The 230,686-nt window shown below is 35.5% G+C and carries 190 protein-coding genes and 1 tRNA gene (1 of these 191 only partly in view); 117 read left to right on the top strand and 74 right to left on the bottom strand.

Going from position 1 to position 230,686, the window contains the following annotated elements; genetic code table 11:
- Window positions 1-2 precede the first annotated feature (2 nt).
- The 7 genes from EQG63_RS03340 to EQG63_RS03310 form a co-directional block, all read right to left on the bottom strand.
- The gene (locus tag EQG63_RS03340) at window positions 3-1,193 is read right to left on the bottom strand and encodes a phosphoglycerate kinase (RefSeq protein WP_129434417.1); all 1,191 of its coding nucleotides are present in this window, start codon (window positions 1,191-1,193) and stop codon (window positions 3-5) included.
- Between the two features lie 23 nt (window positions 1,194-1,216).
- Window positions 1,217-2,203 carry a PorP/SprF family type IX secretion system membrane protein gene (locus EQG63_RS03335; RefSeq protein ID WP_164974449.1) on the bottom strand — a complete coding sequence of 329 codons (987 nt, stop codon included), beginning with the start codon at window positions 2,201-2,203 and terminating at the stop codon, window positions 1,217-1,219.
- 17 nt (window positions 2,204-2,220) lie between these two features.
- Window positions 2,221-12,888 carry a T9SS type B sorting domain-containing protein gene (locus EQG63_RS03330; protein ID WP_129434415.1) on the bottom strand — a complete coding sequence of 3,556 codons (10,668 nt, stop codon included), beginning with the start codon at window positions 12,886-12,888 and terminating at the stop codon, window positions 2,221-2,223.
- An 86-nt stretch (window positions 12,889-12,974) separates the two neighbouring features.
- Window positions 12,975-15,899, bottom strand: a complete 2,925-nt coding sequence (locus EQG63_RS03325; RefSeq protein ID WP_129434413.1) for a PorP/SprF family type IX secretion system membrane protein — start codon at window positions 15,897-15,899, stop codon at window positions 12,975-12,977.
- A gap of 1 nt (window position 15,900) precedes the next feature.
- The gene (locus tag EQG63_RS03320; RefSeq protein ID WP_129434411.1) at window positions 15,901-17,346 is read right to left on the bottom strand and encodes a T9SS type B sorting domain-containing protein; all 1,446 of its coding nucleotides are present in this window, start codon (window positions 17,344-17,346) and stop codon (window positions 15,901-15,903) included.
- A gap of 96 nt (window positions 17,347-17,442) precedes the next feature.
- Window positions 17,443-18,732: a hypothetical protein gene (locus EQG63_RS03315; protein WP_129434381.1), complete on the bottom strand. Its 1,290-nt coding sequence runs from the start codon at window positions 18,730-18,732 to the stop codon at window positions 17,443-17,445.
- A 55-nt stretch (window positions 18,733-18,787) separates the two neighbouring features.
- Entirely contained in the window at window positions 18,788-19,225 is a 438-nt protein-coding gene (locus EQG63_RS03310; RefSeq protein WP_129434379.1) for a hypothetical protein, read from the bottom strand.
- Window positions 19,226-19,597: 372 nt separating this feature from the next.
- Between EQG63_RS03310 and EQG63_RS03305 the strand changes: the two genes are divergently transcribed.
- Both EQG63_RS03305 and EQG63_RS03300 read left to right on the top strand, forming a co-directional pair.
- Complete coding sequence (locus tag EQG63_RS03305; protein WP_129434377.1) at window positions 19,598-20,746, top strand: DNA polymerase III subunit; 1,149 nt, start codon at window positions 19,598-19,600, stop codon at window positions 20,744-20,746.
- Window positions 20,747-20,751: 5 nt separating this feature from the next.
- Window positions 20,752-21,135, top strand: coding sequence for a DoxX family membrane protein (locus EQG63_RS03300; RefSeq protein ID WP_129434375.1), 384 nt, complete (start codon window positions 20,752-20,754; stop codon window positions 21,133-21,135).
- A gap of 26 nt (window positions 21,136-21,161) precedes the next feature.
- Here the strand turns inward: EQG63_RS03300 and EQG63_RS03295 are convergent, their stop codons facing one another.
- The 6 genes from EQG63_RS03295 to EQG63_RS03270 form a co-directional block, all read right to left on the bottom strand.
- Complete coding sequence (locus EQG63_RS03295; RefSeq protein WP_129434373.1) at window positions 21,162-23,435, bottom strand: helix-turn-helix domain-containing protein; 2,274 nt, start codon at window positions 23,433-23,435, stop codon at window positions 21,162-21,164.
- A 300-nt stretch (window positions 23,436-23,735) separates the two neighbouring features.
- Window positions 23,736-24,302, bottom strand: a complete 567-nt coding sequence (locus EQG63_RS03290; protein ID WP_129434371.1) for an OmpH family outer membrane protein — start codon at window positions 24,300-24,302, stop codon at window positions 23,736-23,738.
- A gap of 354 nt (window positions 24,303-24,656) precedes the next feature.
- Window positions 24,657-25,505: a class I SAM-dependent methyltransferase gene (locus tag EQG63_RS03285; RefSeq protein ID WP_129434369.1), complete on the bottom strand. Its 849-nt coding sequence runs from the start codon at window positions 25,503-25,505 to the stop codon at window positions 24,657-24,659.
- Between the two features lie 65 nt (window positions 25,506-25,570).
- Window positions 25,571-27,442 carry a tRNA uridine-5-carboxymethylaminomethyl(34) synthesis enzyme MnmG gene (gene mnmG, locus EQG63_RS03280; protein WP_129434367.1) on the bottom strand — a complete coding sequence of 624 codons (1,872 nt, stop codon included), beginning with the start codon at window positions 27,440-27,442 and terminating at the stop codon, window positions 25,571-25,573.
- A gap of 205 nt (window positions 27,443-27,647) precedes the next feature.
- Window positions 27,648-28,067: an rRNA maturation RNase YbeY gene (ybeY, locus tag EQG63_RS03275; RefSeq protein ID WP_129434365.1), complete on the bottom strand. Its 420-nt coding sequence runs from the start codon at window positions 28,065-28,067 to the stop codon at window positions 27,648-27,650.
- A complete protein-coding gene (locus tag EQG63_RS03270) occupies window positions 28,054-31,410 on the bottom strand; it encodes a DUF4175 family protein (RefSeq protein WP_129434363.1) in 3,357 nt (1,118 codons plus the stop codon). Before EQG63_RS03270 ends, ybeY begins: the two co-directional genes overlap by 14 nt.
- 99 nt (window positions 31,411-31,509) lie before the next feature.
- On the opposite strand from EQG63_RS03270, the gene EQG63_RS03265 reads away from it, so the two are divergent.
- Window positions 31,510-32,532, top strand: coding sequence for an alkane 1-monooxygenase (locus EQG63_RS03265; protein ID WP_317125539.1), 1,023 nt, complete (start codon window positions 31,510-31,512; stop codon window positions 32,530-32,532).
- A 42-nt stretch (window positions 32,533-32,574) separates the two neighbouring features.
- Complete coding sequence (gene gltX, locus EQG63_RS03260; protein ID WP_129434359.1) at window positions 32,575-34,077, top strand: glutamate--tRNA ligase; 1,503 nt, start codon at window positions 32,575-32,577, stop codon at window positions 34,075-34,077.
- Between the two features lie 32 nt (window positions 34,078-34,109).
- Here gltX and EQG63_RS03255 read toward each other — a convergent pair whose 3' ends face one another.
- On the bottom strand, window positions 34,110-34,766 hold the full coding sequence (locus tag EQG63_RS03255) for a PorT family protein (protein ID WP_129434357.1): 657 nt from the start codon (window positions 34,764-34,766) through the stop codon (window positions 34,110-34,112).
- Between the two features lie 100 nt (window positions 34,767-34,866).
- Between EQG63_RS03255 and EQG63_RS03250 the strand changes: the two genes are divergently transcribed.
- Complete coding sequence (locus EQG63_RS03250) at window positions 34,867-35,856, top strand: SPFH domain-containing protein (protein ID WP_129434355.1); 990 nt, start codon at window positions 34,867-34,869, stop codon at window positions 35,854-35,856.
- A gap of 280 nt (window positions 35,857-36,136) precedes the next feature.
- Here EQG63_RS03250 and EQG63_RS03245 read toward each other — a convergent pair whose 3' ends face one another.
- Window positions 36,137-37,822 (bottom strand): glutamine--tRNA ligase/YqeY domain fusion protein, encoded by a 1,686-nt coding sequence (locus EQG63_RS03245; protein WP_129434353.1) that lies wholly within the window; start codon window positions 37,820-37,822, stop codon window positions 36,137-36,139.
- Window positions 37,823-37,942: 120 nt separating this feature from the next.
- Here EQG63_RS03245 and folB point away from each other — a divergent pair, with 120 nt between their 5' ends.
- Window positions 37,943-38,299, top strand: a complete 357-nt coding sequence (folB, locus tag EQG63_RS03240; protein WP_129434349.1) for a dihydroneopterin aldolase — start codon at window positions 37,943-37,945, stop codon at window positions 38,297-38,299.
- Between the two features lie 78 nt (window positions 38,300-38,377).
- Window positions 38,378-38,448: transfer RNA gene (locus tag EQG63_RS03235), tRNA-Cys, on the top strand.
- A gap of 267 nt (window positions 38,449-38,715) precedes the next feature.
- Here the strand turns inward: EQG63_RS03235 and EQG63_RS03230 are convergent.
- The 5 genes from EQG63_RS03230 to rnr all read right to left on the bottom strand — a co-directional run bounded on the left by EQG63_RS03230 (window position 38,716) and on the right by rnr (window position 43,964).
- Window positions 38,716-39,393, bottom strand: coding sequence for a GldM family protein (locus tag EQG63_RS03230; protein WP_129434347.1), 678 nt, complete (start codon window positions 39,391-39,393; stop codon window positions 38,716-38,718).
- Window positions 39,394-39,467: 74 nt separating this feature from the next.
- Window positions 39,468-40,154: a LysE family translocator gene (locus EQG63_RS03225; RefSeq protein WP_129434345.1), complete on the bottom strand. Its 687-nt coding sequence runs from the start codon at window positions 40,152-40,154 to the stop codon at window positions 39,468-39,470.
- A gap of 86 nt (window positions 40,155-40,240) precedes the next feature.
- Window positions 40,241-40,906, bottom strand: a complete 666-nt coding sequence (locus EQG63_RS03220) for a head GIN domain-containing protein (protein WP_129434343.1) — start codon at window positions 40,904-40,906, stop codon at window positions 40,241-40,243.
- A gap of 201 nt (window positions 40,907-41,107) precedes the next feature.
- Window positions 41,108-41,785: a head GIN domain-containing protein gene (locus EQG63_RS03215; RefSeq protein WP_129434341.1), complete on the bottom strand. Its 678-nt coding sequence runs from the start codon at window positions 41,783-41,785 to the stop codon at window positions 41,108-41,110.
- A 1-nt stretch (window position 41,786) separates the two neighbouring features.
- Window positions 41,787-43,964, bottom strand: a complete 2,178-nt coding sequence (gene rnr, locus EQG63_RS03210; protein ID WP_394343565.1) for a ribonuclease R — start codon at window positions 43,962-43,964, stop codon at window positions 41,787-41,789.
- 765 nt (window positions 43,965-44,729) lie between these two features.
- On the opposite strand from rnr, the gene rpiB reads away from it, so the two are divergent.
- The 3 genes from rpiB to EQG63_RS03195 all read left to right on the top strand — a co-directional run bounded on the left by rpiB (window position 44,730) and on the right by EQG63_RS03195 (window position 49,600).
- On the top strand, window positions 44,730-45,161 hold the full coding sequence (gene rpiB, locus EQG63_RS03205; RefSeq protein WP_129434337.1) for a ribose 5-phosphate isomerase B: 432 nt from the start codon (window positions 44,730-44,732) through the stop codon (window positions 45,159-45,161).
- 6 nt (window positions 45,162-45,167) lie between these two features.
- Complete coding sequence (locus tag EQG63_RS03200; protein ID WP_129434335.1) at window positions 45,168-46,076, top strand: cation diffusion facilitator family transporter; 909 nt, start codon at window positions 45,168-45,170, stop codon at window positions 46,074-46,076.
- 80 nt (window positions 46,077-46,156) lie between these two features.
- A complete protein-coding gene (locus tag EQG63_RS03195) occupies window positions 46,157-49,600 on the top strand; it encodes a pyruvate carboxylase (RefSeq protein ID WP_129434333.1) in 3,444 nt (1,147 codons plus the stop codon).
- Between the two features lie 39 nt (window positions 49,601-49,639).
- Here EQG63_RS03195 and EQG63_RS03190 read toward each other — a convergent pair whose 3' ends face one another.
- On the bottom strand, window positions 49,640-50,242 hold the full coding sequence (locus tag EQG63_RS03190) for a trimeric intracellular cation channel family protein (protein WP_129434330.1): 603 nt from the start codon (window positions 50,240-50,242) through the stop codon (window positions 49,640-49,642).
- A gap of 132 nt (window positions 50,243-50,374) precedes the next feature.
- Between EQG63_RS03190 and EQG63_RS03185 the strand changes: the two genes are divergently transcribed.
- Window positions 50,375-51,424, top strand: a complete 1,050-nt coding sequence (locus tag EQG63_RS03185; protein ID WP_129434328.1) for a hypothetical protein — start codon at window positions 50,375-50,377, stop codon at window positions 51,422-51,424.
- 10 nt (window positions 51,425-51,434) lie between these two features.
- Here the strand turns inward: EQG63_RS03185 and EQG63_RS03180 are convergent, their stop codons facing one another.
- Window positions 51,435-51,698, bottom strand: coding sequence for a DUF1294 domain-containing protein (locus EQG63_RS03180; RefSeq protein WP_129434326.1), 264 nt, complete (start codon window positions 51,696-51,698; stop codon window positions 51,435-51,437).
- A 52-nt stretch (window positions 51,699-51,750) separates the two neighbouring features.
- Between EQG63_RS03180 and EQG63_RS03175 the strand changes: the two genes are divergently transcribed.
- Window positions 51,751-53,874: a Tex family protein gene (locus EQG63_RS03175; protein ID WP_129434324.1), complete on the top strand. Its 2,124-nt coding sequence runs from the start codon at window positions 51,751-51,753 to the stop codon at window positions 53,872-53,874.
- 107 nt (window positions 53,875-53,981) lie between these two features.
- Here the strand turns inward: EQG63_RS03175 and tatA are convergent, their stop codons facing one another.
- Window positions 53,982-54,152, bottom strand: coding sequence for a twin-arginine translocase TatA/TatE family subunit (gene tatA, locus EQG63_RS03170; protein WP_129434322.1), 171 nt, complete (start codon window positions 54,150-54,152; stop codon window positions 53,982-53,984).
- 144 nt (window positions 54,153-54,296) lie between these two features.
- Here tatA and EQG63_RS03165 point away from each other — a divergent pair, with 144 nt between their 5' ends.
- From EQG63_RS03165 to EQG63_RS03155, 3 genes are read left to right on the top strand one after another with little or no spacing between them, the layout of a single operon-like run.
- Window positions 54,297-54,776 carry a peptidase gene (locus EQG63_RS03165; RefSeq protein ID WP_129434320.1) on the top strand — a complete coding sequence of 160 codons (480 nt, stop codon included), beginning with the start codon at window positions 54,297-54,299 and terminating at the stop codon, window positions 54,774-54,776.
- On the top strand, window positions 54,776-56,257 hold the full coding sequence (locus tag EQG63_RS03160) for a GH3 auxin-responsive promoter family protein (protein WP_129434318.1): 1,482 nt from the start codon (window positions 54,776-54,778) through the stop codon (window positions 56,255-56,257). Before EQG63_RS03165 ends, EQG63_RS03160 begins: the two co-directional genes overlap by 1 nt.
- A gap of 51 nt (window positions 56,258-56,308) precedes the next feature.
- On the top strand, window positions 56,309-57,175 hold the full coding sequence (locus EQG63_RS03155; RefSeq protein WP_129434316.1) for a carboxypeptidase-like regulatory domain-containing protein: 867 nt from the start codon (window positions 56,309-56,311) through the stop codon (window positions 57,173-57,175).
- A 214-nt stretch (window positions 57,176-57,389) separates the two neighbouring features.
- On the opposite strand, the gene EQG63_RS03150 is transcribed toward EQG63_RS03155, so the two are convergent.
- The 4 genes from EQG63_RS03150 to EQG63_RS03135 all read right to left on the bottom strand — a co-directional run bounded on the left by EQG63_RS03150 (window position 57,390) and on the right by EQG63_RS03135 (window position 60,443).
- Entirely contained in the window at window positions 57,390-58,535 is a 1,146-nt protein-coding gene (locus EQG63_RS03150) for a hypothetical protein (RefSeq protein ID WP_129434314.1), read from the bottom strand.
- Window positions 58,536-58,545: 10 nt separating this feature from the next.
- Entirely contained in the window at window positions 58,546-58,989 is a 444-nt protein-coding gene (locus EQG63_RS03145; protein WP_129434312.1) for a hypothetical protein, read from the bottom strand.
- A 103-nt stretch (window positions 58,990-59,092) separates the two neighbouring features.
- Window positions 59,093-59,860 (bottom strand): hypothetical protein, encoded by a 768-nt coding sequence (locus EQG63_RS03140; protein ID WP_129434310.1) that lies wholly within the window; start codon window positions 59,858-59,860, stop codon window positions 59,093-59,095.
- A 52-nt stretch (window positions 59,861-59,912) separates the two neighbouring features.
- A complete protein-coding gene (locus tag EQG63_RS03135) occupies window positions 59,913-60,443 on the bottom strand; it encodes a hypothetical protein (protein WP_129434308.1) in 531 nt (176 codons plus the stop codon).
- 446 nt (window positions 60,444-60,889) lie between these two features.
- Here EQG63_RS03135 and EQG63_RS03130 point away from each other — a divergent pair, with 446 nt between their 5' ends.
- The 9 genes from EQG63_RS03130 (at window position 60,890) to EQG63_RS03095 (ending at window position 70,894) form a co-directional block, all read left to right on the top strand.
- Complete coding sequence (locus EQG63_RS03130; protein ID WP_129434306.1) at window positions 60,890-62,587, top strand: AraC family transcriptional regulator; 1,698 nt, start codon at window positions 60,890-60,892, stop codon at window positions 62,585-62,587.
- 72 nt (window positions 62,588-62,659) lie between these two features.
- Window positions 62,660-62,815 carry a hypothetical protein gene (locus EQG63_RS12225; RefSeq protein WP_164974448.1) on the top strand — a complete coding sequence of 52 codons (156 nt, stop codon included), beginning with the start codon at window positions 62,660-62,662 and terminating at the stop codon, window positions 62,813-62,815.
- A 46-nt stretch (window positions 62,816-62,861) separates the two neighbouring features.
- Entirely contained in the window at window positions 62,862-64,541 is a 1,680-nt protein-coding gene (locus EQG63_RS03125; RefSeq protein WP_164974447.1) for a S8 family serine peptidase, read from the top strand.
- 156 nt (window positions 64,542-64,697) lie between these two features.
- Window positions 64,698-66,383: a DUF6909 family protein gene (locus tag EQG63_RS03120; protein WP_129434302.1), complete on the top strand. Its 1,686-nt coding sequence runs from the start codon at window positions 64,698-64,700 to the stop codon at window positions 66,381-66,383.
- Window positions 66,383-66,934 carry a dTDP-4-dehydrorhamnose 3,5-epimerase gene (gene rfbC / locus EQG63_RS03115; RefSeq protein WP_129434300.1) on the top strand — a complete coding sequence of 184 codons (552 nt, stop codon included), beginning with the start codon at window positions 66,383-66,385 and terminating at the stop codon, window positions 66,932-66,934. Before EQG63_RS03120 ends, rfbC begins: the two co-directional genes overlap by 1 nt.
- A complete protein-coding gene (rfbD, locus tag EQG63_RS03110) occupies window positions 66,928-67,770 on the top strand; it encodes a dTDP-4-dehydrorhamnose reductase (protein ID WP_129434298.1) in 843 nt (280 codons plus the stop codon). Before rfbC ends, rfbD begins: the two co-directional genes overlap by 7 nt.
- 2 nt (window positions 67,771-67,772) lie before the next feature.
- Window positions 67,773-68,756: a UDP-glucuronic acid decarboxylase family protein gene (locus EQG63_RS03105; RefSeq protein ID WP_129434296.1), complete on the top strand. Its 984-nt coding sequence runs from the start codon at window positions 67,773-67,775 to the stop codon at window positions 68,754-68,756.
- 5 nt (window positions 68,757-68,761) lie between these two features.
- Window positions 68,762-70,120 (top strand): undecaprenyl-phosphate glucose phosphotransferase, encoded by a 1,359-nt coding sequence (locus EQG63_RS03100; protein WP_129434294.1) that lies wholly within the window; start codon window positions 68,762-68,764, stop codon window positions 70,118-70,120.
- Window positions 70,121-70,894 (top strand): glycosyltransferase family 2 protein, encoded by a 774-nt coding sequence (locus EQG63_RS03095; protein WP_129434292.1) that lies wholly within the window; start codon window positions 70,121-70,123, stop codon window positions 70,892-70,894. It begins immediately after the preceding gene.
- Here EQG63_RS03095 and EQG63_RS03090 read toward each other — a convergent pair.
- Both EQG63_RS03090 and EQG63_RS03085 read right to left on the bottom strand, forming a co-directional pair.
- Complete coding sequence (locus EQG63_RS03090; RefSeq protein ID WP_129434290.1) at window positions 70,860-72,188, bottom strand: phenylacetate--CoA ligase family protein; 1,329 nt, start codon at window positions 72,186-72,188, stop codon at window positions 70,860-70,862. The two genes, EQG63_RS03095 and EQG63_RS03090, sit on opposite strands and share 35 nt — an antisense overlap.
- Window positions 72,188-73,057, bottom strand: coding sequence for a hypothetical protein (locus tag EQG63_RS03085; RefSeq protein ID WP_129434288.1), 870 nt, complete (start codon window positions 73,055-73,057; stop codon window positions 72,188-72,190). The genes EQG63_RS03090 and EQG63_RS03085 overlap by 1 nt, the downstream gene beginning before the upstream one ends.
- 123 nt (window positions 73,058-73,180) lie before the next feature.
- Here EQG63_RS03085 and purD point away from each other — a divergent pair, with 123 nt between their 5' ends.
- The 5 genes from purD to EQG63_RS03060 all read left to right on the top strand — a co-directional run bounded on the left by purD (window position 73,181) and on the right by EQG63_RS03060 (window position 80,947).
- Window positions 73,181-74,470, top strand: a complete 1,290-nt coding sequence (gene purD, locus EQG63_RS03080; RefSeq protein ID WP_129434286.1) for a phosphoribosylamine--glycine ligase — start codon at window positions 73,181-73,183, stop codon at window positions 74,468-74,470.
- An 80-nt stretch (window positions 74,471-74,550) separates the two neighbouring features.
- Window positions 74,551-77,508, top strand: a complete 2,958-nt coding sequence (locus EQG63_RS03075; RefSeq protein ID WP_129434284.1) for a sensor histidine kinase — start codon at window positions 74,551-74,553, stop codon at window positions 77,506-77,508.
- A 1-nt stretch (window position 77,509) separates the two neighbouring features.
- Complete coding sequence (locus EQG63_RS03070) at window positions 77,510-78,262, top strand: LytR/AlgR family response regulator transcription factor (protein ID WP_129434282.1); 753 nt, start codon at window positions 77,510-77,512, stop codon at window positions 78,260-78,262.
- Between the two features lie 93 nt (window positions 78,263-78,355).
- On the top strand, window positions 78,356-80,596 hold the full coding sequence (locus EQG63_RS03065) for a choice-of-anchor Q domain-containing protein (RefSeq protein ID WP_129434280.1): 2,241 nt from the start codon (window positions 78,356-78,358) through the stop codon (window positions 80,594-80,596).
- A 27-nt stretch (window positions 80,597-80,623) separates the two neighbouring features.
- Complete coding sequence (locus EQG63_RS03060; RefSeq protein WP_129434278.1) at window positions 80,624-80,947, top strand: hypothetical protein; 324 nt, start codon at window positions 80,624-80,626, stop codon at window positions 80,945-80,947.
- 60 nt (window positions 80,948-81,007) lie between these two features.
- Here the strand turns inward: EQG63_RS03060 and EQG63_RS03055 are convergent, their stop codons facing one another.
- Window positions 81,008-83,119: a hybrid sensor histidine kinase/response regulator gene (locus EQG63_RS03055; protein ID WP_129434276.1), complete on the bottom strand. Its 2,112-nt coding sequence runs from the start codon at window positions 83,117-83,119 to the stop codon at window positions 81,008-81,010.
- Between the two features lie 205 nt (window positions 83,120-83,324).
- Between EQG63_RS03055 and EQG63_RS03050 the strand changes: the two genes are divergently transcribed.
- Window positions 83,325-84,389: a LamG-like jellyroll fold domain-containing protein gene (locus EQG63_RS03050; protein WP_129434274.1), complete on the top strand. Its 1,065-nt coding sequence runs from the start codon at window positions 83,325-83,327 to the stop codon at window positions 84,387-84,389.
- A 50-nt stretch (window positions 84,390-84,439) separates the two neighbouring features.
- On the opposite strand, the gene EQG63_RS03045 is transcribed toward EQG63_RS03050, so the two are convergent.
- Complete coding sequence (locus EQG63_RS03045) at window positions 84,440-84,682, bottom strand: DUF6341 family protein (protein WP_317125538.1); 243 nt, start codon at window positions 84,680-84,682, stop codon at window positions 84,440-84,442.
- Between the two features lie 45 nt (window positions 84,683-84,727).
- Between EQG63_RS03045 and EQG63_RS03040 the strand changes: the two genes are divergently transcribed.
- Complete coding sequence (locus tag EQG63_RS03040) at window positions 84,728-85,660, top strand: DUF6427 family protein (protein WP_129434272.1); 933 nt, start codon at window positions 84,728-84,730, stop codon at window positions 85,658-85,660.
- Window positions 85,661-85,679: 19 nt separating this feature from the next.
- Here the strand turns inward: EQG63_RS03040 and upp are convergent, their stop codons facing one another.
- Window positions 85,680-86,333 (bottom strand): uracil phosphoribosyltransferase, encoded by a 654-nt coding sequence (gene upp, locus EQG63_RS03035; RefSeq protein WP_129434270.1) that lies wholly within the window; start codon window positions 86,331-86,333, stop codon window positions 85,680-85,682.
- Window positions 86,334-86,407: 74 nt separating this feature from the next.
- Between upp and EQG63_RS03030 the strand changes: the two genes are divergently transcribed.
- Together EQG63_RS03030 and EQG63_RS03025 are read left to right on the top strand one after the other, a co-directional pair.
- Entirely contained in the window at window positions 86,408-87,013 is a 606-nt protein-coding gene (locus EQG63_RS03030; RefSeq protein WP_129434268.1) for a DUF4254 domain-containing protein, read from the top strand.
- A 12-nt stretch (window positions 87,014-87,025) separates the two neighbouring features.
- Window positions 87,026-88,057, top strand: a complete 1,032-nt coding sequence (locus EQG63_RS03025; RefSeq protein ID WP_129434266.1) for a glycosyltransferase family 9 protein — start codon at window positions 87,026-87,028, stop codon at window positions 88,055-88,057.
- Between the two features lie 40 nt (window positions 88,058-88,097).
- Here EQG63_RS03025 and EQG63_RS03020 read toward each other — a convergent pair whose 3' ends face one another.
- From EQG63_RS03020 to EQG63_RS03000, 5 genes are all read right to left on the bottom strand, one after another.
- Complete coding sequence (locus EQG63_RS03020; RefSeq protein WP_129434264.1) at window positions 88,098-88,874, bottom strand: hypothetical protein; 777 nt, start codon at window positions 88,872-88,874, stop codon at window positions 88,098-88,100.
- A 136-nt stretch (window positions 88,875-89,010) separates the two neighbouring features.
- On the bottom strand, window positions 89,011-90,675 hold the full coding sequence (locus EQG63_RS03015; RefSeq protein ID WP_129434262.1) for a tail fiber domain-containing protein: 1,665 nt from the start codon (window positions 90,673-90,675) through the stop codon (window positions 89,011-89,013).
- Window positions 90,676-90,677: 2 nt separating this feature from the next.
- The gene (locus EQG63_RS03010) at window positions 90,678-92,405 is read right to left on the bottom strand and encodes a tail fiber domain-containing protein (RefSeq protein ID WP_129434260.1); all 1,728 of its coding nucleotides are present in this window, start codon (window positions 92,403-92,405) and stop codon (window positions 90,678-90,680) included.
- Between the two features lie 2 nt (window positions 92,406-92,407).
- Window positions 92,408-93,640 carry a tail fiber domain-containing protein gene (locus EQG63_RS03005; protein ID WP_129434258.1) on the bottom strand — a complete coding sequence of 411 codons (1,233 nt, stop codon included), beginning with the start codon at window positions 93,638-93,640 and terminating at the stop codon, window positions 92,408-92,410.
- 167 nt (window positions 93,641-93,807) lie between these two features.
- Window positions 93,808-94,860 (bottom strand): 2Fe-2S iron-sulfur cluster-binding protein, encoded by a 1,053-nt coding sequence (locus EQG63_RS03000; RefSeq protein WP_129434256.1) that lies wholly within the window; start codon window positions 94,858-94,860, stop codon window positions 93,808-93,810.
- 150 nt (window positions 94,861-95,010) lie between these two features.
- Between EQG63_RS03000 and porW the strand changes: the two genes are divergently transcribed.
- Genes porW through EQG63_RS02980 form a run of 4 tightly spaced genes read left to right on the top strand, consistent with a single transcriptional unit; the run spans window position 95,011 to window position 98,607 of the window.
- Window positions 95,011-97,608 (top strand): type IX secretion system periplasmic lipoprotein PorW/SprE, encoded by a 2,598-nt coding sequence (porW, locus tag EQG63_RS02995; RefSeq protein ID WP_235827802.1) that lies wholly within the window; start codon window positions 95,011-95,013, stop codon window positions 97,606-97,608.
- A 3-nt stretch (window positions 97,609-97,611) separates the two neighbouring features.
- A complete protein-coding gene (locus EQG63_RS02990; protein ID WP_129434254.1) occupies window positions 97,612-97,998 on the top strand; it encodes a bactofilin family protein in 387 nt (128 codons plus the stop codon).
- Window positions 97,988-98,218, top strand: a complete 231-nt coding sequence (locus EQG63_RS02985) for an AtpZ/AtpI family protein (protein ID WP_129434252.1) — start codon at window positions 97,988-97,990, stop codon at window positions 98,216-98,218. Before EQG63_RS02990 ends, EQG63_RS02985 begins: the two co-directional genes overlap by 11 nt.
- Window positions 98,218-98,607 (top strand): hypothetical protein, encoded by a 390-nt coding sequence (locus EQG63_RS02980; RefSeq protein ID WP_129434250.1) that lies wholly within the window; start codon window positions 98,218-98,220, stop codon window positions 98,605-98,607. Before EQG63_RS02985 ends, EQG63_RS02980 begins: the two co-directional genes overlap by 1 nt.
- Here EQG63_RS02980 and EQG63_RS02975 read toward each other — a convergent pair.
- Window positions 98,597-99,958 (bottom strand): RCC1 domain-containing protein, encoded by a 1,362-nt coding sequence (locus EQG63_RS02975; RefSeq protein ID WP_129434248.1) that lies wholly within the window; start codon window positions 99,956-99,958, stop codon window positions 98,597-98,599. The genes EQG63_RS02980 and EQG63_RS02975 overlap by 11 nt on opposite strands.
- Before the next feature lie 282 nt (window positions 99,959-100,240).
- Between EQG63_RS02975 and atpB the strand changes: the two genes are divergently transcribed.
- The 15 genes from atpB to EQG63_RS02900 all read left to right on the top strand — a co-directional run bounded on the left by atpB (window position 100,241) and on the right by EQG63_RS02900 (window position 113,477).
- On the top strand, window positions 100,241-101,434 hold the full coding sequence (atpB, locus tag EQG63_RS02970; RefSeq protein ID WP_129434246.1) for a F0F1 ATP synthase subunit A: 1,194 nt from the start codon (window positions 100,241-100,243) through the stop codon (window positions 101,432-101,434).
- Between the two features lie 95 nt (window positions 101,435-101,529).
- A complete protein-coding gene (gene atpE, locus EQG63_RS02965; protein ID WP_089380496.1) occupies window positions 101,530-101,721 on the top strand; it encodes an ATP synthase F0 subunit C in 192 nt (63 codons plus the stop codon).
- 82 nt (window positions 101,722-101,803) lie between these two features.
- On the top strand, window positions 101,804-102,304 hold the full coding sequence (locus tag EQG63_RS02960) for a F0F1 ATP synthase subunit B (protein ID WP_129434244.1): 501 nt from the start codon (window positions 101,804-101,806) through the stop codon (window positions 102,302-102,304).
- A gap of 6 nt (window positions 102,305-102,310) precedes the next feature.
- Window positions 102,311-102,844, top strand: coding sequence for an ATP synthase F1 subunit delta (atpH, locus tag EQG63_RS02955; RefSeq protein ID WP_129434242.1), 534 nt, complete (start codon window positions 102,311-102,313; stop codon window positions 102,842-102,844).
- A gap of 14 nt (window positions 102,845-102,858) precedes the next feature.
- Window positions 102,859-104,436, top strand: coding sequence for a F0F1 ATP synthase subunit alpha (gene atpA / locus EQG63_RS02950; RefSeq protein WP_129434240.1), 1,578 nt, complete (start codon window positions 102,859-102,861; stop codon window positions 104,434-104,436).
- A gap of 77 nt (window positions 104,437-104,513) precedes the next feature.
- The gene (gene atpG, locus EQG63_RS02945; RefSeq protein ID WP_129434238.1) at window positions 104,514-105,371 is read left to right on the top strand and encodes an ATP synthase F1 subunit gamma; all 858 of its coding nucleotides are present in this window, start codon (window positions 104,514-104,516) and stop codon (window positions 105,369-105,371) included.
- Between the two features lie 86 nt (window positions 105,372-105,457).
- Entirely contained in the window at window positions 105,458-105,898 is a 441-nt protein-coding gene (locus tag EQG63_RS02940; protein WP_129434236.1) for a GNAT family N-acetyltransferase, read from the top strand.
- A gap of 39 nt (window positions 105,899-105,937) precedes the next feature.
- Window positions 105,938-106,405 (top strand): hypothetical protein, encoded by a 468-nt coding sequence (locus EQG63_RS02935; protein ID WP_129434235.1) that lies wholly within the window; start codon window positions 105,938-105,940, stop codon window positions 106,403-106,405.
- A gap of 24 nt (window positions 106,406-106,429) precedes the next feature.
- The gene (locus EQG63_RS02930; protein WP_129434233.1) at window positions 106,430-107,878 is read left to right on the top strand and encodes a lipopolysaccharide biosynthesis protein; all 1,449 of its coding nucleotides are present in this window, start codon (window positions 106,430-106,432) and stop codon (window positions 107,876-107,878) included.
- A gap of 191 nt (window positions 107,879-108,069) precedes the next feature.
- Entirely contained in the window at window positions 108,070-108,504 is a 435-nt protein-coding gene (gene dut, locus EQG63_RS02925; RefSeq protein WP_129434231.1) for a dUTP diphosphatase, read from the top strand.
- 124 nt (window positions 108,505-108,628) lie between these two features.
- Complete coding sequence (locus tag EQG63_RS02920) at window positions 108,629-108,991, top strand: four helix bundle protein (RefSeq protein WP_129434229.1); 363 nt, start codon at window positions 108,629-108,631, stop codon at window positions 108,989-108,991.
- A 98-nt stretch (window positions 108,992-109,089) separates the two neighbouring features.
- Window positions 109,090-110,100 carry a sugar phosphate nucleotidyltransferase gene (locus EQG63_RS02915; protein WP_129434227.1) on the top strand — a complete coding sequence of 337 codons (1,011 nt, stop codon included), beginning with the start codon at window positions 109,090-109,092 and terminating at the stop codon, window positions 110,098-110,100.
- 16 nt (window positions 110,101-110,116) lie between these two features.
- On the top strand, window positions 110,117-111,469 hold the full coding sequence (locus tag EQG63_RS02910) for a tetratricopeptide repeat protein (protein ID WP_235827801.1): 1,353 nt from the start codon (window positions 110,117-110,119) through the stop codon (window positions 111,467-111,469).
- Window positions 111,469-112,248, top strand: coding sequence for a DUF4292 domain-containing protein (locus EQG63_RS02905; RefSeq protein WP_129434225.1), 780 nt, complete (start codon window positions 111,469-111,471; stop codon window positions 112,246-112,248). The genes EQG63_RS02910 and EQG63_RS02905 overlap by 1 nt, the downstream gene beginning before the upstream one ends.
- Window positions 112,249-112,262: 14 nt before the next feature.
- On the top strand, window positions 112,263-113,477 hold the full coding sequence (locus EQG63_RS02900) for a murein hydrolase activator EnvC family protein (protein WP_129434222.1): 1,215 nt from the start codon (window positions 112,263-112,265) through the stop codon (window positions 113,475-113,477).
- Window positions 113,478-113,516: 39 nt separating this feature from the next.
- Here EQG63_RS02900 and EQG63_RS02895 read toward each other — a convergent pair whose 3' ends face one another.
- Together EQG63_RS02895 and EQG63_RS02890 are read right to left on the bottom strand one after the other, a co-directional pair.
- A complete protein-coding gene (locus EQG63_RS02895) occupies window positions 113,517-114,026 on the bottom strand; it encodes an acyl-CoA thioesterase (RefSeq protein ID WP_129434220.1) in 510 nt (169 codons plus the stop codon).
- 83 nt (window positions 114,027-114,109) lie between these two features.
- On the bottom strand, window positions 114,110-115,060 hold the full coding sequence (locus tag EQG63_RS02890) for an HU domain-containing protein (protein WP_129434218.1): 951 nt from the start codon (window positions 115,058-115,060) through the stop codon (window positions 114,110-114,112).
- Window positions 115,061-115,158: 98 nt separating this feature from the next.
- On the opposite strand from EQG63_RS02890, the gene dprA reads away from it, so the two are divergent.
- Window positions 115,159-116,259, top strand: coding sequence for a DNA-processing protein DprA (gene dprA / locus EQG63_RS02885; RefSeq protein ID WP_129435256.1), 1,101 nt, complete (start codon window positions 115,159-115,161; stop codon window positions 116,257-116,259).
- Window positions 116,260-116,316: 57 nt separating this feature from the next.
- On the opposite strand, the gene EQG63_RS02880 is transcribed toward dprA, so the two are convergent.
- Both EQG63_RS02880 and EQG63_RS02875 read right to left on the bottom strand, forming a co-directional pair.
- Window positions 116,317-116,730, bottom strand: coding sequence for a hypothetical protein (locus EQG63_RS02880; protein ID WP_129434216.1), 414 nt, complete (start codon window positions 116,728-116,730; stop codon window positions 116,317-116,319).
- A gap of 10 nt (window positions 116,731-116,740) precedes the next feature.
- Window positions 116,741-118,333, bottom strand: coding sequence for a hypothetical protein (locus tag EQG63_RS02875; RefSeq protein WP_129434214.1), 1,593 nt, complete (start codon window positions 118,331-118,333; stop codon window positions 116,741-116,743).
- Window positions 118,334-118,521: 188 nt separating this feature from the next.
- Between EQG63_RS02875 and trhO the strand changes: the two genes are divergently transcribed.
- The 8 genes from trhO (at window position 118,522) to EQG63_RS02835 (ending at window position 130,566) form a co-directional block, all read left to right on the top strand.
- Window positions 118,522-119,892, top strand: coding sequence for an oxygen-dependent tRNA uridine(34) hydroxylase TrhO (gene trhO, locus EQG63_RS02870; protein WP_129434212.1), 1,371 nt, complete (start codon window positions 118,522-118,524; stop codon window positions 119,890-119,892).
- Window positions 119,893-120,087: 195 nt separating this feature from the next.
- Complete coding sequence (locus EQG63_RS02865) at window positions 120,088-121,338, top strand: PSP1 domain-containing protein (RefSeq protein ID WP_129434210.1); 1,251 nt, start codon at window positions 120,088-120,090, stop codon at window positions 121,336-121,338.
- Window positions 121,313-121,816 (top strand): gliding motility lipoprotein GldH, encoded by a 504-nt coding sequence (locus tag EQG63_RS02860; protein WP_129434208.1) that lies wholly within the window; start codon window positions 121,313-121,315, stop codon window positions 121,814-121,816. Before EQG63_RS02865 ends, EQG63_RS02860 begins: the two co-directional genes overlap by 26 nt.
- 3 nt (window positions 121,817-121,819) lie before the next feature.
- On the top strand, window positions 121,820-124,150 hold the full coding sequence (locus EQG63_RS02855) for a penicillin-binding protein 1A (RefSeq protein WP_129434206.1): 2,331 nt from the start codon (window positions 121,820-121,822) through the stop codon (window positions 124,148-124,150).
- 8 nt (window positions 124,151-124,158) lie between these two features.
- Window positions 124,159-124,857, top strand: coding sequence for a CoA transferase subunit A (locus EQG63_RS02850; RefSeq protein WP_129434204.1), 699 nt, complete (start codon window positions 124,159-124,161; stop codon window positions 124,855-124,857).
- A gap of 3 nt (window positions 124,858-124,860) precedes the next feature.
- Window positions 124,861-125,514, top strand: a complete 654-nt coding sequence (locus EQG63_RS02845) for a CoA transferase subunit B (RefSeq protein WP_129434202.1) — start codon at window positions 124,861-124,863, stop codon at window positions 125,512-125,514.
- Between the two features lie 339 nt (window positions 125,515-125,853).
- Window positions 125,854-129,300, top strand: a complete 3,447-nt coding sequence (locus EQG63_RS02840; protein WP_129434200.1) for a M4 family metallopeptidase — start codon at window positions 125,854-125,856, stop codon at window positions 129,298-129,300.
- Window positions 129,301-129,399: 99 nt separating this feature from the next.
- Window positions 129,400-130,566, top strand: coding sequence for a class I SAM-dependent rRNA methyltransferase (locus tag EQG63_RS02835; protein ID WP_129434198.1), 1,167 nt, complete (start codon window positions 129,400-129,402; stop codon window positions 130,564-130,566).
- Between the two features lie 82 nt (window positions 130,567-130,648).
- Here the strand turns inward: EQG63_RS02835 and EQG63_RS02830 are convergent, their stop codons facing one another.
- From EQG63_RS02830 to EQG63_RS02820, 3 genes are read right to left on the bottom strand one after another with little or no spacing between them, the layout of a single operon-like run.
- A complete protein-coding gene (locus EQG63_RS02830) occupies window positions 130,649-132,043 on the bottom strand; it encodes a DUF5689 domain-containing protein (protein WP_129434196.1) in 1,395 nt (464 codons plus the stop codon).
- Between the two features lies 1 nt (window position 132,044).
- Entirely contained in the window at window positions 132,045-132,683 is a 639-nt protein-coding gene (locus tag EQG63_RS02825; protein WP_129434194.1) for a choice-of-anchor J domain-containing protein, read from the bottom strand.
- Window positions 132,684-132,694: 11 nt separating this feature from the next.
- A complete protein-coding gene (locus tag EQG63_RS02820; RefSeq protein WP_129434192.1) occupies window positions 132,695-135,457 on the bottom strand; it encodes a TonB-dependent receptor in 2,763 nt (920 codons plus the stop codon).
- A gap of 136 nt (window positions 135,458-135,593) precedes the next feature.
- Here EQG63_RS02820 and EQG63_RS02815 point away from each other — a divergent pair, with 136 nt between their 5' ends.
- From EQG63_RS02815 to EQG63_RS02800, 4 genes are all read left to right on the top strand, one after another.
- A complete protein-coding gene (locus EQG63_RS02815) occupies window positions 135,594-136,697 on the top strand; it encodes an endonuclease/exonuclease/phosphatase family protein (RefSeq protein ID WP_129434190.1) in 1,104 nt (367 codons plus the stop codon).
- Between the two features lie 61 nt (window positions 136,698-136,758).
- The gene (locus EQG63_RS02810; protein WP_129434188.1) at window positions 136,759-137,289 is read left to right on the top strand and encodes a 3-hydroxyanthranilate 3,4-dioxygenase; all 531 of its coding nucleotides are present in this window, start codon (window positions 136,759-136,761) and stop codon (window positions 137,287-137,289) included.
- Between the two features lie 74 nt (window positions 137,290-137,363).
- A complete protein-coding gene (amaB, locus tag EQG63_RS02805) occupies window positions 137,364-138,917 on the top strand; it encodes an L-piperidine-6-carboxylate dehydrogenase (protein ID WP_129434186.1) in 1,554 nt (517 codons plus the stop codon).
- A 299-nt stretch (window positions 138,918-139,216) separates the two neighbouring features.
- Complete coding sequence (locus EQG63_RS02800) at window positions 139,217-143,230, top strand: PKD-like domain-containing protein (protein WP_129434184.1); 4,014 nt, start codon at window positions 139,217-139,219, stop codon at window positions 143,228-143,230.
- A 70-nt stretch (window positions 143,231-143,300) separates the two neighbouring features.
- Here the strand turns inward: EQG63_RS02800 and EQG63_RS02795 are convergent, their stop codons facing one another.
- From EQG63_RS02795 to EQG63_RS02785, 3 genes are read right to left on the bottom strand one after another with little or no spacing between them, the layout of a single operon-like run.
- Window positions 143,301-143,876 carry a PhnA domain-containing protein gene (locus tag EQG63_RS02795; protein ID WP_129434182.1) on the bottom strand — a complete coding sequence of 192 codons (576 nt, stop codon included), beginning with the start codon at window positions 143,874-143,876 and terminating at the stop codon, window positions 143,301-143,303.
- Window positions 143,877-143,878: 2 nt separating this feature from the next.
- Complete coding sequence (locus EQG63_RS02790; protein WP_129434180.1) at window positions 143,879-144,379, bottom strand: DUF6646 family protein; 501 nt, start codon at window positions 144,377-144,379, stop codon at window positions 143,879-143,881.
- Window positions 144,380-144,422: 43 nt separating this feature from the next.
- A complete protein-coding gene (locus EQG63_RS02785) occupies window positions 144,423-145,151 on the bottom strand; it encodes a metallophosphoesterase (RefSeq protein ID WP_129434179.1) in 729 nt (242 codons plus the stop codon).
- A gap of 203 nt (window positions 145,152-145,354) precedes the next feature.
- Here EQG63_RS02785 and EQG63_RS12220 point away from each other — a divergent pair, with 203 nt between their 5' ends.
- The 4 genes from EQG63_RS12220 to EQG63_RS02770 all read left to right on the top strand — a co-directional run bounded on the left by EQG63_RS12220 (window position 145,355) and on the right by EQG63_RS02770 (window position 148,706).
- The gene (locus EQG63_RS12220; RefSeq protein WP_164974446.1) at window positions 145,355-145,531 is read left to right on the top strand and encodes a hypothetical protein; all 177 of its coding nucleotides are present in this window, start codon (window positions 145,355-145,357) and stop codon (window positions 145,529-145,531) included.
- An 87-nt stretch (window positions 145,532-145,618) separates the two neighbouring features.
- Window positions 145,619-147,646, top strand: coding sequence for a tetratricopeptide repeat-containing sensor histidine kinase (locus EQG63_RS02780; RefSeq protein WP_129434177.1), 2,028 nt, complete (start codon window positions 145,619-145,621; stop codon window positions 147,644-147,646).
- 1 nt (window position 147,647) lies between these two features.
- Entirely contained in the window at window positions 147,648-148,298 is a 651-nt protein-coding gene (locus EQG63_RS02775; protein ID WP_129434175.1) for a response regulator, read from the top strand.
- Window positions 148,299-148,394: 96 nt separating this feature from the next.
- A complete protein-coding gene (locus EQG63_RS02770) occupies window positions 148,395-148,706 on the top strand; it encodes a hypothetical protein (RefSeq protein WP_129434173.1) in 312 nt (103 codons plus the stop codon).
- A gap of 15 nt (window positions 148,707-148,721) precedes the next feature.
- Here the strand turns inward: EQG63_RS02770 and EQG63_RS02765 are convergent, their stop codons facing one another.
- Entirely contained in the window at window positions 148,722-149,858 is a 1,137-nt protein-coding gene (locus EQG63_RS02765) for an ATP-binding protein (RefSeq protein ID WP_129434171.1), read from the bottom strand.
- A 79-nt stretch (window positions 149,859-149,937) separates the two neighbouring features.
- On the opposite strand from EQG63_RS02765, the gene EQG63_RS02760 reads away from it, so the two are divergent.
- From EQG63_RS02760 to EQG63_RS02720, 9 genes are all read left to right on the top strand, one after another.
- Complete coding sequence (locus tag EQG63_RS02760) at window positions 149,938-150,756, top strand: DUF4382 domain-containing protein (protein ID WP_235827800.1); 819 nt, start codon at window positions 149,938-149,940, stop codon at window positions 150,754-150,756.
- A gap of 253 nt (window positions 150,757-151,009) precedes the next feature.
- A complete protein-coding gene (locus EQG63_RS02755; protein WP_129434169.1) occupies window positions 151,010-152,014 on the top strand; it encodes an AAA family ATPase in 1,005 nt (334 codons plus the stop codon).
- Window positions 152,015-152,054: 40 nt separating this feature from the next.
- The gene (locus EQG63_RS02750; protein ID WP_129434167.1) at window positions 152,055-152,921 is read left to right on the top strand and encodes a DUF58 domain-containing protein; all 867 of its coding nucleotides are present in this window, start codon (window positions 152,055-152,057) and stop codon (window positions 152,919-152,921) included.
- A 6-nt stretch (window positions 152,922-152,927) separates the two neighbouring features.
- Window positions 152,928-154,526 (top strand): hypothetical protein, encoded by a 1,599-nt coding sequence (locus tag EQG63_RS02745; RefSeq protein ID WP_129434165.1) that lies wholly within the window; start codon window positions 152,928-152,930, stop codon window positions 154,524-154,526.
- Window positions 154,526-155,527 carry a vWA domain-containing protein gene (locus EQG63_RS02740; RefSeq protein ID WP_129434163.1) on the top strand — a complete coding sequence of 334 codons (1,002 nt, stop codon included), beginning with the start codon at window positions 154,526-154,528 and terminating at the stop codon, window positions 155,525-155,527. The genes EQG63_RS02745 and EQG63_RS02740 overlap by 1 nt, the downstream gene beginning before the upstream one ends.
- A gap of 6 nt (window positions 155,528-155,533) precedes the next feature.
- Window positions 155,534-156,580: a VWA domain-containing protein gene (locus tag EQG63_RS02735; protein ID WP_129434161.1), complete on the top strand. Its 1,047-nt coding sequence runs from the start codon at window positions 155,534-155,536 to the stop codon at window positions 156,578-156,580.
- A gap of 1 nt (window position 156,581) precedes the next feature.
- On the top strand, window positions 156,582-157,307 hold the full coding sequence (locus EQG63_RS02730; protein WP_129434159.1) for a tetratricopeptide repeat protein: 726 nt from the start codon (window positions 156,582-156,584) through the stop codon (window positions 157,305-157,307).
- 17 nt (window positions 157,308-157,324) lie between these two features.
- Complete coding sequence (locus EQG63_RS02725) at window positions 157,325-159,118, top strand: BatD family protein (protein WP_129434157.1); 1,794 nt, start codon at window positions 157,325-157,327, stop codon at window positions 159,116-159,118.
- A gap of 23 nt (window positions 159,119-159,141) precedes the next feature.
- Window positions 159,142-159,885, top strand: a complete 744-nt coding sequence (locus tag EQG63_RS02720) for a tetratricopeptide repeat protein (RefSeq protein ID WP_129434155.1) — start codon at window positions 159,142-159,144, stop codon at window positions 159,883-159,885.
- A gap of 116 nt (window positions 159,886-160,001) precedes the next feature.
- Here EQG63_RS02720 and EQG63_RS02715 read toward each other — a convergent pair whose 3' ends face one another.
- Window positions 160,002-160,562 carry a CvpA family protein gene (locus tag EQG63_RS02715; RefSeq protein WP_129434153.1) on the bottom strand — a complete coding sequence of 187 codons (561 nt, stop codon included), beginning with the start codon at window positions 160,560-160,562 and terminating at the stop codon, window positions 160,002-160,004.
- 128 nt (window positions 160,563-160,690) lie between these two features.
- Here EQG63_RS02715 and EQG63_RS02710 point away from each other — a divergent pair, with 128 nt between their 5' ends.
- The 3 genes from EQG63_RS02710 (at window position 160,691) to EQG63_RS02700 (ending at window position 162,575) form a co-directional block, all read left to right on the top strand.
- The gene (locus EQG63_RS02710) at window positions 160,691-161,047 is read left to right on the top strand and encodes a hypothetical protein (protein WP_129434151.1); all 357 of its coding nucleotides are present in this window, start codon (window positions 160,691-160,693) and stop codon (window positions 161,045-161,047) included.
- A gap of 68 nt (window positions 161,048-161,115) precedes the next feature.
- Complete coding sequence (pheS, locus tag EQG63_RS02705; RefSeq protein WP_129434149.1) at window positions 161,116-162,135, top strand: phenylalanine--tRNA ligase subunit alpha; 1,020 nt, start codon at window positions 161,116-161,118, stop codon at window positions 162,133-162,135.
- 32 nt (window positions 162,136-162,167) lie between these two features.
- Window positions 162,168-162,575, top strand: coding sequence for a hypothetical protein (locus tag EQG63_RS02700; protein WP_129434147.1), 408 nt, complete (start codon window positions 162,168-162,170; stop codon window positions 162,573-162,575).
- Window positions 162,576-162,642: 67 nt separating this feature from the next.
- On the opposite strand, the gene EQG63_RS02695 is transcribed toward EQG63_RS02700, so the two are convergent.
- Window positions 162,643-163,638, bottom strand: a complete 996-nt coding sequence (locus tag EQG63_RS02695; RefSeq protein ID WP_129434145.1) for an NAD(P)H-dependent glycerol-3-phosphate dehydrogenase — start codon at window positions 163,636-163,638, stop codon at window positions 162,643-162,645.
- Between the two features lie 178 nt (window positions 163,639-163,816).
- Between EQG63_RS02695 and EQG63_RS02690 the strand changes: the two genes are divergently transcribed.
- Window positions 163,817-164,740, top strand: a complete 924-nt coding sequence (locus EQG63_RS02690; RefSeq protein ID WP_129434143.1) for a nicotinic acid mononucleotide adenyltransferase — start codon at window positions 163,817-163,819, stop codon at window positions 164,738-164,740.
- A gap of 136 nt (window positions 164,741-164,876) precedes the next feature.
- Here EQG63_RS02690 and EQG63_RS02685 read toward each other — a convergent pair whose 3' ends face one another.
- From EQG63_RS02685 to EQG63_RS02655, 7 genes are all read right to left on the bottom strand, one after another.
- A complete protein-coding gene (locus tag EQG63_RS02685; protein ID WP_129434141.1) occupies window positions 164,877-166,043 on the bottom strand; it encodes an iron-containing alcohol dehydrogenase in 1,167 nt (388 codons plus the stop codon).
- Window positions 166,044-166,105: 62 nt separating this feature from the next.
- Window positions 166,106-166,657, bottom strand: a complete 552-nt coding sequence (locus EQG63_RS02680) for a hypothetical protein (RefSeq protein WP_129434139.1) — start codon at window positions 166,655-166,657, stop codon at window positions 166,106-166,108.
- 5 nt (window positions 166,658-166,662) lie between these two features.
- Window positions 166,663-167,244 (bottom strand): nicotinate (nicotinamide) nucleotide adenylyltransferase, encoded by a 582-nt coding sequence (gene nadD, locus EQG63_RS02675; RefSeq protein ID WP_129434137.1) that lies wholly within the window; start codon window positions 167,242-167,244, stop codon window positions 166,663-166,665.
- A 27-nt stretch (window positions 167,245-167,271) separates the two neighbouring features.
- Window positions 167,272-167,847 (bottom strand): guanylate kinase, encoded by a 576-nt coding sequence (gmk, locus tag EQG63_RS02670; RefSeq protein ID WP_129434135.1) that lies wholly within the window; start codon window positions 167,845-167,847, stop codon window positions 167,272-167,274.
- Between the two features lie 58 nt (window positions 167,848-167,905).
- On the bottom strand, window positions 167,906-168,766 hold the full coding sequence (locus EQG63_RS02665) for a YicC/YloC family endoribonuclease (protein WP_129434133.1): 861 nt from the start codon (window positions 168,764-168,766) through the stop codon (window positions 167,906-167,908).
- Between the two features lie 80 nt (window positions 168,767-168,846).
- Window positions 168,847-169,737, bottom strand: a complete 891-nt coding sequence (locus tag EQG63_RS02660) for a DMT family transporter (protein ID WP_129434131.1) — start codon at window positions 169,735-169,737, stop codon at window positions 168,847-168,849.
- The gene (locus EQG63_RS02655) at window positions 169,730-170,086 is read right to left on the bottom strand and encodes an arsenate reductase family protein (RefSeq protein WP_129434129.1); all 357 of its coding nucleotides are present in this window, start codon (window positions 170,084-170,086) and stop codon (window positions 169,730-169,732) included. The genes EQG63_RS02660 and EQG63_RS02655 overlap by 8 nt, the downstream gene beginning before the upstream one ends.
- 122 nt (window positions 170,087-170,208) lie before the next feature.
- Here EQG63_RS02655 and EQG63_RS02650 point away from each other — a divergent pair, with 122 nt between their 5' ends.
- The 3 genes from EQG63_RS02650 to EQG63_RS02640 are packed head-to-tail and all read left to right on the top strand — an operon-like array spanning window position 170,209 to window position 172,306.
- On the top strand, window positions 170,209-170,646 hold the full coding sequence (locus EQG63_RS02650) for an acyl-CoA thioesterase (protein ID WP_129434127.1): 438 nt from the start codon (window positions 170,209-170,211) through the stop codon (window positions 170,644-170,646).
- Window positions 170,647-170,651: 5 nt separating this feature from the next.
- A complete protein-coding gene (locus EQG63_RS02645; RefSeq protein ID WP_317125537.1) occupies window positions 170,652-171,110 on the top strand; it encodes a DinB family protein in 459 nt (152 codons plus the stop codon).
- Between the two features lie 38 nt (window positions 171,111-171,148).
- Window positions 171,149-172,306: a cystathionine gamma-synthase gene (locus EQG63_RS02640; RefSeq protein ID WP_317125541.1), complete on the top strand. Its 1,158-nt coding sequence runs from the start codon at window positions 171,149-171,151 to the stop codon at window positions 172,304-172,306.
- A gap of 61 nt (window positions 172,307-172,367) precedes the next feature.
- Here the strand turns inward: EQG63_RS02640 and EQG63_RS02635 are convergent, their stop codons facing one another.
- Window positions 172,368-173,180, bottom strand: a complete 813-nt coding sequence (locus EQG63_RS02635) for a THC0290_0291 family protein (RefSeq protein ID WP_129434123.1) — start codon at window positions 173,178-173,180, stop codon at window positions 172,368-172,370.
- A 188-nt stretch (window positions 173,181-173,368) separates the two neighbouring features.
- Between EQG63_RS02635 and gdhA the strand changes: the two genes are divergently transcribed.
- The 6 genes from gdhA to EQG63_RS02605 all read left to right on the top strand — a co-directional run bounded on the left by gdhA (window position 173,369) and on the right by EQG63_RS02605 (window position 182,406).
- Entirely contained in the window at window positions 173,369-174,712 is a 1,344-nt protein-coding gene (gene gdhA, locus EQG63_RS02630; RefSeq protein WP_129434121.1) for an NADP-specific glutamate dehydrogenase, read from the top strand.
- Window positions 174,713-174,829: 117 nt separating this feature from the next.
- Window positions 174,830-177,109: a type IX secretion system anionic LPS delivery protein PorZ gene (porZ, locus tag EQG63_RS02625; protein ID WP_129434119.1), complete on the top strand. Its 2,280-nt coding sequence runs from the start codon at window positions 174,830-174,832 to the stop codon at window positions 177,107-177,109.
- Entirely contained in the window at window positions 177,109-177,822 is a 714-nt protein-coding gene (recO, locus tag EQG63_RS02620) for a DNA repair protein RecO (protein ID WP_129434117.1), read from the top strand. The genes porZ and recO overlap by 1 nt, the downstream gene beginning before the upstream one ends.
- A gap of 101 nt (window positions 177,823-177,923) precedes the next feature.
- A complete protein-coding gene (gene ileS, locus EQG63_RS02615; protein ID WP_129434115.1) occupies window positions 177,924-181,325 on the top strand; it encodes an isoleucine--tRNA ligase in 3,402 nt (1,133 codons plus the stop codon).
- A 9-nt stretch (window positions 181,326-181,334) separates the two neighbouring features.
- Entirely contained in the window at window positions 181,335-181,715 is a 381-nt protein-coding gene (locus EQG63_RS02610; protein ID WP_129434113.1) for a TraR/DksA family transcriptional regulator, read from the top strand.
- Between the two features lie 85 nt (window positions 181,716-181,800).
- Window positions 181,801-182,406: a lipoprotein signal peptidase gene (locus tag EQG63_RS02605; protein ID WP_129434111.1), complete on the top strand. Its 606-nt coding sequence runs from the start codon at window positions 181,801-181,803 to the stop codon at window positions 182,404-182,406.
- Window positions 182,407-182,450: 44 nt separating this feature from the next.
- Here EQG63_RS02605 and EQG63_RS02600 read toward each other — a convergent pair whose 3' ends face one another.
- The 3 genes from EQG63_RS02600 to EQG63_RS02590 are packed head-to-tail and all read right to left on the bottom strand — an operon-like array spanning window position 182,451 to window position 184,474.
- Window positions 182,451-182,648, bottom strand: a complete 198-nt coding sequence (locus EQG63_RS02600) for a hypothetical protein (RefSeq protein WP_129434109.1) — start codon at window positions 182,646-182,648, stop codon at window positions 182,451-182,453.
- 31 nt (window positions 182,649-182,679) lie between these two features.
- Complete coding sequence (locus tag EQG63_RS02595) at window positions 182,680-183,243, bottom strand: 5-formyltetrahydrofolate cyclo-ligase (RefSeq protein WP_129434107.1); 564 nt, start codon at window positions 183,241-183,243, stop codon at window positions 182,680-182,682.
- Entirely contained in the window at window positions 183,230-184,474 is a 1,245-nt protein-coding gene (locus tag EQG63_RS02590) for a pyridoxal phosphate-dependent decarboxylase family protein (RefSeq protein ID WP_129434105.1), read from the bottom strand. The genes EQG63_RS02595 and EQG63_RS02590 overlap by 14 nt, the downstream gene beginning before the upstream one ends.
- 113 nt (window positions 184,475-184,587) lie before the next feature.
- On the opposite strand from EQG63_RS02590, the gene uvrC reads away from it, so the two are divergent.
- The 13 genes from uvrC to EQG63_RS02525 all read left to right on the top strand — a co-directional run bounded on the left by uvrC (window position 184,588) and on the right by EQG63_RS02525 (window position 203,863).
- A complete protein-coding gene (gene uvrC / locus EQG63_RS02585; RefSeq protein WP_164974445.1) occupies window positions 184,588-186,381 on the top strand; it encodes an excinuclease ABC subunit UvrC in 1,794 nt (597 codons plus the stop codon).
- A gap of 1 nt (window position 186,382) precedes the next feature.
- Complete coding sequence (locus EQG63_RS02580) at window positions 186,383-188,635, top strand: patatin-like phospholipase family protein (protein WP_164974444.1); 2,253 nt, start codon at window positions 186,383-186,385, stop codon at window positions 188,633-188,635.
- A gap of 102 nt (window positions 188,636-188,737) precedes the next feature.
- Window positions 188,738-190,225, top strand: a complete 1,488-nt coding sequence (locus EQG63_RS02575; RefSeq protein ID WP_129434101.1) for an amino acid permease — start codon at window positions 188,738-188,740, stop codon at window positions 190,223-190,225.
- 363 nt (window positions 190,226-190,588) lie between these two features.
- Window positions 190,589-191,746 carry a homogentisate 1,2-dioxygenase gene (locus tag EQG63_RS02570; protein WP_129434099.1) on the top strand — a complete coding sequence of 386 codons (1,158 nt, stop codon included), beginning with the start codon at window positions 190,589-190,591 and terminating at the stop codon, window positions 191,744-191,746.
- Window positions 191,747-191,865: 119 nt separating this feature from the next.
- On the top strand, window positions 191,866-193,029 hold the full coding sequence (gene hppD / locus EQG63_RS02565; RefSeq protein ID WP_129434097.1) for a 4-hydroxyphenylpyruvate dioxygenase: 1,164 nt from the start codon (window positions 191,866-191,868) through the stop codon (window positions 193,027-193,029).
- A 414-nt stretch (window positions 193,030-193,443) separates the two neighbouring features.
- Complete coding sequence (locus EQG63_RS02560) at window positions 193,444-194,226, top strand: DUF3108 domain-containing protein (protein WP_129434095.1); 783 nt, start codon at window positions 193,444-193,446, stop codon at window positions 194,224-194,226.
- Window positions 194,227-194,232: 6 nt separating this feature from the next.
- Entirely contained in the window at window positions 194,233-195,156 is a 924-nt protein-coding gene (locus EQG63_RS02555; RefSeq protein WP_129434093.1) for a tryptophan 2,3-dioxygenase family protein, read from the top strand.
- A gap of 71 nt (window positions 195,157-195,227) precedes the next feature.
- A complete protein-coding gene (locus tag EQG63_RS02550) occupies window positions 195,228-196,448 on the top strand; it encodes a peptidoglycan DD-metalloendopeptidase family protein (protein WP_129434092.1) in 1,221 nt (406 codons plus the stop codon).
- Between the two features lie 110 nt (window positions 196,449-196,558).
- Window positions 196,559-198,196: a glucose-6-phosphate isomerase gene (gene pgi / locus EQG63_RS02545; protein WP_129434091.1), complete on the top strand. Its 1,638-nt coding sequence runs from the start codon at window positions 196,559-196,561 to the stop codon at window positions 198,194-198,196.
- Window positions 198,197-198,363: 167 nt separating this feature from the next.
- Window positions 198,364-201,690 carry a TonB-dependent receptor gene (locus tag EQG63_RS02540; protein ID WP_129434089.1) on the top strand — a complete coding sequence of 1,109 codons (3,327 nt, stop codon included), beginning with the start codon at window positions 198,364-198,366 and terminating at the stop codon, window positions 201,688-201,690.
- A 31-nt stretch (window positions 201,691-201,721) separates the two neighbouring features.
- Entirely contained in the window at window positions 201,722-202,783 is a 1,062-nt protein-coding gene (locus tag EQG63_RS02535; RefSeq protein WP_129434087.1) for a fasciclin domain-containing protein, read from the top strand.
- 89 nt (window positions 202,784-202,872) lie between these two features.
- A complete protein-coding gene (locus EQG63_RS02530; protein ID WP_129434085.1) occupies window positions 202,873-203,295 on the top strand; it encodes a hypothetical protein in 423 nt (140 codons plus the stop codon).
- Window positions 203,296-203,374: 79 nt separating this feature from the next.
- Window positions 203,375-203,863: a septal ring lytic transglycosylase RlpA family protein gene (locus tag EQG63_RS02525; RefSeq protein ID WP_129434083.1), complete on the top strand. Its 489-nt coding sequence runs from the start codon at window positions 203,375-203,377 to the stop codon at window positions 203,861-203,863.
- Window positions 203,864-203,869: 6 nt separating this feature from the next.
- Here EQG63_RS02525 and EQG63_RS02520 read toward each other — a convergent pair whose 3' ends face one another.
- Entirely contained in the window at window positions 203,870-204,367 is a 498-nt protein-coding gene (locus EQG63_RS02520) for a CYTH domain-containing protein (RefSeq protein ID WP_129434081.1), read from the bottom strand.
- 25 nt (window positions 204,368-204,392) lie between these two features.
- On the opposite strand from EQG63_RS02520, the gene dinB reads away from it, so the two are divergent.
- Complete coding sequence (gene dinB, locus EQG63_RS02515) at window positions 204,393-205,475, top strand: DNA polymerase IV (RefSeq protein WP_129434079.1); 1,083 nt, start codon at window positions 204,393-204,395, stop codon at window positions 205,473-205,475.
- A 24-nt stretch (window positions 205,476-205,499) separates the two neighbouring features.
- On the opposite strand, the gene EQG63_RS02510 is transcribed toward dinB, so the two are convergent.
- The 5 genes from EQG63_RS02510 to greA all read right to left on the bottom strand — a co-directional run bounded on the left by EQG63_RS02510 (window position 205,500) and on the right by greA (window position 209,115).
- Window positions 205,500-206,078: a DUF6705 family protein gene (locus tag EQG63_RS02510; protein ID WP_129434077.1), complete on the bottom strand. Its 579-nt coding sequence runs from the start codon at window positions 206,076-206,078 to the stop codon at window positions 205,500-205,502.
- A gap of 104 nt (window positions 206,079-206,182) precedes the next feature.
- A complete protein-coding gene (gene pyk / locus EQG63_RS02505; protein ID WP_129434075.1) occupies window positions 206,183-207,613 on the bottom strand; it encodes a pyruvate kinase in 1,431 nt (476 codons plus the stop codon).
- Window positions 207,614-207,616: 3 nt separating this feature from the next.
- A complete protein-coding gene (locus EQG63_RS02500) occupies window positions 207,617-208,096 on the bottom strand; it encodes an IPExxxVDY family protein (RefSeq protein WP_129434073.1) in 480 nt (159 codons plus the stop codon).
- A 150-nt stretch (window positions 208,097-208,246) separates the two neighbouring features.
- Window positions 208,247-208,636 carry an HIT family protein gene (locus EQG63_RS02495; RefSeq protein ID WP_129434071.1) on the bottom strand — a complete coding sequence of 130 codons (390 nt, stop codon included), beginning with the start codon at window positions 208,634-208,636 and terminating at the stop codon, window positions 208,247-208,249.
- A 2-nt stretch (window positions 208,637-208,638) separates the two neighbouring features.
- Window positions 208,639-209,115: a transcription elongation factor GreA gene (greA, locus tag EQG63_RS02490; protein WP_129434069.1), complete on the bottom strand. Its 477-nt coding sequence runs from the start codon at window positions 209,113-209,115 to the stop codon at window positions 208,639-208,641.
- 150 nt (window positions 209,116-209,265) lie between these two features.
- On the opposite strand from greA, the gene EQG63_RS02485 reads away from it, so the two are divergent.
- Window positions 209,266-209,688, top strand: a complete 423-nt coding sequence (locus EQG63_RS02485) for a Rieske (2Fe-2S) protein (protein WP_129434067.1) — start codon at window positions 209,266-209,268, stop codon at window positions 209,686-209,688.
- A 31-nt stretch (window positions 209,689-209,719) separates the two neighbouring features.
- On the opposite strand, the gene EQG63_RS02480 is transcribed toward EQG63_RS02485, so the two are convergent.
- From EQG63_RS02480 to EQG63_RS02470, 3 genes are all read right to left on the bottom strand, one after another.
- Window positions 209,720-211,987 carry a TonB-dependent receptor gene (locus EQG63_RS02480; protein WP_129434064.1) on the bottom strand — a complete coding sequence of 756 codons (2,268 nt, stop codon included), beginning with the start codon at window positions 211,985-211,987 and terminating at the stop codon, window positions 209,720-209,722.
- A 209-nt stretch (window positions 211,988-212,196) separates the two neighbouring features.
- Window positions 212,197-212,952 carry a UDP-2,3-diacylglucosamine diphosphatase gene (locus EQG63_RS02475; protein ID WP_129434062.1) on the bottom strand — a complete coding sequence of 252 codons (756 nt, stop codon included), beginning with the start codon at window positions 212,950-212,952 and terminating at the stop codon, window positions 212,197-212,199.
- A gap of 55 nt (window positions 212,953-213,007) precedes the next feature.
- Window positions 213,008-213,553 carry a porin family protein gene (locus EQG63_RS02470; protein ID WP_129434060.1) on the bottom strand — a complete coding sequence of 182 codons (546 nt, stop codon included), beginning with the start codon at window positions 213,551-213,553 and terminating at the stop codon, window positions 213,008-213,010.
- 112 nt (window positions 213,554-213,665) lie between these two features.
- Between EQG63_RS02470 and EQG63_RS02465 the strand changes: the two genes are divergently transcribed.
- The 6 genes from EQG63_RS02465 (at window position 213,666) to EQG63_RS02440 (ending at window position 223,834) form a co-directional block, all read left to right on the top strand.
- A complete protein-coding gene (locus EQG63_RS02465) occupies window positions 213,666-216,431 on the top strand; it encodes a 2-oxoglutarate dehydrogenase E1 component (RefSeq protein ID WP_129434059.1) in 2,766 nt (921 codons plus the stop codon).
- A 54-nt stretch (window positions 216,432-216,485) separates the two neighbouring features.
- A complete protein-coding gene (gene odhB / locus EQG63_RS02460; RefSeq protein WP_129434058.1) occupies window positions 216,486-217,703 on the top strand; it encodes a 2-oxoglutarate dehydrogenase complex dihydrolipoyllysine-residue succinyltransferase in 1,218 nt (405 codons plus the stop codon).
- 123 nt (window positions 217,704-217,826) lie between these two features.
- Window positions 217,827-218,090 (top strand): type I restriction enzyme HsdR N-terminal domain-containing protein, encoded by a 264-nt coding sequence (locus EQG63_RS02455; protein ID WP_129434057.1) that lies wholly within the window; start codon window positions 217,827-217,829, stop codon window positions 218,088-218,090.
- Between the two features lie 138 nt (window positions 218,091-218,228).
- Entirely contained in the window at window positions 218,229-218,843 is a 615-nt protein-coding gene (locus EQG63_RS02450) for a hypothetical protein (RefSeq protein WP_129434056.1), read from the top strand.
- Window positions 218,844-219,007: 164 nt separating this feature from the next.
- Window positions 219,008-220,633 carry an L-glutamate gamma-semialdehyde dehydrogenase gene (gene pruA, locus EQG63_RS02445; RefSeq protein WP_129434055.1) on the top strand — a complete coding sequence of 542 codons (1,626 nt, stop codon included), beginning with the start codon at window positions 219,008-219,010 and terminating at the stop codon, window positions 220,631-220,633.
- 177 nt (window positions 220,634-220,810) lie between these two features.
- A complete protein-coding gene (locus EQG63_RS02440) occupies window positions 220,811-223,834 on the top strand; it encodes a T9SS type A sorting domain-containing protein (RefSeq protein WP_129434054.1) in 3,024 nt (1,007 codons plus the stop codon).
- Between the two features lie 58 nt (window positions 223,835-223,892).
- Here EQG63_RS02440 and rnc read toward each other — a convergent pair whose 3' ends face one another.
- From rnc to EQG63_RS02425, 3 genes are all read right to left on the bottom strand, one after another.
- The gene (rnc, locus tag EQG63_RS02435) at window positions 223,893-224,636 is read right to left on the bottom strand and encodes a ribonuclease III (RefSeq protein ID WP_129434053.1); all 744 of its coding nucleotides are present in this window, start codon (window positions 224,634-224,636) and stop codon (window positions 223,893-223,895) included.
- Between the two features lie 6 nt (window positions 224,637-224,642).
- Window positions 224,643-225,893, bottom strand: a complete 1,251-nt coding sequence (fabF, locus tag EQG63_RS02430) for a beta-ketoacyl-ACP synthase II (RefSeq protein ID WP_129434052.1) — start codon at window positions 225,891-225,893, stop codon at window positions 224,643-224,645.
- Between the two features lie 197 nt (window positions 225,894-226,090).
- Window positions 226,091-226,327, bottom strand: coding sequence for an acyl carrier protein (locus EQG63_RS02425; RefSeq protein WP_007137004.1), 237 nt, complete (start codon window positions 226,325-226,327; stop codon window positions 226,091-226,093).
- Window positions 226,328-226,550: 223 nt separating this feature from the next.
- On the opposite strand from EQG63_RS02425, the gene purN reads away from it, so the two are divergent.
- The 5 genes from purN to EQG63_RS02400 form a co-directional block, all read left to right on the top strand.
- Entirely contained in the window at window positions 226,551-227,120 is a 570-nt protein-coding gene (gene purN, locus EQG63_RS02420; protein ID WP_129434051.1) for a phosphoribosylglycinamide formyltransferase, read from the top strand.
- A gap of 9 nt (window positions 227,121-227,129) precedes the next feature.
- On the top strand, window positions 227,130-227,609 hold the full coding sequence (gene rnhA / locus EQG63_RS02415) for a ribonuclease HI (RefSeq protein ID WP_129434050.1): 480 nt from the start codon (window positions 227,130-227,132) through the stop codon (window positions 227,607-227,609).
- Window positions 227,610-227,644: 35 nt separating this feature from the next.
- Window positions 227,645-228,250 (top strand): START domain-containing protein, encoded by a 606-nt coding sequence (locus tag EQG63_RS02410; RefSeq protein ID WP_129434049.1) that lies wholly within the window; start codon window positions 227,645-227,647, stop codon window positions 228,248-228,250.
- Window positions 228,251-228,323: 73 nt separating this feature from the next.
- Window positions 228,324-229,250: a PfkB family carbohydrate kinase gene (locus EQG63_RS02405; protein ID WP_129434048.1), complete on the top strand. Its 927-nt coding sequence runs from the start codon at window positions 228,324-228,326 to the stop codon at window positions 229,248-229,250.
- Window positions 229,251-229,362: 112 nt separating this feature from the next.
- A protein-coding gene (locus tag EQG63_RS02400) for an amidophosphoribosyltransferase (protein ID WP_129434047.1) crosses the window boundary here: on the top strand, window positions 229,363-230,686 show its 5' portion. The gene runs 575 nt beyond the window's last position; only the first 1,324 of its 1,899 coding nucleotides appear in the window; the start codon lies at window positions 229,363-229,365; the stop codon falls past the right edge of the window.

Raw genomic sequence — 230,686 nt, 5'->3', positions numbered from 1 at the left:
CTTTAATTGTTTAAAATAGCAGAAATTCCTGGTAAAATTTTCCCTTCAAGCATTTCCAACATAGCACCACCACCCGTAGAAACGTAGCTCATTTTAGGTTCAAAACCGAATTGTTTTACTGCCGCCACACTATCTCCTCCACCCACGAGTGAAAAAGCACCGTTTTGAGTGGCTTCGGCAATAAATTCCCCTAATTGAATGGTTCCATTGGCGAAGGCATCCATTTCGAAAACACCTAAAGGACCATTCCAAAGGATAGTTTTAGATTGTAGAATTACTGCTTTAGTAGCTTCAAGAGATTTTGGTCCTGCATCAAGACCTTGCCAACCATCGGGAATGGCATTCACATTGACCACTTGAGTTTGTGCGTCATTGGCAAAAGCATTTGCGGCAATCACATCCACTGGAAGGTGAATTTGGACATTTTTGGCTTTCGCTTTTGCTAAAATATCCAATGCCATATCCAATTTATCATCTTCGCAAAGCGAATTTCCAATTTGACCCCCTAATGCTTTAATGAAGGTGAAGGTCATTCCACCACCAATAATCATGTGGTCAATTTTATCTAAGATATTTTCAATAACCGTAATTTTTGAGGAAACTTTACTTCCACCCAAAACCGCAGTTACCGGTTTTTCGCTGTTTTTAAGCACTTTATTTAAGCTTTCGATCTCTTTTGCCAACAATGTACCAAAACATTTATTTTCTGGAAAAAATTGCGCGATAATCGTCGTAGAAGCGTGTGCTCTGTGTGCAGTACCGAACGCATCGTTAACATACACATCTCCCAAAGAAGCCAATTGCTTTGCAAAAGCAACATCACCAGCCTCTTCTTCTTTATAAAAACGTAAGTTTTCTAATAATAATACTTCTCCAGATTTTAAATGAGCCGCAGCATTTTCAGCTACTTGCCCAATACAATCGGAAGCAAAAGTAACAGGCATTCCCAAAACTTCCGAAACCTTATCTACAATATGGCGTAATGAAAATTCATCTTGAATCCCTTTAGGTCTTCCTAAATGCGACATTAAAATGACACTTCCACCGTGTGCTAATATGTAATCTATAGTTGGTTTGGCAGCTTCAATTCGGGTAGCATCGGTTACTTTAAAGTTTTCGTCTAAGGGAACATTAAAATCTACACGAATTACTGCTTTTTTAGTATTAAAATTGATATCGTTAACCGTTTTCATTTTGGCATTTATTTTTTTATTTATTAATCGTCAGAAACTGCTGTTTGTGTACATGGACAGTTACTCAATCCTTGGAAGAAATCCCAACCCAACGTAATCATGTGTGTACCTGAGTTGTAAGCCGATAATTCATTTAAAGTGACCTGATACGAATATCCAAGATAAAACCCTCCTTTTTTAAGTCCTAACATTGGACCAACAGTAAGTGGCTTCATCGGTTGATCGTTAAGAAAACGATACGTGGCTCCCAACCAAAAATAACCGGTACGTTGTTGGTCTAAGTAACGAAGTTTGACATTGATATCAGTACTCGAACGACCATCACTTTCGAAATATTGAAAATAAGCCGAAGGTTCCACTTCTGTTCTACTGTCGCGATTACCTCTGAACAAATAACCCGTATAGAACTGATAGTTTCTCAACAAACTCGGTTCTGGAGCGCTGACAAACTTTTTAATGTCCTTTCCAAGCAAGTTACTCGCATTGACAGCTGCATAGAATTTTCCTCTACGATATAAGAAACCAACATCAAAGTTATTATTGGCCGTAAACCTATCATTGATAACAAACGGGTTATATACATTAAACTTATCGGTTTCTATTCTGAAATTATTCAGGTTATAGGACATACCAAAGGATAAGTATTGTTTCGACACGTAATCTAAAATGATATGGTGTGCAAAGGTAAGCTTACCTCCTGTTTGACGCGTATAACCGTTTTTATCGTTGTAAAGTGAAATACCCACTCCAGATTGATCTAATACTCTTAAATCAGCATAAACCGCCTGATTTTGAGGTGAATCATCGATGCCCACCCATTGTGAAAAACCATTGACACGAATTCGCGCGTTGTCTCCAATACCCGCGAATACCGGTGACATTACAAAAGGATTGTCTGCCAAGTACTGTGTTGCTACTGGCACGTTAAACTCTTGAGCATTGTTATTATTACAAGATAATACTACAATTGCTACGATGAATTTTTGAATATTGTTAAAATTAAATCTCATTGCTCTGAATTGCTAAATTATCTATATAATGTAAAATGTCCTACGTACTCATCGGCATCTTTACCGTCCACTTTAACCACATACCAGTAGTCACCTGAAGGTAAATCTTTGCCTTCGTATTTACCATCCCAACGATCCCCTTCCGGTAATGTTTTTACCAAACGTCCGTAACGGTCGTAAATTTTAGTCACTAAGTTAGGATAGTTCGACGTATTATCCGGAGCCCATCCACCTCCATCACCAGGTGTAAACACATTTGGAATGAAAATTGGATAGTATGGTAATGGTCTGCTTTTTTCAATATTACATCCACTAATATTATCAGTTACAACCACACCAATAGAATTATATTGCTGGAAGTACACATACGTATTACTTGAACCTGATTGTACTTCCTGACCATTAGCATAGAATGTATAGCTATAATTTCCAGAACCTCCTGAAGCGGTCGCCAAAGCAGTATTTAAACCACCTTGTGATAAGACTACATCTAATGCAGTTAGTGGAGTCACATCAAAAACAGCATCACCATCAGCTGGATCTAATGCCGGTTTATTACAACCTGTTGGGCTAAATACCATAATTGAATGATTCGTAGGAATCGACAACGCTGCAGTATATACAGGGTTTGTGGACTCAAAAATTGGGCTACTTTGTGCTGGGAAACCATCCAATTGGAAAGTATATCCAGGACCAAATGCATTCGGTGCAACGGTATTTAGAACCTCTATTCGAACCATTGGTTCATTCGTTAGTGGATTACAAGGATATGTCACTTGCACAATTGGCTCATAATTGTCACCAGGAATGATAGTCACACTTTGAGGGAAATCACAGCCATTGCCATCTGTGACATTAATAAGATAAGTTCCTGCTGCCAAACTTGGAAACACGTGTGTACCCGCACCAGCTAAATTATTTAACGGAACATATACAGAATTATCCGTTGGAGGATTCGTTGTATTATCAATCACATAATTTAAGGTAATTTGATAAGGATTTGGAATAGGATTCCCCAAAGCATCCAAGGTGGTACCTCCTGTAATATTGTCAACAATAATTTCTCCATCTGCAGCATTAAAACAAGTTTCGTTCTGCATTACTGTAGCATCAAAAGCTATCGGGTTAGGTCTATTAATTACTAACGAAATTGGTAAAGGTCCACAGTTACTTGGTACGGTATGTACGTTTAATGTGTACGTTCCAGGTCCTAAATTAGGAATAGTGAAAGGTTGGCTTGGATCTGGTATATCAAACGATTGTGATCCTGTATACACCCCATCGCTAGAAATCAATTCATACTGAATTGGTCTTCCGTCAACTCCTGTAAGTGTAATCACAATGTCTCCATCATTGGTATACGAACATTTCGTGTTATGTGCTACTGCAGTAACTCTTAATTCCTCAGGAGCATCAATTTGAACTGGTGTTTGTACCATAGTACAATCGCCACTGGTTACTTGAACAGTATATACACCTTGTCCGATTCCATTAAATATACCGGTTGTATTAGTTGCACCACCCGGCAATAGAGTATAGGTATAAGCACCTTCTCCACCAGTAGCTTGCGCATAGATAGTTCCAACATCATAACTACAATCTAAAACAAAATCGGTAATAGGTAATATCGCTAATGTTAATGGATCTAAAGTATCAATTACAACAGTGTTTGAAACCACTGCAGTACAGTTATTAGAATCTCTTACATAATATGTATGAGGTCCTGCTGGCAATAATCCTAAGTTTAAAGGATTAGGCAACAATGGAAGCCACGGTCCAGCTTGTGATAAACTATAGAAGAATACTCCTGTTCCGCCTGAAGCAGTCAATAACAATTGCTCTTGACTTGTATCACACACTTGTGAATTAGGTACTTTGGTAAGTGTCGCTATAATTTGTGTCGCTGGCAATACCGTAAATGGTATCGGAGCTGACAAACAATTGAACGGATCATTAATTACTACAGAGTAATTTCCTGGACTTAAATTGTTAAAGGTAGGCGATGCCTGAGGACCAGAAACACTTCCGTCAGGATAGGTTAACGTATACACATAATCGGTAGGACTATTTTGACCACCGGTTACTCCAGTAACCGTAACAGATCCATTATTTACTCCAAAACAAGTCAACTGTACATTAGCAATTGGATTTGCCGTAATTTGAGCAGGTCGTGTTATGGTAACATTTACAAAGTCTTGACAACCTAATGCGTCAGTTACCGTAATGGTATAATTGATGGTACCGGTTAAGCCTGTAAATACCCCTGTTGTATTTGTAACTGCACCAGGATTAAGTGTATAAGAATATGATCCCCATCCACCTGTAGCAACAACAGTAATAGAAGCATCATTACCCGGAGCACATGTTAATGGTGTTTGAGTTGCTGTTATATCTAATACTTGGCTAGGTTCAAGAATAATAAAGTTTGTGGTTACTGTACATCTTGGAGAATTCACCAAAGTTGCCGTAACTGTATACAAACCTGCTGTTAAACCAGATATTAATGTAGGTCCAGCAGTAGCGCTAGAACCAGCAATAACTAAAGGTGTTGTTGTATTGGTAACTACATAATTAAAAGGTCCTGCATCATTTGTAGGTGATAATTGATTGTCTACAAAAGTTAAGTTTACACTTCCATTATTCCCTCCAACACAACTTACATTCGTAATTAATGATGTATTGATATCAAAAGTATTAGGATCAAATACGTAATGGATGATTTCAACACTACAATTCGTAACAGGATTCGTGATGGTGATTAAATAATCTCCGATAGGTAACCCGTTAAAAATTCCAGTAGTGTTACTTTGCGTAAACCCAGGTGGAATTGAATTAATTGTGTAATTGTAAACTGGAGCTGGTCCACCAGTAGTTGTAACCGATACGGTAATATTTTCTAAAGTCGTACAAGTTATTGGGTTTACAACAGTCACCACTGGATTAGATATACTAATAAATGGATTAATAACAGCTGTTGTTGAACCTAAACATCCATTGGTATCATATACGTTAACGGTATAAGTTCCTCCAGCAGTATTTGCCGTACTGTATACATTACTTGATCCCGACTGAACAACGGTTCCGCCAAGAACAAATTCATAAATAGTATACGTTCCGGTACCTCCAGTTACACCATTCACAGTAATTGTGGCTAAATTAAATGAATTGGTTCCTGCGTTACATGCAAATTGCGTCACAGCAGGTGCTGGTACGTTTACTACAGGAGGTTGGCCAATATTGAATATTTGTGTTGCAAAACATCCTCTACCAGAATTTACTTGGATTGTGTAAGGACCGGCTGGAAGTCCATTAAAGACATTCGATGTTTGAGGGCCAGTAGCAAATCCAATAGGAGCAATAATTTGATAAGTATAAACAGGATCTACATTAGCACCTGTTAAATTAACAACTAAAGAACCATTTGATCCACCATTACATGACGGTGGAGTACTTGTTGCCGTGAAAGTTGGATCAATTGGTGCTACCAAAGTAACTGTTGCTGTAGTCGTACAAGTTGTAGTCGTATCAGTAATTGTAACAGTATACGTTCCCGGAGCTATTCCTGTAAATACACCAGTGGCATTTGTAGTTGGCGCTAAAGTGTAGGTGTAATTTCCTGAACCTCCAGTAGCAACAACGGTAATTGTACCATCGGCATTTCTACATGTTGGTTGCGTAGTAAAGGTACCAGAGGCACTTAAAGGCGCTAAAATAGTTACACTTACTAAATTACCACAACCATTGTTATCTCTAACTTGAACGGTATGTGTTCCAGATGATAATCCTGAGATTGTAAATGGAGGTATTCTTACTTGATAAGCACCACCATCAATACTGAAAGAGTATGGAGCGATACCTGCTGTAGGTAAAGTCACATTGATTGCAAAATTATTTTGTGTAGCACAAGCGTTAACCACAGATGCGGCAACGACTGGTGTAGGATCTAAAGCAATGTTTACTGTTACAGTACGAATACATCCAAAGGCATCTTTCACATAAACATCATAACATCCGCTTTCTGCATTAAAAGTATTGGAAGGTAGCCAACCTAAAGAACTAGCAGTAGGTGCTGGAGTTCCACACACTAAATATTGATACGTATATGGCGCTGTTCCACCAGAAGCTACGGCTGTAATAACACCTGCATTTACATTACAATTGTCAGGTGTAGTCGTAGCAGTTAAAGCTAATACTGTTGCCGATTGTGAAATCACAAAAGGTGCTGTGGTAATACCACAACCTGAAATTGCTGGGCCACCAATTTCCGTAAAATGTATATTATAAGTACCTGGCGTTAATGCACCTCCAATTGTAATTGGAAATACCGCTGGTAAAACAATAGTTCCGGTTGGAGCTGGTCCAATTGGCACATTTGATGGTGAATAATTGATGGTATATTGAATTGATGTAGTACTCGGATGAATACCTGAAATTCCAGTAATCGTTATCGATCCATCATTAGCACCTCTACAGGTTACATTGTTAGGTGTATAAGTAGGATTTAATGTCGAGTTTGTAGGTGTTGCAGTGTTAACAGCTTCAAAATAATAACAACCAGTTGTTAAATCTCTAACCACAATAGTATAGAAAGTACCCGGAGCCAATCCTGTAAATTGATGTTGGAAAGGTGGGTTACTAGCATTTGCAAAAGAACTAGACCAAGGGAAAGCCGTTAAGTTTACAATTCCAAATTGGAATGGTCCAGCTCCAATGGCACCAACAAGTGTAACATCGATAGTCGCTCCTGCAGCACACGAAGGTATTGTTGGGCTCACCACAAATGTTAAATCACTTGGTGGATTCGACATTACTTGATTCGGTCTAACAAAAGTACAACCATTTGCATCCGTTACAAATATATCATAGATACCGAAATCTACTCCTGTAAAACAATGGGTAGTTGCTGCAGTAGGTCCAAATACTTGGTTTGCTGTCCCTCCAGTTAAATCTACTAAAGTATAAGTAAATGGAGCTGTACCACCAGTTACTGCGTTAGCACAAATTTGACCCAATGTATAACCTCCAACTGGATTACACGTAATTGGTGTAATTGCCGGTGTAAATGTTAATTGTGCAGGCTGCGTGATTACAAAGTTTTCAGTGTCGGTACATGATTTTGAATCGGTTACCGTTGCTGTATAATTTCCTGCTGGTAAACCACTCGTTTGAGTGCCGTAGTTGATACCAGTAGTATTGTTTAAAATATTGATGGTAAACACTGGAGTTCCACCGGCTACACTCCACGTTACAGAACCTGTTGAATCACCAAAACATGCTAAATTTTGAGCAAGCGGATTAATCGTTAATACAGGAATTGATAATGCATTAATAGTAGTAATAGTACTTAAAACAGTACAACCGCGGGTGTCTGTAATTTGAAATTGATACGTTCCTGGGTTGGCAGTTGGAATACTATAGGTAAATGAAGAACCAGCAACGGCTCCTAAATTTACAAATGCTCCACTGTTATAACTTACAGCATAGGTGTATCCTGGATATCCTCCAGCAATTGTACCTGTAATTACTGCATTTGGACTAGCCGTACAATCGAAATCTTTCGTTAAAACAGTATTAACCGTTAATTGCGGATTAATCGTTTGAGTAAATACGGCTGTATTGGTACAACCAAACGAATCCGTAACAGAAATAGTATAGGTACCTGGTACTAAATTACTAAAGGTGTGACTGTTTACTGGCGTATTACTTGGTACATAAGCACTTCCATTTATACTAAAACTATAAGGGGCAACACCATTTGAAGCCGTAACGACAAGTGTTGCTTGATTACCGCTATCAAAACAAAAATCTGATGTTGGTGAAAGCGTAAGTATTGGCGTGGTTGGTCCTACAAATGAAATTGGGAAAGTTCTTGTACATAAATTAAAATCTCTTACCGTAACAATATAACTTCCGGCCGGAATGTTTGTGAATACATTACTTGATTGATAAGCAACCACAACAGCTCCTAAAGAAGTAGTCAATTGATATTGATAAGCAGGTGTTCCTCCACCAGCCGTAGCCGTAATTGTTGCGCCAGCCAAACAAGTCACAGCGGTGTTAACTGCAGATAAAGTAAGTGGCGTTGGTGTAATAATTGTTTGTGGTAAATTAAAGCTACAAGCAGCATTTCCTGGAGCAGCATCGTAACGAATCAAAACAAAGCCTGGATATGCAGCTGGAACAGGAATTGTTTGTGGTGATGTAAAATAAGTAACCCAAGTCGCTCCATTATCCATAGAAACTTGAAAACCATTTGTTGTATTAAAATTTTGAGCGGCAACAGTAATTGTTGCATCGTTTGCTCCAGCACAACTTACATCTCTATGTCCAGTAACTTGCGCTGTAAAGGCTTGATTACAAGGAATGTTTATAGGGAAATTTCTCGTCGTTAAACACGCTACCGGTAATTGGAAAACATTAATATCATCGATAACAACATCATTACCACTGGTTACCGCAATATTAGAACGAATTACAAAACTTAAACTAGTATTTGGACCAGGGTTCAAGGTTAATTGATAATTAATCCATGCATTAGATTTAGGGATATTACCCGTATTTGAAGCCGCAATTATTGTTTCCGTAGGTAATCCCAAATCTCTAACTAATTGAATAGTTAAGTCAGGTGGGCTTTGTGTATTAGAAGGATCGATTCTTAATAAATTAGCCGCCCAAAGGGATACTCTAATATCTTGATTCGGAATAATATCTGTAATTGGTTTACTGTATAGAATTCCACCTACACCAGCAACACCCCCAATATTAATAGCTAAAAATCTTGCATTTGGATTAGTTCCGTTTGTTGTATGATCTAAAAATGGATACCAAGCTCCAAAAGGAAATAGTATTCTTTTTGTGACACTATAATCTCCGTCATTAATTTGTGGACCCGTTTTACAGTAGATTGCTGGATTATTTATTTGTCTTTCAAAGCAATATGCAGGATTTATACCTGGTGATGTAGTATCATTACCAATTCCAAAATCTTCATTTAGTAAATTACTAAATGTTGGTGGTGAAACTAATGTATAATTTACAGTTACTACTGAATTACCACATTGTACATTTTGAAATACATTTGAATTTGGATCATGAGGTGGTACTAATGGTGGATTAATTGAATACGTATAGGTGTAACTGCTTGCACCATTATTTACAGTTACGGTACTTGTGGCCGAACCATTACAATTAAAAGTTGGCGCACCAACATTAATGGTAGGTGGAGCCGGTATTGGGTCTAACGTTACGGTCATGAAAAACTCGCACAAGTTCGCGTCTCTAACCGAAATAGTATAGGTTCCAGGAGGAAGGTTGGCTTGATTTGAATTTTGATATCCTGAACCAAAATTATATTGATAAGGATTAGGTGCTGGATAAGGAGTTCCACCCTGAACATTGGTTATCCTAACTATTCCGTTACCCCCGTTAGAATCACAAGCTACTGCAGCAACACCTCCAGAAGCGGTTAATGCTTGAGCTGGCTCAGTTATCGTAATATTTTGTGGAACACTTGTACATACCGCAGTACCAAATGTGTACTGTACCACAGCGCTATAAGCACCTGGAGGCACGTTTGTAAATACTGGGTTCGATTGCCAAGTTACGCCACCATCAATGCTATACATTAAAGCATTTCCATTGGCATTTGTTACATTAAAAGTAATTGTTCCTGAATTAGTTCCATAACAAAGGATGTTGGTTGAACTAACTGTAAAAGTTGGAGGAGGCGTTAAGGTAATTATTTGTTGCGTTGATGCGAAACAATTATTAGAATCGTATACTGTTATAGTATAGGTTCCTGGAGTCGTTACTGGGATAACGTTACTTGTTGTAAACGGAGCTGGTGGTAATGAATTAACATAATAAAAATATGGAGGTGTACCACCTGATACATTCACTGTTATTTCTCCATCGGTACAACTTGTTAGTGGAACTGTAATCGCAGAATTTACTACAAGTTGTGGTGGATTATTTATGGTAAAAGTTCCGGTACGACTACAGCCATCATCCGTGTGTGTCTCCCATGTATAGGTTTGTCCTGGAGTTAAATTACTAAAAACATTAAAAGTAGCATTCGTTGGTCCTACTGATCCAACAACTGGTCCTGCTATTGTGCCTTGATGTAAGGTATAATAATATTGACCCGGAACTCCGGTAATTTGAATATTAATTGCTCCTTGTTCACCAAAACACAAGGGTTGAGTTACTATTGTGGTCACTGTTACATCAAGTACTTGAATTCCAATATTTGGAACGGTAAAGACACAACCTCCACTAAATGTTGTTGGTCTTACTTGAACAGTATAGGTTCCAGCAGTATTGATTGGTGTAAAGATATTACTCGGTTGCCAAGGGAATACTACTACAGCTCCATTCAACAATTGATATTCATATCCAGAACCAGATACATTTGTTACTGTTATACTTCCTGGGCTACCACAAATAATGTCTTCTTTAACAATTTGAGGATCCAGTAAATTTTGGTAAACATTAAAATAGAAGGTACGAGTACATCCTCCTGGGAAAGTAAAGACAACGCTATACATTCCAGCAGCAGTAACCGTATAATTAGAACCCGTTCCTACTTGATTGGTCCAACATGCGGCATTTGTCACCGGACAATTGGTAGCTGGATAAGGGCCACAACCTGCTAATGCAGGATTGTATAAAAACCATTGCACATTTGTAGCATTGGTAATATTGGTTTGTAATAATTGTGAATCACCGCTTCCACATAAAAAGATATACGGTAGCCTTTCTCCGTTATCGGTACAGATTACTGGAGTTGGATTTTCATCATATGGAATAATAGGATTTGTTAATCCGGCTCCAAATTGAATGACATTAAAAGTTTGCACGATTGGTCGACACACTGCATCCGTACCATTTACCGTGTAAGTTCCCAACATATTCACCGTAACTGTTTGGCTGGTATTATTTGGAACAAAGGTGGCTCCGGCAGGACCAGTCCATACATAATTATCGAAACCACTTCCTGCTGTCAACGTTGCATTGGTACCACAAATAATAACATCTGTATTGTACACACAAGAATCGATACCCACTAAAAAGTTGGTGGCATCAGAACTTCCTGAATTACAATTTAAATTGAAAGTGGCGGAACTAGGATCATTGGAAATTACAATATTACTAACGACTCCTTGATAAGTTATGAAAGCTTGATTTAAAATTAAATTAGAACATGCCGTTGTTAATTCTTCACAAGTACAGGCAACTCGAACACGTATGATAATTTCATGATGTGATTCGTTTGCGGTTACATATTGTCTAGGTACATAAATAGACAAATCTCTTGGATTTCCTGGATTTGGTACTACAATTGTTCCCGGTACATTAGAGACGTCAACACTTACGAGCGTTGTATTAATTGGTAACACATCTCGAATTAGTATGTAAGCATTTCCATATGGTGCAGGTTGGCTATCCACCCCTTCTGCATCATCGTTTCCGATATTATCAAACCCAATCACATAATTTAGCTCTTGACACATCGTAACATTGGAATTACCAATTGGCTGCCCCGCAATGTTTTCTACTTCTTTCGTTAATAAAATATCCGGTTCAATAATTTCAACAGAAAATCCTAAAAAGAAAAGATAGTACTGATCACCACTGGTTCGTAATCGGACCTCAGCATTGGTTTCGTTATTACCCAATACACTATTCGCGGGATTCGCTACATCTGTAATGCCCGAATCAAAACCAAGGGCATTTTGACTGTTCGGATTTCTTCCACTTTGATTTCCACTAACATCGGTAAAACTACTATTGAAAAAATTATTAGTAGGTCGGATTCCACCCCCCATAGTAGAAAACGGAGGATTTCCTTGCAATCCTCTAATATCTAAAGCATCACCAGTAATTTTATTGTCTCCTTCCAAGGCTGCAAATGCTAATTTTGCATTTACATTACCTGTTGGTATAGTATTAAATCCATTAACCGGTATAGTTAAACTATTCGTTCCGTTGATTCCGGCGAAACCATCAAAAGTGGTGATAAATTTACCTGGTAATCTTGGGTCTTCATAAACAATAAATAAAATCCACCCACCTGCATTACCTCCTGGACAGTCTACATTTCCATCATTATCGGCATCATTGTCACCTAAACTGGCTCTAACATTAGCTACTGTATATACTCCTTCGGCGTTGGTTGGGGTTATCAAACTTGTAACATCGGCATAAGCAGCATAAGGATCACAAGAATTTCCTAATAAATTCCCGACCCCTTCATCATAGACTAAAGTCCCTGTAATATCTGTATAGTTGGCTGAGCCTGGTGTTTTAAATTTAACTTGATGTAATTGACTTCTGTCCCCTGTTCTGTATGTCGCTGACCAATATAAGGCGGCATAGCTAATACGATAACAATCCCTACTTGTATTGGGAACTTGAAGATTTGCACTACTTGAAGAAAATGTGGTTGGATCGCCATCGATATCCACATAAACCATATTCGTTTGGTCATTTGCAGTAGACGGATTTCCAACGGTATTATAAGCATTTGAGGGATGGGCACTCAAAATATTATTACCAAATTGCAAGATATCACCCTTTAATCGTTGATTATATCTTGGTGGTGCAAATGGGTCAGCTATTTGAGCAAACGCGTTTAGTGTACACACTAAAAGCACAAGTGACATTAGGTAGGGCTTTAATCTCATAGGGCTTATTTTTATAAAACTATCAAAGTTATATTTTTTTTAAATACATCAACTTATTTTATAGTAATTATTCTACTCTTCAATTCTTACTTATTTTTTTCAACTTTAATAATCACCATTTTTCCATTGTATGGTTTACTTCCTTTGGCTTCTAATGCCGTTGTGGCTTGATCAATTTCTGAATACTGATTCGTATAAATATAGTAGGTACTATTGTTTACGTTATAGAAAAAGTCAATATTTGTTTGTCCGGCTTGAATTGCTTTTCTAACAAACTCATCACGTTTTGCTTCATCTTTATGAGCTGCTAACACCATATAGAAACCTGGATTCACATTATCGACATTTTTAACGATTTGCATGTTTGCCTGATCATCATCACCATAATTGAAATCAGCTGGTGTAAATACCTGATTCGTTGGAGATGTTGACGCCTTAATTTGTGCTAATGTTGCTCTATCTTTTTGATATTTAGCATCATTACTATCAAAAGTTGCTCGCTTGATTCTACGTTTTTTCTCGATTTCTGTTTCTACTTTAATTTTTTCAAGACGGGCTAATAAATCGGCGTTTTGACGATCAGCTTGTGCTTTATCTTGTTTTAATTTTTCGATAGTACGTGCATAATCTTGATTCACTAAATCATTTTTATTCGGCACTTTTTTCAATCGTTCTGCTGCAAGAGTTTCGTATTCTTTAATGAATTGAGCTTGTGCTGCTGCGTTCTGAGTGATTTCTGCTTTTAAAGTTTCAATAGCTCTATTCGCCACAGCTCCACTTTGGAATTCTACTTCTCTTTCCTGGGTAATAATTCCTTTTTCCGAATCATCATTTGCTTTACGCATGTCTAATAATTCTTTTTCTTTACTATCTACTAAAGATTTGAATTTAGAAACCGTTTCCGTTTGATTTTTCTTAGAATCATCAATCACTTGACTTAGATTGTCTAATTCTTTGTCCTCAGCCGTTTTCGCCGCCTCTAAACGTGCTTTTTCTTCCGCTTCTTTTCTAAGTCGCTCTGCTTCTGCATCCGCTTTCGCTTTGGCATCTGCTGCTGCTTTGTCTTTAGCTAAACGATCCGCTTCCGCTTTCTCTCTTGCTAATCTGTCCGCTTCCGCTTTGGCTTGTGCCGCTGCATCTGCTTTCGCTTTATCCGCTTCTGCTTTTAATCGCGCTGCTTCGTCGGCTTTGGCTTTGGCATCTAATGCTGCTTTTTCTCTGGCCAAACGATCTGCTTCTGCTTTTTCTCTGGCCAATCTATCGGCTTCCGCTTTGGCTTGTGCCGCTGCATCTGCTTTCGCTTTATCCGCTTCTGCTTTTAATCGTGCTGCTTCGTCGGCTTTGGCTTTGGCATCTAATGCTGCTAAACGATCCGCTTCCGCTTTCTCTCTTGCCAATCTGTCCGCTTCCGCTTTGGCTTGTGCTGCTGCATCTGCTTTCGCTTTATCCGCTTCTGCTTTTAATCGGGCTGCTTCATCGGCTTTTGCTTTGGCATCCGCTGCTGCTTTTTCTCTTGCCAAACGATCTGCTTCTGCTTTCTCTCTTGCTAATCTGTCCGCTTCTGCTTTGGCTTGTGCTGCTGCATCGGCTTTCGCTTTATCTGCTTCCGCTTTTAGTCGTGCTGCTTCATCGGCTTTTGCCTTAGCATCGGCGGCGGCTTTTTCATTTGCCAAACGCAATCTTTCCGCTTCTGCTCTTTCTCTTGCTAAACGATCCGCTTCTGCTTTCTCTTGTGCTTTTCTTTTTGCTTCCGCAGCAGCGTTGGCTTGTCCTGCTAACCTCGCTTTATCCGCTTCGGCTTTTAAACGTGCCGCTTCGTCAGCTCTTGCTTTAGCATTCGCTATATCTTGTTCTTTTTTAATACGTAATGCTTCTGCTTGTTCTTTGGCAAGCGCTTCTGCTTTCGCTTTCGCATCAGCTAAATCGGCCTCACGTTTTAATCTTTCCGCTTCTAAACGGTCTTTTTCTTGTTGTTGTTTTAAGGCTAATGCCGCTTGTCTTTCTTTATATAATTCGGCCGGAGATTTTTTCTTCACCGCCACCGCTTTTTTAGCTGGATTTGTTTTTTGAGTTGCTTTCACCACAGGGCCAGCATCTTCATATTCTCCGTATCCTTTTAGTTTATAGGCTAAGGTAATTTCATGAGAAATTCCAAAATCAGAGAAGTTTCCAAATCCTTTTTCTATGGTATACCCTAATGATATTTTTTTCGCTACAATTAATCCTACACCTGCAGAAGCACCATACACATTGTTATAGCCAGCTTGTGCCCAAAATGCTTTTGGCGCATTAAAAAGTAAAGAACCTGAGAAAAGAGTTTTCCCTTTTTGAATATCTGCTTTGACTAATGTTGAAAATTTTGCTCTTTCAAAAATACCATATCCATCCATATAACCGGTGTACATGATATGGGCTCCAACGCCTTTAGTAGGGTCATCTTTAACGACACCACTATTAAAACTGTAATAAAAAATATTGTTGGCTGTTAATCCAAGATCGAAAAATCCGGTGGTGTAATTCACCCCAGGATTAATAGATACAGAAGAATTTTTAGGAATATTGGCTAAAGAGGGATCGTTTGGGTCAACCGCATTTACATCCCCTTTGCTTAAACCACTATTTACGTAAGCCAAGTTGACTCCAAAAGCGAATTGACTGTCTCTATTCATTTCAACAGTTCTAGCAAAATTGGCTACCGCTCCAAAAGAGGATAATACGCCTAATTTGCGTTGAAAAAGGCCCAAACCGATTCCGTTTTCTTCTCTAAATTTACCAGAGTAACTGAAGAAATAGGCTTGTGGTCCACTTTCAAATTCAGACCATTGTCTTTTATTTAAAAAACTAATAAAAGATTCGTCTTCACGAACGTAACTAAACGTTGGGTTGATTAAAAATTTATTGAATTTAAGTGAATTTTTTGCTGGTACATCAAACGACATAACACCATCCGTATTTTGAGAATAGGTAGTAATACTTAGTAAAAGTAAAATAGAAAATACTCTTAATTTCATGCTATTGGATTATGGTTATAGATCCTTTTTTAATTGGACTTCCATTTTTATTAATGATGTAAAAATATACTGGATTAACCGATTTGACTTCAATTGAACCTGGAGCAGGCCAATCACTGAGATAATTTGTTTTTTGAAGCACAATTTTTCCGTAATTATCCATGATTATGATTTCATGCTCAAGGTTGGCATATTCGTTCGGAATTACCCAAGTATCATTACTGTCATCACCATTATTTGGGCTAATTACGTTCGGAACTGTTAAGGCCACCGCTCCAAATATTACGTCAAATTCCAATTTTTTAGAAAAACTACAGGATGCCGTTTGATTGACAACTATTTTATACTTTCCAGGTTGAGTGATTGCTATTGTAGGAGTTATGTTTGCTGGGGTAACTGCAACGTCGTCTTTAAACCATTCGTAAGTTGGAGAAGTTGCGTCAGTTGTAGCGGTAACTGTTAAGGTATCGCCTTCAAGAATTCTGTTTTTTGCAGGAGGCAACAATGCATCCACAGAAAGATTAAAACTTTCAGCGTTAAGTACGATGGTGTTGGAATCCGACTGACAAGGCGAGCCTGGACCAACTACCACTTTATAGGATCCTGGAACATCTGTTATATAAGCATATTGTGTTGCTCCTGGTATTGATACATCGTTTCTTTTCCATTGATAGCTATGACCCTGTTCGGTACTTAACGTAGTAGGTGTTCCAGGACAAATATCAGTACCCAAACTTGAAACTATCGTATAACTTGAAGCGCTGGTTACAAAATTAACATTAATCGTTTGTGAGGTTGTTAAAGAACTACTACAGCCGCCATAATCCAATTCGGCATAATACGCTCCGGGTGTGGTTACGGGTAATGAAAAATTGGTTTGACCGGCAATCAGTACATTATTTCGGTACCATTTGTATTTTAATCCTGCGAAGTTTCTTGGAGAACTTGACCCTGCATCAACTGATAAAGTACCTGAATTACCACAGATATTGATTGATGTTAAATTGTTGTTTATGGTAAAACTGTTGTTATAGGCTTTGTAATACGCATTAAATGCTGGAGTGGAAGGTCCGCTCGTTATCGCTGGTGAAATACTTCTTACTCGTAGTACATAATTTTGACCTGCAGTTGTTGTATTCGCTGGAACACTGAAGGTGAAACTTCCTGGACTTGTAGCAGTTTGTGATGAAATAATCGAAATTGGAGTCAGGGTAGAAAAACTTCCCGCTGCATTTGACATTTCAAGAACGAATGTCGTACCGGCGCCAAAACCACTAAAATCAAAATTAGCGGTATAGCTATTGAAGGAAGGAGAGGCACAAATATTTCCGAAAGATTTAATTGGCGGATTGATGGTTTGTGCATTGGTATAAAAAGAAAAAAACAAGAACATCAGAGTTAGTGTTTTTACCAATTTGTTTATCGTATTTAGGCTATGTTTTTTCATGTTTTCAAATTTTAAAATACCCAAACTTATAAAAACCAAAGAAATCCATTAAAGGCAGATCGTCCTTTAATGGATTTTTTTAACTGTATGTGTTAATTATTTTGATGCTGTAATTTTACCAATTTGTACTCTAAAATCAGGGTTTTTTGTCGCTGATTTTATATCAATGAATAACACATCGTTTGGTGTTGATTCATATAAATTGGAAAATTGAGGATTACCATAATAATCTTCTAAATCTTCATTATTTGTAGTGTTTTCAATGAAAACATTTCCTTTACAATAGTTAAAGTACAATTGAGATAAAGCTATTTTCTTTAATCCTCCTGCTTCTGGTTTTACTTCATCATCAATAATTACTGCAGGCATAAATCCAGAGATAACACTGTTTTTAAGTGCAAATGTAGTATTGTCCCCAACAAATACTGCCTCTTTTACTAATCCTGAAGTAATATCTGCTGCTAAATTTTCGGTAGTATTCACCAATGTACAATTCGTGGCAACAACACTAGATAATTTTTTGGAAAAATCTGCTTCTTCTTTCTTGTCGTATGAATTTACATTCATACATCTCGCTCTAGTAGCTCCCGAATACAATGAATGTCTAACAGCTAAAGAGTTATCCATTTTGCATTGCGTTCCTTGTGTAAATCTAAAATCATCACCAGAAGAACGTAATGAAACGATGTTTTTCATCGCTAGTTCTCCGCCTAAAACCTCTAATGAGTTAGACGCTGAAAAACTACACATTACATTTTCAATAACTGTTTTATTTCCAACTGCCGCTAGAGTTAAAGCATTGTAATCTTTAAATCCTTTTATCTTTTTTCCAGCAAATTCTACTCTTAAAAAACGTAAAACTCCTGAAGTAGCTGTTGGATTGGTTCCGCCATAAATGGTACTTGCAGGATCTAAATCGTAAGCGATAGAAGAAGTTCCTCCAAATTTATTTATCGGTGCGTCACCTAAAATGATTAATCCAGCCCAATCCCCAGCTTTTTTTACTGGTTTGTTGGAAGTAAACACAATTGGATCCGTTTCTGTACCGTTCGCAATGATTTGCGCACCTTTTGTGATTACTAATGCTCCGTTAGTTTCCGAATCTCCTTTAATTACAGTCCCTGGCTCTATAGTCAAAACTGCATTGTTAGTTACATAAACAGGACCTTGAAGTAAGTAGGTGTTTTTCTTCAATAAAGTCGTGTTCGTTGTAATTTTACCATACAAAATCTGGTTAGTCTCGTTGTACTCCGTCTTTGCAGGTTTAAATTCCGTCCAATTATTCAACCAGTTGGTCGAACCAATTATACCCTTTTCTTGTTGCGCATTCGCTGTAAATGTTACAGCTAACAATGCAATCCATCGTAAGTTAAGTAGTTTTCTCATGGGGACATGTATTAGAAATTTGGAACTAAAATAATAAAAAATATTTAATTAATTACTATTCATTAAGCTGATTTAATTCTCGCAACATATTTTCGTAGTATAAAATAGAAGAAATTAAGTTTCCTTTATCGGCATACGGCGTCATTAAACGTTGAAAATCAACTGTTGAATTTAAAAATGTTGTCGTGTTTGCTTGTTGCGCTAATAACGATTTGTTATTCTCTGCATTGTCTGGCACCCCAACATCTGCCATAGTTACCCCTGGCTTATTTGTTAAAGCGATATACGGTAATGTATTTACTAATACTTTAATACGCTCAATATATAATTCTAAAAGCGCTCCTTTTTGCATGCCGTCAAGTTCACTTTTTTCGTGAAATTTTTTCAATGCTGCCCCACTTGTATTTATTATACTTATTGGCTTTTTAGCTTGAGCATTCATATTTCCTACTGCAAAAAGCATAAATAGGCTTAAAAAGATAATTTTTTTCATGGTTAATCGTAATTTTAGTTATTAAAGTCTAATTGTTCAAAAATATACTTTTAAAATGAATTAACAAGTTTTTGAAAACTTTTTTTATTCCTTCTTGTTAAATCAAAATTAAAGTTGTAAAAATTAATGCATTTCATTTCTAAACAATCATACCAAAAGCGTGCCAAAAATTATTTTACGTTAAAAATATGTGAAAACACACTGTAAATACAGACAGTTTTTATAACTTATAGCATTCAGTTTGGAGCGCAAAAATATAAAAATTATTACACAACCATCTGTTTTTGTGATATATTTTCAAGTTTTTACGTGTCTTTTTCAAAAAAAACAATTTCTTTTTGTTTTAAAACTCAACTAAACTACATTTGTTTTATGCTTTTTAAAGAAATTGTTGGCCAAGAACATATCAAAAATCACCTAATTACCAGTGCTTCGCATGGTAGAATTCCGCATGCCCAATTGTTTGTTGGAGCGGAAGGAACGGGTGTGCTGCTTACAGCGATTGCCTATGCACAATATGTTTTGTGTGCCAATACAGGAGCTGAAAATCAAGGCGGAAATGAATCCTGTAATTTAAAATTTGGAAATTTTTCGCATCCTGATTTGCATTTTGTGTATCCAACCGTGACCACTGAAGATGTAAAATCGAAACCGAAAAGCTTGGATTTCTTGCCGATTTGGCGCGAATTTTTACAACAAAAACCGTATGGAAGTCTTTTTGATTGGTATGAAAAGTTAGGCGTAGGAAACAAACAAGGCGAAATTAGGGTAGAGGATGCCTCCGAAATTTTAAAATCGCTGGCGTTAAAATCCTATGAAGGAGGGTATAAAATCATGATTGTTTGGATGGCCGACAAAATGAATATCGCAGCTTCCAACAAATTATTAAAACTTTTAGAAGAGCCCACCGATAAAACTGTTTTTATTTTAATTACCGAAAACGAAGAAGATATTATCCAAACCATTCGCTCGCGTTGTCAAGTCATCCATTTTGCTGGATTATGTGAAGATGCAATCGCTTCGCATCTGGTTAATTATGAAAATGTCGAGGGTAAAAAAGCGTTAAAAATTGCACACAAAGCCCAAGGAAATTATAACAAAGCGGTACAACTTTGCCATGAAATTAATGAAGATGCTCCTTTTGAAGAATGGTTTGTAACTTGGGTGCGGGCTGCTTTTAGGGCCAAAGGAAATGCGGCTGCCATTCAAGATTTGATTGGCTGGAGCGAGCAAATTGCTAGTTTAGGGCGTGAAACCCAAAAGAAATTTTTGCATTTTTGTATTGAAATGTTTCGTCAGGCCCTGTTGCAAAATTATCAAGCGGAAAAAATGGTGTATTTTGAATCTTCTATTGCAGGATTTAATTTTGATAAGTTTGCGCCGTTCATTACTGGAAATAATATTTCTGAGATTTACAAAGAACTATCGGATGCCATTTACCATATCGAACGCAACGGAAATGCCAAGATTATTTTAACCGATTTATCAATAAAACTAACGCGATTAATACATAAAAACTAAACACTATGGACAATTTAGCAGGATTAATGATATTGCTTTTTTTAGCAATTACTTTTTTACAATCAGGATATGATAAATTTACTGATTTTCAAGGTAATGTAAGCTGGTTGAAAGAGCATTTTGCGGGTACCTTTTTCGATGGAAAAGTGGAATTAGCGCTAAAAACAGTAATGGTTTTCGAATTAATCGCTGGCTTACTGAGTATCGTAGGCATGATTGAAATGTCGATAAGTGGCGGCACCACTTTTGGAAAATACGGAGCTGTTGTTTCCTGTGTAACCTTATTAATGCTGCTTTTTGGACAACGTCTTGCCAAAGACTATGACGGAGCCCGAACAATCGCTATTTATTTTATTACGGCTGTACTTGGTGTATATTTGTTGCAATAAATATAATGTTAAGACTGTTTTTGTGGTTAATCACTATTCAAACTAGCCTTAAACCATTTCAATTCGTCCCATGTAAATTGGTCTCCTGATTTTTCCTTCAACGGGGTCAGCGATTCTTCTTTGTATCCTTTAAATGCTTGAGCTAATTCCTCGATTTTATCATCGGGTAGAACCGCCGAGATTGCAATGGTTCCATCCTCGATGAGCTTGGCTATATGTCCTCCAATAGTTTGCGCAGAAAGCTTTCGCATACTTGCAATTTCTTTAATTGTGTTTTTTTCTAACCACAATTCGTAAGTTAGTTGCACTGTTGATTTTTTGGGTTCTTTCTTGGTTTTGATTTTTTTAGTGTAGCGCTCAATGTTTGCGTCATCTTCAATCAGAGAGATGTTTAATTCTTTGAATTGTTTCTGAATGGTTTCTAACTTTCTGATTTTATAATTCTTAATATCTTCGGAAGTCAGGTTTTCTCTGGAAATTGTTTCACGTGACGCAATAGTTTTAACAAGCAACTTAGCCTTCATCAGTCGCAAAACGGCTTTAATTTGCAGTTCTTCCAAAACAGACAATTCTTCGAAAAAGGCTTTGCCTTTCTTAATGCGCTTAATTTCTTCTAATTTCCATAAAATTTCATCGACCAGGTTGTCTATTGGTGTGAAAAAATAGTAGTAAGCGGCATTGATTCTTTCTTCCACAAAAGCATAATCGATTGCTTCGGCTGAAAACAGTTTATCTAGCTGAATTGTAAATTTTTTTGCGGGTTCCAACATATTCCAAATCACTTCTGTCTGCTTTTTGGCCCAAATAAAATGCTTTGATTTTATCGAATTTTCTCCTTTCTCATGATAACTAAATTGATGGTTGCGCCATTCTTGGGCTAAATCGTTCCAGTCGAAAGTCGATTTTAAATAATCCAACAAGAATTTTTGCGTTTCCAATTGCAACGATTGTGCAAGAATTTCTTCGTTGGCTTTGTTGGCTGCATAATCCATCACATCGCTATCATTCGAAATGCCATTCATTTGCAGCGGAGAAAGTAAAACCAAGCCTGCTAACGAGCGTAAACGCGACAAGGCTACATAGGCTTGTCCAGGAAGAAAAACTTGTGATACATCGAGCGCTGCTTTGTCGAATGTTAAGCCCTGACTTTTGTGAACAGTAATCGCCCAAGCCAGTTTAATAGGGTAGTGGACAAATGTTCCTAAGACTTCTTCTTCAATTTCTTTCGTATTCGGATTAACAGAATAACGAATGTTTTGCCATTCGTATTTATCAACCATTATATTTTTATTCTCCTCTGGAAAATGAACCAAGATTTCTTCTTCTGAAAGTGATTTAATAATTCCCATTTTTCCATTAAAGAAACGTTTCTCCAAGGACAAATCGTTTTTGACAAACATGATTTGTGCACCTACTTTTAGCTGTAGATTTTCTTCGACTGGAAAAATTTTTTCAGGAAAATCGCCAATGATTTCAGGTCGATATTGAACTAATTTCCCGTTTAATTCTTCCAAAGCTTTGGCGTTAATCGTGTCGGCTTTAGCATTATGGGTAGTTAAAGTGATATAACCTTTATTTTCTTTGAGGTCGAAATTTGGTTGGACGTATTGGTTTAATGTTTTGAGATCTTCTTGGGTAATTTGATTGTTACGCAAGTTGTTCAATACCGAAATAAAAACGTCGTCTGTTTGACGAAAAATCTTCGAAAGTTCTATATATAATGGCGGATTAAGCTGCATGACATGCGAATGAAAAAAGAACTTTCCAGAATAATATTGACGCAAAATTTTCCATTCTTCGTCGCGAATTACTGGTGGTAATTGCATTAAATCGCCAATAAACAAGACTTGAACGCCGCCAAAAGCTATTTTCTTTTTGCGAACCGATTGCATCATAAAATCGATGGCATCTAACACATCGGCACGAAGCATACTGACTTCATCAATAATAAGCAGTTCCATGTTTCGGATGACCGCTTTTTTTAAACCGCTCATTTTGAAGTGTCTGGCTAAAGTTTGTTTGGTTTCTAACTTAACAAAATCGGAAAATTGTGGGGTGGAATGGTCGGGAATGAATCCAGCGAAAGGTAACTGAAACATGGAATGAATTGTTACTCCACCCGCATTTAAGGCGGCGATTCCTGTAGGTGCTACCACCACCACATTTTTGTGGGTCGTTTTGATAATTTCCCGTAACAATGTTGTTTTACCGGTACCGGCTTTTCCGGTAAGGAAGATGTTCCGCTGCGTTTGATTGATAAATTGTAAAGTGTACTTGGCGTCTTGTGATAGGTTTTCCATTTGGCGTTTAAATATGTAGCTAAAATATTGAAAATTTTGAAATGAAACCCGGTTCTGTTGAAAATGGAACGCGGATGTAGCAGATAACACAGATTTTCAGGGATTTTGTCAATCCGAATGACATACTGCGTGTTTTAGCCCCGATTGAAGCAAGTATCCTTTTTCACGGCAGTTCGAGTTCGCTTACAAAGCGAGTATGGAGAACACGTGAAAAAGATACTGCGTAAAGCGGGAATAGCTCCAAAAAAAAGCCTTCAATCGCAAGGAATGAAGGCTTTTAATATTCAATGATTTGAAATATTATTTCTTTTCTTCTTTTTTCGCTTCCGCTGGTTTTGCTTTAGCTGCGTATTTATCATTCAAAGCTTTGATTACGTCTTTTGTGATATCATACGAATCTTTAGCATATAAAACAGTTGCTGCATCTCCAGTACCATACACATAATCATACCCCTTTTCTTTACCGTAACTTTTAATGAATTCACGTACTTGTTTTACGATAGAATCACGCTCTTTACCACCTTCAGCTTGTAATTGTTCCATGATTGCTTGTTGTGCGTACCCTAATTGCTGATCTCTTTGTTGTAGTTCGGCATATTTTTGCTGTGCCCAAGCTTGTCCTTTAGCCATGGCATTTTTCTGGAAATTTTCTTTTTCTATTTGCAATTTTTTAGCTTCTACCTCAAGTTCTCTCCCTTTTACTTCACCTTTCGTCTTAAATTTTTCATTTAATTCTTTGGCTTCGTTATATTCTTCCATCATTTTAACGGTGTCGATATAAGCAGTCTTGAATTCTTTAACATCAGTTGTTTTGTTACAAGCGATTGCTGAAATAGCGACAGCTGCTAATACTACAATTTTTTTCATTGTTATTTTTTGGTTTAATTTTTTAAATTTTGGTAAAAATAGAAATTTTATTTGGTAAGCTACGAATTCACGAATATTTTTAAAATAGATTTTCACCATCTCAAAAAAAATATAGAATGATTTAACAATTCTTGAAATGAAAAAATTCTTCAAAATTTTTTCATCAAATTCAAAACTATTCGTGAATTTGTGGCTAAATCAAAGAATCAATAAACCTTATAGTTATTGAATTTTTATAATATTTTTCGATTAAAAATGGGTTTAATAGGTTTGATTTAATTCAACAACAAAATCAAATAAGGTGTTTTGTTGTTTTAAAAGAAAAAAGCGCTTAAAAGCGCTTTAAAATAAGTTTTAGTGGTTTTTTATCACATAAATGTGCGAGGAGTATTCTTTCGAAGTGCTTGCTTTTAAATTAGAACGAAAACCGATCCAAAAGGCGTTGAAAAAATTCATTTTTCCTGTTTTGTATTTTTCCGATAGAAGGGAAACATAAAAACTATCAAAAATCATTGGAAGTGTTTTTACCAACTTCATATTTTCACGTGAAACCAATTTTTCCATGGCTGTTTTAGAAAAATGCCACAAGTGCCTTGGGACATCATAAGCAGCCCAAAATATTCCGTAATGTTGGGCATCGAAAGATTTATAATTGGGTACCGCAATAATAATCGTTCCGTTGGGCTTTAACAAACGCTTTAATTCTTTGATTTGGTGTGTAACATCCGGCACGTGTTCCATTACATGCCACATGGTAATGACGTCAAATTGCTCATTTTCAATGCTTTCAATACTATTTTGAAAGGAAATTCCTTTAGAAATCGCTAAATTTTTAGCATTTACATTCGGTTCTATTCCTGTAGTGTCCCATCCTTGTGCTTTTGCAGTCACTAAAAAGTCACCTGTTCCCGCACCGATATCCAATAGGCTTCCTTTGTTAGCATGATACGAATTAATAATGCCTACTTTCTTTTTCAAGGAGTAGGATTTAACCAAGTGGTAGATTTTTTCGAACAAAGAACGCTTGGCATCGGTATGCGAAATGTAATCCTCACTTTCGTAGTATTTGCCCAAAACCGACAATTCGGGTTGCGGATAGGTTTTTAATAATTGCAATTCTTCGTCTAATAACAATTCGAAATTTTCTTTGGAAACCGAATGATCTTTGACTTTGATATAAACGTTTTGATTTGAAAAATTCATTTTTTATTGATTATAAACATTTACTCTTAAAGAGCTTATTTAATTTCGTTTCACGTGGAACAAATTTATCTTCCCATAAAAACCAATAGCACTGAAATATCACTTGGAGAAACACCACTGATACGAGAGGCTTGTGAAATCGTCACCGGACGAATCTTTTTCAGTTTTTCACGGGCTTCATAAGACAACGACTTTAAAGCATCATAATTGAAATTGTCCGGAATTTTGATGTTTTCGAGTCTGTGCAATTTTTCGGCATTAGTACGTTCCTTTTCAATATAGCCTGAATATTTGACTTGAATTTCGGCTTGTTCTAACATTTCGGTATCCAAATTATTTTCTTGGGTATACTCGACCACTTTTTCAAATCGCATCATATCTTCCATTTCAATCTGCGGACGTGAAAATATTTTAAACATTTTATCGCCTTGCGTAATCGTAGAACTTTCTTTGGCTTCTAAAATTGGATTGGCCTCGGCAATGGAAACCGACGTTTCTTTAAAGAACGTCACCATTTTATCAGCTTTATCAAATTTTTCCTCCATACGGCGTAAACGATCATCGGAAGCTAAACCAATTTTATGGGACATGGGCGTTAAACGGTAATCGGCATTGTCCTGACGCAACAAGGTTCTATATTCGGCACGAGAGGTAAACATACGATACGGCTCTTCAGTTCCTTTGGTAATTAAGTCATCAATTAACACGCCAATATAGGCTTCATCACGTTTTAATGTAAATTCATCACGCTCTTGTGCTTTTAAGGCGGCATTAATTCCTGCCATTAATCCTTGAGAGGCGGCTTCTTCGTATCCGGTAGTTCCATTAATTTGTCCAGCAAAATACAAACCTGAAATCAACTTGGTTTCCAAAGTGTGTTTTAATTGCGTAGGAGGGAAGTAATCGTATTCAATGGCATAACCTGCTCTAAAAAATTTTACGTTTTCAAATCCTTCCACCGAACGCAGCGCTTTGAACTGAACATCTTCTGGAAGTGAGGTCGAAAATCCATTCACATACACTTCACAAGTATTCCAACCTTCAGGCTCAACAAAAAGCTGATGACGGTCTTTATCGGCAAATCGATTAATTTTATCTTCAATTGATGGACAATATCTTGGTCCGAGTGATTTGATTCTTCCATTAAACATAGGAGAACGCTCAAAACCTTCACGCAGTAAATCATGCACCAAAGGAGAAGTATAGGTCATATGACAATCTCTTTGCACCGCCAAGGGTTTTGTAATATTAGAATACGAAAATTTGGAAGGATTTTCATCGCCAGGTTCCACGCGCATTTTAGAATAATCTAAGGAGCGTCCATCCACACGAGGAGGAGTACCCGTTTTCATTCTGCCGGATTGAAATCCTAATTGCACCAAATCTTCGGTAATTCCATACGAAGCACTTTCACCTGCACGACCACCCCCAAATTGTTTGTCTCCAATATGAATCAGTCCATTTAAGAAAGTACCGTTGGTCAATACAATCGTTTTCGCATAAATCGACAATCCGAGTGCCGTTTTAATTCCGACCACTTTTCCGTCTTCTGCAATAATACCCGCTGCCATTTCTTGATAAAAATCAAGATTTGGCGTTTGCTCCAACATCAAGCGCCATTCTTCAGAAAAACGCATACGATCGGATTGCACACGTGGTGACCACATGGCAGGCCCTTTCGATTTATTCAACATCTTAAACTGAATCGCCGTTTTATCGGAAACAATTCCAGAGTAACCACCCAGCGCATCAATTTCACGCACTATTTGCCCTTTTGCAATTCCTCCCATGGCAGGATTACAAGACATCTGTGCGATGTTTTGCAAACTCATCGTTACCAACAAAGTTTTACTTCCTAAATTGGCAGCAGCAGCAGCAGCCTCACAACCAGCATGACCTGCACCCACCACAATGACATCGTATTTATCTAAAAACATTTTATTCTTTATTTATTGTTTCACGTGAAACAATATGATTTAATATAAATTTAAAAACTAAAATTTGTTTACACAGCAAAAAAATTCTTGAGCTGTGTCGAACAATTGAATTAAATTCTTCAATTCAATTGTTTCACGTGAAACAAATTTTAGAAAACCAACAACCATATGTTTCACGTGAAACATATGGAAAGAAAATAGTGTATTAGTGTTTCACGTGAAACATTTTGATTTTTTCATCTTCTTTAGAGCGCATCAAAACTTCATCGGATTCCGATTTGTCTTTATAACCACAGTAGTGGAGTACTCCGTGAATAAGAACACGTTTTAATTCTTCTTCAAAAGGAATGTTTAAATCATTGGCATTATCCTGAACACGTTCCACCGAAATAAAAACATCCCCAGAGATGACATCTCCTTCGGTATAATCAAAACTGATAATATCGGTTAGCGTATCGTGGTCTAAATACTGCTGATTGATTTCCAAAAGATAGTTATCATCACAAAAAATATAAGACAACTCTCCTAATGATTTTCCTTCGGAAACGATCACCTTTTCAATCCAATCAGAATAAACATCTTCATTAAATAACGTGAATTCTGATTCGTAATTATAATTTATCATTCTCTTTAAAATACTCTTGTACTCGTTTATTAAATTGCGAGCGCAAAGGTAGTGTTTGTCTGTTTAAAATTTCAATACTATTTAAATATTCTTGTAGCTTTTGCGGAAGGGCAGGAGCAGTGTTATTAAACTCTTTTGTATTCGTGTTCGATTGACGCTTGCTGTCTTGATTTTGTTCTTGAGCCGCTTTTTCAAGTTTTAACAATTCATATTTCAAGTTCAGTGTCTTTTGAACCAACTGTTGCGAAAAACCTTTGTTGATTAACTGCTTTTCAATTTGTTTCATTTGATCCAAAACATTCTTCCCTTGACCACCCAATCCGTTGCGTTCTAATTCCTTTTCTAAAGCATCACGAAGTTGTTGTTGTTGCTTTAAGATATCCAATACGTTTTGAGCATCACCTTCACCATCAATACCCTCTTTACCGTTTTGACCATTCGAACCTTGACCCTGACCTTGTCCGGATTTTGATCCAGGTTTGTCTCCAGGTTTATCCCCAGACTTAGAACCCGATTCACCGTTTTGAGGCTTATCACCTTCTTTACCCGATTTCCCTTGCCCCATTTTCTTGCCCAATTCTTCTTGCTTTTTGATGATGTCGGGAAGTTGCATACCACCCCCTTGTCCTTTACCAGGCTTGGGTGTACCTTTACCCATTCCAGACATAGCCATTTGCATTCCGTTTAAAATGTCAGACAACATATTAGCTAAGTTGTTAGCACTTGTAAAAACATACTGCTGACTTGCGGTGCCTCGACTCACTTGATTTTGGGTAAAATAATCGATTCCTTTGTCAATTTGATAATAAACATTTCCGATTTCTTGCGTCACTTTTTCACCAATTTTAGGGTTACGTAATGACATCGCAAACAAACTATCATCTACATGTTTGAACTGGTATTTCAAATCCTGTTGCGTTTTAATATACTTTGGAAAAGAAGAAGAAACTCCTTTAATTGCTTTAAAATTTCCCATCAATTTTTCTTGTGAAAAAGAAAACTCCAACAAGTTGTCTACAATTTGGCGAAGCATTTTAATATCCTCATCCATTTGTTCCTTTTCTCCACCTTGCATTTCCATTTCCATAGATTGCGCCATTTGTTGCATTTTTTTTGCAGCGCTTTTTTGCTTTGGAGCTGCTTTTTGCTGATTGCTATTTTTTAATTCCTGGGAAGCATTTTCCAAATCTTTTTCAATACTTTTTTCTTTTTCTTTATCATTCGGAATATCCAAAGGAGATTTTAATTCTTTATTTTCCTTTTGTAATTCTTCTAACTCCTTTTGAAGTTTGTCAAACTCTTTATTGATTTCGTTTTGTTTCTGTTCATCATTATTCTTACTGTCGGAAAGCCCTTCTTGCTTTTCGGCTAATTTTTCTAATTTATTGGCAATTTGTTCAGCCTTTTTTTCAACATAATAACGCTTAGTTAATTCTACTAATTGTTCTAAACTCTTAGTTTGATTTTTAGATTTTTGCTGGAACTTTTCAATTTTTTCAAACAACTCTTCTTGCTCTAATTTCTCATTAAGCTCTTTTAATTCATCCAAAAGCTTTTTGTTTTTCTCTAAATCTTTATCGACATTTTCTAAACGTTTTTCCAATTCTTCTTTCTTAGAATCGTTTTCTTGGGGATTGAATTTATCCAAATTCTCCTTAATTTTTTCAGTGAAATTCTTCATCAGTTCTTCTTGCTGTTTTTGACGTTTGATGAAGTCATTCATTTTTTGCTGTTCCTTATAATCCAAATCCTTTTTCTCTTTATTGGTATTTTGTAATTTTTCTAGCTCCGATTGTTGCTTCTCTTGTGCTTTTAAAGATTTCGAAAGACTATTGATGTTGTTGTTTTGTTGTTGTAAAAATTCCTCTTGCTTTTCCGCATCGGTAGATTCTCTGTGAGAAAAAACGGATGATTTAGCCGACTTGAATCCGTGCAATGCATCGTTATCAAATACTTCAAAATAATACTCATACGCTACACCTGGCGTAATTGAAAGATTACTTGGAAAAGCGAAGACAAACTTATCATAAACCCCTTGCTTAAAAGCAATGGTTCCACGTTTGACTTGCTTCGGATTGTCTTTAGGGAAATACACAATACTCAGCTTACTAAAACCATAATCATCGGAAATTTGACCTAAAAGGAAAGGCGTTTCCGTTTTTAAACTATCCGGCGCTTCTTCCACTTTGATGCTAGGCTCTTGATCTTTGACAATATTGATCGAATACGTCAGCTTTTCATAGTTTTTAACTGATTTATTGGAGGTAAGTATTTGATATTCTGTGTTTTGAAATAACGATTTGGATAATTTAAACTGATTGCCTAGGTTTTGAAAGCTCGAAACCGTTTTATCTTGTTGCCATTGAATTAAATTGGTCGCAATTGCATTAATCTTCCAAGTGATTTGTGTGCCTTCCGGCACGATAGCATTTCCGGTTCCTTTAATAATTTCCGATTTCTTGCCTAAATACTTAGGAAAATTCAAAAGCATTTCAAAATTCTCGATGGCTGGAACAGTTGTCACTTTTAAAATAAAATCTTCTGAAGAAACTTCATTCGCTTCAATGTGAAAATCAATATCTCTAACTGGTTTTTCAAAAACATATTTGAATTCACCAGAGCCAACGTTTTCCATAAAATAACTTTCGTCGTTGATGACAACCATAGCTTTTTCAGGGACAACATTTCCAACGGATTTGACGTGTAAAGTAAAATCCTTGTTCTGTTCCGTTTGTAAAGTATTGGTCAATATAAAAGAAAATGGAGCAGGCGGTAAGAATTGCTCTTTATAATTCACCACACGATGCATACTTTCGGTGATATATTTTTCCTGACCCGAAAGCATAAAGAAAAGTACGATCAGAATCGGAAGGATGGCTATTGGAATGTATTTCTTATTCTGATTGAAATCGATAGCATTCGCAAATGGAATGGGTTGTAGACTGTTGGCCTTTTGGTCAATGGAAGCTAGTAATAATTCGGATTGATTTTTATCATTCACCAATTGAAGAAAATTCACCAATTTGTCGTTCACCGTTGAAAAGTGGTTTCCAATAATTTTAGAAGCATCATTATAATCAATTCCTTTTTGCAATTTGAACAATTTAAAAAGTGGAAAAAGAATAAAACGACCTAATAAAAAAAGTTCAACTGAAACAAACAACCAAAACAAAATGGTTCTACCAGTAGGTTGTAACCAAAGAAAATATTCAATGAAACTTGTCAGAAGAAAATACAACAATCCCAATCCTACGAAAAACAATGTTCCACGTAGGAGCTCGTTGGTGTAGAACTTCTTGATAAAGTCTTCTAATTTGTTAAATATGATTTCTTTTGCTTTCAAAATTATCTTCAATTGTTAATAACCTATAAAGTTACAATTTTTGGTGAATATGAAAACATTAAAAAAAATTGTAATTTTAAATAAAAATCAATCATCATTATGAAATATTTATGGGCATATTCAATTCCAATGGTAGGGTTCCTTGGCATATATTTTCAAGGAATTTGGAGTTATTCAGTAGTTTTTTTTGCATTTGTATTAATACCTATTTTAGAATTACTACTTCCAACTAATGAAGAAAATTACTCGAATGAAGAAATTGATACACGATTAAAAAATAGGTTTTTTGATATTTTATTATACTTAAATGTACCCATAGTGTATGGTGTTATTTGGTATGTCTTTGAAAAAATAACAACCACTCCCATAAGTAAATTTGAAATAATAGGAATTATATTGAGTTTAGGAATCGTTTTAGGTTCAAATGGAATTAATGTTGCTCATGAATTAGGACATCGTGAAAAATTATATGAACGAATTTTAGGAAAACTTTTATTAATTCCTTCACATTATACCCATTTTTTTATAGAGCACAATCATGGACATCATTTACATGTTTCAACACCAGAAGATCCTTCAACCGCAAAATATAATCAAAATCTATATGCTTTTTGGATTCAAACAGTAATAGGAACGTATTCAAAAGCTTGGAAAATTCAAAAAAAATTGAATGAAGTTAATCAGTCATCTTTATTTAGTGTAAAGAATGATATGTTTTGGTTTACAATTATCCAACTAACCTATTTGTTAAGCATCTATTTACTATTTGGTACCCTTAGTTTTTGGATAGCCCTATTTGCTGGAATTGTTGGTTTTTTATTATTAGAAACAATTAACTATATAGAACATTATGGTTTAATGCGTAAACAAACTGCTTCAGGAAGATACGAAAGAGTTACAGAAAAACATTCCTGGAATTCTAATCATGTATTGGGGAGAATTATTTTATATGAATTAACAAGACATTCAGATCATCATTACAAAGCTCAAAAAAAATATCAAATATTAGAATATCATGATGTTTCTCCACAAATGCCATATGGATATCCAACAAGTATGGTAATGTCATTTATTCCTCCTATATGGTTTCATGTAATGAATAAAAGAATCCCAAAAGAGTAAAAACTTCTAACTTCCTTATATCTTTGCATAAATTTTGAAATTATGTCTAAGCCAGTTAGAGTGCGTTTTGCACCTAGTCCAACAGGACCGTTACATATAGGTGGTGTTCGTACCGCTTTGTTCAACTATTTGTTTGCGAAAAAGCACAATGGCGTTTTCTATTTACGTGTAGAAGATACCGATCAAACGCGTTTCGTTCCTGGAGCGGAAGCGTATATTATGGAAGCTTTAGATTGGTTGGGAATTGCTCCTGATGAAACGGTAGGGAAGAATGAGAAATTTGGACCGTACCGTCAAAGTGATCGTAAAGAAATCTACAAACAATATGCAGATGAATTGATTGCATCGGGTTGGGCGTACTATGCTTTTGACTCAGCCGAAAAGTTAGACGAATTGCGTAAAACCGCCGAAGCAAAAGGACAAACCTTTATTTACAACCATTCGGTTCGAGATACTTTAGATAACTCCTTGACTGTTTCACGTGAAGAAGCAGCACAACGAATTGCTAATGGTGAAGCGTATGTGGTACGTTTTAAAACTCCCGTAAATGAAACCTTGTACTTGCACGACATCATTCGTGGTGATATAAAATTTGAGACTAATTTATTAGACGATAAAGTATTGTTTAAAGGTGATGGAATGCCAACATATCATTTGGCGAACATTGTTGATGATCATTTAATGAAAACTTCACACGTGATTCGTGGGGAAGAATGGTTGCCTTCTATGCCATTGCACGTGTTGTTATACAAAGCCTTTGGTTGGGAAGCGCCAGAATTTGCGCATTTACCCTTAATTTTAAAACCTATCGGAAATGGAAAATTATCCAAACGTGATGGCGATAAAATGGGATTCCCTGTATTCCCGTTAGAATGGAAGACAGAAGAAAGTACTTCTATGGGCTATCGTGAAAATGGTTTCTTTCCGGAAGCAGTTGTCAATTTCTTAGCCTTATTGGGTTGGAATGATGGTACGGAACAAGAAATCTTTTCTTTAGAGGAATTGGTACAAAAATTCGATTTAGCACGTGTAAACAAATCGGGTGCGAAGTTTGATCCAGAGAAAAACAAATGGTTTAATCATCAGTATTTACAAAAGCAATCGGATACAAGTTTAGCTACAGCCTTTGAAAAAGTGTTAGCGGATAAAGGCATCTCAACTACGCTCGATGTGACAAGAATCGTTTCTTTAAACAAAGAAAGAGCAAATTTCGTGAACGATTTATGGGATTTGACTGATTATTTCTTTGTAGCGCCAACCAATTATGACGAAAAAGCACTTAAAAATTGGAAGGAAGACACTTCAGGATTAATGCAACAATTAATTGCAGTTTTGGAAGGAATTTCAGACTTTACCAGCTCCAACATCGAAACTGTGGTCAAAGAATGGTTAACTGTTAATGAAATAGGAATGGGAAAAGTAATGCAACCGTTCCGTTTGAGTTTGGTAGGAAAGATGATGGGGCCTCATTTGTTTGATATTGTTGAGATTATAGGAAAACAAGAAACCATCCAACGTATTCAAAAAGCAATAAACACCATATAAAAAGAAACCCCAGCAAATGCTGGGGTTATTTATTATAAATTGAAAAGTAACTGTCCACTAATAATGCCGACATGTCCTTTAAAATCACGACCATTATTTTTAACAATTAAATCGGCCTTTTTATTCAAGTTATTCATAATGTTGTTCAAACCATATTGGTAAAAAATAACCGCACGCACTCGTTTTCCACCCGCTGAAGTTCCAAGATATAAATTTCCGTTAATTTTAGTAATGTCTTTAATATCCTCTACAGTTAAAGCAGTACCGTTTATGATATTCGTTTTGTATTTGTCTTGTGTTTTTAATGCGCCATTGACTTGTAAAACAGGACCAAAATCAATAGATACATGGTCTTTTACTATATTATAACTAAACAAAAATCGAACTTGAACACCTGATAAGGTGTATTTTACTTGTTGTTGTTGGGCTACAAAATTAGTTGTCGGTACCGAAAAGTTACTCTCGGTAAACTGCATGCCAAAAACCGCACTCCAGTCGTTATAATAATTTCCTCTAACGGCAAAACCACCAATCCAACCTGATTCCGGAGAAGTATTAAAATTAGAGGTAAACATAGACAGATTGGATATACCTCCTGAAATTCCTATTCTATTTCCATCACGTCTCCCGTGTTGTGCAAACGCAAATGTTACCGTCAACAACAAAACAATTAAATGTAATTTTTTCATTTTCAATAAATTTGAAGCGAAAGTAATTATAATATTTCAATTTGTAACTTTTAATAGTAATTCACGTATAATTATCATAACAAACAAATCTCTAAACACTATGGGACCTTTTTTTATGGCCATTTTATTTTTTGGCTTTATTCTTTTACTTTCTTCTTTTTTTACTGTTAAACAACAAACGGCTGTGGTAGTAGAACGATTCGGAAGATTCTTAAGCATTCGAAACTCAGGTTTACAGCTTAAAATTCCAATTATTGACAGAATTGCGGGTCGTGTTAACTTAAAAATTCAGCAATTGGATGTCATGATCGAAACACAAACCAAAGACAATGTGTTCATCAAAATGAAAGTTTCGGTACAATTCAAAGTGATTCAAGAGCATGTCTATGAAGCATTTTACAAATTAGAATATCCACACGATCAGATTACTGCTTACGTTTTTGACGTGGTTCGTGCCGAAGTGCCGAAGTTAATTTTGGATGATGTTTTTGTTCGTAAAGACGATATCGCAATTGCGGTAAAACGCGAATTGAACGAAGCGATGATGGCGTATGGTTATGATATTATCAACACATTGGTGACCGATATTGATCCGGATATACAGGTAAAAAATGCCATGAACCGTATTAATGCTGCCGAAAGAGAAAAAACGGCTGCCATGTTCGAATCGGAAGCACAACGTATTAGAATTGTTGCCAAAGCGAAAGCAGAAGCAGAAAGTAAAAAATTACAAGGGCAAGGTATTGCCGATCAACGACGTGAAATTGCTCGTGGATTGGTAGAAAGTGTAGAAGTATTGAACAATGTGGGAATCAATTCACAAGAAGCTTCGGCATTAATTGTAATTACACAACATTACGATACGTTGCAAGCGATTGGTGCCGATACCAATTCGAATTTGATTTTATTACCGAATTCACCACAAGCTGCTAGCGATATGTTAAATAGTATGGTGACCAGTTTTACCGCTTCAAACATTATTGGAGAGCAGATGAAAAATCAACCGAAAAGAGTAAAATCGAAAAATCACAATGCGATCGATTATAATCCATCGGATACTTCCAATCCAGAAGACGAAGTAAAACCATAAAAATTAAATTTTTCTCTATTTGAAAACCATCAATGTATAATTGGTGGTTTTTTTATACCAAAACACCAAAAACGAAGCAAAAATTAAAATAAAGCGATTTAAGCCATTTTCATCATATGCAAAACAAAATCACATTGGGCAATTTTTAAATTGGAATACAATTAATTTATGAAGGTTAAAATTTTTAATAAAATCTATTGTTTTTATTTATATGATAGATTTTTTAAATAATAAAAAAATCCGCTAATTAGCGGATTTTTGATTTGTAAAATCTATGATGTTATTCTTTACTCTCGACTTTTGCCCAAGTATCTCTCAAACCTACCGTTTTGTTAAAAACTAATTTTTCAGCAGACGAATCTCTGTCGGTACAAAAATAACCCAAACGTTGAAATTGAAAATGATCCAATTCTTTGGTGGTTAGTAAACTTGGTTCCACATACCCAGTAATTACTTTTAAAGACTCTGGATTAATGTATTCTTTAAAGTCGACCTCTTTGTTTCCATCTGGGTTTTCATGCGTAAACAATCGGTCATAAATACGAACTTCGGCGGCAACAGCATGTGGTACAGACACCCAATGAATCGTTCCTTTAACCTTGCGTTTACTGGCTTCCGAACCGCTTCCAGAACGGGTATCGGCATCATACGTCGCATGAATTTCGGTGATATTTCCATTCGCATCTTTAACCACACTTTCTCCTTTAATGATGTAAGCATTTTTCAAACGGACTTCAGATCCAAGTGTCAAACGGAAAAATTTCTTATCGGCTTCTTCTTTAAAATCGTCTCTTTCAATGTAAATTTCTTTTGAAAAAGGGACTTTTCTGAAGGTTAATACTTCTTCTTCTGGATTGTTTTCAGCATCTAACCATTCTTCTTGTCCTTCCGGATAGTTGGTGATTACTAGTTTTATAGGATCTAAAACCGCCATCACACGTGGGGCAGTTTTATTCAAATCTTCACGAACACAGAATTCTAACAGCGAAACATCAATTAAATTTTCACGTTTTGCAATTCCGATAGTATCGGCAAAATTACGAATGGCCATTGGCGTATACCCACGACGACGCATCCCTGAAATGGTACTCATACGAGGATCATCCCAAGCGGTTACATGCTTTTCTTCCACCAATTGCAACAGTTTGCGTTTGGAAACCACAGTATGGGATAAGTTACGACGGGCGAATTCACGTTGCTTCGGACGTACTTTACTTTCATCGTAAATCTGATTCAAAAACCAATCGTATAATTCTCTATGAGGCAAGAATTCTAGAGTACAAAACGAGTGTGAAATTTGCTCTAAATAATCACTTTCTCCATGAGCCCAGTCGTACATAGGATAAATACACCAATCGTTACCAGTTCGGTGGTGGTGCGCATGCATAATACGGTAAATAATAGGATCACGCATTAGCATATTGTTGGCACCCATACTTATCTTAGCACGTAAAACATGAGTTCCTTTTTCGAACTCCCCGTTTTTCATGCGGGTAAATAAATCTAAATTTTCTTCAATAGAACGGTTTCTAAAAGGAGAATCGGTACCAGGAGTAGTAGGGGTTCCTTTTTGAATGGCCATATCTTCTGACGACTGACTGTCAACATACGCTTTGTCTTTTTTGATTAATTCCACTGCCCAATCGTATAATTGTTGAAAATAATCGGAAGCATAACATTCTTTATCCCAAGAAAATCCCAACCATTCTACATCGCGTTTAATCGCATCGACATATTCTTGTTCTTCTTTAGAAGGATTGGTATCGTCAAAACGAAGGTTTACAGGGGATTTATAATCGATTCCTAATCCGAAATTCAAGCAAATTGCACTGGCATGACCCACATGTAAATAGCCATTAGGTTCAGGTGGAAAACGGAAACGTAATTTATCGGGAGACAAACCATTTTTTAAATCTTCTTCTATGATTTGCTCTATAAAATTCAATGATTTTTCTTTTGTAGACATTCTTTTGTAATTGAGAAAGCAAAGTTATCAAATTTGTTGGTTATTTAACCATGTCTTCATTTGGTTATTCTTAAAAATTGTACTTTTATCGGATTAAATTTTAATGGAATCCACATACAAATGGGAATTATAAAACTGAAAAATATCCGAACTTTTTCCTATCATGGATGTTTGGTTGAAGAGAGTAAAATAGGTAGTGATTATCGCGTTGATTTAAAAATTAAAACCGATTTAACCACCTCTGCCAGTACTGATAAACTTGCCGATACCGTAGATTATGTGCATTTAAATAAAATCGTGGTGGAAGAAATGGCTATTCGCTCGGAATTACTAGAACATGTAGCACAACGAATTTTGGATCGAATCTTCAAAGAATTGAATAAAGTGAGTCAATGTAGGGTAGAAGTGGCTAAAATAAATCCTCCAATTGGTGGTGATGTTCAAGAAGTTACCATCTTAATGTCGAAAAAAAGATAAAAGACGGTATAAATTAGCGAAACTTTTTGCTTTTGACTTTTTAACTTTAAACTTTTTATTATATTTGCAGTCCACTAGGGCGTCGTGGCCGAGCGGCTAGGCACCGGTCTGCAAAACCGTCTACCCCGGTTCGAATCCGGGCGATGCCTCTGAAACCTTCAAGGAAACTTGAGGGTTTTTTTATGGTTAATTTTTAAGAAAAATTAAGTAAAGAGTTCGGGCGATGCCTTTAGAAGTTTCCAATAAATGGAGTGTTCATTTGTCACTTAAAGAGAAAGCGAACTGGCGGAGGAAGTCTTATCACCTTAAATAAATATCATTAATCTATTAATTTAATAACAACTGGGTAAACCTTTCTTGGTAATGCTTCTGGAATGCTGAATAAAAAAACCTCTCGAAATGAGAGGTTTTTTTAATTATTTCTTTTCCAATATTCGCTTGATCTTAACCATTGGGGTTTTTACGATGGATAAACTCAAATCGGAGGCAAAAGTAAACTTATGGATCACAATAAAAGTCGCGTTATCATTGGCAATGATGGCTTGATAAATGTCTTCGGGGATTTTGTTTCCTTTGACTTCAAAACTGTCTAAAAAATCACCGTTGGCGTTCGATAAATGCAGTCGAAATCCGGTGACAGTAATTTTATAATCCAACAGAAAATCGATTAGTTTTACCGTTATTTCTGCTTTTGCAAGCTCTTTGCTTGGCATTTCAATGATACAATCGCCATTAATACAACCTTTTTGATTGACCAATAAAGCAGCATACGGCAATTCTTTGACTCTAAATAGATGTTCTTCGATTACTTTGGTGGAATCGGACGTTTGAATTTCTACCCATACTTTCGCTTCTTTTCCAAATTTTGGTTGAATCGCATAGCTTCCATCGGTATTCTGAATGACGCCTTCTCCTTTAATTTTAAAAGGTTTTGTTTCCTTTACATTAACCGAAAACGGATTCGGAATTCCTTTGTACACAATATTCAATTTATTCAACCCAATTAAAGAAAGATTGGGTTTTTCTATTTTAATTGAATCGTTTTGTGCCTGAATAAATAATGGAAATAACAGGAGAAGTAATCGTATTTTCATAGTTTGAGTAAATAAAAACTTGTATTTGGATGCTGAACTATCAGTGTGACAATTGCATGACAAGATAACAAAATTTACTTATTCTCAATCTTTTCAATCGTGTCTTTTACAAATTGTTTGTCGGACGGAAACCAACCTTGTGATAACAAAATAGTGCCAAATACAATTAATAAAATACTACTTACTTTTTTGATTTTGATAATATTAGCAGGTGTTAATTTCGAACGTAATTGCTTGGCTAACAATATTTTTCCAACATCGGTAGCCAAATAAGAAAGAATTACTGTGGTAAAAAACCAAACGATATTAGCAGTTTCCATTTGTAATCGTGGTCCGAAAGTAATGATGATTAACAACCAAAATCCTAAAACTCCAATGTTGATAAAGTTCAATAAAAACCCTTTAATCAACAAACTGAAATAATTGTTTTTAATCAGCTCTACTACCTCTTCGTCTTCTTCGATGTTTTTACTGGCTTTATGAAGCTTAAAAAACGAAATAAGCCCATAAGAGAGCATTACTATCCCTCCAAAAATAAAAAGGGCTGGATCGTCCTTTAAACTTTGAATCAATCGATAACTACCTAAGTACGCAATTCCGATAAAAACAATATCTCCTAAAACTACTCCAAAATCGAAGAACAAAGCAGCGCGAAAACCTTTAGTGATACTGGTTTCAAGTAATACAAAAAACACGGGACCAATCATAAAACTTAAAAAAAAGCCTAAAGGGATTCCGTTGCTTAAAATGTATTGTATCATAGGTTTTGTTTAGAAAGGGCAAGTTAAAACTTATCTTTTTAAGAAAAGATAACATTTTACTAAAATTTTACTAAAAATAAAAGATGTTAGTTTCGCAATACAATTTCGCCTCCTAAAATAGTTTTTTGATTGACTTGTTTGGGTTTGCCATAAATATTGATAGTGCCGCCTGCTCGTACCTGAGCATCTACTAATTCGGAAGCTTTTACAGTAGCTTGACCTCCTGTATTAACACTCACATTAGCAACACTCGTTTCGCAATTTTGGGAATTAAAAACTGCGGCAGCATTCACTACTACATCCAAATTATTCGTTTTACCAATCACTTCTAATCGACCTCCTTGGGTTACTCGTGCCGTTATTTTTTTAGTCTCTACATTCAATTTAATACTAGACGCTTCTTTTACAATAATATCAAAATTGGACGCTACAATGGGTGTACTAGCCCCTATATTACTGCCTTCATTCGCTTCAACAGCTTCTAATTTGGTGTAATATACTTTGGCTAAAATATCATTTCCTTGCAATAATTTATCCAATGGCATTCTGATTTTCAGTTCGTTATTTTCATATACCAATTCGACTTTATTGGCATTAAAACCCGAGATTTCTATTTTATTTTCATTGGAAGCAATTAAAAAAACCGAAATTTGATCAAAAGAAGTCACTTTAGTAAAATCACCCAAAGCTTTATTGATTTGAGCATTTACCATTTGATTGAAAATAAAAAAAAGGAAGATTAACTTTTTCATAACTTTACATTTAGTTCCTACAATTTCTATACAAAACGCTATTAAAGTTACCGGTTTAAGAAAGAATATCAAAAAATAATCTTTTAACAATCAATTAATTACGTTATTCTGCATAAAAATAAAAATCTGTATGCCTTAATTAATTATTTCTTCTTTTAAAAAAGTTAATTCTTAGAAAATAAAACTATTTGTAGTAGTAAATTATCTTTTATTAATAACAATGTTTCCTCCTAAAACAGTTTTCTGATTTACTTGTTTTGGATTACCAAAAATGGAGATATTTCCACCTGCTCTGACTTTTGCATCAACTAAATCAGAAGCAGTAATATCAGCAGAACCACCTGCGTTAACTGAAACAACTGCTTGTGAAGTTATACAATCTCTTGCTTCTAACATTCCACCAGAATTAATCACAGCATCCATATTTTGAGCTTTTCCGGATAAATGTATAGTAGAACCATTGAAAGATTTAATATTAATTTTTTGAGCACCCACCTTCAATTTTATGGTGGAGCCTTCTTTTGCAATAAAATTTAAATTTATTCCCTGAAACTCATCGTTTGATGAAATACTAGAACCTTCATTAGCTTCAAATTCATAAACATCTTTAAGATAATATACGGTTGCCGTAATATTATCACCTTGCAATAATTTACCAAAAGGCATTCTTATTTTTAGTTCCGAATCTTTTTGAATGATTTCCACCTCTTCAGATCCAGCACCGGTTAAAACAACTTTAGGTACACCAGTAGTACTAACTAAAGTAATAGTAATTTTATCAAAGGAAGTCACTTTGGTAAAATTTCCTATATTTTTAGTCACTTGTGCTGAAACAAAAGTGGTTAGATATAAAAATGAAATAATCAAGAGTTTGTTCATACTATTCGTTTCTTCTTATAAAATGAAAATCCAATTGCTTTTTAACCAAATCGGCGTTCTTCACTTTCACAATAACTTCATCTCCTAATTGTAAAAGGTTTTTAGAAATTTCACCCACTAAAGCGTATTGTTTTTCATCAAACGTATAATAGTCATCTTTTATTTCACGGATACGCACCATTCCTTCACATTTGTTTTCGATAATTTCGACATAAATTCCCCATTCGGTTACCCCAGAAATGACTCCAATAAATTCTTGATCTTGATGGTCTTGCATGTATTTCACTTGCATGTATTTGATAGAATCGCGTTCGGCATTACTTGCCAAACCTTCCATGTTAGAAGAATGCACACATTTTTCTTCATAAACTTCTTCGCTCACACTTTTTCCACCATCTAAATAATACTGCAGCAAACGGTGTACCATCACATCAGGATATCGACGAATCGGAGAAGTAAAATGCGAATAATAATCGAATGCCAATCCGTAATGTCCTATATTATCCGTAGAATATTTGGCTTTACTCATCGTACGAATCGCCAAAGTATCTATTAAATTTTGTTCTTTTTTACCATTCACATCTTCCATCAATTGGTTTAGTGATTTGGAAATATTTTTGGTATCTCTTAAATCTAATTTGTATCCAAATTTTGAAATTACGCCTTGCATGGCAAACAACTTGTCTTCATTAGGCTCATCATGAATACGATACACAAAGGTTTTCTTTTGTTTTCCGATGTATTCGGCCACTTTTCGATTGGCTAATAACATGAATTCTTCAATCAAATGATTGGCATCTTTAGCTACTTTAAAGTACACGCCAACCGGTTCTGCTTCTTCATTTAAATTGAATTTTACCTCTACTTTATCAAAAGAAATAGCACCTTGATTCATTCTGTTTCTTCTGAAAATTTTAGCTAGTTCATCTAGTTTTAAAGTCGCTTGAACAATAGCATCTGGAACAATATATTCCTGTCCAGTTAAAGAAATTTCTGCGGGAATGACATTCGATTTTGTTTCGATGATTTGTTGTGCTTCTTCGTAAGCAAAACGTTGATCGGAATAAATAACAGTTCTTCCAAACCATTGATTGGTCACTTGCGCTTTTTCATTGATTTCGAAAATAGCCGAAAACGTATATTTTTCTTCATTCGGACGAAGCGAACAAGCAAAATTAGACAAGACTTCCGGTAACATCGGTACCACTCGATCCACCAAATACACAGAAGTTGCTCGGTTAAACGCTTCCTCATCTAAAATAGTGCCTTCTTGCACATAATGCGAGACATCGGCAATATGAATTCCGATTTCGTAATGACCATTTTCTAATTTTTTAAACGATAAAGCATCATCAAAATCTTTCGCATCTTTTGGATCTATCGTAAACGTTAGGGTATCTCGCATATCCCTACGCTTGGCAATTTCTTCCGGATGAATGGCAGTATCTAATTTTTGAGCATACACTTCAACATCAACTGGAAAATCATACGGCAAGCCATATTCGGCAAGAATTGCATGAATTTCGGTATCGTGTTCTCCAGGTTTTCCTAATACTTTTAGAATCGTTCCGAAAGGAGAATCGGCTTTTTTAGGCCAATCTTCAATTTTAGCAATAACCACATCCCCTTGTTGTGCTTCTCCAATTTTATCTTTCGGAATAAAAATATCGGTATACATTTTTGCATTGGCAGTCGAAACAAAAGCAAAATTCTTTTGAATGTCAATCACACCCACAAATTCGGTTTTGGCTCTTTCTACTACTTCAATAACTTCCGCTTCTGGTCGTTTACCGCTTCTTTTATTGTACACATAAACTTTTACTTTGTCTTTATCTAAAGCATGGTTTAGGTTATTGGTTGGAATAAAAATATCCTCTTCAAAATCTTCACAAATAAAATAAGCCGTTTTACGAGAAGTCATGTCGATTGTTCCTTCGTAATAATCTTGACTTTGTGCTTTTACCAGATATTTACCAGGTTCGGTTTCTATAATTTGTTTTTTGGACGCCAAAATTTTTAAATCTTTAATAATTTCATTTCGGCTTTTCGTATCATTTAAATCTAGAATGGCGGCAATCTGTTTATAGTTAAACGCTCTGTTAGCGTTTTGGGAAAGTACTTTTAAAATTTTTCCTGAGAAATCTTTTTCTTTGGTTCCAAACTTTTTTGGTTTCTTCATTATATCATTTCTATTAATTGCTGAAAATTACGAAATAGTTTACAGTTATCCTTATTCGGTAAACAGATTTAAGAATTAAATAACGTCTACTAAAAAAATTAATTTTTCTTTTTCAAAAAATAGAGTTGTTAACAATAACTAAAAACAACAAAAAAAGATTTTTTAAAATTTAAATTTATGATGGTTATGATAGCGTGTTAATAAGGCTGAAAACTTTTATTTTTTTATAGCGGTAAAGAAGTTATGGTTAGTTATACAAGGTTATTAACAGGTTACTTTTTTGTTATCGATTTGAAAACAAACACTTTCTATTTGGTTGTTAACAATTGTTAGTTTCTATTTTTTGATAGAAATTTTTAATAAGTTGAAAACCTATTTTGTGTTGAAAACTCCCTTTTTTTGTCTGATAAACTTTCAACAAATTGATGAAACTTTTCTTGGATTTCTAGTTTGGGTTTTGGATTACAATTTTAAATCAGATATCCAAAAAATAGTTCTTATTTTCTTTCCGAAGTTATTAACAAAAGTTGTTAGGTTAACATTGCTTCATTTTCAACACTTTACGGTTTTTAATTAACATTTATTAAAAGATGGGTTTGTTTATTAAATAATTACTTGAATTTCAATGGTTTTGATAGAATATAATTACTTAATAATAATGTTTCAAAAAGCGATTACCAATGTTTATTTTATCACAAAGTTACTTTACGAACTAATAGAATATTCGTTATTTTTGTAAAAAGAAATCAACACACAACACACATTATGACAATCTCAATAGGAAACGACCACGCCGGTCCCGATTACAAAAAAGCAATCGTCAATTATTTAGAAAAAAACGGACATACGGTTATCAACCACGGAACCGATACGTTTGACAGTGTCGATTATCCTGATTTTGGTCACCCAGTGGCTTATGATGTGGAAAGCAAAAAAGCCGATTTTGGAATTGTCATCTGTGGCAGCGGAAACGGAATTGCCATGACCGCCAACAAACACCAAGACATTCGTTGTGCCTTATGTTGGACAGTTGAAATCGCCGAATTGTCACGCCAACATAATAATGCCAATATACTAAGCATTCCGGCGCGCTATACTTCTATTCAACAAGCCATAGAAATGGTGGAAGTTTTTTTAATGACCGATTTTGAAGGCGGAAGACACGCGAATAGAGTCCATAAAATTGCTTGCAAATAAGGTTTAATGGCCCACAATCACATCCATATTCACAAACACGAAGTCAAGGCGAATAATTTAGTTTTTTCTATTTTATTGAACCTACTAATTACCATTGCTCAAATTGTAGGGGGAATTGTTTCGGGTAGTTTGGCATTGATCTCCGATGCCCTTCATAATTTTTCGGATGTTATTTCTTTAGTGTTTAGCTTGGTGGCGCATAAATTATCGCGTCGAAAAGCTTCTATTAACAATACCTTTGGTTACAAACGCGCCGAATTGATTGCTGCTTTTATTAATGCATCGACTTTAGTAATTGTTGCCTTCGTTTTGATTTATGGTGCGATTGAACGTTTTTTTAATCCACATCCTATTCAATCTGGATTGGTGATTTGGTTGGCAATTTTAGGAATTGTAGTCAACGGGTTATCGGTAATTTTCTTAAAAAAAGACGCCGAACACAATCTTAATATGAAGTCGGCGTATTTACATTTACTGACCGATATGATGGCTTCGGTAGCGGTATTGGTTGGCGGATTATTAATGAAATTTTACCATTGGTTTTGGATGGATAGCGTCATGACGATTTTGATTGCGATTTATTTAATCGTGGTTGGAATTGATTTGTTAAAAAGTTCGACGAAAATGCTCATGCTTTTCACTCCCGATCATATCGATATCAAAGAAATTGTGCGGGAAGTACATAAAATTCCTGGAGTAGGCAAATTACATCACATTCACGTTTGGCATTTGAACGAAGAGGAACTGCACCTAGAAGCCCATTTGGATTGCTCGGAAGACATAAAAATGACCGAATTCAATGATTTACTCCATAATTTAGAGGTTGTGTTGTTTGATAAATTCGGAATTAACCACATTAATATCCAGCCCGAATTTAAAAAAGAAGACCCAAAAGAATTTATCGTACAAGATTGATTCTAAAAGTATTAAAAAATATTATGCACGCATAATATTTTTTAATACTTTTACTTTTTTAACAACAACAACACAACATTATGAAAATTACCACAATCACGAAGCTTTTAGTAGCCAATCGTGGTGAAATTGCCATTCGCGTTTTTAGAGCTGCGACAGAGTTGCGCATTTCTACCGTAGCCATCTACACTTTTGAAGACCGGTATTCCTTACATCGCTATAAAGCGGATCAAAGTTTTCAAATCGGGGAAGAATCTGAGCCTTTAAAGCCTTATTTAAATATTGAGGAAATTATAAAAGTGGCCAAAGAAAATCAGGTCGATGCCATTCATCCTGGATATGGTTTTCTATCTGAAAATGTTGATTTTGCCAGACGTTGTCAGGAGGAAGGCATCATTTTTGTCGGACCAAGAGTGGAAGCGATGCTGCAATTGGGAGATAAAGTAGCGGCCAAAAAAGTAGCCAAAGCCGTTGGCGTTCCTTTAATTCAAGATTCTAAAAAAGACCTACAATCTGTTGAAGATGCCCTTTCCGAAGCCAAAGAAATTGGCTATCCCGTTATGCTAAAAGCGGCTGCCGGTGGAGGGGGAAGAGGCATGCGAGTGGTGCATGATGAAGATAAAATGAAAATGGCATTTGTTAATGCTAAAAGTGAAGCGCTATCAGCTTTTGGAGATGATACCATGTTCATCGAAAAATTTGTAGAAAATCCCAAACACATCGAAGTTCAAATTTTAGGAGATAATTACGGCAACATTGTTCATTTGTATGAACGAGATTGTTCGGTACAACGTCGTTTTCAAAAAGTAATCGAAGTGGCGCCTTCCATTTTACAGCCAGAAACCAAAGCCAAATTATTTGACTATGCGATAAAAATTGCCAAGCATGTCAATTATAGTAATGCCGGAACGGTAGAATTTTTAGTCGACAAACAGGAGAATATTTATTTTATTGAAGTCAACCCAAGAATTCAGGTAGAACACACCATTACCGAAGAAATCACAGGGATCGACATTGTGCGTTCGCAAATTATTATTGCCGCTGGACATCCGTTAACCCACAATCAAATCTTTATTCATGCTCAGGAAGATATTAAATGTAGTGGATGGGCCATTCAATGTCGCATCACGACCGAAGACCCAGAAAATGATTTTAAACCCGATTACGGAACCATCATTGCATATCGGAATGCTGGTGGCTATGGCATTCGTTTAGACGAAGGAAGTTGTTATTCGGGGGTAAAAATATCGCCGTTTTTTGATTCCATGTTGGTCAAAGTGTCTTCTAGTGGAAGAACATTAAAAGGGGCTTCCGACCGATTACGAAGAACCTTAGAAGAATTCAGAATACGAGGCGTAAAAACCAATATTCCATTTCTAATTAATGTGATGGAAAACGACACCTTCAGAAGTGGTGAAACTACCGTTAATTTTATACCGAATAATCCGCATTTATTAGTTCCAAAATATGAGTATTCTAAAGACAGAGGAACCAAACTCTTAAAATATTTAGCCGAATTAAAAGTCAACGGACATCCCGATGTGAAAGCTTATGATGCGGAAAAAGTGTTTAGAAAAGCCGTTGTACCTGTTACCACAAATGAGGAATATCCGAAAGGAACTAAAGATTTACTCAACGAATTGGGACGCGACAAGTTTATCGAGTACATCAAAAATGAAAAGAAAATATTCTATACCGATACCACTCTTCGTGATGCACATCAGTCGCTTTTTGCCACTCGTTTGCGCAATCACGATATTTTAAAAGTAGCGGAAGGAATGGCTAAAAGTTTCCCAGAATTATTTTCATTGGAAGTTTGGGGTGGTGCCACCTTCGATGTGACCATGCGTTTTCTGCACGAAGATCCTTGGGAGCGTTTGCGTCTGATTCGAAAAGCGGCGCCAAATGTATTACTTCAAATGCTTTTCAGAGGAAGCAACGCCGTGGGTTATGCCGCGTATCCGGATAATGTTTTGGAACAGTTTATTATTAAAAGTGCTGAAAACGGAATTGATGTGTTCAGAATATTCGATTCGTTAAACTGGATTGAAGGCATGACGCACAGCATCAAAGTGGTTCGTGAGAAAACCAACGCCATTGCAGAGGCCTGTATTTGTTATACAGGTGATATTTTAAATCCAAACCGACAAAAATTCAACCTACAATATTACATCGATTTAGCCAAACAACTGGAAGCAGCAGGCGCTCATATGATTGCCATCAAAGACATGGCGGGCTTATTAAAACCCTATGCTGCCGAAGTTTTAATCAAAGAGTTGAAGAAAAACATTTCCATTCCCATTCATCTCCACACCCACGATACATCCTCTATTCAATCGACCACTTATGTCAAAGCAATTGAAGCTGGCGTTGATGTTGTTGATGTCGCTTTAGCTTCGATGAGTGGATTAACCTCACAGCCTAATTTCAATTCACTGGTTGCCGCTTTGCAAGGAACGGAAAGGGAAAACCCGATTAATCTGAAAAAATTAAACGAATATTCCAATTATTTTGAAGCGGTAAGAGAATACTATTATCCTTTTGAAAGCGAATTAAAAGCCGGAACCGCCGAAGTATATGACCATGAAATTCCAGGTGGACAATATTCTAATTTATTGCCTCAAGCAAGAGGTTTGGGCTTAGAAGATAAATTCGAAACCATCAAGCAAAATTATGTGGTCGTCAACGAACTGTTTGGGGATATTGTCAAAGTAACGCCTTCTTCCAAAGTAGTGGGCGATATGGCCTTGTTTATGACTTCCAATAATTTAACGGCACAAGATGTGATGGAAAAAGGGGATAACTTGGCCTTTCCAGAATCGGTAAAGCAATTGTTTCGAGGCGATTTAGGTCAGCCGTTTGGTGGTTTTCCAAAGGAACTCCAGAAAATGATTCTGAAAAACGAAACCCCTTATACCGAAAAACCCAATGCACACATCAAGCCGGTAGATTTTGAGGCCGAATTAAAAAAAATGCATGAAAAATTTGATGACAAATTAACTACCGAAGATTTGCTTTCTTATATCATGTTTCCGAAGGTTTTTGAAGATTTTTATAGCTTCCGAAAATATTTCGGCCGTGTTGAAAAACTCCCTACACCAAGCTTCTACTACCCGATGAAGCCCAATGAAGAAATTATTGTCAATCTGGATTCTGGAAAAAATATTATTGTCAAGTTCCGATACATGGGCGAACCCAACGAAGAAGGCTTTAGAGAAGTATTCTTTCAAATTAATGGGCAAACCCGAAATATTGTAGTAAAAGACCGTTCGGTAAAATCGACGAAAGTAGCGCGTGTAAAAATTTCGGGACCGAATGACATTGGTTCTCCATTACAAGGAAGTTTACTTAAAATATTGGTCAATGAAGGAGAAGAAATTGAAAAAGACACCCCTTTATTTGTCATTGAAGCTATGAAAATGGAAACCACTGTTTGCGCCACCAAGAAAGGAGTGATCGCTAAGCTAGTACTTAAAGAAAAATCAATAGTAGAGCAGGACGATTGTATTTTACAATTGGTTTAGTCTAAAAATTAGTAAGGGTTAGAGACGCTCTGGCCCTTACTATATTATGGGTAATTGTAGTTTTTTACGGATAGCAAAAATACGGATTGATGCTATCACTAGAATACTTATAATCATACTGGTTTCGGATTGGAGATGGTAGTTCAGCATAACTAAATACAAACCGCCACCTAGTAAACAGGCGGTGGCATATAACTCGCCAGGCTTTAAAATACTAGGCACTTTATTACATAAAACATCGGCTAATAATCCGCCAAAAGTAGCGGTAATAATTCCCATAACCAGCGCATAGCCGTTAGAAATTCCGGCACGTAAAGCCACCTGAATCCCTACAATAGTAAATAATCCAATACCGAAGGCATCGACCCAAAAAATTGATTTTTTGATAAGAGTTGTATTCAGTTTAAAAAAGAAAGTAATAATGGTAGAAAGGACTACAATAACAAGGGCTAAATTATCATTGACCCAATTAACAGGTCGAACACCTATTAGAAGATCTCTAATGGTTCCGCCACCATACGCCGTTACAAATGCCAAAACAACAGCACCAAAAATATCAAAGCGTTTGGTTCTGGCTTTTAAGACACCAGTTACGGCAAACACAAAGACTCCGGTATACGATATGATTTGTAAAGTGTCCATACTAGTATATAATTAGTACAAAAGTAATGCGTAATTCTTTTGATGAACGTAAAATAATTAAAGTAACTTTACTTTTCACAAATTAGAAGGAATTTGTAATTTAATTGAAGCAGCTAATCACATTGCTATTTTATGAGTCAGGAAGTACCACAGTTGAAAAAACAATATTATCCTATAAACGAAACACTTTTTCATTATTTGGAAAAATACAAACGAACCACAAAAACGAATGTATTTTATGATGATTTGTTGCGTTTTCAAGGCTCCATTAATGTATATGATCAAAAAGGTGAAGACACCTTGTGGTTACGCGTTTTTTATAATGAATTTGACAGAGCGGAAATCGATTTGAGTCTTAAAAAGATTTATACTTTACTGCATTCCGATGGAGACGAAAGAGTTTTGAAACACCTTACAGTCGATTATATCGATTATTGTGGCTTTGGAAATTCGAAGCCCTTTCGGGTGAAAGTTCGAAACATTCTGAATGATAACTACACCCATTTTTACATCAAAAAAGCAGATGCCTCACGCATTTTTGGTTTGGAATTGGAACATATTTTATCTCCCAACCGTATTAATTTCTTGGTCTATGAAAGTACTTTAATTGAGGAACACATTATAGGAATTCCGGGAGATGTTTTTTTAAAAGAGCATGTCAACAAATGTACCGAAGCCGAAAAAGCACAAATTGCCAAAGAGTTTGTGAAGTTTAACGAACGTTGTATGATCGGATTGTTAGGCGATATGCGTTCCTATAATTTTGTGGTTATTCCCACCTATGATTATGATCACATCGTGTACAAAATACGCGCCATCGATTTTGACCAACAATGCTATGAGGGAAATTTTAAATTATACAAACCTCACTTGTTTAAAGAAAATTTTCCGTTTACCGAATTGGTAAAAGAAAAACTGGAACCCGATTCTATTGATCAATACCAAAACGAAGAACGCTCGTTATTGGTAAAACGTTTGGCCGATTCTGAGGAGCGTTTGACCGATTTATTATCCGTAATGAAATCGATGATGCTATCCCCTACCTTTCATTTAGAACAATTAAAAAAAGAAACCTACGAATTCACAAAAGACAAAAACTTCAAAAACGCCAAATCCATGGGCGAAATCATGGAGGCCGCTTTAAATTTTATGAAACGGAATTATAAAAACGACAACCAATAACTCACCGACATTAAAAGCCTTCCGCTCGAAAATAATACACTGCGACCACCTGAAATAGAATGATCATAATAATAGGTATATAAAAACGAGGTTTCGAAATTTTATGGCTAAACAGCACCATTCCTGCAATCGCACCCAAGCTTCCCCCTATAATAGTCAGCAAAAAAAGAGTATTTTCCGGAATGCGATATTGATTGGTTTTAGCCAAATATTTATCATACCCAAAAACACCAAACGTAATTGCATTTATAAGCAATAAGAAAAATAAAATCATTGCAAAAATTTTGCATAAAGATAGTATTTTAGCATTCTTATTTTTTTGCCCAATGACAAACATAGAATTCATATTAAAGTCGGTACAAACGGCCTCCAAAAACATACAAAACACCATCGATTTACTTTCGCAAGATTGTACGATTCCTTTTATTTCCCGCTATAGAAAAGACCAAACCGGAAATCTAGATGAGGTAGTTATTGAGCAAATTGCCAAGCTAAACAAGCAGTTTGATGAAATTGTAAAGCGCAAGGAATCGGTGTTAAAATCGATCGAAGAACAAAACGCGCTCTCTCCCGAATTAAAATCGAAAATAGAAAACAGTTTCGACCTACAGGAAATAGAAGATTTATACCTTCCCTATAAAAAGAAAAAGAAAACGAAGGCCGATACGGCTCGCGAAAACGGATTAGAACCGCTGGCTAAAATTATCATGAGTCAGCGCAATGACGATATCGAATTTACCGCTTCCAAGTACTTGAATGATAAAGTAGCCAACGAAGACGAAGCTTTACAAGGCGCACGCGATATCATTGCCGAATGGATTAACGAAAACATCTTTATTCGTAAAAATCTTCGTCGTTTGTTTCAACGCAAAGCGGAAATTGCAACTAAAGTGGTTAAAACCAAAAAAGACGACGAAGCCGCTCAAAAATTTTCACAATATTTCGATTGGTCGGAACCCTTAAGTAAAGCGCCATCCCACCGATTGTTAGCCATGCTTCGCGCGGAAGCGGAAGGTTTTGTTAAATTGAATGTGGAAGTCGAAAAAGAAGAAGCTTTGGCGTTTATCGAAGACAATATCATTAAGGCTAATAACGACACCACTGAGCATTTAGAACTAGCTATCAAAGACAGTTACAAACGTTTGTTAGAACCCGCTATTTCAAATGAGACATTACAGGAAGCCAAAGACAAAGCCGACATCAAAGCGATTGATGTTTTTGCGAGTAATTTAAGTCAGTTATTGTTGGCACCACCCTTGGGAGAAAAGCGAATTTTAGCCATTGATCCTGGCTATCGTAGTGGTTGTAAAGTAGTTTGTTTGGATGAAAAAGGCGATTTGTTGTACAATGAAACCATTTATCCACACCAGCCACAAAACGAAAGCGCGATGGCGATGAAAAAGGTAAAATCGATGGTCAATGCCTATAATATTGAAGCGATTTCGATTGGAAACGGAACCGCAAGTCGCGAAACCGAATTTTTCATCAAAAAAATTGGGTTTGACAAACCCGTGCAAGTGTTTGTAGTATCGGAAGCAGGCGCTTCGGTGTATTCGGCGAGTAAAATTGCTCGTGACGAATTCCCGAATTATGATGTAACCGTTCGAGGTTCGGTTTCTATTGGAAGACGTCTTTCTGATCCCTTGGCCGAATTGGTAAAAATCGATGCCAAATCTATCGGAGTAGGGCAATACCAACACGATGTAGACCAAACCAAACTCAAAGAAGAACTAGATAATACCGTAGTACGTTGTGTAAACTCAGTCGGAGTAAATATTAATACCGCTAGTAAATCCTTGTTGAGTTATGTGTCGGGAATTGGTGAAAAAATGGCCGAGAATATTGTGGCGTATCGAAGTGAAAATGGCGCTTTTGAAGACCGAAGCCAACTCAAAAAAGTACCACGTTTGGGCGACAAAGCCTTCCAACAAGCCGCGGCTTTCATCCGAATTAAAGACGGAAAAAACCCGTTGGACAATTCGGCGGTACATCCTGAATCCTATAAAATGGTCGAAAAAATGGCCAAAGATTTGGGGATTAAGGTTGGCGAATTAATTGGGAATAAAGAAAAAATCAGTCAAATTAAACCCGAAGGGTATATCTCTGAGAACGTTGGAATTTTGGGGGTCAAAGACATTTTAAAAGAACTAGAAAAACCAGGATTGGACCCACGGAAAGCAGCCAAAATATTTGAATTCGATCCAAATGTAAAAACCATCGCCGATGTACGAAGTGGGATGATACTTCCAGGAATTGTCAACAACATTACAGCTTTTGGTTGTTTTGTAGATATTGGCGTAAAAGAAAGCGGTTTGGTTCACATTTCCCAACTTAAAGCAGGGTATGTGAGCGATGTAAACGAAGTCGTAAAACTACACCAACATGTACAAGTCAAAGTCGTTGAGGTGGACGAGGCGAGAAAACGCATTCAATTGACGATGATTGTATAAAGTCCTATACGGTGGTTGAGGCTCTCGAAACCACCTTTTCTAATAAAAAAGAAACCCCAAAATCCAGTAATGGAACTTGGGGTTTTCTGTACCTTATCTAAAGAAAATTACTCTTTAGTCTCGTCTTTTTTAGTAGTATCTTCGCCTTTAGATGCTTTTTTAAACTCGTTTAAACCGCTTCCAAGACCCTTCATTAATTCTGGTATTTTTTTACCACCAAAAAGTAATAAAACAACGACTAGAATTACAATTATTTCAGTTGTACCAAATCTTCCCATAATGATTAAAATATTGCTTTCGCATCAAAATTATAGAGCAAATATACTAAACAAATATGCACATGCTCAAATTTTAACGAATTATTATTGCATTGCAACTTACAACTTTTCAATTTGTTATATTTGTGGTAAAGAATCGTATTTATGACCTTAAAAAGATTGAGAAGAAAAGTATTTATTGATAAAATAAAAGAATCACGACGCTTAATTATTTTAAACGAAGAGACTTTCGAAGAGCAGTTTTCTTTAAAACTAAGTATTCTTAATGTGTTTATTTTAGGAACTATTGGGGCCATATTTCTAGTTTCGGTGACTACTTATATTATTGCTTTTACGCCCTTGCGCGAATACATTCCAGGATATTCTTCCACCGAATTAAAAGAAAACGCCTTGATGTTAGGACTAAAATCGGATTCCTTAGCGTTCGAATTAAAAAAGAACGAAGCCTATATCGAATCGGTTAAAAAAGTACTGACGGGCGATTTAGAATACGCCAAAGTCAACAAAGATTCTATTTTGGCTTCCGATTATGTCGATCCTTCCGAATACGAAATGAAAGCTAGTGAAGAAGAAATAGAACTCCGCAAACAAGTGCAACAAGAAGCTAAAAAGAATAGTAAATAATGTCGATTAAATCTCTTGGCGCCAAAATTTTCGCTAACATCATCCATCAGAAGACCCAAAAATGGGCCAATAATCCTGTAGCTACCCAGCAAAAAGTGTTTCAAAATTTATTGACGGAAGCGCAACAGACACAATTTGGAAAAGATCATCAGTTTGGGACGATTAGCACTTTTGAAGAATTTGCGAAGCAAGTTCCAGTCCGTGATTATGAAGCCTTACGTCCTTATGTAGACAAGGTAGTTGCTGGGGAAGAAAACATACTTTGGAAAGGAAAACCCCTTTATTTTGCCAAAACATCGGGAACCACTTCGGGTGCCAAATATATTCCACTAACCAAAGAATCGATGCCCTATCATATTGAAGCGGCACGAAATGCCATTTTGAGCTATGTGCATGAAACAGGGAAAGCGGACTTCGTAGATGGTAAAATGATTTTCTTACAAGGGAGTCCGATTTTAGAAGAAAAAAACGGCATCAAACTCGGGCGTCTATCTGGAATTGTAGCGCATTTTGTTCCGAATTATTTGCAAAAAAACCGCTTGCCAAGTTGGGAAACCAATTGCATTGAAGACTGGGAAACCAAAGTCAATGCGATTGTAGAAGAAACTTATAATGAAAACATGTCGGTGATTTCCGGAATTCCGTCGTGGGTGCAAATGTATTTCGAAAAACTACAAAACAAAGCCCAAAAACCAGTAGGAGAATTGTTCAAAAACTTCAACTTGTTTATTTATGGCGGAGTGAATTACGAACCGTATCGCGCCAAATTCGAAAACTTAATTGGACGACGCGTCGATGCTATCGAATTGTTTCCCGCTTCTGAAGGATTTTTTGCCTACCAAGATTCCCAAACCGAAAAAGGAATGTTGTTGTTATTGAATTCGGGCATTTTCTACGAATTTATAAAAGCCGACGAATTTTTTACCGAAAATCCCAAAAGACATACCATTGGTGAAGTCGAATTAGGCGTCAATTATGTGTTGATCATTTCCACCAACGCCGGACTTTGGGCCTATAATATTGGCGATACGGTACAATTTACTTCCTTACAACCCTATCGTGTGATCGTTTCGGGACGTATCAAACACTACATTTCCGCTTTTGGTGAACATGTGATTGGGAAAGAAGTGGAAAGTGCTCTACAAGAAGCAATGGAAGGCACTTCGGTTCGTGTCAATGAGTTTACGGTGGCGCCACAAATTAACCCAGCGAACGGCTTACCTTACCACGAATGGTTCATCGAATTTGAAAATGAGCCTGAAAACCTAGAGGAATTTGCCCTAAAAATTGACCAAGCCATGCGTAAGCAAAATGTGTATTATGACGATTTAATCGTGGGAAATGTGCTGCGAACCATTGTGATTACGAAAGTAGCCAAAAACGGATTTCAAGAGTACATGCAATCGATTGGAAAATTGGGCGGACAAAACAAATTGCCACGACTGGCCAACGATAGAAAAATAGCCGATTTTTTTAATTAATCAAAATTTGTCACTTCGAGCGCAGTCGAGAAGTCACATAAAACTATTTAAATGAAATACACTTTTATATTTATACTATTTTCGATTTCTCTTTTTGCACAAGTAAAAGGGAAAGTGATTGACGAAAACAAGCAACCCATTCCGTATGTTAATATTTGGGTGGAAGGCGAAAATGTGAGCACGACTTCCGATATTGATGGTCATTTCACCTTACAAATAACCGAAGAAAAAACATTGCTTTTTTCCTCTCTGGGTTTTGAAAAAAAGAAACTACAATCGACCAACGTAAGCCTGGTGCAATTGCTTCCCACGACCTATGAATTGGGTGAAATATTGGTTTTGAATAAAAAGGAAACCAAAAAAGTACAAATCGGACATCCTGAAAATTCCATTCACCAAGCCTTTGAAAACGGACCCAAATTCGACGCCAAATATTTCCCTTACCAACCCAATTACAAGAGAACCCAATACATCAAAAAAGTGTCGATTTTTACCGAAAATGCCCTAGAAGAAGCGTCGGTGAAAATTCATTTTTACAGCAAGAATAGCGACGGTTTACCAGGCGAAGAATTACTCAAGAAAGATTACATCGTTTCGGTCAAAAAAGGCTCCCGCAGAACATGGTTTGACCTCACCAGTTTGAATGTCGTTTTTCCAAAGGAAGGACTTTTTGTAGCGATCGAACGCTTGTTCATCGAAAAAAACAAATTGGAAAAAACAGTGCCTACGAACCAACCCAATAAAACAAAAATACAACGCACCTATTATCCCTTGCCTTTTTACAGCTTCGTAGAAGGCTCTCATACCTACACTTTTTTAGGCGGCAAATGGACCAAAGAAAGCAAGAAAGATGCCGAGGGCAACGTGGTAAAAACCAGAGTGTTTGAACCCGCAATTCAATTGTTGTTAACGAATTAAAAGTTGATCAGGAGGGTGTTGAGACAACTGAAAAACACTTCAATTGCCCCATTACCTGCTCCTTATCCCATCAGCGTTTTTTTAAAGTGCCACTACAAACATTCTTTTGGCGTTCGTAATTATTATGGCGTTTACTATACTTCGTTTATAGTTGCATCTTTAAAAAAGGGTCATAAATTCAAATTCTGTATGGCGTGTAATTGCTGATGGTTTTTTAATCAAATTCGTTAATTCCGTATAATATTTCTTTCATTTTACTACCGTTTATTTCCACGGGTTTGTAGGCAACATTAAATTTTTCAACGGCTACAGCGATATCTTCCTTCATTTTTTTGTATTCAATCGGTAATTTTGTTTCACATTGTTTTTGATTTTCGTAACTATTTAAAATAGTATTGAATTTTTGATAAAACTTACCCCCTTCATTGATGAAATCATTGTATTGTGTGACAAATTGAATAAGTCGGTCTATCGGAAATTCGATATCGATTTGAAGTTTCAATTGCTTTTGTGGTGGACTCTTTTTCATTCCTTCGATGTAAGCACTTAATTTGTTGCTAACAGCATCCCAATCATCCTCATTCCGACATTCCTCTAGACCCAAAGAATAACCAATAGGCTTTGTATATTCCTTAAATAAAACTTCTAGATTATTTTTGATAGTTTGATTGGAGGATTGTAAAAAGGCGGTTTCAAAATAAATGGTGTTCAAGTCATTTTGCATCCTCATAGTGAAATCTAAAAGGCAATCAATTTTTTGAAGTTCTACATCTTTTTCTTCTTTGCTAAGACCAGAAACCAACAAATTAGTAAAGGTGCTGATTACAGAAATATATGGGTTAGAACCTAAAATCGAGCTGATATCAAAACCTGTTTTTTTATCTTTCTTTTTTGTAATCAGTTCTTTTATTTTTTCAAATTCAGGATACTGGTTTGGATTTGAAATTTTATTAATTTCTGTAAATGTCCGCACTGATGCAAAATGATGGTCAAGACTAAGTACTTTTTCATACAAAATCTTTATAATTTGCAGTCCTTTGATATAGCGTATTTTACTAATATCAGTATTGGTATTGACTTTTAGATTTTCAATTTCAGATTTAATAAAATCTTTTTTAATAATAAAATCTACTTTTTGATCCGTTGTAATTTCGGAACTTATTTTTTTGTTTATTTCCAATAATTTGTCATGCAAAATGCCATATTCGGTATTGTAGTTTTTTTGAATTCGATTAATTTCAATTATCATTTCTTCCACAATCTTATTGGGATCATTTTCAGAAAATAGCGTTGTATTTGAAAAAACGTCTTGAAAAAAGAACAATATTAAAATTCCGAATATGTATTTTACTTTTTCCATTTTGTAAATTTTATTTCTCCCAAAGAGTCATTTTAACTTGAATTTTATCTTTACTAATTTCACATGTATAACTTCCTTTTTTAATTGAAGTATATTTGGGATCAAGACCCAAATAAAGGAGTGTTTTTTCGTCAAAAACAAAATCTCCATCTTGAGTAAACTGAAGAGCATTGTTTGAAATCATTTTAGAATACTCTTTTCCGAAACAATTCTTTTGTTCTTCTATTGTGAGTTGACTCGCATCAATTACCAAGAATATTGTGTTCAATGATTCCTTAACAACATAAATACTGTTGGTATTTTCTTTGTTGAAATTCGACATTGCGGAACACAAACCACTACCGCCTTGACAGCTTACCCCGCGAATATCAACCGGTAAAATCTTTGCTTGAGTTTGGGCAAAAGAAGCCTCCGACAATAGTAAGAGTGCTATTGACATCATTATTTTTATCATCTTTTTTTGATTTATTTTATTACCGGAATAGTTTCTAAGTTTAATGCGTTCCAGTCTTTTGTTTTATTCAGCAAGTCTTGCATTTCGCAGATGTTTTCGGAAGTTAATTTTCAATCATTTTGTAACCAATTTTTTGTAACTGATCTTTTATTCCAATGAAATGATTTTTTCCATAAACAATAGCAATTTTTAAACTTTTGTTTTGCTTAATTTTAGATAATACAATATTGTTTCTATAATTAACAATAAATTCTTCAAAGATTTTTTTGTCTATTTTATATTTGCATTTATTTCTATCGTAAGCATCAAATAAATTCGTCTTCAAATCATACTCTTCAAGAATTATCTTTCCATATTTAAGTTCATAGGCTTTAATTAACTCCTCCGTTGTAGCATCAACATTTTCACATTGACTACCTTTTAACCCAAGAGCGCTTAATTTTGGTTGAGGAATTAAGATTTTTTTTAATTTTAGCCCCCTTCCTTCAAAAAATTCCTTATAATTACTAGCTCCAGATTTTGATAAACCTTTTAAACCAAATGATTTTCTAAATTTTAACATCATAGTAGTGTCAATAATTTTTTGTTTGGTTGTATCACTACTTTTAGCATGTTCTGTAAGTACCATTTCGTAGAAAATTTTATAATCTAAATTTTTTAAAGAATCAACTTTATTTTTTACATCATTGTAAAATGAATGGGTACCTAAATGGTGAATAGGTACAAAAACAATTTCATTATTCCCGATAAGTTTTTCAGTCTTGACATTTTTTTGATAAATACCATTTTGCTCGAAAAATTCATTTAACAAATAAGATTTGCAAGAAGTAAACAAAAACATAGATGTAATTAAAATAACAGTTTTTCTCATTTTTAAAAAATTTAAGTAAAAGAGCCTAATTTAATTAGGCTCTTTGTCTATATTAACAAGTTCCTAAAAGTGTACAGATCCCATAATTTAATAAAATGCCCCCCATTTCTGCACCAAAAATTTGATTTAGATGACAACTTAATTGATACCATCTGCAAGGATATGCAACCTTTGAAGTTGGATTGGAACTAGTTGTTGAATTATCACTAGGACCGCCAAATAATTCTGAGCCATCTGATTTTGGGTTTTTAGTATAAATATCTTGTTGAAATTGTAACGCTTTTGCCATTCCAATACCGTCATATGAAGCAATAATTTTTTCATCAGAAGTTTTGTTTTTAAAATAAGTATAAACTTCATTTAATAAGTACTTTCCTTCTTTTGTATTATTCCAATTACCACATAAGTTTTTCTCAAAACTAGAATAATCTGTTGATTTTAAATAAGCTTCAGTCAGTTGTTTTTTGAAAGACACAAATGTTTTGGCAGATGCTAGTCTTGCATCATCTTTAGTTTTAATTTGAGCATTACTTGTAAATGTAACTCCAATGATAGCAATTAAGCCGAATAATAATTTTTTCATAACTTTGTTTTTTATTTAATTGCAGTTTTACTATGTGTCGTCGAAAACATTTTTTGGTAAGACTGCTTTTTTATGGCTTGTTGTTTACTTAAACTATCTTGTAACAAGCCTCTTAAACAAGACAGTTTCTTTGTTTACTTTTTCCTTAGGGAATAAACCAACCCGCAATTACTAGCTAGATAATATTTTATTTTTGTTGAGTCAAAAGTAGAAGAGGTTTTTTAGGTATGCAAATGATTAATTTATCAATTCCTGAATTGATAATATTCAATTCCTGAATTGACGACAATCAAAACAAGTATAAAACGCTAATAATCAAAATGTACTTAAATTCTTTTTGTTTTTTAAAATTGTTTATCAAAATCTTTTTTTTAGTTTAAAATATTTATTATCTATTTTCGCCACCATAATTTCTTCAATGTATTAAAAGAATTACATTTTATTCCATGAGACCACTATTATTGTTTTTATGCCTAACTCTAACTACTCCAAATTTAATAGCGCAAGAAATCAAAATCATACCTGATTCCTTAAAAAAATATAGTCATGAAGATTTTCGACAAAAAGCATATAGAAACCAAAACAATCCTCATTTAAGCTATTTATATTTAAAATCAAACATACTGAAAGCTGAAAATGAGAATAATGATAGGGAAATTGTTTATGGGTATGATTTATTTGCTGAGGTATTTAATGAGTTTAATGAAAAATTGAAATATTCAGATACAGCTATTGGCATTGCAAATGAAAAATACCCAAAATCACTCCCATACCTATATTTTACAAGAGGTAATATATTTTATAGTAAAAGTAAACTTAAAGAAGCATCTAATTGTTTTTTGATTGCTAGTAACTACAAAATTAGCCTTCCAATTCTTAAAAATAAGATTGATTACTCCATTGGGTTAATAAAAAAAACACAGGGGAATTATAAAGAGGCGATTCCGATTTATGAAAAATGCGTTGTAAACGCAAAAAAAACCAAAGACCCAAATTATTTGAGATATTTATTCGGTTTAGCAGAATTATACCACCGAGTTGATAGAACATATTTATCAGAAGAATTCACAAATAAAGGTATTGAGGATTGTAAAATTTACGAACTTGGAGATTTTTACACTCCTTATTTTATTGCAAACAGAGGAAAAAATTATTTTCAACGAAAAAAATATAATAAAGCAATAATAGATTTAAAAAATAGCTTAAAAAGCATCAAAGAAAATGATGATTTTTCGAATCATTCTGAGAATTGCTTTTATATCGCAGAATGTTATACTGCTTTAAATAAAAATGAAAAAGCAATTAGTTATTATAAAAAAGTTGATTCTATTTTCAAATTAAAAAATAACATTTCATTATTAACTATAGAGGCATATAATAAGTTAATCGATTATTACAAAACTAAAAATAGTTATAAAGACGTAATTTACTATTCGGATCAATTTATAAAAGCGGACAAACTACTAGATGATGACTATAAATATATCACTTCAAAAGTTTCAAAAAACTATGACATTCGAAAAGTTATTTTGTCAAAACAAAAGACAATTACATCACTCAATAATGATAAAGCAATTTCAACATATATTATAGTTATTTTAATTATTGGATTAGTATTATTAGGAGTGCTTTTTTATCTTAAGAATAAGCATAAGCAAAAAGAAATCGTAAAACAACGAGAATTTTTTGAATTGTATCTAAGAGAAAAAGAACTGCAAAAAAACAATGTTGAAGAACAAATAGATACATTAGTTAAGAAAACATCTCTTTCAAATATTGATGCTAATGTAATCAAACACATATCGGATAGTTTGAAAAAATTTGAAATAGGAAATGAGTTTTTAAATAGTGAATTAACTATTGACATTTTGGCATATAAATTTAAAACAAATAGTAATTATTTATCTAAAGTCATTAATGAAACTAAAGGAGTAAACTTTACCCAATATGTAAATACACTTAGGATAAAATATATTATAGGAAAATTGGAAACAGAAAAAAAATATTTAAACTATACTATTCAAGGACTCTCTGAAATTTCAGGTTTTAACAGTTCTCAAACTTTCACCAGAGCATTTATAAATTGCACAAAAATGAACCCCTCGGAATTTATTAAACAAGTGAAAATAGTTATCAATTCATGAATTGATAAAACAATTATTTCAAATAAATTTTTAAATAATTTAGATTTGCTCAAATAATAATAAACATGAACTATGAAAAAAGTAAGTAACGATTTTTCAACTTTTGAAAAATTTAAATTAAAGAATCTTAAAGTTATTGTTGGAGGTACAGGAGAAGGTGGAGGTCCAATTGACCCACCTGTAATGCCAGGTTCAATAGGCACTCCATCTGGGAATGATCGCCCATAATTTAAATCAAAGGCTCTCATTTATGAGAGCCTATTTCCTTTTAACTATGAGAAAAAAAAATATTAATAGAATTGTTTTTGTGGTGTTTGCATTATTAACGACATCGAGTGTTTTTTCTCAACAAGAGTATAAATTAATAAAAGCACCCCAGGTTGTTTATAAAAATAGTTTGCCTGTTTTTGTTAGAAATTGTTGGCATAACCTAGATATTGAAAAAGACACTTTAGCAGGCACAAGTTTAAACAGAGCTTATAAAGAAATAATTAAAAATAAAAAAGGTAAAGAAATTATTGTTGCTGTTATTGATACCGATATTGACATTCATCATGAAGATTTGAAATCGGCAATTTGGATTAATAAAAAAGAAATTCCTAATAATGGGATTGATGATGACCATAATGGATATATAGACGATGTAAATGGTTGGAATTTTTTAGGAAATAAAAAAGGAGAAAGTATATCCTATGCAAATACTGAGTCAACAAGATTATTGAGTAGATTAAAAAACAAGTATGGTTCTGCTTATGAATTTAAGGGGAATAAAAAAGATTCTACTTTATATATAAAAGCAATTAACATTTACAAAGAAGATTTGGCTCAAATGGATACATTAAAAAAATATAATGTGCTAAATATTTCTGAATTTAGGGGGGGGTCGAGAAAAATGCAAGAAATTTTTGGAAAAAACACTTTTACTTATTATCAAATAGATAGTCTATACAAAAAAAACAGAAAAGCTGAACCCAAAATAGTTTCAAGTATATTATCTATAAGAAATTATATACGTTTAGGATTGACTTATGAAGTGTTAAAAGCTGATAGCTTAAAAATTATAGAAAAATATAAAACCACCTATAATCCAGGTTATTATGATAGGTATTCGATAGGTGACAATGAATTGGATTTAACAGATAAATATTATGGAAATAATAATGTCTTTAAAAACGCAAAATTGACATATCACGGAACAATAGTAAGTGGTATTCTTGGAGCCAATAGATCGAATAAAATTGGAATTGAAGGTTTTAGTGATAATATAAAAATCATGCCCATTTTAGCAATTCCGACAGGAGGATACGAAAACGATAAAGATGTTGCATTAGCCATAAAATATGCAGTCGATAATGGTGCTAAAGTTATTAATATGAGTTTTGGAAAAACGTTAAGTGCAAATCCTGAATGGATAAAAGAAGCATTACAATATGCAGAAAAACATAATGTTTTAGTTATAGCAGGAGCAGGAAATGATGCTAGTGATAATGATTTAAAACCTTTTTATCCAATAGATTATGATGAAAATACAAGAGAAGAGTTTTGTCAAAACTTTATTAAAGTAGGAGGGATTACTTTCAACGGAGATAAAAAGTTTCTAGCAACATTTACGAACTATGGTAAAAAAACTGTTGATATTTTTGCACCGAGTTTCTTTTTAAAAACAACGGATGCAAATGTTGGCTATTCTTACAGAGACGGCACATCAATGGCAAGTCCAATTGTTTCGGGAGTAGCGGCTTTAGTTCGATCCCATTATCCGAGACTTACTGCATCTGAAGTTAAACAAATCTTATTAGACTCTAGTGTGAAGTATGATTTAGAAGTACAAGTGCCAGGCGAAAAACAAGACACCTTAAAACCTTTTAAGGAGCTTTCCAAATCGGGAGGAGTGGTTAATGCCTACAATGCCTTACTCATGGCGAAGGAATATAGCAAGAAAAAGAAAAGATAAAAACACAATCTGAAAAACTACAACAAACTGTTGTAGTTTTTCTTTTTAAGAATCATTTACTTTAGACAGACAAAGTTCCCAAAACCTCCCAGTCTAGAGGGAAAATGATTATTAAAAAATAAAATCGTAACTTTGCAGGTTAGAAAATAAAAAATAATGAAAGACATTAAGAACATTTCGCGCTCACGAGCGCAAGAGTCGTCGGCAGCTATCGAACGACTGTACATTACCATGAGACACTTATTCAACAGAGGTTTTTACAAACCAATGGGGGTGTCAGGAGAAACTTTAAGAGAAGCCTTACTAGCGCTTCGACCAGAAATCTACGGCTCTATTGCCGAAGAAAAAGTAGAATTAAACGGATTGTTGTACGTAATTGAGCGTCTTCCCGTAGGGATCGAAGAATGCCGTTACATCAATTTAACGTCCGATGAAGGCTATTCCAATTCACACTTTCAACCTATTGTTCCCCCAAAACGTCGTAGAAATTGCTACCGTATTGATGACGAACAAATGAATGTAGAAATCACCCGCGGACGTTCAGACATCTATGATATTTTAACGCACTTGACCTTTATTTTCATCGAATCACACAAAATTAAAGACAGAGTGTTGGTAGATGAAGAAGGAAAAGTATCGCGCGATTGGGAAAAATTAGAACAAGCCGCCCTTCAAACCAAAAAATTAACCTTAGTCGAAAAAGAGAAAGCAATGTCTCACATGGCGAATGTGTTAGGAAGAACCTTTGCTGAGGTACGAGATATTTATGACGATTTCGGAAATGCCGCTTCACCAGATAGATTCCTGCACATCGTATATTGGTTAGGAAAAATCGCTATCGAAGAAGTAGTAGATAACAATAAAAGAACCATCACGTTTAGTCCAATTTTAAGAGAACGCTTAGGTCACCATATTTACGGCGATATCTGGGCCACCAGTATCAAAGAAGTATTGGCAAGCAATAATTTAATTGAACGACCAATCCATATTATTAGTGCCAACATGCACAGTGTGATGAACTCGGTTTTTGCACCGGCGGTTTTGGCAACGAAGTACAAAGGAAAAGGCGAATACCAAATTTATGAAGACTTATCGGCTTCGGGAAGTAAGGAATTGCGTAAAAAAGTAGAGGATTTTGCCCTACAACACGGAATGATTTCGTTACCCGACCAATCAGGAACCAATATCGATGTGCAAATATTTGACACCGCTAAGTTCGATTGGAAGAAAACGGCGTTCCCAAGCGCTAAAATAGGAAAACAAGCTCCGGTGTTAATCGTAATGGATTATGCTTTTGGCGAGCAAGCGTTTGAAACGATTGATGAATTACTAAAGCCGTATAAAGTAGACAAGAAGAAAACATTTTTAAATGTAGAATCGGTTTCTATTATGGGGAAAGCCGGAATTTTAGAAGGTGGAAAAGGCGATATCATGATTGCAACGGCCCACGTTAATGAAGGAACAGCCGATAATTATCCGTTTGAAAACCAATTAACGGCCGCCATGTTTGAAGGAAATGATATTCCGGTGTATGAAGGACCAATGATTACCGTTTTAGGAACCTCACTTCAAAATAGAGATTTGTTGAAATTCTTCCACGAATCAACTTGGGAAGCCATCGGACTAGAAATGGAAGGAGCCTATTATCAAAAAGCGATTCAATCGGCTTCGAGAATTCGTAAAAGTATCAATCCAGACGTAAAAGTAAGGTATGCGTATTATGCTTCTGATAATCCATTAGAAACTGGAAGTACTTTAGCTTCGGGAGGTCTAGGAACAACAGGGGTAAAACCAACGTATCTGATTACAATCAAAATTTTAGAACAAATTTTTAACATATAATGAACTTTATAGAAACCCATTTAAAAGGTTGTTTTATAATAGAACCTAAAGTTTTTCATGATGACCGCGGTTATTTCATGGAAAGCTTTAATCAAAATACTTTCAACAAAGGCATTGGGCAGGAAGTCACTTTTGTGCAAGACAATCAATCGTATTCCTCTAAAGGAGTATTACGTGGACTGCATTACCAATGCGGCGAGCATGCACAAGCAAAATTAGTGCGTGTGTTAGAAGGTGAAGTATTGGATGTAGCGGTCGATTTACGACCAGAATCGGAAACCTACGGGCAATCGTACTCCATTTTACTTTCGGCCGAAAACCAAAAGCAGTTTTTTGTTCCTAGAGGTTTTGCACATGGGTTTTTAGTAGTGAGTGACACCGCTACTTTTTTCTATAAATGTGATAATTTCTATAATAAGGAAAGCGAAGGTGGGGTAATGTTTAACGATCCGGAATTGGGTATCGATTGGAATTTCCCTGAATCAGAACTTATTATTTCCGATAAAGATCAAGTACAGCCTTTACTTAAAAACGCCAAAAAAGTATGGTAGTTTTAGTCACAGGTGCTTCAGGACAATTAGGACAATCGTTGCAATTTATTGCACCAAAGTATCCTGAGATTCAGTTTGTTTTCGCGTCTTCTTCCGATTTGGATATCACCAATCCGGAACGCGTCACTTCTTTTTTCGAAACGAATACCATTGACTTTTGTATCAATGCGGCTGCCTATACCGCAGTCGATAAAGCCGAAACTGAAGTAGAAAAAGCACACTTGGTGAATGTAGTGGGACCCAAAAATTTGGCGATTGCTTGTCAAAAATCGGGAAGCACATTAGTACATATTTCTACTGATTTTGTGTTTGATGGAGAAGGGAATTTACCCTATTCGGAAAACCATACGACCAACCCAATTGGAGTATATGGTCAAACCAAACTGGAGGGAGAAATTGAAGTCGCTCAAAATTGTGACAAACATTTCATCATCAGAACGTCATGGGTGTATTCGCAATTTGCGAATAATTTCATGAAAACCATGTTGCGATTAGGAAGCGAACGTGACGAGCTCAATGTGGTGGCGGATCAAATTGGAACACCGACCAATGCAGTCGATTTAGCGGAAGCAATCGTGACAATTATCAAGTCAAAAAACAACGAATTCGGAGTTTACAATTTCAGCAATGAAGGGGTTTGTTCTTGGTATGATTTTGCTAAAGAAATTTTCAGAATCAATGCGATCAACATCCAACTCAATCCGATCCCAACCGAAGCGTATCCAACTCCTGCCAAAAGACCAAAATACAGTGTCTTGGATAAAAGCAAAATAAAGAATACCTTTAAAATAGAAATCAAATCGTGGCAAGAGTCTTTGTTACAAACTAAAATATAAGTATGAAAAGAATTTTAATCACTGGAGCAGCAGGATTTTTAGGATCGCATTTGTGTGATCGTTTTATCAAAGAAGGTTACCATGTAATCGGAATGGATAATTTGATTACAGGCGATTTAAAAAACATCGAGCACTTGTTTAAATTGGAAAATTTTGAATTTTATCATCATGATGTTTCCAAATTTGTACACGTTCCAGGCGATTTAGATTATATCTTACATTTTGCTTCACCAGCGAGTCCAATCGATTATTTAAAAATTCCAATTCAAACCCTAAAAGTAGGTTCGTTAGGAACGCATAATTTATTAGGATTAGCCCGTGTTAAAAAGGCGCGAATTCTGATTGCCTCGACTTCAGAAGTTTATGGTGACCCAATGGTGCACCCACAAACGGAAGATTATTTCGGAAATGTGAATACCATCGGACCAAGAGGGGTGTATGACGAAGCGAAACGTTTTCAAGAGTCCATCACTATGGCTTACCACCGTTTCCATGGACTAGAAACCCGTATTGTTCGTATTTTTAATACCTATGGACCAAGAATGCGTCTGAACGACGGACGTGTAATTCCAGCTTTTATTGGACAAGCTTTACGTGGGGAAGATTTGACCATTTTTGGTGACGGAATGCAAACCCGCTCGTTTTGTTATGTTGACGACCAAGTAGAAGGTATTTATCGTTTATTACTTTCAGATTATGTGTATCCGGTAAACATTGGAAATCCAGACGAAATTACCATTAAAGATTTCGCCGAAGAAATCATCAAGTTAACGGGAACCAATCAGAAAATTGTGTACCATCCATTACCTGAAAACGATCCGTTACAGCGTCAACCGAATACGACAAGAGCCAAAGAAATTTTAGGCTGGGAGGCTAAAGTGTCCCGTAGCGAAGGCATGAAGTTAACCTATGAGTATTTCAAATCGCTTTCTTCGGAAGAGTTATTAAAAGAAGAGCACAAAGATTTTAAAGATTATATAAAATAAGATAAATGTCTAAAGGCAGGTATTCTAAATACATTAGACCCATTAGTATTGCTTTGGACTTTTTAGTCCTGACTGTTTTGGTGAAAATATTTTTGAATGATTTTGCCCAAAAGACCAATCTTTTTATTGTGTATCAATTGTTTTCTTGGACGGTAATCGCCTATTTTACTGCTTTTTATGAGGTATACCGCTTTACAAAACCCGCAGAAATTTTATCCAAATTAGTCAAGCAGTTTATACTTTTTACACTGGTTGTTATTGCTTATTTTTCGGTTGTAAGGGAAATAATTACCAGTTTTAGAACACTATTATACTTTATAGGTTTTGCCTTTTTATACATCACTTTATTCAAAGGCTTACTGTTTTATTACTTAAAAAAATACCGTATCATTTTAGGTGGAAATTATCGTAATGCCATCATTATCGGCTATTCCGAAAGCGCAAAAAACCTGCAAAATTTATTTGATACCCGACACGATTATGGCTATCGTTTTAAAGGTTTTTTCTCCGATAAAATTACAAATGATTCCATTGTTGGTAAGGTACATGAAATAGAAGATTTTGTAATCAAAAATAAAATTGATGACATTTATTGTGTCCTAAAAGAACTCGATGAAGAGCAAATGAAAAAATTGGTTGAATTTGCCGATTACCATCAGTGTACTATCAAATTTATACCCGAAGCCGACGAGATTTATTCCAAAAATTTAGTAGTCGATTATTACGAATTTTTCCCAATATTATCCTTAAAAAGATCACCGCTTAATGAATTATTAAACAAAGCCGTTAAGCGTTCGTTTGACGTTTTCTTTTCTTTTTTAATCATTGTTTTGATCCTTTCTTGGTTAATTCCGTTAATTGCCATTTTGATTAAATTAGAATCCAAAGGGCCTATATTTTTCAAGCAAGGACGACCAGGCCTAAATCAAGATGAATTTTTCTGTTACAAGTTTCGTTCCATGCGATTGAATAGTAAAACAGAAGAAATGACCACTAAAAACGATCCAAGAGTGACCCAAATTGGAAGCTTTTTGCGTCGTACCAGTTTAGATGAAATGCCGCAATTTTTTAATGTGCTTTTCGGTGACATGTCTATCGTGGGACCAAGACCCCATTTGTGGAGTCACAACAACGAATACCAAAAGAAAATTAAAAAATACAATGTCCGACTACATGTGCGACCAGGAATTACCGGTCTTGCTCAGGTTAAAGGGTATCGAGGCGAAATTGAAACCGATGACGAAATGGTCAACCGTATAAAATTTGATGTGTTTTATATTGAAAATTGGTCCTTTTTTCTCGACATTAAAATCATTGCCCTTACCGTGATTAATATTTTTAAAGGGCAAGAAAAAGCGTATTAAATGAGCGAACTGGTTTCCATAATTACTCCGACCTACAATTCTGCAAAATACATTTCCGAAGCCATTCAATCGGTACAAAAACAAACGTACCGAAATTGGGAAATGCTTATTGTCGACGATTGTTCGTCAGACAATACGATAGCTATCGTAGAACAGTTTATGGAAGACGACCACCGCATTCATTTACTCAAACTGAATAAAAATTCGGGTGCTGGAGTAGCGCGTAACAGTGCGATTACTGAGGCTAAAGGGAAATACATTTCGTTTCTAGATTCGGATGACCTTTGGAAGCCAGAAAAACTCTCGAAGCAAATCGAATTTATGAAGGCCAACAATATTCCGTTTACATTCTCATTTTATGACTGTATAAATGAAGACGGAAAATCATTGAACATACGAGTGGAAGCGCCCAAAAAACTCAGTTATATCAAATTGTTCTTTTGTAATTTTGTAGGGAATCTCACGGGGATTTACGATACGGATTATTTTGGTAAAATAGCGATATCATCCATACGAAAAAGACAAGATTGGATGGTTTGGCTTTCTATTGTGAAGAAGATAAAAGTGGCACAGCCCATTCCGGAAAGTTTGGCGTATTATAGGGTTCGAAAAGATTCGATTTCAGCATCAAAAATAAAATTACTAAAGCATAATTATACGGTTTACCGAAAATTTCATCGTTTCAATGTGCTGGTTTCTTTGGCGTGTATGATGGGCTTTTTATTTACGCAATTGCTTGTCAAACCAAGGTTTGTGAAGACAATAACGACTTAAACTGTTTCAATTTTCCGCGATTGCTTCTTTCCAACGAACGTTTTCTTGTAAAAGTAAAATTCAAATTGGGCTCTAAATACAATGCAATGGCCGATTCAATTTTGCCAATTTGTTCGGAAGTGAGCTCTTTTTCACTGACATAATCAATTTCGAAAGCATCTATTTTGGTTTGCTTGATGATAAATTCTTTTACATTTCCATCGTCTTCAATAATACTTTTGGTCACATAATAAAAGGTCAGTCCAGGGGATTTCTTTCCGCTCGGAAGTAGGGCAATGTCATTGGTGCGACCAATTAATCGTTTTAATATCGGCTTTTGTAAGGTGCTTCTTTCATCCAATATCCCAATATCCCCAATATCATATCGAATAAACGGATGGGCTTTGTTGAATAACGAAGTTATCACGACACGACCTTCTTTTCCGTACGGCAAAACAGTATTGTTTTCATCCACAATTTCTACATACAAGGTTTCGGCATTCACTTGCCATTCGTCGTTTGGATTTTGAAACGCAATCAAATCCAGTTCGGAAGCACCATATTCATTCACTACCGGGATTCCAAATTGTTTTTCGAGCAGTATTTTATCTTCCTCAAAAAGCATTTCAGAAGTGACCATGCAAACTCTGAGCGTTGGACAAATATCTTTTAAAACAATGTTTTTCGATTGTAAAAATTTCGCAAATAACACAATGGAACTGGTATACCCGTTGATGTAATCAAAGCGTTTTTTTCGGAATTTCTGCACTACTTTTTCCAGTACTTCATCCGACAAATCAAAAATAGTAAACCGATAACGATGGCTTAGAAAATCTTTGATGCGTTCCTTTTTATTGCCAATAAAGTCTAACGGAATGCCATAAAAACGCGCTTGAAGTGAGCGATTAAAATCAATTTTATACCATCCAAATCGGTAAATATTGGAAGCCCAAGTCAAGGCATGCGCATATTTGTCTTTGGCAAAAACAAAAGGATCACCACTAGAACCCGAAGTTTTATTCACGTAGATGGATTTGATAGTATAGTTTTTGGAAATTCGTTCTACCAGCGGTTTTTGAAAATCTTTTTTCTGCATGATGGGCACTTCTTCCCAATTTTCAACAGCAGATTTACCTACAAAATCTTGGTAATACGGATTGTGTTGCAAGTGAAAAGCAACAATTTCTTTTTTCTTAGTTTCGATGAAAAGGCGGTGTTTTTCTTCCGACAAAGAGACGATTTTATCCAACTCAGCTTTGGCTTTCTTCATTTGAAAACCATTTAATTTTAGCGTTAAATCGAATAATTTGATCATTATACTTTTAAAACAATATTAATATTTCCGGCCGTTAATTCTTGATCGGAATAGTTTTTATAATCGTCGTGAATATTCAGTTTTTTGAACAAGTCGAAATTAGGTGTTCCTTCTTTTGTGGAATCGGAAGTAAGATAAACAATTTCATATCCTAAGGATTTAAAAATGTCGAGATATTGCGGTAATCGCAATCGGTTGTGGTAATCAAATTTGGTTTGAATAGCATCCCATTCTTTTGGACTGTATTTTAAAAAATCTTGTAAGGATAAAGACCTGTCGGTGTAAGCGCGATGATCGCTTGGAGAAATAAAATGCACGATATATGATCCTTTTTCAAGAGAGGATTTGAATTTTTGGTGCATCTCCAAAATGTCTTCGGGTGTCACATGTTCCAAAACAAATCTAGAAAAAATGATATCAACCTTAGGAATATCAGCCTTTATAATATTTTGTGAGGGAAAATAATGTACGCCTTCCGGAAGACTATAGGCATTGTTTTTTACAGGAACGATTGTTTGATTGAATTCAGTTGAAAACACGGAGTTAAAGTGTTCAATCGATTTTTTCTGATAATGGGTATTCAAATCATACGTGAATACATTTTTGGTTTTGCCTTTATACAGAAAAAAATAAGGCATAATAGGCAACCAACCCGAACCAATTTCAATAACAGAACGGTCTTTAATTTGTATGTTTAATTTTTCGCAAATTTGAATGAAGGTCGTAAAAGTTTCCTCACTGCTTTTTATTTTTACAGATAGGTTTTTATTTTCAGAAAAATTCTGGAGAAAATGATACAGATGCATTCCCGCATTAGCCGGCAAAACACTCAAAAATTTAAAGATTGACGTCTTTATTTTATGATTCATACACTTATTTTTACCAAAAATAACAAAACATACGTCACGTTCTCACTAATTTTTACCGAATCTCTTTTGGTAAACCGCAAAACAAGTTATTTTTGCACCACAAAACAACAACAACACAACACCATGACAATTTTACTTTTAGGTTCAGGAGGAAGAGAACACGCTTTGGCTTGGAAAATGCTGCAAAGTGATAGATGCCAACAACTTTTTGTGGCACCCGGAAATGCAGGAACTGCAACCATCGCCACCAATGTTAACCTTAATATTCTTGATTTTGCATCGATCAAATCATTTGTGCTAGAGAACAACGTTTCTATGGTAGTGGTAGGACCAGAAGATCCTTTAGTTCATGGTATTTATGATTACTTCAAAAAGGATTCCGAGATCAATACCATCCCTGTAATTGGGCCCTCAAAAGTGGGCGCACAATTGGAAGGAAGTAAAGAATTTGCCAAAGAATTTTTGGTCAAACATAACATTCCAACAGCTGCGTACGATAGTTTTACGAAAGAAACAGTAGAAGCGGGATGTGCATTTTTAACGACACTTCAACCTCCTTATGTTTTAAAAGCAGACGGATTAGCAGCCGGAAAGGGAGTTTTAATTTTACAGGATTTGGCCGAAGCACAACAAGAACTTAGAAACATGTTGGTGGATGCAAAATTTGGGGAAGCTTCTTCCAAAGTGGTCATTGAAGAGTTTCTAGACGGAATAGAATTGAGTTGTTTCGTTTTAACTGATGGAAAATCGTATAAAATTTTACCAACGGCCAAAGATTACAAACGAATTGGAGATGGAGATACTGGACTGAATACGGGTGGAATGGGTGCTGTGTCACCCGTGCCGTTTGCCGATGCAGTTTTGATGGAAAAAATAGAAACCCGAATTGTGAAGCCTACCGTGGAAGGCTTGCAAAAAGACGGAATTGAATACAAAGGATTCGTTTTTATTGGTTTAATCAATGTGAAAGGCGAACCGATGGTCATTGAATACAATGTCCGCATGGGTGATCCCGAAACAGAAGTAGTCATGCCAAGAGTGAAATCGGATTTGGTGGAATTATTTCAAGCGGTCGGCGCTCAAAAACTGGATGAGGTGACTTTAGAAATTGACGAAAGAAGTGCTACTACCATCATTATCGCTTCGGGTGGATATCCTGAAGACTATGAAAAAGGTAAAGTGATTTCGGGTATCGAAAAGGTGACCGATTCGATTGTTTTTCATGCCGGAACCAAAGAAGAAAACGGAGCAATTGTCACCAATGGAGGGCGTGTACTAGCGATTACGTCGTACGGGAATGATTTCCAAGAAGCTGTACAAAAATCATACGAAAGTATAGCTAAAATTCAGTTTGACCAGATGTATTTCAGAAAAGACATTGGCAAGGATTTAGCTTCGTTAGTTAAGGCTTAAAAGTCGGTTTTAGAAAAAAAATCAAGCTTTTCAACAATAATAAAGAAATAGTAAGTGGGTTTCTCTTAATTTTACCCTAAATGAAGAGAAAATTATTTTTACTATTTCTTTTTTTGTTTGCTGGAGTCGCTCATTCTCAGCAACCCATTGCTATTCAATTAACCGAAAAGGACCAGCTTCCGGATAATGAATTTTATGACATTCTAGAAGCCAAAGACGGAATCATTTGGTTGGCTGCCGATAAAGGATTATTTCGATATAATGGAAAACATTTCATAAACTATTCCCATCCTAAAAAAAGAGGTCTTTCGGTATTTGGGCTTTTTCAAGACGAGAATAACAAAATTTGGTGTAATAATATTTCGGGACAATTTTTTTATGTTTCGAAAAACAAACTGGAATTATTTATCGATTTGAAAGATGATTTAAAAGGACAACTTCCGGAGTTCTTGGTGCATCATAACTTTCTTTTTGTGTTTTTTGAAAAAGGGGTCTACAAAATCAACCTACAAACCAAGCAAAAAACTTTACTCAAAGACACTTCCAATGCAAGTTTTTATTATGGATCTCCTGTAAAGCAAAAGGAAACCTTATTTTTCGCGTTGTTAAATTCAATCAAAAAAATTGAAAACAATGCCATTGTCAATGAATTTACATTTAAAAAAGACAGAAGCCTTCCAAAAAACAACACCTTTTTAGCGTTTAACGATTGTCTTTTTTACAGTTCTTTGTTTGAAGAGCAGCAGCATTTTTATTTGAAAAAGAAGGGCTCCTTTCAAGAAATTAAAGTGCCTACAGAATTAGCTAATACACCCATAATTAGAACACTTTTCATCGACAACCATTTTTGGTTTTGCACGAATGAAGGAGTATATGTAGCGACGCTCATTGATACAGTTTTTACGATTCAGCACCATTATTTAAAAGAAGAAACGTGTAGTAAAGTCATTAAAGATAGTAATAATAATTATTGGATTACGACAACCAATAACGGGGTATTTGTATTGCCTAACATTGCGATTCAGAAACTAGAAATCAATAAAGACTTTGGTTTAATCAAAAATTTAAAAACAGTCAATAATTATGTTTTCTTTTCCACAATAAAAGGGGTTATTGGAATTTTAAATACGGTCAATAATTCGTTGTCTACTTTTCCGCTTCCCACCGAAGATGAAATTTCTGCGTTGGTGTATGAACCAAGAAAAAAACTATTGTTTATTAGTCAAAAAAACAATTCCTTTATTTGGAACTTATCTGAAGCAACCATACAAAAATGTAACTCGTTTATAGCTTCAAAAGATTTGTTTTATGACGAATCCGGCATTTTATTAAACACTGGTTTTGATAGAGCTAATAGCACTGCCAGTCCATTTCGAAATTATAATGAAAGTGCGATTGTAACCACAAAGTCACCTGTTTTTAAAACTGGAGAAGTGACTTTTCCAACCCAAAACCTACGAATGAAACGCGCTTACACGTGTTTTATCGATGCTAATACCAAAAACAAATACGTTGGGTTTGTAGATGATTTAATTTGCTTTGATAAAACGGAAAAAGAATTGGTCATTACGTTTAATGGCCAATCTATTTTTGCCATCGATATGGCGCAAACCAAAGATCAAATCCTTTGGGTTTCGACATTTGAAAACGGAATTATTGGGATTAAAAATAATAAGGCCTTCATCAATTTAAATAGGTCAAATGGATTATTGTCGAATCAGACAGGAAAATTGAAAAGTGATGAAAACGACTTATGGATTAGTTCCGATAAAGGCATTCAGAAATACAACACCAGTACAAAAACATTTCAAAACATTAGTGCTATTGATGGTTTTGATAACTATGATATTACGGATATCGAGATCATAAAGGACCAGCTCTATCTTTCGTCAAACAAAGGACTTTTTATAATCGATACAAAAGCCTGTTTTAAAAAAAATGTAGCACCCACGATATACTTTACCGATTTTACGATACAGGACAAATCGGTAGCGCTTCTTTCCAATTATAACTTAGCCTATGATAAAAATGCTATTAAAATTGCTTTTAATGTAAACGGATTTAAATCGTCGGAAAATAGTAACTACGTGTATCGATTACATGGTTTTGATGATAAATGGTCAGTCCTTGAAAACGGAATCGATTTTGTGCGATTTTCAAGTCTGCCCCCAGGGAATTATGTGTTTGAAGTCAAAGCAAAATACTTGAACGGCATCTCTTCCCAACCCATTCGATTAACCTTTACGATTCAAAAGCCGTTTTGGCAAACGTGGTGGTTTTACGTAGTTTCATCATTGGTCGTTTTAGTTGGTTTTTGGATGTATTTTAAAAGAAGATTCACAAGACTTGAAAACGAAAAGACGATTCTGTTGGAAAAAGCACAGGTCGATAAAGAGCTAATTTTTTATCAGTTGGAAAATTTGCGTTCCCAAATGAATCCGCATTTTATTTTTAATGCTTTAAATTCTATTCAAGAATATATTGTGACCAATGAAAAAGCCAATGCAAGCGTGTATTTGGTAAAGTTTTCGAAACTCATTCGGTTGTATTTGGAGCATAGTCGCGAAAGTGAAGTCCTTTTGGAAGAAGAAATAAAAGCGCTTCAATTTTATCTTGAATTAGAAAAAGATCGTTTTGAAGACACTTTAAATTTTACGATTTACAAAGAAGAAAATATCAATGCCAAAACCACAAAAGTACCTTCATTATTTATTCAACCGTATGTAGAGAATGCCATAAAACACGGATTATTACACAAAAAGGAGAATCGAAATGTAAGTATTTCTTTTACGCAGAATACCCATAAAAATGAACTTATTTGTGTCGTGGAAGACAACGGAGTGGGTCGCCAAGCATCGGCAGAAATCAATAAAAATAGAAGAGAATACCATAAATCGTTTGCCACTTCCGCCAATCAAAAAAGAGTGGAATTGATCAACAAAACGAGAACCAAAAAAATAAGTGTAAGTACCCAAGACTTGGTTGACGAAAATCAGACTGCTACGGGAACTAAAATAATTATAAACATTCCATTGTAAGATGAAAGTGGTAATCATAGACGACGAGAACAAAGCCAGAAAACTAATCGCTGCATTATTAAATGAAGAGTACAACGATACCTTTACGATTTATGAAGCCGAAGATTTAGTTTCCGGTTGCCAACTCATAAAAGAAATACAACCCGACATTGTCTTTTTGGATATTGAAATGCCCAATCATTCTGGATTGCAAATTGCCGAATTTTTAGCGCCTAATGAATTGAATTTTCAATTGATTTTTATCACCGCGTATAACGAATATGCCGTACAAGCGTTTAAACTTTCTGCGGTGGATTATTTGTTAAAACCCATAGATATTTCAGAATTTAAAAGCGCTGTTGAAAAAGCCAAACAGAATATTCAAAAAGGCAATATTAGTCATAAATTAGACGATCTTAAAAAGGTGTTCAATCAATTGTCTTTAAATAAAATGGTTTTGGAAGTTCCGAAAGGCGTTTTGTTTGTCTCTCACGATGATATTATTGCTTTTGAAGCCGATGGTATGTATACCAAAGTATTTATGCAAGACAATTCGACACAATTAATATGCAAACCTTTGAAACATTTTGTGGAACAGCTGGAAAACAAACCTATTTTCTATAAACCACATCGTTCCTATTTGATTAATTTAAAATTCATGAAGGAGCTTTCCAAAAAAGACGGTTATCATATTATCATGGAAAATAACAAAACCATTCCAGTGGCTAAAGAAAAAAAAGACGAATTTTTAGCCTTAATACAATCTATGTTTTAACGGTTTAGAAAAAAATACAAGCATTTCAGAAAAAAGTACTGTAGCCTGTATTCTATAAGTAGGAGATTTGCCTCAAACAAACATCCTTGTCTTATGAAAAAACTATTACTTTTTATCCTTTTAATTCCGGCATGTCTTGAATTACAAGCGCAAATTCCAACTGCAGGATTGATTAAAGATTACAAATTTACCAATGGTGCTTTAACCAGTGATGTGATGCCTTCTCTACAAGCGGGAACTACAACTTTGGCCCCAACAGGCTCAGCAAGAACTATCATAACAGATAGAAATAGTATTGCAAATAACGCTATTTCACTAAATGGCGACTCTTTTGTAGCGGGAGGTACCAATGCGGCATCTGTAAATAATTACACCATAAGTTTTTGGGTAAAGACTACAGTTAATGAAAGTCCCAAACGATACATTTTTGACCAACACAATACCGCTACAAATCCAGCAGGTTTTAGTATAGCGTTAAAAGATGGAAAAATTTATTTCAACGGACAAAGTAGCTGGAGTTCTACATCCGTTTCTGGAAATAGTGGTGTGCGCCAAGTAATTAGTCCTGTAATCAATGACGGACAATGGCATCATATTGTTTGCTCATTAAGCACCAATAGTTCTTTTGTGTATGGCGGGGCATTTACAAGCTACACTTTAGTTTTTACTTATTCTATGTTTGTAGATAATGTATCCATTCCTGGCGATTCCGAAACAGATTATCCAGCAATGCTAACTAGCGAATCGCACACTATTAGATCAATTACACCAACCAAACAATTGGTAATCGGGAAAAGTCCAAGTGGGTCGTATTTGGATTACCAAGATAGTATTGACCAAATTCGCTATTATGAAAGAGCATTAACACCTGGTGAAATCGATGTTTTATTCAATGAAGACAAACCTAATGTGCCAATTTATGTGAAAGCAAATGCAACTGGAGCAAACAACGGTACTTCTTGGGCCGATGCTTATACCAGTTTAGATGCCGCCATTACTGCATCTACATCTGTAAATGAAATATGGGTAGCGGCAGGCACATATAAACCTGCAGGTACTGCTAGAACTTCTACTTTCTCGTTAAAATATGGTACTAAACTATATGGTGGTTTTGCTGGAAATGAAACGTTATTAAGTGAAAGAAATCCAAAAAACAATACTACCATTTTAAGTGGAGACATTAACGGGAATGACAACACAACCATAAATGCAACAGAAGCCACTAGACAAGAAAATGCCTATCATGTACTAACAGTAAGGGGTAATTTAAGAGATATTTTGATTGATGGATTTACTATTGCTGGAGGAAATGCAAATGGTCCTACACTTACGACAGGCACAGCTTCCGCGCAATATTATCATACTCGTGGTGGAGCCATTTACATCAATCCATACACGATGAGTGATTATGCCTATGTGAAAATCAAAAACTGTATTTTAGAAAATAATTCAGGATCCGACACCGGTGTGGCAGCTGCGTATTATGCAAGTGGTGTTAACTTTCAAAGCTTTAAATTGGATTTTGATTCATCGATAGTAAGAAATAATTTCTCTGGTACGAATTCGCAAATCTTAATTGGTGGAGCGAATGGGTTTAACTGGGTTGGCAATAGTGAAATCAAGAATTGTTTGTTTTATAACAATACTTCCACTTCAGGAGCTTCCACTTTATATTTAAGTGCCAGTACAACCAACGGAGGCAATCAAAACGGAATCAATGTTGATGTAATCAACTCAACTTTTTCAAATAATGTGGGTGTCTCAGGAAATGTAATCAAAACGGATAATGGCTCGAACACGCGATTTAAAAATTGTATAATTTATGGAAATGGAAGCAACACCCCTTTTGTAATTGCAGGAACTTTGGGAGGGCCTTCGTTACAAAGTACTATTTCTCAAGGAGGTCAAATAAGTGGTATTAATTCAAATCCACTTCTTAATAATGATTACACACTTCAATCGGGTTCACCGGCCATTGATGCAGGAAATAATACTTTAATCGTAACAGGTATGTCTTATGATTTAAATGGAAATGCTAGAGTTGTGAACACAACAGTAGATATGGGCGCTTACGAATATGATTTGGCTTTAGCAACCAACGATTTTACTGCTTTTTCAGATTTTATAATCTATCCGAATCCAAGTAATAGTATAGTAACGGTTAGCAATGCAGAAAATATCGAATCGATTGAAATTATTTCTTTAGAAGGAAGAACTCTAAAATCAGTTTCAGGAACCACAATCGATATTGCAGAACTTTCTAACGGAATTTATATAATGCAGGTAAAAACGACCGAAGGGAAAATGGGAACTAAAAAAATCATTAAAAATTAGTATATTTAATTTTTAAAAAAAATAGATATGAGAAAAATTGTTTTAATTTTAAGTGTAATCGTCCTTTCTTCTTTTGGAAGTCGTATGATGAATCCATCTGAAAATACTGTTGCAACAGAAGTAATAACTGGAGGAAGCGTTTCATTAATAAATGATACAAATGACAAAGTATCCATTCATACAGGAACTGGTTTTGTTTCCTTAAATAAAGGTGCTAAAACCAGCATTGGATGTAATGTAGGAGAAGAAGTACGATGGGCTGATAATGGAAAAAAAGCCCACGTGATTTTTACCATTACCGAAAAAATGTGCGGAAAAACGTTTAAGTTATCTGAATTAATGTTACAATAATTTTGTATCATAAACTGTTTGTTTCATCAAAAGTCCATACTTTTTAGGTATGGACTTTTTTTATACTGAAGTTCCAAATCGTTCTTTTAGTTTGCTGAAAAAATAAGTTGCATTGGTAATGCCCACACTTGCTGCAATTTCTTTTTTGGTAGCGTGCGGATTTTCCATGAGTAGTGCCTTTGCTTTTTGAAAACGAGCTTCCATGATGAGTTCTTGTGTGGTTTGTCCTAAAATCGCTTTGGTTTTCCTGTTTAAAGTACTTTTGGAAATATTCATATGAAGGGCAATATCTTCCACACCAAAAGTGTGTGAATGCAAATAAGTATAAATAAGTTCGTTCAATTCTACATTAAATTTGCTGGCAAAAACAGTTAAACTTTCTCTTTCTTCGGCATCTAAAGTGGTTACAAAAGTATGAAGAGTATCAAATGATTGTAATGATTTTTGAATCATTAACAGCAGTTCTTCTTCTACAAAGGGTTTGTTCAAATAACCATCAATCCCCAAACGAAGCATGTTGAGTTTTCCTTCTTGATCACTTCTCGCGGTTAATACAATAATAGGCGTTTTTAGTTCTTGTTCTTTGATTTGTAAGACAAGACCTTCTCCATCCAAAACGGGCATCATATAATCGGTAATGATAATGTCAAACGAATGTTGTTGCAGTATTTCGAGTGCTTCTTGACCGTTTTCGGCTTCGGTAATATGGTAGTCTTCTAAAACTTCTTTTAAATAGTGTCGCATTTGCTCGTTGTCTTCCACAATCAAAATAGATCTTTTGGTAGTTTTCGATGGCTGCGTTTGAATTTTATGAAGTCTATTATTTCCAACCACAGTGTTGCTGGTTTTTAGCACAATTGGACTGTGTTCAATGGCTTTTTTAGGAATGGTAATTGTGAAAATGGTTTCCTCATTCGGGATACTTGATAAGGAAATATCGAAATGGTGTGCCTCTAAAATACTTTGCGTAAAGGACAAACCGATGCCGCTTCCTTGGCTTTTGGTAATATCATTTTTAGATTGGAAGAAACGTTCAAATACTTTGTCTACATCGGATGCTGGAATTCCAATTCCGGTATCTTTAATTTTGAGGATCAGATCCTTTTCTAAAGTAACTTCGATGGCTACCCTTCCTTTTTTAGGCGTAAACTTTAAAGCATTCGACAATAAATTATTAATCGACTTTGACATCAAATCTTCATCCATGAAAACAGCTATATTCGACACGGTCATGATTAAGTCAAACTGAATTTCCTTTTTTTGAAAGAGTGTTGCAAATTCTGCATAATGTTTTTCTAAAAAGGGCTGTAAGGCAACTTTCGTGCAGGTAATCGTAAATTCATTCGAATCAATTTTACTCAAATCAATGATGTTGTTAATGATATTCTGAATTTGCGCCACTTGGTTGTTGATGTTCTCAATTTTTCCTTGATTTTCTTCCAAAGAGCCTTTCAAATTAATTCTGGAAACATTGCCTTGAATTAAGGTCAAGGGAGTTCGTATTTCGTGTGAAAAATTGACAAAAAAATGCGATTTGAATTCGTTTAATTGATCGAGTTTGTTTCGTTGCTCTTCCAAAATAATTTTATCGGCAATCACTTTATCCCTTTCTAATTCTAAGAGTTTCTCTATTTGATTGTTTTGTTTTTTGAAATAATTCGTCAAAATGTAAAACAGAAAGAAAAGGCAAACCAAGCCAGGACTATAAAAATCGATGGTTGGATAATGTTCAAAAAAATGATTCGGAATCGTGAAACATAAAAGTGCTACGGTAAAAATGCTGTAATTAATTTTTTTATTATCGGTAAGCACCAAACTCACTGCTGGAGCCAAAATCAAATAGAACTCTAATAATTGTCCCTTTTTTATAAAATTTCCAAAGACAAAACTATTGACGATGAGCATCAACGCAAACATAAATCGACCGATTTCATAGTGGCCTTTGGTATGAATATATTGCGATAGAATAATAACAATCAATTGCAGAAAATGCACTAAAATATTTAAATAAAGAAGGGGTGATTTTGTCAAATAATTGAGCAGTAAAATCACAGCCGTTGCATACCAGCAATAACAAAAGGTATTGAACAGTTTGATTCTTTTAATTTCTGAATTTGATTGTATTGTGTTTCGAATTCCTAAGGAAACCAACAAATCGTACCAATTTTTCATTACCCTTTTATTAGTTACAAAAGACGATTGATGTGCTTGTATTGTAAGTCCAAAAATATACTATTTCTTCGGAAAAAAACCAATTTGAATCAAAAGGAAGGTATCTGAATCAAATCGTCGATAAATGACGCAAATGATTCGGTTTTGATTCGGGAGAACTATTCAAATCGTTCAAATTTGTCCCATAAACAAAAACTGAAAACGCATGAACACAAAATTATCTTTTTTAGTCTTTTTATTTTCTGTAAAAGTATTGGCTCAAGTTCCAACCTCCAATTTGGATAGTGAGTATCAATTTACGAACAATATTTTAGACACTTTTGGCACAGCCGAAAATTTGACACAAACGGGAAGTGCAGCTACATTCACTTCAGATAGAATTGGAAGTACTACAAGCGCCATTAATCTTGGGGGAGATTATTTTAAAAGAAGTGCACTTTACTCTAATGATTTATCGATTAGTTTTTGGATCAAAACTTCGGTTGTGAATGCAAACAAACAAACCATCCTAGATCAAAGTAGTAGAACTTCTGCCACAGAGGACAACACGAAACCAGGATGGTACATTTATTTACAAAATGGAAAAATAGGTTTGGCTGCTAATTTTAGTTGGTATTTCACCGTTGGTGGCACAGGAGGAACGCCTTATAGTGGAAATTCCGATTATACCAATTCAGTTTCTACCTCTACGATAGCCAATAATACTTGGCAACATGTAGTAATAACAATGCAAAAAGCAAGTGATTATCCAAGTCCTGGTGTTTTACGCATGCGTTATTTTTATAAAATATACGTTAACAATGTATTAGAAACCTCCAATGGAGATCAGTATTATTCAATGACAGGTTCTGGGTTGCACCAATGGAACTTAATGTCAACATTAAGAACAATTAGCATATCCAATGACCATTTAAATAATTTGACTGCGACAAATAGGTATTCAGGTAGTATTGATGATATTCGTGTTTACACGACTACGTTAACACAAGCAAACGTGACAAGTTTATACAACGAATTGGCGGCTTTGAGCACAAAGGATTTCAATGAGTTGTCCGATTTTTATATTTATCCGAATCCAAGTAATAGTAGGGTAACGGTTCAAAGTGTAGAAAATATCGAATCGATAGAAATAATTTCTTTAGAAGGAAGAAACCTAAAATCAGCTTCTGGAGCCACAATAGATATTTCAGCGCTTTCTAACGGAGTTTTTGTCATGAAAGTAAAAACGAAAGATGGGAAAATCGGAACGAAAAAGATAATAAAAAACTAAATCGAATATAGTTGAATACAAAAATGCCGCTTTAAGCGGCATTTTGTTTTTTATTTTAAGAACGAATGTGCAGTAGTATCCTGATCTTCTTCGTTGTTATCTTTGTGAATTTGTAATTGCTTAATCCAATACCAGATATAGTAACAAATAATTCCCCAAAGTGCCCAGTTTACAATGTTGGCAACCCACCAACCCCATGTTGGTTCAATTTCAGTAAAACGAAAAATGTCATGAAAGAAGAAAATAATTTCGTCAAATATCCATTGAATTGCTTCAAAAAATGATTTCATCATAATTGATTGTATTATATTTACACAGCAAAAATATAAAATATACTCATGATTACAAGCGTTTTTAGTAAATCTCGTCCAATAAATTATATTTTAATCACAACTTTGTTGGTTATCTGTTTTTTATTGTTCCAATTTAGAACCAATTTTAGTTCAATTTCTACCTATGAAATCGCTAGAATTGGTTTTTTGTTAGTGTTATTAATAGGATCTTTATTTATCACTAATTTCATTACTAAAAAGAACGGATTGAGTAAAGACAACAGTTACACCTTCTTTTTATTTTTTATTTTTCTGATTTTATTTCCGAAAACATTGGCGAACGGAAGTTTAATTGTATCGAACGGATTAATTTTATTGGCCATCCGAAGACTTATTTCGATGCAGTCGCTAATTACCCCAAAAGAAAAAATATTTGATGCTTCGATTTGGATTTTTGTGGCCAGTCTTTTTAATTTCTGGTGTATCTTATTTATTATTTTGGTTTTTCTTTCGATTATTTTTCACGTTTCCAGAGATTATAGAAACTGGATTATTCCGTTTATTGCGCTTTTTACGGTGGTAATTATTACGGCGATGTTCTCGTTGGCTTTTTATCCCACTTTTATTCAGGAATATTCGAAACAAATTGTGGTTGATTTCGATTTTAAGTATTTTGAAAATATATTTCAAAATGTAGCGATTGCAATCTATATCCTTACTGCTATTATTGCTTTTTTCTCGATGCTGTTTATCTTGCCTAACAAATTGTCAAACCTACATTCGGCATACCGAAAAGTGATTTTTTCTTTCGTGATTGGACTGGCTGTTTATTTTATTTCGCCCAACAAAGACAACAGTTATTTAATTTATACGTTTGTACCCACTGCCATCATGTTGACCAATTATCTCGAAACGGTTCAGAAATATTGGGTTAAAGAAGTCATCGTTGGAATTATCGCAACCGCTAGTTTTGTGACGTATATTTTACAACTAGTCTAATAAAAAAGCAACTCAATTATTACAGTTTGCTACCGTAGGCTAAATCACCAGCATCACCTAAACCAGGAATAATGTAATTTTTCTCGTTCAGTTTTTCGTCCAATGCAGCCACCCACAAATGGCAATTTTCAGGTAAGTTTTGCTCTAAGAAAGCAATGCCTTCGGGAGCTGCAATAACAACTGCAATATGAATTTCTTTTGGTTTTTGTTCCAAATGCAATTTATGTAGAACTGCTACTAACGATTGTCCTGTAGCCAACATCGGATCAATTAAAATTAAATTTTTTCCTTCAAAAGAAGGAGCGGCTTGGTATTCTACTAAAATTTCAAATTTATCATCGTTGTCATAATGATGACGATATGCCGATACAAATCCGTTTTCAGCATCGTCAAAAAAGTTCATAAAACCAGTATGCAAAGCCAATCCTGCTCTTAAAATCGAACATAAAACTACGGGTTCGGCAATAGTTGTGGTGTGTTTAATTCCTAATGGAGTCTGCACATCAATATTCTTATAGTCTAAGGTTTTACTCAATTCATACGCCATAATTTCACCAATACGCTCAATGTTTTTACGAAAACGCATGCTGTCTTTTTGAATGGTCACGTCGCGGATTTGCGTTAAAAAATGATTTAGGATACTGTTTTGCTCTGAGATATAATGGATATGCATTTTGATAAATTTTACAAATTCCCGATAAAAGTACAAAAAAACGCTACTTTTGTATCAAATAAAGAATCAAAACTATGTTCGCTGAATTTGCATTTCCCATTTTTGAAAGAAGTATCAATGAGTATCACGTGATTGATGACGTGTATCAACCGACTTTAAATCCGTTTGAAAAAGGATCTATAGAACACTTATTATATGCTAAAAACTGGGTAGATACCGTGCAATGGCATTATGAAGATATTATTCGTGACCCGCAAATTGACCCGGTGGCCGCTTTAGATTTGAAGCGTAAAATTGATGCTTCCAACCAAGTTCGTACGGATATGGTGGAATATATTGACAGTTATTTTTTACAGAAATATTCGAATGTAGTGGTAAAAGCAAATGCTAAAATCAATACTGAAAGTCCTGCTTGGGCGATCGATCGTTTGTCTATTTTGGCCCTAAAAATTTACCACATGAGCGAAGAAGCCAATAGAGCCGAAGCGACTCCAGAACACCGTGCCAAATGCCAAGAAAAATTAAATGTGTTGTTGGATCAAAAAAGCGACATGTTTGTATCTATTAGTCAATTGGTAGAAGACATAGAAAATGGTGACAAATACATGAAAGTGTACAAACAAATGAAAATGTACAACGACGAGGAATTGAATCCGGTGTTGTATCAAAATAAAAAATAAGCATCTGTTTCGATGGCAAACATCAAACATATTTTAGTTATAAGGCTCTCGGCTATGGGTGACGTTGCAATGACGGTTCCTGTGCTTAGAGCTTTTTCTTTGCAATATCCTGAAGTAAAAATTACCGTAGTTTCCCGACCTTTTTTCAAACCTTTTTTTGAAGGAATTCCGAATGTAAATTTTTTCTCCATCGATTTGAATCAAGGTCATAAAGGATTTTTAGGACTACTCCGATTGCATGCCGATTTACGACAATTGAATATTGATGCTGTGGCCGATTTGCACAATGTATTGCGTTCAAAAGTGGTGCGAACCCTTTTCGCTTTGAGTGGCAAAAAAGTGGCAGCCACCGATAAAGGAAGAGCAGATAAGAGAGCCTTAACTCGAGCGGAAAATAAAATCTTCGCCCCAGTTAAATCGATGTTCGAAAGGCATGGAGAAACGTTTGAAAAATTAGGATTTTCAATCGATTTGGCACACCCAACTTTTCCTCAAAAAGCAATCTTATCAGAAGAAATTTTGCCCATAACGGGAGTAAAAAATGAAAAATGGATGGGTATAGCTCCTTTTGCTCAATACGATTCAAAAGTGTATCCACTCGATTTAATGCAGCAAGTGGTTACCGAATTAGCAAAAGAAAAATATAAGCTATTTTTATTTGGAGGAGGACAAAAAGAGATTGAAAAACTCCAACAACTGAAAGGAAATTTTGACAATGTCATTGTAGTGGCAGGAAAAATGAAATTGCCACAAGAATTGGATTTGATTTCCAATCTGGATGTGATGCTTTCCATGGATTCTGGTAACGCACATATCGCAGCAATGCTAGGTGTGAACGTGGTAACACTTTGGGGCGCTACCCATCCGTATGCCGGATTTCAACCGTTTAATCAACCTTTGGAGAATTGTATCACTTCAGATAGAGAAAAATATCCTTTATTACCAACTTCCATTTACGGCAATAAAAAAGTGGAAGGCTATGATGAGGTGATGCGAACCATTTTACCAATTTCGATTGTAAATACAATAAAAAACGAGCTCTAGAGCTCGTTTTTTTAGTAGGTAATAATTATTTGGTAGATTATTATCTTCCGATGTACATGACGTTAATTTCACATTGATTTCCTAAAGCACCCATTGAGCCTACTACATGTGCATTGGCTTCGGTTATATTGTCATCAGCTACTCCATTATAAGAAGCGTTTAATGTGCAGGTTTGCCCTGCATTTAATGACAAGGTTACAATGATATTCGACTCATTAAATAATTCTAAATAATTGGTAAGTGTTGTGCTATTGTAAAAACTAGTGGAATGTAAGTATTTTCTATAGTCGGTTCCGTTTACAGTTAATTTAAAATTGCCCTCAACAAATCCCATTTTCGCACCGTCCGTATCGACTGTTCCGGCACCTAAATAACCACTAAATGTAATTGAATATTTCCCAGTATAGGGTGCTACAAATGATTTTGAGTTAAGCCCTGGTATGTTTGTATACGTAGAGGCAGTAGTTGCTACTGTTAAGTCGGAGTTTTGCGTAAATTTTGTATCAAAGTAACGATGTGCTTGGGATACCCAATTGGTTCCATCCCAATAATAAATACCTGGAACGACGCCATATGTGCCTACTGTTGTAGCGGTATTATAAACCATTGTCCCCGCAGCTAAGACATTGTTATTTGTTTTTGGATTCACTACTGGAGCAGCGGTATTCGTAGCGGATAATGCAATTCTTGGCATGACGTAGCCAAATTGTGTGCTTGAAATATCTAAAGCACCTTCAGGGGTTGTAGTCCCTACACCTACTTGAGAAAACCCATTTATAGCGATGAGTGATGCCAGTAGCATGAATACATTTTTCATTAGTTTGTTTTTTGAGTTTGTGGTATTATTTTGAAAAGTTTGGCAATTATACAAACTCTTGACAGTAAAGTATTTAAAAGCCACACAAACTCGACAAAATGTTTAAAAAGTCAGTTAAATTGCATAAAAAAGGAGCTTAATTCGCTCCTTTTTTGTTGTTTTCAAGTGTCTTAACTATTTTTTCTAAGGCTTCCTTTTGTTTTTTCAAAGCATCTATTTGCAATTGTTGGTCCTGAATTGCTTTAATGGCTACTGGAATAATTTCAGTGTAACTAATACCCAGTCTTGGCATTTCTTCTTTGACCAAAATGCCTGGCTTTTCTTCGTATTCTTTCCATTGATGGGTTTCAATAACTTCTGGGAGAATCGGTTGAATTTGTTGTGCTATAAATCCAAGTTTTGTTTCTTTTTCAGCATCAGGAATTTCAAACCCACTTTCATTTTCTTTTTTCCATTTGAATGAAACAGGTTCCATTTTCATAATTTCGTTTATCCCATAACGTAGTGGCTGAATGTTTTCTTTATCTCTTCTGTCAGAAGTATTTATTGTACCTGTTGCAGCATAAACGGCTGTCCATCGTTTTGTTCCCGAACCTGCGTTTATAGAGTTATTGGTTATTGGTGATAAAGGGCAATATATATTAAATTCATCTACACCATCTTGTATGTATTCGATAGTACCAATTCCGGCTTGAGTTCCAGAAGCTGACCCATTATTCAAATGTAAATTATAGGTGGAAGCAGTTGATTGTCCGACTTTAATATTTCCAACATGATAAATAGGATCTGAATTGGAAGTACCTGTTTGCCATCTCCAATCATCATCGGTTGTCGAAACAGCAATTGGGTTTTTCCAAGTGGCAAGACCGGTTGCATCGGAATACAGCATTTTCCCTACCCCTTGAGCACCATCCTGAATGGTTAGTGTAGGCGACGCGTTTTCGGTTATAATAACATCATCTAAAAACACTTCATCGGTACCACCGTCTGCAGAAGAATCTTTGGTGTAATTCCATCTAAAAGTATGTGTTCCGCTGGTAAGATTGTAAGTTACGGTTGTCCAACTAATTATTCCACCCCAATTGGCTTGTTCTACTCCGTCAATTAAAAAGCGAAGTTTATCACAACAACTTTCGGTGGAAGTACTATAAGCAAAAGAGATGGTACCACCTTGTGCTCCTATGGTTGCAGTGGTTTCTAGCCAAGAATTTTCATTATCTACAAGATTTGCTCTCGTTTTTGCTGCGGTAGTTCCGGAAAATCCGGGAGCACCAGTAGTCCAATTTCGATTTCCACCAGTTGTAAAAGGAGCAACGTTACCATCTTCAAAACCATCATTTAAAAGTTGTGTCGCAACACTAGTAGCCGCCACATGTAGTTTTGTGGAAGGCGTAGAGGTTCCAATACCTACATTACCACCACTTGTTACTCTTAAAGATTCGATATTATTGGTAACTATTTTAAAATCCTGTGCATCTGTGGTACCTACTTTATTGGAAGTGGGGGTTGTCCCACCGTTACCGGTTAAAGACCAACCCGAACTGGCAAAAGACTGCCATGATGCCCCATTGTAGTAATAAAATCCAGGCGTTGCATCAGTTTGATAAATTAACAATCCTGTTGCGGGTGTTCCGATTAGGTTTCTTTGTGCCTGTGTCATTCTTGGTACAAGAACCCCTTTATTGGTGCTGGAAATATCGAGAGCAGCACTTGCATCAGGAGTGACTGTACCAATTCCCACTTGTGCGAAAGAAGAAATTGTAAATCCTAAAAAGGCGAATATAGTAACTATCTTTTTCATAATTATTTTTTCTCAAGTTGCTTAACCATTAAAGTGGCTTCGTCTAATAATTTTTTAACCTCGTTTAAAGTGTTTTGATTTTCTTGAGTTGCTTTGATTACAACAGGAAGAATTTCACTATAACTTACTCCTAATATATTTGTTTTTCTTTTTTCGTAAACAGAAAGATTGTTGGGATCTTTGGGTCTCCATTCACTATCTTGAACGGTTTCTGGTAGGATTTTTTGAAGATCTTGTGCAATAAATCCAATTTTATTTCTTTTTTCTGAATCGGAAAGAATGGTCTTACCATATTTTTCTTCCTTCCATTGATACGACACGGGTTTTAATTGCTTTAATTCCTGTAAACCATAGTGTAGTGGTTGTATATTTTCTTTTTCTCTGCTGTCTGAAGTGTTAATTACTCCATTAGTAGCATAGATTGTACTCCATCTTAATGAGGCAGAACCCAAACTCACACTATTGTCATTTTGTGGCACAATAGTATTTGATATCCAGTTTTCAGCCGAGCCATCTGTAATATATTCACTTGATCCCAATCCTGTTTGATTACCATCTATACCTTGATCCACATCTAATTCATAACTTGGTGTTCCAGAAGAACCAATTCGGATGTCGCCTGTTCTGTAAATTGGATCAGTATATGCGGAGCCACTATTAAAACGCCAATCATCATCAGAAATCGAAAAACCACTTGGGTTTGTCCAAGTCCCATTGCCATTCGCATCTGAAACCATTACATAATTATTAGCTTGATTACCATCAACAATTCGTAAAACATTGACTGGGGCTACAATACTAATATTGTCGACAGTTACACCCCATCCATAATTACCTACATAACGAAATCGTAAACTATAATCTTGTCCACTGGTTATCGCTTGTGTTGATGAATAAAGTTGGTTGAGTGCGTCGGCCGATAAGTTTAGTAATGTTGCCTGAACTGATGCTGTAGTTTCATTGTATAAAGTTACTACAAATGCTTCTGGAGTGACGTCATAGTTAAAACTATAATTAAATGAAATTGGAATACTTGTGGCATTAATAACTCCTAATTTTACAACCAAAGTGGCATCTTGGTCACAAGTACTAGCGCCATAATCTATAACAGCTCTTTGTCCTGAACAACTTGCGCAAGCTGCGGAAGAAGCGTCGGATGTCGAAATTCTCCATCCATCATCAACAATACAGCCAACATTAGTATAAAAATTATAGGGATTATTTGTGTTGACCAGTGTCACATTTCCTGACGTAACCGATTCGAAATCTTGAACGATGCTTAACACATTAGGGGATGTTAAATGTAATTTAGAAGTACTAGTTGTTCCTCCAAGAACCACATTTCCATTGCCTAAAATCCTAAAACTTTCTGCATTATTTGTTTTTACTAGCAACGGTTGATTGTCAGTAGTTCCTAGTTTATTTGTAGCGGGAACTGTGCCTGAATTTCCGTTCAAACTCCAACTGTTTCCCGCTGAAAATTGTTGCCAACCAGCACCATTATAAAAGTAGTATCCCGCTGAACCATCTGTTTGAAAAACCAATAATCCTGTTGCAGGTGTTGCAATAGCAGTTCGTTGTGCTTGTGTCATTTTTGGAGGCAGAAGCCCTTTGGTCGTACTCGTAACATCTAAAATTGAACTTGAGTTTGGAGTAACGGTTCCTATTCCTATTTGAGCATTTACTATTCCAAAGGTGAAAAAAGTAAGTAAAAGAATGTATTTTTTCATGATTACGATTTCAATAATTGTTTGATTCTATTGGCAAGCGCTTCTGTTTCAGATTTTAATCTGGAGATTTCTACATCTTGTTCTTGCTTCGCTTTTACTAAAACCGGAATTAGTTCTTCGTAATTAATCCCAATTCTTTCAAAATCAAATCGTACATAATCATCAATTTCTTTTTCACTTTTTGGTTTGTAACCATAAGTATACACGGCTTCTGGAATTATTTTTGCGACATCTTGAGCAATCAATCCAAGTTTTAATTGTTTTTCATTTTCTGGAATAGCAATTTGATTGCATTTTTCTTCTTTCCAAAAATAGGAAACGGGTTCAAGGGCCATAACTTCTTTTAATCCATAAGAAATCGGAGACACCTTTGTTTTTTGTCTCCCATCAGAGGTTTGTATAGTGCCATTTACGGCATAAATTGTATTCCAACGTAACGTAGAGGTTCCAAAAGAATCCAGATTATCTGAACTAGGTGTTAATCGATGGCTAAAAATGGTTTCGTTATTTCCATCGGTGATTACTTCCACATTTCCGATTCCAAAAGTAGTTCCAGTGTTGGCTCCATTATCGATATCTAAATGATGTGTTGTGGTTCCTGTTCTCCCAATTACGACTTTTCCAGCATGATAAACGGGATCGGCAAACGTGTTACCCGATGAAAACAACCAATCGGCATCTGGTTGTGCTAAAGCGCTATTGGAGCCCCAATAGACATTACCATTAGCATCGGAAGTCAATACTCTATTAGCAGCTTGATTTCCGTCAACAAATCTAAAAACAGGTGCGGTGCCGGTAATATGAAGTTTAGTAGAAGGATTGTTTTGATTGATACCAACATTTCCATTCGTCTTTACTCTAATTCTTTCGGTATTAGTTGTAGCTATTACTAAATCTTGGCTATCTGAAGTTCCTAAAAAATTGGTAGCAGGATTCGTGCCCGCATCACCTGTTACGCTCCATCCCGAAGAAGTAAATGTTGACCAAGAAGTACCATTATAATACCAAAAACCTGATGTTGCGTCGGTTTGATAAACAAGAAGTCCTGTGGCTGGTGTTGTAACGGCAGTTCGTTGCGCCTGTGTCATTCGAGGGACTAATAAACCTCCAATTGTTGATGAGATTTCTAATTGTGCACTAGTGTTCGGAGTAGTCGTTCCTATCCCTACTTGAGCAAACGCATTAATGTACAACAAGCACACTAATACGGGAATAAAAATAGTTCTTTTCCTCATTGGTTTTGTTTTGGGTGATATTTCGAGGCGAAATGTATTAAAAAGGAAAAGAATCCGTTAATTTATTATTAAATTACCGACAAAAAGTATAAAAAAACCGATGAAATACCATATTCCATCGGTTTTGATTTTTTTCTAAACTCTAGTTTAGATTTCGATTTGATTAATTATACATCGTCATAATCTACTGTAATTTCAGCAGAAGTAGGATGTGCCTGGCAGGTTAAAATTAAGCCACTGGCTATTTCTTTATCCGTTAAAATAGTGTTTTTCTTCATTACAGCACTACCTGAAGTCACTTTGGCAATACAACTGCTACATACACCTCCTTGGCATGAATAAGGCGCATCTAATCCTTGTTTTAAAGCCGCTTCAAGCAAGGTTTGTTTGCTTGACATTTCGAAAGTTTCTTCGTCACCATCCACCAAAACGGTAATGGTTGTATGCTCCACTGTTCCTGTTTCAGAAGTTTTTTCTACCGAAGGACTGGCTGAAAACAATTCGAATTTGACATCTTTTTCAGCTACATTTTTTTCTTTTAATGTGGCATTCACCAAATTTATCATTTCTTCGGGGCCACATAAATAATATTTTGAAAATTCTTGACCAACATGTTTGTTGTGGACAAAATTTACCACCGATTTATCAATTCTTCCAAACAGTTGTCCATCAATATTTTTTTGGCTAAAAGCATAATGTACCGAAAGCCTGCCTAAAAATTGTTTTTGTAATTCGTTTAATTGGTTGTAAAAAATAGTGTCTTCAGGTGATTTATTTCCATAAACCAACACAAAGGAACTTTTAGGTTCTTGTTGCAACACACTTTGTAAAATAGACATAACAGGGGTTATTCCACTACCTGCTACAAAGGCCATATAATTACGTTGTTTTTCGGGATGAGGTTCAAAAGTAAAACGCCCTTCAGGAGTGCCAACTTCCAGAACACTTCCTTCTTTTAATTGTTCGTTGGCAAATTTAGAAAACGTACCATTTTTGATGGCTTTAATCGCAATTCGCAATTCACCAGCGGTTGGCGAAGCACAAATGGAATACGCACGACGAATTTCTTTTCCGTCCAATGTTAATTTTAAATTCACATACTGCCCTGCAATGAATTGGTAAAAATCTTGAAATTCAAGTGGGACATTAAATACAACTGAAATAGTTTGAGGAGTTTCTCTTTTAACTTCTTTTATTGTGAGTTTATAAAATGTAGACATATGTATAAAGTTTTAGCAAAATTAACAAACTAAACCGACTTATTTTTACGTTTTAATAGACTTATTTTGTAAGAATTTCAAAAAGAAATGTACTTTTACATGGATTAATACTAAAAAGTACTTTTCAAAGTTATGGTTTAAAACTTTTTTATGTTGAAAATTAGCACATTAAGATATATCTTATTTCTTTCTTCATTATTACTAATTGTAGCCTGTTCCACAAAAAAGAACTCATTTGTTGGTAGAAATTGGCACGCCTTAAATTCAAAGTACAACACACTTTACAATGGTGATGTGGCGCTTGATAAAGGAATTATTGAAATCAAAGGCGAATACAGTGATAATTTTTGGGAATTGCTTCCAGTAGAACGAATGCAAATTGAGGAAGAGGCTTTTTTACCAGGTCAAAAAGGGAAAAACGCCAATTTTGAAAGAGCCGAAACCAAAGCAGTAAAAGCCATTCAAAAGCATTCAATGAATATTGAAGGGAAGGAGAAAAACATGCAAATGGATGAGGCCCATTTGTTGTTGGGAAAAGCACGTTATTATGACAAACGTTACATTCCTGCTTTGGAAGCGTTTAATTATATTCTTTATAAATATTCGAATTCTGATAAAATATACGAAGCCAAAGTATGGCGCGAAAAAACCAATATTCGTTTGGAAAACGATGCTTTGGCGGTAAAAAACTTACAATTATTATTAAAGAAAAAGGAACTAAAACCACAAGTTGAAGCCGATGCTAACGCTATTTTAGCACAAGCATTAATCAATTTAGAAGAAAAAGACAGCGCCATTGCCCCACTAAAAAAAGCAATAGCCACCACAAGATCTAAAGAGGAAAGAGCTAGGTATCGTTTTGTTTTAGGGCAATTGTACCAATCTTTAAAATACAATGACAGTGCATATAATTCGTTTCAAGAAGTGATCGATATGAAACGTAAATCACCACGAATGTATGTAGTACAAGCACATGCTAAGCAAGCTGGATTGATTGATGTTACCAAAGATACTCTGGCTTTTGTAGAAAAGTATACAAAACTGTTGGAGGACAGAGAAAACCGTCCTTATCTAGACGCATTGAATCATCAAGTAGGACTTTTTTATGACAAACTAAAACAAAAAGACAAAGCGGTTAAACATTATAATAAATCATTAAAAGCGGGTTCTACAGATTCTTATCTGATGGCATCTAATTTTAGAAATTTAGCAGCCATTCATTTCGATAAAGGCAAGTATGTCGAAGCTGGAAAATACTATGATAGTACGTTAACGAAGTTCTCAAAAAAGAATCGTGAATATTTTCTTATTGAAAAAAAACGTAAAAACCTGGATGATGTAATTAAATATGAAGGAATCGCCAGAAAAAATGATAGTGTTTTAAATGTGATGTCATTATCCAATAGCGATCGTATTAGTTTTTATGAGGATCATATTAAAAAATTAAAAGTTCGTGATTCCATCCAAGAGGCATTAGAAAAAAAGAAAAAAGAAGCAGAAGCCAATAAAAACAATAACATACAAGACATTGTTTTCGATCCTAAAAAAACACCAACTCCTGGTAGTGGAAATATCATGCTACCACCGGCTTTTGGTAACGATAAAAACTCCTTTTATTTTTATACGCCTACCACTGTTGCTTATGGTAAAGTAGAATTCGCAAAAAAATGGGGAAAACGTACGTTAAAAAACAATTGGCGTTGGGTTTCACAATCAGAGGAGATTAAAACAAATGATTCTGATCCAGTTGATAAAAAACCAGCAGATACTTCTTCAATCGTATCAGAAAAATACACTACTAATTACTATCTCAATCAACTCCCAACCAATCAAGTAGTGTTAGACAGTATGGCAAAAGAGCGCAATTTAGCGTACTATCAATTAGGGGTGATTTACAAAGAGAAATTTTTTGAAAACCAATTAGCAGCCGATCGATTAGAGACGTTGCTATTGAACAAACCGGAAGAGCGATTAATATTGCCAGCGAAATATAATTTGTATAAAATTTATCAAGCAATAAATCCTTCCAAAGCAGAAGTTTACAAAGCTGATATTATTTCCAATTATCCAAATACCCGATATGCGCAAATTTTAAGTGGCGCGATTTCGGAAGAGAACAATTTGGTTCAAACGCCTTCTGAAATTTATAAAACAACTTACAAACAATTCGAAAATCAAGAATATGTAACGGCTTTGGAAACCATTGAAAAATGTCTTTCTCAATTTTCTGGAGATGATTTAATTCCGAAATTTGAATTATTAAAAGCATCTGTCACCGGAAAATTAAAAGGATTAGAAGAATATAAAAAAGCCATAAATTATGTTGCGTTAACCTATCCTGATACACCAGAAGCGCGACAAGCCGACGATATTTTAAGAGTAAGTATTCCGCGATTGGAGCAAATGGCCATTACATCCGATACAACTTCGGTAAAGTGGAAAGTACTCTATAAAGCCGGCAAAAGAGATGATGTTGCAACCAAAGACTTGATGGATAAGATTCAAAAATATATTGTAGAAAAACAATACGATAAATTTTCAGTATCTTATGATGTGTATAATGAAACCGAAAGTTTTGTGGTGGTTCATGGGATTTCATCCAAAGAATTTTCACAGTATTTAATCGAATTATTACAAGAAGCCAAAGACTACAAAATTAAAACACCGGCAACGGTAATTTCATCTGAAAATTATTCGGTGATTCAAGTCAAGAAAAATTACAATGAATTTATAGCACTTAAAATATAAATTATGTTTGAAAAAAGCTCAAAATCGTATACCGACCTACTAGGAAAAACCAATCGTATTGTGGAAGGAACCAAAATAAAAGGGGACATAGAATCGGTTGCCGATTTTAGATTAGACGGTCATCTAGTTGGAAATTTTACTTCAAAAGGAAAATTAGTAATTGGCCCTGGTGGTAGTGTTATTGGAGACATCAATGTCAAAAATATCGATGTAGAAGGAAAAACGGAAGGCAAAATAACGGTGGAAGACGTATTAAACGTAAAAGCGACAGCTACTATAGTGGGAGACGTGACCTGTGGTAAACTTTCGGTAGAACCGGGAGCCAAATTTACAGCCACGTGTTCGATGAAAACCATTGCTAATCAAGCCTTGCCTCCACATGCAGAATAATTCCTCTGAAAAAGGAAAATACAATAAGTGGCTGGCCCTTATTAACATCCCTATCCAAATGGGATTCATTATTTTTTTGTTTTTCAAATTGGGAGAATGGTTGGATGCCAATTATACTAGTCCAAAAGTATACTATTATAAATTGCTAACGATTGTAGGTGTTTTCATTGCCTTGTATAATGTGTACCGACAAGTAAATGAAATAGGAAAAAATTCATAATGGTTTTAGAACATTACAAATCTTCATTTCAAATCTTTTTTATTGGAGTGCTGTTGTATGTCATTCAAAAGACGGCATTTGTTACTCTAGGAATAGACACCACTAACTTCCGACTATCCTTAGAATACACCTATTTAATGATGCTATTTTTTTCGGTAGTTATCATGACAATTCTAAATGTGGTGTTCCAAAAAAGCAAAGATGTAGTGGGGATGACATTTTTACTAATTACTACAATTAAAGTAATAGTAATTTCGATAATCGGAAAAGCGTACATTATACCAGGAGGCAATCCAGTTGAAAAATGGAATTTCTTCGGATTGTTTGTTTTGTTCCTTTTCTTGGAAACCTATATCACAGGTAAACGATTAAACAACACTAAATTTTGATAAACTTAGTTTGATAGTTTTTGTTCCCTCCAAAAAGTTTGATTAGATACATTCCTGAAGTAAGATTTTGAACATCTACGGCTTCTGAATACAATTCCTTTTCTACTAGTATTTTTCCCGAGAGATCATAAATTACAATTTTATGAATTCCAAATTCTGATGGGATATTTATAAATCCATTGGTTGGATTAGGGTAAATAGTAATTTTTTCAGCGACAAAATTTTCTTCCACAGTCAACATTGGACACGTTATGATCGTTGGCGTATTTTTAGCGGAACCAGTTCCATCGCCTAATTGTCCGTATAAATTGGCCCCCCAAGTATATAAAGTGCCATCGCTTTTTAAAGCAGCGGTATGACTCACTTTAGAAGAGACAAACGACCAATTGGTTGCCAAAGTATTTTCCTGTACCGGAGTCGTTTGTTGGGTGTTATTTCCATTCCCTAATTGGCCGGAGGCATTACCGCCAGTCGACCATAAAGTACCATCTTGTTTTATTATTATTGAATGTTGATGCCCTTTGCTAATTTGAAGAGGATTATTAAAACTAGTGATTGCCGTTGGTGTTGCACTTGAAGTAGTGGTGGTGTTTCCAAACTGACCATTAGTGTTTCCTCCCCAGACCCAATATGTAGTGTCGGTTTTTATGGCAATACTGTGTTCTCTAGCTGCAAATATTTTACTCCAATTGGTATCCGTGCCTATTTGTATTGGGACCAAAGAAGAGGTTGGTGATGCAGTACCAAATTGTCCAACATTGTTTCTTCCCCAAGCCCATAAGGTTCCATTCGATTTTAAAGCTAAGGTGTGATCCGTTCCTGCGGAAATTTGAATCCAATCTGTTGCCGTTCCGATTTGCACCGGAGCATTTTTATCGGCAGTTGAGTTATCTCCAAGTTGCCCATAGGTATTGTCTCCCCATGTCCATAACGTTCCATCTGTTTTAATGGCAACACAGTATTCATCGCCAGCTGAAATTTTACTCCAGTTGGTATCTGTCCCTATTTGTTGTGGAATGTTAAACCTCGCAGCATTTGATCCAACACCAATTTGACCATCCGCATTATTCCCCCAAGCCCAAAGTGTTCCAGTTGTTTTTATTACTAGATTGTGTGAATTTCCAGCAGAAATAGTTTGCCAATTAAAATCAGAGCCCACTTGTTGCGGTGTGTTTTGTGTTCCTCCTGTTGTCCCTAAGCCTAATTGACCTTGATTGTTTCTTCCCCAAGTAAAAATAGCTCCCCCATCACGAATGGCTATAGTATGAGCCCCTCCAGGTGAAACAGTATTCCAACATTGTGAAAATGAAAATGTAGAAAAAAATAGAAGTATAAGTAGAATTTTCCTCATAAACATTGGGTTTCGAGTGCTCACTAAAGTAAGTAAAAAAAAATTATTAACAATCTTTCAAGCATTTTGTCGACCAAATGTATGAATTTACCGACTAAATACACTGTTCGCGCTAATTTTTTAATAGATTTTACTCTATAATCAATAGGTAAACCCCTTTTTTTCAAGGGCAATTTGTATTGAAAAGAATAGATTTTAAAAAAAATATTTTAATCGTTTTGAATATTAATAAAAAATGTACCTTTGCACCAAATTTACAAACGTAGAATATAGTTTTTATATATGGTAATTTCAAGAACACCACTTAGATTTATATTTGTAGCAATTATTGCTTGTTTTTCTCTGATTAGTTTTGCAAACCCAGTTGTGGACTCTACAAAAGTGCACACTGAAGCAACACATGCTGTTTCTGATTCTTTAAAAAGAACAGCACACACTACCGAAGCAACTCACGCAGAGGCTGGACATGAAGCAGAAGCTAATTTAACTCCAGAAGAAAAAGAGAAACAACAAAGAAAAGAATTCATCAATCACCACCTACTAGATTCTCACGATTTTGTGTTCAATGCGAACAAAGAAACGGGAGAACATTATGGTTTTCATTTACCAGTGATTTTATGGGATAATGGTTTGCAAATTTTTTCTTCAGAGAAATTTCACTACGGTGAAAAAGTAGCAGAACACAATGGTAATTTTTATGTGTTACACCACGAAAAAATTTACAAAACGGATGCTTCTGGAAAATTAAATGAAGAGCATGGTCACCCAACTAATGTTAAACCACTTGACTTATCAATTACTAAAAGTGTAATAGGAATTTTAGGTGTTGCCTTATTAATGTTTTTCATCTTTTCAAGCTTGGCTAAATCTTTCGCTAAAAATGGAGGAATCTCTAAAGGGGTAGGAAGAATTTTTGAACCGTTAGTATTGTTTGTTCGTGATGAAATCGCCATTCCAAATATTGGAGAGAAAAAACACAAAAAATACATGAGTTATTTGTTGACTATTTTCTTCTTCGTATTGTTTTTAAATTTATTAGGATTAACGCCTCTTGGATTTAATGTTACAGGAAATATTGCCATTACTGCATCATTAGCTTTATTGACCTATTTAATCACAACATTTACAGCGAATAAAAATTATTGGGGTCACATTTTCTGGATGCCAGGTGTACCAACACCAATGAAAATTATTTTAGCACCAATCGAATTATTAGGAACCATCATTAAACCGTTTTCGTTAATGATACGTCTTTATGCTAATATTTTAGCAGGTCACGTAGTATTAATGAGTATCATTGCGTTAATGTTTGCTTTCAAAAGCTGGATAGGGAGTTCATTATCTTTCGGATTGGCTTTTGCCTTATCTTTATTAGAAATATTAGTTGCCTTTTTACAGGCGTATATTTTCACAATGTTATCAGCGCTTTATTTTGGAGCGGCTAATGAAGAGCATCATCACGATGATCATCACTAAAATTCAGAATGTAGAATTCAGAGTTCAGAAATGTCTAACTTTATAATTCTAATTTTGAAGTTAAAAATGAATGTTTAATTTTTAATATACATATTATGACAGGTTTAAATTTCGTAGGAGCTGGTTTGATCGTTATCGGTGCTGGTTTAGGTATTGGTAGAATTGGTGGTTCAGCAATGGACGCTATCGCTCGTCAACCAGAAGCTTCAGGAAAAATTCAAACAGCTATGCTTATCGCAGCAGCTCTTATTGAAGGTATTGGTTTCGCAGCGTTATTCGCAGCTTAATTAAAAAACAAAGCGATAGTTGCAACGGTTGGTTGTAACTATCGTTTTATTAAATTATTAAAAAAAACAGAATTTATATACTATGGAAAAGTTAATCAATGATTTTTCGTTTGGTTTGTTCATTTGGCAAGTTGTTATTTTTGTAGGATTAATTTTCTTACTTAAAAAATTCGCTTGGAAACCTATTCTTGATGCAGTTAATACTAGAGAAGAAGGAATTAAAAATGCCTTACTTTCTGCTGAAAACGCAAAGAAAGAAATGGAAAATTTACAAGCTAGCAATGAGCGTATTTTACAAGAGGCGCGTATGGAACGTGATGCTTTATTAAAAGATGCTCGTGAAATCAAAGAAAAAATGATTGCTGATGCTAAAGAAGAAGCAAACGTTCAAGGAGCAAGAATGATCGAGCAAGCGAAAGCTTCTATCGAAAGCGAAAAAAATGCTGCTATGGCCGAATTGAAATCACAAGTATCTTCTCTTTCATTAGAAATTGCAGAAAAATTATTAAAAGACGAATTATCTAACAAAGAAGCTCAAATGAAATTAGTTGAGAAAATGTTAGGTGACGTAAAATTAAACTAATAAAGCATGTCAAGTACAAGAGCAGCAATTCGCTATGCGAAAGCAATTTTAGACATGGCTACCACATCAAGCGCAGCGAATGAGGTAAGTCAAGACATGACTTTAATTGCCAATACAATTAAAGAAAACAAAGAGTTGGAAGCTTTTATTGCCAATCCAACCCTTAAAAATGAAGTAAAAAATAGTGCGTTATTAGAGGTTTTTGCTTCTGCAAATAAGGTAACTAAAGGTTTATTTCAGTTGTTATTCGAAAACAAAAGATTTGAATTGTTAAATGCTATTGCGGTTGAATACAACAAATTGTTTGATGAAGCTAACGGCGTTCAAGTAGCTAAAGTAACTACTGCAGTTGCTATTACTCCAGAATTGGAGAAAAAAGTAATGGAAAAAATCGCGACGTTTTCAAACAAGAAAATTACCATTAACAATATCGTAGATCCAACAATTATTGGAGGATTTATTTTAAGAATAGGCGATCAGCAATACAATGCTTCGGTTGCAAACAGATTACAAGTTTTAAAAAGAGAATTAAGTAATTAATTATTTATATAATTATGGCGGATATTAAACCTGCTGAGATTTCAGCAATATTAAAAAAGCAATTATCAGGTTTTGAATCTGGTGCTACGCTAGAAGAAGTAGGAACTGTACTTCAAGTAGGAGATGGTATTGCTCGTGTGTACGGGCTTTCAAATGTTCAATACGGTGAGTTAGTAGAATTCGATAACGGTATGGAAGGTATCGTATTGAATCTTGAAGAAGACAATGTGGGTGTGGTACTTTTAGGTCCATCTACAGGTCTTAAAGAAGGATCTACTGCAAAAAGAACACAACGTATTGCGTCTCTTAAAGTTGGAGAACAAATGGTTGGACGTGTAGTAAACACTTTAGGTTTTCCAATTGATGGAAAAGGACCTATCGGTGGTGACTTATACGAAATGCCATTAGAAAGAAAAGCTCCTGGAGTAATTTTCCGTCAACCGGTAACTGAACCATTACAAACAGGTATCAAAGCAGTAGATGCAATGATTCCAGTAGGTCGTGGACAACGTGAGTTGGTAATTGGTGACCGTCAAACAGGTAAATCAACTGTTTGTTTGGATACTATCCTTAATCAAAAAGAATTTTATGATGCTGGTAAACCAGTATTCTGTATATATGTTGCTATCGGACAAAAAGCGTCTACAGTAGCTGCTATCGCAAAAACATTAGAAGAAAAAGGAGCCATGGCGTATACCGTTATCGTTGCTGCTAATGCTTCTGACCCTGCTCCAATGCAAGTATATGCGCCATTCGCTGGTGCAGCTATCGGAGAATATTTCCGTGATACAGGTCGTCCTGCATTAATCGTGTATGATGATTTATCGAAACAAGCGGTAGCTTACCGTGAGGTTTCTCTTTTATTAAGAAGACCACCAGGACGTGAGGCTTACCCTGGAGACGTTTTCTACTTACACTCTCGTTTATTAGAAAGAGCAGCAAAAGTAATTGCTGATGACGATATCGCTAAAAACATGAACGATTTACCAGAATCTTTACGTCCAATCGTAAAAGGTGGTGGTTCATTAACAGCGTTACCAATTATCGAAACTCAAGCGGGTGACGTTTCTGCTTATATCCCAACCAACGTAATTTCGATTACTGACGGACAGATTTTCTTAGAGTCTGATTTATTCAACTCAGGGGTTCGTCCAGCGATCAACGTAGGTATTTCGGTATCTCGTGTTGGAGGTAATGCACAAATTAAATCAATGAAAAAAGTAGCGGGTACTTTAAAATTAGACCAAGCGCAATTCCGTGAATTAGAAGCGTTCGCGAAATTTGGTTCTGACTTAGATGCGGTTACTTTAAACGTAATTGAAAAAGGAAAACGTAACGTGGAAATCTTAAAACAAGGTTTAAACTCTCCGTTTACTGTTGAAGATCAAGTTGCTATCATCTATGCAGGTTCTAAAAACTTATTAAGAAACGTTCCTGTAAACAAAGTGAAAGAATTCGAGAAAGATTTCTTAGAGTTCTTAAACAACAAACATAGAGATACTTTAGATGCTTTAAAAGCTGGAAAATTAGATGACAACATTACTGATGTGATCGAAAAAGTAGCGAAAGAAGTATCTGCAAAATATAATTAATATTAATTTGAAGATTTGAGAATTTGAAGAGGTGTAAGGCCTTTTCAAATTTTCAAATTTTATAATTTTCAAATTGAATGGCGAATTTAAAAGAAATCCGTAATAGAATTACTTCTGTTTCATCCACGATGCAAATCACATCGGCGATGAAAATGGTTTCGGCTGCAAAGCTTAAAAAAGCACAAGATGCGATTACAGCAATGCGTCCATACGCTGAAAAATTGACTGAATTATTGCAAAATCTTTCAGCTACTTTAGAAGGAGAAGTGGGCGGAAGCTACACGACTCAAAGAGAAGTAAAAAAAGTATTAGTGGTAGCCATTACTTCTAACAGAGGTTTGTGTGGTGCTTTTAATACAAACGTGATCAAAGAAGTTAAAAGTACTACTGAAAAATACAAAGGAGCTCAAGTAGATGTGTTGGCCATTGGGAAAAAAGGAAACGACATTCTTAAGAAAACACACAATGTGATTGATAACCAAAGTGCTATTTTCGATGCTTTAACTTTTGATAATGTTGCAACTGTAGCGTCATTAATTACAGAAAAATTTACTTCTGGAGAATATGATCGTGTGGAGTTGGTGTACAACCAATTTAAAAATGCGGCAACTCAAATCGTACAAGCGGAACAGTTTTTACCATTAGCACCAATTGCAAAAGGTACTGCTATTGCTGGCGATTATATCTTTGAACCTTCAAAAGAAGAAATTGTGATGACTTTGATTCCAAAATCATTGAAAACACAATTGTACAAAGCTATTCGTGATTCTTTTGCTTCAGAACATGGCGCTCGTATGACTGCAATGCACAAAGCAACTGATAACGCAACAGAATTGAGAAACCAATTAAAATTAACCTACAACAAAGCACGTCAGGCGGCAATTACTGGAGAGATTTTGGAAATTGTTGGTGGTGCGGAAGCGTTGAATGGATAATTCGATAAGAGTTTAAAATATTTATAATAAAAAAGAGTCTCAATTTTGAGGCTCTTTTTTTTATCTTTATAGTTGAAATTTGAACCATGCAACTTAAAGAACTTTCTACCTTAGAAGAAATGTTGGCACAATTGGAGATCATTCATTATTTGTATCCCAATATGAGTGCAGCAACCTATTCGAATTATTTAGAGCAAATGATTCCTCATAATTACAAACAACTCCTTGTCTTGGATGGCGAAAAAGTGGCGGGTATTACTGGTTTTTGGAAAGGAGTCAAACTGTGGTCGGGTCCTTACATGGAAATTGATAATTTTGTAGTAACTCCTGAATATCGTAAGCAAGGGATTGGCAAACTCATGACCGATTATATTGACGCCAAAGCACGAGAATACAATGTTTCGATGATCGTGTTAGATGCTTATGTCGAAAATTTCACGGCGCACAAGTTTTATTATAACCAAGGCTATGTCCCAAGAGGCTATCATTTTTTAAAGATTTTGAATAAAGAATTGGTTAGTTCCTAATTGGGCATAAAAGTTGTTATATTTATAAAAACAGTCGCCATGAAAACACTATTCCTATTTTTCCTAACCTTTTTGTCCCTGCAAAATTGCGCCAACAAAATGCAGGAGAAATTTCCAGTAGCTATTGTCGAAGCCTATCATCAAAGATGGGTTGCAGGAGTTCGTGGGGGAGGTTCCGGGACTAGTGTTTATATCGGTTTTGAGAAAGCACTTCCACAAGAAATAGAATTGAAGCAATTGTATTTTAGAAATCAATTGGCTAAAGCGAATAAAATAAGCGAAAGTGAATACAATTTTAGTTTTGTTGGCACTGCTAATTTTGACAAAGGAGACGAATTGCAATCCGATGTTCCTTCAAAAGCAAAGGCGAATCAGCCCCCATTTGCAATAAAGGAGGATGAAGCCATTTTAGAGTATACTCAAAAAGGCGAAAAAAAATATTTCAAAATCACCAACTTAAAAGAAAAAGAAATGTTGGCCTATCCATCGGCAAGACCACAAAATTAATACCTTTGTGTAAAACGAATCCCTTTGAGTTTATATAAAAGTCTTTTCAAACAAACCCTAATCTATGGCTTGGCAACGGTATTGCCTCGAATGATTAGTTTTTTACTCAACCCATTATTTGTACACGCATTACCAAAAGTAGAATTTGCCGATGTCTCCATTATTTTTGCTTGGTTAGTGTTTTTTAACGTCGTGTTGTCTTACGGAATGGAAACGGCTTTTTTCCGATTTTACAACTTGGAAGAGAACAAACTAAAAGTCATTTCGACTGCCACTATATCTATTTTTTGGACTTCCCTCGCGTTTTTGGTTGGAGCCTTATTTTTCCGAGAAAGCATTGCGACATTCATCAATGTTAAGACCGAATACATCACCTACACCATCTGGATTTTGATCTTAGATGCTTTGGTTATCATTCCATTTTCAAGACTTCGCGCCGAGAAAAAACCGATGCAATACGCCATAATCAAAGTTGGAAACGTGACTGTCAATTTAGTCCTAAATCTTTTCTTTTTACTGGTGTTACCCAACTTATCTCCGGACAATCCACTTCGAACCATTTATTTCGAGAATTTTCAAGTAGGTTATATTTTCGTTTCCAATTTAGCAGCAAGCTTGCTCACTTTTGTGGTACTTTCGGGCGATTATTTTAAAATGAAATGGCAGTTTGATAGCGAGCTTTGGAAAAAAATGATTGCCTATGGTTTGCCTATTTTAATTGCAGGAATTGGCTTTGCCATCAACGAGCATTTCGATAAAATTTTATTAGAAAAGTTACACGTACCAAAATCTGAAATCGGAGCCTATTCGGCCTGTTACAAACTCGGTATGTTTATGGTATTGTTTCGAACCGCCTATACGCTCGGAATAGAACCCTTCTTTTTTAGTCACGCCGATAAAGAAAATGCGACGCAAACCTATGCGACCATTACCAAATACTTCGTCATATCGGGTTCGTTTATCATGCTGTTTGTGATTGTTTTTATCGATGTTTTAAAACGGCCATTAGTCCCAAGTCCAAGCTATTGGGAAGCCATAAAAGTGGTGCCCTTAATTGTATTGGCGAACTTTTTCTTAGGGATTTACACCAATCTTTCGGTTTGGTACAAACTCATCAATAAAACCCATATTGGCGCCATCATTTCAATTATTGGTGCCGTCTTAACGCTGCTACTTAACTTTTGGTTAGTGCCCATAATGAGTTATTACGGATCGGCTATTGCTACGATTGTGGCCTACGGTAGCATGATGTCTATTTCCTATTACATGGGGCAAAAACAGTACCCTATCCCTTACGAAATGGATAAAATTGGAAAATACATTGCGATTGCGATCCTATTTTCTGCCTTATCTTTTTACATTCCAATGCTCAGAAAAAGCTATATCTTCGGAATATTTGCACTGGTTGCTTTCGGCTACTATATTTTTAGAAACGAAAAGCAAACAATTCTCAAGATTCTGAAAAGAAATTAATATTTTTGAGGAGCTATTCCCGCTATCCGCTGCAATCTGTCATTGCGAAGAATGAAGTAATCTAATAATTGACATTCGTTATCGCAATAACAGGATTTCCACTGCTATCGGGGCTAGGGCATTTTGACACAAACAATAATTATATTAACCGGAAAGAAATCAAGTTACTTCGTTCCCACAATATCAAAATAATGCAAGTAAAAATCATCAATACCTCCAAGCATCCGTTGCCGCATTACGAAACCATCTATTCGGCTGGAATGGATTTACGTGCCAACTTAGCAGAATCTATTACGATTCCACCACTAGGAAGAACATTGGTAAAAACAGGTTTGTTTATAGAACTTCCAATCGGCTATGAAGCACAAGTGCGTCCAAGAAGCGGACTCGCTTTCAAAAAAGGAATCACAGTACTGAATTCACCCGGAACAATTGATGCCGATTATCGTGGCGAAATCGGGGTAATTTTAGTAAATTTATCCAACGACTTTTTCGATATCGAAGATGGCGAACGTATTGCACAATTAGTCATCGCCAAACACGAACGCATCGATTGGCAAATCACCGAAGAGCTTTCTGACACCGACAGAGGTGAAGGTGGTTTTGGAAGTACTGGGGTGAAGTAGTTATAAAACGTCAACATTCAAAATTCTAAGTTGAATATTCGAAATTTAAAAATGTTGAATTTTCAATTATGATTAACGAAGTTTGAAATATATAGAAGACAAAACCATATATTACATATAAGCCATGAAAAAATTTGATTTACACGAAAGATTAATTGATTTTGCAGTTCAAATAATTAGTGTTACTGATAATATCAAAACTTCAAAAGCAGGGAATCATTTATCAGGACAATTGGTTCGTTCAGGAACAGCACCATCTTTAAATTATAGTGAAGCACAAAGTGCAGAATCTAGAAATGATTTTATCCATAAAATGTCAATTGTACTAAAAGAATTGAGAGAAACTCATTCAAATCTAAAAATAATTTTTAGAGCACAATTATATTTAGGTCAACCACTTGATATGACTACTGTGATAAACGAAAATGATGAATTAATTTCAATTTTTGTTAAAAGTATAGAAACATCAAGAAGTAAAAATAAATAAAAATTTATGTTGATATTTAAAAGTTTTAAACTTCAACATTCAAAATTCCAAGTTGAATATTCAATTGTGATTAACGAATTCAGAAATATAAATAACAAATGAAAATAATAGTTCCTATGGCAGGACGTGGCTCACGTCTTCGTCCACATACCTTAACCGTTCCAAAACCATTAATTCCTGTGGCTGGAAAGCCTATCGTACACCGATTGGTAGAAGACATTGCCAAAGTACTTAATCAACCAATTGAGGAAGTGGCTTTTGTGATTCACGAAAGTTTTGGCGCTACGGTAGAAAAAGATTTACTAGCCATCGCCACAAAAATTGGAGCAAAAGGCACCATTTATTATCAAAACGAAGCCCTTGGGACGGGCCACGCCATTATGTGCGCCAAAGACTCGTTATCGGGTCCAGCAGTAATTGCCTATGCCGATACGTTAATCCGTGCCGATTTCGATTTGGATCAAAATGCCGATAGTGTGATTTGGGTCAAACAAGTCGATCAACCGGAAGCATTTGGGGTCATCAATGTGAACGAAAAGAATGAAATTGTTGAACTAGTTGAAAAACCAAAGGAATTTGTTTCCGATTTAGCGGTTATCGGAATATACTATTTTAAAGATGTTGCCGTTTTAAAAAATGAGTTGCAAGCAGTTCTTGATAACAACATCATTCACGGAGGTGAATATCAAATTAATGACGGAATCAAACAAATGATGGCGAAAGGCATGATATTTGTGCCTGGTCAAGTAGACGAGTGGATGGATTGTGGGAATAAAGACGTAACCGTGGATACCAATTCACGCATGCTGAATTTCCTGCACAAGGACGGAGAAAATTTAGTGGCAGCCAATGTTAGAATCGAAAATTCTACTATTATTCCGCCGTGTTATATTGGAGAAGATGTGATTTTGATTAATTCGACAGTAGGGCCTAACGTGTCCTTAGGAAAAGCAACGCACGTGACCAATGTAAAAATTAAAAACAGTTTGGTCCAAACGCATGCTCATATTCGTAACGCCAATTTAGACAATGCTATGATTGGAAATCACGCGACGTTTGATGGCGAGTTCAAGAGTATTAGTATTGGTGATTATTCGGTTTTAGAATAGTTTTTCAGTTAAAATAATGATGACAAATAGAGTTTTAAAAATAGCTTTTCTATTGGTGTTGTGTGGCAACACCCCAACTCTTTTTGCCCAAACGGAACCTGAAGACATTGCTTTAGTCAACGATAATTTTCAAGAATCCTATTATGAATCGCTGAAACAAAAAGGGATTGAAAATTATGATAAAGCCATAATTGCTCTTGAAAAATGTTTGGAACTTCAACCCGAAAATGCGGTGATTAATCATGAACTCGGGCGTAATTATTTTCTGTTTAAACAATACACGACGGCCGAAAAATATTATATCAAAGCCACTCAAATTGATCCTAAAAACAAATGGTATTGGATTGATTTGTATGAAGTCTATTATGAAACCAAAAACTACAACCAAGGTATTCTAACCCTTCAACGAATTATCCCGCTAGACAAAAACTATAAAGAAGATTTAACCTCGTTATACATGTACACGCGTCAGTATGACAAAGCATTACTTCTGATTAATGAACTGGATGAAACGGAAGGTAAAACGGAAAGACGCAATCAATACCGTGCTGATATTAATACAAAAACTGGAATGAACGCTGGCAATAATTTGGATTTGGAAAAAGCCATCGAGCAAAATCCACAAAACGAAGAAAATTACCTGTCGCTAATTACCAAATATTCCGACAATAATCAGGAAGAAAAAGCACGACAAGTCATTGAAAAATTGCAAAAAAACATTCCCACTTCCGATTGGGGGCAGGTATTTGGCTTCAAATTTTTGATTAACGAAAACAAAGAGAGTGACGCTTTTGTAGCACTAGAAAAAGTCTTGCAAAGCAAAAAAATAGACAAGAAAATCAAATTCAAAATGTACAATGAGTTTTTGATTTTTGCGATGAAAAATCCAACTTTCGAACCGCAACTAAACAAAGCCACAGAATATTTCGAAGGCGACCCAGATTTTGATGTCCGTAAAGAAATTGGAAAGTTTTATTACAAGAAGAAAAACTGGGCATTAGCCATTAAAAATCTCGAAAAAACTTTTGCAGTACACAATAACGATTTAGAAACGAATATCTTTTTGTTAGCATCCTACGAAGAAGTAGACAATTATCAAGCCATGCAAAAAACGGCTTCCGACTTGGTCGAAATTTATCCGAATCAACCCGAATATTATTTTTTTGCCGCCAGAGCCAATTACGAATTAAAAAATATTAAAAAAGCCAACGATTTTCTTGAAATTGGCCTAGATTATGTAATAGAAAATATAGATTTAGAAATGGATTTCTTACATCTGTTAAGTCAAGTGTCTAAAGACTTGGGGAATACTCAAAAAGCTAACGATTATTTGGCTCGAATTACAAATCTGAAAAATAAAAAACAATAATGAACAAAATACTTTCTGTTGTAGTACTTGCCCTGTTACTAACTTCGTGCAAAGCCAAAAAAGTGGTGATGCCAACTGAAGTTAGCACTACCGTTTCTGACGTTACGGTTTCGAATATTATCAAAAATCATTACGGGGTCAATCGTAATTTTAAAACAGCTTATATAAAATCAAATATCGATTATACGGATGCCAAACAGTCTTTAGGATTAGCAGCCGATATTCGCATCAAGAAAGATGAGATTATTTTGGTTAGTGTGAAAATGATCGGTATCACCATGGCCAAAGCGTTACTTACACCCACCCAAGTGAAATATTATGAAAAGCTGAATGGCAAATATTTTGAAGGGGATTATAAAATGCTTAGCAATTGGTTGGGTACCGATTTGGATTTTCAAAAAGTACAAAATATGCTTATTGGGAAAACGATTGATGACCTTAACAACGGAAAATTCAAAGTATTAAGTGAAGAATCCAGTCCAAAACTAGAAGAAATTTCCGATGGAAATTTTGCCAAATCCTTTGTTTTTGAACCCACGACTTTTTGGTTAAAACGACAAGAAATCAAACAATTTTCTCCTGAAAGAAAACTTTTAGTAAATTACTCGAATTATAATTCGTATCCGGAATGTGTTTTCCCACAAGAACTTGCTATTTTTGCAATTCAAGGGGAGAAAACCACCAACATTGCAATTCAAAACAAAAATGTTACATTTAATGAAGAACTTACGTTTCCGTATAGTGTGCCAAGTGGTTACGAACAAATAACTATCAAATAAGTCAAAAACAATCCATGTTAAAATATATTCTTTCTTTAGTACTGGTATTAGCTACGACTCTTTCTTGGGGACAAGAAGAAGACAGACAGCGCAAATTAGAAGAACAAAAAGCCAAAATTCAGGAAGAAATTCGTGAAAAAGAGCGCTTATTGAGTGAACAAAAAAAGAAAGAAAAAAATGTGGTAAAAGTCGTAGCCAAACAAAACGAAAAAATTGGTTTACAAGTACGGTTGATCAATACTACTGAAAAACAGAAAAAAGTTTTAGGGAATAGTATGTACATCAATCAAATGAAAGTAAATCAATTGAAAAGGGATTTGGTTGTTTTGAAAGAAGACTATTCCGAAATGATTGAAAAATCGTACAAAAGCCGTTCCGAGCAAAGCAAAGCGATGTTTTTACTGTCATCCGATAACTTCTTACAAGCGTACAAACGCGCGCAATACATGAAGCAATATTCGAGCTTCCGTAAAATGCAAGGCGAAGAGATTAAAGAAAAAACAACACAATTAGAACAATACAATAACAAACTCGGCAAACAGAAAAAAGAAAAAGAGCAATTAATTGCCGAAAGCGAAAAAGAAAAACAAGATCTTGAAAAAGAACGTCAAGAACAACAGCGTTTATTGAATTCGATTAAAAAAGATAAAAATAAAATCATCGCTGAAATTCGCAAAAAACAAAAAGAATCTCGTGCCATCGAAAAGCAAATTGACCGTTTAATTCGTGAAGCCATTGCGGCAGCGAACAAAAAAGCGGGTAACACCACAAACACCACAACGTTTGTCTTAACACCGGAAGCCAAAGAATTAGCCAACGATTTCAAAGCCAATAGAGGAAGACTTCCTTGGCCAGTAGAAAAAGGAGCCTTAACCAAACGTTTTGGTCGCCAGCCGCACCCGTTAGAGCCTTCCATCATGATTGAAAGTAGTGGTATTGAGGTTTCTTCGGAAAAAGGAGCAAAAGCAAGAGCCGTATTTAATGGCGAAGTGAGTGATGTACAACAAGCGGCCAACGGAACTGCTACGGTGGTTATTCGTCACGGAGATTACATTACGACCTACTCGAATTTAGGCAGTGTAAATGTGAGTAAAGGACAAAAGGTCACCACTAAGCAAACCTTAGGAACAATTTTCTTCAATAACTTTACAGGAAAAGCGGTATTGAAATTCTTGATTTTCCAGAATACGACCAAACTGAATCCGCAATCGTGGATCACCAATATGTAATAAAAAAGTCCCGCAAGGGACTTTTTTATTGGATATATTTTATAAAAACAACGCCTTCAACTCAGTAGCGTCTTGCGGATTCATTTTTCCGGCAAGAACCAAACTCAACTGTTTACGTCGCAATGCCGCATCATAGCGTGATTTTTCTTCTTCAGTTTGTGGTGTTATTTGAGGGACTTCCACTGGACGACCTGTTTCATCAACCGCCACAAAGGTATAAATCGCTTCATTGGCTTTGGTTTTAATCCCTGATTCACGGTCTTCAATCCACACATCAATATAAATTTCCATAGAACTTGAAAAAGCTCTCGACACTTTCGCTTCCACAGTTACTACACTTCCTAAAGGAATAGCTCTGTTAAACGCCACGTGGTTTACCGAAGCGGTTACCGTAATACGACGCGAATGACGACGCGCAGCAATACTAGCAGCACGATCCATACGGGCTAATAATTCGCCACCAAAAAGATTATTTAATGGATTGGTTTCACTTGGTAATACTAAATCGGTTAAAACAGTTAACGATTCGGAAGGAAATTTAGCTTGCATAGAGTGTGTGTTTAATTTCGTACAAAGATATAAGGAAAATTACAGTTAAAAAAAATGCCTTTCAAATTTGAAAGGCATTCGGTTTATTTTTTTTCTAACAAGAGAATCCAAGCCTCCTTATTTTCCTGCGTTTGAATTTTTAAAAGTGCCGCATCTGCCTCTGCTTGCGAAGTATAGGTTCCGTATACTACCGAAAACAAACCATCTTCTCTGGTAATAACGGAAGAATTAAATCCTTTTTGATTTAATTCTTGTAGGGATTTATTAGCGTTTTTAATACGTCGGAAAGAACCGGATACGATATGAAAATCATAATTCAACTCCGGATTGGCTACTGCGTCATTCACCGGATTTGCGATGAAAAAAGTAGCTTCTTGTAATTTCGATTGTACTTCTTTTTGTACTTGTGCCTGAACCAGTAAAGTTTCGGCTTGTTCTTGTTGGTCAATATAACCCACATATCCAAAAGCAGTAGCGCCAAGAGAAACCGTTATAACGGCAGCATATTTCACAAAAGTAACAAACGGGTTGCTTCTTCTGGTTTCAAGAGTGATTACTTCGGTATCGATAGCAATTTTTTCACTTTCTTCGGTAACCAACGTTTTTAAAACCTCGCGTTTTACATTTGGCGAAACAAAGGAAGCCAAACCAAATGATTCGGCTAAGTAGTTGGTGTGATTATATCCTTCAAAAACGATATTGTTTTCTGAATTTAATTTTAAAAGACCAATATTCTTAAAAATTAAGAAATCGCGATTTTGTAATTTATTTTTCCAAAGTGTTACTTCTGATTCCATTTTTGAAACCACTTCGTCATACGATAACTTTTCAGCCTGCGCGATATGATTGGCTAATAATCCGTCATTGTTTTTAATGTGCGAATTAAAAGAAACAACCTTTTTAGGTGGAAAAAAATTATGATTGGTTTCATTCACGGAAGCCGACACCGTTTCGGTCAAAAAGGCACCAAAACCAGGAACGGTTACACATTGGTAACGGTATAAAAGTTGCGAAATGTAATGTTCGATATTCATACCAACAAAAATAGAGAATACAAGAGAAATTAAAAATTTTATCAACAAATGTTATTAACAATTTAAAAATAATTATTTTGCAACCTCATTTATACGCCATGTTACAAGAAGAATTACTACACACCTTAGCACTGCTAAAAACGGAAGGTATTGGAGATGTTATTGCCAAAAAACTCCTAACCCATTTAGGTTCTGCGGAAGAAGTCTTTAAAGCCAAACCCATTCAATTGGCTAAAATTGACGGAATAGGAGCTTCCATTATTCGAAATCTGAAGAAAAAAGAGGTTCTAATAGCTGCCGAAGCGGAACTCAAATTTATCCAATCGCAACATATCAACACCTTATTTTATCAAGACGCCCTCTATCCCGAACGATTAAAACAGTGTTTTGACGCGCCTGTTTTATTGTTTACCGCTGGAAACATCCACTTAGAAAACAGAAAAATAATTAGCATGGTGGGTACCCGCCAAGTGACTTCCTATGGTATGGATTTCTGTAAAAATCTCATAGCCGATTTGGCACCACTCAATCCGATTATTGTTAGCGGATTTGCGTATGGAGTAGATATTGTGGTACATCAAGCAGCAATTGAAAACAACTTGCAAACCATTGGAGTTCTAGCCCACGGATTGAATCAAATTTATCCTAAAACGCACAAGAAATACATGCATAAAATGGAAGAAAACGGTGGTTTTATGACAGAATTTTGGAGTACTTCCAATCCGGATCGAGAAAATTTTGTCAAACGAAACCGTATAGTCGCCGGAATTTCAGAAGCAACGATTGTCATTGAAAGTGCCGAAAAAGGCGGCTCACTCGTCACAGCAACCATGGCCAACGATTACAATAAAGAGGTGTTTGCCGTGCCTGGCCGTGCCACCGATAAATACAGTCAAGGTTGTAACATGTTGATAAAAACCAATAAAGCGCATTTGCTCACAAATGCTACCGACTTGATTTACCATTTAAATTGGGACATTAAAAAATCGGAAAAAGCCATACAAAAGCAATTATTTGTGTCGTTAGAAAATGAAGAACAAATCATTTACGATTACCTTCAAAAACAAGGAAAGGAGCATTTGGATATTATTTCTTTAGAAAGTAACATGCCTATTTTTAAACTTTCCTCAATCTTATTAAATATGGAGTTGAAAGGAGTGGTGCGACCGTTGCAAGGGAAGTTTTTTGAAATTATTTAAAAAATAATAGCGGTTTTCAATATTTTGGAAACCACTATTTAATATGTTTGATTTGTTTTAATGTTCACAATCAATTATTGGTATGTCATTTTCAGCAAAATAAAAATTATAAACGATGGAATCATTTTCTTTCAGCTTTATAGGATTTGTATCTATTGTGAAACATCCTAAAGAGGAAATATTGAGTCTAAAATCAGTCTCAGGAATTTGATCATAAATAATTTCATATGAATCAGTATCTGTTCTTAATTTTTCACAATTAACCTTTATAAAAGTTGGATTTTTTGACATGTTTTTATTCACATAATTCATCTTCATATATATAATTGCTTTTCCATTATTTACGGAACTTGTTTTAATTCTATTTTTTTTATAAGTAAAATAAGACTTATTATATGTTGATTTTTTACTACTAACTGAGCAACCAATAAAAATTGAAAATAAAAATATGTAGAAAAAGAGTTGTTTCATAAGTTTAAATTTAGCATCCAGCTGGTCTTCCTTTTTGGATTTGAGAATTACTATTTAGATCTATTCCTGTCAATTCAATTGCAATGACATTTAAAATTCTATTTTGATCTGCCGGTGAAAGATTTTGGAAAAGAGTTGTTCCTTGAAGTCCAGCCCATGACATGTCATCATAAAATTGTCTTGGTAAATTATATCCTTTTGAAATTCCATATTCCTGAAGGGAATTCGCAATTTCATTCACTAAACTTCGAGCAAATTCTTCATGGTGTACAGCATTCCAATTTTGTAAGATTCCCCAATCATTAACCATATTTGGATAATTACCTATGAATCCGGGGCTATTTGTTGCAAAATATACAGATAAATAAGCATGAACACTTTCGTGAATTATAGTTCTTGCCCAAGAGAGTTCACTTGCATCAGGATATGCAGTGGTATTGAAAGTTGTTGTAATTGTTGATGAAGTTGTGTTATATTGTGATGGGGTTTGTGTAGATGCAACAACTCCACCACTCAGAACACCATCTTTAACCTCCCAATTGAATCCAGGTGTATTTCCTGCGAATTTTTGAATAATTTGCCCAACACTACCATTTTGCAGTTTTTTTATGTCATTTAAAATACTTTGCATACATGGTTTTAGTAGATTTCCATTTATTCTTGTTGATTCCCAAATTCTAATATTTATCAAATTTTTAACAATGGCTATTTTCTCAGGCGAATACCCAAGTTCTCCAGTTGTTGCATTAGAGTATTCTAGATAAGCATAAATTGCAGCTTCGGCTTGGTCGTTGGCTGGATTTGTTAACCAACTAAATTGTTCGTCAGTTAAATCATTCATTGTGAAGTTTTTTCTTGCCAATTCAAGCGGAGACATTTGGTAAACAGGAGCGGTTTGTATTGCGCCACCAACACCACCTCCAGTAGATGTGTTACTTGATGTTGGCAAAGGTGAACTTCCATCAGCTCCCCCGCCCCCGCCGCATGTGATTTCATACTGTATTGGGGCTTGGCAAGTTGGTACCATCTCAGGGCTAGAATGATTTTCGCATATTCTATATGCTGTAATAATACAAGGTGATTCTTTATTTGTTGCAGAAGGATTGTATTCTATGTTGTTATAGACAATAGGTGTAATGATACTGTTGTCAACATAATTTGTAAAATTATTAATTATAACATCACTTTCATATTTGTATAGGAATGCGCTAATACTATCAGTAAACTTATTAGTATTAATGACTAAATTTTCTACAGAATGAGCTGTTTGATTAGGTCTTGTAATAAGTAATGTGTAGGAAACAACACTATCTGTTTCATAAACATTAGCAGGTTTGAATTCTTCAATAGTAAAACCATATTCGTGTTCCATAATGGTTTTACTGGTTTTTAAAGAAGTTAATTTTGTTTTGGTTGGAATTTTAGCAAATGCAGTTGTAAATTTCTTGTCTTTAAATAAATCAGCAGTTTTAATGTGGTTTAATCCTTTGTATTTCTGTGTTTGTACTTCTTGTTGAATAGCTAAATCATCGGTATTGCAAGAATAAATTACTACTCCCAAAAGTGATAAAATCAAGAAATAAGAAATTTTTTTTAGTTTCATAATTAAGTTTACAGTTTAAAATTACTCTATTGTTATAAACAAACTGCTTTTTTCGAAATAAATTTTACGGCTTTTCCGTATATTTTGTTAAAGTTTTTCAATTTTGAAATAAAAGAATAATTCCTAAATTTGCACCGAAATCCTTCCATTTAGGGTTTACAAATATTTCTCACTTAAACGTTTATAGCATGCAACTGTATAACACCTTAAGCGCAGAAGAAAGAAAAGAGCTGATTGATCAAGCCGGTAAACAACGTCTTACGTTGTCTTTCTATGCGTATGCCAACATTCAAGACCCTCAACAATTTCGTAACGATTTATTCCTGGCTTGGGACAAGCTGGAAGCACTTGGTCGTACCTATGTCGCCAAAGAAGGCATCAACGCGCAAATGAGCGTGCCGGCAGAAAATTTTGAAGCTTTTCGCGAAACACTCGAAGCCTATGATTTTATGAAAGGCATTCGTTTGAACGTAGCGGTAGAACACGACGATCATTCGTTTTTAAAATTAACGGTAAAAGTCAGAAACAAGATTGTAGCCGATGGATTGAACGACGACACCTTTGATGTAACCAATATCGGCGTACACTTAAAAGCCAAAGAATTCAATGCCATTTTAGAAGATCCTAATACGATTGTAGTCGATTTTAGAAACCATTACGAAAGCGAAGTGGGACATTTTGCAGGTGCCATTACCCCAGATGTAGAAACGTTTCGTGAATCGTTGCCGATTATCAACGAGCAATTAAAAGAATTTAAAGAAGATAAAAACCTGGTGATGTATTGTACCGGAGGAATTCGTTGTGAGAAAGCTTCCGCTTACTTCAAACACCAAGGGTTTAAAAATGTATACCAGCTAGAAGGTGGAATTATTAACTATGCCAAACAGCTTAAAGAAGAAGGATTAGAAAGTAAATTTATTGGTAAAAACTTCGTTTTCGATCATCGTTTGGGCGAACGAATTACCGATGATATTATTTCGCAATGCCACCAATGTGGAAAACCGTGTGACAATCATACCAATTGTGCTAATGACGGTTGTCATTTATTGTTCATCCAATGTGATGCATGTGCCGAAAAAATGGAGCATTGTTGTTCAAGCGAATGTTTGGAAATGACGCATTTGCCATTGGAAGAACAAGTAAAATTGCGTCGCGGCAAACAAGTAGGAAATAAAATTTTCAGAAAAGGAAAATCAGAATCCTTACTGTTTAAAAAATCGGGAGAGCTATCCGCTATTTCATTGGCCAAAGCCACTGATTTCGGAGAAAAACCTAAAACACTTCGTCAAAAATTAAAAATAAAGAAAACACTTGTTGGCAAAGCCGAACACTTTTTTGTCAAAGCAAGTGTTGCCCAATTTATAGTAACTAATGGAGAAATTCAGGTGGGGGACAAAATTTTAATTTCTGGACCTTCAACAGGAAATCAAGAACTTGTTATTGCAAAAATGCGTGTGAATGGAGCAGAAAAAGAGCAAGCTTCGGTGAATGACAAAGTTACTTTTGAAGTGCCGTTTCGTGTCCGATTGTCGGATAAATTATTCAAAATCACAACCTAAAGTTGTACGATTTATAAAATTCAAATCCCAAATGTCAATTTTGATATTTGGGATTTCTTTTTTTGGGATTTAATACTTCCACAAGCACAACACGACAATTTTGTTATTGGATTTTTTATTATGTATCTTTACCTCCAAAAGTAATTTGGCAATAGTAGTTTCGGTTTATCGAAACGACCAATATATATAGAAATTATGGCATGTAACACTTGTTCCACTTCTGATGGCGGCGCGCCAAAAGGGTGTAAAAATAATGGGACTTGCGGCACCGATAGCTGCAACAAATTAACGGTTTTCGATTGGCTTTCCAATATGACACTTCCGGGAGGACAAGAACCTTTTAACGGGGTGGAAGTACGTTTTAAAAACGGGCGTAAAGAATTTTTTAGAAATACCGAAAAGCTAACTTTGTCGATTGGAGATATTGTAGCTACCGAAGCTGCTCCAGGACACGACATCGGAATTGTAACTTTAACTGGGGAACTGGTAAAAGTACAAATGAAGAAAAAAGGAGAAAATCACGAAGGTGAAATTCCAAAGATTTACCGCAAAGCTTCTCAAAAGGACATTGATATTTGGAGTGCAGCTCGTGATCGCGAAGAACCGATGAAAGTTCGCGCACGTGAATTGGCGATTTCTTTAAAATTGGAAATGAAAATTTCGGATATCGAATTTCAAGGCGATGCTTCCAAAGCAACCTTCTACTATACGGCCAACGATCGTGTCGATTTCCGTCAGTTAATTAAAGATTATGCGAGCGAATTTAAGATTCGTATCGAGATGAAACAAGTTGGTTTCCGTCAGGAAGCGTCTCGTTTAGGAGGTATTGGGTCATGTGGACGTGAATTGTGTTGTTCGACTTGGTTAACCGATTTTAGAAGTGTAAACACCTCGGCGGCACGTTACCAACAACTGTCTCTAAATCCTCAAAAATTAGCAGGTCAATGTGGTAAATTAAAATGCTGTTTGAACTACGAGTTGGACACCTATATGGATGCGCTTAAGGGAATTCCAGATATGGAAACCCGTCTGAAAACAGAAAAAGGCGATGCTATTTGTCAAAAAATTGATATTTTTAAAGAGTTAATGTGGTTTGCGTATACGGATAGTATGGGGCAATGGCACGTAATGAAAGTGGCGGATGTGAAAGAAATTTTGGCTCAAAACAAACAAGGTAAAAAAGTTGCTTCTATTGAAGATTTTGTTTTTGAAGAAGACAAACCAGAAACAGAAAAAACATTCCAAAATGCGATGGGGCAAGATAGTTTAACGCGTTTTGACCAACCGAAGAGTAAAAATAAAAACCGAAATAATAATAAAAAACGCCACGGATCGGGTAATGCCATTACACCGAATAAACCTGAAGATAACGCGAATAAATCGAATAAACCCAACAACAATAATCGTCCAAAGTTTAGAAATGAAAAGAAAGATTCTCCTAAATAGTGTCATCCTGTTTTTAGTAGCTTCCACATTGGTTTCATGTGACAAAACGCAAATTTTTGATCAATATAAAACGTTTGACAATGGTTGGCATAAAGACAGTATTGTTTCCTTTGATTTTGAACAAGAGGTTTCTAAAAAACCGTTAAATATGTTCGTCAACATACGAAACAACGACGATTATGAGTTTAATAATTTGTTTCTGATTATTAAATTAGAACAACCCAAAGGGAACATCAAAATCGATACCTTAGAATACCAAATGGCAAATCCTGATGGAACTTTAATGGGCGAAGGATTTTCCGATATTAAGGAAAGCAAACTTTGGTACAAAGAAAATTTTTCATTTCCGGAGAAGGGAAAGTATAAAGTTTCTATTCAGCAAGCCGTGAGACAAAACGGAAAAGTAAAAGGAGTGGAGGTATTACAAGGTGTAACCGAAATAGGTTTTAGAATCGAATCATTACAAGAAAATAAATAGAATATGGCTCAAAAATTAAATACCCGAAAACCAGATTTTTCGCCGTATGTGAAAAAATTTTGGAAATATTTCCTTTATACTTTTGGAGGAACACTATTGTTTTTTCTTTTCGCTTCTTGGGGACTTTTGGGCTCCATGCCTTCTTTTTCGGAATTGGAAAATCCAGAATCCAATTTGGCGACAGAAATCATCTCTTCTGATGGTGTGGTCATTGGGAAGTTTTTCAACGAAAACAGAACACCCATCAAATATGAAGATTTACCAAAACATTTGGTCAATGCCTTAGTAGCCACTGAAGACGAACGTTTTTACGAACATTCAGGGATTGATGGAAGAAGAACTATTGGAGCCGCTGTAAAATTAGGTTCCGATGGTGGAGCCAGTACGCTAACCCAACAATTGGCTAAATTATTATTCCACGGAGAAGGTTCTCGTTTTTTACCTTTCCGAATTATTCAAAAAGCGAAGGAATGGATTATTGCGATCCGATTGGAACGTCAATATACCAAAAATGAAATCATCGCGATGTATCTTAACAAAGCCGATTTTATTAATACAGCCGTTGGAATTCGTTCGGCGGCCAAAGTATATTTTGCCAAAGAACCTAAAAATTTAACCGTCGATGAAGCGGCTATGTTAGTTGGGATGTTAAAAAACCCATCATTGTTTAATCCGTTACGTCGTGAAGAAAAAGTAAGAGAACGTCGTAATGTGGTGTTAAAACAAATGGAGAAAAATCATTTCTTGACTACAACTCAAAAAGAAAATTTCCAAGCCAAACCTATCAAATTGACCTTTACCCCTGAAAAGTATAACGAAGGAACTGCGACTTATTTCCGTGAATACCTTCGTGAGTATATGAAAAAATGGATGGAGGAAAATAAAAAAGAAGATGGTTCGGATTATAATATTTATTCTGACGGATTAAAAATTTACACGACTATTGATTCCAGAATGCAATTGTATGCCGAAGAAGCTGTAAAAGAGCATTTGGCGAATTTGCAAGAAGAATTTTTTATCGAAGCCAAAGGAAATAAAACCACACCGTTTGTCAATATCACTCAAGCTGAAATTGACAAAGTAATGGAGCGTTCTATGAAAAACACGGAGCGTTGGCGAATCATGACCGATCAAGGAAAGGACGAAGAAGACATTAAAAAATCGTTTTATATCAAAACCAAAATGACCGTGTTTACATGGAAAGGGGATAAAGATACTACGATGACACCTTATGATTCTATTCGTTATTACAAACACTTTTTACAGCCAGGGTTAATGTCTATGGAACCGCAAACGGGCCATGTGAAAGCTTGGGTGGGAGGTATCGATTACCGTTATTTTCAATACGACCACGTTGGACTTGGAGCCAGACAAGTGGGTTCTACCTTTAAACCGTTTGTGTATGCCACTGCAATCGAGCAATTGGGCATGTCACCATGTGATACTATTATTGACGGACCATTTATTATTCGAAAAGGGAAACACAATGTAACGGAAGATTGGGAGCCTAGAAACTCTGACCACAAGTATCGCGGAATGATGACATTAAAGCGAGCATTAGCGAATTCTATCAATACCGTTTCAGCGAAATTAATTGATAAAACAGGTCCAGATGCCGTAATTACATTAATGCGAAAATTAGGGGTTGATTCTGAAATTCCTTCTCAACCTTCTATTGCATTAGGAGCGGTAGATATTACCGTTAGAGATATGGTGGCAGCCTATAGTACTTTTGCCAATCAAGGAATTTATCTAAAACCACAAGTAATTACCAAAATTGAAGATAAAAACGGAAATGTCATTTTTGAACCAAAATTAGAATCCAAAGATGTTTTGAGTAAAGACGTGGCCTATGCCGTGATAAAATTATTGGAAGGGGTCACGGAATCCGGTTCTGGTGATCGTTTGCGTACGCAAGGCGGTGGTTGGAAATACAATCGTGTGACAGGTTATCCGTATGTTTTCCAAAACCCAATTGCCGGTAAAACAGGAACGACTCAAAACCAATCGGATGGTTGGTTTATGGGAATGGTGCCCAATTTGGCCACTGGTGTCTGGGTCGGAAATGAAGATCGATCAGCGCATTTTAAAACGTTAGCGGCGGGTCAAGGTGCCACCATGGCGTTACCTATTTGGGCTTTGTTTATGAAAAAATGTTATGCAGATGCTTCATTAAATGTGTCGAAAGGAGACTTTGAAAAACCGAAAGATTTAACCATAAAAGTAGATTGTTATACGGCACCTAGTTACACCGAAAGAGAAAATGATTCCATTAGTGGTGATTCGACAAAAGTGGAACCGGAAGAACAAAATACAGACGAATTTGGATTATAATTAAAACCATGATTTCAAGAAAAGTAAACAATGTAACAGAAGCTTTAGCAGGAATTCAAGACGGACAAACCATCATGTTGGGTGGTTTTGGATTGTGTGGAATTCCCGAAAATAGTATTGCCGAATTAGTAAAAAAAGGAACGAATAACCTTACTTGTATTTCCAATAATGCCGGTGTAGATGATTTCGGATTGGGATTACTATTGCAAAAACGTCAAATCAAAAAAATGATTTCTTCTTATGTGGGAGAAAATGCTGAATTTGAACGTCAAATGCTTTCAGGAGAATTAGATGTGGAACTTACACCTCAAGGAACTTTGGCAGAAAAATGCCGTGCTGCTCAAGCCGGAATTCCTGCTTTTTTCACACCCGCAGGTTATGGAACAGAAGTAGCTGAAGGCAAAGAAACGCGTGAATTTAACGGGAAAATGCATGTGATGGAATTGGCCTATCAAGCTGATTTTTCAATCGTAAAAGCCTGGAAAGGCGACGAAGCCGGAAATTTAATTTTTAAAGGAACCGCTCGAAACTTTAACGCAGTGATGGCGGGTGCCGCTAAAATCACTATCGCTGAGGTAGAAGAATTAGTGCCAGCGGGGACTTTAAACCCAAACGAAATTCATATTCCAGGAATTATGGTAAACCGAATTTTCCAAGGAGAGAAATTTGAAAAAAGAATTGAACAACGCACCGTTAGACAAAAATAAGTTATGTTATCAAAAGAAGATATAGCTAAAAGAATAGCAAAAGAAGTAAAAGATGGTTACTATGTTAATTTAGGAATCGGAATTCCAACCTTAGTAGCCAATTATGTTCGCCATGATATTTCAGTCGAATTTCAATCGGAAAACGGCGTGCTGGGCATGGGACCATTTCCTTTTGAAGGAGAAGAAGATGCCGATATTATTAATGCCGGAAAACAAACCATTACCACTTTACCCGGAGCAAGTTTCTTTGACTCTGCTTTTAGTTTCGGAATGATTCGCGCGCAAAAAGTCGATTTGACTATTTTGGGCGCTATGGAAGTTTCCGAAAATGGCGACATCGCCAACTGGAAAATTCCAGGTAAAATGGTAAAAGGTATGGGTGGTGCTATGGATCTAGTGGCTTCTGCAGAAAATATCATTGTAGCCATGATGCACGTGAACAAAGCAGGCGAATCTAAAATCCTAAAAAAATGTACCTTACCATTAACAGGAGTGGGTTGCGTGAAAAAAGTAGTTACCGAATTAGCAGTTCTTGAAATAACAGCTAAAGGTTTCAAATTGTTAGAAAGAGCACCTGGAGTATCTGTGGAAGACATAATCAAAGCAACCGAAGCCAATTTAATCATCGAAGGCGATATCCCAGAGATGAGTTTCTAAAATAGAATGACAAAACAAACTAAAAAGTGATGCGAAAGCATCACTTTTTTTATGCCCAAAAATTTAACAAAAGATGCGGTAAATCCGTAAGATTTTTACTTCAATTAAAAATATATTTACCAAAAATTAACAAAAAGATGTTTTTTTAAGTGATTAACAATTAAATAATTACAAATAATTAACACTTTAACGAATTTATTTTCCTTTTATCGATTTATTTAAATAAATCACAAAAAACAGAAAATAGTTTAAAAACACACAACTAAATTTGCTAAAATTTTAAAAATTGACCTAACCAATCAATGATTTTATAGTAACCAACCAAAAACCAAATTAACAATGAAAAACCAATTCCGCAGTATAGGAACACTAGCTGCATTATCGTTGTTTACATTATCCTCTTTCGCTCAAGAATTGGATAGAAATGTCAACAAAAAAGAAAAAAATGCAAACGGGACACCAAGCTTCGTTTCGTTCAAAGAAAATTCAGACTATAAAAGTGCCGATTTTCAAACCATCTTCAAAGAGCAATTGGGTTTAAAACAAAACCAAAACTTCTCAAAAATTAAAACCGATTCAGACGAATTAGGTTTTACACACGAAAAATTTCAATTATTTCATCAAGGTATTAAAGTAGAGTTTGCGACCTATTCACTTCATTCCAAAAATGGAAAAGTAGCTACCATGACAGGTGAATTTTACACCATTGAAAATGTAAACACCAATCCTTCTATTTCTGCGGAAGTTGCTTTGCAAAATGCGATGAGAAAAATAGGTGCTCAAAAATATCTTTGGGAAAACCCATCTGATGCAGCTGCTATGAATTATGTAAAACCTCAAGGAGAATTGGTTTTGCTTCCAACCGAAAAAGGAGTGAAGCTGGCCTATAAATTTGACATGTATGCAGCAATTCCAGTGAGCCGTGGTGATTTATATATCGATGCGGTGACTGGCGATTCTTTGTTTTATAATGCCACTATTAAACACTTAGGGGAACATTCTCACGGAAAAGGTTTAGTAGGAAACGCACATGCAGATGACGTTAAAAGTTTTGCCAGTTTGGTAGCTGCAAATGCTGCTACTCGTTACAGTGGAACGCAAAACATAGAAACAACTTTAAGTGGTTCTTCTTATATTTTATCGGATGCAACACGTGGAAACGGAATTCAAACCTTCAATTGTAACAAAACCGCAACCTATCCTTCCACCAATTTTACCGATGCGGATAACAATTGGACAGCGGCAGAATTTAACAATACCAACAAAGACAATGGTGCTTTAGATGGACATTGGGGAGCTGAAAAAACCTACGATTATTTTAAAAATGTGCATGCTAGAAATAGTTTCAATAATGCAGGTGCAGCGATCAAAAGTTACATCCACTATAACTTAGTTGCAGCAGGGTATCCAGATAACAACAATGCGTTTTGGAACGGTTCTGTGATGACTTATGGTGATGGAAGTGGTACAGGTGGTTTTGATATCCTTACTTCTTTAGATGTTGCAGCGCATGAAATCGGTCACGCCGTTTGTACCAATACGGCAAATCTTACTTATTCCAACGAATCAGGTGCGATGAACGAAGGGTTTTCCGATATTTGGGCGGCTTGTGTTGAATATTATGCAGCTCCAACAAAACAAACCTGGTTAATTGGTGAAGACATCGAAAGAAGATCAGGTCACGTTTCTTTACGCTCAATGAGTAATCCAAATGCAGAAGGACAACCGGATACTTATAAAGGAACTAGTTGGTATACAGGAACGGGAGATAATGGAGGTGTTCATTATAATTCTGGAGTTTTAAACCATTGGTTTTACATTCTTTCTGTAGGTAAATCAGGAACAAATGATATTGGAAATGCATTTAATGTTACAGGGATTACAATTGATAAAGCGGCTAAAATCGCCTATCGTTTAGAAGCCAATTATTTATCTGCGAATTCGAACTATGCCAACGCAAGAACAGGAGGTATACAAGCAGCCATAGATTTGTATGGGGCCGGATCGCCTGAAGTGATCGCTACTACCAATGCTTTTTATGCTGTTGGAATTGGTGCGGCATATTCTGGTGGGACTTCTGATACTACTGCGCCATCTACACCAGCAAGTTTAACCGCTTCTGGTACAACGTCTTCTTCAACCAATTTAGCTTGGACGGCTGCTACAGATAATGTAGGAGTAACAGGATACAATGTTTACAGCGGTACGACTTTATTAGGAACAGCAACTGGAACTACTTATACCGCTTCTGGATTAACGGCTTCTACTACGTATTCGTTTACAGTGAAAGCAAAAGATGCGGCCGGAAACTTATCGGCGTCAAGTAATGCGGTAAGTGTAACCACTTTAGCAGCAGTCGCTACTTATTGTGCTTCAAAAGGGAACAGTGTAGCAGACGAATATATTGGAAGAGTTCAAATAGGAACGATTAATAATGCTTCTACAGGAGGTACAGGTTATTCCGACTATACTAGCATTTCCACTAACGTAACCAAAGGAAGTGCAACGACAATTACGGTAACTCCAACATGGACAGGAACTACTTATGCGGAAGGTTATGCCGTTTGGATTGACCTTAACAATGACAAAGATTTTGCTGATACTGGTGAATTGGTTTGGAGTAAAGCCGCTGCTACTGCAACTCCAGCAACTGGAAGTTTTACTGTGCCAACCACTGCAATTACAGGTGCTACTCGAATGAGAGTATCGATGAAATATAACGGAATTCCTACAGCTTGTGAAGCCATTGCTTATGGTGAAGTTGAAGATTATACGGTTAATTTAGTAGCAGGTTCTGCCGATACTACGGCACCAACAGCGCCAACTGCTTTAACGGCTTCTGGAACTACTACAACGACGACTAATTTATCTTGGACTGCTGCTACGGATAATGTAGGCGTAACTGGGTATGATGTATACCAAGGAACAACCTTAAAAGGATCAGTAACAGGAACAACTTATGCAGTTACTGGATTAACAGCAGCTACCGCTTATACTTTCTCGGTGAAAGCCAAAGATGCGGCTGGAAATGTTTCGGCGTCAAGTAATGTAGTTAATGTCACTACTTCTGCTTCAACAGTTACTTATTGTGCTTCTAAAGGGAATAGTGTAGCCGATGAATTTATCGATTATGTAGCATTACGCAATGTGGCCAATACAACAGGTGCTAATGCTGGTTATGGAAACTTTACGAGTTTAGTGGCTAACTTACCATATGGTTCGAACACCATTACTTACAGTGCTGGATTTACAGGATCGGCATATACAGAATTCTGGAGTGTTTGGATTGACTATAACAAAAACGGAACGTTCGAAACAACCGAACAAGTAGTTTCAGGATCTTCTTCAAGTAGTGCTAATTTATCCACTACGTTTACGGTGCCAACTACGGCATTAGCAGGAACCACTCGTATGCGTGTTTCTATGAAATACAATGCCGCTCCAACGGCTTGTGAGACTTTCTCATATGGTGAAGTGGAAGATTATACGGTTAATATTGGAGCAGCAGCTGTTAATGCTATTGCGGCTACTGGAAGCGAGTTAACCAACGAAAACAATATTTATGATTTCGAAATGTATCCTAATCCAGTGGAAAGTACTTTAAGCATTTCAATGATGGATAATCGTGACGTTTCTTTCAAAATTTATAATTTGATGGGACAAATCGTCAAAGCTAACCAACTGAATCAATCGGAAATCAATGTTTCGGATATGGCTTCTGGGTTGTATATCTTCGAAATTAATGACGGTCAAAAAACCATCACTAAAAAATTCATTAAAAAGTAACCAAACCAACCAATCTATAATGCCAAAAGAGGCTGCAATTATTTGCAGCCTCTTTTTTTACAAATAAATCAATAGCTTTGCAGAAATAAATACATCAAAATGTCCTATCCAAAAGTTATATTAAAAGCAGGTAAAGAAAAATCCATTCAACGTCGTCACCCTTGGGTTTTTAGTGGTGCTGTTTATGGCGTTACACAAGAAATCATTGACGGTGAAATGGTGGATGTGGTCGATTCGAATAACAAACATTTAGGAACGGGTTATTTTTCCGATAAGGGAAGTATAGTGGTTCGCTTACTGACTTTTGAAAAAGAAACATTTTCAGAAAACTTTTGGGGAATCAAATTGGAATCGGCTTGGGCACTTCGTTTGCGTCTGCTAGATTTGGAAGTCACCAATGCGTTTCGTGTCATTCACGGGGAAGGCGATGGAATTCCAGGATTAATCATCGATTATTATGATAAAAACTGGGTGATTCAAGCCCATTCTACAGGTATTTTTCTTCAGATGGAGAAAATAGCAGAAGCCATAAAAACCAATTTTCCGAAGTACTGCGAAACTATTTATTGTAAAAGTTCAGGAACCTTACCCAATACCGGAACCGATTATTTTTTATTCGAAACTAAAGCGGAAGCTGTCGCCAAAGAAAACAATATTCTATTTTCAGTGAATTGGGTGGAAGGACAAAAAACGGGTTTCTTTTTGGACCAACGCGACAACCGAAAGTTATTAGGAGAATTCTCGAAAGACAAAAAAGTACTCAATACTTTTTGTTACACGGGAGGGTTTTCAATTTATGCGATGAGTGCGGGTGCCGAATTAGTAACTTCGGTAGATATTTCTCAAAAAGCGGTCGATTTAGCAGCCAAAAACATGGAATTAAATTTCCCGAAATCGAATCATACTGCGGTTGCCGATGATGTGTTCAACTTTATGAAAGAGCACACGCAACAGTACGATGTGATTGTATTAGATCCGCCCGCTTTTGCTAAAAGTATCAAAAGTAAACACACGGCCACCCAAGCCTATAAACGTTTGAATATTGCGGGTTTAAAGGCCTTAGCACCCAACGGAATTTTATTTACTTTTTCATGTTCGCAAGTGATTGACGATGTGTTGTTTTACAATACTATTGCAGCCGCCGCTATTGAAACAGGTAGAAATATTAGAGTTTTGCACAAACTGGGCCAGGGTCCTGATCATCCAACTAACATTTACCACCCGGAAGGACATTACTTAAAAGGATTGGTGTTGTTTGTGGAGTAGATTTATTATAATTACTAAATAGCATAAAAATAAAAAGCTCCTTTTCGGTTAGAAAAGGAGCTTTTATAATTATGTATGGTGATTAGTTGATAACGATATCATCAATTTGAGTAGTAGTCGTTGATGTAGACGTACCAATATATTCAAATAAGAAATAACCAGTTCCTGTTAATGAAGCAGGAATATTGTAGGTTCCAGCTGAATTAAAGACATTTTCAGAAGCACCAACAGCAGGGTAAGTAATCGCAAAACTAGCTGTAATATCTACTAATTTAGATCTATTAACCGCGCTACCTGCAGTATAATCTGCACTTTTAATATAATAAACTTTTAAGTTAGGTTCCCCTCTGTAAAATCTCATTTCTTCTTTGAAAGTCATCGTATTTGCCGCTGTAAAATCAACAGGTACCATAAAAAATGTTTTTGCAGGAACACCTGGGTTACTTGATCCAGCAAAAGAAGACATTTCAATATATTTGTTAGAACTGAATGTTTTAACTTGCCAATATCTTGAACCGAAATCTGCATCATTGATGTATTTTGGGAAATTAGCTAAATTAAGAGCATAGCTAGTAAATGGTTCGTTTAAAGTAGCCGAAAAAACATTTGCATTTCCAACGATTGGTGGAGAATAATCAATTCTTGTATTCGTTAATTTAACATCTTCTAACGTACGAATCATTAATTGGAATCCAGAACCAAATTTGGTTAAAACCCCACGAACTTTTCCGTTAAAGCCTGGAATTTTTGCTGCAGCAAATGTAGCGAATTCACTAACTCTTACAACAAGTGTATTTCCAGCATTGTCAATAATCGTATTGTTTGTAGCTCCACCAATTTGGTTAGCTTTATCAAAATACGTTTTACCTACATTTTCGTCCGAAAATTGTACATTTTCGAATTCAATTAATTTATTCAAATTCGCATTATTTAATGCAGCAGGAATGGTCATTGTATTTAAAATCTCAGTCTCGTCTACCTTTACACATGAACGTTTGATCACATCTTGATATTCGTTGATTTCGATTCGACCTACTTGGTCAGGAAGTGGAGCACCTCTTTGGTATAAATTGCCGATTTCTAATGAACTTACAGTTGTATTATTATAAAAATAACGGTCTTTCATTTTTATAAATACTTTACGTCCTGGCTCATATTTAGAATATAAATTGTAATCATTTACAGGCATTGTAAATCCTTTAGTACCATCTACAGATACAAACGAAATGTTTTTGTAAAAGTTTCCACCTTCGTCACTTGACGTTACATACGCTTCAATGATATCTGGAGTGTTTGAAGATACAGTATTGTACGATTGTACCGTAGTTGTAGCCAAAGCTGCAATATCTTGTACCGTTTTTGTAACAGTTAAATCTTCACATTGCTTTGTTACATCTGGTGTATCAAACGTGTCATTAACACAACCAACAAAAACAGTTGATAATAATGCGGTCAAAAATATATTTATCTTTTTCATGTTATTGTTTTAAAGTTTTATCATAAATTTTAACTTCATCAAAACGCATTGCTCCTGTTAAAGAAGAAGAACCATACGCCTTAAAACCTAAATAAACATCTCCAGAATAAGAAGATAAATCAATATCTCCTGAATCTGTAGTCATTACTCCATTTCCAACTCCTGTAGCATTATTTGCACTTGCAATATTTCCATTTAACATGGTCCAAGTTGCAGCTAAAACATTCGTTCCATCAAAATCAGTTGAGATGTAAACTTCCATTTTATTGTTAACATTGTTAGCAAAACCTCTACCTGATTTAAAGTTTAATATTTCGTTTGCAGAATTATCAAGATTAATTTTTGGAGTGATAGCCCATGCAATATTACTTGCTCCACCTGGTAAACCAAAGGTAGAAAATTGCAAATAACCATTATCGTCATCGTCTTGTTCAGTCCATTCGATGCTACCCGCTTCTACAAAACTAGTCCACCCATTGTAATTTAAATAGGCATCTTCTTCTTGAAAATCATTCGCACTTGTATTGAATACTTCTTTATAAACCACAGGTTTAAAAGCGATAACTTCTGTTTCTGGTTCTTCACAACCAATAAAGGTAATTGAAAAAGCAACTATTGCTATTTTAAAAATATTTTTCATTTTAAGAAATTTTAGAAGTTAACAAATAAATTTACAAAATAAGTTCTTCCGTACCCGTAAAAATATTTAGAACCGAAAGAAGGAGTTCCGTTAGCATTATCTGCAACTGCATCTGGATAATTTGCTTTTCTAGATTGCTCAAAACCACCTGTTTTATAAATTTTATCTAAGATATTATTAGCGGTTGCAAAAATACCGAAAGTAGTACTGTTTACTCTCCATGATTTACCTGCTGTTGCGTTTAATAAATAAATCTCATCAAATTTTTCTTGTTTTAAGATTTTAGCAACGCTTTCTGGTGTTGCTCCAGTGAATCCTAAACCATCACTACCAGTAACAAAGTTATCCGTTCTTGTAATGTTAGAAATATCTAAATAAGAATCGGCTAAATAGTTATAATTAGCTCCGATCCACCAGAAATGAGGATCACGATACTCTAATCCAACAGATGCGGCAGTTTGAGGCATACCTGGTAATCTGTAATTTTTTAAATAGGCTTTACCAAAATCGATAACTGGTTGTGGGTTTGTTATGCTTGCTTGTGCGTCGTCATTAATTTTTAAGCTAGGATTGTTAGCATAAAGATATTGTCCGTAAGAAGCTGCTGCAGAAGCTTTGATCGTAGAAGTAAGTTGGTATTCTAAACCTAATTCTAAACCAAAGTTTTTCTTGTCAAGTCCCGTTAATAATTCACTAATAAAGGCATCTTGATCAGCATCTGTATCTTCTCCAACACCTTCTGCGTAGAAGAAAGATAATTCTGTAGCATTTTGAACTTTAGAAGCAAAAGCGGTTAATCTTGATTTGAATTTAGGCGTTTTAATAATATAAGATGCATCTACACTTGCCACTCTTTCACTTCCTAAATCAGGAGTGATGTTGTTGTTAATACGTGCATTTGCAAAAGTATTTCTCATATTAGGCGCTTTAGTGATATAAGCCCCATTAAAGTCTAACAAGTGTTGACCTGTAATTTTGTAAGTTACACCACCTTTAAAACCAAAGTTTTCGAAAGATACTTTTTTACTTTTTCCAAAAGAATTGTAAGCATAAATTCCGTTTCTGTATAAACCATCTCTTTGGTATTCACTTTTAGAGAACGTTTGTGCCAAATAAAAATCAGCTTTTTTGTAGGTAAATTTAAATTGTGTAAAGGCATCAAATACGTTCGCATTTAAATTATAGTTGTATCCATATTCATCACCTACATATATTTTTCTATCAGGATTGTTTAAATCTGTTTGAGCTGCATCTCCCTGGTAAAATAAATCTACGTCAGAAAAATATGTTGCGCCTAAAAGGTCTAACATTTTTTGATAGTTGTGCGATTTTAATTTTCTAAAAGTTCCACCCGCATTTAAAGTAATATGGTCAGAAAGTGTTGAGAAAATATATGATGACGCAGAAATTTGTTTGTCATCTGTTCTATCAGAATATAAAGCATATAATGCTCTACCTGGGTATTTACTATTTTGATTGGCAACATACATTGCGTCCCAGTCAATTTGACCATTCGCTAAAAATTTAGCTTTTGAATCGGCTTCATTTACATCTTGGCCTAAATTATTAAAATAACTTGGTAAGTATTTGTAGTACGTTGGGTCAGGGCTGTTAGCACCTTGGTAATCCAAACGGGAGTTACCAATTAAACCTGTTTGATAAGCAACGTTTGTTGTTAAATTGGTTTTGTCTGTAATCTTCCAGTAATGACTTAACATCATAATTGGCTCTTCGATATCTTTATCTCTTGAGTTTCTCTTTTCCCCATTTTGCCAACCCCAATAAGAGTTATATTTATAACCTTTTAAATTATTTACTTCGTCAGTATTTGGAGAAGTTTTCCCTCTACTGTTTTGAGCATAAATTGAAGTGAAGTTCAAGGCGTGTCTTTTACCAAAACGTTTTTCAACAGAAGCAAATATAGAATTTGCACTGTAATCGGTTCCTTGAAAATACGCCTCTTGTGCCCATCTTCTTCCTGCAGAAACCACATAAGCCCATCCTTTGCTGTCTAATCCAGAAGCATGAGTACCCATAGCTCTCCAGTTGTAATTGGTATTTGTTCCCGAAAACGAAATACGTGTACCTGGACGGTAAATTGAAGCGCGAGTATTAATTTCTTGAGTTCCTAAAATTCCACCAAAAGTATAATCAGATGGTGCAGAACCCATAGTAAATTCTTGATTACGAGTAGCATCATTTAAACCACCCCAGTTACCCCATTGTGGTCTACCATCGTAAATTTTATTCATTACAACACCATTGATCATGGTAGTTCCATATTCGTTGTCTAAACCACGAATTCTAAAACGAGCACCACCCCAATTGAAAGCAGCTGCTTGTTGATAAGCATCTCTAGAAGCTTGTAATAAACCTGAAGTACTTTCAGATCCACTATTATCATCTCCTAAATCGTTTTCAGTGATTGTTACTAGACTTAATTGTTGTTCGTTAGTTTGGATGTCTTCTTCCAAAACTACCACTCCAAGGTCTAATACTTGATTGGCAAGAATTTCAATAGGTAACAATTGTTCTTTGTATCCATTGCTTTTAATTAATAATAGTTGACTACCAACTTTAACATTAGTTAAGACAAATTTACCATCTGCACCAGTCATCTGTGTTAAATTTGTGTTTTGAATAGTTGCAACTACATTTTGCAAAGGCAAATTAGACTTAGAATCAATAACTTTACCACTAATGCCGGTAGGTTGCTGAGCGAAAGCTAAAATTGCCTGAAGTACTAATAATGTACTAAAAACAAGTTTTTTCATAAATAAAATTAAAATTAATTTACTTTTTCCTGCAAATTTTTATAATGCAGGGCGACAAATGTACATCTTTTAATAATATTATTTACTTTTGGCGTAAAATTTGTAAAACAATTAATGAAAAATTTACATTAAAGATATGAAAATAAATAAATTTATTGGCCTGTTTATCATGTTATTAACAGTTAACAGCTTTGCTCAAGCAAAAAAATTTTCCCTACATACAATAGCTTTTTACAACTTAGAAAACTTCTTTGATACTGTAAATGATCCAAAAATTAATGATGAAGATTTTATTTACACCCAAGCGAATTATGAGAAAAAAATCGACAATTTGGCGCGTGTTATCTCCGGATTAGGAACCAGTGATATGCAAAAAAATGCACCGATTGTTCTTGGAGTTTCTGAAATTGAGAACAGAAGAGTATTGGAAGATTTAATCAAACACCCTTTGTTAATTAATTTAGGATATGCCATTGTTCATTTTGATTCGCCAGACCGAAGAGGAATTGATACTGGGTTTTTATACCAAAAGAAATATTTTAACCCAACGAGTTTTCATAACTACCCATTAATTATTTCTGAAGATGCTCAAGATAAAAAAGCCAAAGAGAAGGAAAAAGATAAAGTGGAAGCCGATGTGGACGATAATGCTGTAGATGCTGAAACAAAAAGAATTTATACGCGTGATCAAATCTTAATGACAGGAATGTTAGATGGTGAAGAAATGAGTTTTATTGTAAACCACTGGCCGTCTCGTCGTGGAGGAGAAAAAAGAAGTAGCCCGCTTCGTGAAGCAGCAGCAGCTTTAAATAAAAAAATTATTGATTCTTTACAAACTATCAATCCTAGAGCCAAAATTTTCACCATGGGAGATCTAAATGATGGTCCATTCAATAAAAGTTTGAAAGTGGTATTAGGTACAAAAGGAGAAGAGAAAGAGGTTCAGCCAATGGGGTTATATAATCCCGCTGAAAAAATGTTAAATAAAGGAATTGGAACGTTAGCGCACCGTGATGCTTGGGATTTCTTCGATCAAATTATTTTCACTGAACCATTACTTCCAAAAGATGCTAATGATTATAAAACATGGAAATATTGGAAAGCTGGAGTGTATAACAAACCTTTTATGATTCAGCAAACCGGACAGTATAAAGGATATGCTTTGCGAAATTCTTCAGAAGGCCCTGGTTTCTCAGACCACTTCCCATCGTATGTATATTTGATAAAAGAAATGAAATAATACTTAAATCCCGATTCGTCGGGATTTTTTAATTTTATAACTTTACATAAAAATTTATAGTATGGCGATTGCAAAACCTTTTAACCTAAATAAATGGATAGCAGAAAATAGACACCTTCTTAAACCACCGGTAGGGAATAAAAACCTGTATGTCGATTCTGGCGATTACATTGTCATGATTGTAGCGGGTCCCAATGCTCGTAAAGATTATCATTACAATGAAACCGAAGAATTGTTTTATCAATTAGAAGGTGATATCACCATTTATATTCAAGAAGAAGGTAAAAAGAGAGCCATGAAACTCTCAGCAGGGGACATGTATTTGCACCCCGCGAAAGTCCCTCATTCCCCTAGCCGCACCGAAGGTTCTATCGGATTGGTTATCGAGCGTAAAAGAACAGAAGGAAAGGATGGATTGTTGTGGTTTTGCGACCATTGCAATCACAAATTGCATGAGGTTTATTTTGGATTGAATGACATCGAAAATGACTTTTTAGCTCATTTTAAAGATTTTTACAGTGATGAAACGAAGCGCACCTGTAATAAATGTGGGACGGTTATGAAAACTGATCCAAGGTTCGTTCAGGATTAACCAATTAATATATGTTTTTGAAGAAATAATTATACCTTTGCCAAAAAATAACAAAAAACGATAAAATAGTTAAAATGTCAACAATAGCACAACAATTCGGAATGCAAGAAGCATTGCATGCCTTAGGAATAAAAGAAATTAATGACGGTACATCCACAGGTTCAAATAGTTTTTCTTCTGGACCAATTATAGAATCGTATTCACCAGTAGATGGACAATTAATCGGAAAAGTAAAAACTACCACTGCAGCAGACTACGAAAAAGTAATGCAAAGCGCAACGGAAGCATTCAAGTTTTTCAGAGCCATGCCAGCACCACAACGTGGAGAGATTGTACGTCAGTTTGGAAATAAATTAAGAGAATTAAAAGAACCTCTAGGGAAATTAGTTTCTTATGAAATGGGGAAATCGTTACAAGAAGGTTACGGTGAAGTACAAGAAATGATTGACATCTGTGATTTCGCTGTAGGTTTATCTCGTCAGTTAAACGGTCAAACGATTCCATCGGAGCGTCCTGGTCACGTAATGCGTGAGCAATGGCATTCTATTGGTGTGGTTGGAATTATTTCTGCGTTTAACTTCCCTGTAGCGGTTTGGTCTTGGAACACTGCCTTAGCATGGATTTGTGGTGACGTTTGTGTGTGGAAAGGTTCAGAAAAAGCACCAATTTGTACCATCGCTTGTCAAAATATCATTGCTGAAGTATTAAAAGCAAACAATTTACCAGAAGGAATTTCATGTATCGTAAACGGAGATTACACAGTTGGTGAAATGATTACTAATGACACGAGAATTCCATTAGTATCTGCAACAGGTTCTACAAGAATGGGAAGAATCGTTGGTGCAAAAGTAGCAGAGCGTTTCGGAAAATCGTTATTAGAATTAGGTGGAAACAACGCCATTATCATTACGCCTACTGCCGATTTAAAAGTGGTTGTTCCTGGAGCGGTTTTCGGAGCAGTTGGAACAGCGGGACAAAGATGTACGTCTACTCGTCGATTAATTATCCATGAATCAGTATATGATAAAGTAAGAGATGCCATTGTTGGTGCTTACGGACAATTAACTATCGGAAATCCATTAGATCAAAAAAATCATATCGGTCCACTTATCGATACAGATGCAGTGAACACCTATTTAGCGGCGATTGAAAAAGCGAAAGCGGAAGGCGGAAAAGTATTAGTAGAAGGTGGAGTACTTTCTGGTGAAGGATACGAATCTGGATGTTATGTAAAACCAGCTATTATTGAAGCAGAAAATCATTTCGAAATTGTACAACATGAAACATTTGCTCCAATTTTATATTTAATGAAATATGAAGGTGAAGTTGAAAACGCTATCGATTTACAAAACGGAGTAGCACAAGGGTTATCTTCTGCAATTATGACAAACAGCATGAAAGAAGCAGAAAAATTCTTATCATTCGCAGGTTCTGATTGTGGAATTGCTAACGTAAACATCGGAACTTCTGGTGCTGAAATTGGTGGCGCTTTTGGTGGTGAAAAAGAAACAGGAGGAGGTCGTGAGTCGGGTTCAGATGCTTGGAAAGTATACATGAGAAGACAAACGAATACGGTTAATTATTCAGACCAATTACCTTTAGCTCAAGGAATTAAATTTGATTTGTAAAATTAGTTTATCTATATAAAAAGCGCTACAGAGATGTAGCGCTTTTTTTATCCTTAATTTTAATGGGCTACTAATTATTCAAAATTCCGTTTATCGGATTATAAAATCATCTCATCGAAAAATAGACTGCAATATATTTTTGAAAGATGAATATGACTAATTTTAGTTAACAAAAGCAAATTTACCCAAAGTATTTATGTCGTTTTGCCACCACTGCAAAACGAATTAACAAGGAATTTAACCGTAACAGGTTGTAGTAATAGAACTAATTCCCAAATGTTAACTTAAATATTTTGAGTATGAAACAAATTCGACTTTTATTAGTAGCGTTATTGTTTTTTGCCTCACTATCAATGTATAGCCAAGATTGTAGTGTAGTAAAAACATTATCAGACGACCAAGACATTTGCTTAGGTCAAAATGCCACAATTACCATGTTCGCGAGTGAGGTAGGTGTTAGTTATGAATTAATTAACGAAGCTACCGGACTTCCTGTTGCAGTAATTCCAGGAAATGGGACCGATATTAATTTTACAGTTGCTCCAGCAATCGCTACGGTATATCACATCAGAGCGACTTGCCTTTTAGGAACTTTCGATTTAACGGAAAAAGTAACCATAAATGTAAAACCGGTTCCTGTTGCGATTGCAACACCAGCGTCACAAAACATTTGTTCTGGCGGTACTACAAATATTGCTTTATCAAGTGCAATGGGAGGAACTACTTTTTCTTGGACCGTTGTTCAAGTAGGGGTTAGTGGCGCTTCCAACAATACTGGAAATGTAATTGCACAAACCTTAACGGCTACCGGAAGTGTTCCAGGTACTGCAACCTATAGTATTACACCTAGTAATAATGGTTGTAACGGAACACCAATTGTTGTACAAATTACAGTAGCTCCTTCTACATTAGGGGGTAATGCTTCGACTTCAAATTCATCGGTCGTTGCCATGACAAGTATTTGCCATAACGGAACCGGGACCATTTACTTATTGAATCACAGGGGGATAGTACTGCGTTGGGAATATACCATTAATGGCGGATTGACTTGGGTTCAAGAACCAGCATCAGCGTCATCAAGTTTCAATTATAATATCAGCCAAACAAGAGCCTATCGCGCAGTTGTTCAAAGTGGGACCTGTGCGACAGCCAATTCTACAGTTGTGATTTTAAATGTGATCCCTGCTGTAATTCCTACTCCAGTTACGGCAACTCCAAGCACCATATGTAATGGACAGTCTTCAACTTTAACTGCAACCAGTGGTTGGGCTACTAGTGGTAGTATTGCTGATGGCGGGGATTTTGATAGTGCTAATCCGCCAGGTTGGTTGACCGACGGTGATTTAAACCAATTAAATGCAGGGGGGTCGAATACAAATCCAACAAAATGGCGTTTAAGCGCCTCTAATTCTGGAACTTATTCGGGAATTACCTACACATCATCTAATAAATTTGCGATTGCACATGGCGCTATTGACTCAAATCTTGACACCCCTGTATTTAATACATTGGGATTAAACACGGCAAGTTTGTTATTAAATCATGCTTTTAAACTAGAAGCTACAGCATCGGCAAAAGTGCAATTATCATTAGATGGCGGTGCTACTTTCCCGATCACGTTATTAACTTATAATGGAGCTTCTACAAGACAACCTTATAATAATTTTCCTTTAGAAACCATTTCTTTAGACAGTTATGTTGGATTGTCTAATTTAAGAATTCGATTTAACTTTCATGGAACGGATTTCAGTTCATGGGCAATAGATAATATCCGCATACCAGATGTTCCTGTTGGACTAACTACTCAGTGGTACGATGGAAATGGTAATGCGATGGCTACCAATGTGGTTTCGCCATCTGTAAGTACACAATATTCTATAGTAACCTATTTGAATGGTTGTCCTAGCGGTGTTGCTTATGTTTGGGTTAATGTAAATCAAAGACCTACTGCTAGCTTGGGACCATCTCAAACCGTTTGCAATAGTACTCCAGCAACTTTTAGTATAGCTTTAACAGGAACTGCCCCTTGGAAAGTTACTTATTCCAACGGAAGCACTAGTACTTCGGTTTCAGGAATAAATACAAGTCCATACGTTTTTACTACTCCTAATTTAGTAGCCAATACTACTTATACCGTAACAGCTGTTTCTGATTCAAAATGTAGTGCTACTCCTGCCGACATAACGAATAATGGAATAGTATCTGTATTAAATGGAACTCCTGGAAACTGGACAGGTTTAGTTGGGACCGATTGGTTTGATTGTAAGAATTGGGCTGGGGGAGGTCCAAACCCACCTACTATTACAACAGATGTTATAATTCCAAATGGCAGACCTAATATGCCTGTCATTGATGCTTCTACAGCAAAAGCGGTTGGCTATGGCGGAATTGCCAATGCAAGAGACATCACAATTGGTACAGCATCTTCTTTAACTATGTCAAATGGATCGGTATTAAATATTGGAAAAGATTGGAAAAATAATGGAACTTTTAACCCTGGTAATGCTACGGTTGAATTAAGAGGATCCACGTTAAATCAGTTGCAGTTGATAAATTCAGGGATTAAGTTAAATGAAACTTTTTACAATTTAATTTTGAATACTTCTGGAGGAGCAAAAGGAGTCATACTTCCGAATAATTTTCAATTGACTGTAGCGAATCATTTAACGCTACAAAGTGGAGATTTACGATTAACGGATGAAGCACAATTAGTTCAGTTAGGAACGACTGCAAATCCAACCGTCGGAACAGGAAAATTATACAGAGATCAACAAGGTAAAAAAAGTAGCTTCCATTATAATTATTGGTCATCACCGGTGAGTAATGATAATGTTAACTATACTTTGGCGGGGAATTTAAAAGATGGGACTGATGTTACTACAAATCCTTTTGCGATGAACAACATTAACTTTGGGGACGGAATTTATTTTGCTGATGGCGTTGTAACAAATCCAATAAAAATAAGCAATAGATGGTTATATAAATACGCATCATCGGCGCCTAACTATTTTAGTTGGATTCCAATTACCAATACACAAAACCTATCCGTTGGAGAAGGATATATTATGAAAGGCTGTGATGGTACAGTGGCAAATTCGGCCATGCAAAACTATGTTTTTGTGGGTAAACCGAACAATGGAGACATCAATCTTACCTTAGGAGCAAATCAAACGTATTTGGTAGGAAATCCATATCCATCTCCTTTAGATGCCGATAAATTTATTAGAGATAATATTAAAGATGGAGGTAATGCAGCCACCAATAAATTTAATGGAGTATTGTACTTTTTTGATCATTTTGGAGGCAACAGCCATCTTTTGGCCGAATACGAAGGCGGATATGCAGCCTATTCTTTAATGGGTGGTGTTGTAGCAGTTTCCAACGATCCAATGACCTTAAATAGCGGTGCATCGGGAACAAAAGTGCCTAAAAGATACATTCCAGTGGCACAAGGATTTTTTATTAAATCAATACAAGACAACGTTTTAACAAGTACGAATCCTAATCTATCACCCATCACGGGAGGAATCATTAATTTTAAAAATAGCCAACGTGCTTTTTGTACAGAGGGAAGTGGTAATTCTCTTTTCTTCAGAACGGCTAATCCAAGTGTAACGGCAGAAAAAGAGTCTCGCGAAAAAATCAGACTTCAATTTATTTCTCCAACAGGAATTAATCGACAGTTATTGGTAGGGGTAGACGAGAATGCCACCAAAAAATTTGATTTAGGATTTGATGCTCCAATGATTGATGTTAAAAGCGAAGACATGTATTGGAATTTATCAGGGAATAAATTAATTATTCAGGGGCTAGATAATTTTGATGAGTCACAAAGAATTCCTTTAACCATTAAAACAAGTACTCAAGGGGAATTTAAAATTAGAATTCTAAATCTTGAAAATATAGACGACTCTAAAGAAATCTATCTGTATGACGCCCTTACAAGAGAAAGTCATAATTTGAGAGATAATGAGTTTGTTTTATCCGTTAACCCTGGGGAATATGCCAATAGATTTTCTATTCGTTTTGCAGCAGCAGCAAGCAATGAAGTGAATACAAACTTACGCAATCAAGAAATGCCAATCTCGTATTCAAAAGTTGATCGTTCTATCAGTATTTTTAATGATACTGAGGCAAAGTTAAAAGAAGTTCAAATTTTCAATTTACTTGGGCAAACTGTGCAACAATCGGAAGTTGAAAATGTTTTCAGTAGTACCATAAAAGTACCAGTGGGAAATTTACCTAGTAACACTTACATTGTAAAAGTAATCACAGATAGTGGAAGCGCCACTAAAAAGATAATTATCAATTAATTTTTTGGGTTATATTAGTAAAAAAAGGCTCTGAATTTCAGAGCCTTTTTTGTTGTATTTCGAGAATTTATTACTTTGTTTTCTTCACATATTGGGTCAAAATCACAATGTGTTGTCCCTCTACACGTCCTTCAATTTGTTCCGCATTATCCCAAACTAATTTGATGTTATGAACTGCAGCACCACGTTTTGCCGTAAAAGTAGCCCCTTTTACATCAAGATCCTTAATCAAAACAACAGAGTCACCATCGAGTAAAATATTTCCGTTGGAGTCTTTATGAACAATTTTCCCTTCTTCATCTTCGTCTTCTCCTGTAGCTTTTGCCCATTCCAATGCTTCTTCATCTAGATACATCATGTCTAATAAATCATGATTTTTCAAACGCGCCAACATGCGCCAAGAAACAATTTGAACAGGTAAATTTTCGTTCCACATACTGTCGGACAAACCTCTCCAATCGTTCGGATTCATTAAATCTTTGTTTTCGATTTGTTCCTTCAACGATTTTGTAATTAAGATGCAGTTTTCAGGAGTGGCTTCCGTTTTAGGTGCTACAAGATAAACGACTAAATTTTCATCACTTCCGCTAATTTCGCAAACAGCACCACTTCTGTCTTTTAATCTTTTTTCAGTTACTACACTCATGTTTATAAATTAAAGGACATTCCGAAGCTCACATTAAACTGATTGTTCAAATGTCCGAAAACGCCGGGAGTTGAATCATATTTTGCAATTGGAAAACCCGCTTCTGTATACAAGCCAAATCCTTGCGAAAAGAAATAACGAGCACCCACATGACCACCAAAATTACGTAAACCTAAATCCAAGCCAGGATAGATGTCTATTTTTTCATCAATGTTGATTACTTTACCTAAATTGGCATTAAAACGGGCTCTAAAATCAGCTCTGTCTTCAAATTTAGGTTTAATTCCTAGAATATTATTCGCACCTAATAAATAAGAAGCTGAAAATCCGTAGGACATGTTTTCTCCTAGGCCAAAATCAACAGTAGAAATAATTCCATTTCCACCATTTTGAAAATTAGCACCCACTTGAAATTTCACATCTCCTTTTCCTGAGTAGGATTCTTGAGCATTGGCTATAAAAGTTGCAATTGTGCATAAAAGCAGTAAAATACGTTTGTTCATTTTATAAAAATTTAAAAATCCTGACAAAGATAGTAAGATAGTTCTAATTTCTGCCCATTTCGTTGGGGTACAACAAATATACAGGATCGCTTTGCCAAAATTCTTTACTGTCTATGTCTAGTATGGTTAATGGTCCTTTAAAAGCAGCGCCCGTATCGATATTCCAAATATTCGCTTTGTTGATTGGAATGGTTTGATTGATTTGAGTGACAGGCGTATGACCGATATAAATTTCGTGGTACAATTTTAAACGCTTTGGATAAAATATGGAATCTTTCGAAATAGTGTTGTCTAAAGAAAGTGCCATTTCCCATAATGTTCTGTCCCAATATATAAGTCTTGGAAAATGTTCGTGAGTCACTCCCTTTAAATTGGTAAATCCAGCGTGGATAAACAATCTGTTTTTTTCATCCAAATGGTAATTTTTAATGGAAAGTAAAAAGGCAATGTGCTTTTGTTTAGTGGCTTCGGATACATTTTGGTAGGCTTTCACCGTAGATTCACCACCATGATCATACCACATTGGGTTGTCATGATTGTTTTGTAACCAATGCAGGGCTAATTCGTCATGATTGCCACGCAAGAAAATACAGTTGTGAGTGTGGCTGATTGCAATGAATAAGTCAAGAACAGCTGGCGATTCGCTCCATCCATCTACATAATCCCCCAAAAAGATTAAAGTATCATTTGTAGATACAGCAGCTCTTTCTAAAACTTGTTGCAAGGCTTTTAGTGCGCCATGAATGTCGCCAATAACAAATGTTTTTGCCATAAATAAAATGCAATTGAGATACTAAAAATTTATAAATATCAGTTATGGATAAGCGCAAACATTTAACAAAATATGCGGAAAAACCGTAAAATTTATCAAATTAACAGTTATAATTTTGAAAAAATTATAAGAAATACTTGTAATAAAATTCACTAAAAATGATAAAATTTTTCAAAAACAATAACTTATAAAAACCCAAAATTATGAAAACATTTTTTTATACTATCAGTTTTTTAGCATTACTTGGATCACCAGCATCTTGCGCCATCGAACAAATGAGAAAATATGATCAACAAGCACTAGAGACCGAATCATCAGAACATTTTCAACAGACAGAAACAGATATTGATCCGCCAATCCCTGCGCAAATACCGAGGTAGTATTTTTACTACAAAAATTTCTATTCGGTCGGTTAAATTAGTATAAAATCAGTAGATTTGAGCTAATTAATTTTTGATTGTCTTTTTGTGAAAAACATATTTTATTTTGCGATGTTTTTTTTGTTTTTCTTTTCTTGTAAAGAACAGAAAGAGGACAAGCGAGTATATTCAAATGATTATGTTGAATCTCTTTTTTCGAAAGCGTATAATCCTACCCTTTCCAAAAAAGAGCGATTAAAAAATATTGAAAGAGCACATTATATTCTTCAAAAGAAAGAAAACGATTCGCTAAAAAGAAATTTTTATTTTCAATTAGCGGGAGGTTTTTATAATCTTGAAAAATATGATCAATATTTTGCCATCTGCAAAGAAGTTAATGCAATGGCAATTGAAAAAAATGATACCTTGAGTATTTCCAAAAGTTTAAACTTTATTGGGAATTACTACTATATCAATTTCAAAAATGATAGTGCCTATTACTACTTTACCAAAGCAGAAAAAATGTACTTGCACTATGAAAAAGATAGTGTGAATACCAGTAGAATAGGATTGTATAAAGCCAATATTCTATTTTATGAAAAAGATTTTTCGGGATCAGAAACAGCGGTAATAAAAATCTTAAAATCGGCAATTAAAGGAAATGATACTAGACTTATATACGATTGTTATATCACTTTGGGACTTTCCTTAGAGGGCTTGAATCAAAACGATCAAGCATTGGAGTATTTTGAAAAAGCGTTTGAATTAACGGATAAAATGAAAAATGACCCTCAGTTTGCCTCATTAAAAGCCCAAACATACAATTACATAGGTAAAATTTACCAAAAACAAGAAAATGACAATCAGGCGATTGATTATTTCAATAAAGCATTACGTTTTGAAACGACTAAAACACTCTTGTATGCCAATTTAATGAATAATATTGGTTACAGTAACTTTAAATTAGGGAACTCAAATTCACTCTATTATTTAAAAAAAGCACTAAAAATAAGAGATAGCTTGCAAAATGTCCCAGGGTTAGTCTCAAGTAACATCAATTTAGCCAAGTATTATTTGGAGAAAAAAGATTCGCTTACTGCCTTAAAATACTGCTTAAACGCCAAAAAAAGAGCACATGAAAATAAAATTTTTGAAGACGAACTGAGTGCGTTGGAATTATTGTCAAAAATAGCGCCCAAAAAAAGTTTGGAATACACCAAAAAATACATTGCGCTTAATGATAGTCTTCAAAACGTAGAAAGAGCAACCCGTAATAAATTTGCCCGAATTGAATTTGAAACGGATGAAATTTTAAACGAAAAAAACACCATAGAGGCTGAAAAGGAAGAGATATCTTCCCAACGATGGTTTATACTGATTTGCAGTGTCATCGTATTTATAATTCTAGGATTATTATACATCACCAGAATGCAACATGCCAAAAACAAAGAATTACAGTTTGAACGCAAGCAACAAGAAACCAATGAAGAAATCTATCAGTTAATGCTAAAACAACAAAGTGTGATAAATGAAGCACGTCGGGGTGAAAAGAAACGAATTTCGCAAGAGTTGCATGATGGGGTGATGAGTAAACTTACAAGTACTCGATTGAATTTGTTCATTTTAAGCAAAAAACAAGACGAAGAGACCATACAAAAGTGCTTGAAACATATCGATGGAATTCAGGATATTGAAAAAGAAATCAGAAACATATCACACGATTTAAACAAAAATGCATTACTAGAAAAAGATAGCTTTCAAGAGATTGTTCGTAATTTATTCGAAGAATATAAAAACACAACCAACCTTGACTGCAAAATTGATATCGATGAAAATATTAATTGGAAAACCATAAATGACACTATCAAGATTCATTTGTATCGAATTTTTCAAGAATCACTTCAAAACATTTACAAGTATGCCTTAGCCAGCGAAGTAATTTTGAAAATTGTAAAACTAGAAGACAAAATTGTAATTGAAATAAAGGATAATGGACAAGGTTTCGATACCTCCAAAATGAGGGAAGGGATTGGTTTGAAAAACATGCAATCCAGAATTAAAGCCATAAACGGAAACTTCAGTTTAGAATCTGTTATTGGAAAAGGAACATCAACAAAAATGACAATACCCGTATAAAATGAAATTAAAAGTTTTAATGGTCGATGATCATCCTTCCATGATCGAAGGATACAAAATAATTCTATCCTATAATACATCGGGTTATGAAATTGAAACCGCTGTGGCTTATAATTGTGAAACGGCCTATCAACTTCTAAATTCAACTAAGTTTGATATTGTTTTTTTGGACTATAGCTTGCCGCCCTTCGAAGAGCAAAACATTCATAATGGGGTCGATTTGGCAAAATTTATTCGAAAAAAAGAAATAAAATCGAAAATTGTCATTCTTACCTCTCATTCCGAATCAATAATACTTTACGATATCATTATTGCTACAGATCCCGATGGCCTTCTAGTTAAAAGTGATTTTAGTGCCGATGAACTTCTAATTGCTTTTGAAAAAATTGTAAACGGCGAAAACTATAGAAGTGCTACGGTGACCCATAATGTAAAAGAATTACTCGCCAACAAAGTCTATTTGGATGACTACAATAGAAAAATCATCACCTTATTATCACAAGGTATAAAAACAAAAAGTATTCCGAATTACATTAATATTTCAATGAGTAGTGTGGAAAAAAGAAAAACTCAAATAAGGGATTACTTCGGACTAAAAAAAGCCAGCGATGAGGATATTTTAAGAGAAGCAAAAAAAGCAGGACTACTTTAAAAATTTAACAAAAAGTACGGAAAAACCACAGCTGTTTTTTTGCAAAAAATGAGAACTTTAAGGTATAATTTCCAAAAGAATTAAAACCTTGAAATCATGGTAACCAATGCGCCAAAAATAGAGCAATCAGAAAAAATAAAACTGCTAGTTTCTAGCCTTGCTTTGGCTATTTTTATGGTATTTGTTGGAAATGTATTTTATCTTGCTATCGTATATTTTCCAAAATACAGCGAACCATCCTTTCAAATCAACAATTTTTCTTTCGAAAATACGTACTTAACCATAAATAATGAAAAGGTGGGTTTTGCACTTTTTTTTAATCTTTTAGGTTTGTTTTTTCTTTGGCTGATGATGACGTATCATAACTTAAAAAGCATCAAAAAACCGTTTGTTTCTATATTTTTATAAACAGTTGCTATAACTTCAATGGCTATACTTCATTTTTCGTAACACCCGCATGACTTCTTTAAAATTCAAATAGACAGAAGGAAATAGTTTGAGTATCAGTTTCGCATCAATCAATCGTTGCTTGGCATCATCAAATCCGTTTAAGTAACACAGCATAAAAGTAGAAGGTAAATTATATAAATCCTTTTCTTCTCGTTCCGTTAAAACAACTTTTTTCTGAATTTTTTCTAACAGCGATTTATTGGAGTTATAAATGTGATGCAACATTTTTTTATTGAATTGAGGAGGCTCAAAAAGCATCTCGGTTTCCATTTTGTAATAGCCATTGTCAAAAAAGGTGAGAATGACTTTTTCCAACGGATAATAACTCGTTTTGTCGTTCAATCCCAACGGAACATACTCGGTAATAATAAACGAGCTATCGGTACATTCCAGAGTTACTTCATCTTGTGCCGAATAAAACAGTTTAATTTGTTCGTTGATTAATTCGATATCCACCCTTGAAAAGTAAGTTTTATCCCGAATTTTTTTCTTATTTCCCGCCCAACAAACCACAAATAATTCTTTAAAAACATAATGTTCTGTAAACATATCTTTATGACGAACGTTCATAAAATCCAATACCCCTTCTAGCGTATGGGCAATACTGTTTCTAGAATTATTTTCGATGCTAATGACAGTTTCAATATTCTGTTTGTTGAAAGGGATTTTTTCGATTGTGGGTAATGTGTTGCTTCCAATGCGCACAAAGGTGGAGTTTGGTTCGATGGTATGGATGCCTTTTTTGAAAAACGAAGTTTTATGATTCGGTTTAATAGTGACCAAACCTACCACTTTTTCTTTGGGTAAATTCGGGAAAGGCACATTTTCATATTGAATTTTCGGTGGATTTTCCAAAAAAGCATTCACTAAATTCTGGATCCGACTATCATCAAAAAAATCATCGCCAACAATTTCATTGTCTTTATCTTCCACACCTACCACAATATAGGAGTTGTTATTCGGATTCGAATTGGATAACGCACAAATATGCTTTAAAAATTTTCCTTTCCCTTCTCGAGAATGTAAATTAAGTTGCCGCTTTTTATCATAAAAACTGTTCTCATCATTATGAGCAAGTAAATTCTTGATAAGTAGGCGTTTGTTTATCATTGTTAAGGAACCATTGAAATACTAAATTACATTTTTTCACGTTATCATACCATTAATTTTAAATTTCCGAGACATGAAAATGAGTAAATTTAAATGGATAAGCGTATTAGTGGTAATTTTTACGACTTTACTTTTTCTAAGCTGTAATGATAGTGATGATGATAGTCTTGAAGTACCAAGAACATCAACTATGACAGTAAGAATGACAGATGCTCCAGGGGATTATGATGAGGTCAATGTGGAGGTATTGGACGTGCTGGTGAAAGGTACTTCCGATACAGGAGAAAATGGGTGGATTAGTATTGGTACATTTACTCCTCAAGTTTACAATTTATTAGATTTGACTGGTGGATTCAATGTTGTGCTGGCAAATAATGTACTAGTTCCATCAGGAAATTTAGGCCAAATAAGATTGCTATTAGGGGATAATAATACGGTTGTTAAAGACGGCGTGACCTATCCTTTGAATACCCCGAGTGCACAACAATCTGGATTGAAAATAAAAGTAAATACAATATTGCTTCCAGACATCACGTATAATTTTCTGCTTGATTTTGATGTCAATCAATCCATCGTGGTGGAAGCAGGATCTTCCGGAAATTATAATTTAAATCCAGTGATTCGGGTCGTTTCTAATTCAACGTCAGGCATTATTAAAGGCTCTGTAACGACCACACCTCCGGGCGTTCAGGTATTAGCGGCAGTGGATGTAAATGGAACAGTTGTTTCTGCTTTTACCAATGCGGAAGGGAAATTTCAAATTAATGGTATTCCTGCTGGAACCTATACTTTAACACTAACCCCAGATAGCACTTCTGGACTATTACCAGTAAGTATTGAAAATATTGTGGTTGAAAATGGTCAAGCAACCAATGTTGGGGTGCAAGTCCTCGAATAAACCTAACAAATTTTACTAAAATACACCAATCGAAGAGAGTAGTACTGCTTGATTTGATTGGTGTATTTTATTTTGTAAAAACAGTTTTTAGAGGCCAAGTCTTAAAAATACTAAAATGGAATCCTAAACTATCCTTAAAATCAGTCTATAATTTTAACATTTAACGCATTATTAACACCAAAAAACTAATTTAATTTTCAATTTGCGTCGTATTAATTAAGATGTTAAATTCACGGCCTAAAAAAATGCAGTAATGGAAGAAAATACAACCACTTTAGACATTAGAGCGATTAATGAAAAAATAGAAAGAGAGAGTGCATTTATAGACCTTCTTACCATGGAAATGAACAAAGTAATTGTGGGTCAAAAGCACATGATCGAGCGATTGCTAATCGGGCTATTAGGACAAGGACATATTTTGTTGGAAGGGGTGCCAGGTTTGGCAAAAACTTTAGCGATTAATACCCTATCACAAGCCGTTCACGGAAGTTTTAGTCGTATTCAGTTTACTCCCGATTTACTTCCTGCCGATGTAGTAGGAACCATGATTTACAATATTAAAGAAAATGCCTTTTCTATAAAAAAAGGACCTGTATTTGCTAATTTCGTCCTTGCTGATGAGATCAACCGTGCGCCTGCCAAAGTACAATCGGCACTGTTGGAAGCCATGCAGGAAAAACAAGTAACCATCGGCGATACAACTTTTAAGTTAGACAAGCCTTTTTTGGTTTTGGCGACACAAAATCCAGTAGAACAAGAAGGAACGTACCCTTTACCAGAAGCACAAGTCGATCGTTTTATGCTAAAAACGGTTATTGATTATCCTAAAATGGAAGACGAGCGCATGGTCATTCGTCAAAACTTAAACGGCGGATTTGCAAAAGTTAATCCTGTGGTTTCTGTCGAGCAAATCCTTAGAGCACAAGAAGCTGTTCGTGAAGTTTACATGGATGAAAAAATTGAAAAATATATTCTAGATATCATCTTTGCGACGCGTTATCCTGAGAAATACAAATTAGAATCCTTAAAACCATTAATCAGTTTCGGAGCTTCTCCTCGTGGAAGTATCAATTTAGCGATGGCGGCCAAATGTTATGCATTTATCAAACGTCGTGGGTATGTAATTCCAGAAGATGTTCGTGCTGTGGTTCATGATGTATTGCGTCACCGTATCGGAATTACGTATGAAGCCGAAGCAGAAAACATTACTTCTGTTGAAATTATCAACAAAATTGTAAACGAAATTGAGGTTCCTTAGTAGAAATCTGTAAACCGTTAACCGAAAACTGTTCACCGAAATGGATACCAAGGAGTTACTTAAAAAAGTTCGTAAAATAGAAATCAAAACCCGAAGATTGAGCGATCATATTTTTTCGGGCGAATACCATACGTCTTTTAAAGGACGCGGAATGACTTTTTCTGAAGTACGTCAGTACCAATATGGCGATGATGTTCGTGCCATCGACTGGAATGTAACAGCCCGCTATAATGAGCCTTATGTAAAGGTTTTTGAAGAAGAACGCGAATTGACCATGATGTTGATGGTGGATATTTCGGGTTCGGAGAGTTTCGGAACTAAAAATCAATTAAAGAGTGAAATCGTTACCGAAATTGCAGCGACTCTAGCGTTTTCGGCGACTCAAAATAATGACAAAATCGGATTGATTTTATTTTCAGATCAAATCGAACTATACATTCCACCCAAAAAAGGAAAACCACACGTACTTAGAATCATTCGCGAACTAATCGAATTTCAACCGAAAAGCAAAAAGACCAATATTAGTCAGGCTTTGCAATTTTTATCGGCAACGCAAAAGAAAAAAGCCATTGTTTTTATGATTTCCGATTTTATTGCGGATGACGATTACGAAAAAACATTGAAAATTGCGAGTAAAAAACACGACATCACAGGTGTTCGAGTATTTGATATTAGAGAATCCAACATGCCAAATATTGGCTTGGTTGCCATGCAAGATGCCGAAAGTGGTCAAACACAATGGGTGAATACGGGTTCCAAAAATGTTCGTTTGCAATACGAAAAATACTATCACGAAAAAGTGAATTATTTTGCAGCTATTTTTTCTAAATGTGGTTCAGGTGTTGTAAATACCAGAGTGGATGAAAGTTATGTGACGAAACTGTTGGGTTATTTTAAATCGAGATAAAGAGTAATGAAAGTGATAAAAAAATATTGTTTCTTTTTAATACTACTATTCCAATCCATTGTGTTTGCACAATCCTTGGAGACCAAAATTGATACGACCAAGAATAAAATTGGAGCACAATTTACGTTGACTTTAAAAGTTAAGGCAAAACCTTCTACGCAAGTTGCGTTTCCAAAAGCCAACAATTTTGGTGCTTTAGAGGTTATTGAATCCTATCCAATCGATACCATCAAGGAAGAATCGAATTACGCATTAATTAAAAAATACGGATTGACGCAGTTTGATTCTGGGAAATACGTTATTCCAAGAATTCCAGTTCTAATTGATAAGAAACCAGTTTTTTCCGACAGTATCAAAGTGGAAGTTTTCAGTGTCAAAGTCGACACCTTGAAACAAAAAATGTATGACATCAAACCGATCATTGCCGCAGAAAGACCTATGGGCGATTGGTGGAAATATCTTTTAGCCGTTATTTTACTATCAGGAATTGGGTATTTGGCATATTATCTTTGGAAGAAAAATCAAAAACCTAAAGAAAAAGAAATTACCTATAATTCTCCTATCGAAAAAGCAACCAGTTTACTGGTACTTCTTGAAAATAAGCAGTTATTAGAAAAAGGGGAAGTCAAAGAATATTACTCAGAATTGACCGATATTGCGCGTGATTATATCGAAGAAGCTATCGAAATTCCAGCGAAGGAAAGTACGACTTCCGAATTGATTGCTGCACTTCGCGTAGCGTCCAATAAGAAAAAATTAAAACTATCGAAAGATACTTTAGAAGGCTTGGAAAAAGTCCTAAAGCAAGCCGATTTGGTGAAATTTGCCAAATCAAAACCACTCGATTTTGAAATTGCAGAGGACAGAAAGAAAATTGAAAATTCTATTGTGACCATCGATAAAGCCATTCCGGTTGTGGTAGATGAAAACAGTTTGAAGTGGAAAAAAGAGCAAGAAGAGTTTCTCAAAAAACAAGAGCGTAAAAAACGTTTGGTGGCATTGGGCGGAATTACAGGATTGGTTTTAAGTTGTGTCTTGGTTTTTACTATTGTGACCAAAGGCATTGATTATGTGAAAAACGGATTTACCGGCCATTCTACCAAAGAATTATTAAATAGCGATTGGATAAAATCGGAATACGGAGAACCTTCTGTTGTAATTGAAACTCCCAAAGTTTTAAAACGAATGGATGTGTCTAAAGCGGTTCCAAAAGATGCTATAGCACTCATTAAAGACATGCAAATGTTTGCTTATGGAAGTGTTTTCGAAAGCTTTACGATTGCCGTTTCTACTACCAAATTCAAACAGGAAACAGAAATCGATTTAACCCAAGCCTTAAACGGAACCATCCAAACATTAGAGTCGCAAGGGTGTAAAAACATCATTTCAAAACAAGAAGAATTTAGCACTGAGAAAGGATTCAAAGGCATTAAAGGTTTCGGAACGCTTACGGTGGAAAATGAAAAATTGTATTACGAAATTTTACTATTCAGCCAATCAGGAGGCTTACAACAAATCATGATTGTGCATCAAGATGGAGATGAAAACGCTAAGAAAATTTCCGAACGAATGTTGAACTCTGTGGAACTAAAAACAGCACAATAATGACCAATGTAACTTTTTTAAATCCGGAGTTCTTTTGGCTGTTTGTACTACTGCCTTTATTGGTTGTTTGGTATTTTTTTAAGAGAAAAGAAGAAAAACCAACGCTTAAAATAAGTTCGTTAAAAGGTTTTCAAACCACGAGCTCAATATTGCCAAAATTAAAACCGTTGTTGTTTGCCATGCGATTGGTCGCTTTAAGTTCATTAATTATTGCGCTTGCCCGACCTAGAAGTGTTGACGTAAGTAATAAATCGAATAATACCAACGGAATTGATATTGTTATCGCGACCGATGTATCTGGAAGTATGCTCGCCAAAGATTTGAAACCAAACCGAATGGAAGCGCTGAAAAGAGTTGCACATGATTTCGTAAAAGAACGTGTGAATGACCGAATAGGAATTGTAGTCTATGCCGCCGAAGCCTATACTAAAACACCAGTTACGAGTGATAAAGCGGTAGTGTTACAAGCGATTGACGACATAAAATACGATAACGTGCTGCAGGACGGAACGGGTATTGGTATGGGATTAGCCACAGCGGTGAACCGATTGAAAGAAAGCAAAGCGAAAAGTCGTGTAATTATTTTGATGACAGATGGTGTCAATAATTCCGGTTTTTTAGATCCCCAAACTTCTGCTGAAATTGCGGCCGATTTGGGAATTAAAGTCTATACTATCGGTATTGGAACCAATGGAAATGCAATGTTCCCTTATGCAATTGCGCCTAATGGCGGATTTTTATTTAAAATGATGCCCGTGCAAATTGATGAGAAGTTGATGAAACAAATTGCGCAAAAAACAGGTGGAAAATATTTCCGAGCCCAAGACAATTCCAGTTTAGAGCGTATTTATAGTGAAATTAATAAGTTAGAAACGACCAAAATAGAAGAGTTAAAGTTTGTGAATTACGATGAAAAATTCCGCCCATTTGTTTGGTTGGCAGGTTTGTTGTTGTTACTTGAAATACTATTGCGAAACACTATTTTTAGAAGTTTTATTTAAAAATTTATGTACGAATTAGACGAATCAAAATATTTGTATTTACTGTTTTTGTTACCAGTTTTGGTGTTGCTTTTTCTATGGGTGGAAGTTTGGAAAAGAAAAAAACAACGTGAATTTGGGGATTTAGAATTGGTTAAGAAACTAAGTCCGGAAAAATCCAACTTTAAACCGGCCCTAAAATTTGGGGTGGTGCTTTTTGGATTGGCAATGCTGATTTTAGGTTTGGTCAATCCGAAAATCGGAACTAAAGTTGAAAAAGTGAAACGCCAAGGAATTGATATTGTTTTTGCTGTCGATGTTTCCAAAAGTATGTTGTGTGAAGATGTTGCACCGAATCGATTGGAAAAAAGTAAACAAATCGTTTCTCAAATTATCAATAACCTTGGGAGCGATCGAATTGGAATTATAGCCTATTCTGGAAGTGCTTTTCCAGTATTGCCCATTACAACCGATTATAATATTGCGAAAATGTTCCTGCAAACCATGAATCCAGGAATGATTTCTTCTCAAGGAAGTAACTTAGACGAAGCAATTGAGTTAACCGAAAATTATTTTGAAGGAAGCGGCAATACCAGTAAATTATTAATCATGGTGACCGATGGGGAAGACCATTCGGAAGCTGCTAAAGATGCTGCCGAGCAAGCGCGTAAAAAAGGCATTAAAATCATTACTATCGGAGTGGGAACTACCGCTGGTGGACCTATTCCAATCAAAAATAGAGGGGTAATTGAAAGTTATCATATAGACAAATCAACCGGTCAAAAAGTAATTACACAATTGCGTCCAGAAGCACTCGAAAGTATTGCAAAAGCAGCCAAAGGGGGTTATATAAATGGTGCGAATACCAAAGAAGTGGTGGAGTTTATGCGAAAATCACTCAACAATATTCAAAAGACGGAATTTGAAGCTACAGAAACGGCGAGTTTCCAATCGCAGTTTCAATGGTTTTTAGCCATCGGATTTTTTGTATTAGTATTAGATGTGTTTTTATTGGAAAGAAAAACCAAATGGGTGCAAAAATTAGATTTGTTTAACGAGAAGAAGGAGAAGTAAGATGAAAAACATTTTTAAAATACTATTTTTGCTGCTTTTTGTAAGCGTTTTTGCCCAGCAGAAAAAAGATTTTGCTTTGCCTGACGGTAACGAACAATTTTCTAAAAAACAATATGCGGAAGCGGAAGCGAATTATAGAATTTCCAAAGCAATAAATGGTAAAAGAGCTACCGCACCTTATAATTTAGGAAATGCGATTTACAAGCAAAATCATCCTGGTGAAGCAAAATTTGCCTATGCCAACGCAATTGAAGTAGCGAGAGACAAACAACAAAAACACGCCGCCTATCACAATTTAGGGAATGTGTTTATGAAAGAGAAAGCATACGATAAAGCAGTTGAAGCCTATAGAAATGCGTTGAGAAATAACCCGAAGGACGACCAATCCAGGTATAATTTTGCCTTAGCGAAAAAAATGCAAAAAGAGAATCCTCCGAAAAAAGACGATAAAAAGAAAGACAAAGACAAGGATAAGAATAAAGACAAAAAGGACGATCCAAAACAAGATAAAAAAGAAGACAAGCCAAAAGATGGCGATGATAAAAAGGACAAGCAAGACCAACCGAAAGACGATCAAAAGGACAAGCCACAGCCTAAACCTAATGTTCCAAAAGATCGTTTGCAAAATTTGTTGGATGCCGTAAATAATGAAGAAAAGAAAATTCAAGATAAAGTGAATGCCAAAAAAGGGAAAGGGAAACCAGTTGAAAATGCGAAAGACTGGTAAACAATGTCTGTAAGAAAATGAAGAAACTACTTTTTATATTATTACTATTAGGTTGCAAGCTATCGGCACAGGTTCAATTTGTGGCGAGTGTTAGCAAAAATGCTATTGGAATAAACGAACGTTTGCGTATAGATTTTGCGATGAATGACGATGGCGATAATTTTAACCCACCTTCTTTTGAAGGATTTAAAATTGTAGGCGGACCCAGTCAGTCGGTGAGTTATTCTTGGGTGAATGGGCGAAAATCTTTTGAAAAATCGTATTCTTATTTCCTTCAACCCATCAAAAAAGGAAATTTTATTATCAAATCGGCTACGATAGAAATTAACGGTCAGATTTTTAAAACCAATCCCATTCGAATCACCGTGGGGAATGCCGTAGCGGAAGAACGTGATCCTTATGATCCTTACGGTAATCCGTACTACCAACAACAACGTCAAACACCACCTCCGGCTACTGCAATAGGAAAAGATGGCGTACACTTAGTGGCTGAAATTTCGAATCCCAATCCCTATTTAAACGAACCTATAACGGTTGTGTATAAAATATACGTGAGTCACCGCTCGGGTGTAGGTGGTTGGAGAGAAGTGACCAATCCGAAATACAATAATTTTTGGAGTCAAAACATAGACATCAAACAATTACAAGTACAAGAAGGCAAATTTAAAGGAGAGAATTACCGTTTTGCTGTACTTCGTAAAACCGTTTTATACCCTCAAAAATCGGGAAGATTAGAAATTGAACCGCTGACTTTGGATGTTGAGGTGGAAGTCCCTTCAGGAGAAACCGATTTCTTCGGCCGACCAATAATGACAATGGGGAATAAGAAAGTATCGGCGGGGTCTAAAATCATCAATGTAAAACCGTTGCCAGAAGCAGGAAAACCGGAAGATTTCAGTGGTGCAGTGGGAAGTTTCGACTTTAAAGTAAGCCCTTCCAAAACCGAATTAAAAGCGGGTGAATCTCTTGATTTGAAAGTAATCGTTTCCGGAAAAGGGAACTTAAAACTATTCACCTTGCCTAAACCAGTGGTGCCGCCATCTTTAGAAATGTATGATCCAGCGCATCAGGAAAATGTGCAAACGCCGCTTTCAGGAATGACGGGGAATATTTCAGATACTTATACTATTATTCCGCAATCGAAAGGGAAATACTTGATTAAACCTTTGTCGTTTACCTATTTTGATTTGGCGAGCAAAAGCTATAAAACCATTGTATCCAAAGAAATCGAAATCAATATCGAAGAAGGCAGCGGAACTATTGCTGTGGCAGAAAACACTCCGAATAAATCGAAAGTCACCGCCAATACTACCTTTGGTTTTATAAAAACAAATACCGAATTAGTAAGTCATGATACGTCCGATTTTCTTGGTTCGGGAATGTTCTACGCTTGGTTGGCATTGCCATTTTTATTGATTCCAGTAGTGATGGCTTTCCGAAGAAAGAAAGAAGCGATGGATGCCGATGTAAAAGGAAATCGAATTAAATTGTCGAATAAGTTAGCAAAGAAATATCTTTCGGAAGCACAAAAACAAATCCAGAACAAGGAACCGTTTTATATTGCTTTAGAAAAAGCCATGCACAATTTCTTAAAAGCCAAATTACACATCGAAACTTCCGAGATGAGCAAAGATACGATTCGAGAAATGCTATTAGCAAAACATGCCGAAGCAGAAACGGTGAATCAATTTATTGCGCTTACCGAAAGTTGTGATTTTGCACGTTATGCCCCATCAACAAGCATGACGATTCAAAACGATTATAATCTTGCAGTAACGATTATTTCCGAGTTAGAAAAACAAATTTCTTAACCTTACGGTTAATACTATTAAAAATGAAAAAATTATTCTACATACTATTAGTATTCACTCAAATTTTCTGGGCACAAGATGCTTTTGAAAAAGGGAATTCGTTGTATCAAAAAGGACAGTACCAAGAAGCCATTTCGACGTATGAAACCATATTAAAATCAGGACAAGAATCGGCGGAAGTGTATTTTAATTTGGGAAATTGTTATTACAAACTCAATCAAGTGGCTCCAGCGGTGTATCATTTTGAAAAAGCCTTACGTCTCAATCCGAGTGATGCTGAAATACAAAACAATTTAGGATTTGCTAAAAAAATGGCCATTGATGAAATTCAAGAAACGCCAAAAGTTGGGTTTTCTAAAATCATCCAGGATTTTACCTCAAGGTTTCACTACGATAGCTGGGCATGGATAGCGATTGCACTTTCCGGGTTGTTCTTCCTGAGTTTTTTGGGCTATTATTTTTCCAATACAACTAGTTTAAAACGGGTTTTCTTTTTGGGAATGGTCCTTTTATTGCTAAGCGTTTTGGTTGCTTTATTTGGAGGTTTTTTTGAACAAAACAGAATTCATAATGATAATCCGGCGATTGTTTTTGCCGAAGTGATTGCGGTGAAAAGTGAGCCTAATGCGGCTTCGCAAGAGGCCTTTACTTTACATGCCGGAACCAAAGTGCAAATTCTGGAAACCATTGGGAAGTATCACAAAATTCAACTCGCCGACTTAAAAGAAGGTTGGATAACGAAAAGTGCGGTGAAGGAGATTAAGTAATTAATGTTCGTCATTCCTCGTTCATTGTTCAAAATTCTGTATTCATTTTTATTGTTTATTTTGTGAACAACGAACAACGAACGATGAATAAGGAACAAAGAATACAATCATACTGCTTACTGCAAACTATCTTTCGCCACTTCCGAAGTTTCATCTTCCGTTTTTAAACTTGCTGCTTTCTCTTTCAAATCAGTAAACCAATCGCCAAGAACCGGTAATAAGGTTTCAGAGGTTTTCATACACGGCATAAAGAACAACGAACTTTCTTGGGTTTCTTTGCTTACCAACATATCGTTAATGTTTACTTTTTGAAATAAATTCAAAATAATTCCAATAAAAAGAGCCGTTTTTAGTGCTCCAAATAGACCACCGCCTAAAGTGTTGGCCCATCCTAAAAAAGCAAAATTCGCTAAGCCGGATAATGCCTTTGCTGCCAAATGAATCACAACAATTACTATTCCTAAGGTAATAATAAAAGAAAACACTTGTACGGTTTTAGGAGGCCACGACACATTTTTTTCGAAGAGCCCTGCCACTAAATAAGAGAATTTAATCGCTATAAAAATACCAACAAAAAAGGCAACAAGCGAAGCCAATTCAACAAACAATCCGTTTTTAAATCCTTTGTAAAATCCAAAAACCAGCAAGGCGCCAATGATAATATCTATAAATCCCATTTTTCTTTTTTTCAAAAGTAAGAAAATAGAATAAAGAATCTATAAAAGCGAATTCGAATACTATCTTTGCCAATCATTTTATGTTTATGAACTCATAATTCATAATTCATAATCCATAATTCAAAACAATGTCACGCGATATACAACTCAAAGAACGCTGGGAGCAGCTGGTACAAATCCTTTCTGATAAATTTTCCCAAGGGGAAGATTTAGATTTGGACGCCATTATATACTTAATTGGTGTTCAAGAATTAGGAAAATTTAGTCAAACCTATAAAAAAGATGAAAAGCTAAATCTAATGCACATCGCTATTTGTCGCTTGTTGGAACCGTATGGATATTATGAGTTTGAATATTTCGACAGTGAAGGTTGGCCGCATTATAAAATAAAAGAAGAATTGCCTCCGTTAAAAGCAGGAGAACAATCGGTTTTGATGAAAGAAGCGATTGTAAATTATTTTTTAGAAAAAAAGTTAATCGATTAAATACTGTAAACGGTTCGCTGTGAACTGTAAACTAAAAATTGTAAATTTGCCCTTTCAAAGAAAGAATGATGACAGACAAGATTAAAGAATACATTGAAGAAGCGAAAGCTTTTACCACTCAAAATAAAGAAAAATTAGAAGAATTCCGGATCAAATTCCTTGGGAGCAAAGGTTTGGTGAAAGATATTTTTGCCGAATTTAAAAATGTACCCAACGACCAGAAAAAGGAATTTGGTCAAGTGATTAACTTGCTGAAAACCATTGCAGAAGAAAAAGTAAAATCGATTCAAGACGAGTTGGAAAGCAAAGAAGTCGTTGGCGGTATCTATGGCGATTTATCTCGTCCTGCCGAACCGTTTAAAATTGGTTCGCGTCATCCTATTTCGTTGGTTAAAAATCAAGTGATTGATATTTTCTCTAATATCGGGTTCAATGTTTCAGAAGGTCCGGAAATTGAAGACGATTGGCACAATTTTACCGCATTGAACTTACCGGAATACCATCCGGCAAGAGACATGCAGGATACGTTCTTCATTCAAACGAATCCCGATATTTTGTTACGTACACACACGTCATCTGTGCAAGTACGTTATATGGAAAACAACCAACCGCCTATTCGTACGATTTCTCCTGGTAGAGTTTTCCGTAATGAAGCGGTTTCATCACGTTCACACTGTATTTTCCACCAAGTGGAAGGCTTGTATATTGACAAAGATGTTTCGTTTGCCGATTTAAAGCAAACGCTTTTATATTTCACTAAAGAAATGTTCGGGAAGTCGAAAATTCGTCTCCGCCCTTCGTATTTCCCATTTACCGAGCCTAGTGCTGAGGTTGACATTTACTGGGGATTAAAAACCGAAACCGATTACCGTATTACCAAAGGTACCGGTTGGTTGGAAATTATGGGTTGTGGAATGGTCGATCCAAACGTATTGAAAAATTGCGATATCAATCCAGACGAATACAACGGATTCGCTTTCGGAATGGGTATCGAACGTATGGCGATGTTGTTGTACCAAATCAGCGATATTCGTATGTTTTATGAAAACGATGTACGTTTCTTAGAGCAGTTTAAGTCGTCGATTTAGTCATTGCGAGGAACGAAGCAATCTAAAATAACATGAAAGAAGATATCACTATCCCTAAAGTAGAAAACGTATTCCTTGCCGCCATTCAAGAGTGGAGCGATGATTTTATGGAAAACGTTTGGTACGTTCATCTTGTCAATGATTCTGATTTTGATTTGGATGGCGTTATGGTAGTCTCAAAAGCTTTTGGAACAATCAACGGCGAAATGAAGAAAACCTCACTTTTGCGTCATGCCTTTCAACAAGTCCCAACCCTTTCGGTGGTAAAAGTTGAAATGATTGAAAAAAGTGTACTGGAACTGAATAACGAATTCATGGTGACCTATTTCATTGGAAATACGCTGTACGATAAAAAATTCATCTTCCGTAAAAATACCATCAACGAACGCGCTACCGAAGAAGTGCCACACATTTGGAAGAATGGAGTGGTGGTAAGATAGAAAAGTTAAAAGATATAAGAAAAAAGGGATAAGTAATTAACGCATTTACTTATCCCTTTATAAAAAATTAATCCAATTTATCGGTCAATTTTCGAAAGGCTTCTTTAGCCTCTTTCCCTTCGTAAAGAACTTGATGAACCGCATCTAAAATAGGCGTTTTGGCTTTGTATTCTTGGTTGAGTTTATAAGCACTTTTGGCCGCATAATAGCCTTCCGCGACCATACTCATTTCCATTTGAGCAGATTTTACCGTATAGCCTTTCCCGATCATGTTTCCGAACATACGGTTACGCGAAAAAACAGAATATCCGGTTACTAACAAATCTCCTAAATAGGCCGAATTGTTAATGTTTCGCTTCATTTTGTGCACTTGTTTGATAAAGCGTTTCATTTCACGAATGGCATTACTCATTAATACCGCCTGAAAGTTATCCCCATAACCCAATCCGTGCGCGATTCCGGCGGCAATAGAATAGATGTTCTTTAAAACAGCCGCATATTCGGTACCAATAATATCATCGGACGTTTTGGTTTTGATATAATAACTCGATAAGTTTTTGGCCATAATTTTAGCATTCCCCAAATTTCCACTGGCAATGGTCAAATAAGAAAGACGCTCTAGAGCCACTTCTTCTGCGTGACAGGGTCCGGTAATTACTCCAATATTGTCGTAAGGAATATTATAATTTTTATGAAAATGCTCGCCAACAATCATACTCGTTTCGGGTACAATTCCTTTAATGGCTGAGAAAATGATTTTTCCTTCCAAACTTTCGGTCATTTTTTCCAATTCGGCACTTAAAAAGGCAGATGGAATGGCGAAAATAACAAAGTCGGCATTTTTTATAGCCTCGTTGATGTCGTTGGTCAAGTTTAATTTTTTGGTATCAAATTCGACCGAACTTAAATAGTTGGGATTGTGTTTGTGCAATTTTAAATGTTCTAGTGCATACACGCTTCTCATGTACCAAGAAACTTGGTCAACATTCATGGTTAACATTTTGACAATGGCTGTAGCCCAGCTACCACCTCCTATAACAGCAAATTTTGGTTGTGTACTCATAAAGTTCTTTTTAGCCCCGATAGTAGCCGATATCCTCGCGGAGTATAACGTAGCGAGATAAAGGCGAATAGCGGGATTAGCTCCTAAAAATAAGTATTTTTCTAGGAAGAATCAAAGGTAATAATTTTTTGGCACGCATATTGAATAGGTAGTAGTGAAACTATAAAAACCTTGAATTATGAAAACGATAAAATTACTTCTGATTGCGATGATTTCGCCTTTTTTGTTTGCTTCATGTACAGCAGATGTTATTGTGGAAGACAATTATGCAGGCCATTATGTGGATAATGGAATTTCGTTACCTCAGTTAATGGAAGGCTATAATTTGTGGTATGTAGACTATGATGCGACAACAGGAAATGGTGATGTACCTTTCTTAACCAGAGCATTTACGATTTCGTTTTTACATGGCGATTTGTATGCGAATAATAACTTAGCAGGAATTGGTGTTACTGGTGATGGTTTTGGCATTCGAGTGGGGTATTATGATTATTTTTCAAAAGCCATTCGCGTGTATCACGATGTGTATGGAGCTTATGATTTGGAAGTGTATCAATTGGCTGCCAACCGAATTAAATTGTATGACCGTCGTCAAAATACGGCCTATTATTTAAATGGATATCAAAGAAGTGCTTTCGATTATAATAAATTGTTTAATGATAATATTCATTACTTTTTACAAGAATACAAAGCTTGGGAAAAAGTGTATACCAGTAATGTAGGCGCATTGAATGATTTTGATCACGAGCATTTCCTTCAATTTATGGCGGGAGGTAGCGATAACAACTTCCGTTCATCACAAGATGCACCTGGCACAAATGTCAATAATATCTACTGGGATTTTACTGGATTGTATGGCGTTTATAATACTTCAAACCCTTATACTAAAATTTTAACACTAGATTATGATTTTTGGGGCAATGAATCGTTTACTCTTAGCGTTATTAATGACAGTCGCATTCGATTGTATCACAATGCTAGTGGCACGACCTATGAATTTGTTGGAAGAGGGTTCATACAATATTTACGACAATCGGCCGTTAGAAGTAAAAGTGATACCACATTAAGAAAAGAATTCGTAAAAAAAGAGTTAGTTAAATAAATATAAATAAAGTTAAGTTAATTACGTTTTGTTTTTGGTGTTTAGTAGGAAGGCGCTCTAAGGATTTATTCTAGGAGCGCCTTCTGAATTTTTATACCTGTCTGATTTCTAAAACCAGACAGGTATAAAACAAATATTAATAACTCATTTCCACAATCGCTCTCACTTTTTCTGGCGTGATGTTTTGTTTTTCTCCTAGCGCTTTCCAACCGCGTTCTTCGAAACGATTCACAATAAAATCGGCTGTTTTTTGATAGTCGTTGGTATTTTCCGAAAGTTTGGTTTGCATGCCCATGGCATGTAAAAATTCGACTGTTTTTTCAATGGCTTGTTCGGCTTTGTCTTCTACTGAATTTCCAGAGATGTTGAATACTCTTTCGCCGTATTGCACCAATTTTTCTTTTTTGGTGTCAAACATTACACGGTATAAGTTCGGACCGATAATCGCCAAAGTTCTTGCGTGATCAATTTCATACAAGGCGGTCAATTCATGTCCAATCATGTGCGTCGCCCAATCGGAAGGAACGCCTTTTTGGATCAATCCATTCAAAGCCATCGTCGCGCACCACATATAGTTCGCCGCTAATTTATAATCGGATGGATTTTCGACTACTGCAGGACCAATTTCGACTAAGGTCTGTAAAATCCCTTCGGCAATTCGGTCTTGTAACATGGCATCGTGTGGATAGGTTAAATATTGCTCCAACACGTGGGTATAAGCATCTACAATCCCATTTTGGATTTGTCTTATGGGTAAAGAGGCGATAACAGTTGGATCGCAAATTGAGAATTTCGGAAACAAAGCACTTCCGCCAAAAGATAATTTTTCTTGGGTTTCATCAATAGTGATTACTGCTCCCGAATTCATTTCCGAACCTGTTGCCGGTAAAGTTAATACGGTTCCGAAAGGAATGACTTGAGACAACTCTTTTATTAATAATCGTTTGTGAAGAATATCTTTTGGGTTGCCTTCAAATTTGACAGCAGCCGAAATGAATTTTACGCCATCAATGACACTTCCGCCGCCGACCGCTAAAATGAAATCAATTTTTTGTTCGCGAATAATCGCAACCGCTTTCATTAAAGTTTCATAACGCGGATTGGGTTCGATACCGCCGAATTCCACCACTTCAAAATTAGAAAGTGCTAATTTTACCTGTTCGTAAACCCCATTTTTGAAAATGCTTCCACCGCCATACGCCAATAGGACTTTGCTGTTTTGCGGAATGAGTTCGGAGATTTTTGCGGTTTGTCCTTTGCCAAAAATATAATTGGTCGGATTGTATAGTTCGAAGTTTAACATAGCTTAAAAATTTAAAAGCTTAAAGTTAAGGAAGTTTCTTCGGAACAATTGATAAAGGTTTGTTAAGAATGATTCCGATTTGAACTATATCTGTTTCTAAAAAAGTTCATAGTTTCAATAATTTCTTCAGGGTTAAAATAATTGAATAAACCGAAACTCTCTTTCTTACCAGATATTGTGAAGATTTCAAGTTGGTAATCAGAAGTTTTACTTTTTGGAACTATCGTGAAACCATAATCATATATTTGATTCCAAAGAAATATAGTTTTATTAATTTCAATTCTTTCTTCAGAAATTTTAATCTCTTCCAATTTTTTAGTTTTATTATACCCAATAAGAATTATCAAAATTAGCAACAAGCCTAGTACAATATATCTACTAAATAAATCTTCAAAAGAACGTAATCCAAATAGTAAAGTAAAAAATCCAATTACAAAATAGAAATAGTTGTCGGAACCAGTATTACTAAAAATTATTTCTTCACTATATTTTTTTATAGTTGAACCATATTCAGATGATCTAACAAAGTAGGGGTTGTCAAATATAAAATTGATTACCGAATTTTTCTTTTTAGGTTGCTTTTCAATCAGCTTTTCAATTTCAAAATTTTGCATTACTACTACTTCGTATAAAACAAATTGTGCTCCACATAGTCCCATACTTTATGAGGAAGCATTGGGATGACGTTTTTCTTATTTTTGATGCTTTCGCGGATAAATGTGGAGGACAATTCAACCACCGGTGCCGCAACTTTATGAATGTTAGGATGATTCGTAAATTGATTGTCCATTTCTCCCGAATGCAATCGTGGATACACATAAATATCGTGGTTGTTTACAATCACTTCGTAGTTTTTCCATTTGTGAAGCGAATTCAAATTGTCCTCACCCATAATTAAAGCAAACGCATGTTGTGGATATTTCTCTTGTAAATGGGCTAAAGTATTGACCGTATAATTGGGTTGTGGCAATTTGAACTCAATATCGGAAGGCTTTAATTTGGGAAAATCTTCGGTAGCCAAATGCACCATATGCAAGCGATGGTAATCGTCTAATAAGGTGCTTTTCTGTTTGTGCGGATTGTGTGGTGTGACCACCATCCAAATTTGATCCAAATCGGAATGCTCTGCCATATGATTAGCAATGATTAAGTGCCCAATGTGAATGGGATTAAAGGTTCCGAAATACAATCCTATTTTCATGTCATTGCGAGTTTGGCGAAGCAATCGTTATGATTTTTCGATAAAATTCTTTACTAACTGATGTGCCTCTTCTTTTGCCACATCCAAATCGTAATTTTTTATGATTACGTCAAATTGTGGTGCGGTAGCCAATTCTACGTGTGCTTTGGCAATACGCATGTTGATTTTATCATCACTTTCGGTAGAGCGTTCTTTTAAACGGCGTTTTAATTCGTCTACACTCGGAGGTTTTACGAAGACGGCAAGGGTTTGCTCCGGGAATTTCGATTTGATACGCAGTCCACCTGCCACATCAATATCGAAAATAACATTTTTACCCAAAGCCCAAATGCGTTCTACTTCGGTTTTTAAAGTGCCGTAAAAGTTATCGCGATATACTTCTTCCCATTCTACGAAATCTTCCGCTTTGATGTGTTGTTTGAAATCATGAATTGACATGAAATAATAGTCTTTGCCTGAAATTTCTTCGCCACGCGGGGCACGTGTTGCCGCCGAAATGGAGAATTCTAAATTCAATTCGTCAATTCCCAATAAATGTCTTACTATAGTAGTTTTTCCGGAGCCTGATGGCGCCGAGAAAACGATTAATTTACCTTGTTTCATTACAGTGTTTTTTTGCCACGAATGATTAAAGATTGATTCGTGTATTCGTGGCTAAATATTATAATACATTAAGAACCTGCTCCTTAATTTTTTCCAACTCATCTTTCATTTGCACTACTAATTTTTGCATTTCAGTATGGTTGGATTTAGATCCCATGGTGTTGATTTCACGTCCCATTTCTTGGGTAATAAAACCTAATTTACGGCCGTTGGCTTCTTTTCCGTTTAAGGTTTCAATAAAATAATCCAAGTGATTTCCCAAGCGAACTTTTTCTTCGGTGATATCATATTTTTCAAGATAAAAAATCAGTTCCTGTTCGAAACGATTTTCATCTACGTTGGTTTTTAATTCCTCCAATGCGGTACGCAATCTGTTTTTAACCGTATCTACTCGTTCTGCATCATAGGAAACGGCTTCGTTCATCAGGGAGCGAATATTGTTTATTCGGGTATTGAATTCCGTTTCTAATGACAGTCCTTCATCTTTTCTGAATTGATTGATCGCTACCAGTGCTTCATTAATTACCATTTGAATATGTTTCCATTCGTTTTCGTCAATTTCGTCACGTTCTGTTTTTAACGCATCAGGCATACGAACGGCCATTTTCATTAATTCAGTGTTATCGGCGTCGGGTAAAATGTCACGCATTTGAGCGATATACGCTTTTACAATGGGCGCATTCACTTTGGTGGAAGTTTCCTCACCAGTTACTTCGATGTACAAGGAGAAATCTACTTTTCCACGTTCTAATTGTTGTGAAATTTGGTTGCGTAACCCCAATTCCATTTCACGATACACCGAAGGCATTCTTGTATTTAAGTCTAAACCTTTGCTGTTTAAGGATTTGATTTCTACTGTTATTTTTTTGGTTGGTAATTGCAAAGTTGCTTTCCCAAAGCCAGTCATCGATTGTATCATAGTTGTAAAATAAGGCGTAAAGATAAATAAAAGTTTGGAGTCTGTTAAATTGCAATAATCAATGTCAATTGCAATGAAAATTATTCGTGAATTCGGGGCTTAATAGTTACCAAATACACCCCAACAAAAATTAGTAAGGCCGAACCAATTTTCACCCAACTCAACTCGTCTTTTCCCAATCCGATGGCAAAAATGGAAGCGAATAAGGGCTGTAAATAGATAAACACCGCTACCGTAGTGGGTTTTAATTCTTTCATCGAAAGTAGATTCAATAAATAAGTCAAGAAGGTGGAAAAAACGACCACAAAACCAATTTTAAGATAAGCAGAAGATGGAACTGTTGCCCATTCTACCGCTTGAAATTCATTCCATCCAAACGGGATCACCATCAAAAAGCCAAAGAAATAAATCCATTTTACAAAAGAAAGTGCCTTGTATTTGTCCATTAACTTTTTCACGATGATAAGGTAAAAACCATAGGAAACCGCATTAACAAATACGAGAATATTTCCTAGCGTAGCATTCGGAGCATTGATCATCGATTTTCCATAAAGTATCAATGTAATAGTACCCGCAAGACCCAAAAGTATTCCGATGATTTTGCGGTTTTCCATACGTTCTTTAATCAGAATGGCGGATAAAACCAATACAATCATAGGGGTGGTCACCATCAAAACGGCACCCATAATAGGAGAAGTATAACTCAGTCCTTTGAAAAAAGTAAGCATGTTGAAAGCAATACCAAAGAAAGAAGCGGCGATGATTCTTGGGAAATCTGCTTTTTCAATTTTTTCAGTTTTGACAAACAAAGTAGCCAACCAAAATAGCAACATCGAGCCTCCAACCCGCAAGAAAATAAATCCGAAAGCATCGATATGTTTGGGCATTACATCTTTAGCAATGGTAAACGTTACTCCGTAAATAATGGAGACTAAGGTTGCGGCTACTAGCGCCCAATTTCTTTTAGACACTTTGTAAGGCTTTCGTTAATTTTAGAATATTGGGTTGTGTATTGCCAATGAAAATTTCATTGTTAAAAATAACAACGGGACGGCTCAAGAAGGTATAATGTTCTAAAAGGTATTTTTTAAAATCGGCTTCTTGAAGGTTTTTGTTTTTCAAATCCATCGATTTGTACAACTGTGCTTTTTTACTGAACAGCGCTTCGTAACTACCGGAAAGTTGGTACATTTCTTCTAAATCGGTTTCTGAAATTGGATTTTGACGAATATCGATAAAAGTTAATGTATCGGTATTGGGCAATGATTTGATGATTTTACGACAGGTGTCGCATGAAGCAAGAAAATATATTTTGTTCATTAGGATGTTTTTAAGTCGTTCACATTGCAAAAGTACGGTTTTCGTTAAAATAGATTTAAATTAAATGTTCGAGTTTCATTAAAGCCAATTATTCTCTTTATTTTTGAGTAAATTTTTTACAGATGGGTGTTTTTACAAAAGAAATTTCAATTCGTTGGTCTGACTTAGATCCGAATTTTCATATGCGACACAGTGCTTATTACGATTTTGGAGCACAACACCGTATTGAAGTTTTAGAGCAACATGGTCTCACAATGAAACTGATGCAACAGCAGCAATTTGGTCCGATTTTGTTTCGCGAAGAATGTATTTTCAGAAAAGAAATTCATCTTAATGACACCATAACCATTAGTACAAAAATGGGGAAAATGCGAGCAGACGCTTCTCGTTGGACCATTGTTCACGAATTAAAAAACGACAAAGAAGAGCTTTGTGCGGTAATCAGTGTTGATGGGGCTTGGATGGACACCAAGCTGAGAAAATTGGCAACACCAACTCCTGAAATTGTACAAGAAGTCATGAATGCTTTTCCTAAAACAAATGATTTTGTAACCTTATAAACAAAATGATGCAATCAACTTTTGAAATCAACCACACCAGCAGAAAAATGCTGTTACAATTTTTAGAAAACCACACTTTGGAACAATTGAATAAAATACCCGAAGGATTTTCGAATAACCTAATTTGGAATATTGGTCATATCGTAACGGTACAACAAATGCTGGTGTATAATTTATCTGGTTTGCCGATGATGATTTCAGATGAAATGGTAGAAACTTATAAAAAAGGCACAAAACCAGAAGGAGAAATTACTCAGGAAGAAGTAAACGAAATCAAAGAATTGTTGTTTTCGACATTAGAGCAAACCAAAGAAGATTTCGCCAACGATATTTTCGGGGAATACATGGAATTCACCACAGGTGTTGGTTTTGTCATAAAAAATGCAAAAGCCGCGATGGAATTTAACAACTACCACGAGGCTTTACACACCGGGATTATGATGCAAATTCGTAAGTTTTTATAAGTATCAAATCACTTTTTTAGAATAAATTTGTAAAAAAAATAAGTAGAATGAAATTCAATACAAAAACCATACATGGTGGGCAACACCATGACCCAAGCACAGGAGCAGTAATGCCTCCGGTGTATCAAACGTCAACGTTTGTACAAACCAGCCCAGGAAAACCATTAAATCCAGAGTATGAATATTCTCGTGCGGCCAACCCGACACGAACGGCTTTGGAAAATGCGTTGGCAAGTATCGAAAATGGAGCAAGAGGATTGGCCTTTTCATCAGGTCTTGCAGCGACAGATTGTTTGCTTCGCTTGTTTAAAGCAGGTGATGAAATCATTGCCATGGACGATTTATACGGAGGTACTTATAGGTTGTTTACTCGTTTGTATAAAGACAGTGGAATAAAATTCCATTTTGTAGATATGAACGATTTGGATGGCTTCCAAAAGTTGATCAATGAAAACACTAAATTGGTTTGGGTAGAAACCCCTACCAACCCGTTAATGAAATTAGCCGATATTGAGGCTATTGCACAAATCACTAAAAAACACAACATTTTGTTTGCGGTTGACAATACGTTTGCAACTCCATACCTGCAAAAACCCTTAGATTTAGGAGCTGATATCGTAATGCATTCGGCGACCAAATATTTAGGAGGGCATAGTGATGTCATTGCAGGTGCCTTGATCATTAAAGATAAAGCGTTAGGGGAAGAATTGCATTTCAAACAATTTGCAACAGGAGCAACGTTAGGTCCACAAGATTCGTTCTTGGTATTAAGAGGAATTAAAACGTTACACTTACGCGTACAACGTCATTGTGAAAACGGAGCAAAAGTGGCCGAATTTTTACAAAACCATCCAAAAGTGGAACGTGTGTATTACCCAGGTTTGGAAAACCATCCGTTTCATGAAATTGCCAAAAAACAAATGATTGGTGGTTTTGGAGGAATGGTAACTTTTACTTTTAAAACCGGTAAAAAAGAAGATGCCATTTCGTTTTTAGAAAAAGTAAACGTGTTTACTTTGGCAGAATCATTAGGAGGCGTAGAATCATTAGCGAATCATCCAGCGTTAATGACCCATGCTTCGATACCAGAAGACAAACGAAAAGAAATCGGAATTACGGATGATCTAGTTCGTTTGAGTGTAGGAATTGAAGATGTAGAAGATTTAATAGAAGATTTAAAGCAAGCCTTAGCTTAATAATAAAAAACCCGAGAAATTTCTCGGGTTTTTTATTGTCTTTATGTTTTATTAAAAAAGATTAATCTAAATAATAAATGTAACCAAAATTTAACCAAACATTCCAGTCGTTTGATTTGTTTTCTGGATATAAGGTTGGATTAGGATTTAAACCATCCACCCAGTTGGAAAAATAATATTGCCATCTCAAATCAACAATTAAATCCGAAAGTGGAGTTAATTTGTATCGTGTTCCAACACTAGTTACAATAGACCAAGTACTTCCATTGTCGTTAGAAAATCCGTGTTTTTTTCCTTCAGAAGGTGCCCAGTATTTAGAGGTGATATTGTCTTCGTTTAAAAGTTGTCCATCCCCATAATCGGTAGAAACCGATGGAGAATAGAAATTATAATGTGCTCCTAAACTACCAAATGGCGCCCAACTTCCTGTTGAAGCTGTAAAATCTCTTATGCTTAAAGGATAAAATTCAATTTGCATACCTATATCGGTTACCGAAGTAGAACCTTTCATAGCTTTAATTTGTTTAGCTGTTTCTGATTTTGCTACTTTTTCAGGAGTTACCCATTTTCCAAAATGCTCAAGATTTGTTTTGTTAAATGAAAGTTCACTTCTCAACTTAAAGTGATCATTAAAGTATGTTTCAGGAGTATAACAGTTACAGTCAGCGCGATAAGAGAAATTTAAATAATGTATCAAACCAATTCCGAAACCAGTATTACCCGCATTCGTTTTAAAATCGTGCCTAACACCATAGTCAGATTGAAAGGCTACTGGACCAGTAATAAGACCTACTTCATGTGAAAATCCATACTGGGCAATACTTAAATTGCTAAAAAAGAAGGTTAAAATGACTAACTTGATTAACTTGGGCATGACGTATTGTTTAATTCATTAAGGAACAAATATATAAAAACATCATTCACATCAAAAAGAAAATTTAAAAAATAAAGAATAATATTATATAAACAGATAATTTTTTTAGGTGCAAATATTAGATAAAATGTATATTTGTACTTCCAAACGAAATCGTTTTCTTAAACGTAATTAAAATTAAAAATATTATGTCACAAAGTATTGATGCTTTTGTTGAAGCAGTAGCTAAAAACAACCCTAATGAACCTGAATTTTTGCAAGCTGTACAGGAAGTTGCAGAAACGGTGATTCCATTCATTGAAAAAAATCCAAAATACCAAGGTAAAATGTTACTTGAGCGTATGGTTGAACCAGAAAGAGTAATGATGTTCCGTGTGGCTTGGATTGATGATAAAGGTCAAACACAAGTAAATAAAGGATACAGAATCCAAATGAATTCTGCGATTGGTCCATATAAAGGGGGATTGCGTTTTCACCCTTCAGTTAATTTAAGTATTTTGAAATTCTTAGCGTTCGAGCAAGTATTCAAAAACTCTTTAACTACATTGCCAATGGGTGGTGGAAAAGGGGGATCTAACTTTGATCCTAAAGGAAAATCAGATGTAGAAATCATGCGTTTTTGTCAAGCTTTCATGACAGAATTAGCGCGTCACATTGGAGCTGATACTGACGTTCCAGCCGGAGATATCGGTGTAGGAGGAAGAGAAGTTGGGTATATGTTTGGTCAATACAAAAAATTACGTAACGAGTTTACAGGAGTTTTAACTGGTAAAGGAATCACTTTTGGAGGTTCTTTAATCCGTCCTGAAGCTACAGGTTACGGAGATGTGTACTTTGCTTACAACATGTTAAAAACAAAGGGTCAAAGTTTTGATGGTAAAACAGTTGTGGTTTCTGGATCAGGAAACGTTGCGCAATATGCTGCTGAAAAAGCAAGACAATTAGGAGGTAAAGTTGTTACTTTATCCGATTCATCAGGATATATTTATGATGCTGAAGGGATCGACGAAGAAAAATTAGCGTATGTAATGGAAATCAAAAACGTAAACTACGGTCGTATTTCTGATTACCTTAAAAAATATCCAAACGCTAAATTCGTTGAAGGAAAACGTCCATGGGAAGTAAAATGTGATATCGCATTACCATGTGCTACGCAAAACGAATTAAACGGTGACGATGCTAAAACTTTAGTAGCTAACGGATGTATCTGTGTAGCAGAAGGAGCTAACATGCCATCTACACCAGAAGCAGTTCTTGAATTCCAAAAAGCTAAAATTTTATTCGCTCCAGGAAAAGCTTCTAATGCAGGAGGTGTTGCCACTTCAGGTTTAGAAATGTCACAAAACTCTTTACGTTTAAGCTGGTCTTCTGAAGAAGTAGACGATCGTTTAAAAGTAATCATGAATAACATTCACCAAGCTTGTGTACAATACGGTTCAGATGGCAATGGTTATGTTGATTACGTTAAAGGGGCCAATATTGCTGGTTTCGTAAAAGTTGCCGATGCGATGTTAGCACAAGGTGTAGTATAATCTTTTTTATAGATACAGTTTAAAAGCGCTCGATTTGAGCGCTTTTTTTATTTCTGCATACCAAAAATTATAAAACATCGTTTTTATTTTATATTTGTCTTGAATTTAAATATGCAGATGAAAAATTATTTCAAAATACTATTCCTTTTAACATCAATCATTGGTCAATCACAGGTTAACTCGAAATGGAAAGGTTATTTTTCATTTAATGCAATTAAAGATATTTCAATGGGTAGCCAAAGCGTTTTTGCCGGTACCGAAAATGCCTATTTTACCAAAAACACACTAACGGGAATAGAAAAAACAACCACAACAGTAGAAGGACTTTCCGGCGAAAACATCACACAGATTCATTATAGTAAAGCCTATAATAAAACAATTTTAGGGCATGCCAATGGATTGATAATTGTTATCAATGAGGTTGATGGAAGCATGTTGAATGTAGTTGATATTATCAACAAAGGTTCTATTCCGCCTAATAAAAAGAGAATCAATCACTTTTGTGAGTACAACGGAAAAATTTATATCTCTACTGATTTTGGAATTTCAGTCTTCAATTTAAGAACGTCTCAATTTGGGGATACCTATTATATTGGACCCAATGGTTCTAACATCGAAATTTTTCAAACAACAGTATTGAATGATGTTATTTATGCTGTAGCAAACGGTTACGGGATATTAAGAGCTTCCGTTATAAACCCATTTATTGTAGATTTCAGTCAATGGACAATGGTTTCTAACGATAACTGGAGCGCTGTAGAGAAATTAGGAGACAAAATTATAGCGACTAATTTAAACAGCGGGTTGTATTATTTGAATGGGAATACGCCTGTTTTAATTAGATCTTTGCCCCAATTAACGAATGATGTTAGGGCAGTAGACAATAAATTAATACTTACCTCACAAAACTATATTACAATTTTAGATGATTTGTTTAATCAAACTTTGCAAATTAATAATATGCCTAACTCAACGGCAACGTTTATCTGCACCACTATAATAAACAATCAGATATATATCGGAACGAAAGAAAACGGCATATTTATGACCAATTTCAATAATCCAACTACTTTTAAAAATTTCACACCTCCGGGTCCAGTGCGAAACAAAGTTTTTGGCTTGTCTAGTTTTAGAACTGGTTTTTGGATGGTGTACGGAGACCATTCTGGATATTATAATCCGTATCCATTGGATACATTCCCGATAACAAAATACAATTCGGACACCAATTTGTATAAATCGACTGCTTTTGCAGATATCTTTTCGGCCAAATCCATCACCAAAAATTTAGTGAATCCCATCAATGAAAATCAAGTCTTTTTTGGCTCCAGTTATTCGGGATTGTTAAAAGTTGAAAATGATGCACCAACAACAATTTATAACGCTTCAAACAGTACATTAACCACTATTCCAGGACAAGTGCCTGATGATATTCGCGTGAATGCATTGGCACTCGATAACGAAGGAAATCTATGGGTTACAAATGCGATTGCACCTATTGGTTTACATAGTTTAAAAAATAACGGACAATGGCAAGCGTATAATTTATCGTGTGCTACAGGGCAAAGATTTTCAAGTTATGGAACCATTGCGGTTGATAAAAACGGTACCAAATGGATTGCGACCAACAACAACGGAGTAGTGGCCTTTAATGAAAAATACAATAACAGATGTTTGGCCATCATTGAAGGTGAAGGAGAAGGAAATCTTCCCAGTATAGACGCGCGTGCCGTAGCGGTAGATCAAAAAAATAAACTTTGGATAGGAACTACAAAAGGATTGCGAATTGTAAATAGTGTCGATTCCTTTTTATCACAAAACGCCATAGAATCTACTTCTATTATTATTTTGGAAGACAATTTGGCACAAGAGCTTATGTTCAATCAATTTATTACCGATATTGTAGTAGATGGTGCCAATAACAAATGGATTTCAACAGCAGGGGCCGGAGTTTTTTACATCTCTGCCGACGGTCAAAAAACATATGCCATTTTTACCAAAGAAAACTCTCCATTGCCCAACAACACGGTAATTGATTTGGAAATTAACAAATATACTGGTGAGGTGTTTATGGCTACCGAAAGCGGATTGGTATCCTTCAAAGGAAATGCTACCGCGGGTGAGGATAATCTTCAAAATGTAATTGTGTACCCCAATCCGGTTCGCCCAGGCTTTACTGGAAATGTAGCCATAACGGGTCTAACCGATAAAGCCAATGTAAAAATTACTGATATTGAAAGTAATTTGGTTTTTGAAGCGATTTCACAAGGAGGTACTGTGATATGGGATACTACAAATTTCAGAAAACGAAAGGTGGCTTCAGGAGTTTATATGTTGCATTTGTCTACCAGCGATGGTCTAGAAACGGAAGTTAAAAAAGTAATGATTGTTCGATAATGCTGGTTAAAACCAAAGCGATTGTTCTTAGCGCTCTTAAATACCAAGAAAAATCATTAATTGTCAAATGTTTTACACAATCGGACGGGTTGAAAAGTTATTTCGTTCCCAATGCTTTCGCGGCTAAAAAATCCAATCAAAAAATAGCGTATTTCCAACCGTTAACCATTCTGGAAATCGAAGCGACACATAAAAACAAAGGAACACTCGAACATTTTAAAGAAATTCGATTGGCCACGCCCTACAATTCGGTAAACACCAACATTGTAAAAAGTACCATTCTCATTTTTTTATCAGAAGTATTGCACCACAGCATTCGAGAAGAAGAAAAAAACGAATTATTGTTTGATTTTCTAGAAAGCGCCTTGATTTGGTTAGACAATCATGATGAAATTGCGAATTTTCATTTGATTTTATTGTTGGAAGTAACCAAATTTCTTGGATTTTACCCCGATGCTTCTGAAATTGATTTTCCTTTTTTTGATGTCCTTGATGGAATTTTTACGCCTTTACACGGCATGAATTCGTTGCCAGAAAACGATTCTTTCTTGCTTAAAAAACTCATTCAATTGAAATTTGATAGCAATCAAAAAACATTTACATCATCTGAAAGACAAATCCTTTTAAAAATTCTTTTAGACTATTATGCCATTCACCTTGATGGCTTTAAAAAACCAAAATCCTTAGAGGTCTTAAAAGAAGTCTTTTCCTAAATCATGTAAAAATCATCGTAAGTTGCTTATTTTGTCATAGTATTAACACAGAATTATTCAAAAATTAGTACTTTCGCGCATTGATTTTAGAATGCGACAAAATGAATACGAAATTTACTGAATATAAAGGACTTGACTTACCTACTGTAGCATCAGAAGTTCTTGATTTTTGGAAAAAAAACAACATCTTTGAGAAAAGTGTAACTACTCGTGAAGGAAACCAACCGTATGTGTTTTTTGAAGGACCACCTTCGGCAAACGGATTACCAGGAATTCATCACGTGATGGCGCGTGCGATTAAAGATATTTTTTGTCGTTATAAAACTCAAAAAGGATTCCAAGTGAAGCGTAAAGCGGGTTGGGATACGCACGGTTTACCTGTAGAATTAGGGACCGAAAAAGAATTAGGAATCACCAAAGAAGATATCGGGAAATCCATTTCCGTGACCGAGTACAACGAAGCGTGTAAAAAAACCGTAATGCGTTATACTGACGTGTGGAATGATCTTACCGAAAAAATGGGCTATTGGGTGGATATGGAAGATCCATATGTAACTTACAAATCCAAATACATGGAATCGGTTTGGTGGTTGCTAAAACAGATTTACAACAAAGATTTATTATACAAAGGCTACACCATTCAGCCCTATTCTCCAAAAGCGGGAACAGGTTTGTCGTCTCACGAAGTGAATCAACCGGGTTCGTATCGTGATGTTACGGATACGACTGTTGTAGCGCAATTCAAAACCAAAAATGAAACGTTGCCAAGCTTTTTGCAAGGGTTTGGAGACGTACATATCCTAGCTTGGACCACTACGCCTTGGACCTTGCCAAGTAATACCGCTTTAACTGTCGGACCAAAAATTGAGTATGTTTTAGTGGAAACGTTTAATCAATATACCTTCCGTCCGGTAAAAGTAATTTTAGCCAAAAACTTGGTTGGAAAACAATTCGGAAAAGGGTTTTTTGCAAGTACAGAAGCTGCTGATTTTGAAAATTTCAAAGAAGGCGATAAAAATATTCCCTATCAAATCGTTGCTGAATGTAAAGGAGCTGATTTAGTCGGAATTCGTTACGAACAATTATTGCCTTGGACATTACCATATCAAACGCCAGAAAATGCATTTAGAGTAATTTCAGGTGATTTCGTAACTACAGAAGATGGAACAGGAGTAGTTCATACAGCGCCTACTTTTGGAGCCGATGATGCAAAAGTTGCCAAAGAAGCAACACCGGAAGTACCGCCAATGTTGGTGTTAGACGAAAATGGAAACGCAGTGCCACTAGTGGATCTACAAGGAAGATTCATCAAAGGGTTAGGTGTTTATTCTGAGAAATATGTGAAGAATGAATACTATAACGATGGTGAAGCGCCAGAAAAATCGGTAGATGTTGAAATCGCTATCCAATTAAAAGAAGAAAACAAAGCCTTTAAGGTGGAGAAATACGTACACAGTTATCCACATTGTTGGAGAACCGACAAACCCATTTTATACTATCCGTTAGATTCTTGGTTCATCAAAGTAACGGAAGTGAAAGATAGAATGTTCGATCTTAACGAAACCATCAACTGGAAGCCAAAAGCAACAGGTGAAGGACGTTTCGGGAATTGGTTGAAAAATGCCAACGATTGGAATTTATCGCGTTCAAGATATTGGGGAATTCCATTACCCTTATGGAGAAATGACGAAGGAACCGAAACCATCTGTGTGGGTTCTGTTGAAGAATTATACAACGAAATTGAAAAAGCGATCGCTGCTGGTTTCATGAACGAAAATCCATTCAAAGGATTCGAAATCGGAAATATGGCAGAATCCAATTATGATTTAGTCGATTTGCATAAAAATGTAGTCGATGAAATCGTATTAGTTTCCGCTTCGGGCGAACCTATGAAACGTGAAAGCGACTTAATTGATGTTTGGTTCGATTCGGGGGCAATGCCGTATGCGCAATGGCATTATCCTTTTGAAAACAAGGAGAAAATCGACGGAAATCAAGATTTTCCAGCCGATTTTATTGCGGAAGGAGTCGATCAAACCCGTGGTTGGTTTTATACTTTACATGCGATTTCGACTTTAGTGTTCGATAAAGTGGCCTATAAAAATGTAGTGTCTAATGGGTTGGTTTTGGATAAAAACGGACAAAAAATGTCGAAACGTTTGGGGAATGCTGTCGATCCGTTTGATACTTTATCTGAATTCGGTCCGGATGCTACCCGTTGGTACATGATATCCAATGCAAATCCATGGGATAATTTAAAATTCGATTTAGAAGGAATTGCTGAGGTGCGTCGAAAATTCTTCGGAACGTTATATAACACGTATTCTTTCTTCGGTTTGTATGCGAATATTGACGGATTTACCTATAATGAAGCGGAAGTTCCATTAGCAGAAAGACCTGAAATTGACCGTTGGATTTTATCGGAATTACATACCTTAATTCAACTGGTGGATGAAGCCTATGCTGATTATGAGCCAACTCGAGCTACAAGAGCTATTTCCGACTTCGTACAAGAAAATTTAAGTAACTGGTACGTGCGTTTATGCCGTCGTAGATTCTGGAAAGGCGAGTACGCGCAAGACAAAATTGCCGCTTATCAGACGCTTTATACCTGTCTAGAAACGGTGGCTAAATTATCAGCGCCGGTAGCGCCATTCTTTATGGATAGGCTCTATAAAGACCTGAATGCCACGACCAATAAGGAAAGTTTTGAAAGTATTCACTTGGCAAACTTCCCCGTTTCGGTTGAAAACTTTGTTGATAAATCACTGGAGAGTAGAATGCAGAAAGCACAGACCATTTCTTCATTGGTATTATCACTACGTAAAAAAGAAATGATTAAAGTACGTCAACCATTGCAAAGAGTAATGATTCCGGTACTTGACGATGCTTTCAAAGCTGAAATTCTAGCGATAGAAGACTTGATTAAAGCGGAAGTAAACGTGAAGGAAATCGAGCTTTTAAGTGATGCTTCAGGTATATTAGTAAAGCAAATAAAGCCTAATTTTAAAAATTTAGGACCACGTTTTGGTAAAGATATGGGCTTGATTTCCAAAGAAATACAAGATTTTACGCAAGAACAAATCGCAAAATTAGAGCGAGAAGGCGAAATAAGTCTTGTTATCTCAGGAAATAGTGTTACTTTAACAACTCAAGATGTAGAGATTTCTTCTCAGGATATTGAAGGTTGGTTAGTTGCTAATTCAAACGGTATAACAGTAGCATTGGATATTACAATTTCCGATGAATTAAGAAAAGAAGGTATCGCTCGTGAATTGGTCAACAGAATCCAAAATATTCGTAAAGATTCTGGCTTTGAGGTAACGGATAAAATTACTGTGACAATGTTGAATGATGGGGAAATTCAGCCAGCAGTAACAGCAAATCTAGAGTACATCAAGTCGGAAACACTTACAGGAGAATTAATTTTCGCAGAAAGTATCGAAAACGGTACAGAAATTGAGTTTGATGAACTAAGAACTAAAATATTAATTTCAAAATAAGTAGAAATTATGGTAGATGAACAAATTAGATTTTCCGATGCTGAATTAGCAGAGTTTAAAGAATTGATCCAAAAAAAATTAGAAAAAGCTAAAAACGACTTAGACTTAATAAAAAGTGCATACCTAAATGATTTGAATAATGGAACCGATGATACATCGCCAACATTCAAAGCATTTGAGGAAGGAAGCGAAACCATGTCTAAAGAAGCCAATTCACAGTTAGCTATTCGTCAGGAAAAATTCATTCGTGATTTAAAAAATGCTTTGGTGCGTATTGAGAACAAAACCTACGGGATTTGTAAAGTAACAGGTAAACTAATTAATAAAGATAGATTAAAATTAGTACCTCACGCAACCATGAGTATTGAAGCGAAAAACTTGCAACGCTAATTTTTAAAATAATATTCGACTGAACGCTCCTTTTTGGAGCGTTTTTTATGAAGAATGTTTATTTTTGCAATTCAAATTAAAAAAGATGAACTTAAAGAAAGCCTATTTTGTAGTTTTTTTGGTTTTATTAATCGATCAACTTTCTAAAATATATGTCAAAACCCATTTTATTCTGGGTCATGGCGGTCAAATTGAAGTGACCAATTGGTTCAAACTTCTTTTTGTAGAAAATGAAGGTATGGCTTGGGGGGTAGAACTTCCAGGGATGTATGGAAAACTAATTTTAACGACTTTTAGAATTATTGCCGTTGGCGGAATTGGCTATTGGCTATGGCTTTCGGTTAAAGAAAAAGCCTCCAACTTATTGATTTTTGCCATTGCTTTAATTTTAGCAGGTGCTTTCGGTAATATTATTGATTCGGTATTTTATGGCGTTATTTTCAATCACAGCGAAAACCAAGTAGCAACTTTGTTTAGTGACCAACCTTATGGCACTTGGTTTTACGGTAAAGTGGTCGATATGTTTTATTTCCCTTTTGTGGAAGACTATTTAATGCCCCAATGGGTTCCTTTTTTAGGGGGAAAACAATTCACATTCTTTAATGCGATTTTTAATATAGCCGACGTAGCCATTTCTACAGGAGTAGGAATTTTGATTGTGTTTAATAAAAAAGCCTTCGGAACTAAATAAGAAGAATAATAGTATAAAAAAAAGCCCTCTTTTGAGGGCTTTTTTTATTTGTTATGTCCTGGAGCGTGTTTTTTAGCACTCTTATCGCCATAAATCTTTTTGGCTTGTCCCGGTGGAAGCGGCTTTTGTTTGACCACCACCGTTTTTCGGGTATCGTGCACATGTACGCAATTTGTTAGTGTAGTTGCTGCTAAAAGAAACAGTACCGCAAGTGAAATACGGGATAAAAATATATTTTTCATAGGTTAAGGGTATTTGGTTTGCGAATATAAACTAAAATTGAATCTCTCCTTCAGGCGTTACACAAAAATTCAATTTTACATCGTGTTCCGTTAGATCGGAAATTCTTTCTTCAGGATCAAAATACGACAAACCAATTTTAATAACATCGGGTTTGCATTCACTTAAAAACCGATCATAAAACCCTTTTCCATATCCCACACGATTGCCTTTTTTATCGTAAGCCAACAATGGCACAAAAACCACATCAATTTTATGGGCGGGTACTTCCAATCCATCAACAGGTTCCGGAATTCCGTAATTGTTGACTTTTAATTTGGTATTGTCTGTTAATAAATAATGCGTCATAGAACCAGTTTCAAAATCCGATTTCGAAACCACTACTTCTTTGTCTCTCCCAGCTAAAATTTGCAATAAAAATTCGGTGTTGACTTCTTTTTGCGCCTCAATTGGTAAAAACAAATGGAAATAGGTTTTGTCCCAAACAGGTAAATACAAACAATTGTTGGCAATGGCCAAACTGTCGTTCATGATTTCATCAAAAGTAAGAGGTTTTCGTAAGGCTTTGTATTTGGTTCGTAAATCAGCTTTTAACATGTAGGTTTTTCTTTAAATCGACTATAAAAGTACTCAAATGATCGACTTCTACGTGGTCCATAATCACAATTTTGTACCATTTATTGCTTTCATCATGTTTTTGCGGAACCAAATCGTATTTTTCTTCCAAATTTTTTGAAATATATTGGGATTGTATGGTTACGATGTTCATATTGGGCTCCCTAAAATACCGAATGTGTAAAGCATCCAATTGTTCGCACAACCACTGGGTTCGCATTTGTAATACACTTATTTTTTCGAACCAACCAAATGGACCGTAGGTAAACAAAATCATCCAAACGGCTACTGCATTAGAACCACTTCGACTGCCACAAAGTGTCAAATCCATGCCTTCGACATATTCGGCTTCTTTCGTCAAAACATTTTCAATTAATCCTTTTCTGCAAATAAAAACACCTGTGCCATAAGGTGCTTGCAGCATTTTATGCGCATCAATTGTTATCGAACTGATTTGGGGATGGCTAAAATTAATAGTACTCTTTTTATTGCTAAACGGATACACAAATCCGCCATATGCGGCATCTATATGTAATTTATAATTGAGTTGGTGTTTTTCTAATACAGTAATATAATCTTCAGGATCATCTACCGCACCAAACATAGTAGTGCCCATATTGGAAACGACAATAAAATACTTTTTACCTATTTGTTTGGCATCTGCAATTAATTTCTCTAATTCTGATGTAATAATTTTTCGAGTTTCAAAATCAACTGGAACTGAAATTCGATCCAATAGCAATAAATTAGCGGCTTTCGGAATGGAATAGTGGGTATCTTCGGAAGCAATGATGGCAATTTCAGAGACTAAGGCTTTATAATCATGCAGAAACAAATTGCGATACATCCAAATGGCCTGAATATTCGCTTCGGTACCACCAGGAGCAATATAACCATCATAACTCCCTGTTTCGGCTTTAAAAATATCTTCCGCCAAAACTTTAAGCACTTCGCGTTCTATTTCTTGTGTACCACTAAAAGCTTTTTCGGAGGAACCAATAGTGTGGCAACCAATATGATTCGGATTGGCTACATAGGTTTTTAAAGTGGGTGCATCTTTAAGGAATGGGGCATCACTATAAAAAACTTTAGTATCTAGTTTAGAAGCTGGATATCCCAAAGAAGCATCATGGGCAAAGTTGACATTTTCTAAAAGTGCTTTTTCAATACGTTCTTGACGTTCTTCTTGACTTAATTTTTTCCAAGTAATCATGGTTGTGCAATTTGGGTCAAAAGTATTGGTTTGGAATAGGATAAAATATGATAAATGTTAGTTGAGAAACATATCGATTGAATTTGTAAATTTGAATGCACAATAAAAGAATAATGCCCACACCTCTTGAACTTCAAATACAAACCTTACCCGATAGTCCCGGGGTCTACCAGTATTATGATAAAGAAGGAAAGATTTTATATGTGGGAAAAGCCAAAAATTTAAAAAAAAGAGTCGCTTCCTATTTTAACAAAGTCCACGATACGGCCAAAACGAATGTTTTAGTCAAAAAAATTGTAGAAATCAAACACATCGTAGTTCCAACAGAAACCGATGCTTTATTGTTGGAAAACAATTTAATCAAAAAACTGCAACCTCGTTATAATGTCTTGTTACGCGACGATAAAACCTATCCGTGGATTTGCATTAAAAACGAAGCTTTTCCACGTGTTTTTTCGACTCGAAAAATGATAAAAGATGGTTCCGAATACTTTGGTCCTTATACCAGTTTTAAAACGGTACATACCATTTTGGATTTGATTAAAGAATTGTATCCACTGCGCACTTGTACTTTCGATTTGAGTCGGAATAATGTTGTTGCTGGAAAATACAAAGTATGCTTAGAATACCATATCGGAAATTGTAAAGGGGCTTGCGAAGGATTCGAAACCCAAGAACAATACCAGCATCAAATCAATGCGATTCGTGAAATTTTAAAAGGAAACTTCAAAGAAAGTTTGAAAGATTTCAAAAGACTAATGACCGATTTGGCTTCGGACATGCAGTTTGAAGCCGCTCAAAAGATTAAAGAAAAAATAGAAGTACTTGAAAATTACCAAGCGCGTTCTACGATTTTAAATCCGAAAATATCCAATATTGATGTGTTTTCTATTGTTTCTGATGAAACGATGGCCTATGTCAATTTTCTCCAAATTTCGCATGGAGCGATTGTGCGTTCGCATACCTTAGAACTGAAGAAAAAATTAGAAGAATCAGACGAAGAATTGTTAGAATTGGCTGTAGTAGAACTCCGCGAGCGCTTCCATTTGAATTCGAAAGAAATTATTTTGCCTTTTGAATTGGATTTCGGCGAGAAAATTAAAGTAACCGTTCCGCAATTGGGCGACAAAAAACAAATATTAGAGCTTTCGCAGCGCAATGCCAAGTATTATCGTTTGGATCAATTAAAACAAATTCAAATTGTAGATCCGGACCGACATACCAACCGAATTATGGCACAAATGCAAAAGGATTTGCGACTTTCAGTCGAGCCACGTCATATCGAATGTTTTGACAATTCCAATATTCAAGGAACGAATCCAGTTTCGGCATGTGTGGTGTTTAAAGATGGAAAACCAAGTAAAAAGGATTACCGTCATTTCAACATTAAAACGGTAGAAGGTCCGAATGACTTTGCTTCGATGGAAGAAGTAGTGTATAGAAGATACAAACGCATGTTGGAAGAAAATCAATCGTTACCCAATTTAATTATTATCGATGGTGGAAAAGGACAGCTTTCTTCCGCTTTGAAAAGTTTAGACGATTTAGAGCTTCGAGGAAAAATTGCCATCATTGGTATAGCCAAGCGATTGGAAGAGTTATTCTATCCTGGCGATTCCATTCCGCTGTATTTGGATAAAAAATCGGAAACTTTAAAAATTATTCAGCATTTACGAAATGAAGCACATCGTTTCGGAATTACATTCCATCGCGATAAACGCAGTAAATCGGCACTCAATTCTTCTTTAGAAAGTATACCTGGCATTGGTGAAAAAACGATGGAAATATTAATAAAACACTTTAAAAGTGTCAAAAGAATAAAAGAAGCGTCAGAAAAAGAAATTTCTGACGTTGTAGGTGTATCAAAAGCCAAAAAAATTTCCGAATTTTACAAAACAAATCTTTAATATGAAAATTCAGGCAAATGGCAAAAGTCAAAAGTCAAAAATCAAAAGCAGTCTAGTTAGCAAGCTATTGTTTCTTGTCTCTTTTCTCTTTTCTCTTTCTTCTTTCTCCCAAGACACAATTAAAAAACCAAAAATAGGATTGGTGTTAAGTGGTGGTGGTGCGAAAGGATTTGCACATATTGGCGTTTTGAAAGAAATTGAAAAAGCCGGAATCAAGATTGATTATATTGGCGGAACCAGTATGGGAGCGGTAATCGGAGGTTTATATGCTTGTGGTTATTCGGCTAATGAATTGGATTCCATTTTTAGTGGCACCAATTTCGATGAACTTATTCAAGATTTTGTACCTAGAAATAACAAAACGTTTTACGAAAAACGTAATGATGAAGTTTATGCGCTCACCTTGCCTTTTCAAAAACTAAAAGTAGCGGTTCCAAAAGCCTATTCAAAAGGATTGTACAACTACAATTTGTTGAGTAAACTTACCCATAATCAAAGGCATATTCGTGATTTTAGTAAATTAAGTATTCCGTTTTTGTGTGTAGCTACGAATTTGGAAACGGGTGAGGAGAAAATTTTTAAAGAAGGCTCTCTTCCCTTAGTTATTCAAGCCAGTAGTGCTTTCCCCTCTCTTTTTTCTCCAGTAGAAATCGATGACAAACATTATTTAGATGGCGGGATTACAAACAATTATCCTGTGGAAGAGGTACTAAAAATGGGTGCCGACATCATAATTGGGGTTGATGTACAGGATGATCTTAAAAAGAATGATAAAATAAATGGGATAACGGGAATTTTTGCTCAAATGTCTAACTATCAAATGTTAGAAAAGATGAAGGAAAAAAAGAAACTCACCACTATTTATATTAAACCCGATATTAAAGGATTTTCGGTTATTTCGTTCGATAAAGGAAAAGAAATTATTAAAAGAGGTGAAATTGCAGGAATGGCTTTTGAAAATGAATTTTTAAAATACAGTTCTAGTTATAAACCGCCTGTTATAAATAGAAAAAAACAAGATAGTTTATACATCAAAAGAATTGATATCAATAAGATTCCGCATTATACAAGGTCCTATGTGTTGGGGAAATTGCGATTTAAAGAAGGGAACAAAATAAGCTACAATGATTTACATAGCGGTATTAATAACTTGAATGCCACTCAAAATTTTAGTGCTATCAATTACAGTTTAGTAGAAGAAGGGCAAAATGATATTCTGCAAGTGAATGTAAAAGAAAATCAAGTGAAAACCTATTTGAAATTAGGAGTACATTATGATGAATTGTTTAAGTCTTCTGCTTTAGTAAATATCACCAAGAAAAATTTAGTTTTTGATAATGATGTAATTTCTTTTAATACAATAATTGGAGACAATTTCAGATATAATTTAGATTATTACTACGATAATGGCTACCATTGGAGTTTTGGTGTGAAATCAACCTTTAATCAATTTGACAGAACAGGAGATGTTGATTTTAAAGGAAATGCCTTAAAAACACAATTAAAACTCGATAAATTAGAGATCAATTACAATTCAGCTAAAAATCAAGCGTATGTGCAGACTATTTTTGCGCAAAAATTCTTAATAGGAGCAGGTGTAGAGCATCAATTTCTAAAAATAACTTCAAGAAATACAAATATTATAATTCCTTATTTAGAGAACAGTCACTATTTGTCTGCAGTAGGATTTTTAAAATTTGATTCGTTCAACAATAAGTATTTCCCAACCAAAGGGTGGAGCTTTTTTGGCGATTTTCAATCGGTTATAAATTCATCCGATTACAACAACGACTTCAGTAATCTTACCATTTTAAAAGCGGAAGGAGCGATTGTTCAAAAAATATTTAAGAAAGTAGCTATAAAAATACAAAGCGAAGGTGGTTTTACGATCGGAGAAAACACGAACCATTCTTTCGATTTTGTTTTGGGAGGCTATGGATTTCAAAAGTTTGACAACTTTAAACCCTTTTATGGTTATGACTTTTTAACCCTCTCAGGAGATAGTTATGTCAAAGCGGGGGCTACCATAAATTATGAATTTTTGAAAAAAAATCATCTTAATTTTTCAGCCAATTATGCCAATGCAGGTTATAAAATATTCGACAGTAAAGAATGGATATCGAATCCTACTTTTGAAGGATATGCTATTGGTTATGGTTTGGAAACTCTCATCGGACCTATCGAAATCAAACACACTTGGTCGCCCGAAGTGAAAAAACATTATACCTGGTTTACCGTAGGTTTTTGGTTCTAATTTTTTAGAAACAAACAGTACATTTCATAAAATTTTACAAATATGTTTTTTTCAAACTAAAAAAACCTATTTTTGGGACACTAAAAACCAAACATTTATTTTATGTCTATTTGGAAAAGAAAATCAATGGCGCTATTACTTGCTGAAGCGTCAGAATCTGAAAAAGGATTAAAAAGAACTTTAACCGCTTGGTCATTGGTAGCGCTAGGAATTGGAGCTATTATCGGAGCTGGATTATTTGTAAGAACAGCAACAGCGGCCGCTCAAAGTGCGGGACCATCTGTTACCATAGGATTTATTGTTGCAGCTATCGGATGTGCATTAGCAGGTTTGTGTTATGCTGAGCTTTCTTCCTCTATTCCAATTGCGGGGAGTGCTTATACCTACACGTATGCCACTATGGGAGAGTTGTTGGCTTGGATTATTGGATGGGATTTAATTCTTGAATATGCCGTAGGAGCCGCAACAGTAGGAATCGCTTGGAGTGAGTATCTGAATAATTTACTGGTCAATGTACTTCATGTGAGCCCTATTCCTTATGAATGGTGCCACTCTCCATTTCAAACTTCTGCAGATGGAGTGAATGGAATCATTAACTTTCCAGCATTATTTATTGTTGGAGTTATTAGTTTGCTTTTAATTAAAGGAACACAAGAATCGGCTTTTGTAAATAGCTTAATCGTTATTGTAAAAGTTTCTATTGTCGTTTTGATTATTGTTTTAGGGTGGAATTTTATCAACCCAACAAATCATACGCCGTATATCCCACAAGAATCTGTTTTTGTAGATGAGCATGGAATTGGTCATAATTTCGGAGGAATTTGGGGTATTCTTGGAGCTGCAGGAACGGTGTTTTTTGCCTTTATTGGTTTTGATGCCGTAAGTACAGCAGCACAAGAAACTAAAAATCCGAAACGCGATATGCCAATTGGTATTTTAGGATCATTAGCGGTATGTACGATCTTGTATATTCTTTTTGCTCACGTTTTAACGGGACTTGAATCAGTTGAATTTTTCAGAACAGGTGGAAAAGAAGCATCAGTAGCCAATGCCATTACTTCGGCAATGCCAGGTTACGAATGGTTAGCACAGTTTGTAACGGTTGCTATTTTATTCGGATTTACTTCTGTAATATTAGTAATGTTATTAGGACAATCTCGTGTTTTTTACTCAATGGGTAAAGATGGTTTATTGCCAAAAGCATTCGGTGATTTACATTCAAAATACAAAACACCATACAAAGCGAATCTTGCGATTCTAGTTATTGTTGGATTATTTGCTGCTTTTGTTCCTGGTGATATCGTGGGTGATATGACAAGTATCGGAACCTTATTTGCATTCATCTTAGTTTGTATTTCGGTAATTGTGTTAAGAAAAACACATCCAGATATGAAAAGAGAATTTAAAACGCCTTTCGTCCCAGTAGTTCCAATTCTTGGAGTTGGGGTATGTTTGGCTATGATTGCTGGATTAGGATGGACAAACTGGTTGCGATTAGCAGGTTGGTTGGCTATCGGACTAGCAATTTATTTCTTATACGGTAAGAAAAGAAGTGTTTTAAATAATTCTGAAAAAGGAAAAGAAGAATAAAACACTCAAAATATAGTAGCAAAGGCATTAAAAATTTGACAAATCATTTTTTTAATGCCTTTTCTCTTTTATAATTTTTTCACAAGATGCACGGTTAAAATTTAAATTTTTCCGATATTTGTTATTATGAAATCGCCATTAAAAACAAGTTTACTATAGCAAACATTAATAAGAAAAGAGATACCATATGGCCAGAAAAGCAATAAATTTTGCATATGAAACCACAATTTAAAGGTTTATTAAGTCATTTAAAATTCCTCATCAAGAGAAATCCTGAGTGAGCAATTTTTCTTTTTGTTTTAGGGAAAAGTTTTAAGTCAGCTACTTTAAACTTTTAAATGTTAAATTTTAAACTTAAAGAAAATGCCATTTTATCATAAATTAGGAAAAATTCCACACAAAAGACATATACAATTTCGTAAGGAAAACGGAGACTTGTATTATGAACAACTTTTCGGAACGGTTGGTTTCGACGGTATGTCTACCAATTCCTATCACGAACAACGACCAACACAGGTCAAAGAAATTAGAAAACAATATTCGGTAGCACCAAAAATTGCCAAAGCAAATAATATCCAATCCTATAAGTTAAAAGGGTTTGATATCGCACCGCAAGATGATTTTTTAGAAAGCCGAAAAATTGTTTTGACCAATTCTGATTGTCATATTGCTTTAGCAGCGCCTCGAAAATCAACAACCGATTACTTTTATAAAAATACCGATTCTGACGAGGTAATTTTCATCCATAAAGGAACCGGTAAATTGAGAACCATATACGGAAATCTTGATTTTAAATATGGAGATTACTTGGTTATCCCTCGCGGGATTATTTACAAAATCGATTTCGATTCGGAAGATAACCGATTGTTTATCGTAGAATCACACCGTCCGGTTTATACACCAAAGCGTTACCGTAACTGGTTCGGGCAGTTATTAGAACATTCTCCTTTTTGCGAGCGAGATATTCGACGTCCAGAAGAATTAGAAACATATAATGAAACCGGAGAATTTGTCATCAAAGTCAAAAAGAAAGACGAAATTTTCGAAATGGTTTATGCTTCCCATCCCTTTGATGTTATTGGTTATGACGGATTTAATTATCCCTATGCTTTGTCAATTCATGACTTTGAACCGATAACTGGTAGAATTCACCAACCGCCTCCAGTGCATCAAACATTCGAAACGGATGCTTTTGTGATTTGTTCGTTTGTACCTCGTTTATACGATTATCATCCGCAATCAATACCAGCACCTTACAATCATAGTAATATCGATAGTGATGAAGTGTTGTATTATGTTGATGGTGATTTTATGAGCCGAAACGATGTAAGTCCAGGAAATATTTCCTTGCATCCTGCTGGAATTCCACACGGGCCACACCCAGGAGCTGCAGAAAGAAGTATTGGAAAAACAGAAACCCAAGAATTAGCGGTAATGGTGGATACTTTCAAACCCTTAATGGTGACTGAAGAAGCTATGAATATTACGGATGATAAATATTATCAATCTTGGTTGGAGTAAAGCCTCCCCAACCCCTCCAAAGGAGGGGCTTTAAGAATATAGTAACATAATAATTTTAAAAAACGCATTTCTCCACGGCGTTTTCCTTCCCATTTAGGGAGGTTAGGTGGGGCTTAATTATGAGTAACGAAATAAAATCAGTCGAATACGGCTTAGAAAAAATATTTGAAGGAGCACAAGATTTCCTTCCCTTGTTAGGAACCGATTATGTAGAGTTATATGTTGGTAATGCCAAACAAGCCGCACATTTCTACAAAACTGCATTTGGTTTTCAGTCTTTGGCCTATGCCGGACTAGAAACTGGTGTAAAAGACAGAGCGTCTTATGTGTTGAAACAAGACAAAATTCGTTTGGTATTAACTACCGCTTTGAATAGTGATTCTCCAATTGGAGAGCATGTAAAAAAGCATGGAGATGGTGTTAAAGTGATTGCCCTTTGGGTAGAAGACGCGCGTTCTGCATTTGAAGAAACGACAAAACGTGGCGCCAAACCTTATTTTGAACCCGTTGTTGAAAAAGATGATAATGGTGAAGTTGTCCGTGCCGGAATTTATGGTGCTTATGGTGAAACCGTATTTATTTTCGTAGAACGAAAAAATTATAACGGAATCTTTTTGCCAGGATACAGCGAATGGAAATCCGAATACAACCCAGCACCTGTGGGATTAAAATTTATCGACCATATGGTTGGAAATACCGGATGGAACAGAATGGACGAAGCAGTAAAATGGTTTGAAGATGTGATGGGATTTGTGAATTTCCTTTCTTTTGACGACAAACAAATTACTACCGAATATTCTGCTTTGATGTCGAAAGTGATGTCTAACGGTAATGGAAGAATAAAATTCCCTATTAACGAACCTGCTAACGGAAAAAAACGTTCTCAAATTGAAGAATATTTAGATTTCTATGAAGGCGAAGGGGTACAGCATATTGCGGTAGCTACCGATGATATTCTTACTACTGTTGCCGATATGCGTGCACGTGGAATCGAATTTTTGAGCACACCACCACAAGCCTATTATGATGCTATTCCAGAAAGATTGAAAGATCATATGTCTAAATTTAAAGAAGACATCAACGAATTGCAAAAATTAGGAATCATGATTGATGCGGATGAAGAAGGATATTTATTGCAAATTTTCACCAAACCAATCGAAGACCGTCCAACGCTTTTCTTCGAAATTATCCAAAGAATGGGTGCCAAAGGTTTCGGAGCTGGAAATTTTAAAGCTCTTTTTGAATCCATAGAAAGAGAACAAGAGTTAAGAGGAACTTTATAAAATTAAAAGTTTTTAAAAAAAAGCCGAAAATATTTCATTTTCGGCTTTTTTTGTTTTTTTAACTACCTGATTTATAGTGTTTTTTATTTTTGACTTCAAAAAAATATTTAATTAATCATAAAAATAATAAAATTTTATTGCGAATTAATCAGCTTTATGGGTCTTGACGACTATTGTTTTGATAAAAAAATGTTAAAATTGATTTTTCGTTAGATATAATTCAAAAACCATTATATCTTTGCAGAGCAATTCAGAGGGGTGGTTCCCTCCGTTTTGAATAAATTTTCATAATTTATAGTTTTTTGGTTGGTTAATAGCATAAAAACTCAGTTAGTAATAGCTGGGTTTTTTTGTTTTTTAGTACTTTTGGAATGAATATTGTATTCCTACTAGAAAACAATAAAATCAACAAAAATGAAAAAGAAAGTACTTTTAGCGTCTGTTTTGTTTGCAGTAACATTTGCATTGGCTTCTTTCACTCAAAAACCGGAAGCATACGGAGTAGGAGAATGGCTTAAATTCCGAATTCACTACGGTATGGTAAATGCCGGTTATGCTACTCTTGAACTCAAAGAGGCAACTCGAAATAATAGAAAATGTTTTTATGCGGTAGGACACGGTTATACTTCAGGTATGTCACGTTTTTTCTTTAAAGTAGACGATCATTATCAAAGTGTCTTCGATCAAGAAACCACGAAGCCTTTTCAATACTTGCGAAAAATTGATGAAGGGGGCTACACCAAAAATCAAGAAGGATTTTTTAATCAGGAAAAAAACACCGTTTTAGTAAAAGATTATAAAAACAAAACGGAGAAAAACATATCGGTTACCGAAAATGTTCAGGATATTGTTTCTTCCTTTTACTACTTACGCAATCATCCAAATGTAGACAAGCTAAAACCAGGTGAATCAATCTTGATTGATATGTTTTTCGATGACGAAATTTATAAATTCAAACTTAAATTCATTGGTCGTGAAACGCTTAATACTAAATTTGGTAAAGCAAAAACAATGATTTTTAGACCTTTGGTGCAATCAGGAAGGGTTTTTAAAGAACAAGAAAGTTTAACCGTTTGGGTTTCAGATGATCAGAATAAAGTGCCGTTGCGAATCAAAGCGAGTTTAGCAGTGGGATCGTTAAAAGCCGATTTAGATTCTTTTAAAGGTTTAAAAAACCCATTTATGGTAATTAAATAATAAAAAATGAGTGATTTTTCAGCGTTAGTAAACGAAATCGATAATAAATACAAAGAAATAAATCAAAAGACAGAAGCGCATTTGGAAGGCTTGTTGTGGTCCAAACCTATCACGTATTGGGATTACATCCAAACCGATGCTCTTCTTAATTTGCAAGTGCAAAGAACTGTTTTTCCTGATGAAAACGTGTTTATCATGTACCATCAAATCAATGAATTATTATTCAAAATGATTTTGTGGGAAATAAAACAAATTTCGTACGCTGAAAAATTAACAACTCCTTTTTTTACCGAACGATTAATGCGTGTGAGTCGTTACTTTGATATGCTAACGACTTCATTTACGATCATGGGTGATGGAATGGAAGTAGAACAATACATGAAATTCCGTCATACGTTGACACCAGCAAGTGGATTTCAAAGTGCCCAATACCGTATGATTGAGTTTTGTTCAACCGATTTGATTAACTTGATCGATTACCGTTTTAGAGCGACTATCGACAGAAATACTCCGTATACGCATGCTTTCGAGCATTTATATTGGCAAGCCGCTGGAAAAGATTATACTACCGGTCAAAAGTCTTATTTTTTGCAACAGTTTGAAGAAAAATACAAAGTGGATTTCCTTCGCACGATGGAAGAATACAACACCATTAATCTTTGGCGAAAATTTAAAGAACTACCCGAAGCAGACCAAAAAAATCCTGAATTAATCAAAGCCATGCGTCATTATGATTATACGGTCAACATTACTTGGGTGATGGGTCATTATAATGCGGCCAAAAAATATATTGATAACGGAAAAGGGGATGGTGAAGCTACTGGTGGTAGTGATTGGAAAAAATACATGCACCCACGTTACCAGCGTCGAATTTTCTTTCCGGAACTTTGGTCAGAGCAAGAATTAGCCACTTGGGGCGAAAACTTATAATTTTTTTCTATATTAGCTTGTCTAATTTTTGCTTTTTGAATAGTCAAAAGGCCTTTGAAAATAAGCTTCGATTGAAAAAATACATATCCTTATTATTAATAATCTTTTCACTTTTTTCTTGTAAAAAAGAGTCCGATACTGAAGATCAATCAGTTAAAAAATCAGAAGTCATTCGTTATGGCTTTGGTTTTAAGCTGAATGATTTTACCGTAATTCAAGATTCTATTCGTAAAGACGATACATTTGGAAGTATTATTCAGAAACAAAATCTTGGGACTAAACAAGTTTTTGATGTGGTTGCACAAATTAAAGATACTTTTAATGTAAAACTCATGAGGTTGCACAAACCTTATTTGATGTTACTGTCAAAAGATAAAACCAAAAAATTGCAATATTTCGTTTATCAACCCGATCAACGAAGTTATTATATCGTAGATTTTAATGATTCTATTGCCAAAGCAACAAAGAAAATTCTGCCGATAACCATAAAAAGAAGAACAATCGCCGGCCAATTGGATGGCTCTTTATCGGAAACCTTAAAAAATGAAGGCGTTGCAGGCTCTTTGTCGGCTAAATTAATTAATGTTTACAAATGGTCCATCGATTTTTTTAAATCGAAAAAAGGCGACAAATTTGCGGTGACTTTTACCGAAAGATACATCAACGATACCATTTATGATGGGGTTGATTCTTTGGAATGTGCTTTTTTTGAATACAAAGGGAAGAGAATATACGCCTTCCCATTTCAACAAAATAAGGTAGGAAAAATTGACTATTACGATGAAGAAGGGAAAGCTTTAAAAAACTTCTTTTTAAAAGCGCCATTAAAATCAATCAATATCACCTCACGTTTTTCCAAAAGACGATTTCATCCTGTTCAGAAATTTTTCAAAGCTCATAATGGTACTGATTATGCGGCACCCCACGGAACACCTATTATGTCAACTGCTAACGGTGTAGTTGAGTTAGCAGGCTATACCGCTGGAAACGGAAATCACGTTAAAGTCAAACACGACAGGACCTATTCAACACAATATTTACACATGTCAAGGATATTGGTGCGTCGAGGACAACGAGTAACTCAGGGACAGATCATCGGAAGAGTGGGAAGCACTGGTTTGGCCACAGGGCCTCACGTGTGCTATCGTTTCTGGAAAAATGGCAAACAAGTAGATGCCTTGCGATTAAAATTGCCGAACTCTAGCCCAATGGATAGTAAAAACAAACCAAAGTATTTAGAATTAATCAAACCTCTAAAAAGAGAATTGGATAGTATTGCTGGAGTGAAATAATTTTTTTAACTACATCGTTTTCGTTTAAAAGTCTTAGTAAGAACTTGCTTTTGTTGCTCTTTTTTCGAAATCAAAATTGTAAATTCGCTGTTCGTTTCAATTGAATATATATTATGCTACCATCAATAAATCCATCAGAGACTCAAGCTTGGCAGAAACTTCGAGAGCATTTCTTCGACATGCAATATGTTGACATGAAAGAAATGTTTGCTCAAGATGAAAACCGAGCCCAAAAATTTCATATACAATGGGAGCAGTTTTTGGTTGATTATTCTAAAAACAGAATCAATCAAAAAACGATAGATTTGCTTTTGGAATTAGCGAATGAAGTTGGTTTAAAACAAGCAATTGAAGCGCAATTTTCGGGAACCAATATCAATCAAACAGAAAATCGTGCCGTTTTGCATACCGCCTTACGCGCCAAAGAAAATGAGGTTGTTTTAGTGGGTGGTAAAAATGTAGTGCCTGAAATCTTTGCCGTAAAAAATAAAATGAAATCGTTTTCTAACGAAATATTTTCAGGCGATAAAAAAGGATTTTCAGGAAAAGCATTCACTGACATTGTCAATATTGGCGTTGGTGGCTCCGATTTAGGACCCGCAATGGTTGTCGAGTCGTTACAATTCTATAAAAACCACTTGAATGTTCATTTTATTTCCAATGTGGATGGCGATCACGTTCAGGAAATTTTGAAAAAAGTAAATCCAGAAACCACGTTGTTTGTGGTGGCTTCTAAAACATTTACAACTCAAGAAACCTTGTCAAATGCAGAGACAGTTCGGACTTGGTTTCTGAAATCGGCTACACAAAAGGATGTTGCCAAACACTTTATAGCCGTTTCTGCAAACATTAAAAAGGCTAACGATTTTGGGATTTCCGAGGAAAATATTTTCCCAATGTGGGATTGGGTTGGCGGTCGATTTTCGCTTTGGAGCGCAGTTGGACTGTCTATAAGTTTAGCCGTTGGGTTTGATAATTTCGAAAAATTATTATCCGGTGCCAACAAAATGGATGAACATTTTAAAACAGCATCTTTCGATAAAAACATACCGGTAATTTTAGCGTTGTTGACTATTTGGTACAATAATTTTTTTGGTGCCGAAAGCGAAGCACTGATTCCGTATTCACAATACCTGCAAAAATTAGCGCCTTACTTACAACAGGGAATTATGGAAAGTAATGGAAAATCTGTCGGACGAGATGGCTTTCCAGTGAACTATCAAACGGGAACCATAATCTGGGGAGAACCAGGGACCAATTCCCAACACGCTTTTTTTCAATTAATCCACCAAGGAACTAAATTGATTCCGACCGATTTTATTGGATTTAGAAAGTCGTTGTATAATAATAACAGTCACCATGATAAACTGATGTCTAATTTCTTTGCACAAACAGAAGCTTTACTGAATGGTAAAACCGAAACGCAAGTTTTAGCAGAATTTAAAAAGGATGGTGTTTCCCAAGAGAAAGCTGCAGCTTTATTACCCTTTAAAGTGTTTCAAGGAAATAAACCAACGACCACTTTTTTAATTGATTCTCTTACTCCAGAAACATTAGGGTCATTAATTGCGATGTACGAACATAAAATTTTTGTACAAGGAATTATTTGGAATATTTTCAGCTATGACCAATGGGGTGTTGAATTGGGAAAACAGTTGGCCAATACTATTTTGGAAGAAATAGATCAAAAAGAGATCAAGCAACATGATGCTTCTACCTCGTTCTTATTGAGGAATTATTTAAAATAAGGGGACTTTTAATTTAATAGTAGCATTTGTTTATAAATGTTAAATCAGTATTTCTTAATTTTTTAATAAAGTTAAGAATATTATGCTTGCATAATATTAATGTTTGCTTAACACGTCATGACTAAAATTGAGTGAAATTTGCGACAAATTAAAAAAACAAGCGTAATATGAAAAAAGCCTTAATTCTTTTTCTGGTTTTTGTTTCTTCTTTTGCTTTTTCACAAGTGACGAAATCAGCGATTTCAGGTACTGTTAAATCGAACAAAGGAGAGACGATGCCAGGTGTTAATGTCGAAGTTGTTCATCAACCAACAGGTACAAAATATTTTACAAATACTGATAATGCCGGTGGTTATAGTATTCCTTCTGTAAGACCAGGAGGACCTTACGAGGTAAAATTCAGCTTTATGGGATTTAAAACATCTATAATTTCAGATGTTAATGCTCCGTTAGGAAGCAATGTAAATGTTAATACCATTATTGTTGATGAAATGAATGCTCTTGAAGAAGTGGTAGTAAAATCTACTAGAAATCCCACTTTTTCTAAAGGAAGAAATGGTGCATCGCAACAATTTAATTCCAGAGAAATAAATGCCGCTCCAGTGATTGGCTCAAGATCTATTAGTGCTATTACGAAATATAATGCGAACGCAGGTAGTGGTGGTTCTTTTGGGGGACAAGATTCTAGACTTAATAATTTTACAATTGACGGATCGGTATTTAATGATGGATTTGGTTTGGGTTCTAGTGCTCAAGCCGGTGGAAGAACTGGTTCTACTGCTATTTCGCTAGATGCTATCGAACAGGTACAAGTTAATATTGCTCCTTTTGATGTCAGACAATCAGGTTTTGTAGGTTCGGGTATTAATGCCGTTACAAGAAGTGGTACTAATGAGGTTGAATCGTCTGTTTATCATTCTTTTAGAAATAATAAAAAATATTATGTGGGGACTAAGGCTGGAGAAGTTAAAATTGAACCAGCTAAATTTGATGAAAAAGTTTTCGGTGCTCGTTTCGGTGCTCCAATTATCAAAAACAAATTATTTATTTTTGGAAATTATGAAACGGTAGATAATACTAGTCCAGCGACTACATGGGTTTCTGGTGGTTCACCATTGCAAGGTAGTCAAATATCGGCGCCAACATATAATCAAATGGAAACGTTATCAAATTTTATGCGTGAAAAATTTGGCTACGAAACAGGTCCATGGGAAGGTTTTGATTCTGAAAGAGTTTCAAGAAAATTCTTGGGTAGAATTGACTGGAATATTAGTGATAATCATAAGTTAACGGCAAGATATGTTCACCATGATTCTAAATCAGATAATTTAACTTCTAATTCTAGTTCCTTAGGGTTTGGAGGAAGAACAAACAATCAAAACTCAATGTCCTACCAAAACAGTGGGTATGAAATTCAAGATAATACGAGATCTATTGTTGTAGAGTTTGATAGTAAGTTGTCTCAAAAATGGAGTAATAATTTTATAGCGGGGTATGACAAACAAATAGAAGATAGATCGTTACAAGGTGGTGGATTATTTCCTACTATTGATATTAAAAATCCAGCTAATAATACCAATTTTATTTCAGTTGGATTAGACCCTTTCACCAAAGGAAATTTGCTAAATTATTCCACCCTACATTTTACCAATAATGTAACTGGTAATTTTGGAAAACACACGCTAGTTTTTGGTGCAAATTTTGAACGTTTTACTTCTAATAACCTATTCTTCTCAGGATCAAACGGAGTATACATTTTTGATAGTCTTCAAAATTTTTATGACGCGGCTAATGAATCTGTTGCTAATGGAGGTCAACCTTCGGTAAATAATTTACCATCACGTTTCCAATTCAGATATTCAGCTTTACCTGGTGGAGGAGATCCAATGCAATTACTAAAATCAAATAAAATTGACGTATATGCACAAGATGAGATCAAGGTGTTTGATAATTTCAAAGTAACATTTGGTTTACGTGCTACCCGTATCGATTTTAAAGACACAGCGATGGAAAACAAAGCGGTAACTGCGATGACATTTGCTAACGGAGAAAGGTTTAATACGGGAGAAATGCCTAAAACACAATATTTATTCGAACCAAGATTAGGTTTCAATTTGGATGTAAAAGGGGATGCAACGACTCAAGTTAGAGGAGGAACAGGAATTTTTACAGGAAGACCGCCTTTGGTGTATCTTTCGAATCAAATTGGTAATAATGGAGTGTTAACCGGATTTGTAGATGTTTCAGGAGATGCTTTAATTGCTGGAGGTTATGGGTTTACGTCTAATCCTAATCAATATTTTATTCCAAGTACACCGACCTTACCTTCTACATTTGATTTGGCTTTTACAGATACAAACTTTAAGTTCCCTCAAGTATGGAAAACCAATGTGGCATTAGATCAAAAATTACCATTCGGTTTTGTAGGAACAGTGGAAGGAATTTTTAATAAAAATATTAATGAAATTTTTTACTATAACGCAAATTTAGCAGAGCCAGTAGGAACAATTAACGGAAGTGTTAGTGGCGATAATCGACCATATTACTCTGGAACCGATAACGGAGTTAGAGTAAATAACAATGTTTCTAACGGTATCGTTTTATCAAATTCTAACAAAGGGTATTTTTATTCTACTACGTATAAATTAGAGTATCCCTATAAAAATGGTATTTGGGGATCGGTTGCTTACACCCGTTCAGATGCTTATGATTTAATTTCTCCTGGATCAGTTGCTGCTGGTTCCTGGACAGGTGCTCGTTCTGTAAATGGAAACAATGATTTGGAGTTAGCAAAATCAAACAACAATACACCACACCGATTGATAGGTATTTTAGGATATAAAATTGATTATGGTAGAAAACTAGGAGGAGCAACTTCATTCAGTTTAGGATACATTGGTGAAAAAGCGAATCCGTTTTCATATACTTATTCGGGTGATGTGAACGGAGATAGAATCAATGGGAATGACTTGTTGTATGTCCCTAAAGATGCTTCAGATTTACGTTTTGTCGACATCACTCAAAATTTTGGAGGTTCAACATTGGTGTTGTATACCGCAGCACAACAAGCGGAAGCATTTGATAAATTTATTGAACAAGATCCTTATTTGTCAAAACGTAGAGGCCAATATGCACAAAGAAATAGCAATATTTTACCGATGTTACACCGAATAGATTTATCGGTAACACAAGATTTTTATATCAAAATTGCAGGAAAAAAGAATGCTTTTCAATTTAGAGCCGATATCTTGAATTTTACCAATATGCTAAATAGAGATTGGGGTATTTCACAACGAGCTACTGCCCAAAACATTTTAAATGTATCTCAAGCGCCAAGTAGTTCAAATAACTATATTCCAGGATATACTATGGCACTTCAAACAGATAACACTGGAAAGCGTTTCTTAGCTCGTGATACGTTTCAAAAAAACACTTCAGTAAATGATGTTTGGCAAGCACAATTTACTTTAAGATACACAATAGGGGGTAAATAATTAGTCTTAAAAATTTAAAAAAAATAGAGATATGAAAATTAAAAATCAAATAATAAAAATGTTAAGTGTTGTAGCATTTGCTTTTTTCGCAAATTCATGTGATGATAAGGATACAGTAGATGTTGTCAAATTTCCAACAATTATAGAAAGTTTTAAAAATGACTCTAATTTTAGTGTTTTGTTAAAGGCTTTGGAGGTGACACAATTGTCGACAACATTAACAAACCCAGGATCATACACTATATTTGCGCCAAATAATACAGCATTTGCAGCCTATTCTTCAACTTTAATTCCTGCTGGATTTTTAGTAGATGCTAATATTAATTCAACTTCGATGTCAGCAGCTCAAATTGCTGAATTGAAAAAGATTCTACAAAACCATGTTTTGGGAGTTGGAACCAGATCTAATGATTTACTTACTGCTGGTTACTCAAAGACATTTGCAGCTGGAGTTGGATCTACAACGTTAAGTATGTTTGTAAACAAAGTTGGTACTGATGTTTTAGTAAACGGTGGGATTTCTAATGGTGGTGCAAAAGTTGTTTTTGCCGATATTGATGCCAGCAATGGTATTGTTCACAAAGTGGATAATGTAATAAAACTACCAAGAATTGTAAATCATGTTGTTGCAAATCCCGATTTAGCGTCCTTGTTATCAGTACTTTCAAGTACAGCTACAGGTCCTTACGGAGACCAATCGGCGGTATTAACTACATTAAACGGTAACGGTCCATTTACAGTGTTTGCACCTTTAAATACAGCATTTGATACGGCACTAGCTCCAGGAGGTTTCATAACGGGGACTAATGCTACGCCAACCAATATTTCTAAAATTCTAAGATACCATGTTTCTAATGGGAATTTAACGTCTAGTTCGGCAACATCTTGGACATCTTCTTCGGCTACTACTGATGTAACTATAACAACTTTAGCAGCTACTGCTCAGCAATTTAAAATCACAAAAGGGACGGTAAAAATCACAGAACTACCTGTAATAGCTGTTGCAGCTAGTAATATTAAATTTGTTAATATTCAAGCTGCAAATGGAAATATCCATACTGTTGATAGAGTATTACAACCCGTATTGCCATAATATTCATTATTATAATCGATATTTAACCATCATGCTTAGTGTGATGGTTTTTTATTTTTAGTATATTTGTTTAAACTAAAACTTTCAAAATGTACGAATTCATTCAAAAATTTCATTCTGGTTGGGCGTATATAGCCCTGATATTATTGGTGTTTGCTATCCTAAATAGTGTGATGGGAGTAACATCAAATAAAGAGTTTACGGCTAAAGATAGAAAAATAGCATTATTCGGATTAATTGCTGCTCACATTCAGTTGTTGGTGGGATTGATTTTATATTTTGTTTCTCCTCTTGGTCTTTCCGGTTTTAATATGAAAGAAGCAGCACTTCGTTTAACTTCTATGGAGCATCCATTAATTAATGTAATCGCCATTGCATTAATAACAATTGGTTGGTCAAAGCATAAAAAATTGACAGAAAGTCCTGCTAAATTTAAAAAAATAGCCGTGATGTACGGATTAGGCTTAGTACTGATTTTATCACGTTTGCCTTGGTCTAGCTGGTTGGCATAATAGTATTAAAGTCCTCTTTTGAAGGGCTTTTTTTGTTTTGGGTACGGTATTTGTATAATGTGGGTAAATAATAAAGAATATGATTAATAAAATATATATCGGAATTACCACAATTATAGCGTCACTTATGACTTCAAATTTTTCGTTTCAGAAGTTTGAATCTCAAAAAGTGTACAAGCAAGTGGTACAAGACACAGTGAAGCCTGACTCGACCTTAGCGCTTATTGATAGCCTTTCTATCGAAGAAGGTTTGTACAATTACAAGCTGTATAAAAGTAATGCACACGCCTCTTACTATTCCAATAAATTCAACGGAAGAAGAACTGCCAGTGGAGAACGTTTTGATAATAAAAAATTAACGGCAGCACACAGAAGATTACCTTTTGGAACAAAAGTACGCGTTACCAATCTCAGAAACGGCAGAACCATCATTGTGAAGATTAATGATCGTGGTCCACATGTGCGTTCACGTGAAATCGATTTGTCTAAAAGAGCCTTTATGTATTTGGCTACCAATAAAGGCGGTGGTGAAATGAGGGTTAAAATCGAAGTGGCTCATAAGAAATAACATGCTTTAGACTGTCCCGAAGTCTCGGGATGTCGAAGTCCAAGTCAAGTAAGGGTTGTTGCTCAAATAGGCGTTATAGTAACGCTCGTTGCCGGTAACTTCTTTTCCTAACCAAGATGGTGTTTCGAAATTTTCATCTTCCGATTGTAATTCTATTTCAGCGATAATTAAACCGTTATTTTCTCCCGCAAAAACATCCACTTCATAGGTGTGGTTTCCAAGGGGAATTTCGTATCGAATTTTATCGATACTTCCTTTTTCACACAGCGAAAGCAGTTGTTCGGCATCTTGTAAATTAATTTCTTTTTCCCATTCCATTCGAGACGTGCCGCTTTCGTTTCCTTTTCCTTTAATCGTTAAAAATCCTTTGTTGCCTTTTATACGAACGCGAACAGTTCGTTCTGGATTCGAATTCAAATACCCTTGTACAATTCGATTTTCGGAGGTGGCTTGCGATTTAAAATCGTTGTTTAAAACTAAAAATTTGCGTTCTATTTCAATCATGAGATAAAGGTATTAAATTTGTGTAATGACCGAATCAATTCCGCAAAGAAAAATAATCCACGTCGACATGGATGCTTTTTACGCTTCTGTCGAGCAAATGGACCATCCCGAACTCAAAGGGAAACCTTTGGCTGTGGGCGGAAGTGAAGTGCGTGGCGTGGTATCGGCAGCGAGTTATGAAGCGCGTAAATTTGGCGTGCGGAGTGCCATGAGCGGCATTCAGGCGAAACGGTTGTGTCCCGATTTGATTTTTGTCCGACCGCGATTTGATCGTTACAAAGAGATTTCTAAAAAGATCAGAAAGATATTTCATGACTACACCGATTTGGTCGAACCACTTTCGCTAGACGAAGCGTACCTTGATGTCACCGAAAACAAAAAAGGGAATCCAAGTGCGACCTTATTGGCGCAAGAAATTCGCCAACGTATTTTTGAAGAAGTGGGATTAACTGCTTCAGCTGGTATTTCGGTGAATAAATTTGTGGCAAAAATTGCTTCCGATTACAACAAACCCAACGGTCAAAAAACGATTAATCCGGAAGATGTGGAAACGTTTTTGGAAGGTTTGGATGTGAAAAAATTCTACGGTATTGGGAAAGTAACGACTGAAAAAATGTACCAATTGGGGATTTATACGGGTTTGGACTTGAAATCAAAATCGTTAGAGTTTTTAGAATCACATTTTAGTAAAAGTGGCCGACATTATTATTTTTTGGTGCGCGGTATTTCCAACAGTCAAGTGAAACCGAATCGCACGACCAAATCGGTGGCGGCCGAGCATACCTTCAATACCAATTTGACTTCCGAAATTTTTATGGAAGAAAAATTAAACCGAATCGCCAAAGAACTTTCCAAACGATTGCAAAAACATAAAATCTCTGGAAAAACGATTACGCTAAAAATCAAATACTCCGATTTTACGCAACAAACCCGAAGCAAAACCTTGCCTTATTTCATTTCAGATAGTGGCTTGTTATTCGAAAATGCCAAAGAATTATTGTACCAAGAAAAAATGAAAGATTCGGTGCGATTATTGGGAATTTCCTTGTCCAACCTCAATACCGAAATCAAAAAAACCGTAGTGGTGCAACTACGGTTTGAGTTTTAATTTTATATTTTCTGAAGGAGTTTTTTATTGTTTGGTTAGTATTAAGTCAGCTTTGGGTAAAAAATTTGGAATATCATGTAAATTCTGATACGTTATACAATCTGACAATCCACCATAACTTTTTAACGTAAAATAACAATATGTCAATTGATTTGGTTGACCATTAATGCGCCTTAAATCAAATTCTGCTGTAAGATAACATTTTTCAGGCTTGTCTCTATACATAAAACTAAACATACCATTTCTTTTTGATAATCCTAAAATTAGATAATCATCATAATTTATAGCATTTAGATTATCATATAAAACTTGATTATTTTGTAAATCAATAACTTTTAGCTTACCTTTTAATTCATCTCTGTAATAATAATCTTCGTTAACCAATCCCCTTTGATGTTGTGTAAATTTCACAAATTCAAAAATGTACTTTTTATTGTTTAAAATTCCTTGCCATGTTCCTACATAATAATCTAATTCATTATTTAAATCTTTTACATAAGCTCCATTTGGATAATCGTAGCTCGAAAGTGGTACAATTGTAGTTACTTGGCTTTTACAAGATAACACGCTAAAAAGCAATATATATTTTAAAATATTTTTCATAATTAATTGCAGGCGCTAGTTGTAAACTTATGAAAAAAACCGTCTCGTTGTAAGAACGAGACGGTTTGAATTTTAATTTAATATTTTCTGAAGAAGTTTTTTACTTACTCAATCTCTGAAATACGTAAGGTATTCACCATTCCTTTGGCTACGACTGGCATCGCGGCAAGGTTTACCAAAAGATCGCCTTTTTTTACATAACCACTTTCTTTGGCCATGGCATTGATATCATCAATCGTGTCGTCGGTACTTACGAATTTATCATAAAGGAACGCTTTTACGCCCCATAATAAATTCAATTGGGTTAAAATACGTTTGTTGGACGTGAAAACAAGCACATGTGCATGCGGGCGCCATGCCGAAACCTGAAACGCGGTATACCCGCTATTGGTTAAGGTGGTAATCGCTTTGGCTTCAATATCATCGGCTAATATGGCGGCGTGGTAACATATGTGTTTGGTGATAAAACGATTCGTTTTGATTTGAGGTTGCTTTTGAGGCACATGAATGAGTGGTGAATCTTCCACGGCTTCGATAATTTGAGTCATTTTTTCAATGACTTGTATTGGATAATTCCCTACCGAAGTTTCGCCAGAAAGCATTACCGCATCGGCACCATCCATTACTGAATTTGCCACGTCATTTACTTCCGCACGAGTGGGTGTTAAGCTGGTAATCATTGTTTCCATCATTTGTGTTGCCACAATTACCGGAATACGCGCCAACTTCGCTCTGTGAATTAGTTTTTTCTGAATTAACGGTACTTCGTGCGCTGGAATTTCAACTCCCAGATCACCACGGGCTACCATTAATCCGTCGCAATGTCCAACGATTTTGTCAATGTTTTCTACGGCTTCTGGTTTTTCAATTTTAGCCACAATCGGAATTTTATGATCCGAATGTTTTTCAATTAAATCGCGTAAATCTTTTAAATCTTCAGGCGTTCTAACAAACGAAAGGGCCATCCAATCGACTTTGTTTTCACAAGCGAAAATGGCATCTTTGATGTCTTTTTCGGTCAAAGCCGGTAAAGATACTTTGGTATTCGGAAGGTTGACTCCTTTTTTCGACTTTAACGGACCTCCTTGAATGACTTTACAAACCACTTTGGCTTTTCTATCGGTAGAAACCGCTTCGAAAATTAATTTTCCATCGTCTAACAAAATTCTTTCTCCTGGATTGACATCTTTTGGAAAGGTTTTGTAGGTCATGTACACGCTGTCTTTGGTGCCCGGAACATCTTCTGCGGTTTGAAAGGTAACCAAGTCGCCTTCATTCACGACTACATCTTCTTTCATCACTCCTACACGAAGTTTCGGACCTTGTAAATCGGCAAGAATAGCCGTAGTGAAACCACTTTCTTCATTGATTTCTCTAATAATTCTAATTCTTTCGGAAACATCAGAATAATCGGCATGCGAAAAGTTGATTCGGAAAACATCCACTCCAGCTTCCATCATTTTTTTTATTACTTCTTTGGAACTACATGCAGGGCCGAGTGTAGCTACAATTTTTGTCTTTTTACTTGTTGGCATTTCTTAAAAAATTAAGTTGTTTTTCGATTTAATTTCATTAGCATCTACTTCATATACCGTACTAATGGTTTCAATCTTATTTATTTTATTTATAATGTCTTTTATTTTTATTTGATTTTCGTGTTCAATTTTCAGTAAATAATCGGCTTTTTTCAATTCGGTGATTAAATTCACTTGCGTGGCCACCATTTTATCTTGAAAAAGCGAGGCATTTTTGCTTTGAACCGGCAATTCAATTTCTTGTTTGTTTTGAATTAAATCCCAGGTCATCATTTTATCTTCATCATCAAAAGTAAACCTAGAAAAAGAGGTGTTTTGTTTGCTGACTTCTATCGGGATTTCATTGTTGTTTTTGGAAAGTAAAATTCCCAATTGTTGGTTTATTTTGAATGCCAACCGATAATCTTCCAGTGTGGTATGAATGGCAATAAGTTCATAATCAATTTGATCGAAATCTTCCAGCTGTAATTTGTGAATGGCCATAGGATTCAAAATAAAATGTAAATATACTACTAATAAAGTATTTATGTAAGGAAGAAGTGTTAGCTTTTTGCTAATTTATTAACGAAAACGATTGCGGATGAGTAATTGAGTGCTATAAAAAAGCCTCAAAATTGTTTGAGGCTTTTCGTGTTATAAATGGGAACTAATTTTTAGCGCTAATTCTTCAAATTCTTGTGGTGTAAGTTTCACCTTATTTTGAAAACGCATTTCGTCCATTTCATTTAAAGGAATCAGATGTACATGTGCATGTGGTACTTCTAAACCAATTACCGCCATACCAATTCTTTTACAGGTAACCGATTTTTCTAAGGCCACGGCAATTTTTTTGGAAAATGCCATTAAACCTAAATACAAATCGTCTTCTATGTCAAAAATTTTATTGATTTCTTGCTTCGGAATACAAAGGGTATGCCCTTTTGCATTCGGATTGACATCAAGGAAGGCTAGAAAATTTTCATCTTCTGCAATTTTATAACATGGGATTTCTCCGTTTACTATTTTGGTGAATATAGAAGCCATGGTTAGTCTCTAAAAATTTCTAAAACTTCAAATTTTAAAATACCGTTGGGTACTTGAATTTCTGCGATTTCACCTACCGATTTTCCTAATAATCCTTTCCCAATAGGAGAAGTAACCGATATTTTTCCTGATTTTAAATCGGCTTCGCTTTCTGCTACCAAATGGTATTTTAATTCCATACCGTTGGTTTGGTTTTTAATTTTCACGTGCGACAAAACCAACACTTTAGAAACATCTAATTGCGATTCATCAATAAGACGAGCGTTGGCGTACAAGTCTTCCATTTTAGAAATTTTCATTTCCAAAAGACCTTGTGCTTCTTTGGCAGCGTCATATTCGGCGTTTTCAGATAAATCTCCTTTATCTCTGGCTTCAGCAATTGCCTCCGAAGCTTTGGGGCGTTCTATATTTTTTAGTTGCTCTAATTCTTCTTTTAATTTTTTTAATCCTGCGGCTGTGTAATAAGATACTGTGCTCATAACGTCATTGTTTATATAAATAGAAAAAATCCCATCGCAACGGGATTCCTTTCTACAAAGATATTATTATTTTATTTCAATTTATAATTTTATATGACTAACATACGTTTACAAAGTTAAATAAATTAAATTTGTTCAAACAAAATTTATATGAAAAGATTTTTGATATCAGTACTGCTCGTTGTTTTGTCTTCTTGTAATAAAGACAAAGTGGTAACTAATAATCAATATTTGCAAAATGTTTCTTTTAGTAAAGAAATCAATACCAATTTACCAGCATATAACGCCTTGACTTTTCCGAGTAATCCACTTTTGATTACGGACGCAGGAGCAGGAATTCAAGGAATTATTGTCATGAAAGCGGGTAGCGGCAACGATTATCGTGCCTGGGAGGCGAGTTGCCCGAATCAATACCCGGTTCCTTGTTCTAGATTGTCTATTAGTGGATTGAATGCGGTCTGTACTTGTGATAATTTTTCTTATAGTATTTATACCGGACTTGGAGGTCAAAAATACGGGATGAAGCAATATCGTGTTGAAGTTTTGGGAGAGATAATTCGAGTATATAATTAAAAAGAGGAGCAATTTGCTCCTCTTTTAGTTTTTAGAATTTTAATGTAACTCCCGTTATAAAATTTATTCCTGCTTGTGGGTAATAAAAGTTTTCGGTAATGGCATTATCATTTGAAGCTAAAGGACGGTAGTAATAACTGAATGTATAACCGTTAGATTCGTACATTTTGTTAAAAATATTATTCACCAACAAGTTGAAATTAATTTCTCTAATCCATTTTGGTTTTAACGTATAAGAAGCACTTAAGTTACTGGTGTTGTAGGCTTTTATACTTCTTGAATTCGTAGCCGTGTTGTCTAAGAATTGTTTGCCCACATATTTCGATAGTAACGCAAGATTCAAATTTTTAATCGGAGAATACGTAATGCTTCCGCTAGAAATTACATTCGGTGAAAAAGAAATATCCGTGTCTGTGTATTTTGTAATTACAGTAAAATAAGATTCTTCATAAGTGTTGGTATCGTACTGAGTATCGGCCACTTTATAATCGAAAGATTTTATTTTATTTTTACTCACTGTGGTGTTTATTTCCAATTTTAACTTGTCTGTCACATTCGCCTGAGCTGTCAACTCTACTCCTAAACGGTAACTTTTGTCTACGTTTTCTCGAATTGGACCTCCAGTATCGTCAATGGCTCCTGTAAGTACCAATTGATCTTTATAATTCATAAAATAACCATTAAGGTTAACAGCGAACAATCTGTTTTTAAAGGCATAACCTACTTCATAATCGATTAGTTTTTCTGCCGATGGTTCGGTAGGATTTTTAGTTAAATCGTCTCGATTCGGTTCTTTGTTTGCCACAGAAACCGATCCATACACCTTGTTTTTATCGTTTATCAAATAGGTGATTCCAGCTTTTGGGTTAAAGAAATTATAGGTTTTGTTTACGTTTAATTGTTTCAAATCGGCATTCATTCCGTTTGCTGAATAATCTACTTTTCTAACTTGCAAGTCAAGAAAACCGATTAGTTTTTCGGTAAAATTATAATCGGATTTTAAAAAAGTAGAATAGTCTTCTTTTAATCCGCTGGCTTTATAGTATTGTAAATCTTTGTCAAGCGCAACAGGAAAAGAATTCCAAATTATTTCTCCAAAATGATCGCCATCATATTTATTATACCCTCCACCTAACGTAGCTGAAAATTTTTCTTTTTTGTAATTTAAAGAATACACAAAAGCGTAAAAGTCATTATCCAACCATTTTCTTCGCACTAAATCACCTTCATCAGAGCCATTTGGCGCTTCAGAAAAATAATCCTTAAGTTTTTGTTTGTCTTTAAATTCTTCATAAAATCCTTTACCTTTCGTATAATTACCCGAAATAGAAGCATTCAAATAATCGTTAAACTGATGGGTAAAATGCAATTGATAATGATTTTGACCATAATTATCTACTTGATTTTCATAAGTATAAAAATTGTAGGTTCTTCCGGAATTAAGTAAATTAAAGGCTTCTTCTGAAGAAGAATAATTTCTAGCGATATACGCCTGAATTCCAGCTACATCTCCTTTGATAACAGCTTCAGGTGTTCCATACCATGACTGATAGGTAATTTCTTTTCCGCCAAAAACCATTGCTTTTACAGAAGTTTTTGTGCCAATATAACCCGCTTCTGTATAAAAAGATTTTAAATCAGAAGATGCTCTGTCGATATACCCATCGCTGGCAATTTTAGACAATCTTCCTTCGGCATAAAAGCCATTTTTAATTCCAGTCCCCAAACTTAAAGTGTGTTTTCTCGTGCCGAATGATCCAATCGAATTGGAAATGGTCGCATATCCTTCAGTGGACGGTTTTAAGGTTCGTAAATTTAAACTCGCGCCAAAAGCACCAGAGCCATTGGTAGAGGTTCCAGCACCGCGTTGCAATTGTATGTCTTCAACCGAAGAAACAAAATCGGGCATGTTAACCCAAAAGGTACCATGACTTTCGGCATCGTTATATGGAATTCCATTTATAGTTACATTCACACGAGTAGCATCGCTACCACGGACACGCATACCGGTGTAACCCACTCCGATACCTGCATCGGAAGTTGTTACAACAGAAGGCATTTGGTCTAATAAAATAGGCAAATCTTGACCTAAATTGGTTGCATTCAATGCATCCTTTTTTAGGGTAGAAAAGGCAAAAGGCGAATTGTCTTTCACACGAGTTGCCGTGACAATAACATCTTCTAGCTTGTTTGATTTGGTAGAATCTTGTGCTACTTCTTGAGCAAAAGAAAAAAGAGAAAAGAAAAAAGAGAAAAGACTTAAATAAATCTTTGTTCTGTGTTGGAATAAATTTTTCATTCGTAAATGTTTACGAATAAAAGGGGTAATTATTCTTTTGTTAAAAATTAAATAATGAATTTCTCGACACCAACTATGTGCACGTAGTTAGTATCAGTTCCCTTGGCAGCATTACCCGCCCAGGTTCATTGGGTATAATCTCAGCTCGTTATTTAGAGCACCCCTTTGAGACGGTGCAAAAGTAATCCTAAATTTAGAATTGCAAAAGATTATTCGTGTTTTTTAAGTTCGAAAGTATTTCCATCAAAAACACCATAGGTAAAATAGCCTATCCAATCGCCAAGGTTGATATATTTCGAGGTGTCATTTAATTTGATTTCCATCGGCAAATGACGGTGTCCAAAAATAAAATAGTCATAATGTTTCGTTACCAATTTGAGTTTGGCATATTGCACCAGCCATTCGTTTTCTTCTCCCAAAAATTTCACATCGTCACTTCCCGAAATCAATTTGTTTTTAACCGAAAGATGTTGGGCTAGTTTCACTCCAATGTCGGGATGCAACCATCTGAAAAGCCATTTTGAAAACGGATTTGTAAACACTTTTTTCATCCGTTTGTATCCTTTGTCACCAGGACCTAAACCATCGCCATGACCAATTAAAAACGTTTTATCATTGAAAGTAAATTCTTTGGTAGTATGGTATACCGGAATGTTGAGTTCTTTTTCAAAGTAATCATTCATCCACAAATCGTGATTACCCACAAAAAAATAAATCGGAATCCCGCTATCGCGAATTTCCGCAAGTTTGCCTAAAACACGAACAAATCCTTTTGGGACTACGGTTTTGTATTCAAACCAAAAATCAAACAAATCACCCAATAAAAAAATAGCGGCAGCATCTTGTTTTACTTCATCTAGCCAAGCGACAAATTTTTGTTCTCGTGGAAAGCTAATTTCAGGTGTTGGTGCGCCTAGATGCTGGTCGCTGGCAAAATATATTTTTTTGGAAGAAGTTAAAATCATTGACTTTTGTTTGAAGCAAATGTATGTATTTTTAAGTGAATTGTTAATTTCTACACTAAAAAATAACCCTCACAAAAGGCATAAATGGGTCGGAATAAATGAAATTGTTTTTATCATGGAGCACATTGTATCTAGCGCCCAGTGTTACGCTACCCACACGATAACCTGCACCTAAAAACAAGGCAGAATTCCAAGAATTTTCAGAAAAATTCCCAGTAAGTGTTTGAAATTCGGTGTTTACTCGTAATTGTTCGAATTCTGTTGAAAGTTGAATGTTTTCGATAGGATTAAAAAGCCCAACTATACTTCCACCATAAATCCAAGAATTATAATCGCCACTACTTTTTATATAGCTTCCAGTTAAACCCGTTCCAACAGAAACCCACTCATTTACATTGTAATACATCGTTGGCGAAACGGAAATATTGGTAAAACCACCACCAACACTAAGACCCAATCCGCCCCCAAATCGTACGTTCTTCCAAAATTCACTCTTTGATTTTGGGATGCTATCATTTTGAGCGTTTAAAATTGAAGAATTAAAAAATAAGCCTAAAAACAATGTTAACGTAATAATGTTTCGTGTAAATTTAGAGATCATAACAAATAATTGAAAAATGTATAGATAAATGTACTATTTTATTGATTAGTTTCCAGCAAAAGTTTATACTTTTGCATAAATTTTTTAACATAAAACGTCCTAAGACAAAATTATGGATAGGTTTTCCTTTTTAAACGCAGCACATACGGCTTTTTTTGCCGATTTATACGACCAATATTTACAAAATCCAGATAGCGTTGAGCCAAGTTGGAGAAGTTTTTTCCAAGGATTTGACTTTGCTAATGAGTTTGCCAGTCCAACCGAGCAGTTATCTGCAATGGCGAATGGCAATGAGCCTGTTTCTGCCAACACCGAAAAATTACAAAAAGAATTCAATGTTCTGAAACTGATTGATGGCTACAGAACACGCGGACATTTATTTACGCAAACCAATCCAGTTCGCGATAGAAGAACGTATTCTCCGAATTTGAACATTGAAAATTTCGGATTATCAACTGCAGATTTGGATACTGTTTTTGATGCTGCTAAAGTGGTCAACTTAGCACCGTGTTCGTTAAAAGATATCATCAAACATTTAGATAATGTATATTGTCAGCACATTGGAGTGGAGTATATGTACATTCGTGACCCTAAAACGATCGATTGGATTCAACGTCGTTTAGACATCAATGATAATTTACCAAATTTCAATACCAATCAGAAAAAACGCATTCTTAAGAAATTAAACGAAGCGGTTTCTTTTGAAAACTTCTTACACACGAAATATGTCGGACAAAAGCGTTTCTCTTTGGAAGGAATCGAATCGGCTATTCCAGCGTTAGATTTCTTGATCGAAGCAGCTGCTGAAAAAGGCGTAGAGCAATTCGTAATGGGAATGGCACACCGTGGTCGTTTGAACGTATTGGCAAATGTTTTCGGAAAACCAACTCAAGATATTTTCTCTGAATTTGACGGAAAAGATTATGACGATGACGCTTTATTCGACGGTGACGTAAAATACCACTTGGGATTAACTGCCGATAGAAAAACACAAACCGGTAAAAACATCAATATCAATTTAGCACCCAACCCTTCGCATCTTGAAACAGTAGGAGCGGTTATTGAAGGTATTACTCGTGCTAAACAAGATAAATATTACCCAGAAGATTTCTCTAAAGTATTGCCAATTGCCGTTCACGGTGATGCTGCTGTGGCTGGACAAGGAATCGTATATGAAATTATTCAAATGGCGAAGTTGGACGGTTACAAAACCAACGGAACTATTCATATTGTATTGAACAATCAAGTTGGATTTACGACAAACTATTTAGATGCTCGTTCTTCGACGTATTGTACAGATGTAGCCAAAGTAACTTTGTCTCCAGTACTTCACGTAAATGCGGATGATGCTGAAGCTGTTGTACATGCCATGTTGTTCGCGTTAGAATACCGTATGGAATTCAAACAAGACGTGTTTATCGATTTATTGGGGTATAGAAAATATGGACATAACGAAGGAGATGAACCTCGTTTTACCCAACCTAAATTATACAAAGCGATTTCAAAACATAAAAATCCAAGAGACATCTATGCGGATCAACTAAAGGCAGAAGGTGCTATCGATGGAAATTTTGTAAAATCGTTAGAAGAAGAATACAAAGCATCCTTAGAAGAAAATTTAGAAAACTCTCGTAAAAAAGATTTGACGGTAATTTCTCCGTTTATGCAGGACGAGTGGAAAGGTTTTCATCAAGTAGAAGCAGAAGGAATGCTTCAGAAATACGAAACAAAAGTAAGTAAAGCGATTATTGACGCCGTTGCCAAAACGGTAACCGAATTGCCATCCGATAAAAAATTCATCAGCAAAATCACCAAACTAATCGGCGACCGTAAAACAATGGTTGAAACCGATAAGTTAGATTGGGCTATGGGTGAAATGTTAGCGTATGGATCTTTATTAACAGAAGGATATGATGTGCGTATTTCGGGGCAGGACGTAGAACGTGGGACCTTCTCACACCGTCACGCAGTAGTGAAAGTAGAAGATTCAGAAGAAGAAGTAATCTTATTGAATCACGTTCCGAATAAAAAAGGAAATTTCTCGGTGTACAATTCACACCTTTCAGAATATGGTGTTTTAGGATTCGAATATGGCTATGCGTTAGCCAATCCGAATGCTTTAACGATTTGGGAAGCACAATTTGGAGATTTCGGAAACGGAGCTCAAATTATGATTGACCAATACATTTCGGCAGCAGAAGACAAATGGAACAACCAAAACGGATTGGTTATGTTGTTGCCTCACGGATATGAAAACCAAGGTGCGGAACACTCTTCAGCACGTATGGAGCGTTTCTTGCAATTGTGTGCGAACCACAATATGTATGTAGCCGATTGTACCACTCCAGCCAATTTCTTCCACTTGTTGAGAAGACAGTTGGTAACGAAATTCCGTAAACCATTGGTTGTAATGACTCCGAAAAGTTTATTACGTCACCCAGAAGCAGTTTCTTCAGTAGCTGAATTCACAAACGGAGAATTCCAAGAAGTAATTGACGATGCAAATGTAAATGCAGCCGATATCAAAACATTGGTATTCTGTACCGGTAAATTCTACTACGACTTAAAAGCAGAAAGAGAAGCCAACGGAAGAAAAGATGTAGCTTTGGTAAGAGTAGAGCAATTGTTTCCACTTCCAGTAGCGCAAATGAAAGCAATCATTGCGAAATACCCGAATGCAGACGATTACGTTTGGGCACAGGAAGAACCAAGAAATATGGGAGCCTACGGTTTCATGTTGATGAACTTCAACGAAGTGAAATTTAGAGTTGCCTCTCCTAAAGCGTATAGTGCACCAGCAGCAGGAAGTTATGTGCGTTCTAAAAAACGTCATGCCGCAGCCATTGCCATGGTTTTTGATAAAAACCTATTTCAATAAAAATTGTATTTTTGATAATCAGATAAATAACAACACTTTATAAAATTATAACCGATGATTTTAGAAATGAAAGTCCCTTCACCGGGAGAGTCAATCAAGGAAGTAGAAATAGCCACTTGGTTAGTAAAAGATGGAGATTATGTAGAAAAGGACCAAGCGATTGCTGAGGTTGATTCTGATAAAGCTACTTTAGAATTACCTGCTGAAGTAAGCGGTATTATTACACTTAAGGCAGAAGAAGGTGATACAGTTGCCGTTGGTGCTGTAGTATGTTTAATTGATACAGACGGGGCAAAACCTACTTCGACAGGCTCAGCTGCCGTTGCCGAAGCACCAAAAGCGGAAGAGAAAAAAGTGGAAGCGCCTAAAGCAGCTCCTGCTCCAGAAGCTACTTATGCAACAGGTTCGGCTTCTCCTGCTGCTAAAAAAATATTAGCAGAGAAAAACATTCAGCCTTCAGAAATCGTAGGAACTGGAAAAGGTGGTAGAATTACGACTGAAGATGCTGCGAATGCAGTACCTTCTATGGGAACGCCAACGGGTGGATCTCGCGGTTCTGAACGATCTAAATTATCGATGTTACGTCGTAAAGTTGCCGAGCGTTTAGTAGCGGCTAAAAACGAAACAGCGATGTTGACTACTTTCAACGAAGTAGACATGACGGAAATTTATAAATTACGCGATCAGTACAAAGAAGAATTCAAAACCAAACACCAAATGGGATTAGGTTTTATGTCGTTCTTCACCAAAGCTGTAACGCGTGCTTTACAATTATATCCAGATGTAAACTCTATGATCGATGGTCAAGAGAAAATCTCTTACGATTTTTGTGATATTTCGGTAGCGGTTTCTGGACCAAAAGGATTAATGGTGCCGGTAATGCGTAATGCAGAATTATTATCGTTCCGTGGTGTTGAAGCAGAAATCAAACGTTTGGCGATTCGTGCACGTGACGGACAAATTACGGTAGATGAAATGACAGGTGGTACCTTCACGATTTCTAATGGTGGGGTTTTCGGTTCGATGTTATCGACTCCAATTATCAATCCTCCGCAATCAGGAATTCTTGGAATGCACAATGTAGTAGACAGAGCTATCGTGAAAAACGGACAAATCGTTATCGCTCCGGTAATGTTTGTGGCATTGTCTTACGATCATAGAATCATTGACGGACGAGAATCAGTTGGTTTCTTAGTAGCAGTAAAAGAAGCGTTAGAAAATCCAACAGAAATCTTAATGGGAGGTAATCCTAGAAAAGCTTTAGAATTGTAATAAGTGCTTTATTATTATACAAATCCCAAACAATAGGTTTGGGATTTTTTTATTATATCAATTTAAAAAATTTATGATAAGGAGTTTTTTTTATCTTTAACAAAAGTTAAATTAATTTCTAGTATGCCGATAAATAAACAAATTGCTAATGTCATTAAAAAATCATTAGCTAAAATTGATTTTAGTAAACTTGAAGAAAAGTGTACTAATGAAGCTCAAACAAGACAATATCTTATTGAGCCAATTATTGAAATTTTGGGCTACAGCAGAATGGACGATATGCTTACCGAAATTAATGCAGGTTGGGGACAAAAAAATGATAAAGCTGATATTGGGTTGTTGATTAGAAGTAAAAACCCAGAAATTATTGTTGAATGTAAAAAATAAGGAAAAACGTTAACAGATAAAGAAGCTTGGCAATTAAATGGTTATTTTATTAATACTCCAAGTTGTAAACTTGGAATATTAACAAATGGTCTTGAATGGAGAGTTTATAGTGCTAATGAAGCAAATAAAGAAACTAGTTTGAATGTAAATCCATTTTTAGTATTTGATTTTAATGAAATAAATGACGCTTTAATTGATGATTTAACCAAATTACATAAAAACAATATTGATATAAAAGAGTTGCTGGAAGAGGCAACTGATTTCTATTTCTTACAAGGTTTTTCTGCGGCATTTGCTAATGAGTTATATGATCCTTCAGATGATTTTATCAAGGCTATTTTCAATCGAATGAATGGTAAAAGAATGACTGACCCGATTAAATTAAAAATACGACAACAAATTAGTTCTACTTCTATTCAAAAAGCACTCAAGAAAGTAATTGAGGAAGAATCTAAAAACGGTAGTTTAATTATTACTACAGCTGAAGAATTAAAAATATACCATACAATTAAGACGATTCTAATTCATAAAAGAGAAATTGATGCAGATAGAATTTCTTATAGAGATCAAAAAAATAGTTTCAATATTTTAGTTGATGATAATAACAAAAAAATCATCTGTAAAATACTTTGTTCAAGAAATAATTATTCAGTTGAAATTAATGGTATTAAACATGATGTTAAAGGCATAGAGAGTGTTGTTGCTCTGAAAAAACAACTTCTAGATGCTGCAATGTTGTATTTTCAGAAATAATTATTTGATTTAACTTTTATAATCCCAAATTCGTCAAACAATTTGGGATTTTTCATTTTTAAAAGCTTTCGATTTCCATCAAAGTTAATTCAAAAAACCTTTGTACTTTTGTACAACTTTTGCGGTTAAAGTAATTATATTGTCTAATATTCAAACAAATAAATATGTTAAAAGGATTTTTTAATATACCAAAAGCGGTAAACGAGCCCGTTAAAGGTTACGCACCAAATTCTCCAGAAAAAACAAGAGTTTTAGAAGCTTACAAAGCGATGTGGAATTCGAAAATTGATGTGCCATTGTATATTGGTTCAGAAGAAATTTTTACCGGAAACACCAGAAATATGTCGGCGCCACACGATCACCAACATGTTGTGGGAACGTATCATTTAGCTGAGAAATCTCATGTTGAAAAAGCCATTGCTAATGCTTTAGAAAGCAGAACAAAATGGGCGAATATGGCTTGGGAACAACGGGCAGCTATCTTTTTAAAAGCGGCGGAATTAATCGCGGGACCGTATAGAGCAAAAATAAATGCGGCAACCATGATTGCGCAATCTAAAACGATTCACCAAGCAGAAATTGATGCGTCTTGTGAATTAATCGACTTCCTACGTTTTAACGTAGAGTTCATGACACAAATTTACGCAGACCAACCGGCTTCCACTTCAGATATGTGGAACCGTGTAGAGTACCGACCATTAGAAGGTTTTGTGTATGCAGTGACTCCATTTAACTTTACGGCTATTGCAGCAAATTTACCGGCGAGTGCAGCTTTAATGGGTAATGTGGTTGTTTGGAAACCAAGTGATAGCCAAGTATTTTCTGCAAAAGTAATTATTGATGTTTTCAAAGAAGCTGGAGTTCCAGACGGAGTAATTAATGTTGTTTTTGGTGATCCAGTGATGATTACAGATACTGTTTTAGCGTCTCCAGATTTTGCTGGAATTCACTATACTGGTTCGACATTTATCTTCAAAGAAATTTGGAAAAAAATCGGAGAAAACATTCACAGATATAAAACATACCCAAGAATTGTAGGTGAAACAGGTGGAAAAGATTTCGTAATCGCTCATCCATCGGCAAATGTAAAGCAAGTGACCACGGCAATTACGCGTGGTGCTTTTGAATTTCAAGGGCAAAAATGTTCGGCAGCTTCAAGAGCATATATTCCACAATCGATGTGGCCAGCAGTTAAAGAACAATTAATTGCAGATGTAGCTACAATGAAAATGGGATCGCCAGAAGATTTCTCCAACTTCGTTACTGCAGTAATTCATGAAGGTTCTTTTGATAAATTAGCAAAATATATCGATCAAGCTAAGCAAGATTCAGATGCTGAAATTATTGTTGGTGGAAACTACGATAAATCAAAAGGATGGTTTGTAGAGCCAACGGTTATCGTAACAACAAATCCGAAATATGCAACAATGGAAACGGAACTTTTCGGACCAGTAATTACCATTTATGTATATGAAGATGCAAAATGGGCTGAAACATTAACTTTAGTAGATCAAACTTCAGAATACGCGTTAACGGGTGCTGTTTTAAGTACCGATCGTTATGCTATTGAAGAAGCAACTGTAGCCTTACAAAACGCTGCGGGTAACTTCTATATCAATGACAAACCAACAGGAGCTGTAGTGGGAATGCAACCATTCGGTGGAGCAAGAGCTTCAGGAACTAATGACAAAGCAGGTTCTGCACAAAACTTATTACGTTGGGTTTCTCCAAGAACCATCAAAGAAACGTTTGTGACTCCGGAACATTACGGATATCCGTTTTTGGGATAATCCCTCCTAAAATAGACATACTCAGAAAGCCTCGCATTGCGAGGCTTTTTTTATTACGTTTAATTTAAATAAACTGTTAAAAATTTGATTATTAGAAAATTATATTTAAATTGTGTAAGAAAATTACTATGCATGCATAATAGTTAGCCAAAAACAAACCAACCAAAAAACTACATTATGACCAAAAATTACTATTGGTTTTTCTTTTTATTTATTGCATTTGGGGTGCAATCACAAAATAAAAAGAAAGTCGATTTTTCCAATTTCGACAGAACTGGAATGAAAACCTCTTTATTAGTAACAGATGTAAAACCCTTCACTGTTCTAGGTAAAAAAAGCGAAAGTTACAACATGTACAATCTGCATGAATCTTATGAAGAACTTTCAAAAGCCGACACCCAAAAAAGATTTCAAAACGCCGATTTGATCGCATCGGAAATGAAAATTGAAAATGCATCGCCTGTTTTAAAAATAGGATTGATTCACACCGAATTCGAAGTGCCCAGTAAAGAGGCCTACAATAAAGGATTGTATGTCATTGACGCAAGTAAAGCCACAAGAACATCAAACGAATATGTTTTTGATAAGTATTCCAATACCATTGTTGCTCCCTTAGCCATTAGAAAGAAAGGAGTTAATACAACTTTTGTGTTGGATAGCAATATGTTTGTCAATACTACCAATGATAAAATTGCATTTATAAAAACAAACTTTGATGACGGAAAAGGATTTGTTCTGACAGAATTGGACAAAGGTATTGCTGTAAATTATCCTTCTGAAGGACAAAAAGCACTGCAATTTGAAATTCACTTCGAAAATGGAAAGGTAATAACCCGAAAATCAATTTTAACCGTATCGTATTCAAATGCGGATGTAGCAAGATTATTCAGACGAACGATAAACCTAATTACTGCCACAAGAACTCCCGATTTGGCATTATATGGTGAAACTGATTTGTCGGCAGGAAAATGTGAATATGAAATCTTTAACAGTCCTGATGGAGTTTTTGATAAACCTATTTATGTGATTGATGGATTCGATCCTACGGATGGTAGAAATACAACTGCAGTGTACAATTTGCTGACCTACGTTGATGGTGGAGGCGTTACCCGAAATTTAGGGGATCGCATTAGAAATGAAGAAGGCTATGATATTGTTGTCGTTAATTTTCCAAACTATACCAATTCATTAGGAAGGGTGGTAGATGGTGGAGCCGATTTTATTGAAAGAAATGCTTTATCAGTAGTTACTGTAATTGAAACCCTAAACGCTCAAAAAGTGGGGACCGAACAAAATATCATTATTGGTCCAAGTATGGGTGGATTGATTTCAAGGTATGCCTTACGTTTTATGGAACAAAATACATTAAATCATCAAACTAGACTTTGGATTTCTTTTGATTCTCCTCATTATGGTGCCAATGTTCCTATCGGATTACAACACTTGTTCAATTATTTCGCTTATGGTTATGGGGATTCTGATGGAGTAAAACCATTAATCAATAGTATGCTTCGTTCTCCGGCAGCCAAACAGATGTTGGTGGACCATTTTCAAGCTCATATTTCAGCGGGAGCAGGAGCAGCCTTAGGAGATGATCCTATAGTGCCTTCTTCAGGATTACCATTAACGCCTACGGGTTATCCAGGTATTCGAAATAATTTCCAAAACAGAATGAACACGATGGGTTTTCCACAAACTACTAGAAATGTTTCTATGATTAATGGGAGTGGAGCTTTGGCAAAATTTAAAGATAAAAACAACAATGATATTAATCCTGGTTTCGATTTTATTGGAACTTCTTCCAGTCAAGCCAATATCGATACGGGTGATGTCTTTGCCATTATCAACACAAGAGCCATGACGTTTTGCGAATTTATGCCCAATGCCAATGTGCAAGAAACCATTGTGGATGTTGATATTCAGGCGCAAATATTTTTCTGGATTACCCAAGATTCTTTTTTAGCTACGGCGAAACAAAGCGCTGGGAGTAATGGTGTCGATTCTTCTCCAGGAGGATTATTTGACATGAGTGGTTTGGCAGATTCACTTCCACCCGGAGATCCTGTTTTGACGAATTTCTTGGGAGCCATGAAAGCTGATAAATTTAGTTTTATTCCGGCAGTGAGCGGAATGGCTTTGAATGTAGGCGGTGTTATTACAAACAATCAGCCCAATTATTATTTCAATATTAATATGGGGGCAAAGGATTTACCATGGGATGGTACCACCACTACCACCACAAATACTACGCCATTCAAAAACTGGTATTTACCACCTACAAACGAAAACCACGTGACCATTACACAAGGAAATGTCGATTTTGCTTGGTGCGAAATCGTAAAACCAGATGTTGATTTTGCAAACACAGGAGCAAACACCCTTACTGCTTGTCAAGGAACCAATGCCTCTTTTACTTTTTCAAACAATGTACACGGATGCAATTCGATATCATATACTGCAACAGGTCAGCCTTTAGGTGCTACGGTTAGTTTTTCTCCGGCAATCATTACTGCCGATGGAAACGTCACCGTAAACATTAGCAATTTGCCAGCAGGAACACATACCATAACCATTACACCTGTCGGATTTCCTATAAAAGCACAAACGGTAACAGTAACGATTCATCCAACCAATCCAAATTTAACAGGAACGACTCAATATAAAATTAATGGAGGTAGTTTTACTACTGGAAATAGTGTTGTAGTGAATCAAGGAGCGAATTTAGAATTGCAAATTCCGTCCAATTTATATGTTGGAACAATTGAGTGGTTTGATCCAATTGGAGTTTCCAGAGGGAATTCAAATCCATCAATTACAAATATTCAAGATGGAAGTACAGCAGAAGGGGTTTGGAATGCAAGAGTGACCTTTACTAACGATTGTGCTCGAATGGCTCCTGCTAATATACCTATGACCGTAATTGTAGATCCACCGTTAAGTGTCAATACCCATGAGTTTTTAGGATTAAATGTGTATCCAAATCCTACTAACGGAATAATAACTATTTCGTCAAGCACTACTCTTAGTTCGGCAAAAATGCAAATTATCGATTTGAGAGGTAGAATTATTGCCAATAAAAAACCTTCAGTATTGAATTCAAATGAAGTGCAATTGGATCTTTCAGAATTGGCTCAAGGTTCATATTTATTAGTAATAGAAAGTGACGATTATAAATCGGTCAAAAGAATATTAAAACAATAAATAAAAATGGAGAAGGAATTAGAAGTTGTTTTCGAAAAGGAAATGACTTCTAATTTTTTTATGAATTATTGTCGATTTTCTGCTGAAAAACAAAATAAGCACGTTTGGAGGCAATTTCTTCTGCCTTCTTTTTGGAAGTAGCTCGCGCTTTCGCGATTACTTTATTGTCAATGTGTAATTTCACCCCAAAAAACTTCTGACTACCAGTGCCGTTGTCATCATAAATTTCATATGTGAAGGATTTTTTTTCCTTCTGACACCATTCAATCAACAAACTTTTATAGCTGATTACTTTGCCTTCCAATCGATCAATATCGACATAAGGTTTGATGATTTTTTTATGAATAAATTTTTCACAAAACACAAATCCTTTGTCCAAATATATCGCGCCGATAAAAGCTTCAAAGATATTTCCGTGTACGTTTTCTCCAAAATGCTGAGGAGAAACTTTACTTTCTACAAATTGAATGAGGTTAAAGTCTTTGCCCAATTCGTTTAAATGTTCTCGAGAAACAATTTTGGAACGCATTTTAGTCAAATAGCCTTCGTCTCCGTTTGGAACTTTGTTGAATAAATGAGCAGCAATTACCGAACCGAGCATGGCATCTCCCAGAAATTCCAAGCGTTCATAGCTAATGGCATTTCCTTTTTCGTCCATTTTATTCATGGAACGATGGGTAAAAGCTTTTCGATAATGATTAAGATTGTTGGGTTTAAATCCGAGTAATTTTTCGAGTTTATCAAAAAAAATCCCGTCCTCGGTAGAACGGGAAGATGAAAATATTTTTTTGATAATTCTCATAAAGGATTAATCGATTTTTTTGAATAAGACACAAGCGTTGTGTCCACCAAAACCAAAGGTATTACTCATCGCTACTTTGATGTCTCTTTTTTGCGCTTTGTTTAACGTTAAGTTTAACGAAGGATCAATGTTTTCGTCTACAGTAGTATGATTAATGGTTGGAGGAACGATGCCATATTTCATCGCTAAAATAGAAGCAATTGCTTCAATAGCACCAGCCGCACCCAATAAGTGTCCTGTCATCGATTTGGTTGAGTTAATGTTGATGTTTTTAGCATGAGCGCCAAAAACATGACTAATCGCTTTCAATTCGGCAACATCACCAAGAGGTGTAGAAGTACCATGCGTATTGATGTGGTCAACATCTTCAGGTTTCATTCCTGCATCGCGTAAGGTGTTTTCCATTACGGCAATTACACCAATTCCGTCTGGATGTGGAGCGGTTAAATGGTATGCGTCAGAGGACATTCCACCACCACCAACTTCACAATATATTTTAGCACCACGTGCTTTGGCATGTTCATATTCTTCAAAAACTAAAGCACCAGCACCTTCTCCTAAAACAAATCCATCTCTGTTTGCATCAAAAGGTCTTGAAGCCGTTTCAGGCGATTCGTTTCTTGTTGATAAGGCTTGCATAGAGTTAAATCCTCCCATACCTGCAATAGTAACCGCTGCTTCTGATCCTCCAGAAACAATTACATCACACATTCCTAAACGAATGTAGTTGAAAGCGTCAATCATTGCATTTGCAGATGAGGCACAAGCAGAAACAGTTGTATAGTTAGGCCCCATAAAACCATTACGCATAGAAATATGAGCAGGGGCAATATCGGCAATCATTTTTGGTATAAAAAAAGGATTGAAACGAGGCGTTCCATCACCTTTAGCATAACTAAGTACTTCTTCTTGAAAAGTTTCCAAACCTCCAATTCCAGCACCCCAAATAACCCCAACACGTTGTTTGTTGATGTTAGTGTCTGTTATTCCCGCATCGGCAATCGCTTGCTCACCCGCAACAATAGCATACTGAGCAAATTTATCCATTCGTCTTGCTTCTTTTCGGTCGATAAATTCTTCAATATTGAAGTTTTTTACCTCACAAGCAAACTTGGTTTTGTGTTTTTCGGTATCATAATACGTGATAGGAGCAGCACCACTTTTTCCGTTTACTAATCCGTCCCAATATTCTTGAATATTATTTCCAATTGGTGTAAGTGCGCCTAATCCTGTTACTACTACTCGCTTTAATTGCATTTTTAGTGGTTTTGTTTGATATAAAAAAACCCATAGCACTTTTAATAATAACTAAAAGAAACAATGGGGTATTACATATTATATTTATGATTGTAATACAATCAATGTTTTTACAAATCTATAAAAAGATTTTGAGAAAGACAGTAAAAAATAATAACATCTGTAAGATTTCAGCCTTACAGATGTTTAAGTAAGTATTATTTTTTAGCTTCTTCGATGTAAGAAATAGCTTGACCTACAGTAGCAATGTTTTCCGCTTGGTCGTCTGGAATTTGAATATCAAATTCTTTTTCGAACTCCATAATAAGCTCAACAGTGTCTAATGAATCAGCACCTAAATCGTTTGTGAAGCTTGCTTCTGTAACAACTTCGTTTTCGTCAACACCTAATTTGTCTACGATAATCGCTTTTACTCTTGATGCAATGTCTGACATAATCTTTAATTTTAAATTTTAATTAGGTGGCAAAAATAAAAAAACTTTATCTTAAAACCACTTTTTTAGTTAATAAATATGACTACGAATTTAAAAAATTAATTTAACAAAGACCATCATTTTTAATTATTTGTCATTTATTATTCTTTTTTTTGTGCTTTAAAAATCACTATTGCCGATATAATCTTCTTATTGTATCGCTGCATCTTATCGTAAAAAATAAATGAAAAAGATTGTAATATTTGCTTCAGGTTCGGGGTCTAACGCCGAAAAAATCATATTACATTTTAAAAACAGTACTCTTGGGAACGTAGTCGCGGTGTTTACTAACAATCTGCATGCCAAAGTTTTAGAACGAGCTAAAAAACTTGATATTGCCACTCAAATATTTACAAGAGAAGCGTTAAATAATGGAGAAGTACTCGAAAAAATTGAAGTAATTCAGCCTGATTTAATTGTTTTAGCCGGATTTTTATGGAAATTTCCAGAAAATATTGTAAAAGAATTCCCTAATCAGATCGTAAATATTCATCCTGCATTATTGCCAAAATATGGAGGAAAAGGAATGTATGGAATGCATGTACACCAAGCTGTTTTGGATAATAAAGAAACCCAAACGGGAATTACGATTCATTTTGTGAACGAACATTACGATGAAGGGGGGATTATTTTTCAGCAAACTGTAACTATTGACGATTGCAAATCAGCGGAATGTATCGCTGAAAAAGTACATGCTTTAGAACATGAATATTTTCCATTGGAAATTGAAAAATTGTTAACTTCTAACCTCTAACTTCTTATTTTGTCACACCAAGTTCACATTTATACAGACGGCGCCGCCAAAGGAAATCCAGGAAACGGTGGTTATGGTGTGGTCATGGAATTGGTCGGCACACCTTATAAGAAAGAGTTTTATGAAGGTTTCCGATTGACGACTAATAACCGAATGGAATTATTAGCGGTTATTGTCGGTTTGGAAAAACTTAAAAACCCTAACATGAAAGTTTTAGTGGTTTCCGATTCGAAGTATGTGGTCGATGCCGTAGAAAAAAAATGGGTGTTTGATTGGGAAAAGACTGGATTTAAAGGAAAGAAAAATCCCGATTTGTGGATGCGTTTCCTGAAAATTTACCGCCAACACCAAGTCGATTTTAAATGGATAAAAGGTCATAATAATCATCCGCAAAACGAAAGATGTGATCAATTAGCGGTGATGGCTTCCCAGCAAAAAAAGTTGGCGATCGATTCGTTTTATGAAAATGAGAGTAACCAATTGATTTGATTTTTCTTATATTTACATAAATCCTCCCCTGATTTATGTATAAACCAGTCTGTTTTTTGAGTTTTGTGTTTTTTGGTTTTTTGTTTCAGCAAAAACCCTGGGAATTAGCGGTTGACAAAGAAGGAATCAAAGTATATACCCGGATAACCGATTCGACTTCCATAAAAGAATACAAGGTAACAACGGTGATAAAGTCACCTATGGATACCGTTCTCAAAAAAATCCTCGATATAAAAAATCTTAAAAAGTGGAGTTATCACATAGCTGAATCTGCTTTGGTGAAAAAGATAAACGATTCTACTTGGATTTTTTACATTCACAATGATATCGAATGGCCAGTAAAAGATAGGGATCATGTCTCCAAAGTTCAACTCAAAAAAAAGAAAGAAGAATATAATGTAATCCTAACACCTTATAACAATTTTGTAAAAGAAAAAGAAGATGTGGTTAGGCTTACAAAGTTTAAAGGAATGTGGGTTTTAAAAAAATTAAGTGTCAATCAAACGCAAGTTACACAACAGTTATATGGTGACCCTGAATCTAATATTCCTCCTTTTTTTATTAATATGATGATAGCTAAAGCGCCTTTTCATACCTTTAAAAATATGAAAAGTCAATTGGAAGCTAGAACTACTAAATAACATTCGGACTTCAAAATTTTGCAACTTTGCAACTTATAAAGTATCTTTGCACCTTAATTTTTCAAAGTAGAATATGAACAAATTATTGATAGTAGGAACAGTTGCTTTTGATGCAATTGAAACCCCTTTCGGAAAAACCGATAAAATTTTAGGTGGTGCAGGGACATTTATCGGACTTTCAGCTTCTCATTTTAACTTACAGTCGGCAATTGTGTCGGTAGTGGGAGAAGATTTTCCACAAGAACATATTGATTTGTTAAAATCAAGAAATATTGATGTGACAGGTCTTGAAATCGTAAAAGGAGGAAAAACCTTCTTTTGGAGTGGTCGTTACCACAACGACATGAATTCAAGAGATACCTTGGCTACAGAACTAAATGTTTTAGCCGATTTTAATCCAGTGGTTCCAGAAAATTTCAAAAATGCCGATGTGGTTATGTTAGGAAACTTACATCCACTAGTACAGACAGGCGTTTTAAATCAAATGACTGTAAAACCAAAATTAGTAGTGCTAGACACGATGAATTTTTGGATGGATTGCGCTTTGCCTGAATTACTTGAGGTGATTAAACGCGTAGATGTGATTACTATTAATGATGAAGAGGCGCGTCAGTTATCTGGAGAATATTCTTTAGTAAAAGCGGCTGCCAAAATCCATACAATGGGACCAAAATATGTGGTAATCAAAAAAGGAGAACATGGTGCATTGATTTTCCATAACGAACATATTTTCTTCGCACCAGCATTACCTTTGGCGGATGTATTCGATCCAACAGGAGCGGGAGATACTTTTGCAGGTGGATTTGCAGGATTTATTACTCAACAAGGGGATATTTCTTTTGAAACGATGAAAACCGCTATTATCCAAGGGTCTAATTTAGCTTCTTTCTGTGTAGAGAAATTTGGAACCGAAAGAATGGTGGAATTAACACAATCGGAAGTGAAAAATAGATTGAAGCAATTTAAATCTTTAACACAATTTGAAATAGAATTAACATAAATTTATGCCTCGAATTTTCGGGGCATTTTTTATTTACAATTACACAACAAAGTACAAACAAAAGCCAAAACACTACTAGTAGTGAGAAAGCTTGAACAACACAACAACAACAATGAGTGACGCAATAAAACACGAATGTGGCATTGCCCTTTTACGATTAAAAAAACCTTTAGAATACTACAAAGAAAAATATGGTACGGCTTTTTACGGTGTAGAAAAAATGTACTTATTGCTTGAAAAGCAGCACAATCGCGGTCAAGATGGTGCTGGCTTAGCAAGTATTAAATTAGATGTTGATCCCGGCGAACGATACATTAGTCGCATTCGTTCCAATCAGGCGCAACCTATTCAAGATATCTTTGCACAAATTAATGGTCGGATTAACGATGAGCTCGAGCATCATCCTGAATATAAGGACAATGTAGCTTTACAAAAGCAGCATATTCCTTATGTCGGAGAATTGTTTTTAGGCCATGTTCGTTATGGAACCTTCGGAAAAAATAGCATTGAAAACGTACATCCGTTCTTGCGCCAAAACAATTGGATGCACCGAAATCTGATTGTAGCCGGGAACTTTAATATGACCAATGTTAAAGAACTGTTTCAAGATTTAGTGCAGTTAGGACAGCATCCTAAACAAATGGCAGATACCGTTACGGTGATGGAAAAGATTGGCCATTTTCTAGATGATGAAGTAACCGATTTGTATCAAGAATGCAAAAACGAAGGTTTGTCCAAACAGGAAGCGTCTCCAGTAATTGCTGAAAAATTAAATATAGCCCGAATTATAAAACGTGCTTCTAAAAATTGGGATGGTGGTTATGCCATGGCCGGATTAATTGGTCACGGCGATGCGTTTGTGACTCGTGATCCCGCAGGAATTCGACCAGCATTTTACTATCAAGATGATGAAATTGTAGTGGTAGCTTCGGAACGTCCTGTTATTCAAACGGTTTTTGATGTTCCTTTCGATAAAATTCAAGAAATTACGCCAGGGCATGCGTTGATTATTAAGAAAAACGGAACAGTTCTAGATGAAAAAGTACGCGAAGCTTCTATCAAAAAAGCGTGTTCTTTCGAACGTATTTATTTTTCTCGTGGCAGTGATGCTGAAATTTATCAAGAGCGAAAAAACTTAGGAAAACTGATTATGCCAGCCGTTTTAAAAGCGGTGGATAACGATACAGACAATACTGTTTTTTCTTATATTCCCAATACCGCAGAAACTTCTTTTTACGGAATGGTGGAAGCTGCTAATGATTTTTTAAATCAAAGAAAAATCTCAGCCATTTTGGATAATAAAGAGTCGCTTTCGGAAAAAAAATTACAAGAGATTTTATCGGTAAAATTGCGTTCCGAAAAAATCGCTATCAAAGACGTCAAATTACGAACCTTTATCACGGAAGATAGTTCTCGTGACGATATGGTAGCGCATG

It is taken from the genome of Flavobacterium amnicola, assembly GCF_004122165.1.
GTDB classification, from domain to species: Bacteria; Bacteroidota; Bacteroidia; order Flavobacteriales; family Flavobacteriaceae; genus Flavobacterium; species Flavobacterium amnicola.
The sequence above is the reverse complement of the archived record's forward strand: the minus strand, read 5'-3'. Positions and strand labels throughout refer to the sequence as shown.

Bases quoted from the DNA above. Each gene is read 5' to 3' on its own strand.
- EQG63_RS03340 (WP_129434417.1), bottom strand. From the start codon at position 1,193: ATGAAAACGGTTAACGATATCAATTTTAATACTAAAAAAGCAGTAATT.
- EQG63_RS03335 (WP_164974449.1), bottom strand. From the start codon at position 2,203: ATGAGATTTAATTTTAACAATATTCAAAAATTCATCGTAGCAATTGTA.
- EQG63_RS03330 (WP_129434415.1), bottom strand. From the start codon at position 12,888: ATGAGATTAAAGCCCTACCTAATGTCACTTGTGCTTTTAGTGTGTACA.
- EQG63_RS03325 (WP_129434413.1), bottom strand. From the start codon at position 15,899: ATGAAATTAAGAGTATTTTCTATTTTACTTTTACTAAGTATTACTACC.
- EQG63_RS03320 (WP_129434411.1), bottom strand. From the start codon at position 17,346: ATGAAAAAACATAGCCTAAATACGATAAACAAATTGGTAAAAACACTA.
- EQG63_RS03315 (WP_129434381.1), bottom strand. From the start codon at position 18,732: ATGAGAAAACTACTTAACTTACGATGGATTGCATTGTTAGCTGTAACA.
- EQG63_RS03310 (WP_129434379.1), bottom strand. From the start codon at position 19,225: ATGAAAAAAATTATCTTTTTAAGCCTATTTATGCTTTTTGCAGTAGGA.
- EQG63_RS03305 (WP_129434377.1), top strand. From the start codon at position 19,598: ATGCTTTTTAAAGAAATTGTTGGCCAAGAACATATCAAAAATCACCTA.
- EQG63_RS03300 (WP_129434375.1), top strand. From the start codon at position 20,752: ATGGACAATTTAGCAGGATTAATGATATTGCTTTTTTTAGCAATTACT.
- EQG63_RS03295 (WP_129434373.1), bottom strand. From the start codon at position 23,435: ATGGAAAACCTATCACAAGACGCCAAGTACACTTTACAATTTATCAAT.
- EQG63_RS03290 (WP_129434371.1), bottom strand. From the start codon at position 24,302: ATGAAAAAAATTGTAGTATTAGCAGCTGTCGCTATTTCAGCAATCGCT.
- EQG63_RS03285 (WP_129434369.1), bottom strand. From the start codon at position 25,505: ATGAATTTTTCAAATCAAAACGTTTATATCAAAGTCAAAGATCATTCG.
- mnmG (WP_129434367.1), bottom strand. From the start codon at position 27,442: ATGTTTTTAGATAAATACGATGTCATTGTGGTGGGTGCAGGTCATGCT.
- ybeY (WP_129434365.1), bottom strand. From the start codon at position 28,067: ATGATAAATTATAATTACGAATCAGAATTCACGTTATTTAATGAAGAT.
- EQG63_RS03265 (WP_317125539.1), top strand. From the start codon at position 31,510: ATGAAATATTTATGGGCATATTCAATTCCAATGGTAGGGTTCCTTGGC.
- gltX (WP_129434359.1), top strand. From the start codon at position 32,575: ATGTCTAAGCCAGTTAGAGTGCGTTTTGCACCTAGTCCAACAGGACCG.
- EQG63_RS03255 (WP_129434357.1), bottom strand. From the start codon at position 34,766: ATGAAAAAATTACATTTAATTGTTTTGTTGTTGACGGTAACATTTGCG.
- EQG63_RS03250 (WP_129434355.1), top strand. From the start codon at position 34,867: ATGGGACCTTTTTTTATGGCCATTTTATTTTTTGGCTTTATTCTTTTA.
- EQG63_RS03245 (WP_129434353.1), bottom strand. From the start codon at position 37,822: ATGTCTACAAAAGAAAAATCATTGAATTTTATAGAGCAAATCATAGAA.
- folB (WP_129434349.1), top strand. From the start codon at position 37,943: ATGGGAATTATAAAACTGAAAAATATCCGAACTTTTTCCTATCATGGA.
- EQG63_RS03230 (WP_129434347.1), bottom strand. From the start codon at position 39,393: ATGAAAATACGATTACTTCTCCTGTTATTTCCATTATTTATTCAGGCA.
- EQG63_RS03225 (WP_129434345.1), bottom strand. From the start codon at position 40,154: ATGATACAATACATTTTAAGCAACGGAATCCCTTTAGGCTTTTTTTTA.
- EQG63_RS03220 (WP_129434343.1), bottom strand. From the start codon at position 40,906: ATGAAAAAGTTAATCTTCCTTTTTTTTATTTTCAATCAAATGGTAAAT.
- EQG63_RS03215 (WP_129434341.1), bottom strand. From the start codon at position 41,785: ATGAACAAACTCTTGATTATTTCATTTTTATATCTAACCACTTTTGTT.
- rnr (WP_394343565.1), bottom strand. From the start codon at position 43,964: ATGAAGAAACCAAAAAAGTTTGGAACCAAAGAAAAAGATTTCTCAGGA.
- rpiB (WP_129434337.1), top strand. From the start codon at position 44,730: ATGACAATCTCAATAGGAAACGACCACGCCGGTCCCGATTACAAAAAA.
- EQG63_RS03200 (WP_129434335.1), top strand. From the start codon at position 45,168: ATGGCCCACAATCACATCCATATTCACAAACACGAAGTCAAGGCGAAT.
- EQG63_RS03195 (WP_129434333.1), top strand. From the start codon at position 46,157: ATGAAAATTACCACAATCACGAAGCTTTTAGTAGCCAATCGTGGTGAA.
- EQG63_RS03190 (WP_129434330.1), bottom strand. From the start codon at position 50,242: ATGGACACTTTACAAATCATATCGTATACCGGAGTCTTTGTGTTTGCC.
- EQG63_RS03185 (WP_129434328.1), top strand. From the start codon at position 50,375: ATGAGTCAGGAAGTACCACAGTTGAAAAAACAATATTATCCTATAAAC.
- EQG63_RS03180 (WP_129434326.1), bottom strand. From the start codon at position 51,698: ATGATTTTATTTTTCTTATTGCTTATAAATGCAATTACGTTTGGTGTT.
- EQG63_RS03175 (WP_129434324.1), top strand. From the start codon at position 51,751: ATGACAAACATAGAATTCATATTAAAGTCGGTACAAACGGCCTCCAAA.
- tatA (WP_129434322.1), bottom strand. From the start codon at position 54,152: ATGGGAAGATTTGGTACAACTGAAATAATTGTAATTCTAGTCGTTGTT.
- EQG63_RS03165 (WP_129434320.1), top strand. From the start codon at position 54,297: ATGACCTTAAAAAGATTGAGAAGAAAAGTATTTATTGATAAAATAAAA.
- EQG63_RS03160 (WP_129434318.1), top strand. From the start codon at position 54,776: ATGTCGATTAAATCTCTTGGCGCCAAAATTTTCGCTAACATCATCCAT.
- EQG63_RS03155 (WP_129434316.1), top strand. From the start codon at position 56,309: ATGAAATACACTTTTATATTTATACTATTTTCGATTTCTCTTTTTGCA.
- EQG63_RS03150 (WP_129434314.1), bottom strand. From the start codon at position 58,535: ATGGAAAAAGTAAAATACATATTCGGAATTTTAATATTGTTCTTTTTT.
- EQG63_RS03145 (WP_129434312.1), bottom strand. From the start codon at position 58,989: ATGATAAAAATAATGATGTCAATAGCACTCTTACTATTGTCGGAGGCT.
- EQG63_RS03140 (WP_129434310.1), bottom strand. From the start codon at position 59,860: ATGAGAAAAACTGTTATTTTAATTACATCTATGTTTTTGTTTACTTCT.
- EQG63_RS03135 (WP_129434308.1), bottom strand. From the start codon at position 60,443: ATGAAAAAATTATTATTCGGCTTAATTGCTATCATTGGAGTTACATTT.
- EQG63_RS03130 (WP_129434306.1), top strand. From the start codon at position 60,890: ATGAGACCACTATTATTGTTTTTATGCCTAACTCTAACTACTCCAAAT.
- EQG63_RS12225 (WP_164974448.1), top strand. From the start codon at position 62,660: ATGAAAAAAGTAAGTAACGATTTTTCAACTTTTGAAAAATTTAAATTA.
- EQG63_RS03125 (WP_164974447.1), top strand. From the start codon at position 62,862: ATGAGAAAAAAAAATATTAATAGAATTGTTTTTGTGGTGTTTGCATTA.
- EQG63_RS03120 (WP_129434302.1), top strand. From the start codon at position 64,698: ATGAAAGACATTAAGAACATTTCGCGCTCACGAGCGCAAGAGTCGTCG.
- rfbC (WP_129434300.1), top strand. From the start codon at position 66,383: ATGAACTTTATAGAAACCCATTTAAAAGGTTGTTTTATAATAGAACCT.
- rfbD (WP_129434298.1), top strand. From the start codon at position 66,928: ATGGTAGTTTTAGTCACAGGTGCTTCAGGACAATTAGGACAATCGTTG.
- EQG63_RS03105 (WP_129434296.1), top strand. From the start codon at position 67,773: ATGAAAAGAATTTTAATCACTGGAGCAGCAGGATTTTTAGGATCGCAT.
- EQG63_RS03100 (WP_129434294.1), top strand. From the start codon at position 68,762: ATGTCTAAAGGCAGGTATTCTAAATACATTAGACCCATTAGTATTGCT.
- EQG63_RS03095 (WP_129434292.1), top strand. From the start codon at position 70,121: ATGAGCGAACTGGTTTCCATAATTACTCCGACCTACAATTCTGCAAAA.
- EQG63_RS03090 (WP_129434290.1), bottom strand. From the start codon at position 72,188: ATGATCAAATTATTCGATTTAACGCTAAAATTAAATGGTTTTCAAATG.
- EQG63_RS03085 (WP_129434288.1), bottom strand. From the start codon at position 73,057: ATGAATCATAAAATAAAGACGTCAATCTTTAAATTTTTGAGTGTTTTG.
- purD (WP_129434286.1), top strand. From the start codon at position 73,181: ATGACAATTTTACTTTTAGGTTCAGGAGGAAGAGAACACGCTTTGGCT.
- EQG63_RS03075 (WP_129434284.1), top strand. From the start codon at position 74,551: ATGAAGAGAAAATTATTTTTACTATTTCTTTTTTTGTTTGCTGGAGTC.
- EQG63_RS03070 (WP_129434282.1), top strand. From the start codon at position 77,510: ATGAAAGTGGTAATCATAGACGACGAGAACAAAGCCAGAAAACTAATC.
- EQG63_RS03065 (WP_129434280.1), top strand. From the start codon at position 78,356: ATGAAAAAACTATTACTTTTTATCCTTTTAATTCCGGCATGTCTTGAA.
- EQG63_RS03060 (WP_129434278.1), top strand. From the start codon at position 80,624: ATGAGAAAAATTGTTTTAATTTTAAGTGTAATCGTCCTTTCTTCTTTT.
- EQG63_RS03055 (WP_129434276.1), bottom strand. From the start codon at position 83,119: ATGAAAAATTGGTACGATTTGTTGGTTTCCTTAGGAATTCGAAACACA.
- EQG63_RS03050 (WP_129434274.1), top strand. From the start codon at position 83,325: ATGAACACAAAATTATCTTTTTTAGTCTTTTTATTTTCTGTAAAAGTA.
- EQG63_RS03045 (WP_317125538.1), bottom strand. From the start codon at position 84,682: ATGATGAAATCATTTTTTGAAGCAATTCAATGGATATTTGACGAAATT.
- EQG63_RS03040 (WP_129434272.1), top strand. From the start codon at position 84,728: ATGATTACAAGCGTTTTTAGTAAATCTCGTCCAATAAATTATATTTTA.
- upp (WP_129434270.1), bottom strand. From the start codon at position 86,333: ATGCATATCCATTATATCTCAGAGCAAAACAGTATCCTAAATCATTTT.
- EQG63_RS03030 (WP_129434268.1), top strand. From the start codon at position 86,408: ATGTTCGCTGAATTTGCATTTCCCATTTTTGAAAGAAGTATCAATGAG.
- EQG63_RS03025 (WP_129434266.1), top strand. From the start codon at position 87,026: ATGGCAAACATCAAACATATTTTAGTTATAAGGCTCTCGGCTATGGGT.
- EQG63_RS03020 (WP_129434264.1), bottom strand. From the start codon at position 88,874: ATGAAAAATGTATTCATGCTACTGGCATCACTCATCGCTATAAATGGG.
- EQG63_RS03015 (WP_129434262.1), bottom strand. From the start codon at position 90,675: ATGAAAAAGATAGTTACTATATTCGCCTTTTTAGGATTTACAATTTCT.
- EQG63_RS03010 (WP_129434260.1), bottom strand. From the start codon at position 92,405: ATGAAAAAATACATTCTTTTACTTACTTTTTTCACCTTTGGAATAGTA.
- EQG63_RS03005 (WP_129434258.1), bottom strand. From the start codon at position 93,640: ATGAGGAAAAGAACTATTTTTATTCCCGTATTAGTGTGCTTGTTGTAC.
- EQG63_RS03000 (WP_129434256.1), bottom strand. From the start codon at position 94,860: ATGTCTACATTTTATAAACTCACAATAAAAGAAGTTAAAAGAGAAACT.
- porW (WP_235827802.1), top strand. From the start codon at position 95,011: ATGTTGAAAATTAGCACATTAAGATATATCTTATTTCTTTCTTCATTA.
- EQG63_RS02990 (WP_129434254.1), top strand. From the start codon at position 97,612: ATGTTTGAAAAAAGCTCAAAATCGTATACCGACCTACTAGGAAAAACC.
- EQG63_RS02985 (WP_129434252.1), top strand. From the start codon at position 97,988: ATGCAGAATAATTCCTCTGAAAAAGGAAAATACAATAAGTGGCTGGCC.
- EQG63_RS02980 (WP_129434250.1), top strand. From the start codon at position 98,218: ATGGTTTTAGAACATTACAAATCTTCATTTCAAATCTTTTTTATTGGA.
- EQG63_RS02975 (WP_129434248.1), bottom strand. From the start codon at position 99,958: ATGAGGAAAATTCTACTTATACTTCTATTTTTTTCTACATTTTCATTT.
- atpB (WP_129434246.1), top strand. From the start codon at position 100,241: ATGGTAATTTCAAGAACACCACTTAGATTTATATTTGTAGCAATTATT.
- atpE (WP_089380496.1), top strand. From the start codon at position 101,530: ATGACAGGTTTAAATTTCGTAGGAGCTGGTTTGATCGTTATCGGTGCT.
- EQG63_RS02960 (WP_129434244.1), top strand. From the start codon at position 101,804: ATGGAAAAGTTAATCAATGATTTTTCGTTTGGTTTGTTCATTTGGCAA.
- atpH (WP_129434242.1), top strand. From the start codon at position 102,311: ATGTCAAGTACAAGAGCAGCAATTCGCTATGCGAAAGCAATTTTAGAC.
- atpA (WP_129434240.1), top strand. From the start codon at position 102,859: ATGGCGGATATTAAACCTGCTGAGATTTCAGCAATATTAAAAAAGCAA.
- atpG (WP_129434238.1), top strand. From the start codon at position 104,514: ATGGCGAATTTAAAAGAAATCCGTAATAGAATTACTTCTGTTTCATCC.
- EQG63_RS02940 (WP_129434236.1), top strand. From the start codon at position 105,458: ATGCAACTTAAAGAACTTTCTACCTTAGAAGAAATGTTGGCACAATTG.
- EQG63_RS02935 (WP_129434235.1), top strand. From the start codon at position 105,938: ATGAAAACACTATTCCTATTTTTCCTAACCTTTTTGTCCCTGCAAAAT.
- dut (WP_129434231.1), top strand. From the start codon at position 108,070: ATGCAAGTAAAAATCATCAATACCTCCAAGCATCCGTTGCCGCATTAC.
- EQG63_RS02920 (WP_129434229.1), top strand. From the start codon at position 108,629: ATGAAAAAATTTGATTTACACGAAAGATTAATTGATTTTGCAGTTCAA.
- EQG63_RS02915 (WP_129434227.1), top strand. From the start codon at position 109,090: ATGAAAATAATAGTTCCTATGGCAGGACGTGGCTCACGTCTTCGTCCA.
- EQG63_RS02910 (WP_235827801.1), top strand. From the start codon at position 110,117: ATGATGACAAATAGAGTTTTAAAAATAGCTTTTCTATTGGTGTTGTGT.
- EQG63_RS02905 (WP_129434225.1), top strand. From the start codon at position 111,469: ATGAACAAAATACTTTCTGTTGTAGTACTTGCCCTGTTACTAACTTCG.
- EQG63_RS02900 (WP_129434222.1), top strand. From the start codon at position 112,263: ATGTTAAAATATATTCTTTCTTTAGTACTGGTATTAGCTACGACTCTT.
- EQG63_RS02895 (WP_129434220.1), bottom strand. From the start codon at position 114,026: ATGCAAGCTAAATTTCCTTCCGAATCGTTAACTGTTTTAACCGATTTA.
- EQG63_RS02890 (WP_129434218.1), bottom strand. From the start codon at position 115,060: ATGAATATCGAACATTACATTTCGCAACTTTTATACCGTTACCAATGT.
- dprA (WP_129435256.1), top strand. From the start codon at position 115,159: ATGTTACAAGAAGAATTACTACACACCTTAGCACTGCTAAAAACGGAA.
- EQG63_RS02880 (WP_129434216.1), bottom strand. From the start codon at position 116,730: ATGAAACAACTCTTTTTCTACATATTTTTATTTTCAATTTTTATTGGT.
- EQG63_RS02875 (WP_129434214.1), bottom strand. From the start codon at position 118,333: ATGAAACTAAAAAAAATTTCTTATTTCTTGATTTTATCACTTTTGGGA.
- trhO (WP_129434212.1), top strand. From the start codon at position 118,522: ATGCAACTGTATAACACCTTAAGCGCAGAAGAAAGAAAAGAGCTGATT.
- EQG63_RS02865 (WP_129434210.1), top strand. From the start codon at position 120,088: ATGGCATGTAACACTTGTTCCACTTCTGATGGCGGCGCGCCAAAAGGG.
- EQG63_RS02860 (WP_129434208.1), top strand. From the start codon at position 121,313: ATGAAAAGAAAGATTCTCCTAAATAGTGTCATCCTGTTTTTAGTAGCT.
- EQG63_RS02855 (WP_129434206.1), top strand. From the start codon at position 121,820: ATGGCTCAAAAATTAAATACCCGAAAACCAGATTTTTCGCCGTATGTG.
- EQG63_RS02850 (WP_129434204.1), top strand. From the start codon at position 124,159: ATGATTTCAAGAAAAGTAAACAATGTAACAGAAGCTTTAGCAGGAATT.
- EQG63_RS02845 (WP_129434202.1), top strand. From the start codon at position 124,861: ATGTTATCAAAAGAAGATATAGCTAAAAGAATAGCAAAAGAAGTAAAA.
- EQG63_RS02840 (WP_129434200.1), top strand. From the start codon at position 125,854: ATGAAAAACCAATTCCGCAGTATAGGAACACTAGCTGCATTATCGTTG.
- EQG63_RS02835 (WP_129434198.1), top strand. From the start codon at position 129,400: ATGTCCTATCCAAAAGTTATATTAAAAGCAGGTAAAGAAAAATCCATT.
- EQG63_RS02830 (WP_129434196.1), bottom strand. From the start codon at position 132,043: ATGAAAAAGATAAATATATTTTTGACCGCATTATTATCAACTGTTTTT.
- EQG63_RS02825 (WP_129434194.1), bottom strand. From the start codon at position 132,683: ATGAAAAATATTTTTAAAATAGCAATAGTTGCTTTTTCAATTACCTTT.
- EQG63_RS02820 (WP_129434192.1), bottom strand. From the start codon at position 135,457: ATGAAAAAACTTGTTTTTAGTACATTATTAGTACTTCAGGCAATTTTA.
- EQG63_RS02815 (WP_129434190.1), top strand. From the start codon at position 135,594: ATGAAAATAAATAAATTTATTGGCCTGTTTATCATGTTATTAACAGTT.
- EQG63_RS02810 (WP_129434188.1), top strand. From the start codon at position 136,759: ATGGCGATTGCAAAACCTTTTAACCTAAATAAATGGATAGCAGAAAAT.
- amaB (WP_129434186.1), top strand. From the start codon at position 137,364: ATGTCAACAATAGCACAACAATTCGGAATGCAAGAAGCATTGCATGCC.
- EQG63_RS02800 (WP_129434184.1), top strand. From the start codon at position 139,217: ATGAAACAAATTCGACTTTTATTAGTAGCGTTATTGTTTTTTGCCTCA.
- EQG63_RS02795 (WP_129434182.1), bottom strand. From the start codon at position 143,876: ATGAGTGTAGTAACTGAAAAAAGATTAAAAGACAGAAGTGGTGCTGTT.
- EQG63_RS02790 (WP_129434180.1), bottom strand. From the start codon at position 144,379: ATGAACAAACGTATTTTACTGCTTTTATGCACAATTGCAACTTTTATA.
- EQG63_RS02785 (WP_129434179.1), bottom strand. From the start codon at position 145,151: ATGGCAAAAACATTTGTTATTGGCGACATTCATGGCGCACTAAAAGCC.
- EQG63_RS12220 (WP_164974446.1), top strand. From the start codon at position 145,355: ATGAAAACATTTTTTTATACTATCAGTTTTTTAGCATTACTTGGATCA.
- EQG63_RS02775 (WP_129434175.1), top strand. From the start codon at position 147,648: ATGAAATTAAAAGTTTTAATGGTCGATGATCATCCTTCCATGATCGAA.
- EQG63_RS02770 (WP_129434173.1), top strand. From the start codon at position 148,395: ATGGTAACCAATGCGCCAAAAATAGAGCAATCAGAAAAAATAAAACTG.
- EQG63_RS02765 (WP_129434171.1), bottom strand. From the start codon at position 149,858: ATGATAAACAAACGCCTACTTATCAAGAATTTACTTGCTCATAATGAT.
- EQG63_RS02760 (WP_235827800.1), top strand. From the start codon at position 149,938: ATGAGTAAATTTAAATGGATAAGCGTATTAGTGGTAATTTTTACGACT.
- EQG63_RS02755 (WP_129434169.1), top strand. From the start codon at position 151,010: ATGGAAGAAAATACAACCACTTTAGACATTAGAGCGATTAATGAAAAA.
- EQG63_RS02750 (WP_129434167.1), top strand. From the start codon at position 152,055: ATGGATACCAAGGAGTTACTTAAAAAAGTTCGTAAAATAGAAATCAAA.
- EQG63_RS02745 (WP_129434165.1), top strand. From the start codon at position 152,928: ATGAAAGTGATAAAAAAATATTGTTTCTTTTTAATACTACTATTCCAA.
- EQG63_RS02740 (WP_129434163.1), top strand. From the start codon at position 154,526: ATGACCAATGTAACTTTTTTAAATCCGGAGTTCTTTTGGCTGTTTGTA.
- EQG63_RS02735 (WP_129434161.1), top strand. From the start codon at position 155,534: ATGTACGAATTAGACGAATCAAAATATTTGTATTTACTGTTTTTGTTA.
- EQG63_RS02730 (WP_129434159.1), top strand. From the start codon at position 156,582: ATGAAAAACATTTTTAAAATACTATTTTTGCTGCTTTTTGTAAGCGTT.
- EQG63_RS02725 (WP_129434157.1), top strand. From the start codon at position 157,325: ATGAAGAAACTACTTTTTATATTATTACTATTAGGTTGCAAGCTATCG.
- EQG63_RS02720 (WP_129434155.1), top strand. From the start codon at position 159,142: ATGAAAAAATTATTCTACATACTATTAGTATTCACTCAAATTTTCTGG.
- EQG63_RS02715 (WP_129434153.1), bottom strand. From the start codon at position 160,562: ATGGGATTTATAGATATTATCATTGGCGCCTTGCTGGTTTTTGGATTT.
- EQG63_RS02710 (WP_129434151.1), top strand. From the start codon at position 160,691: ATGTCACGCGATATACAACTCAAAGAACGCTGGGAGCAGCTGGTACAA.
- pheS (WP_129434149.1), top strand. From the start codon at position 161,116: ATGACAGACAAGATTAAAGAATACATTGAAGAAGCGAAAGCTTTTACC.
- EQG63_RS02700 (WP_129434147.1), top strand. From the start codon at position 162,168: ATGAAAGAAGATATCACTATCCCTAAAGTAGAAAACGTATTCCTTGCC.
- EQG63_RS02695 (WP_129434145.1), bottom strand. From the start codon at position 163,638: ATGAGTACACAACCAAAATTTGCTGTTATAGGAGGTGGTAGCTGGGCT.
- EQG63_RS02690 (WP_129434143.1), top strand. From the start codon at position 163,817: ATGAAAACGATAAAATTACTTCTGATTGCGATGATTTCGCCTTTTTTG.
- EQG63_RS02685 (WP_129434141.1), bottom strand. From the start codon at position 166,043: ATGTTAAACTTCGAACTATACAATCCGACCAATTATATTTTTGGCAAA.
- EQG63_RS02680 (WP_129434139.1), bottom strand. From the start codon at position 166,657: ATGCAAAATTTTGAAATTGAAAAGCTGATTGAAAAGCAACCTAAAAAG.
- nadD (WP_129434137.1), bottom strand. From the start codon at position 167,244: ATGAAAATAGGATTGTATTTCGGAACCTTTAATCCCATTCACATTGGG.
- gmk (WP_129434135.1), bottom strand. From the start codon at position 167,847: ATGAAACAAGGTAAATTAATCGTTTTCTCGGCGCCATCAGGCTCCGGA.
- EQG63_RS02665 (WP_129434133.1), bottom strand. From the start codon at position 168,766: ATGATACAATCGATGACTGGCTTTGGGAAAGCAACTTTGCAATTACCA.
- EQG63_RS02655 (WP_129434129.1), bottom strand. From the start codon at position 170,086: ATGAACAAAATATATTTTCTTGCTTCATGCGACACCTGTCGTAAAATC.
- EQG63_RS02650 (WP_129434127.1), top strand. From the start codon at position 170,209: ATGGGTGTTTTTACAAAAGAAATTTCAATTCGTTGGTCTGACTTAGAT.
- EQG63_RS02645 (WP_317125537.1), top strand. From the start codon at position 170,652: ATGATGCAATCAACTTTTGAAATCAACCACACCAGCAGAAAAATGCTG.
- EQG63_RS02635 (WP_129434123.1), bottom strand. From the start codon at position 173,180: ATGCCCAAGTTAATCAAGTTAGTCATTTTAACCTTCTTTTTTAGCAAT.
- gdhA (WP_129434121.1), top strand. From the start codon at position 173,369: ATGTCACAAAGTATTGATGCTTTTGTTGAAGCAGTAGCTAAAAACAAC.
- porZ (WP_129434119.1), top strand. From the start codon at position 174,830: ATGAAAAATTATTTCAAAATACTATTCCTTTTAACATCAATCATTGGT.
- recO (WP_129434117.1), top strand. From the start codon at position 177,109: ATGCTGGTTAAAACCAAAGCGATTGTTCTTAGCGCTCTTAAATACCAA.
- ileS (WP_129434115.1), top strand. From the start codon at position 177,924: ATGAATACGAAATTTACTGAATATAAAGGACTTGACTTACCTACTGTA.
- EQG63_RS02610 (WP_129434113.1), top strand. From the start codon at position 181,335: ATGGTAGATGAACAAATTAGATTTTCCGATGCTGAATTAGCAGAGTTT.
- EQG63_RS02605 (WP_129434111.1), top strand. From the start codon at position 181,801: ATGAACTTAAAGAAAGCCTATTTTGTAGTTTTTTTGGTTTTATTAATC.
- EQG63_RS02600 (WP_129434109.1), bottom strand. From the start codon at position 182,648: ATGAAAAATATATTTTTATCCCGTATTTCACTTGCGGTACTGTTTCTT.
- EQG63_RS02595 (WP_129434107.1), bottom strand. From the start codon at position 183,243: ATGTTAAAAGCTGATTTACGAACCAAATACAAAGCCTTACGAAAACCT.
- EQG63_RS02590 (WP_129434105.1), bottom strand. From the start codon at position 184,474: ATGATTACTTGGAAAAAATTAAGTCAAGAAGAACGTCAAGAACGTATT.
- uvrC (WP_164974445.1), top strand. From the start codon at position 184,588: ATGCCCACACCTCTTGAACTTCAAATACAAACCTTACCCGATAGTCCC.
- EQG63_RS02580 (WP_164974444.1), top strand. From the start codon at position 186,383: ATGAAAATTCAGGCAAATGGCAAAAGTCAAAAGTCAAAAATCAAAAGC.
- EQG63_RS02575 (WP_129434101.1), top strand. From the start codon at position 188,738: ATGTCTATTTGGAAAAGAAAATCAATGGCGCTATTACTTGCTGAAGCG.
- EQG63_RS02570 (WP_129434099.1), top strand. From the start codon at position 190,589: ATGCCATTTTATCATAAATTAGGAAAAATTCCACACAAAAGACATATA.
- hppD (WP_129434097.1), top strand. From the start codon at position 191,866: ATGAGTAACGAAATAAAATCAGTCGAATACGGCTTAGAAAAAATATTT.
- EQG63_RS02560 (WP_129434095.1), top strand. From the start codon at position 193,444: ATGAAAAAGAAAGTACTTTTAGCGTCTGTTTTGTTTGCAGTAACATTT.
- EQG63_RS02555 (WP_129434093.1), top strand. From the start codon at position 194,233: ATGAGTGATTTTTCAGCGTTAGTAAACGAAATCGATAATAAATACAAA.
- EQG63_RS02540 (WP_129434089.1), top strand. From the start codon at position 198,364: ATGAAAAAAGCCTTAATTCTTTTTCTGGTTTTTGTTTCTTCTTTTGCT.
- EQG63_RS02535 (WP_129434087.1), top strand. From the start codon at position 201,722: ATGAAAATTAAAAATCAAATAATAAAAATGTTAAGTGTTGTAGCATTT.
- EQG63_RS02530 (WP_129434085.1), top strand. From the start codon at position 202,873: ATGTACGAATTCATTCAAAAATTTCATTCTGGTTGGGCGTATATAGCC.
- EQG63_RS02525 (WP_129434083.1), top strand. From the start codon at position 203,375: ATGATTAATAAAATATATATCGGAATTACCACAATTATAGCGTCACTT.
- EQG63_RS02520 (WP_129434081.1), bottom strand. From the start codon at position 204,367: ATGATTGAAATAGAACGCAAATTTTTAGTTTTAAACAACGATTTTAAA.
- dinB (WP_129434079.1), top strand. From the start codon at position 204,393: ATGACCGAATCAATTCCGCAAAGAAAAATAATCCACGTCGACATGGAT.
- EQG63_RS02510 (WP_129434077.1), bottom strand. From the start codon at position 206,078: ATGAAAAATATTTTAAAATATATATTGCTTTTTAGCGTGTTATCTTGT.
- pyk (WP_129434075.1), bottom strand. From the start codon at position 207,613: ATGCCAACAAGTAAAAAGACAAAAATTGTAGCTACACTCGGCCCTGCA.
- EQG63_RS02500 (WP_129434073.1), bottom strand. From the start codon at position 208,096: ATGGCCATTCACAAATTACAGCTGGAAGATTTCGATCAAATTGATTAT.
- EQG63_RS02495 (WP_129434071.1), bottom strand. From the start codon at position 208,636: ATGGCTTCTATATTCACCAAAATAGTAAACGGAGAAATCCCATGTTAT.
- greA (WP_129434069.1), bottom strand. From the start codon at position 209,115: ATGAGCACAGTATCTTATTACACAGCCGCAGGATTAAAAAAATTAAAA.
- EQG63_RS02485 (WP_129434067.1), top strand. From the start codon at position 209,266: ATGAAAAGATTTTTGATATCAGTACTGCTCGTTGTTTTGTCTTCTTGT.
- EQG63_RS02480 (WP_129434064.1), bottom strand. From the start codon at position 211,987: ATGAAAAATTTATTCCAACACAGAACAAAGATTTATTTAAGTCTTTTC.
- EQG63_RS02475 (WP_129434062.1), bottom strand. From the start codon at position 212,952: ATGATTTTAACTTCTTCCAAAAAAATATATTTTGCCAGCGACCAGCAT.
- EQG63_RS02470 (WP_129434060.1), bottom strand. From the start codon at position 213,553: ATGATCTCTAAATTTACACGAAACATTATTACGTTAACATTGTTTTTA.
- EQG63_RS02465 (WP_129434059.1), top strand. From the start codon at position 213,666: ATGGATAGGTTTTCCTTTTTAAACGCAGCACATACGGCTTTTTTTGCC.
- odhB (WP_129434058.1), top strand. From the start codon at position 216,486: ATGATTTTAGAAATGAAAGTCCCTTCACCGGGAGAGTCAATCAAGGAA.
- EQG63_RS02455 (WP_129434057.1), top strand. From the start codon at position 217,827: ATGCCGATAAATAAACAAATTGCTAATGTCATTAAAAAATCATTAGCT.
- pruA (WP_129434055.1), top strand. From the start codon at position 219,008: ATGTTAAAAGGATTTTTTAATATACCAAAAGCGGTAAACGAGCCCGTT.
- EQG63_RS02440 (WP_129434054.1), top strand. From the start codon at position 220,811: ATGACCAAAAATTACTATTGGTTTTTCTTTTTATTTATTGCATTTGGG.
- rnc (WP_129434053.1), bottom strand. From the start codon at position 224,636: ATGAGAATTATCAAAAAAATATTTTCATCTTCCCGTTCTACCGAGGAC.
- fabF (WP_129434052.1), bottom strand. From the start codon at position 225,893: ATGCAATTAAAGCGAGTAGTAGTAACAGGATTAGGCGCACTTACACCA.
- EQG63_RS02425 (WP_007137004.1), bottom strand. From the start codon at position 226,327: ATGTCAGACATTGCATCAAGAGTAAAAGCGATTATCGTAGACAAATTA.
- purN (WP_129434051.1), top strand. From the start codon at position 226,551: ATGAAAAAGATTGTAATATTTGCTTCAGGTTCGGGGTCTAACGCCGAA.
- EQG63_RS02410 (WP_129434049.1), top strand. From the start codon at position 227,645: ATGTATAAACCAGTCTGTTTTTTGAGTTTTGTGTTTTTTGGTTTTTTG.
- EQG63_RS02405 (WP_129434048.1), top strand. From the start codon at position 228,324: ATGAACAAATTATTGATAGTAGGAACAGTTGCTTTTGATGCAATTGAA.